At 41.8% G+C, this 230,686-nt stretch carries 203 protein-coding genes, 3 tRNA genes and 1 riboswitch (1 of these 207 cut by a window edge); of the genes, 121 read left to right on the plus strand and 85 right to left on the minus strand.

Going from position 1 to position 230,686, the window contains the following annotated elements; translation table 11 throughout:
* Nucleotides 1-143 precede the first annotated feature (143 nt).
* From NPE20_RS10910 to NPE20_RS10940, 7 genes are all read left to right on the plus strand, one after another.
* Nucleotides 144-827, plus strand: a complete 684-nt coding sequence (locus NPE20_RS10910) for a hypothetical protein (protein ID WP_256538685.1) — start codon at nucleotides 144-146, stop codon at nucleotides 825-827.
* A 392-nt stretch (nucleotides 828-1,219) separates the two neighbouring features.
* The gene (locus NPE20_RS10915) at nucleotides 1,220-3,289 is read left to right on the plus strand and encodes a hypothetical protein (RefSeq protein ID WP_256538686.1); all 2,070 of its coding nucleotides are present in this window, start codon (nucleotides 1,220-1,222) and stop codon (nucleotides 3,287-3,289) included.
* 148 nt (nucleotides 3,290-3,437) lie between these two features.
* Complete coding sequence (locus NPE20_RS10920; protein ID WP_256538687.1) at nucleotides 3,438-4,292, plus strand: endonuclease/exonuclease/phosphatase family protein; 855 nt, start codon at nucleotides 3,438-3,440, stop codon at nucleotides 4,290-4,292.
* A gap of 22 nt (nucleotides 4,293-4,314) precedes the next feature.
* Entirely contained in the window at nucleotides 4,315-6,330 is a 2,016-nt protein-coding gene (gene ligA, locus NPE20_RS10925) for an NAD-dependent DNA ligase LigA (RefSeq protein ID WP_256538688.1), read from the plus strand.
* 7 nt (nucleotides 6,331-6,337) lie between these two features.
* On the plus strand, nucleotides 6,338-7,276 hold the full coding sequence (locus tag NPE20_RS10930; RefSeq protein ID WP_256538689.1) for a hypothetical protein: 939 nt from the start codon (nucleotides 6,338-6,340) through the stop codon (nucleotides 7,274-7,276).
* Nucleotides 7,277-7,287: 11 nt separating this feature from the next.
* The gene (locus tag NPE20_RS10935; protein ID WP_256538690.1) at nucleotides 7,288-8,277 is read left to right on the plus strand and encodes a Gfo/Idh/MocA family protein; all 990 of its coding nucleotides are present in this window, start codon (nucleotides 7,288-7,290) and stop codon (nucleotides 8,275-8,277) included.
* A 15-nt stretch (nucleotides 8,278-8,292) separates the two neighbouring features.
* Nucleotides 8,293-8,802, plus strand: coding sequence for a hypothetical protein (locus tag NPE20_RS10940; protein WP_256538691.1), 510 nt, complete (start codon nucleotides 8,293-8,295; stop codon nucleotides 8,800-8,802).
* A gap of 50 nt (nucleotides 8,803-8,852) precedes the next feature.
* Here NPE20_RS10940 and NPE20_RS10945 read toward each other — a convergent pair whose 3' ends face one another.
* Nucleotides 8,853-9,032 carry a DUF6496 domain-containing protein gene (locus tag NPE20_RS10945; RefSeq protein WP_256538692.1) on the minus strand — a complete coding sequence of 60 codons (180 nt, stop codon included), beginning with the start codon at nucleotides 9,030-9,032 and terminating at the stop codon, nucleotides 8,853-8,855.
* A 180-nt stretch (nucleotides 9,033-9,212) separates the two neighbouring features.
* Between NPE20_RS10945 and NPE20_RS10950 the strand changes: the two genes are divergently transcribed.
* A complete protein-coding gene (locus tag NPE20_RS10950) occupies nucleotides 9,213-10,307 on the plus strand; it encodes an AI-2E family transporter (protein WP_256538693.1) in 1,095 nt (364 codons plus the stop codon).
* Between the two features lie 2 nt (nucleotides 10,308-10,309).
* Here the strand turns inward: NPE20_RS10950 and NPE20_RS10955 are convergent, their stop codons facing one another.
* Nucleotides 10,310-10,615, minus strand: a complete 306-nt coding sequence (locus NPE20_RS10955) for a hypothetical protein (protein WP_256538694.1) — start codon at nucleotides 10,613-10,615, stop codon at nucleotides 10,310-10,312.
* Nucleotides 10,616-10,643: 28 nt separating this feature from the next.
* Between NPE20_RS10955 and NPE20_RS10960 the strand changes: the two genes are divergently transcribed.
* The gene (locus NPE20_RS10960) at nucleotides 10,644-11,600 is read left to right on the plus strand and encodes an MBL fold metallo-hydrolase (RefSeq protein ID WP_256538695.1); all 957 of its coding nucleotides are present in this window, start codon (nucleotides 10,644-10,646) and stop codon (nucleotides 11,598-11,600) included.
* A gap of 2 nt (nucleotides 11,601-11,602) precedes the next feature.
* Here NPE20_RS10960 and NPE20_RS10965 read toward each other — a convergent pair whose 3' ends face one another.
* The 6 genes from NPE20_RS10965 to NPE20_RS10990 form a co-directional block, all read right to left on the minus strand.
* Nucleotides 11,603-12,217, minus strand: coding sequence for a tetratricopeptide repeat protein (locus tag NPE20_RS10965; RefSeq protein ID WP_256538696.1), 615 nt, complete (start codon nucleotides 12,215-12,217; stop codon nucleotides 11,603-11,605).
* A gap of 49 nt (nucleotides 12,218-12,266) precedes the next feature.
* Nucleotides 12,267-12,527, minus strand: coding sequence for an Ada metal-binding domain-containing protein (locus tag NPE20_RS10970; protein WP_256538697.1), 261 nt, complete (start codon nucleotides 12,525-12,527; stop codon nucleotides 12,267-12,269).
* Complete coding sequence (locus NPE20_RS10975) at nucleotides 12,524-13,228, minus strand: 2OG-Fe(II) oxygenase (protein ID WP_256538698.1); 705 nt, start codon at nucleotides 13,226-13,228, stop codon at nucleotides 12,524-12,526. The genes NPE20_RS10970 and NPE20_RS10975 overlap by 4 nt, the downstream gene beginning before the upstream one ends.
* Nucleotide 13,229: 1 nt before the next feature.
* Complete coding sequence (locus NPE20_RS10980; RefSeq protein WP_256538699.1) at nucleotides 13,230-14,084, minus strand: bifunctional helix-turn-helix domain-containing protein/methylated-DNA--[protein]-cysteine S-methyltransferase; 855 nt, start codon at nucleotides 14,082-14,084, stop codon at nucleotides 13,230-13,232.
* Between the two features lie 244 nt (nucleotides 14,085-14,328).
* Complete coding sequence (gene dacB, locus NPE20_RS10985) at nucleotides 14,329-15,744, minus strand: D-alanyl-D-alanine carboxypeptidase/D-alanyl-D-alanine endopeptidase (protein WP_256538700.1); 1,416 nt, start codon at nucleotides 15,742-15,744, stop codon at nucleotides 14,329-14,331.
* Entirely contained in the window at nucleotides 15,716-17,152 is a 1,437-nt protein-coding gene (locus NPE20_RS10990) for an APC family permease (protein WP_256538701.1), read from the minus strand. Before NPE20_RS10990 ends, dacB begins: the two co-directional genes overlap by 29 nt.
* Before the next feature lie 149 nt (nucleotides 17,153-17,301).
* Between NPE20_RS10990 and NPE20_RS10995 the strand changes: the two genes are divergently transcribed.
* The 6 genes from NPE20_RS10995 to NPE20_RS11020 all read left to right on the plus strand — a co-directional run bounded on the left by NPE20_RS10995 (nucleotide 17,302) and on the right by NPE20_RS11020 (nucleotide 21,371).
* Entirely contained in the window at nucleotides 17,302-19,539 is a 2,238-nt protein-coding gene (locus NPE20_RS10995; protein ID WP_256538702.1) for a sodium-translocating pyrophosphatase, read from the plus strand.
* Between the two features lie 90 nt (nucleotides 19,540-19,629).
* On the plus strand, nucleotides 19,630-20,040 hold the full coding sequence (locus NPE20_RS11000; RefSeq protein ID WP_256538703.1) for an SRPBCC family protein: 411 nt from the start codon (nucleotides 19,630-19,632) through the stop codon (nucleotides 20,038-20,040).
* Nucleotides 20,040-20,309 carry a hypothetical protein gene (locus NPE20_RS11005; protein WP_256538704.1) on the plus strand — a complete coding sequence of 90 codons (270 nt, stop codon included), beginning with the start codon at nucleotides 20,040-20,042 and terminating at the stop codon, nucleotides 20,307-20,309. Before NPE20_RS11000 ends, NPE20_RS11005 begins: the two co-directional genes overlap by 1 nt.
* Nucleotides 20,310-20,355: 46 nt before the next feature.
* On the plus strand, nucleotides 20,356-20,577 hold the full coding sequence (locus NPE20_RS11010) for a hypothetical protein (RefSeq protein WP_256538705.1): 222 nt from the start codon (nucleotides 20,356-20,358) through the stop codon (nucleotides 20,575-20,577).
* The gene (locus NPE20_RS11015; RefSeq protein ID WP_256538706.1) at nucleotides 20,564-20,854 is read left to right on the plus strand and encodes a type II toxin-antitoxin system RelE/ParE family toxin; all 291 of its coding nucleotides are present in this window, start codon (nucleotides 20,564-20,566) and stop codon (nucleotides 20,852-20,854) included. Before NPE20_RS11010 ends, NPE20_RS11015 begins: the two co-directional genes overlap by 14 nt.
* Nucleotides 20,855-21,050: 196 nt before the next feature.
* Nucleotides 21,051-21,371, plus strand: a complete 321-nt coding sequence (locus tag NPE20_RS11020; RefSeq protein WP_256538707.1) for a DUF4348 domain-containing protein — start codon at nucleotides 21,051-21,053, stop codon at nucleotides 21,369-21,371.
* A 29-nt stretch (nucleotides 21,372-21,400) separates the two neighbouring features.
* On the opposite strand, the gene NPE20_RS11025 is transcribed toward NPE20_RS11020, so the two are convergent.
* The 3 genes from NPE20_RS11025 to NPE20_RS11035 all read right to left on the minus strand — a co-directional run bounded on the left by NPE20_RS11025 (nucleotide 21,401) and on the right by NPE20_RS11035 (nucleotide 24,156).
* The gene (locus NPE20_RS11025) at nucleotides 21,401-21,697 is read right to left on the minus strand and encodes an FtsB family cell division protein (RefSeq protein WP_256538708.1); all 297 of its coding nucleotides are present in this window, start codon (nucleotides 21,695-21,697) and stop codon (nucleotides 21,401-21,403) included.
* Nucleotides 21,698-21,859: 162 nt separating this feature from the next.
* Complete coding sequence (locus tag NPE20_RS11030) at nucleotides 21,860-23,209, minus strand: DEAD/DEAH box helicase (protein WP_256538709.1); 1,350 nt, start codon at nucleotides 23,207-23,209, stop codon at nucleotides 21,860-21,862.
* Nucleotides 23,210-23,616: 407 nt separating this feature from the next.
* Nucleotides 23,617-24,156: a signal peptidase II gene (locus NPE20_RS11035; RefSeq protein WP_256538710.1), complete on the minus strand. Its 540-nt coding sequence runs from the start codon at nucleotides 24,154-24,156 to the stop codon at nucleotides 23,617-23,619.
* 183 nt (nucleotides 24,157-24,339) lie between these two features.
* Between NPE20_RS11035 and NPE20_RS11040 the strand changes: the two genes are divergently transcribed.
* A complete protein-coding gene (locus NPE20_RS11040) occupies nucleotides 24,340-25,029 on the plus strand; it encodes a hypothetical protein (protein ID WP_256538711.1) in 690 nt (229 codons plus the stop codon).
* 88 nt (nucleotides 25,030-25,117) lie between these two features.
* On the opposite strand, the gene carA is transcribed toward NPE20_RS11040, so the two are convergent.
* Nucleotides 25,118-26,221, minus strand: a complete 1,104-nt coding sequence (gene carA, locus NPE20_RS11045; RefSeq protein WP_256538712.1) for a glutamine-hydrolyzing carbamoyl-phosphate synthase small subunit — start codon at nucleotides 26,219-26,221, stop codon at nucleotides 25,118-25,120.
* A 281-nt stretch (nucleotides 26,222-26,502) separates the two neighbouring features.
* On the opposite strand from carA, the gene panB reads away from it, so the two are divergent.
* Together panB and NPE20_RS11055 are read left to right on the plus strand one after the other, a co-directional pair.
* On the plus strand, nucleotides 26,503-27,318 hold the full coding sequence (gene panB, locus NPE20_RS11050; protein ID WP_256538713.1) for a 3-methyl-2-oxobutanoate hydroxymethyltransferase: 816 nt from the start codon (nucleotides 26,503-26,505) through the stop codon (nucleotides 27,316-27,318).
* A 79-nt stretch (nucleotides 27,319-27,397) separates the two neighbouring features.
* A complete protein-coding gene (locus tag NPE20_RS11055) occupies nucleotides 27,398-28,120 on the plus strand; it encodes an RluA family pseudouridine synthase (RefSeq protein ID WP_256538714.1) in 723 nt (240 codons plus the stop codon).
* Between the two features lie 248 nt (nucleotides 28,121-28,368).
* Here the strand turns inward: NPE20_RS11055 and NPE20_RS11060 are convergent, their stop codons facing one another.
* Together NPE20_RS11060 and yiaK are read right to left on the minus strand one after the other, a co-directional pair.
* Nucleotides 28,369-28,647, minus strand: coding sequence for a hypothetical protein (locus NPE20_RS11060; protein WP_256538715.1), 279 nt, complete (start codon nucleotides 28,645-28,647; stop codon nucleotides 28,369-28,371).
* 140 nt (nucleotides 28,648-28,787) lie between these two features.
* Nucleotides 28,788-29,774 (minus strand): 3-dehydro-L-gulonate 2-dehydrogenase, encoded by a 987-nt coding sequence (gene yiaK / locus NPE20_RS11065; RefSeq protein ID WP_256538716.1) that lies wholly within the window; start codon nucleotides 29,772-29,774, stop codon nucleotides 28,788-28,790.
* 122 nt (nucleotides 29,775-29,896) lie between these two features.
* Here yiaK and NPE20_RS11070 point away from each other — a divergent pair, with 122 nt between their 5' ends.
* Entirely contained in the window at nucleotides 29,897-30,397 is a 501-nt protein-coding gene (locus NPE20_RS11070; protein WP_256538717.1) for a hypothetical protein, read from the plus strand.
* Between the two features lie 45 nt (nucleotides 30,398-30,442).
* Nucleotides 30,443-31,021, plus strand: coding sequence for a phosphoribosylglycinamide formyltransferase (gene purN, locus NPE20_RS11075; protein WP_256538718.1), 579 nt, complete (start codon nucleotides 30,443-30,445; stop codon nucleotides 31,019-31,021).
* A 2-nt stretch (nucleotides 31,022-31,023) separates the two neighbouring features.
* Here the strand turns inward: purN and NPE20_RS11080 are convergent, their stop codons facing one another.
* A complete protein-coding gene (locus tag NPE20_RS11080; RefSeq protein ID WP_256538719.1) occupies nucleotides 31,024-31,575 on the minus strand; it encodes an STM3941 family protein in 552 nt (183 codons plus the stop codon).
* Between the two features lie 114 nt (nucleotides 31,576-31,689).
* Here NPE20_RS11080 and purH point away from each other — a divergent pair, with 114 nt between their 5' ends.
* The 6 genes from purH to rodA all read left to right on the plus strand — a co-directional run bounded on the left by purH (nucleotide 31,690) and on the right by rodA (nucleotide 39,087).
* Nucleotides 31,690-33,216: a bifunctional phosphoribosylaminoimidazolecarboxamide formyltransferase/IMP cyclohydrolase gene (gene purH / locus NPE20_RS11085; protein ID WP_256538720.1), complete on the plus strand. Its 1,527-nt coding sequence runs from the start codon at nucleotides 31,690-31,692 to the stop codon at nucleotides 33,214-33,216.
* A gap of 127 nt (nucleotides 33,217-33,343) precedes the next feature.
* Nucleotides 33,344-34,366 carry a rod shape-determining protein gene (locus NPE20_RS11090; RefSeq protein ID WP_067054626.1) on the plus strand — a complete coding sequence of 341 codons (1,023 nt, stop codon included), beginning with the start codon at nucleotides 33,344-33,346 and terminating at the stop codon, nucleotides 34,364-34,366.
* Nucleotides 34,367-34,457: 91 nt separating this feature from the next.
* Nucleotides 34,458-35,294, plus strand: coding sequence for a rod shape-determining protein MreC (mreC, locus tag NPE20_RS11095; RefSeq protein WP_256538721.1), 837 nt, complete (start codon nucleotides 34,458-34,460; stop codon nucleotides 35,292-35,294).
* Nucleotides 35,287-35,805 (plus strand): rod shape-determining protein MreD, encoded by a 519-nt coding sequence (gene mreD, locus NPE20_RS11100; protein ID WP_256538722.1) that lies wholly within the window; start codon nucleotides 35,287-35,289, stop codon nucleotides 35,803-35,805. Before mreC ends, mreD begins: the two co-directional genes overlap by 8 nt.
* Nucleotides 35,805-37,820, plus strand: coding sequence for a penicillin-binding protein 2 (mrdA, locus tag NPE20_RS11105; protein ID WP_256538723.1), 2,016 nt, complete (start codon nucleotides 35,805-35,807; stop codon nucleotides 37,818-37,820). Before mreD ends, mrdA begins: the two co-directional genes overlap by 1 nt.
* Nucleotides 37,813-39,087: a rod shape-determining protein RodA gene (gene rodA / locus NPE20_RS11110; protein WP_256538724.1), complete on the plus strand. Its 1,275-nt coding sequence runs from the start codon at nucleotides 37,813-37,815 to the stop codon at nucleotides 39,085-39,087. The genes mrdA and rodA overlap by 8 nt, the downstream gene beginning before the upstream one ends.
* Here rodA and NPE20_RS11115 read toward each other — a convergent pair.
* Entirely contained in the window at nucleotides 39,078-40,133 is a 1,056-nt protein-coding gene (locus NPE20_RS11115) for a DUF8457 domain-containing protein (protein WP_256538725.1), read from the minus strand. The two genes, rodA and NPE20_RS11115, sit on opposite strands and share 10 nt — an antisense overlap.
* 77 nt (nucleotides 40,134-40,210) lie before the next feature.
* On the opposite strand from NPE20_RS11115, the gene NPE20_RS11120 reads away from it, so the two are divergent.
* The 3 genes from NPE20_RS11120 (at nucleotide 40,211) to NPE20_RS11130 (ending at nucleotide 41,828) form a co-directional block, all read left to right on the plus strand.
* Nucleotides 40,211-40,792 carry a thymidine kinase gene (locus tag NPE20_RS11120; RefSeq protein WP_256538726.1) on the plus strand — a complete coding sequence of 194 codons (582 nt, stop codon included), beginning with the start codon at nucleotides 40,211-40,213 and terminating at the stop codon, nucleotides 40,790-40,792.
* A 259-nt stretch (nucleotides 40,793-41,051) separates the two neighbouring features.
* Nucleotides 41,052-41,342: a putative quinol monooxygenase gene (locus NPE20_RS11125; RefSeq protein WP_256538727.1), complete on the plus strand. Its 291-nt coding sequence runs from the start codon at nucleotides 41,052-41,054 to the stop codon at nucleotides 41,340-41,342.
* A gap of 105 nt (nucleotides 41,343-41,447) precedes the next feature.
* A complete protein-coding gene (locus NPE20_RS11130) occupies nucleotides 41,448-41,828 on the plus strand; it encodes a response regulator transcription factor (protein ID WP_256538728.1) in 381 nt (126 codons plus the stop codon).
* Between the two features lie 112 nt (nucleotides 41,829-41,940).
* Here NPE20_RS11130 and NPE20_RS11135 read toward each other — a convergent pair whose 3' ends face one another.
* From NPE20_RS11135 to NPE20_RS11160, 6 genes are all read right to left on the minus strand, one after another.
* Nucleotides 41,941-44,121 carry a TonB-dependent receptor family protein gene (locus NPE20_RS11135; protein WP_256538729.1) on the minus strand — a complete coding sequence of 727 codons (2,181 nt, stop codon included), beginning with the start codon at nucleotides 44,119-44,121 and terminating at the stop codon, nucleotides 41,941-41,943.
* 106 nt (nucleotides 44,122-44,227) lie between these two features.
* Nucleotides 44,228-44,776 carry a hypothetical protein gene (locus NPE20_RS11140; protein WP_256538730.1) on the minus strand — a complete coding sequence of 183 codons (549 nt, stop codon included), beginning with the start codon at nucleotides 44,774-44,776 and terminating at the stop codon, nucleotides 44,228-44,230.
* Between the two features lie 192 nt (nucleotides 44,777-44,968).
* Nucleotides 44,969-45,727 (minus strand): SDR family NAD(P)-dependent oxidoreductase, encoded by a 759-nt coding sequence (locus NPE20_RS11145; RefSeq protein ID WP_256538731.1) that lies wholly within the window; start codon nucleotides 45,725-45,727, stop codon nucleotides 44,969-44,971.
* A 421-nt stretch (nucleotides 45,728-46,148) separates the two neighbouring features.
* A complete protein-coding gene (locus NPE20_RS11150; RefSeq protein ID WP_256538732.1) occupies nucleotides 46,149-46,736 on the minus strand; it encodes a Crp/Fnr family transcriptional regulator in 588 nt (195 codons plus the stop codon).
* 168 nt (nucleotides 46,737-46,904) lie between these two features.
* Nucleotides 46,905-47,528, minus strand: a complete 624-nt coding sequence (locus tag NPE20_RS11155) for an NADPH-dependent F420 reductase (protein ID WP_256538733.1) — start codon at nucleotides 47,526-47,528, stop codon at nucleotides 46,905-46,907.
* 60 nt (nucleotides 47,529-47,588) lie between these two features.
* Nucleotides 47,589-48,341, minus strand: coding sequence for an SDR family NAD(P)-dependent oxidoreductase (locus NPE20_RS11160; protein WP_256538734.1), 753 nt, complete (start codon nucleotides 48,339-48,341; stop codon nucleotides 47,589-47,591).
* A gap of 102 nt (nucleotides 48,342-48,443) precedes the next feature.
* Here NPE20_RS11160 and NPE20_RS11165 point away from each other — a divergent pair, with 102 nt between their 5' ends.
* From NPE20_RS11165 to NPE20_RS11210, 10 genes are all read left to right on the plus strand, one after another.
* Complete coding sequence (locus NPE20_RS11165) at nucleotides 48,444-48,800, plus strand: winged helix-turn-helix transcriptional regulator (protein WP_256538735.1); 357 nt, start codon at nucleotides 48,444-48,446, stop codon at nucleotides 48,798-48,800.
* A gap of 130 nt (nucleotides 48,801-48,930) precedes the next feature.
* Entirely contained in the window at nucleotides 48,931-50,349 is a 1,419-nt protein-coding gene (locus tag NPE20_RS11170; RefSeq protein WP_256538736.1) for an alkaline phosphatase family protein, read from the plus strand.
* A gap of 22 nt (nucleotides 50,350-50,371) precedes the next feature.
* A complete protein-coding gene (locus NPE20_RS11175) occupies nucleotides 50,372-51,451 on the plus strand; it encodes a lysylphosphatidylglycerol synthase transmembrane domain-containing protein (protein ID WP_256538737.1) in 1,080 nt (359 codons plus the stop codon).
* A gap of 82 nt (nucleotides 51,452-51,533) precedes the next feature.
* Complete coding sequence (locus NPE20_RS11180; protein ID WP_256538738.1) at nucleotides 51,534-52,205, plus strand: NAD-dependent epimerase/dehydratase family protein; 672 nt, start codon at nucleotides 51,534-51,536, stop codon at nucleotides 52,203-52,205.
* Nucleotides 52,206-52,428: 223 nt separating this feature from the next.
* Nucleotides 52,429-52,632 carry a Nif11-like leader peptide family natural product precursor gene (locus tag NPE20_RS11185; protein ID WP_256538739.1) on the plus strand — a complete coding sequence of 68 codons (204 nt, stop codon included), beginning with the start codon at nucleotides 52,429-52,431 and terminating at the stop codon, nucleotides 52,630-52,632.
* 89 nt (nucleotides 52,633-52,721) lie between these two features.
* The gene (lanM, locus tag NPE20_RS11190) at nucleotides 52,722-55,532 is read left to right on the plus strand and encodes a type 2 lanthipeptide synthetase LanM (protein ID WP_256538740.1); all 2,811 of its coding nucleotides are present in this window, start codon (nucleotides 52,722-52,724) and stop codon (nucleotides 55,530-55,532) included.
* A gap of 91 nt (nucleotides 55,533-55,623) precedes the next feature.
* Nucleotides 55,624-56,322 carry a response regulator transcription factor gene (locus NPE20_RS11195; protein WP_256538741.1) on the plus strand — a complete coding sequence of 233 codons (699 nt, stop codon included), beginning with the start codon at nucleotides 55,624-55,626 and terminating at the stop codon, nucleotides 56,320-56,322.
* On the plus strand, nucleotides 56,306-57,667 hold the full coding sequence (locus NPE20_RS11200) for a sensor histidine kinase (RefSeq protein WP_256538742.1): 1,362 nt from the start codon (nucleotides 56,306-56,308) through the stop codon (nucleotides 57,665-57,667). Before NPE20_RS11195 ends, NPE20_RS11200 begins: the two co-directional genes overlap by 17 nt.
* 238 nt (nucleotides 57,668-57,905) lie before the next feature.
* The gene (locus NPE20_RS11205) at nucleotides 57,906-58,394 is read left to right on the plus strand and encodes a hypothetical protein (protein WP_256538743.1); all 489 of its coding nucleotides are present in this window, start codon (nucleotides 57,906-57,908) and stop codon (nucleotides 58,392-58,394) included.
* Between the two features lie 19 nt (nucleotides 58,395-58,413).
* Nucleotides 58,414-59,343: a bestrophin family protein gene (locus NPE20_RS11210; RefSeq protein WP_256538744.1), complete on the plus strand. Its 930-nt coding sequence runs from the start codon at nucleotides 58,414-58,416 to the stop codon at nucleotides 59,341-59,343.
* An 83-nt stretch (nucleotides 59,344-59,426) separates the two neighbouring features.
* Here NPE20_RS11210 and NPE20_RS11215 read toward each other — a convergent pair whose 3' ends face one another.
* On the minus strand, nucleotides 59,427-61,088 hold the full coding sequence (locus tag NPE20_RS11215) for an NAD(P)/FAD-dependent oxidoreductase (RefSeq protein ID WP_256538745.1): 1,662 nt from the start codon (nucleotides 61,086-61,088) through the stop codon (nucleotides 59,427-59,429).
* A gap of 9 nt (nucleotides 61,089-61,097) precedes the next feature.
* Entirely contained in the window at nucleotides 61,098-62,498 is a 1,401-nt protein-coding gene (locus NPE20_RS11220; protein ID WP_256538746.1) for an ATP-binding protein, read from the minus strand.
* 525 nt (nucleotides 62,499-63,023) lie between these two features.
* Between NPE20_RS11220 and NPE20_RS11225 the strand changes: the two genes are divergently transcribed.
* The gene (locus tag NPE20_RS11225) at nucleotides 63,024-63,386 is read left to right on the plus strand and encodes a hypothetical protein (protein ID WP_256538747.1); all 363 of its coding nucleotides are present in this window, start codon (nucleotides 63,024-63,026) and stop codon (nucleotides 63,384-63,386) included.
* Between the two features lie 242 nt (nucleotides 63,387-63,628).
* On the opposite strand, the gene NPE20_RS11230 is transcribed toward NPE20_RS11225, so the two are convergent.
* The 3 genes from NPE20_RS11230 to NPE20_RS11240 all read right to left on the minus strand — a co-directional run bounded on the left by NPE20_RS11230 (nucleotide 63,629) and on the right by NPE20_RS11240 (nucleotide 66,600).
* Nucleotides 63,629-64,105: a group II truncated hemoglobin gene (locus NPE20_RS11230; RefSeq protein ID WP_256538748.1), complete on the minus strand. Its 477-nt coding sequence runs from the start codon at nucleotides 64,103-64,105 to the stop codon at nucleotides 63,629-63,631.
* Between the two features lie 652 nt (nucleotides 64,106-64,757).
* On the minus strand, nucleotides 64,758-65,048 hold the full coding sequence (locus tag NPE20_RS11235) for a PH domain-containing protein (RefSeq protein WP_256538749.1): 291 nt from the start codon (nucleotides 65,046-65,048) through the stop codon (nucleotides 64,758-64,760).
* Nucleotides 65,049-65,217: 169 nt separating this feature from the next.
* Nucleotides 65,218-66,600 (minus strand): PAS domain-containing protein, encoded by a 1,383-nt coding sequence (locus tag NPE20_RS11240; RefSeq protein ID WP_256538750.1) that lies wholly within the window; start codon nucleotides 66,598-66,600, stop codon nucleotides 65,218-65,220.
* Between the two features lie 242 nt (nucleotides 66,601-66,842).
* Between NPE20_RS11240 and NPE20_RS11245 the strand changes: the two genes are divergently transcribed.
* The 3 genes from NPE20_RS11245 (at nucleotide 66,843) to NPE20_RS11255 (ending at nucleotide 70,044) form a co-directional block, all read left to right on the plus strand.
* The gene (locus tag NPE20_RS11245; protein WP_256538751.1) at nucleotides 66,843-68,057 is read left to right on the plus strand and encodes an acyltransferase family protein; all 1,215 of its coding nucleotides are present in this window, start codon (nucleotides 66,843-66,845) and stop codon (nucleotides 68,055-68,057) included.
* A gap of 272 nt (nucleotides 68,058-68,329) precedes the next feature.
* The gene (locus tag NPE20_RS11250) at nucleotides 68,330-69,358 is read left to right on the plus strand and encodes a sensor histidine kinase (RefSeq protein ID WP_256538752.1); all 1,029 of its coding nucleotides are present in this window, start codon (nucleotides 68,330-68,332) and stop codon (nucleotides 69,356-69,358) included.
* On the plus strand, nucleotides 69,355-70,044 hold the full coding sequence (locus tag NPE20_RS11255) for a LytR/AlgR family response regulator transcription factor (protein ID WP_256538753.1): 690 nt from the start codon (nucleotides 69,355-69,357) through the stop codon (nucleotides 70,042-70,044). The genes NPE20_RS11250 and NPE20_RS11255 overlap by 4 nt, the downstream gene beginning before the upstream one ends.
* On the opposite strand, the gene NPE20_RS11260 is transcribed toward NPE20_RS11255, so the two are convergent.
* On the minus strand, nucleotides 70,012-70,596 hold the full coding sequence (locus NPE20_RS11260) for a GNAT family N-acetyltransferase (RefSeq protein ID WP_256538754.1): 585 nt from the start codon (nucleotides 70,594-70,596) through the stop codon (nucleotides 70,012-70,014). The genes NPE20_RS11255 and NPE20_RS11260 overlap by 33 nt on opposite strands.
* Before the next feature lie 9 nt (nucleotides 70,597-70,605).
* Nucleotides 70,606-71,505 carry an AraC family transcriptional regulator gene (locus NPE20_RS11265; RefSeq protein WP_256538755.1) on the minus strand — a complete coding sequence of 300 codons (900 nt, stop codon included), beginning with the start codon at nucleotides 71,503-71,505 and terminating at the stop codon, nucleotides 70,606-70,608.
* Nucleotides 71,506-71,873: 368 nt separating this feature from the next.
* Between NPE20_RS11265 and NPE20_RS11270 the strand changes: the two genes are divergently transcribed.
* From NPE20_RS11270 to NPE20_RS11315, 10 genes are all read left to right on the plus strand, one after another.
* Nucleotides 71,874-75,122: a SusC/RagA family TonB-linked outer membrane protein gene (locus NPE20_RS11270; protein WP_256538756.1), complete on the plus strand. Its 3,249-nt coding sequence runs from the start codon at nucleotides 71,874-71,876 to the stop codon at nucleotides 75,120-75,122.
* Nucleotides 75,123-75,187: 65 nt separating this feature from the next.
* On the plus strand, nucleotides 75,188-77,056 hold the full coding sequence (locus tag NPE20_RS11275) for a RagB/SusD family nutrient uptake outer membrane protein (protein ID WP_256538757.1): 1,869 nt from the start codon (nucleotides 75,188-75,190) through the stop codon (nucleotides 77,054-77,056).
* Nucleotides 77,057-77,111: 55 nt separating this feature from the next.
* The gene (locus NPE20_RS11280; RefSeq protein WP_256538758.1) at nucleotides 77,112-78,347 is read left to right on the plus strand and encodes a DUF4959 domain-containing protein; all 1,236 of its coding nucleotides are present in this window, start codon (nucleotides 77,112-77,114) and stop codon (nucleotides 78,345-78,347) included.
* A gap of 20 nt (nucleotides 78,348-78,367) precedes the next feature.
* Nucleotides 78,368-79,567 (plus strand): DUF4998 domain-containing protein, encoded by a 1,200-nt coding sequence (locus tag NPE20_RS11285; protein ID WP_256538759.1) that lies wholly within the window; start codon nucleotides 78,368-78,370, stop codon nucleotides 79,565-79,567.
* Nucleotides 79,568-79,689: 122 nt separating this feature from the next.
* A complete protein-coding gene (locus tag NPE20_RS11290; protein ID WP_256538760.1) occupies nucleotides 79,690-80,685 on the plus strand; it encodes an aldose epimerase family protein in 996 nt (331 codons plus the stop codon).
* A gap of 1 nt (nucleotide 80,686) precedes the next feature.
* Nucleotides 80,687-82,657, plus strand: a complete 1,971-nt coding sequence (locus tag NPE20_RS11295; protein ID WP_256538761.1) for a glycoside hydrolase family 97 protein — start codon at nucleotides 80,687-80,689, stop codon at nucleotides 82,655-82,657.
* A gap of 84 nt (nucleotides 82,658-82,741) precedes the next feature.
* Nucleotides 82,742-84,088 (plus strand): sugar porter family MFS transporter, encoded by a 1,347-nt coding sequence (locus tag NPE20_RS11300; RefSeq protein ID WP_256538762.1) that lies wholly within the window; start codon nucleotides 82,742-82,744, stop codon nucleotides 84,086-84,088.
* Between the two features lie 57 nt (nucleotides 84,089-84,145).
* A complete protein-coding gene (locus tag NPE20_RS11305) occupies nucleotides 84,146-87,487 on the plus strand; it encodes a DUF5107 domain-containing protein (RefSeq protein WP_256538763.1) in 3,342 nt (1,113 codons plus the stop codon).
* Nucleotides 87,488-87,786: 299 nt separating this feature from the next.
* Nucleotides 87,787-89,151 carry a S41 family peptidase gene (locus NPE20_RS11310; protein WP_256538764.1) on the plus strand — a complete coding sequence of 455 codons (1,365 nt, stop codon included), beginning with the start codon at nucleotides 87,787-87,789 and terminating at the stop codon, nucleotides 89,149-89,151.
* Between the two features lie 129 nt (nucleotides 89,152-89,280).
* The gene (locus tag NPE20_RS11315; RefSeq protein WP_256538765.1) at nucleotides 89,281-89,874 is read left to right on the plus strand and encodes an RNA polymerase sigma factor; all 594 of its coding nucleotides are present in this window, start codon (nucleotides 89,281-89,283) and stop codon (nucleotides 89,872-89,874) included.
* A gap of 76 nt (nucleotides 89,875-89,950) precedes the next feature.
* Here NPE20_RS11315 and NPE20_RS11320 read toward each other — a convergent pair whose 3' ends face one another.
* Entirely contained in the window at nucleotides 89,951-90,505 is a 555-nt protein-coding gene (locus tag NPE20_RS11320; RefSeq protein WP_256538766.1) for a dihydrofolate reductase family protein, read from the minus strand.
* 203 nt (nucleotides 90,506-90,708) lie between these two features.
* On the opposite strand from NPE20_RS11320, the gene NPE20_RS11325 reads away from it, so the two are divergent.
* The 11 genes from NPE20_RS11325 to NPE20_RS11375 all read left to right on the plus strand — a co-directional run bounded on the left by NPE20_RS11325 (nucleotide 90,709) and on the right by NPE20_RS11375 (nucleotide 108,339).
* Nucleotides 90,709-91,701 (plus strand): FecR family protein, encoded by a 993-nt coding sequence (locus tag NPE20_RS11325; RefSeq protein WP_256538767.1) that lies wholly within the window; start codon nucleotides 90,709-90,711, stop codon nucleotides 91,699-91,701.
* A gap of 100 nt (nucleotides 91,702-91,801) precedes the next feature.
* Nucleotides 91,802-95,086 carry a TonB-dependent receptor gene (locus tag NPE20_RS11330; RefSeq protein WP_256538768.1) on the plus strand — a complete coding sequence of 1,095 codons (3,285 nt, stop codon included), beginning with the start codon at nucleotides 91,802-91,804 and terminating at the stop codon, nucleotides 95,084-95,086.
* 204 nt (nucleotides 95,087-95,290) lie between these two features.
* On the plus strand, nucleotides 95,291-96,724 hold the full coding sequence (locus tag NPE20_RS11335; RefSeq protein WP_256538769.1) for a beta-helix domain-containing protein: 1,434 nt from the start codon (nucleotides 95,291-95,293) through the stop codon (nucleotides 96,722-96,724).
* A gap of 87 nt (nucleotides 96,725-96,811) precedes the next feature.
* Nucleotides 96,812-97,570, plus strand: coding sequence for a hypothetical protein (locus tag NPE20_RS11340; RefSeq protein ID WP_256538770.1), 759 nt, complete (start codon nucleotides 96,812-96,814; stop codon nucleotides 97,568-97,570).
* A 155-nt stretch (nucleotides 97,571-97,725) separates the two neighbouring features.
* Nucleotides 97,726-99,048, plus strand: coding sequence for a sigma-54-dependent transcriptional regulator (locus tag NPE20_RS11345; RefSeq protein WP_256538771.1), 1,323 nt, complete (start codon nucleotides 97,726-97,728; stop codon nucleotides 99,046-99,048).
* A 772-nt stretch (nucleotides 99,049-99,820) separates the two neighbouring features.
* Complete coding sequence (gene kdpA / locus NPE20_RS11350; RefSeq protein ID WP_256538772.1) at nucleotides 99,821-101,539, plus strand: potassium-transporting ATPase subunit KdpA; 1,719 nt, start codon at nucleotides 99,821-99,823, stop codon at nucleotides 101,537-101,539.
* A gap of 8 nt (nucleotides 101,540-101,547) precedes the next feature.
* On the plus strand, nucleotides 101,548-103,581 hold the full coding sequence (gene kdpB, locus NPE20_RS11355) for a potassium-transporting ATPase subunit KdpB (protein ID WP_256538773.1): 2,034 nt from the start codon (nucleotides 101,548-101,550) through the stop codon (nucleotides 103,579-103,581).
* 11 nt (nucleotides 103,582-103,592) lie between these two features.
* The gene (locus tag NPE20_RS11360) at nucleotides 103,593-104,159 is read left to right on the plus strand and encodes a K(+)-transporting ATPase subunit C (RefSeq protein ID WP_256538774.1); all 567 of its coding nucleotides are present in this window, start codon (nucleotides 103,593-103,595) and stop codon (nucleotides 104,157-104,159) included.
* A gap of 134 nt (nucleotides 104,160-104,293) precedes the next feature.
* Complete coding sequence (locus tag NPE20_RS11365; RefSeq protein WP_256538775.1) at nucleotides 104,294-105,349, plus strand: outer membrane beta-barrel protein; 1,056 nt, start codon at nucleotides 104,294-104,296, stop codon at nucleotides 105,347-105,349.
* Nucleotides 105,350-105,481: 132 nt separating this feature from the next.
* Nucleotides 105,482-106,600, plus strand: a complete 1,119-nt coding sequence (locus NPE20_RS11370; protein WP_256538776.1) for a sensor protein KdpD — start codon at nucleotides 105,482-105,484, stop codon at nucleotides 106,598-106,600.
* Nucleotides 106,597-108,339 (plus strand): ATP-binding protein, encoded by a 1,743-nt coding sequence (locus NPE20_RS11375; protein WP_256538777.1) that lies wholly within the window; start codon nucleotides 106,597-106,599, stop codon nucleotides 108,337-108,339. Before NPE20_RS11370 ends, NPE20_RS11375 begins: the two co-directional genes overlap by 4 nt.
* A gap of 8 nt (nucleotides 108,340-108,347) precedes the next feature.
* Here the strand turns inward: NPE20_RS11375 and NPE20_RS11380 are convergent, their stop codons facing one another.
* Nucleotides 108,348-109,466, minus strand: a complete 1,119-nt coding sequence (locus NPE20_RS11380; RefSeq protein WP_256538778.1) for a ligand-binding sensor domain-containing protein — start codon at nucleotides 109,464-109,466, stop codon at nucleotides 108,348-108,350.
* 13 nt (nucleotides 109,467-109,479) lie between these two features.
* Nucleotides 109,480-110,079 (minus strand): YceI family protein, encoded by a 600-nt coding sequence (locus NPE20_RS11385; protein WP_256538779.1) that lies wholly within the window; start codon nucleotides 110,077-110,079, stop codon nucleotides 109,480-109,482.
* Nucleotides 110,080-110,095: 16 nt separating this feature from the next.
* On the opposite strand from NPE20_RS11385, the gene NPE20_RS11390 reads away from it, so the two are divergent.
* A complete protein-coding gene (locus tag NPE20_RS11390) occupies nucleotides 110,096-111,088 on the plus strand; it encodes a winged helix-turn-helix domain-containing protein (protein WP_256538780.1) in 993 nt (330 codons plus the stop codon).
* A 411-nt stretch (nucleotides 111,089-111,499) separates the two neighbouring features.
* Entirely contained in the window at nucleotides 111,500-112,492 is a 993-nt protein-coding gene (locus NPE20_RS11395) for a hypothetical protein (protein ID WP_256538781.1), read from the plus strand.
* A gap of 360 nt (nucleotides 112,493-112,852) precedes the next feature.
* Here NPE20_RS11395 and NPE20_RS11400 read toward each other — a convergent pair whose 3' ends face one another.
* From NPE20_RS11400 to NPE20_RS26960, 3 genes are all read right to left on the minus strand, one after another.
* On the minus strand, nucleotides 112,853-113,035 hold the full coding sequence (locus tag NPE20_RS11400) for a hypothetical protein (protein ID WP_256538782.1): 183 nt from the start codon (nucleotides 113,033-113,035) through the stop codon (nucleotides 112,853-112,855).
* Nucleotides 113,036-113,128: 93 nt separating this feature from the next.
* On the minus strand, nucleotides 113,129-113,824 hold the full coding sequence (locus tag NPE20_RS11405) for a response regulator transcription factor (protein WP_256538783.1): 696 nt from the start codon (nucleotides 113,822-113,824) through the stop codon (nucleotides 113,129-113,131).
* Nucleotides 113,821-115,167 carry a sensor histidine kinase gene (locus NPE20_RS26960; protein ID WP_256538784.1) on the minus strand — a complete coding sequence of 449 codons (1,347 nt, stop codon included), beginning with the start codon at nucleotides 115,165-115,167 and terminating at the stop codon, nucleotides 113,821-113,823. Before NPE20_RS26960 ends, NPE20_RS11405 begins: the two co-directional genes overlap by 4 nt.
* Before the next feature lie 119 nt (nucleotides 115,168-115,286).
* On the opposite strand from NPE20_RS26960, the gene NPE20_RS11415 reads away from it, so the two are divergent.
* Nucleotides 115,287-115,961, plus strand: coding sequence for a TlpA disulfide reductase family protein (locus NPE20_RS11415; RefSeq protein WP_256538785.1), 675 nt, complete (start codon nucleotides 115,287-115,289; stop codon nucleotides 115,959-115,961).
* A gap of 18 nt (nucleotides 115,962-115,979) precedes the next feature.
* Nucleotides 115,980-116,504 (plus strand): 2,4'-dihydroxyacetophenone dioxygenase family protein, encoded by a 525-nt coding sequence (locus NPE20_RS11420; protein WP_256538786.1) that lies wholly within the window; start codon nucleotides 115,980-115,982, stop codon nucleotides 116,502-116,504.
* Between the two features lie 76 nt (nucleotides 116,505-116,580).
* Here NPE20_RS11420 and NPE20_RS11425 read toward each other — a convergent pair whose 3' ends face one another.
* From NPE20_RS11425 to NPE20_RS11445, 5 genes are all read right to left on the minus strand, one after another.
* On the minus strand, nucleotides 116,581-117,348 hold the full coding sequence (locus tag NPE20_RS11425) for a LytR/AlgR family response regulator transcription factor (RefSeq protein ID WP_256538787.1): 768 nt from the start codon (nucleotides 117,346-117,348) through the stop codon (nucleotides 116,581-116,583).
* Nucleotides 117,329-118,372 (minus strand): sensor histidine kinase, encoded by a 1,044-nt coding sequence (locus NPE20_RS11430; RefSeq protein WP_256538788.1) that lies wholly within the window; start codon nucleotides 118,370-118,372, stop codon nucleotides 117,329-117,331. Before NPE20_RS11430 ends, NPE20_RS11425 begins: the two co-directional genes overlap by 20 nt.
* Nucleotides 118,369-118,848, minus strand: a complete 480-nt coding sequence (locus tag NPE20_RS11435; RefSeq protein ID WP_256538789.1) for a hypothetical protein — start codon at nucleotides 118,846-118,848, stop codon at nucleotides 118,369-118,371. Before NPE20_RS11435 ends, NPE20_RS11430 begins: the two co-directional genes overlap by 4 nt.
* Nucleotides 118,849-118,850: 2 nt before the next feature.
* The gene (locus NPE20_RS11440) at nucleotides 118,851-119,780 is read right to left on the minus strand and encodes a heme-binding domain-containing protein (protein WP_256538790.1); all 930 of its coding nucleotides are present in this window, start codon (nucleotides 119,778-119,780) and stop codon (nucleotides 118,851-118,853) included.
* Between the two features lie 135 nt (nucleotides 119,781-119,915).
* A complete protein-coding gene (locus NPE20_RS11445; RefSeq protein ID WP_256538791.1) occupies nucleotides 119,916-120,347 on the minus strand; it encodes a winged helix-turn-helix transcriptional regulator in 432 nt (143 codons plus the stop codon).
* Nucleotides 120,348-120,456: 109 nt separating this feature from the next.
* Between NPE20_RS11445 and NPE20_RS11450 the strand changes: the two genes are divergently transcribed.
* The 3 genes from NPE20_RS11450 to NPE20_RS11460 all read left to right on the plus strand — a co-directional run bounded on the left by NPE20_RS11450 (nucleotide 120,457) and on the right by NPE20_RS11460 (nucleotide 123,159).
* The gene (locus NPE20_RS11450) at nucleotides 120,457-121,203 is read left to right on the plus strand and encodes an SDR family oxidoreductase (RefSeq protein ID WP_256538792.1); all 747 of its coding nucleotides are present in this window, start codon (nucleotides 120,457-120,459) and stop codon (nucleotides 121,201-121,203) included.
* A 45-nt stretch (nucleotides 121,204-121,248) separates the two neighbouring features.
* Nucleotides 121,249-122,196 (plus strand): polysaccharide deacetylase family protein, encoded by a 948-nt coding sequence (locus NPE20_RS11455; protein ID WP_256538793.1) that lies wholly within the window; start codon nucleotides 121,249-121,251, stop codon nucleotides 122,194-122,196.
* Between the two features lie 99 nt (nucleotides 122,197-122,295).
* Nucleotides 122,296-123,159 (plus strand): SDR family oxidoreductase, encoded by an 864-nt coding sequence (locus NPE20_RS11460; protein ID WP_256538794.1) that lies wholly within the window; start codon nucleotides 122,296-122,298, stop codon nucleotides 123,157-123,159.
* Between the two features lie 581 nt (nucleotides 123,160-123,740).
* Here NPE20_RS11460 and NPE20_RS11465 read toward each other — a convergent pair.
* The 4 genes from NPE20_RS11465 to NPE20_RS11480 are packed head-to-tail and all read right to left on the minus strand — an operon-like array spanning nucleotide 123,741 to nucleotide 129,790.
* A complete protein-coding gene (locus tag NPE20_RS11465) occupies nucleotides 123,741-126,113 on the minus strand; it encodes a DGQHR domain-containing protein (protein WP_256538795.1) in 2,373 nt (790 codons plus the stop codon).
* A complete protein-coding gene (locus tag NPE20_RS11470) occupies nucleotides 126,113-126,934 on the minus strand; it encodes a DNA adenine methylase (RefSeq protein WP_256538796.1) in 822 nt (273 codons plus the stop codon). Before NPE20_RS11470 ends, NPE20_RS11465 begins: the two co-directional genes overlap by 1 nt.
* The gene (locus NPE20_RS11475; RefSeq protein ID WP_256538797.1) at nucleotides 126,931-128,238 is read right to left on the minus strand and encodes a hypothetical protein; all 1,308 of its coding nucleotides are present in this window, start codon (nucleotides 128,236-128,238) and stop codon (nucleotides 126,931-126,933) included. The genes NPE20_RS11470 and NPE20_RS11475 overlap by 4 nt, the downstream gene beginning before the upstream one ends.
* The gene (locus NPE20_RS11480; RefSeq protein WP_256538798.1) at nucleotides 128,228-129,790 is read right to left on the minus strand and encodes a DGQHR domain-containing protein; all 1,563 of its coding nucleotides are present in this window, start codon (nucleotides 129,788-129,790) and stop codon (nucleotides 128,228-128,230) included. The genes NPE20_RS11475 and NPE20_RS11480 overlap by 11 nt, the downstream gene beginning before the upstream one ends.
* A 227-nt stretch (nucleotides 129,791-130,017) precedes the next feature.
* On the opposite strand from NPE20_RS11480, the gene NPE20_RS11485 reads away from it, so the two are divergent.
* Nucleotides 130,018-130,668, plus strand: a complete 651-nt coding sequence (locus NPE20_RS11485) for an HNH endonuclease (RefSeq protein ID WP_256538799.1) — start codon at nucleotides 130,018-130,020, stop codon at nucleotides 130,666-130,668.
* A 394-nt stretch (nucleotides 130,669-131,062) separates the two neighbouring features.
* On the opposite strand, the gene NPE20_RS11490 is transcribed toward NPE20_RS11485, so the two are convergent.
* The 3 genes from NPE20_RS11490 to NPE20_RS11500 form a co-directional block, all read right to left on the minus strand.
* Complete coding sequence (locus tag NPE20_RS11490; protein ID WP_256538800.1) at nucleotides 131,063-131,554, minus strand: hypothetical protein; 492 nt, start codon at nucleotides 131,552-131,554, stop codon at nucleotides 131,063-131,065.
* Entirely contained in the window at nucleotides 131,538-132,410 is an 873-nt protein-coding gene (locus NPE20_RS11495; RefSeq protein WP_256538801.1) for an HAD family hydrolase, read from the minus strand. Before NPE20_RS11495 ends, NPE20_RS11490 begins: the two co-directional genes overlap by 17 nt.
* Before the next feature lie 647 nt (nucleotides 132,411-133,057).
* The gene (locus NPE20_RS11500) at nucleotides 133,058-134,500 is read right to left on the minus strand and encodes a HEPN domain-containing protein (protein ID WP_256538802.1); all 1,443 of its coding nucleotides are present in this window, start codon (nucleotides 134,498-134,500) and stop codon (nucleotides 133,058-133,060) included.
* 194 nt (nucleotides 134,501-134,694) lie between these two features.
* Here NPE20_RS11500 and NPE20_RS11505 point away from each other — a divergent pair, with 194 nt between their 5' ends.
* Nucleotides 134,695-135,132 carry a helix-turn-helix transcriptional regulator gene (locus NPE20_RS11505; protein ID WP_256538803.1) on the plus strand — a complete coding sequence of 146 codons (438 nt, stop codon included), beginning with the start codon at nucleotides 134,695-134,697 and terminating at the stop codon, nucleotides 135,130-135,132.
* A 197-nt stretch (nucleotides 135,133-135,329) separates the two neighbouring features.
* On the opposite strand, the gene NPE20_RS11510 is transcribed toward NPE20_RS11505, so the two are convergent.
* A complete protein-coding gene (locus NPE20_RS11510) occupies nucleotides 135,330-135,983 on the minus strand; it encodes a YceI family protein (protein WP_256538804.1) in 654 nt (217 codons plus the stop codon).
* 48 nt (nucleotides 135,984-136,031) lie between these two features.
* Nucleotides 136,032-136,943, minus strand: a complete 912-nt coding sequence (locus NPE20_RS11515) for a ligand-binding sensor domain-containing protein (protein ID WP_256538805.1) — start codon at nucleotides 136,941-136,943, stop codon at nucleotides 136,032-136,034.
* 307 nt (nucleotides 136,944-137,250) lie between these two features.
* Here NPE20_RS11515 and NPE20_RS11520 point away from each other — a divergent pair, with 307 nt between their 5' ends.
* Nucleotides 137,251-138,153: a helix-turn-helix domain-containing protein gene (locus NPE20_RS11520; RefSeq protein WP_256538806.1), complete on the plus strand. Its 903-nt coding sequence runs from the start codon at nucleotides 137,251-137,253 to the stop codon at nucleotides 138,151-138,153.
* A gap of 15 nt (nucleotides 138,154-138,168) precedes the next feature.
* Here the strand turns inward: NPE20_RS11520 and NPE20_RS11525 are convergent, their stop codons facing one another.
* The 6 genes from NPE20_RS11525 to NPE20_RS11550 form a co-directional block, all read right to left on the minus strand.
* On the minus strand, nucleotides 138,169-139,374 hold the full coding sequence (locus NPE20_RS11525; protein ID WP_256538807.1) for a relaxase/mobilization nuclease domain-containing protein: 1,206 nt from the start codon (nucleotides 139,372-139,374) through the stop codon (nucleotides 138,169-138,171).
* Nucleotides 139,371-139,706: a plasmid mobilization protein gene (locus tag NPE20_RS11530; RefSeq protein WP_256538808.1), complete on the minus strand. Its 336-nt coding sequence runs from the start codon at nucleotides 139,704-139,706 to the stop codon at nucleotides 139,371-139,373. The genes NPE20_RS11525 and NPE20_RS11530 overlap by 4 nt, the downstream gene beginning before the upstream one ends.
* Nucleotides 139,707-139,810: 104 nt before the next feature.
* Nucleotides 139,811-140,101, minus strand: coding sequence for a helix-turn-helix domain-containing protein (locus NPE20_RS11535; protein WP_256538809.1), 291 nt, complete (start codon nucleotides 140,099-140,101; stop codon nucleotides 139,811-139,813).
* A gap of 383 nt (nucleotides 140,102-140,484) precedes the next feature.
* Nucleotides 140,485-141,591: a Fic family protein gene (locus NPE20_RS11540; RefSeq protein WP_256538810.1), complete on the minus strand. Its 1,107-nt coding sequence runs from the start codon at nucleotides 141,589-141,591 to the stop codon at nucleotides 140,485-140,487.
* 103 nt (nucleotides 141,592-141,694) lie between these two features.
* Nucleotides 141,695-142,915, minus strand: a complete 1,221-nt coding sequence (locus tag NPE20_RS11545) for a site-specific integrase (protein ID WP_256538811.1) — start codon at nucleotides 142,913-142,915, stop codon at nucleotides 141,695-141,697.
* Nucleotides 142,916-143,210: 295 nt separating this feature from the next.
* Nucleotides 143,211-143,283 (minus strand) — tRNA-Phe (locus tag NPE20_RS11550).
* 282 nt (nucleotides 143,284-143,565) lie between these two features.
* Between NPE20_RS11550 and NPE20_RS11555 the strand changes: the two genes are divergently transcribed.
* The 4 genes from NPE20_RS11555 to NPE20_RS11570 all read left to right on the plus strand — a co-directional run bounded on the left by NPE20_RS11555 (nucleotide 143,566) and on the right by NPE20_RS11570 (nucleotide 147,896).
* Nucleotides 143,566-144,864 carry a 4Fe-4S dicluster domain-containing protein gene (locus NPE20_RS11555; protein WP_256538812.1) on the plus strand — a complete coding sequence of 433 codons (1,299 nt, stop codon included), beginning with the start codon at nucleotides 143,566-143,568 and terminating at the stop codon, nucleotides 144,862-144,864.
* Nucleotides 144,865-144,876: 12 nt separating this feature from the next.
* Nucleotides 144,877-145,305 (plus strand): DUF2750 domain-containing protein, encoded by a 429-nt coding sequence (locus NPE20_RS11560; protein WP_256538813.1) that lies wholly within the window; start codon nucleotides 144,877-144,879, stop codon nucleotides 145,303-145,305.
* Nucleotides 145,305-146,093: a (Fe-S)-binding protein gene (locus NPE20_RS11565; RefSeq protein ID WP_256538814.1), complete on the plus strand. Its 789-nt coding sequence runs from the start codon at nucleotides 145,305-145,307 to the stop codon at nucleotides 146,091-146,093. The genes NPE20_RS11560 and NPE20_RS11565 overlap by 1 nt, the downstream gene beginning before the upstream one ends.
* A gap of 120 nt (nucleotides 146,094-146,213) precedes the next feature.
* Complete coding sequence (locus NPE20_RS11570) at nucleotides 146,214-147,896, plus strand: D-arabinono-1,4-lactone oxidase (protein WP_256538815.1); 1,683 nt, start codon at nucleotides 146,214-146,216, stop codon at nucleotides 147,894-147,896.
* 71 nt (nucleotides 147,897-147,967) lie between these two features.
* Here the strand turns inward: NPE20_RS11570 and NPE20_RS11575 are convergent, their stop codons facing one another.
* Both NPE20_RS11575 and NPE20_RS11580 read right to left on the minus strand, forming a co-directional pair.
* Nucleotides 147,968-148,543, minus strand: a complete 576-nt coding sequence (locus NPE20_RS11575) for a hypothetical protein (RefSeq protein WP_256538816.1) — start codon at nucleotides 148,541-148,543, stop codon at nucleotides 147,968-147,970.
* Complete coding sequence (locus tag NPE20_RS11580; RefSeq protein ID WP_256538817.1) at nucleotides 148,540-149,025, minus strand: hypothetical protein; 486 nt, start codon at nucleotides 149,023-149,025, stop codon at nucleotides 148,540-148,542. The genes NPE20_RS11575 and NPE20_RS11580 overlap by 4 nt, the downstream gene beginning before the upstream one ends.
* Before the next feature lie 46 nt (nucleotides 149,026-149,071).
* Between NPE20_RS11580 and NPE20_RS11585 the strand changes: the two genes are divergently transcribed.
* From NPE20_RS11585 to NPE20_RS11595, 3 genes are all read left to right on the plus strand, one after another.
* Complete coding sequence (locus NPE20_RS11585) at nucleotides 149,072-149,557, plus strand: ABC transporter ATPase (RefSeq protein WP_256538818.1); 486 nt, start codon at nucleotides 149,072-149,074, stop codon at nucleotides 149,555-149,557.
* A 49-nt stretch (nucleotides 149,558-149,606) separates the two neighbouring features.
* The gene (locus NPE20_RS11590; RefSeq protein ID WP_256538819.1) at nucleotides 149,607-149,894 is read left to right on the plus strand and encodes a YciI family protein; all 288 of its coding nucleotides are present in this window, start codon (nucleotides 149,607-149,609) and stop codon (nucleotides 149,892-149,894) included.
* Between the two features lie 74 nt (nucleotides 149,895-149,968).
* On the plus strand, nucleotides 149,969-150,574 hold the full coding sequence (locus NPE20_RS11595; RefSeq protein ID WP_256538820.1) for a YdeI/OmpD-associated family protein: 606 nt from the start codon (nucleotides 149,969-149,971) through the stop codon (nucleotides 150,572-150,574).
* Between the two features lie 10 nt (nucleotides 150,575-150,584).
* On the opposite strand, the gene NPE20_RS11600 is transcribed toward NPE20_RS11595, so the two are convergent.
* The 5 genes from NPE20_RS11600 to rpsF all read right to left on the minus strand — a co-directional run bounded on the left by NPE20_RS11600 (nucleotide 150,585) and on the right by rpsF (nucleotide 153,380).
* A complete protein-coding gene (locus NPE20_RS11600) occupies nucleotides 150,585-150,995 on the minus strand; it encodes a DUF1801 domain-containing protein (protein ID WP_256538821.1) in 411 nt (136 codons plus the stop codon).
* A 394-nt stretch (nucleotides 150,996-151,389) separates the two neighbouring features.
* Nucleotides 151,390-152,136, minus strand: a complete 747-nt coding sequence (mtgA, locus tag NPE20_RS11605) for a monofunctional biosynthetic peptidoglycan transglycosylase (RefSeq protein ID WP_256538822.1) — start codon at nucleotides 152,134-152,136, stop codon at nucleotides 151,390-151,392.
* A gap of 155 nt (nucleotides 152,137-152,291) precedes the next feature.
* Entirely contained in the window at nucleotides 152,292-152,735 is a 444-nt protein-coding gene (gene rplI, locus NPE20_RS11610; protein WP_256538823.1) for a 50S ribosomal protein L9, read from the minus strand.
* A gap of 16 nt (nucleotides 152,736-152,751) precedes the next feature.
* Entirely contained in the window at nucleotides 152,752-153,015 is a 264-nt protein-coding gene (rpsR, locus tag NPE20_RS11615) for a 30S ribosomal protein S18 (protein ID WP_067054791.1), read from the minus strand.
* Complete coding sequence (gene rpsF, locus NPE20_RS11620; protein WP_121246677.1) at nucleotides 153,015-153,380, minus strand: 30S ribosomal protein S6; 366 nt, start codon at nucleotides 153,378-153,380, stop codon at nucleotides 153,015-153,017. The genes rpsR and rpsF overlap by 1 nt, the downstream gene beginning before the upstream one ends.
* Before the next feature lie 136 nt (nucleotides 153,381-153,516).
* Between rpsF and NPE20_RS11625 the strand changes: the two genes are divergently transcribed.
* From NPE20_RS11625 to NPE20_RS11640, 4 genes are all read left to right on the plus strand, one after another.
* On the plus strand, nucleotides 153,517-154,131 hold the full coding sequence (locus NPE20_RS11625) for a hypothetical protein (RefSeq protein ID WP_256538824.1): 615 nt from the start codon (nucleotides 153,517-153,519) through the stop codon (nucleotides 154,129-154,131).
* Nucleotides 154,132-154,249: 118 nt separating this feature from the next.
* A complete protein-coding gene (locus tag NPE20_RS11630) occupies nucleotides 154,250-154,753 on the plus strand; it encodes a hypothetical protein (protein ID WP_256538825.1) in 504 nt (167 codons plus the stop codon).
* 89 nt (nucleotides 154,754-154,842) lie between these two features.
* On the plus strand, nucleotides 154,843-155,082 hold the full coding sequence (locus NPE20_RS11635; RefSeq protein ID WP_256538826.1) for a hypothetical protein: 240 nt from the start codon (nucleotides 154,843-154,845) through the stop codon (nucleotides 155,080-155,082).
* A gap of 72 nt (nucleotides 155,083-155,154) precedes the next feature.
* On the plus strand, nucleotides 155,155-157,002 hold the full coding sequence (locus NPE20_RS11640) for a DNA polymerase III subunit gamma/tau (RefSeq protein ID WP_256538827.1): 1,848 nt from the start codon (nucleotides 155,155-155,157) through the stop codon (nucleotides 157,000-157,002).
* Between the two features lie 134 nt (nucleotides 157,003-157,136).
* On the opposite strand, the gene NPE20_RS11645 is transcribed toward NPE20_RS11640, so the two are convergent.
* Both NPE20_RS11645 and NPE20_RS11650 read right to left on the minus strand, forming a co-directional pair.
* Entirely contained in the window at nucleotides 157,137-157,565 is a 429-nt protein-coding gene (locus NPE20_RS11645; RefSeq protein WP_256538828.1) for a hypothetical protein, read from the minus strand.
* Nucleotides 157,566-157,635: 70 nt separating this feature from the next.
* Nucleotides 157,636-158,346: a hypothetical protein gene (locus NPE20_RS11650; protein ID WP_256538829.1), complete on the minus strand. Its 711-nt coding sequence runs from the start codon at nucleotides 158,344-158,346 to the stop codon at nucleotides 157,636-157,638.
* 259 nt (nucleotides 158,347-158,605) lie between these two features.
* Between NPE20_RS11650 and NPE20_RS11655 the strand changes: the two genes are divergently transcribed.
* From NPE20_RS11655 to NPE20_RS11665, 3 genes are all read left to right on the plus strand, one after another.
* On the plus strand, nucleotides 158,606-159,835 hold the full coding sequence (locus NPE20_RS11655; protein ID WP_256538830.1) for an NADP-dependent isocitrate dehydrogenase: 1,230 nt from the start codon (nucleotides 158,606-158,608) through the stop codon (nucleotides 159,833-159,835).
* Nucleotides 159,836-159,968: 133 nt separating this feature from the next.
* Nucleotides 159,969-160,949, plus strand: coding sequence for a type I phosphomannose isomerase catalytic subunit (locus tag NPE20_RS11660; protein ID WP_256538831.1), 981 nt, complete (start codon nucleotides 159,969-159,971; stop codon nucleotides 160,947-160,949).
* Between the two features lie 13 nt (nucleotides 160,950-160,962).
* Nucleotides 160,963-161,445: a hypothetical protein gene (locus tag NPE20_RS11665; protein WP_256538832.1), complete on the plus strand. Its 483-nt coding sequence runs from the start codon at nucleotides 160,963-160,965 to the stop codon at nucleotides 161,443-161,445.
* A gap of 3 nt (nucleotides 161,446-161,448) precedes the next feature.
* On the opposite strand, the gene NPE20_RS11670 is transcribed toward NPE20_RS11665, so the two are convergent.
* Nucleotides 161,449-161,883 (minus strand): response regulator, encoded by a 435-nt coding sequence (locus tag NPE20_RS11670; RefSeq protein WP_256538833.1) that lies wholly within the window; start codon nucleotides 161,881-161,883, stop codon nucleotides 161,449-161,451.
* Nucleotides 161,884-161,895: 12 nt separating this feature from the next.
* Nucleotides 161,896-163,377, minus strand: a complete 1,482-nt coding sequence (locus tag NPE20_RS11675) for a PAS domain-containing sensor histidine kinase (protein WP_256538834.1) — start codon at nucleotides 163,375-163,377, stop codon at nucleotides 161,896-161,898.
* Between the two features lie 469 nt (nucleotides 163,378-163,846).
* On the opposite strand from NPE20_RS11675, the gene NPE20_RS11680 reads away from it, so the two are divergent.
* From NPE20_RS11680 to NPE20_RS11700, 5 genes are all read left to right on the plus strand, one after another.
* Nucleotides 163,847-164,914 carry a glycoside hydrolase 5 family protein gene (locus NPE20_RS11680; protein ID WP_256538835.1) on the plus strand — a complete coding sequence of 356 codons (1,068 nt, stop codon included), beginning with the start codon at nucleotides 163,847-163,849 and terminating at the stop codon, nucleotides 164,912-164,914.
* Between the two features lie 54 nt (nucleotides 164,915-164,968).
* The gene (locus NPE20_RS11685) at nucleotides 164,969-166,510 is read left to right on the plus strand and encodes a SulP family inorganic anion transporter (RefSeq protein ID WP_256538836.1); all 1,542 of its coding nucleotides are present in this window, start codon (nucleotides 164,969-164,971) and stop codon (nucleotides 166,508-166,510) included.
* A 118-nt stretch (nucleotides 166,511-166,628) separates the two neighbouring features.
* Nucleotides 166,629-166,746: riboswitch (SAM riboswitch) on the plus strand.
* A gap of 135 nt (nucleotides 166,747-166,881) precedes the next feature.
* On the plus strand, nucleotides 166,882-167,517 hold the full coding sequence (locus tag NPE20_RS11690) for a peroxiredoxin (protein ID WP_256538837.1): 636 nt from the start codon (nucleotides 166,882-166,884) through the stop codon (nucleotides 167,515-167,517).
* Nucleotides 167,518-167,529: 12 nt separating this feature from the next.
* A tRNA-Cys gene (locus NPE20_RS11695) sits at nucleotides 167,530-167,600 on the plus strand.
* Between the two features lie 132 nt (nucleotides 167,601-167,732).
* Entirely contained in the window at nucleotides 167,733-168,782 is a 1,050-nt protein-coding gene (locus NPE20_RS11700; protein WP_256538838.1) for a DUF5996 family protein, read from the plus strand.
* Nucleotides 168,783-168,810: 28 nt separating this feature from the next.
* Here the strand turns inward: NPE20_RS11700 and NPE20_RS11705 are convergent, their stop codons facing one another.
* Both NPE20_RS11705 and NPE20_RS11710 read right to left on the minus strand, forming a co-directional pair.
* Nucleotides 168,811-169,464 carry a class I SAM-dependent methyltransferase gene (locus tag NPE20_RS11705; RefSeq protein ID WP_256538839.1) on the minus strand — a complete coding sequence of 218 codons (654 nt, stop codon included), beginning with the start codon at nucleotides 169,462-169,464 and terminating at the stop codon, nucleotides 168,811-168,813.
* 74 nt (nucleotides 169,465-169,538) lie between these two features.
* Nucleotides 169,539-170,018, minus strand: a complete 480-nt coding sequence (locus NPE20_RS11710; RefSeq protein WP_256538840.1) for a RidA family protein — start codon at nucleotides 170,016-170,018, stop codon at nucleotides 169,539-169,541.
* 209 nt (nucleotides 170,019-170,227) lie between these two features.
* Between NPE20_RS11710 and NPE20_RS11715 the strand changes: the two genes are divergently transcribed.
* The 3 genes from NPE20_RS11715 to NPE20_RS11725 all read left to right on the plus strand — a co-directional run bounded on the left by NPE20_RS11715 (nucleotide 170,228) and on the right by NPE20_RS11725 (nucleotide 173,251).
* The gene (locus NPE20_RS11715) at nucleotides 170,228-172,357 is read left to right on the plus strand and encodes a carbohydrate binding family 9 domain-containing protein (protein ID WP_256538841.1); all 2,130 of its coding nucleotides are present in this window, start codon (nucleotides 170,228-170,230) and stop codon (nucleotides 172,355-172,357) included.
* 81 nt (nucleotides 172,358-172,438) lie between these two features.
* Nucleotides 172,439-172,509 (plus strand) — tRNA-Gln (locus tag NPE20_RS11720).
* A gap of 145 nt (nucleotides 172,510-172,654) precedes the next feature.
* Complete coding sequence (locus tag NPE20_RS11725; protein ID WP_256538842.1) at nucleotides 172,655-173,251, plus strand: DUF4202 domain-containing protein; 597 nt, start codon at nucleotides 172,655-172,657, stop codon at nucleotides 173,249-173,251.
* On the opposite strand, the gene NPE20_RS11730 is transcribed toward NPE20_RS11725, so the two are convergent.
* Complete coding sequence (locus tag NPE20_RS11730) at nucleotides 173,244-174,059, minus strand: lysophospholipid acyltransferase family protein (protein ID WP_256538843.1); 816 nt, start codon at nucleotides 174,057-174,059, stop codon at nucleotides 173,244-173,246. The genes NPE20_RS11725 and NPE20_RS11730 overlap by 8 nt on opposite strands.
* Before the next feature lie 92 nt (nucleotides 174,060-174,151).
* Entirely contained in the window at nucleotides 174,152-175,408 is a 1,257-nt protein-coding gene (locus tag NPE20_RS11735) for a cystathionine gamma-synthase family protein (RefSeq protein ID WP_256538844.1), read from the minus strand.
* Between the two features lie 103 nt (nucleotides 175,409-175,511).
* Between NPE20_RS11735 and NPE20_RS11740 the strand changes: the two genes are divergently transcribed.
* Nucleotides 175,512-176,114: a trimeric intracellular cation channel family protein gene (locus NPE20_RS11740; protein WP_256538845.1), complete on the plus strand. Its 603-nt coding sequence runs from the start codon at nucleotides 175,512-175,514 to the stop codon at nucleotides 176,112-176,114.
* Between the two features lie 49 nt (nucleotides 176,115-176,163).
* Here the strand turns inward: NPE20_RS11740 and hmpA are convergent, their stop codons facing one another.
* Nucleotides 176,164-177,375: an NO-inducible flavohemoprotein gene (gene hmpA / locus NPE20_RS11745; RefSeq protein ID WP_256538846.1), complete on the minus strand. Its 1,212-nt coding sequence runs from the start codon at nucleotides 177,373-177,375 to the stop codon at nucleotides 176,164-176,166.
* 141 nt (nucleotides 177,376-177,516) lie between these two features.
* Between hmpA and NPE20_RS11750 the strand changes: the two genes are divergently transcribed.
* Complete coding sequence (locus NPE20_RS11750) at nucleotides 177,517-177,954, plus strand: RrF2 family transcriptional regulator (RefSeq protein ID WP_256538847.1); 438 nt, start codon at nucleotides 177,517-177,519, stop codon at nucleotides 177,952-177,954.
* A gap of 93 nt (nucleotides 177,955-178,047) precedes the next feature.
* Nucleotides 178,048-179,358 carry a hypothetical protein gene (locus NPE20_RS11755; RefSeq protein ID WP_256538848.1) on the plus strand — a complete coding sequence of 437 codons (1,311 nt, stop codon included), beginning with the start codon at nucleotides 178,048-178,050 and terminating at the stop codon, nucleotides 179,356-179,358.
* A gap of 6 nt (nucleotides 179,359-179,364) precedes the next feature.
* Here the strand turns inward: NPE20_RS11755 and NPE20_RS11760 are convergent, their stop codons facing one another.
* The 3 genes from NPE20_RS11760 to NPE20_RS11770 form a co-directional block, all read right to left on the minus strand.
* Nucleotides 179,365-180,546, minus strand: a complete 1,182-nt coding sequence (locus NPE20_RS11760; protein ID WP_256538849.1) for a hypothetical protein — start codon at nucleotides 180,544-180,546, stop codon at nucleotides 179,365-179,367.
* Complete coding sequence (locus NPE20_RS11765; protein ID WP_256538850.1) at nucleotides 180,543-181,523, minus strand: DUF2157 domain-containing protein; 981 nt, start codon at nucleotides 181,521-181,523, stop codon at nucleotides 180,543-180,545. The genes NPE20_RS11760 and NPE20_RS11765 overlap by 4 nt, the downstream gene beginning before the upstream one ends.
* Nucleotides 181,524-181,638: 115 nt before the next feature.
* A complete protein-coding gene (locus NPE20_RS11770) occupies nucleotides 181,639-182,169 on the minus strand; it encodes an OmpA family protein (protein WP_256538851.1) in 531 nt (176 codons plus the stop codon).
* 186 nt (nucleotides 182,170-182,355) lie between these two features.
* Between NPE20_RS11770 and NPE20_RS11775 the strand changes: the two genes are divergently transcribed.
* The 3 genes from NPE20_RS11775 (at nucleotide 182,356) to NPE20_RS11785 (ending at nucleotide 186,214) form a co-directional block, all read left to right on the plus strand.
* A complete protein-coding gene (locus NPE20_RS11775; protein ID WP_256538852.1) occupies nucleotides 182,356-184,722 on the plus strand; it encodes a DUF2339 domain-containing protein in 2,367 nt (788 codons plus the stop codon).
* Nucleotides 184,715-185,929: a hypothetical protein gene (locus NPE20_RS11780; protein ID WP_256538853.1), complete on the plus strand. Its 1,215-nt coding sequence runs from the start codon at nucleotides 184,715-184,717 to the stop codon at nucleotides 185,927-185,929. Before NPE20_RS11775 ends, NPE20_RS11780 begins: the two co-directional genes overlap by 8 nt.
* 111 nt (nucleotides 185,930-186,040) lie before the next feature.
* Nucleotides 186,041-186,214 (plus strand): hypothetical protein, encoded by a 174-nt coding sequence (locus NPE20_RS11785; protein WP_256538854.1) that lies wholly within the window; start codon nucleotides 186,041-186,043, stop codon nucleotides 186,212-186,214.
* Between the two features lie 8 nt (nucleotides 186,215-186,222).
* Here NPE20_RS11785 and NPE20_RS11790 read toward each other — a convergent pair whose 3' ends face one another.
* Nucleotides 186,223-187,113: a glycerophosphodiester phosphodiesterase family protein gene (locus NPE20_RS11790; RefSeq protein WP_256538855.1), complete on the minus strand. Its 891-nt coding sequence runs from the start codon at nucleotides 187,111-187,113 to the stop codon at nucleotides 186,223-186,225.
* Between the two features lie 228 nt (nucleotides 187,114-187,341).
* On the opposite strand from NPE20_RS11790, the gene NPE20_RS11795 reads away from it, so the two are divergent.
* Nucleotides 187,342-188,301, plus strand: coding sequence for a D-2-hydroxyacid dehydrogenase (locus NPE20_RS11795; RefSeq protein ID WP_256538856.1), 960 nt, complete (start codon nucleotides 187,342-187,344; stop codon nucleotides 188,299-188,301).
* Between the two features lie 34 nt (nucleotides 188,302-188,335).
* Here NPE20_RS11795 and NPE20_RS11800 read toward each other — a convergent pair whose 3' ends face one another.
* From NPE20_RS11800 to NPE20_RS11810, 3 genes are all read right to left on the minus strand, one after another.
* The gene (locus tag NPE20_RS11800; RefSeq protein WP_256538857.1) at nucleotides 188,336-189,823 is read right to left on the minus strand and encodes a SusD/RagB family nutrient-binding outer membrane lipoprotein; all 1,488 of its coding nucleotides are present in this window, start codon (nucleotides 189,821-189,823) and stop codon (nucleotides 188,336-188,338) included.
* Nucleotides 189,824-189,832: 9 nt separating this feature from the next.
* The gene (locus NPE20_RS11805) at nucleotides 189,833-193,024 is read right to left on the minus strand and encodes a SusC/RagA family TonB-linked outer membrane protein (protein WP_256538858.1); all 3,192 of its coding nucleotides are present in this window, start codon (nucleotides 193,022-193,024) and stop codon (nucleotides 189,833-189,835) included.
* A gap of 361 nt (nucleotides 193,025-193,385) precedes the next feature.
* Nucleotides 193,386-196,760, minus strand: a complete 3,375-nt coding sequence (locus NPE20_RS11810; protein ID WP_256538859.1) for a DEAD/DEAH box helicase — start codon at nucleotides 196,758-196,760, stop codon at nucleotides 193,386-193,388.
* 109 nt (nucleotides 196,761-196,869) lie between these two features.
* On the opposite strand from NPE20_RS11810, the gene NPE20_RS11815 reads away from it, so the two are divergent.
* On the plus strand, nucleotides 196,870-197,763 hold the full coding sequence (locus NPE20_RS11815) for a glycoside hydrolase family 25 protein (RefSeq protein ID WP_256538860.1): 894 nt from the start codon (nucleotides 196,870-196,872) through the stop codon (nucleotides 197,761-197,763).
* A gap of 20 nt (nucleotides 197,764-197,783) precedes the next feature.
* Here the strand turns inward: NPE20_RS11815 and NPE20_RS11820 are convergent, their stop codons facing one another.
* A complete protein-coding gene (locus NPE20_RS11820; RefSeq protein WP_256538862.1) occupies nucleotides 197,784-199,574 on the minus strand; it encodes an ATP-binding protein in 1,791 nt (596 codons plus the stop codon).
* 198 nt (nucleotides 199,575-199,772) lie between these two features.
* Here NPE20_RS11820 and NPE20_RS11825 point away from each other — a divergent pair, with 198 nt between their 5' ends.
* The 6 genes from NPE20_RS11825 (at nucleotide 199,773) to NPE20_RS11850 (ending at nucleotide 209,496) form a co-directional block, all read left to right on the plus strand.
* Nucleotides 199,773-200,348 carry an RNA polymerase sigma factor gene (locus NPE20_RS11825; protein WP_256538863.1) on the plus strand — a complete coding sequence of 192 codons (576 nt, stop codon included), beginning with the start codon at nucleotides 199,773-199,775 and terminating at the stop codon, nucleotides 200,346-200,348.
* 70 nt (nucleotides 200,349-200,418) lie between these two features.
* Nucleotides 200,419-201,915, plus strand: coding sequence for a calcineurin-like phosphoesterase C-terminal domain-containing protein (locus NPE20_RS11830; RefSeq protein ID WP_256538864.1), 1,497 nt, complete (start codon nucleotides 200,419-200,421; stop codon nucleotides 201,913-201,915).
* 152 nt (nucleotides 201,916-202,067) lie between these two features.
* Nucleotides 202,068-203,027, plus strand: a complete 960-nt coding sequence (locus NPE20_RS11835; RefSeq protein WP_256538865.1) for a FecR family protein — start codon at nucleotides 202,068-202,070, stop codon at nucleotides 203,025-203,027.
* A 10-nt stretch (nucleotides 203,028-203,037) separates the two neighbouring features.
* On the plus strand, nucleotides 203,038-206,460 hold the full coding sequence (locus NPE20_RS11840) for a SusC/RagA family TonB-linked outer membrane protein (protein WP_256538866.1): 3,423 nt from the start codon (nucleotides 203,038-203,040) through the stop codon (nucleotides 206,458-206,460).
* 13 nt (nucleotides 206,461-206,473) lie between these two features.
* The gene (locus tag NPE20_RS11845) at nucleotides 206,474-207,916 is read left to right on the plus strand and encodes a SusD/RagB family nutrient-binding outer membrane lipoprotein (RefSeq protein ID WP_256538867.1); all 1,443 of its coding nucleotides are present in this window, start codon (nucleotides 206,474-206,476) and stop codon (nucleotides 207,914-207,916) included.
* 11 nt (nucleotides 207,917-207,927) lie between these two features.
* Entirely contained in the window at nucleotides 207,928-209,496 is a 1,569-nt protein-coding gene (locus tag NPE20_RS11850) for a DUF5689 domain-containing protein (RefSeq protein WP_256538868.1), read from the plus strand.
* 61 nt (nucleotides 209,497-209,557) lie between these two features.
* Here NPE20_RS11850 and NPE20_RS11855 read toward each other — a convergent pair whose 3' ends face one another.
* From NPE20_RS11855 to NPE20_RS11880, 6 genes are read right to left on the minus strand one after another with little or no spacing between them, the layout of a single operon-like run.
* Complete coding sequence (locus NPE20_RS11855; protein WP_256538869.1) at nucleotides 209,558-211,180, minus strand: NADP-dependent glyceraldehyde-3-phosphate dehydrogenase; 1,623 nt, start codon at nucleotides 211,178-211,180, stop codon at nucleotides 209,558-209,560.
* Nucleotides 211,181-211,237: 57 nt separating this feature from the next.
* The gene (locus NPE20_RS11860) at nucleotides 211,238-212,335 is read right to left on the minus strand and encodes an alginate lyase family protein (protein WP_256538870.1); all 1,098 of its coding nucleotides are present in this window, start codon (nucleotides 212,333-212,335) and stop codon (nucleotides 211,238-211,240) included.
* Between the two features lie 7 nt (nucleotides 212,336-212,342).
* On the minus strand, nucleotides 212,343-213,530 hold the full coding sequence (uxuA, locus tag NPE20_RS11865; RefSeq protein WP_256538871.1) for a mannonate dehydratase: 1,188 nt from the start codon (nucleotides 213,528-213,530) through the stop codon (nucleotides 212,343-212,345).
* A gap of 24 nt (nucleotides 213,531-213,554) precedes the next feature.
* Nucleotides 213,555-213,917 (minus strand): cupin domain-containing protein, encoded by a 363-nt coding sequence (locus tag NPE20_RS11870; protein WP_256538872.1) that lies wholly within the window; start codon nucleotides 213,915-213,917, stop codon nucleotides 213,555-213,557.
* 3 nt (nucleotides 213,918-213,920) lie between these two features.
* Entirely contained in the window at nucleotides 213,921-215,147 is a 1,227-nt protein-coding gene (locus NPE20_RS11875) for a glycoside hydrolase family 88 protein (RefSeq protein WP_256538873.1), read from the minus strand.
* 19 nt (nucleotides 215,148-215,166) lie between these two features.
* Complete coding sequence (locus NPE20_RS11880; RefSeq protein ID WP_256538874.1) at nucleotides 215,167-215,790, minus strand: NanQ anomerase/TabA/YiaL family protein; 624 nt, start codon at nucleotides 215,788-215,790, stop codon at nucleotides 215,167-215,169.
* Between the two features lie 280 nt (nucleotides 215,791-216,070).
* Between NPE20_RS11880 and kduI the strand changes: the two genes are divergently transcribed.
* The 11 genes from kduI to NPE20_RS11935 form a co-directional block, all read left to right on the plus strand.
* Complete coding sequence (gene kduI, locus NPE20_RS11885; RefSeq protein WP_256538875.1) at nucleotides 216,071-216,901, plus strand: 5-dehydro-4-deoxy-D-glucuronate isomerase; 831 nt, start codon at nucleotides 216,071-216,073, stop codon at nucleotides 216,899-216,901.
* Nucleotides 216,902-216,914: 13 nt separating this feature from the next.
* On the plus strand, nucleotides 216,915-217,730 hold the full coding sequence (locus tag NPE20_RS11890; protein WP_256538876.1) for an SDR family oxidoreductase: 816 nt from the start codon (nucleotides 216,915-216,917) through the stop codon (nucleotides 217,728-217,730).
* Between the two features lie 6 nt (nucleotides 217,731-217,736).
* Complete coding sequence (locus NPE20_RS11895) at nucleotides 217,737-218,768, plus strand: sugar kinase (protein WP_256538877.1); 1,032 nt, start codon at nucleotides 217,737-217,739, stop codon at nucleotides 218,766-218,768.
* Nucleotides 218,758-219,417, plus strand: coding sequence for a beta/alpha barrel domain-containing protein (locus NPE20_RS11900; RefSeq protein ID WP_256538878.1), 660 nt, complete (start codon nucleotides 218,758-218,760; stop codon nucleotides 219,415-219,417). The genes NPE20_RS11895 and NPE20_RS11900 overlap by 11 nt, the downstream gene beginning before the upstream one ends.
* Nucleotides 219,418-219,431: 14 nt before the next feature.
* Nucleotides 219,432-220,724 (plus strand): MFS transporter, encoded by a 1,293-nt coding sequence (locus tag NPE20_RS11905; protein ID WP_256538879.1) that lies wholly within the window; start codon nucleotides 219,432-219,434, stop codon nucleotides 220,722-220,724.
* Nucleotides 220,725-220,811: 87 nt separating this feature from the next.
* Nucleotides 220,812-221,849, plus strand: a complete 1,038-nt coding sequence (locus NPE20_RS11910) for a LacI family DNA-binding transcriptional regulator (RefSeq protein WP_256538880.1) — start codon at nucleotides 220,812-220,814, stop codon at nucleotides 221,847-221,849.
* A 236-nt stretch (nucleotides 221,850-222,085) separates the two neighbouring features.
* Nucleotides 222,086-222,871 (plus strand): DUF4350 domain-containing protein, encoded by a 786-nt coding sequence (locus NPE20_RS11915; RefSeq protein WP_256538881.1) that lies wholly within the window; start codon nucleotides 222,086-222,088, stop codon nucleotides 222,869-222,871.
* 208 nt (nucleotides 222,872-223,079) lie between these two features.
* Nucleotides 223,080-226,313: a SusC/RagA family TonB-linked outer membrane protein gene (locus NPE20_RS11920; RefSeq protein WP_256538882.1), complete on the plus strand. Its 3,234-nt coding sequence runs from the start codon at nucleotides 223,080-223,082 to the stop codon at nucleotides 226,311-226,313.
* Nucleotides 226,314-226,332: 19 nt separating this feature from the next.
* Nucleotides 226,333-228,204, plus strand: a complete 1,872-nt coding sequence (locus NPE20_RS11925) for a RagB/SusD family nutrient uptake outer membrane protein (RefSeq protein WP_256538883.1) — start codon at nucleotides 226,333-226,335, stop codon at nucleotides 228,202-228,204.
* A gap of 207 nt (nucleotides 228,205-228,411) precedes the next feature.
* Entirely contained in the window at nucleotides 228,412-229,581 is a 1,170-nt protein-coding gene (locus NPE20_RS11930; RefSeq protein ID WP_256538884.1) for a polysaccharide lyase 6 family protein, read from the plus strand.
* Between the two features lie 255 nt (nucleotides 229,582-229,836).
* On the plus strand, nucleotides 229,837-230,686 hold the 5' portion of the coding sequence (locus tag NPE20_RS11935) for an ROK family protein (RefSeq protein WP_256538885.1). 338 nt of this gene lie beyond the right edge of the window; 850 of the gene's 1,188 nt are visible here — the first part of the coding sequence; it begins with the start codon at nucleotides 229,837-229,839; its stop codon lies off the right edge, out of view.

Consider the following 230,686-nt stretch of genomic DNA (forward strand, 5'->3'; position numbering starts at 1 on the left):
CAATCGCCGGCCACACTTATCTTTGAAAATGAAAACACCACAAAGTGTTTATAAACAAAAATCCCAGCTACTCTCGTAACTGGGACTATCGTAAAATCTGTCAACTTATTTCAGGACGATTCATGTGTTGATAAACCTCATCCATGAAAAGAGTTTTTTTATTGTTATTTGTAATGCTTTCGCTGCCTTGTTTGTTGTTTGGCCAACGTAAAAAATACAGGCTGCCGCCGCCGCTACCGCCATCTAAAAAGGAAAATGCGCTTGCAGAAAAGCATGCCCAATGTTTTAATTCGCATACATACAACGCGTTACAGCGTCGTGATTTTGTTCCTTTTAATAAAGCCCTTACTGTTAAGCTGATCTCTTTCGATGTTGACAATGAACCTAACCGGCCAGTATACGATGATAATGGAAAATTTATTGAGGGTGACACTACTAAACAGGATACTGTATTAGTTCTCACTCCTATGGCAAAAAACAACTTCTCTCTTAATTTAAGGAAAGTAAAGGAAATTAAAACGCTTACTACTGCCGATGTTGACGCCTTGACAGAAATTATGTACAATATTGGCGAAACACCTGTAAAAGCAGACTTTCTGGAGATTGCTGATCCGGGATATTCCTGTTACAACCCACGAAATGCTATCTTATTTATGGATATTAAAGGACAAATAACGCATTATATCGAGATCTGCTTTGAGTGCCACCGGTATTATTTTAGCTCGAGCAAAATGCGATCGATAGCCTATTGTACACAAAAAATGGATTTACTAAAACAATTTTTTTTTAAAAAAAATATACGATTTGGTACAATACGCAATGAATAATAATGAGCGAGCTCATCCCCCAACATCCTAACATGACCGCCCTTGAATCAGAAAGTCAAAACACTGTGCTGTAATATTAATGGTGACACTGTTTTGTCAGGTGTGTTTTTTTTATCTATCTGATTATAAGATATTTAATATTGTTAACGGTTTGTGTGTAGCGTGAACGTGAACACTGCCATTTGTTAATGACTGACAAATCTATGTCCCGTGCCATTATAAATTACTGAAGGCTGCCAAGGTTCCCATCACCCCAAAGGACTGTCTGTAGATATTGACCATATAACAGGCCCTATCCTCCTAAAATTTAATTAATCCCATTCCACAATATTTTTGCATTTTGCGGGTATGCTCTTTATGGTCATCATTCACAATTTACCAAGCAAAAACTAATGTCACTAACCTGGGGATCTGTTTCGGGATGGTGGGGGCCTGTCTGCCTGGTGCTGGGCTTGCTTTACGCCTGGCTCATGTACCGCAAACCGGTGCAGCTGGTAAAAAGCATGCGCTACATTCTGTTTGCCTTTAGGGCAATTGTAGTGAGTTTTTTAGCACTGCTGATAGTTTCTCCCCTGGTACGTTCCACAAGTTATCAGCCGCAAAAACCGGTAATATTAATAGCGCAGGATAATTCGGAATCAATAAAATTATTCGGAAAGGGCTCCCTTGCCCTGGGAGAGGGCTGGGGTGAGGCTTTAAAGAAAGAGTTAGGCGAGGATTACGAAGTTCATGCATTTCATTTTGATAAAGATCTGAAGGATAGCTTGTCAAACAAATTCAACGGCAGGCAAACCGATATCTCAAATGCCCTGCACCAACTAAACGAGCGTTTTGTGAACCGAAACATTGGCGCGCTGGTGCTGGCTACCGATGGCCTGTACAACCTGGGCACCGACCCGCAATACGAGGCCCGTAACATTAAAACCAATATTTATACCATTGCCCTTGGTGATACCGTCCCCCGCCGCGATCTGATCATCAGCAATGTAAATTATAACAAGACCGCTTTCCTGGGCAACGATTTTGAGATAGAGATACTGGCCGAGGCTTACCAAAGTAATGGCGAGAACATGCAGTTGAACATAACGCAAGATGGCAGGCAGGTACATTCGCAAAACATCAGCATCACCTCGGCGGCATTTAAAAAAGTTATCCCGGTTAAATTGAATGCCGATAAAAAAGGGATCCGTAAGTTCACTATTAGCCTGGCGCCGCTTAAAAATGAGCTATCGGTACAAAATAATACCGAAACCATTTATATAGATGTGCTGGATGCCCGGCAAAAAATACTGCTGCTATACGACGGCCCGCACCCGGATCTCAGCGTTATCAAACAATCTATCGAGAGCAATAAAAACTTCGAGGTGAAAACCAGCCTGGTTAGCGATATAGCTGCTGTTAAACTTAATGATTATAGTCTGGCTATACTTTATCAGCTGTCGGCAAATAGTTATGGCAAGCTGCAAAATTTACTGCAAAGCAAAACGCCGGTTTGGTATATAGCGGGTACGCAGGCAGATATTAATGCTTTTAACAACGCCCAAAAAGCAGTTAAGATAAACGCGGGCGGGCAGGAAGTTCAGGAAACTTTTGCGCAGCCGGTTAGCACATTTTCGGCTTTTACTTTAACAGATTCTACCCAAAAAAAACTCAGCAAATTGCCGCCGTTGGTAGCGCCATTTGGTAGTTATGTAGCATCGGGCACAGCAGCGGTATTGCTAAAGCAAAAAATAGGCAATGTAGAAACCAATTACCCTTTGCTGGCTTTTAATGATGAGGGTGGCCGCAAGTCGGCCATGCTTGCAGCTGAAGGCCTTTGGCGCTGGCAACTGGCCGAGTACCGCGAGTTTGGCAACCATCGCGCTCTAGAGGAACTGCTGAGCCAAACCGTGCAATACCTAACCGCCAATGCAAATCGCCAACGCTTTAGGGTATATGCCTCTAAAAACGTGTTCGACGAAGGTGAAAATCTGCTGCTGAATGCCGAACTGTATAACGATGCGCTGGAATTAATAAACACCCCCGATGTTAAGATAAATCTGAAAAGCCAGGCTGGAAAGAACTATAGTTTCCTGTTTACCCGTAGCGGGCAAAGCTACCAGTTAAATGCGGGCACCTTGCCGGTTGGTGAGTATACCTATTCGGCCACTACCAGCAATGGCAAACAAGCTTTTACTGCCAATGGGCAATTGACAGTTAAGCAACTGAATCTGGAAACCCGTCAAAGCACAGCTAACCACCAATTATTACGCACTATTGCAACACAATCGGGTGGGCAAATGCTTCTGCCATCGCAAATAAATAAGCTGGCAGATATGATCCGCAAAAACGAAAATATTAAAACTGTTGTTTATGAAGATAAACGCTACAGCGACCTGATAGACGTGAAATGGGGTTTTGTGCTGATATTATTACTGCTTAGCGCCGAATGGTTTTTACGAAAGAGAGAAGGAGAAATATAAAGATTTAAAACAAGCATGTCATTTAGAACGAACGATAGTGAGGAGAAATCTTGTTCAAATGACAAGTAGCGAATCATGCATAGTCGAACAAGATTTCTCCTCGTACCTCGTTCGAAATGACATAGTTTATTATAATTACATACCTAATATGAAAATCAGACTAACACTTATCCTGCTGCTACTTACCGTAACAGTTTCTTTTACAAAAGCTCAGCAATTAAACATTGGTACCTACAATCTGCGCTATTCAAACCAGGGTGATTCTACCGCCGGTAATGGGTGGGGGCAACGTTTCCCATGGGCGGCAAAGTTGATTCAGTTTCAGGACCTGGATATTTTTGGAACACAGGAAGCAAAGTATCATCAGTTAACAGAACTAACCGATAGCCTGCCCGGTTACAAATGGATAGGTGCAGGCCGTGATGATGGCAAGCACGGCGGCGAACATTCGGCTATTTTTTATAAAGCAGACAGGTTTAAACTTTTAAAAACCGGCGATTTCTGGATGTCGACCATAACTGATAAACCTAACAAAGGCTGGGATGCGGCATTGCCCCGCATATGTACCTGGGCACAGTTCCGCGAGGTGAAGACAGGATTTACCTTCTATTTCTTTAACCTGCATATGGATCATATTGGTGTGGTTGCCCGCCACGAAAGCGCCAAACTGGTGGTGCAAAAAATTAAGCAGATGGCAGGTAACGCGCCAACCATCCTCACTGGCGATTTTAACGTAGATCAGACTTCGGATAGCTACGCGGTGATCAATAATTCGGGCTTGCTGAAGGATAGTTATATGCTATCGCCGGTTAAACTTGCACCAAGCAATACCTTTAACGAGTTTAATGCCAATACCGCGGGCGATAAACGGATAGACCATATTTTTGTAACTAAACAATTTAAGGTGAAGCGCTACGGTATCCTTACCAATACCTATCATGGCCGTACACCATCAGATCATTATCCCGTAGTGGCAATAATGGATTATCGGGCAACTAAATAACAAAATTCCTATCTTCGCTATCATGTCGCCCAACGAAGCTAAAGACCAAATTAAGACCCTCACAGCCGAGCTAAGACAGCATACATATAACTATTATGTGCTGGCTATGCCTACTATTTCTGATTACGATTTCGACAAAAAACTGGAGCATTTAAGCGAACTGGAAAAACAATTCCCGGAGTTTGCCGATCCTGAATCGCCAACACAGGTAGTAGGTGGCGATATTACCAAGGAGTTTGTGACCGTAAAGCACCGCTGGCCAATGCTATCCTTAGGGAATACCTATAACGAGCAGGAACTGATAGATTTTGACCAGCGCATCCGCAAAGCCCTTGGCGATAATTTTGAGTACGTATGCGAATTAAAATTCGATGGGTTATCTATGAGTCTTACCTACGAAAATGGCAAGCTTGCCCGTGCCGTAACCCGTGGCGATGGTACGCAAGGCGATGAAGTAACAACCAACGTGCGCACTATCCATAGCATCCCTAAAAAGCTGGGTGAGGGCAACTACCCGGATCTGTTTGAGATCCGTGGAGAGGTGTTTATGCACCTGAAGGCTTTTGAAAGGCTGAATAAAGAACGTATTGATAACGGCGAGGTACCATATGCTAACCCCCGCAATTTTGCATCGGGTACTATGAAACTACAGGATTCTGCCGAGGTAGCCAGGCGCCCGCTGGATTGTTTCCTGTATGGATTGTATACCGAAAAAACCTTGTTTAAAACCCATTGGGAAAGTCTGGAAGCTGTTAAAAGCTGGGGCTTTCATGTAGATAACCATAGTCGTTTATGTGGTAATATTAGTGAAGTGTTGGAGTTTATTGCCAAATGGGATACCGAAAGGCATAACCTAAGCTATGATATCGACGGCATTGTTATCAAAGTGAATAATTACTCCCAGCAGCAAGAGCTTGGCTTTACCGCTAAATCGCCGCGCTGGGCTATTTCCTATAAATTTAAGGCAGAGCGCGTAGAAACCGAACTACTGGCGGTTACCTACCAGGTTGGCCGTACTGGTGCAGTTACCCCGGTAGCTAATTTAAAGCCTGTATTACTGGCTGGTACAACAGTTAAACGCGCCACCCTTCATAATGCCGATGAAATAACCGAGCGCCTTAAATTGCATGAACACGATACTGTTTATGTGGAAAAAGGAGGGGAGATCATCCCTAAAATTATCAGCGTAAATCTTGATAAGCGCCAACCCGGTGCAAAACCGATTGCTTATATAACCCATTGCCCCGCATGCAACACGCCATTATTACGTACCGAAGGCGAAGCGGCCTGGTACTGCCCTAATGATGAAGGTTGCCCGCCACAGATAGTTGGTAAAATGCAGCACTACATTGGTCGTAAGGCTATGAACATTGATGGCCTGGGCGATGAAACAATTGAAACGTTATACCGGCAGGGGTTCATCAAACACATCAGCGATCTGTATATTTTGCATGAGAGTGCTGATGAACTGAAAAAGCTGGGCCGCTTTGGCGAAAAGTCTATCAATAACATGCTGGACGGCATTGAGAAGTCTAAACAGCAGCCGTTTGAAAAAGTGCTTTTCGGACTGGGGATCCGTTATGTGGGCGAAACCGTTGCGAGGAAGCTGGTAGCCCATTTTAAAACTATTGATAATCTTATGGCTGCCACAGCCGAAGAACTTACCGCTGCTGAAGAAATTGGAGGCCGCATAGCCGAAAGCATCACCGAATATTTTGCATATGAAAATCACCGCGAAGAAATTGAAAAGCTAAGGGTCTGCGGCTTACAGTTTATTGCCGAAGAAAAAGAAGTAACCTTAGCCAGCGATAAATTCTCCGGCCAAAGCTTTATTATATCGGGGGTGTTTGAAAAATACTCTCGCGATGAGTTGAAAGATATTATTGAACAGAACGGCGGCAAAATATTAAGCAGCATATCGGCCAAATTGAACTACCTGGTAGCCGGTGATAATATGGGCCCTGCAAAATTAGAGAAGGCCAACAAACTAAACATCCCCATCATCAGCGACGATGAGTTGCTGGCGATGTTAAGCTAAACATCAAATGAAACAAGTAGCTCAAAATCTGACTTTCGTAGTAATTGTCTTTTGCTTAATTGCGGGCTGCAAGTTTAAAGATCCATCAATTCCGGGGCATTCCAGGAAACCGATGTTGTCGTTTAAAAACGTAGAAGGCATTACCTACACAGAGGTTCGGCGCCAGCAAAATGGATTGTCTTTTAATGAATATGGATACCATTTAAATTCCGATTGGAAATTACGTTTTGTATCAAACGATTCTATTGCGCTTTACAGTCCGGTGAAAAAACAGTTTTTAAATTTTCCGTTAAGCTGTGGCATCGATTCTGTTTTTAACACAAACAGATCTTTTTTACGGATGAAGCACATGAGCAAAGACAGCCTTATCTTCGAGCTTCTTGAGGCGAAAGACGATTCGCTGGATATGAAAGGCACAAAGGTTTACATGTTGTTTTACGCTGATAATTACATCAAGAATGTATTGCACACCAACGCCGCTACCTTACAACGCAGTAACCGAAAAGATAGCTTGTTTGTTAAGGAGCTAATAAAAAGAGCCGATTCATCTCTCACAAATGCCTTTGCAGCGCTAAACCCTGTTCAGCTAATAAGTACAAGATCGTCAATTACTGTAGAAAAGAAAAAGACGGTTGCCGACTTTCTTTTTAATAATTACAACACGTCTGATGATTATATGAACCCTACCTATTACATAACCATTAACAAAGTCCATAGCGATTTTAATTATTCGTTTTCGGCATATGTAGATAAGGAAGGCAAATTGTTTTATAATACCCCGTTGATACCTTTTGGCGACGGGGGGTATAAACAGGAATACGTGCGTTTTTCTAAAGCTATAATGAACACCTATCTTAAACCGTACGTAAAAGTTAAGCCGGGGCAAACGCTTGGCATGTCGCACACAAGTTCGATCAATTTATACGTGCACGGAAAAAAATCATAAATATTTACTAAATGACTGCAATACAATGGGGTATCATAGGCTGCGGCAACGTAACCGAAAAAAAAAGCGGACAAGCCTACAATAAAATAACCGATAGCAAGCTGGTGGCAGTAATGCGCCGCGACGCCGAAAAGGCCGCAGATTATGCCCAACGCCACCACGTGGATAAATGGTACAGCGATGCCGAAGACCTGATGAACGACCCGCAGGTTAACTCGGTATCTGTCGCCACGCCGCCGGCCTCACACTTGGAATACACCTTGCGTGCCATTAAAAAAGGCCTGAATATTTATGTAGAAAAACCCGTTACCCGCAACGCGCAGGAAGCGCAGCAAATGGCTGATGCCGTGAGGGAAAGCGGGGCAAAGCTAACAGTTGCACATTATCGCAGGGCATTACCTATGTTTTTGCATGTAAAAAGCTTAATTGATAGTAATGCCATTGGCGATATCCGTACCGTGCAGATAAGGATGTGGAAGTATCAAAATCCCAATCCCCAGGCCGATGTAGATAACTGGCGCCTGCAACCCGAGTTTTCGGGTGGTGGTTATTTCCATGACCTGGCACCTCATCAGCTCGATCTGATGCTTTACTATTTTGGTGAGCCCGCCTATTCTACCGGATACAGCTTAAACCAGGGCGGGTTTAGTCCGGCAGATGATCATGTTTGCGGGCAAATTGTATTTAAAAACAAGGTGGTAGTAAACGGCTCGTGGTGTTTTAATGTAGCGCCCAGCGAGGCAATAGATAGCTGCGAGATCATAGGTACAAAAGGGAAAATAACCTTCCCTTTCTTTGGTACGTTTGTTACCTGCAAGAACGAAGTAGGCGAGGAAACGGTAAACTTTAACCATCCCGAGCATATACAGCAACCTATGATAACCAAGATAGTATCTTATTTTAAAGGTGAAGGCCCAAACCCCTGCACTATTGACGAGGCGGTGATTTTAATGAAAGTAATAGATTCGTTTACAATCTCTCAAAAAATAGAATTATCTTAGCATCAGTTTATTAGAATGGAAAAGATTTTTAGGACTGTTTTATTGTTAACATTATTCATAAGTGTAAAAGCATCAGCCCAAACTTATGAAGTGCCTAAAGACTATCATTTCAAAAAACATGAAGATTATATTAAATACGAGCCGGATATTATAAAAACTGCTGATTGGATGATGAGGACCCACTGGGGAACCGAACCTTTCAAAACTGAAGCAGCAACCCAGTTTCTGTTAATATGGGCAGAGGGCACTCCTGACGTGCTTATAGAGTTAAAGCAAGCTATTATGGATCTTTCTGATACAAATCCGCAGTTAGGTTTTATTTATATGGGGCAATATTCTAAATACGCCATTCAGCATAAGGAGGATTTTGATAGTGTAAAGGCTAATATTGTAGCTCTTAAGGCAATAATTGCAAAATACAATATGGAGCCTACGCGTAAGCGCGATACTGATGTTGAAAAACTTGCCGAACTGGATAAGGATGGCAAACTGGAGCACTGGATAGCTAACGACTTTAATTTTTAAATTAACAATGAATCCCCGACATTGTCGGGGATTCATTGTTAAAAGGCATATCAGTCTTTTTTCTTCTTTGGTACTTTAGCACCCTCTTTACGGGCTTCAGATAAACCTATTGCAACAGCCTGCTTTTTGCTGGTAACTTTTTTACCACTGCCGCTTTTTAATTTGCCCTCCTTCATTTCGTGCATGGTCTTTTCAACCTTGTCACCTGCTTTTTCTGAATATTTTGCCATGGTAGTATGTTTATTTACAACCTATTTATAGCAAACCATTTGCCAAACTATTATATCACTCAAAAGCGTAATATTACAAATGGTAGAAATATCATAAAACCTAAAATTTATTGCACATTTACAGTGCATTTAAAAAACATATAAAACACCTATATGTTCAGCAAATAAAATAATACAGGTATGCCCACAAAAAAACTTTTAGCCCCTTTTTACGAACGATTAGCCCTTATCCTCATAGGTTTTTGTGTGCTGGGTTACCTGGTGGTAATGGCAAAAGAGCTGATAGACCCCATGATATTTGGTTTCTTGTTTGCCGTATTATTGTTACCCGTTTCAAATTTCATTGAAAAAAAATGCCGATTGCCACGCAGTGCGTCGTCATTTATATCTATACTGTTGTTGGTAGGCTTTGTAGGTAGCATAATGTACCTGATAGGGGCCCAAATATCAAACATTGCCAGCGATTGGCCTATGCTTCAAAGCCAGGTTAAAGATTCGATAGCTAACCTGCAGGGGTGGATACAAACCGCGTTTCATATTAACGTGAACAAACAAATGAGCTATGTAACCAGCACTACCGATAAAATTATGGCATCGGGCACGGCTGTGTTGGGTACAACTTTTGGTGCGGTGTCATCATTGCTGTTGTTTTATGTTTTCATTCTGATATTTACCTTTTTTATACTGTTTTACAGGAGGTTACTGTTCCGTTTTATCACCTGGGTTTTTAGTGATGAAAACAGGTCCGTTGTAGTTGATATTGTAGAAAACGTACAGAAAATATTGCGCCAGTATATATTAGGCTTATTGATTGAAATGCTAATTGTATCTGGTATGGCTATTGCTATTTTTTACATGATAGGTATAAAATACGCAGCTCTGCTGGGGATAATTGTTGGTGTGTTTAACATTATACCTTACATAGGTATTTTTACCGCCTTGCTGCTTAGCACCATTGTAACATTTGCCACAGGCACGCTTAGCCAAACCGTTACTGTGGCCATTAGTGTGATAGGTGTGCATGCCATCGACGCTAACTTTTTACTGCCTGCGGTAGTGGGTTCAAAAGTGCGGTTAAACGCGCTCATCTCTTTTATAGGCATTATTATAGGCGAAATGATATGGGGCTTATCCGGCATGTTCTTGTCTATCCCAATCATAGCCATCTTTAAAATTATATTCGACCGGATAGAGAGCCTTAAACCATGGGGATACCTGCTTGGCGGCGATTACGAGTTCAAAGAATCCGCACAAAAGAAAATGAAGACAGAATAATATTACTTTATCAGCTGGTAAATGCGAATGTAGAGGGTAATGGCATAAACAATCAGCACTACCGTATTGATAACCAGTAACCAGTTAAGATCGCTTTTGCTGAACTTTTTGATGGAGCAGATGATCAGCAGAGCTATAAAGCCCAGTATCAATAAAATAGGGGATGCCAGTGTCCAAATGTGCTTAGGCGCCAGGTAAAGGTGCTGCAATTTAGAGGTATCGCCCTGCAGAAAAGGTACGAGCGCTATTAGCAGTAAAATAAAAAATAAACGGGTTGCAATTTTAGCGGCTATCTGGCTGGTTTTCATTGACGGCCAAATTAGTAAATTTGGCGTAATGTATAATCACCGGAAACTATCACTGCTTGTTTTTTTACTATTGCCTGTATTAGCGTTTGCGCAGGTTAAGCCGTCAACATCATTTCGCATAGTGCCGTTAGGGGTATTAGGCGGTGCCGATGAAAGTAACTTGTCGGCCTATATGCTGGCGCCAAAAGGATCAAATAATTATATCTGTTTAGATGCAGGTACAATTCATTCTGGTATTGAAAAGGCGGTAGCTAATAGAGCTTTTTCAATCCCGGCAGAGCAGGTGCTTAAGCGATATATAAAAGGTTACTTTATCTCTCATGCCCACTTAGATCATGTGGCAGGGCTCATCATAAACTCGCCGGAGGATAGTACCAAAAATATTTACGGGCTAAAAAGCACACTGGAGACCATCAAAACGCATTATTTTACCTGGGAAAGCTGGGCCAATTTTGCCGACGATGGTGGTACGCCTCAACTAAAAAAATATCATTACAAACCACTGGGACCCGGAACGGAAACAGCTATTGAAAATACTGATATGCAGGTACAAGTGTTCCCGCTGAGCCATGCTAACTTAACCAGCACTGCTATCCTGGTAAGAAGCCAGGATAGTTATGTTTTATACCTGGGCGATACCGGTGCCGATGAGATCGAAAAGAGCCAGAACCTGCGCAACCTTTGGGTGGCTATTGCTCCATTGGTAAAAGCAGGTAAATTAAAGGCTACAATGATAGAGGTATCCTTTCCAAATGAGCAGCCTGAAAAAAGCCTGTTTGGCCACCTTACCCCGCGTTTGCTGATGAATGAAATGGGCGAGCTAAGCAAGCTGAGCGGCACGACTTTAAAACGCCTAAAAGTGGTTGTAATTCACCTAAAACCGCCCCATAATAGCATCATTAAGATCAAAGAAGAACTTAAGGAAGGCAACAAGTTACAATTGAATTTAATTTACCCGCAGCAAGGTAAGGCGTTAGAATTTTAAGCTTACTTATCGTTCAATAAGTCGATGCAATTTTTTGACAGCTCTTTTAAACGGGCATTTAATGTGGCCGCGCCTTGTGTATCTTTTGTGTTTTTATAAAGCAGTTTGATAAGCGCTAAAGTGTCGTCGTTTGGGTCGCAGGCCTGGGCTTTCTCTAAATGGGGTAGTGCTTTTTTTGCTGCCGCGATGTACAGTGCCGTTAACCGCCTGTTCTCATTAACATCACTTTTTGCAGCATTAAGTTTATCGCTTATTTCGTCTACCTGTTTCATGTACAGGTAGCCTAACGCACGTTGTGCCACGTAATAATTGGGCACGGCGGCGGCAACCTTCTCATAATATTCTACGGCCTTTACCGACTGGCTATCATTCTCGAACAAATTACCTATCGAGTAATAAAAACTGATGCGAGCGTTTTCCTTCAACTTATCCACGTTAGGTATAAGATCCTGGCCGAGTGTTAAGGCTTTATCCGTTTCGCCTTGCAGGCGTGCCAGGTTAAAGTCGAGGTATTGGTTATACACTTCGTCGGCAGTTTGGGCATGTGTGGTTACAGCCGCAAAAATAATGGATAATAAAAGAAGCGCTTTTTTTAACATAGGACGAATATCGAACATTGTGAGCAGATGATAAAGTAATTTTGTTGTTTGACAAGCCTGCCCGCTTTTAGTTTAACGCTTTCCATTTTTGATATGCTTTGCGCATACAATGCCCGCAGGGGCGGTAACCGCAGCTGATAGCCTCCTGCTCGTCGGTAAAGAAGACACGATTATCAACCTTCATCCGTTTGCCCGATGAGCAGCTGAATGTGCCGTAGATCTTTAGTTTGCGGTTACCGGCATAGGTGACCTTACCCGCATCTATCAGTAGCTTTAAAGCCCTGCTACGGCTAAATGACGTACCGCCTAAAGCTGTATGCCGTATCATGTGGCATCATGAAAGATAATACCTAAGGTATGCCGCTCGCCGTTGGTTACTTCGCTTACGCCGTGTTTCATGTTAACACGGTAATATCCCTTGCTGCCCATTACCGGCCTAAAGTTGGTAGTGAACAACAGCATATCGCCTTTGCGCGGATTCAAAACAATCGCTTTTGATTGCATCCTGGGCCTTTGCTCTACCAGTACAAACTCGCCGCCTTCATAATCCTTACCCGGCTCGTTCAGGCATACCACCAATTGCATCGGGAAATAGATTTCACCGTACAGGTCCTGATGCATGGCGTTGTAACCACCTTTGTTGTACTTTAATATCAAAGGTGTTGGCCGCAGCTGGTTATGCTGATGGCATAGTTCGGTTAACTCGTTCAAACTACCCGGGAATTGCTTATCAATATTCAATACCTCCATCCATTTGTTTGCGATAGGGGCAATATACGGATATACCGATTCGCGCAAGGCCTGCACCACGCCGGGCAAAGGGTAGCTATAATATTTGTACTGCCCCAGGCCATAGCCGTGGTGCTCCATCACAATGGTTTTGCGGTAAATATCTGCCGGGTACTGGCTAACCAACGCGTCGCATTCATCGGCAGATAAAATATTGGGGATCTGGGCGTAACCTTTGGTGTGCATGCTTTCGGTTACATCAGCCCAATTCACCTCGTTAATTCTTTGTTGCAGATCCATTTTAGATAGCCGTTTTTAAGTTTACCCTTGCCGCTTCCCAACCTATCATAGCGGTTTTGCGGTTGCTTCCCCAATGGTATTGGCCAAATTCGCCGGTAGATTTAATTACCCTGTGGCACGGTATCAAAAACGCGACCGGGTTAGCTCCAATAGCACTCCCTACTGCACGACTGGCAGTCGGCATTTTAACAGTATTTGCTATAGTAGAATAGGTATTCAATCCTCCCATAGGTATTTTCAACAAGGCTTCCCAAACTTTCAATTGAAAATCGGTACCCTTTAAATGGAGCTTAATGTTTGATAACTGTGTCCAGTCTTTTTTGAAAATGAACAACGCGTTTTGCTGCGCCAGATCTACCACCTGGTAATAGCTTGCATTGGGGAACTGCGCATATAGCTCATTAAATGCTTCGTCTTTATCATCGGCAAAAGCCATATAACAAATGCCCTTAGGGGTTGATGCTACTATGATATTGCCAAATGGCGTTTCAGCATAGCTAAAGTTGATAGATAAGGCCTTGCCGCCATTTTTGTATTCGGCAGGGGTCATGCCCTCTATGTTGATGAACAGATCGTGCAGGCGGCCGATGCCTGATAAGCCGGTTTCAAAAGCAGCATCAAACAAGGTGGCCTGTTGTTCTTTCAAAATTCCTTTAGCATATTCCAAACTCAGGTATTGCAGGAATTTCTTGGGACTGATACCGGCCCATTCTGTAAACATGCGCTGGAAATGGAAAGGGCTAAGATTTACTTTTTCGGCAACCTCATCAAGGTTGGGTTGGGCTTTAAAATTCAGCTTTATGTAGTCTATTGCTTCGGCAATACGCTCATAATTGATGTTGTTTTGTGTTTCCATGATTGAATTATTATAACACAAATGTAGCCCCGTACTAAAGCCTATAAAACCCGAAAGTTGCGGAGTTTGAACCGCTCAATTAATACACTATGTCATTTCGAACGAGCGAAGGGCAGACGGAGCGCAGTGCGAGGAGAAATCTTACCGAACATGCAAAGTCTGGATGCAAAGTGTAAAAGATTTCTCCTCGTACCTCGTTCGAAATGACATTTCCCGTTCACCCTTCAGGGGGTTAGGGGGCTAACTATTTCAATTCATTCAATACCCTAAACATCTTTTCCCTTATGCCACTACCGGGGCCGTAATAGTTGTTTACCATTATTGAGAAGCAAAGCTGGCGGCCGTCATGCGTTTGGAAACCTGCATAGGCCTGCACGCTGTTGATGCTGCCGCTCTTCATTTTCATGTCGTTATAAACGGGCAGGCTCTCGTAAAAATCATTGAACCAGGCCTCGTTACGGGCAGATTGCAATATCCGGGCCATGGTAGAAGTGGTTATCCTGTTCTCGGGTGATAGGCCGCTACCATCAAAAGTGTTCATAGAGCGTTTATCAATGCCTTTTAGCTCCCAAAAATCCTTTATAACCGTTATGCCATCATTTGTTGAGGCTGGTTTTCCTGCTTTAACCGCTATAGTTGCCAGCAATTGCTCGGCATACAGGTTAACGCTTTTTTGATTGAGCCAGTATACTATCTTGCTTAATTCGGGCGATAGGATAGTGGTGATGTTTTTAGTAGCAGTAGGTATAGACAGGCCCTTATCTGCCAGTATAAATGACGATTGCGGCTCATTGCTTACTGCAATGCCAATGCCTTTAAGGGTATCGGTTAAGCGCAGGGCGGCGTCATAAGCAGGATCGGGGATGGCGGCAGAGATCCTTTTCTTGGTTTGATCGATGGCGTAGGTGCCGCGCAGGTACATAATTTTGCTGCCATAAGCAGGCAGATAGGGGTAGGCCAAATCGCCGGTTTTAGCAGCGCCTGTGGTTAGTTCGCTTTTATATTGCAGGTAATTGGTTTCGGGAACGGTACCCGTTACGCTAATAGGGCCGCCTACATTGCCTGTTCGCAGGGTGATATCAAACTGATTTTCGCGCCAGCAAAGCCCGGCTATACCTGCGCCGTAGTAAGTGCCCAGGTCCTGCCAGATCCATCCATCGGGAATAGACTGGTTTTTGAAAATACCATTATCACCAATAACACGACCGTTTATTTTTTTGATGCCTGCCTTTTTCAAAGCGGTAACCATTGTATTTAATATAACGCCTTCTTTGGTTGATGCCCACCGCCAGCTGCCAAGGGTAGGGTCGCCGCCGCCTTTAATAATAAGGTCGCCGTTAAGGGCACCGTCTGCAGTAATATTGCCGGTGTAGCCTAACTGGGTTTGATATTGAAAATCTTTACCTAAAACATTAAAAGCGGTTATACTGGTAACCGTTTTTAATGTTGAACCCGGCGCCAAACCCATATCAGGATTGGCGGCAAAAACCTGTTCGCCGGTTTGGGCATCCAGCACCGTTAACGATACCGAAGCGTAACGGCACTGGCTATCCTGCTGTAAACGGGTAAATGCTTTTTGTATATTTTGCTGCAGGTTTTGTGCACCTGCAATATTTGCTATAAATAAAAAACTAACTAAGTACTTCGGGTTTATCCTCATTATTAACGTTGCGTTGTGATATATAATAAAGTGGTATCCCTATTAAAACAATAACTAAGCCGTAAATAGGATACTGCCATTTATAAATACATAATAATATACAAAACGCTGTACCCATTATAATATATATAGCGGGTAATATAGGGTAACCAATTGCTTTGTATGGCCTTTCTACATCAGGGCGTTTAACACGCAGGATAAAGATACCTGCAATGGTTAACATGTAAAATATTACCACCACAAACGAGATCATATCCAGCAGATCGCCATATCGGCCGCTTAAGCATAATAAAGAAGCCACTGCTGCCTGGATCCACAAACCAAATTGCGGTACGCCAAATTTATTTAAGGTACCGGTTTTCTTGAAGAAAACGCCATCCTTAGCCATGGTATAATAAACCCTTGCGCCAGAAAGTATCAGGCCGTTGTTACAGCCAAAAGTTGATATCATGATCATCACCGCGATGATATAAGTACCCACATTACCAAAAATAACGTGCGATGCGGCTACCGCTACACGGTCTTTATCGGCAATGGTAATATCATGCAGCGAAAGTACGCCGGTGTAAACCACATTAGCCAATACATAAATTATGGTTACGATAATGGTACCAAACATCATGCTTAATGCCACATCGCGTTTAGGGTTTTTCATTTCGCCCGCTACAAAGGTTACACTGTTCCAGGCATCACTGCTGAAGATAGAACCTACCATGGCTGCCGCTATGGCGCCTAAAGCTGTACCTGTTGTTAAAGCTGTTACGCTGCCATCTTTATTTAGGTTATGCAGGTCCCAGGCGTTTGTCCAGTTGGCTGTCCATATATCACCTTTAAAGGCTAAAAAGCCAAAACCTATCAAGCCGAAAAGACTGATCAGTTTGGTCATGGTGAAGGTGGTTTGGATCAGCTTCCCGCCCTTTACGCCCCTTGTATTGATATAGGTAAGCAATACGATAAGCACTATTGAAACCAGTTGTGCCGCGCTTATTTTTATTGAGCCGGATTGAAAAAGTATATTATCCTCGCTTACAGCCGGGATCAAATAGGCAGTAAACTTGGAGAATGCTACACCCACGGCGGCTATGGTCCCGGTTTGTATCACCGCGAAAAAGCTCCATCCGTATAAAAAGGCTATAAGTTTGTTGTAAGATTCTTTAAGGTAAACATATTGGCCGCCTGCTTTTGGGAACATCGCGCTTAATTCGCCATAGCTAAGTGCCGCGGTAAGGGTCATAAAACCGGTAATTAACCAAACGGCAATTAACCAACCTGCCGAGCCTACATTACGGGTAATATCGGCACTTACAATAAAAATACCCGAGCCTATCATAGAGCCCGATACCAGCATTGTGCCGTCCAGTAGGCTTAATTCGTGCTTTAACTTGGGTTGAGTAGTATCTTTTAACATTAGGGAAAAAGTTTAGACTACTAAACTATTCAAAAACTTTAAAATGACAGGCTATTGTAAAGAAATTAATTTATATTTTGCGGCTACCAAATTATAAACACGCTTTACGCGAACTAAAAACGCACACTTAATAACACTAATTATAGAATATGGATTTTTTGAACACTTACTTAATTTATTTAATTCCCGTTTTCGGGCTCATAGGTATAATCGTGATGGCGATTAAATCTGCATGGGTAACCAGGCAGGTAACAGGCGATGCCTCCATGAACCAGCTTGCCGGTTATATTGCTGATGGGGCTATGGCCTTTTTACGCGCAGAATGGAAAGTATTAGGCTACTTTGTAGTTGTTGCGGGTATGTTACTTGCCTGGAGCGGTACTACGGTAGCTACATCAAGCCCGGTTATTGCCATATCATTTGTTATAGGCGCTTTTTTATCGGCTTTTGCCGGTTTTATAGGTATGCGTATTGCAACCAAATCAAACGTACGCACCACACAGGCTGCTAAAACAAGCTTAGCTAAAGCGCTTAAGGTATCATTTACCGGCGGTACAGTTATGGGTTTAGGTGTTGCCGGTTTAGCTATCATTGGTTTAGGTTCGTTATTCATCGTGTTTTACACCATGTATGTAACCAGCAAAGGCGAAAGTGTTAACGGTGAAGCTATGGCTAAAGCGCTTGATGTATTAGCAGGATTTTCGTTAGGTGCCGAGTCTATCGCGTTATTCGCGCGTGTTGGCGGTGGTATCTACACAAAAGCTGCCGACGTAGGTGCGGATCTGGTTGGTAAGGTTGAGGCAGGTATCCCCGAGGATGACGTGCGTAACCCTGCTACTATTGCAGATAACGTTGGTGATAACGTAGGTGACGTTGCGGGTATGGGTGCCGATTTATTTGGCTCGTACGTAGCAACCATGTTGGCTACTATGGTATTGGGCCGCGAAATTGTATCTCATGATAATTTTGGTGGTATTGCCCCAATTTTATTACCCATGGTGATAGCAGGCTTGGGTTTAATATTCTCTATAGTTGGCGCATCGTTAGTAAAAATTTCTAAAGAAACAGATAGCGTACAAAAAGCATTGAACATAGGTAACTGGGCTTCTATATTGTTAACAGCTATTGCTACTTATTTTGTAGTGCAATGGATGTTACCTGCCGATAGTTTCCACATGGTACGTGACGAAGATGCATCGGGTGCTATTAAAGCCGGTTCATTAGTGTTTACCAAAAACGGTGTATTTGGTTCTATCCTGGTAGGTTTAGTGGTAGGTACGTTAATGTCTATCATTACCGAGTACTATACCGCTATGGGTAAACGCCCGGTAATGAGCATTATCAGGCAGTCGTCAACAGGCCATGCTACCAATATTATTGCCGGTTTAGCAATCGGTATGGAATCAACCGTATTGCCTATCCTTGTATTGGCGGCCGGTATTTATGGTTCATACTTTTTTGCAGGTTTATACGGTGTGGCTATCGCAGCCGCGGGTATGATGGCAACAACAGCTATGCAATTAGCTATCGACGCGTTTGGCCCGATTGCTGATAACGCGGGTGGTATTGCAGAGATGAGCCGCTTACCGGAAGAAGTACGTCATCGTACAGATAACCTGGATGCTGTAGGTAATACTACCGCTGCAACAGGTAAGGGTTTTGCTATCGCGTCTGCTGCGTTAACCTCACTGGCCTTATTCGCGGCTTTTGTGGGTGTTGCAGGTATCGAGCATATTGATATATACAAAGCCAACGTTTTGGCAGGTTTATTTGTGGGCGGGATGATCCCTTTCATCTTCTCGGCATTATGTATTTCGGCAGTTGGTCGTGCAGCAATGGCAATGGTAGAAGAAGTTCGCCGCCAGTTCCGCGAAATACCGGGTATTATGGAGTACAAAGCCCGCCCCGAGTATGAAAAATGCGTAGAGATCTCTACCAAGGCCTCTATCCGCGAGATGGTTGCACCGGGATTGATCGCTTTAATTACGCCTATTATTATCGGTTTTGCATTCGGCCCCGAAGTATTGGGTGGTTTGTTAGCAGGTGTTACTGTATCAGGTGTGTTGATGGGGCTCTTCCAGAGCAACGCGGGTGGTGCATGGGACAACGCTAAAAAATCATTCGAGAAAGGTGTGGAGATAAACGGCGAGATCTATTACAAAAAATCTGAACCGCATAAAGCATCAGTAACAGGTGATACCGTAGGTGATCCGTTTAAAGATACCTCGGGCCCGTCAATGAATATTTTGATCAAGCTGATGTCTATCGTATCGCTGGTTATTGCACCTCACTTAAACAGTGTTGATAACAACAGCAAGTTCATCCAAAAACAAGAGAAGGTACAATCAATGAATGTGCATACTATTCATGTAGATAAGAAGATCTAAGGATCTTTGAAATATAAAGAAAAGCCCTGGTGAAAGCCGGGGCTTTTTTGTGGATAAGAATTAATAATTTAGTATATAAATCTATTAATCATGAACACAAGCTTAATTGAAAGGTCGATTGAAATAAACGCCTCGCCGGATAAGGTTTGGCGCGTGTTTACCGATGCTGCAATTACCCGGCAAATGGGTGGTGAGTATGTATCAGATTGGGAAGTTGGAAGTGTGTTTGGCTGGAAGGGGGTAGACGGCAGGCAGTATACGCATGGCGAAATAATGGAAGTAGAAACATCAAAGCGTTTAAAACATAAACTCTTTAACGGACCGGATAAGTCCTCGGTAGCTTCCGAGATCACTTACAAGTTTGAGGGCAGTGGCGATACCACCGTTTTATTCGCCCGGGAGCGCCTATTCCAAAGCATCAGCGAAGAAGATTACAAAGAAGCAGTGCAAGGATGGGATACCGCATTGTACATGGTAAAACAACTGGCAGAAGGTATTTAATGATAAAGAAGATCATTCTCTATCTACTTTGCCTGTATGATGTCTACCTGTACCTGCCGGATATCTTCGACCTGTTTAAATTGGATATAGAACCACCCACTACGGATTACTTACTATACTTTGATGCAACCATGTTACTGATAGGGGGAATAGTGATTGGGACTATGTTGATGAAAACAGGAGGGAAGTTTAATAAGTATTTAGGCGTGTTAATGATTGTGTTGAATGTTGTACTAACGCCGTGGTTTATATTTAGGGCATTGCCATAATAGCTTAACTATTGTTTATCCAATTTTTGAATTGTAAATTTGTTATATGACCATTTCTGTTAATTTACATAGCGAACAGGAAGAAAAAGTTTTGTTAGCTTTTTTGGACAGCCTGAAATATGATTATCAAACTGATAATGATGCATTCTTTTTATCGGGTGAACAACAAAAAGAAATTTTATCCCGTGACCAGGAATTTATCGAGGGTAAAACAACTGCGCGCGATTGGAATGAAATAAAAAAAGAAATGGATCGTGTTTACCGTTAAGCTTCTTCTAAAAGCTGAAATAGATTTTAGCGATGCCTGTCAATGGTATGAGAATAAACAACCCGGGCTTGGTAAGAGATTTTATAAAGCAGTGAATGCTAAGCTTGATTTGAATGGTAAAACCCCGCTACATTATAACGTTAGATTTTCTGAAAAATATCGTTTCGCGCTAATTGACAACTTCCCATACCTGATTTCATATCGCGTTGATGAGGATGTTAAGTTTGTTTATATAATTTCGATTTTCCACACCAGCCAAAATTCTGAGGTATTTTAGATACGTCATTATCCCTTCTCCACGGTGTTAATGATATTTTGAATGTGTAATTTACACCAGTTTTTATATTGAGGAATTATCAAATGAAAAAATTAATACTATTAACAACGTTAATTATTGGGACCCTTATGGGATGTTCTGATAACCCATCTAAAACAACTGTTGAAAAAAGGCAGGTACTTTAAAAAAAGCAGCCGTGTTAGAACCAGCCGATTTTGATTCCTTTTTTAAGAAATTTAAAAGTGATTCGGTTTACCAGGTAGAACATATAAAATTCCCCATTAAAATAACTGTAACGGAAGATGATAGGGATTCAGTCACTTATATCAAAAAAAATAAATGGCATTATGTAAGGCTTACAAATAACAAAGAGGATATTTATAAAAAGGCCAGATCAAATAAAAATAGTGTTACAGTTCAGTATACGGTTGAGGATACCGGAATTTTAATGAGTTTTGATTTCGCTTATAGAGATGGCAAGTGGCGACTAACCTCTGCTACAGATTCATCAGACTAAGCCGAAGGTTATTAAAGGAATAATTTTAATTACTTCTTCTTCTCGTGAACAATAACAAAAATGTCTTCGTTATCTTTTTTCATGAGGTATTTCTCACGGGCGAATTTTTCGAGTTTGGCCTTGTCTGAGGTAAGTTCGTCCAGGTCCTTATTTACTTTGGCTGTTTCGGTTTGGTAAAAAACCTGTTCTTCCTTTAATTTATTCAGCTGCTGGTGGTATTCGTATTGCGAAAACAGATCGTTCTTATCAAAAAATATCATCCATATCACAAAAGCCAGCGTAACCAGGAAGAATTTATTCTTGATAAGGTCAATAAGGCGTTTCATCTGTGTGGGCTGTATTTTCACTTTAAAGCTATTTATTTTCTTTGATAAGTGCAAATATCATTATTAACATGTTAACATCAAATTTTCATCGGCCACAAAAGGCGTAAACCAAAAGAGGTCAGCTTGTTAAATTAAGCCGACCTCTTTGTTATGTTGCGTTGATTATCTCCTGCCCGATGACCGGCTTGCACCGCTCATGCCGCTTGCACCACCACGACTGTTGCCTGCGCCGCCGCTACCGCGGTGACCTGCCGGCCTGCCGCCAGCACCAGGCCTTTTATTGCCGCCACCATGCCTGCCACCGGCAGAGCCCGCGCTTTTAGGCGTGCCGTTTTTGGCTTTGCTCATCATTTTGGCCGTCATGGCTTCATAGCTTAACGGGTAAGGATGGCCCAGTTCAACAGGGATCTCTTTAGCTATCAGCTTATGAATATCCTTTAGGTAATCTATTTCTTCCTCGCCATCGCAAAAAGAGAAAGCTATACCACTTGCACCTGCACGGCCGGTACGGCCAATACGGTGAACGTAAGTTTCCGGAACGTTTGGCAATTCGTAGTTGATGACGTGCGTAAGCTCGTCAATATCAATACCACGTGCAGCAATATCGGTAGCAATAAGTACACGCGTAGTACGGTTCTTAAAGTTGGTTAACGCACGCTGACGTGCGTTTTGCGATTTGTTACCGTGTATGGCTTCGGCGGTTATGCCAACGCGGATAAGGTCTTTAACCACCTTATCTGCACCGTGTTTGGTACGGGTAAATACCAGCGCGGTTTTAATTTCTTTATCTTTTAATATATGGCTTAACAATAATCTTTTATCGCCCTTATCCACATAAAATAACGATTGCTGTATAGTATCGGCGGTTGACGATACCGGGGCAACCTCAACCTTAGCCGGTTTTTGCAGGATAGAATCTGCCAGGTGCTGTATCTCGTTAGGCATGGTAGCACTAAAGAAAAGCGTTTGCCTGTTGGCAGGTACTTTAGCAATTATCTTTTTAACATCGTTTACAAAACCCATATCCAGCATACGGTCGGCTTCGTCCAGTATCAACATTTTTATCTGGTCGATGTGTACGTAACGCTGGTTCATCAGGTCTAATAAACGACCTGGGGTAGCTATTAAAATATCAACACCACGGCGCAAAGCATCAACCTGTGGGTTTTGCGATACACCGCCAAAAATAACCAGGTTTTTAAGGCCTGTATGTTTGCCATAAGCCGTAAAGCTCTCGCTTATCTGGATGGCTAATTCGCGGGTTGGGGTTAATATAAGGGCCTTTATTTGTTTTTGCTCCTTGTGTTTTTGCTTATCTAAAAACAATAATTGCAAAATAGGGATAGCAAAAGCAGCCGTTTTACCTGTACCGGTTTGGGCGCAGCCAAGCAGGTCGCGGTGTTGTAATATATAAGGTATCGCTTGTTCTTGTATAGGGGTGGGGGTTGTATAACCCTCTGTTTTTAAAGCCTTTAAAATAGGCTCAATTAAATTTAATTTTTCGAATGACATGTATTATTTGTAATGTATATGTGCTAACGCGAAGCATTAAGCGGATCTGAAGAGTGTCTAATGATCAAAACCGTAAATCAACGGGTAATTATGCGCAAAGATACGCTTTTTATACGCAAGTAGTATAAAGGGGCATAATGTGATGAAATAGTGACAGGGGGAGAAGGGGGTCTAGTGCATAGCGGGGAGACGCGAAGTATCGCGTCTCTACATTGTCATATCCCGTAGAGACGCGATACTTCGCGTCTTTGATAATATACAAGCAGCGACCTTTTCCGCCAGCCATTGCGAGCAAAGTAATCTCCAGACTATGCATAACCACCTTGCATGTTCGATTGTCAATCGGGAGATTGCTTCGTACCTCGCGAAGACGTATAGAAGGGAATGACATGCTTGATGCAGAATTTCTAAGACTCAGAATGGCTTTCTTCAATCACCTCCGGTTTCGCTTCTTTCTCCTTATTCCTATTCAACCAACTATCCAGCAATACTAATCCCAGGCCCATCATAATAGAAACATCGGCAGCATTAAACACACCTGTTTGCAGCGCGCCAAATTTGATGTGCATGAAATCGGTAACCGAACCATACACTACCCTGTCATAAAGGTTGCTTATGCCACCACCAATGCAAAAAATAATTCCCGTTACCATAAGGGTACCCAAATTCTTTTTAATGATGATATAAGCCAATGCGCCTAATAAAGCCAGTATGGGCAGCAACGTCAATAATATAAAGCGGAAGGGTTGAACAAGTTTATCACCTAAGCTTAAAAACGCACCCATGTTTTCAGCCCTTAACAAGGTGATATGGTCATTAAAAAAGCTATAGTGGTCGTAATAATTTATATGCGCGCGCATCATTGATTTGGTAGCCTGATCGCAGCCTATGTTTAAAGCAAGTATAAATATTATGATTATTATGCGTAATGTGCCGTTCAATTTCATTGGGGCTAATGTATAAAAGAGATTGTTAAAATTGCGATGGAATCGCAAATCCATTTAAGCACTCGTCGCAGACGGGCGTAAGTAAATTTGGCAAATAAAGCTTCATCTTGTCTTAAGGGGATAATGATACAAGAATTATTTGGCGTTTTAAACGCTAACTTCGCATGATATATACATACACTAATGAAGAGACTTTTAATATTATTTATATCGGTGATATTTTTTTATGCTAACCTATATGCCCAAAAAAAAGAAATTAAAATAGATACAGCTAATTACTATGATTATGAGGTTTCTCCTGTAAAAGACGGGTTTATATATGCAAAGGATCCTGCTAATGTGTTTAAACTACAAGGGAAAATTATATCAACTAACTGGTTAAGAAGTGAAGAGGTTATTATAGTAATTGCTGAGGAACTTAAAAATGCCGGCTATCAAACGGTTCTAACCAATGCTCTTTATCAAACTAATGATAGTAAATATATGGTGGTAACCGCATTGGTTGAAAAGCCGAGATTTGGTATTTTATACATTGATGGACATTACGGAATAATTAATGTTAAGCAACGAAACGGCAAAGAGAACCTTCATAGCCGTAAATTAAATGATGGCTCAACCATCTATTGGCAATCCGGCTATAGTGCCAACGACTCATTTACTATGGAATACTCCAAGATGCCGCCTAACTTTTTATTGCTTTTTGAGAATTGTTACTGGTATCAGTATACCGATAACGATGAGGACAATAAATATTTAGTTAATAGGAATAAGATAGTTGAGATTTTAAGAAAAGATATAAGGAGCCTACTTAAAACTGCACCTAAACCGATAAAAGAATCTTCTAAAACATTCTTTTTTAAGCACGAAAAATAGCTAATCAAAAAAAAAGCCTTTCAAGCTAAACTTGAAAGGCTTTTTATCATTTGCACATCTGCATATCCACGCATCTGCACATCTAATATTATTTCTTCATCAATCCGATAAAATCATCGAACAAATAGCGGCTATCATGCGGGCCGGGAGATGACTCGGGGTGGTATTGTACCGAAAATGCTTTTTTACCTTTCATGCGTATACCTTCTATCGATTGGTCGTTAAGGTTTACGTGGGTAATTTCTACCTTGTCAGATGCCCTTACAGCATCCTGCACTACACCAAAACCATGGTTTTGCGATGTTACTTCGCAATGGTTAATAATAACATTTTTAACCGGGTGGTTTAAGCCGCGGTGACCGTTAAACATTTTTTCGGTAGGAATATCATTAGCCAAAGCCAGTAGCTGGTGGCCAAGGCAAATACCAAACATAGGTTTATCAGCCTTTAAAATACTTTTAACTGTATCAACGGCGTAAGGCATTGCAGATGGATCGCCGGGGCCGTTAGAGATGAAATATCCTGAAGGAGAAAAATCCTTCTCCATTTCTTCGAAAGTGGTTTTTGCCGGGTAAACTTTGGCATAAACATCCCTATCGTCAAAGTTGCGCAGTATGTTTTTCTTAACACCAAGGTCAAGCACGGCTACACGGTAGGTGGCATCCTCGTTACCAAATGTATAAGTTTCTTTTGTTGATACCCGCGATGAAAGCTCCAGTCCGTCCATTGAAGGCACTAAGTCCAGCTGGGCTTTTAGTTCGGCAATATCAGTTATTTCTGAAGAGATAATGGCGTTCATAGCGCCTTTGTCGCGTATGTGGCGAACCAACTGGCGGGTGTCAATGTCAGATATCCCTACTATGTTTTGTCCCTGAAAATAATCCTGTATCGATTCGTTTGCTTGCTTGCGGCTGTAGGCTATGTTGTAATTTTTACAAACTAAACCGGCAATCTGGATCTGTCCCGATTCAACTTCATCAGTATTGATACCGTAGTTACCAATATGCGCATTGGTGGCTACCATAATCTGACCATAGTAAGATGGGTCGGTAAATATTTCCTGGTAGCCGGTCATGCCGGTATTAAAGCAAATTTCGCCTGTGGTAGTACCAATTTTTCCGGCAGCTTTACCGTAAAATACGGTTCCGTCGGCTAATAATAAAACAGCAGGTAATTTGGTGAAATGATTCATTTAGCAAAAAAATTGAAAGGGTTATAAATTCGGATATTCTGGCACGAAGCTCCGTGAAAACAAACCGGATGGCTGAAGTAAAATACCTCTTTATTCACGGCGCAAAGGTATAAAAAAAATTACGATTTTAGATTTACGATTTTAGATTATTAGAATATTGCCGGGAATTGACGAATTAACTTATATATCTAATTGATAGGTTGAGCGGTAAATCTAAAATCGTAAATCTAAAAATCCGAAATACAAAAACTACCTTTGCCATACAAAACTAAAAATATACCATGTCGGTAAACAAGGAAGTTAAACGCATTACCACGCATATTTTGCAGGAAATGAAGAACCGTGGCGAAAAGATAGCCATGCTTACAGCCTACGATTTTTCGATGGCCACCATTGTAGATAATGCCGGTACGGATATTATCCTGGTCGGCGATTCGGCCTCAAACGTAATGGCGGGGCACGAAACCACGCTACCAATAACTTTAGATCAGATGATCTATCACGCATCATCAGTAGTACGTGCAGCCAAACGTGCGCTGGTAATTGTCGACCTGCCCTTTGGTTCGTACCAGGGTAATTCAAAAGAGGCATTAGCTTCGGCCATCCGCATTATGAAGGAAGCCGGCGCGCATGGTGTTAAATTAGAAGGTGGTGTAGAAATTGCAGAATCGGTAAGCAGGATCTTAACCGCAGGCATACCCGTAATGGGCCACCTGGGTTTAACCCCGCAATCCATATATAAATTTGGCACCTATACCGTTAGGGCCAAAGAAGAAGCCGAAGCCGAAAAATTAAAAGAAGATGCTTTAAAATTGCAGGAGTTGGGTTGTTTTGGTATAGTGTTAGAGAAAATACCGGCCAAACTGGCTACCGAAGTAAGTAAATCGATCCATATCCCAACTATAGGTATTGGTGCAGGACAGCATTGCGACGGGCAGGTTTTGGTGATACACGATATGCTGGGTATAAATAAAGGCTTTAAACCCCGTTTTTTACGCCAGTATGCCAACCTGTTTGATGTAATGAACGATGCTATTACCAACTACGTTGGCGATGTTAAAGCAAAAACCTTCCCTAACGAGAAGGAAGAGTATTAGGCCTCACCCCAGCCCTCTCCTTTGGAGAGGGGGCTTTGATTTGCAAATCGTAAATCTAAAATCGTAATTCTAAAATTGAATGGCGCGACCAGAGTTTAATTATATAAGTAAAGATATTACCGACGCTGATATACTGTACGAGGACAATCACCTTATAGCGGTGAATAAGCGTGCGGGGGATATTGTGCAGGTTGATGATACCGGGGATGAATCCCTGGATGAGAAGGTTAAAAGATATATAGCCAAAAAATATAACAAGCCAAATGGCGCGTTCCTGGGGGTTGTTCACCGTTTGGATAGGCCGGTGAGCGGTGTTATCCTGTTTGCTAAAACCAGTAAGGCTTTAGAGCGGATCAACAAAATGTTTAAAGGCCGCGAAATGCATAAAACTTATTATGCTATTGTACGCCAGCGCCCGCAGCCCGAAGCCGGTAACCTGGTGCATTACCTGATAAAAAATCCACAGAAAAACGTTACCAAAGCTCACGATAAAGAAGTGCAGGGCAGCCAACGGTCTGAGCTGAATTACAAACTGGTAGGCGAGCGTGATGGTTATTATGTAATAGAGGTAGACCCCATAACAGGCCGACCGCATCAGATAAGGGTGCAGCTATCTACCTTAGGCTGCCCCATAGTAGGTGATAATAAATACGGCTATCCGCGCGGTAGCCTGCGCAAAAGTATTTGCCTGCATGCCCGCCGACTGCAATTTATCCACCCCGTAAAAAACGAACCTATATTGATTGTAGCGCCACTACCCAAAGATGGTTTCTGGGAAAAGTTTGAAGGGCTGATAGAATAGTATTTATAATGGCGTTGCCTGCGGCCCGGGCTTTCCGCTCATACGCGCACAGGCATTAAGCGCACCTGTCACACTGAGCCTGTCGAAGTGCCGGTATCCACTCCTATCCCTAACGCAGAATGCCCCTTTTGTCATGCTGAACATCGTGAAGCATCTAATCGCCGATATGCAATTTCGATAGGCAAAGTTCGCTAACAGATCCTTCGCTATCGCTCAGGATGACAAGTTAAAAAGAGACGACGGGTGATTTACAGGATTCTTTCTTTTCTCCCTGTCGGCAAAACAGCTTCGGGCGAAAGCGGGGCAGAACAGTGGTGACCTTGTGCGGCTGTAGGGGCATAGGAAATTTTGCTGAAGCGGGAGGCAAGAGCGAACGACAGTAGGGCAAAAGATTCCAGCCCGTGGTTCTGCCCGGTTTGCAGGGCAAAGGCCCTGTGCGGCAAAGAAGCCTTTTTGCCGACTTGATTTTTTGCTACTTTTTGATCAAGCAAAAAGTAGTAGCCCTCCGCGGCAATTGAGCAGGCCAATTAATAGTAGCACACTAAGCATGATAGATGCCGAAATAAATTTGGCATTATTTGGTTGTGAGGCTTATCCCGTCTAGACTTACTGCTCGAACAAGATTTCTCCCCGTACCTCGTTCGAAATGACATGATTGTGAGTGAGGTTACAACGCCTTCACTTTCTCCCAGGCCCTTTCATCAACCCAAACCCCTTCTTTTAAACTTTGCTCCCTTGTGCGCAACATGTTCTCACCGGGGAAGAGAATCTCGTTATGGCTTTCGCCGTTCCCGGTTTTGGTGTAATTAATTATCTCATCAATCAACAGGGCATTTTTATCATTATCAGTTTTTATACAAATAAAAACCTGCGATACACCGGTTTCTTTTCTTCCTGATTGGGTGATTACCGAAGTCGAGTCGCCGCCACTTAATAGGGTAGTTAAAAGATCCAGCACCAATGATAACCCCGAACCCTTCCAGAAACCGATTGGTAATGCGCGTTTGGTTGCCAGTATTGCGGCAGCATCGGTGCTTAAATTGCCCTCATTGTCATACCCACCCGGTACAGGCAGTTCCTTATGCTGCGCTTCATACTGCCAAAGCTTACCAAACGAATATTGGGAGATGGCCATATCTAATACTACATGCCCACCCTGGCGGGGCACAGCAATAATAAGTGGGTTGTTCCCTAAACGCGGTTCGGTACCGCCCCATGGGGGCAGGTTGGCAATGGTATTGGTAAAGCAGATGCCTATATAACCCGCTTCGGCAGCCTGCAAGCCGTAGGTGCCGCCGCGCATCCAGTGGTTGGTGTTTTTTATGGCAACACAGCCAATGCCGTTATCCTTCGCAAGATTAATGGCCCTATCCATACAAAATTGCGCGTTCAGCATGCCGGGGGCAAGGTTGCCGTCCCATTGTTCTATAGCCCCAAAAGAGCTTACTTTGGCAGGCGTAGCATCGGGCAGTACCAATCCCTCCTTTATATATTCTATAAATGTAGGGAAGCGGTTAAGTCCATGGCTGTACACGCCATCGCGACTGTTATCGGCAAAAATGGTTGCGCAGGCATCGGCAATATTATCTTTTATATCAAGACGGGTAAGCACCCGGTTAAATTCGGCTTTAAGCTGCTGGTAAGGTATACGCATAGCACAAATATAGCGGCTTAAGTAATGCTTATAAATATCCTGCCCCGAAAATATTTAACGATATAAACAGTTATAATAAAGCAGTTTTTGAAATTGCTTAACTAAACTATCTTTGTAGCTTAATGAAGAACAAAAAATTATTTTTTTTACTAACCGGTTTACTGGGTTTAAGCCTTTTTATCAACTCGTGTAAAAAAGATAAGCAAACCAGCGTGCCCAGTTTATTTACCGCAGGCGTGTGGCAATTAGGTTCGATAATGCAGTACCATTATCTTGGAGATTCGCAATTATCGGTTGATACGATAACATGCGATACCACCCAAATTTTTACCTTTAATAACGATATGACCTGCACCTATTCCAATTTTGATTGTAAGTCGGGTACGGTAGCAGGGAAATGGTCACTATCAGATACCAAACTTTATTTATTTGCAGATATAACCTATCCGACAGGTACTACAGCAGGTACTACTCAGCCGTTTATTAACGCGCACCTCATTAACCTTGGGGAGTTTTCTTTGGTATTTGAAACAGGCGATATTCAACCTTATTACAACGCTAATGATGAAAGAACGATAAGAAGGTATGGGTTTACAAGGATAAAGCCGGTAGTTACTAAATAATAAGATAAAAATTTATATTTTGCATAACAAAAGCTACCAAATATTTTGAAAAAGAGAATTGCCATTTTTGCTTCGGGTTCTGGGTCAAATGCTCAAAAAATTATGGAGCATTTTAAGCGTAATGCCGATGCCGAAGTTGTATTGATACTCACCAACAACCCACAAGCCTACGTTTTACAGCGTGCAGATAACTTTGAGATACCATCTCACATATTTACCCGCCACGAGTTTTATGATACCGACGATGTAATAAGTCTGTTGAAAAACCTGCAGGTAGATATTATAGTACTTGCCGGCTTTTTATGGCTGGTACCGCCAAGCCTATTAAACGCTTTCCCCAACAAGATCATTAATCTGCACCCGGCGCTGCTGCCAAAGTTTGGCGGTAAGGGTATGTATGGCGATAACGTTCATAAAGCCATATTAGAAGCCGGCGAAGAAGAATCGGGCATTACCATACACTTCGTTAACACCCAGTTTGATGAAGGCGAGATCATCCACCAGTCGCGCTTTAAAATTGAACCGGGCGATAATTTGGAAATGGTAAAATTTAAAGGTCAGCAATTAGAACATCAGCATTTCCCGAAGGTGATAGAGAATTTGTTGAAGAAGATGCGTTCGTAGTTCTATAGTTCAGACGCGCTGATATTTTGCTGCCACCTCTTTCTTAAAGTATAATACAGATCATCAAAGCTGTATTTTAAAGAAGTTGCGGTTATGCTAATTGGCGAACCATACATTTTATGGTTTATGGCCGCCGCTTTTTTGGCGATATAATTGGTTTGTCGGTTAATGTAATCATCCGGGGTGCTTACCTCTATCATGATCAGTTTCTGCCTGCTTACTTCAATGGTGCTGATATTAGTTATATTCCCCCAGGGAATAAATCCTGCCGATACTCCGCCGGAATTATCATGGATACCTTTGTCGTCTAATATTATTCCTGCTTTTGTATCAAAAAGCTTCCTAAAAATAAATATCGCGGAAATTCCAAAAAAAATTACTGCCGCGTAGCCAATAACAATAATTAGTGCTACGCCCTTCCTAAAAATTTCCGGTTGTTTTATGAACCACAAACCCAATATTACAAACAACAACGCGCCTGCAAGTAGCAATACAAGTTTGCCTTTGCTCAACGGTATTTTTAAAGTTTCATTGGTATTAACGTATTCAGTCATAATATCTGGTGTTATATTTTAATATAACTATGCAAGTCGTTAAAAATAATGCAATTAATCTAAATTAACTAAACTCAATTCCTTACCTTTGCGGCTCAAAAATTCCCTGTTGTAATGAGTCATTCTGTTCAAATAAAAAACGCGCTTATTTCTGTTTATTACAAAGACAACCTTGAGCCTATAATTCATGAGTTGAACCGCCTTGGTGTGAAGATCTATTCTACCGGTGGTACCGAAACTTTTATACGCGACCTGGGTGTTGATGTTATTGCCGTTGAGGACCTTACCTCATACCCATCTATATTGGGTGGTCGTGTAAAAACCCTGCACCCAAAGGTGTTTGGCGGTATTTTGGCACGCAGAAGTTTTGACAGCGATGAGCAGCAATTGGCCCAGTACGAAATACCCGAAATTGACCTGGTAATTGTTGACCTTTATCCCTTCGAGGAAACCGTTAACTCGGGTGCCGGACAAGAGGACATCATCGAGAAGATCGACATTGGTGGTATATCCCTTATCCGCGCAGCGGCTAAAAACTTTAAGGATGTGGTTATCGTGGCATCAAAGAACGATTATACCGAACTTGAAGAGATCTTAAAGGCACAGGAAGGCGCAACCACTATTGACCAGCGCCGCCGTTTTGCTCAAAAAGCATTCAACATATCATCAAACTACGATACCCATATTTTCCAATACTTTGACCAAAGCGAGCCGATGCCTGTTTTTAAACAAAGCATCCAAACAAGCCAGGTTTTACGTTACGGCGAAAATCCGCATCAAAAAGGTACTTTCTACGGTAACCTTGATGCCATGTTCACTAAACTGAATGGTAAAGAGCTTTCGTACAATAACCTGGTTGACGTTGATGCGGCTGTAGCTTTGATAGATGAATTTACCGAGCCTACCATCGCTATATTAAAACATACAAATGCCTGTGGTATTGCTACCCGTTCATTCATTAAAGAAGCCTGGATAGATGCTTTGGCTTGCGATCCGGTTTCTGCTTTTGGTGGTGTTATCATTGCCAATGATGAAATTGACGCCGCAACCGCTACAGAAATTGACAAGATCTTTTACGAGGTACTGATAGCACCGGCTTATACTGATGAAGCCCTGGAAATATTACAGGCTAAAAAGAACCGTATAGTGCTGATCCGTAACCGGGTTGAACTGCCGCTTAAGCAGTTTAAAACCTTGCTGAACGGAGTAATAGAGCAGGACAAGGATCTTGTTGTTGAAGGCCCGGCACAAATGAAAGCGGTTACCGTTAAACAGGCAACCGAGCACGAGCTGAGAGACCTGTATTTTGCTAATAAAGTGGTTAAGCATACAAAATCAAACACAATTGTTTTTGCTAAAAACAACCAGTTAATGGCAAGTGGTGTTGGCCAAACTTCAAGGGTTGATTCTTTGAAACAGGCTATTGTTAAAGCAGAAAGCTTTGGTTTTGATCTGAAAGGCGCGGTTATGGCATCAGATGCTTTCTTCCCTTTCCCTGATTGTGTAGAGATAGCTGCGGATGCAGGCATTACAGCAGTTTTACAACCAGGCGGGTCAATAAAAGATCAGGATTCTATCAATATGTGTAATCAAAAAGGCATTGCCATGGTTACTACAGGTGTGCGTCACTTTAAACACTAATTAAATACACTAATTCCACAAAATTAGAGTTATTAATTACTAATTTACACAAATACAGCACCAATGAATAGTTGGTGCCGGTATAGTCTTAATATTAACTTTGCAGATTATTTGAAATATACGCCACATGGGTTTATTTAATTTTTTTACACAAGAGATTGCTATTGATTTAGGTACCGCAAATACCCTTATTATACATAATGATAAAGTTGTTGTTGATGAACCATCAATAGTAGCTTTTGACCGTACAACCAATAAGGTTATAGCCATTGGCCGCCAGGCCATGCAAATGGAGGGTAAAACCCACGATAACATTCGTACCGTGCGCCCGCTAAAAGATGGTGTAATTGCCGACTTTAACGCCGCTGAATTAATGATTCGTGGTATGATAAAAATGATCAACCAGGGTAAAGGATGGTTTTTCCCATCGTTACGTATGGTTATCTGTATCCCATCGGGTATTACCGAGGTTGAAAAACGTGCCGTACGCGATAGCGCCGAAATTGCAGGCGCTAAAGAGGTTTACCTGATATACGAACCAATGGCAGCAGCCGTAGGTATCGGTATCGACGTAGAAGAGCCTATGGGTAACATGATCATTGATATTGGTGGCGGTACTACCGAGATAGCGGTTATCGCTTTGTCAGGTATCGTTTGCGATCAGTCTATCCGTGTTGCGGGTGATAACTTCGACTCCGATATCGTTCAATACATCCGTCGTCAGCATAACATCATGATTGGTGACCGTACTGCCGAGAAAATAAAAATTGAAGTAGGTGCAGCTCTTCCGGAGCTTTCTGAGCCACCTGCAGATTTTGCGGTACAAGGACGTGACCTGATGACCGGTGTTCCGAAACAAATCACCGTATCATATACCGAAATTGCGCATTGCCTTGATAAATCTATCTCTAAAATAGAGGAAGCTATTTTAAAAGCATTGGAGATTACCCCGCCAGAGCTTTCTGCGGACATATACCAGACCGGTATTTACCTTACGGGTGGCGGTGCATTATTACGCGGACTTGATAAACGTGTGGCTGCCAAAACCAAATTACCTGTACACGTTGCCGAAGATCCGCTTCGCGCTGTTGTACGCGGTACCGGTACAGCCCTTAAGAATATAGGCAACTTTAAATTTTTAATGCAATAATTTTTAGACGTGAGATATTAGATGTGAGACATGAGAAATATAATTTTCTTCGGTCTCATATCTCACATCTCACTTCTCATATCTAATCGGCATGCGTAACCTCCTGATATTTATCACCAAGTACAACGCATTCTTCCTGTTTCTTATTTTTGAGATAAGTTCGCTGCTTATCTATGTTAAATACAATTCTTTTCAAAAAGCTACTTTTATAAACAGCACTAACCAGGTAACCGGTAATTTATACGCTAAGGTAAATGAGTTTAAAGGTTATTTATCGCTAAAGGATGTTAACGACAGGCTGGCTAAAGAGAACGCCGAATTGCGTAATCAGCTGCGGTCATCAAAATATGTTGATACCGTTGCAAAACATAGCGTAACTGATACTATTTATAAGCAGCAGTATACTTATATCGAAGCCCAGGTTATCAGTAATTCTATCAACAAAAGAAATAATTATTTAACCATTAGCCGGGGTAGCCATGATGGCCTTGTAAAAGGCATGGGTGTAATAAACGGCCAGGGCGTGGTGGGCAAAGTAATGTTTGTGGGCGAGCACATGGCCGTTGTACAATCCTTACTGCATAAAGATACACGCTTTAGCGCCATGCTGGCCAATAGTAAAGAAATTGGATATTTGCAATGGAGCGAAGACCTAAACCCGCGTAAGGGCTTACTGGGAGAAGTATCAAATAACGCCCAGCCAAAAATTGGCGAAATGGTAGTAACATCAGATCTTTCGCTGTTCCCGGCAGGCATACCCTTGGGTAAGGTAAGTAAACTTACAACCAAAGGTGGAGGGTTTTTCCTGAATATGGAGGTTGCCCTTGCTGTTGATTTTAGTAAACTTGAGTATGTGTACGTGGTTGTAAATAAGTTTGCCCTTGAGCAAACTAAATTAGAAGCACAGGAGATAAAACCAGATGAGTAGGATAATTTTAATAAACCTGATACGCTTTGTAATGCTGGTTTTGCTGCAGGTTTTCCTGTTGAAAAACATTACGCTTTACAACCTGTCAACCCCTTACCTGTACATTCTGTTCATAGTGCTGCTGCCGTTTGAAACGCCAAACCTGGTACTTTTTGTATTATCGTTTATATTAGGTTTAACTATTGATGCTTTTTATGATACACCGGGCCTGCATGCCGCGGCATGCACTTTACTGGCCTTTGTAAGGGTGCTATTCATTAGCATAACGGTACAAAAAGATGGCTTTGATAACGAACCCGAACCTACTCTTAGCATTATGGGCTTCAGGTGGTTTTTTACCTATGCGCTTATACTTACACTATTCCATCATTTCTTTTTGTTTAACCTGGAGGTTTTTAAGTTTACAGAGATAGGTTACACACTAAGTCGCTTTTTATTGAGTTCAGTATTTACAGTATTTTTAATGTTGCTTTCGGGTTTGTTGTTTTTCAAAAAGAAAGAGCGTAAATAATGAATAGTTTTTTTGAGCGGAGATATGTTATAGCGGGGATATTTATAGCCCTGATATTAGTATTGCTTGCACGGTTGTTTTACATACAGGTGGTTGACGACCGATATTTTTTATACGCGCAAAATAATGTGATGCGCCGTATTATACAGTACCCCGCCCGCGGCCCTATCCTTGACCGTACCGGCAAAATAATGGTACAAAACGAACCTATATATGATATAATGGTGATACCAAAACAGGTAAAACCATTTGATACGGTTGAATTTTGTAAATTATTGGATATCGATAAAGAGGGTTTCGACAAGCGGTTTGCAAAGGCAAAAGTTTACTCGCCCGTAAGAGCATCGGTGTTTGAAAAACAGTTATCGGTACAGGCATACGCCTCTTTTCAGGAACGACTTTCAGAGTTCCCGGGGTTTTACCCCCAACTAAGATCGGTACGTACCTATCCTGATTCGGCAGCTTCGCAATTTTTAGGATACATTGGCGAGGTTACTGATGCCATTATAAAACGATCAGGCGGTTATTATACTCCTGGCGATTATGTAGGTATAACCGGGGTGGAAAAATCATATGAGAGCACATTACGCGGCCAGCGCGGGGTGCGTAATTTAATATACGACTCACATAACACACCCAAAGGCAGTTATGCCAACGGCGCTTATGATACCGCCGCGGTTGCCGGCGAGCGTTTGATCTCATCGCTTGATATGAGGATCCAGAAGCTGGGTGAAAAACTGATGACAAACAAAGTAGGCAGTATAGTAGCCATTGAACCATCAACCGGCGAAATACTTTGTTTTGTAAGCAGCCCCACCTACGATCCAAACCTGTTAGTAGGGCGCCAGCGTGGTAACAATGCCGCCAAACTATATAAAGACCCATACAAGCCATTCTTTACCCGCCCGGTACAGGCATACTATCCGCCGGGCTCATCTTTTAAGCCATTAAGCGCTTTGATAGGCCTGCAAGAGGGACTCATCAAACCATCTGATACGTATAACTGCATAGGTTATTATATGGCTGGTAATCATAGGGTTAAATGTACGCACGTACACGGCACGGTTAATTTGGCAGGTGCCATTGCCGGCTCATGCAACGGGTATTTTAACATGGTATTCGCCAAGGTGCTTAATGCGCAGGGCGGTAAAAATACCGACGACAGTTACACCAGCTGGAAAGCCAATGTAAACAAATTTGGTTTTGGCGAGCGATTAGGCGTAGATATCCCAAGCGAGGGCAAAGGGCTTGTGCCTACTGCCAAGTATTACGATAAAATTTACCACAAGGGTGGGTGGCGGTCTACAACGGTGGCATCGCTGGCCATTGGCCAGGGCGAGCTGCTGGCCACGCCATTGCAATTGGCCAATATAGAAGCTACTATAGCCAACCACGGGTTTTACTATAAACCCCATCTAATAAAAGCCATTGGCGATAAGCAGGTAATTAAACATGAATACACTGTTAAAAACTATGTAGGTATAGATGCCCAGTATTTTGAACCCGTTATAAACGGCATGCAAAGTGTGGTAGATTATGGTACAGGGCAGGGCTCAAAAATACCAGGTATTGTGATGTGCGGTAAAACAGGTACAGCGCAAAACCCGCATGGTAAAAACCACTCGTTATTTGTGGCCTTTGCCCCGCGCGATAACCCTAAGATCGCGATAGCGGTTGTGGTAGAAAACTCTGGTGACGGCGGTACCTGGGCAGCGCCTATTGCAAGCTTTATTGTAGAGAAGTATCTGCGCGATACCATCACTAAACGCCCATCAGGTATCTATCCCGAATATTATATAGAGAAAAACCTGCTACCGGAGATAATTGTAAAGCCTGCCGATAAAGCGAAATTAAAAGCCGACAGCCTTAAAAAAGCGACCGCCGATTCGCTTAAAAAGCGTAAGGCCGATTCAATAAAACAAGCCAGCTTTAAATCGGCACAAAATAAGCCCGCTAAAAAAAGCCTGGGTAATGTATTAACCGCGATGCTGCCAAAACGAAAGGACGATGAATAATCACCAGCGTAGTTTCTTTTTCAATGTTGATTGGGTAACCGTGCTTATCTATTTAGCGCTGTGTGTTATTGGCTGGTTCAATATCCATGCCGCGGTGTTTGATGAAAACCATCCCAATATTCTTGATTTTGACACGCAATACGGCAAGCAGTTTATCTACATCCTATCGGCCCTGGTTATTGGTACGGTGATCCTTTTGCTGGAGAGTCGTTTCCTATCGGCCCTGGCGCCTGCTTTTTACGTAGTAACGGTTGTTTTACTTGCAGTTGTTTTAGTGGCCGGGCGTAATGTTGGCGGTAACCAGGCATGGATAGATATGGGCGGTGGTTTTAGGCTGCAACCATCCGAGTTTGCTAAGTTTGCCACATGTTTGCTGCTGGCACGATACCTTAGTGCAACCAACGTAAAGGTAACCGACCCCAAATCATTCCTGATAGCCGGGGGGATCATATTCCTGCCTATGCTGTTAATTAAAATGCAGCCTGATGATGGTTCAACCCTGGTTTTCTGTTCATTGATACTGGTATTATACCGCGAAGGGTTATCCGTATACTTCCTTATTATTATAGGCTTGCTGGCTACACTGTTTATATCGGCTTTGTTGGTTAATGTATGGTTTATCATAATCGCGCTGATTGCCATTGTAGCATTATTGCTGTTTATGTTTGGCCGGCGAAACCGCAAATTTGTCGCAAGTTTAATTGTAGGGCTTGTCTTATCTATCGGGTTTATATTTTGTGTTAAACCACTTTATTATCACGGTTTAAAACCACACCAGCGTGTACGTATCGATGAGGTTTTGGGCCTGAGTAAAGACCTGCGTGGTGTAGGTTACAATCAAAACCAATCAAAAATTGCCATAGGCTCCGGCCGGATATGGGGAAAAGGATATTTGCAGGGAACGCAAACAAAATACGCGTTTGTACCCGAGCAAAGTACCGATTTCATTTTCTGTACGGTAGGTGAGGAGTGGGGGTTTGCAGGTTCGGTAGTAGTGCTGGGTTTATACCTGTTTTTGCTGCTGAGGATAATAATGATAGCCGAGCGGCAACGCGCGCCGTTCTCCCGGATATATGGTTATGGGGTGGCATCAATTATCTTCTGCCATGTTATTATCAATATAGCTATGGCAATAGGTTATATGCCGGTAATAGGTATTCCGCTGCCATTTATTAGCTATGGTGGTTCCTCGCTATGGAGCTTTACCATCCTGTTGTTTATCCTCCTAAAACTGGATTCGAACCGGATGGGGATGAATTACGCGTAACGGCGTTTCAACAAAGCATAAAACTTATCCGAAGTAGCTTTTTTGCCTTCCCAATTATTCTTTACAACATAGTTTGTTTTCAGGAAACGGTCGGCCTCTTCAAAGTTGGTAAAGCGGTTCACTATTTCAATAGCTTCGCTGTAAGCAAGGCTATAACCGTTAAACAGGTCTTTAACAAAAAGTAGCTTATCATTAAGACTGATGGCTGCTTTCAAATCTTTTATAGGCGCCTCAACGGATTGTGTACTTGCACCCTGCCGGTCCTTCAATTGCGCCGACATCCTTTGATTCAATGTAAGCACTTTTTCTTCCTTCGCGGGTTCGTCGGCGCTGGTTTTTGGTGTGTTATCAATAACCGGTTCCGGGTTGGTAGGCACGATGTTTGGCGGCTCGGTTTCATCGTGGGTAACCGTTCCGTTATGCGGAATGTTTTCCGGTGTTACCACAGGCGTTTTTACTTCCTCCTTTTCAGCCACAATAGATACTTCCTCTTCTTCGTCCCAGTCAGCAGCCTCATCAATAGCCAATTCGTGCTTTATGGTTTCGGGTTCTTCCCGTTCAAACGAATAGCTGTCTTTATCGGTGCCGGTATGCAGATCTATTTGCGGTGCAGGTTGTTCTTCTACCCTTGGCTCAACCGCTGGTTTTACAGGCTCGGCTTGTTCCGGTTTGGCAGCCCCTGCATTAAAAGGTGCTCGGTCTATAACGGGCTTTGCCTGCTGCACAAGCGGCTCAAAATATTTGGGTTCGCCAGCGGCCGGCCTTAAATCTTCGGCAACGGGTGTCTTTATCTCTTCAATTACGGGTTTCTGTATTTCCGGCTTTTTCTCCTCAATGTGTGGTGGTAAGGCATGCTCTAACTGTACCTTTTGAAGGTTCAGTTTTCTTAATATTTCGGCATGATCTTTTAAAAAGTGGGTGTTGGCAACAAACAGCTCAAGTTCCAGGTCGTTCAGGTTGTCTGCAGTACTTTGCAGGTACTCATATTGCTCGTTTAGTTCTTTTATTATTGCGCCGGTCTTTCTAAATACTTCCTGCTGCTTCATGGCTTTAATGTTAGGAAATTGCTTACCAAAAATAGCATAAAATTCTGATATTAGCCCCTCACAAAAGTTTAGAGAGATTGTACAGCGAGGAAGTTTTTAAAAGGCGAAATGAAATTGGCGGGAGTATTGAAGTTATCTGTGGGTCAATGTTTTCGGGTAAAACCGAAGAATTGATAAGGCGGGTTAACCGCGCGCGGATAGCAAAAGTAAATGTAGAAATTTTTAGTCCGGTAGCCGATACACGCTACGATAAAAGCGCCCTGGTGTCACATAATCTAAATTCTATCCCTTCAAAAGCGGTTAGTAAAGCAGCCGAAATTTTGCCTTTGGCCAGCCATATACAAGTTGTTGGAATTGACGAAGCCCAGTTTTTTGATGATGAGCTTCCCAATGTTTGCCAAACCCTTGCCGATGCCGGTGTCAGGGTTATTGTGGCCGGTTTAGATATGGATTTTAAGGGCCGCCCATTTGGCACCATGCCCCAGATAATGGCCATTGCAGATTCGGTTACCAAGCTGCATGCCGTATGCGTAAAGTGCGGGCAGCAGGCCATGTACTCCTACCGTTTAGTGCCCGATGACAGCAAGATCTTATTAGGCGAAAAAGAAAGCTACGAGGCCCGTTGCCGCAATTGCTTTAACCTGGATGGGGCGATATAATTATTAGTGCTGTTTAAGGATTTCAAAACCCTCTTTTCGCTTGCGGAGAGAGGGTGGTCGAGCGCAGCAAAGACCGGGTAAGTCAACATCGCCGGTATAGCAAGACTAATTGCATACAATCTCTCACCAGAAATTCCCATCAGCCCCGCTATAAATCCGCTATAATTACCTGCAAATGCATTTTTGTATGAATAAAATTACAATTGGCGCATAAACAATAAGCGTGTTTTTAAGGTTAGGTAGTTAAAATACAATTACCATGAGCATTAGCTTACTTGCCTACATGCACTGCAAAAAAGATGCAGAGGTAGCGTTTGATACCGAATTAAAGAAACTGGTTGAAGCATCGTTAAAAGAAGAAGGCTGCTTAGCCTACGAACTGTACCAGTATAAAGACGAACCCACCAAATATGTAATTGAGGAAGAATGGGCCGACGAAGATACCTTAAGCAGACATATGGAGACTGCTCATTATAAGTATTTTGTGCACATATCACCTGCCTTATTAGAAACACCTGCCGATGTGAAAATACTAACCCGATTGGTTTGAAAGTGTTTGCCTATAGGGATATAAACAATATTTATAGTTTACTGTTGTGCTTTTAAAGAAAAACCATTGTAATATTTAGGGCATAAGAATTTATATTGATAAAATATGGCTAAGAAAATTTTAGTTATTGAGGATGATAAGGATATAAGGGATGCGGTTACTTACGCATTAGAGAACGAGGGGTATGAAGTGATATCATCTGAAAATGCCCGGATATTAAAATCGATAGACCAGCACAAACCCGACTTGATATTATTAGACAACTGGCTTACCGACTGGAAAAGTGATGCCAACGGCCAGCAGCTATGTTTCGAATTAAAATCAGACCCTAAAACGAGCCATATACCCGTGATCCTTGTATCGGCGGTAAGCAATATAGCCGAAATTGCCAAAGAAGGATTATCGGACGGGTATCTAAAAAAACCCTTTGACCTGGTTGAGTTGTTTGCCATAGTAAAGGAACATATTAACCCCCCAGCTGCCTAAAGGAGGAGCTTTTGAAACGCTTAAATACTAAGAAAGCCCAACTCCGAAAAGAGTTGGGCTTTCTGTTTATAATATAAATTAGGCTCCCCTTCAGGGGGTTGGGGGGCTGGGCTTAAATTTTCACCCCTAAACCAATATTAAACGAGATGCCATCGCTGGGCAAAATACCGGGGCCCGGGTACATGTTTATACGGCGAGTAAAGTATTTCTGATCGGTTAGGTTATTGATGTTAAAATTAACATGGTAGTTTTTCAGGAAACGATAGTTAAACGCCAGATCGACCAGTTTATAGGCAGGTACTATACCTGTAGCTCCGGTTGGGTTAAATGTGGTGTTATTGGCATCGGCAAACTGTTTGCTTACATAGCTAAACAATACAGTAGTGGTTATGTGGCTGGTTAAATAAGTAAGGCCGGTACGGTTTGTCCAATCTGGTGTGCCTTCAATTTTGTTGCCTGCCAGGCTAACGTTTACACCGGCATTGTTAATGCTGCCACTTGTGTACCTGCCATGTGTATAGGCAAGGGTATTAAATAAACGCAGGTCACTACCGGATTGCGGATTGAAACCACGGATAAGTGATAGCTCGGTGTAAGCTTCGATACCCTTAGCATTAGCGTTGCCGATAGTGGTTAAATACAAATGATTTGCGCCACCTGCATCCTGCACAGTTAATGTACCTGGGCGATTGCCATAGTGTACAAAAAAGCCGTTCACATCAAAAGTTAAAGCGGCGCCTATTTTGCCGCGGTAACCCAGGTCGGCGTTATAACCACGGCTATCTTTCATGTTTGGGTCAACAATGGTTAGTTGATCGGCAGGGGTAACGGCCGCGTAAATGTATGGGCGGTAAGCCTGCGATACATTACCATAAAGCTGGGTGGTGCTGCTAACCTGATATTGTAAGCCGGTGCCAAACAACGGGAAACTACGGTCGCGTTTGTAATTTACATTGGTGCTGCGGTTGTTCACCACACCATCTATAGTTGTTTTGATGCCCTCGTAACGTACGCCCGGCGTAACCGAAAATTTATCGGTAATACGGAAAAGGTTTTCTGCAAAAGCAGCGTAGTTAACGGCGTTTAGGTCAAGGTCTATACCGTAATCTTTAACCAGGCTCAAATCGAAATCACTATCAGTTGTACCCACGCCTTTTTGCTGGCGATGGGTAGATCCATCAGCATATCTTAAACCTGTAGTAAGGGTGCTGCGTACGCTTCCAATATTGTAGTTGTGTAACAAACGTGCTTCGGTTGTAAAGCTTTTATAATGGTCGCGGTCTACCTGGCGTGGGTTGTAGGTGCCTAAAGTAGGGTTCACAATATCGGCTACGTTTGATGGTGCTATAAATTGCACACTGCTGCGCTCGCCAAAAAGCACATGCGATGTTACCTCTAACCGGGTATTATTACTAAAGTTATAATTGAAAATTATTGCCGGGATATTAATTGCAGGTTTAAAGAAGTTACGGAAACGGTTTGATTGCCTGCTGGTGGCATTATACATATCGTCAGTTAAACCACCCGCAATTTGTTGCACATAATCAGATCGTGAGAACTGAAACGACAAGCTGCCTTTTGTATTGAACTGATATTTGATGTTGGCGTAGTATGCACGGTAGTTAAACGCCGCATCTGGTCGCCAGCCATCGCCGCTGCGGGCATCAAAGTAAGCATAGTAGCTCACCTTACCCACTTTGCCGCCAATAGCATTGTAAGAATTAAAGAAACGGTTGCTGCCAACGGTTTGCTCACTTTCTAAGCCAAAGGTTTTGGTGGTATCGGGCTCTTTAATTTTAAAATTGACCATCCCGCCAAACTGGCTGCCAAACTGCAGGGACGATGCGCCGCGCACATATTGCACCTCACTAATAGCCTGGAACGGCATATTGTAATGGTTCTCCGGGTAACCAACAACATCCGAGTTGGTGTTGTAGCCATTCTGCCTGATATTGGTTTCAATAGAGCGGTGAATATCAGTACCACGTGTACCAATGTTAAGCTGCAAGCCTGCGCCATCCATTTCCCAAACATTAATGCCCGGTACTTGCGAAAATAAGGTACGTGCGTTGTTGCCCGCTAAGTTTGCCTTACCCGGGTTGGCATAAATAATATTGGTTTTTTTGCCCGGGAATATATAAGCGCCAGATACATCTGATAAGTTTTTGCTGCGCGATTCTTTGATAATTACACTATCAAGCTTAAGTGTGTCCTTTTTTACTATCTGTGCCTGTGCCTGGTAAACGCTTGCAAGCATAACCATAGCCAACAAGGCTTTGTATAAATATTTCATTATAGTTTTTTTAGAGAAAGAAATTAATAGGTTAAATAAATAGCATCAACAGCACAGCGCATAATTATGCCGTGCATGTATAGATAAGAATGCTAAAAAATTACAGTTAACCTAAAATTTCGGGGGGCTGACCCGGTATCGGGATAAAGGGATCGACAGAAATGGTATAAATTTTATTAAAACCCTGTGGAGGGATGTTTTCGAACCGAAGAAAATTAATAACTAACTGTGGGTGATCGTATTTGTTATCCGGGCCACCTTTTTTTACCGAGGTATTATCTCCTTTATCTGTAGGGATATCGTTTATTTGTTTGGCGTAAATAACGTTGTTATCTACCAGTTTTGTTTTTTCGTAATTAGGCACGCACATTACGTAAAGGGTATCCTTTGTGAATTTAAGCTTTACGTAATTATAACAAGCGTTTTTTAGCTGGATAGACCCGCTTACATTTTTATAATCGGCCCACTCGTTTATGCCCGGCAAGTTTTGTTTTACTTTAAGTTCAATAAGCGTATTGGGGTCGTACAGGTTATGGCTTATCAGCTCGTTCATGTGCCTGTCAGATCGCTCCATCATATAATTTTGCAGCAACATATAGCCACCCCAATTAAAAAAGTGGATAACCAACAGGAATATGGCGAACAGTTTTTTCAAGTGTAATTAGGCTTACAGTGCAATTTTAATTAAAACTTTTAAAAGGTGCGCTACTACGTGCGTTTTAACGCTCCCTGATGTTGGGAAAGATATAAGTTATTTAAAGCAACAAAAAATCCCTGCTTCCGGGAAGAAACAGGGATTTGAAAGAAACTTATACTTTTGAACTATTATTTTTTGCGTTTTCGGAATTTAAAAGCCATACATACCACCCGAAACGGAAACTTGCTCTCCCGTGATCCAGGCTGCATCATCGGAAGCCAGGAATACTGCAGCTTTTGCGATGTCTTCGGGCTGGCCTCTGCGTCCAAGCGGTGTTTTTTCGATAAACATCTTTTCATACTCACTTCCGGCAGTAACGCCTGCGCTGGCTGCGCCTTCAGTTTCTGTAGCGCCAGGTAAAATAGAATTGATGCGAACGTTTTTAACACCCAGCTCCTTGGATAAAGCAATTGTAAAGGCATCCAGTGCCGCTTTAGTTGAAGAGTATAATGAGGCATTTGCGAGAGGGTACTTACTTGCACCCGAACTGATATTGATGATATTGCCGCCCTTACCGCCAAAAAGTTTCAAAGATGCCTGAATAGTCAATATGGGCCCTAATACGTTAACGTTGAAACTTTGATGGAAATCTTCTATCGAAATTTGTTCTATAGGTGCATATCCCTGAGATACTGCATTATTTACTAAAATGTCAAGCTTGCCGAAAGCATTTTCAGTTTCTTTGAACAGCCTGATAACATCGGCTTCTTTCGATACATCGGCCTGTACAGCAATGGCTATGCCTCCATTGTCGGCTATCTCCTTAACCACGCTATCTGCGCCTTCTTTACTTGAGGCATAATTTACAACAACCTTTGCGCCTTCTGCCGCAAAATGTTTGGCGATAGATGCACCTATTCCCTTTGAAGCACCGGTAACTACCGCTACTTTGTTTTTTAATTTACTCATTATTTCTATTAGTTAATATATTCAAACTCTTCAGGTGTATTTTCCGTTCTGAAGGATATCCAAAGATGCAGCCCCGTGACGGATCATTTATTGACATGAATCATTAAGTACCTTTGATTTAGGTCAACTCATGGTCTTGATCTAAATCAAGTTATTTGGATAAATAATTGTAAAAAAGCAACTTAAGCTGAGTAAGGGAACGCGGGAAGGAGAAAAACAGAAAGATCACAACGGCATGTTTTGCGTTGGTAAGCACTTTTTTGCATTAAGGAAGCTATATCAATGGGGCTGAAGCGGCAATTGAAAAGCCGGGCGCTTGTGGAAAGCTATATTAAAGCGTGTTGTTCATGGATATATAACGGGATATTCCGGTTTAGGTAAAAAATTTATTTGATACCTAATTTCATCTGCGCATAAAGATCTATTTAAAAGAGTTTTTCCGTATCCTGCTCAAAGTTTCCGGAGATAAACCCAGATAAGAGGCTATCATGTTTTGCGGGAACCGCTGTAGAAATTGCGGATAATTGCTGACCAAATCCTCGTAACGCTCTTCAGCTGTATAGCTCATAGCGGCCTGCATTCTTTTCTGGTTTGCAATGGTGTAATTTTGACTGATTACATTCGCCATCGCCGAAAATGCAGGTATATGCTTAAGAAACTCCTCAATTTGCGCGTTGGTTGACTGCAGAACCTCCAGATCCTCCAGTGCTTCGATGTTAAACCGACTTGGTGTTAACAGGTAAAAGCTTTCAAAATCGGCCAGCCACCAGTTTTCTAAAGATAATTTCAGTATGTGTTCATGCCCTTTTTCATCTACCGTAAAAGTTCTGGCAGATCCTTTTACAATAAATCCAATATATTTGCATACGTCTCCTTCCTGTAAAAAGTATTGCCGTTTACGAAGTTTTTTGGTTTTGAAATGAGCCATCAACAAATGCTTATCGTCCTCTGAAAGCACTTTGCCTGATATTTCCTGGATGTAATCGAAAAACGCTTCAAAATTGGACATCGTTCAAGTATATAATTATTCGCAATTTACTCAAGCTGCCTGATAAAAAGACTAAAAAACAAACAAGGTGTCGGATTTCCCTTTAGTTTACATTCTCAACAAAAAATCCCCGCTTCCGGAAGAAACAGGGATTAAAAGAAACTTATACTTGTTTGCGATCACGATTCATTAGTCGAATTTGACCAAGTCCTGAAAGATCAGTTGACCCCAGCTATTTCCGCGCGCCTGCACAAGTAGTCCGCCTTCCGAAAGCTTGCCAAGTTTGACCGGTGCAAAACCGAGATTTTCCGCAAGCGCACCAATCTCAGTTGCTGCGCCGTCATCGTCGCTCGCCAGGAACACTACTCGTTTGCCACCATGAACAGCCGGATCTTGTTCAAGGATGGCTGCGATCAAATGGTTGAACCCTTTAACCAGTTTTCCACAGGTGAAGGCCTGCGCCACAAACCTGGCAGAAGGCAGTCCTCCCATCTTCTCAGGGGGCACGCCGTAGGCATTGGTCACATCTACGATGGTCTTCCCCTGCCAGCTGGGCAGCGCTTTTGCAACATCCGGATGCGATTCGAAACGGACAGCCAGAAAGATGACGTCCGCCTTAACGGCTTCCGCCAGTGTTGTAGGGATGATCCCGGGTCCGATCGCGGCCGCATCGGATGCAAAGCTTTTGGGGTCGCGCGTGGTTGCAACGGATACTTCAATGCCTTTACGGGCAAACGCCTTGGCCAGGGCCTGGCCGATCTTGCCGAAGCCGACAATTGCGTAGCTTCCTGCTTTATTCTCTGAATTACTCATTTTGAAAATTATTTAATTATTTAATGGCGCCAGTCAAAAACCCGCGCGGTTTGAGGTTAGTTATTTAGACAGATAGGTCATACCACCGTCGACAAGGAGCTCAGCACCAAGCATAAACGAAGAATCATCAGAAGCCAGGAAAACCGCAGTTTTACCAATGTCAGATGGTTGCCCAATTCTGCCTATCGGCATTTCACTTGCGAAATGATTTTTTATAGCTTCAATTTGCTCTAAGGGAACAAACTTTTCAAATGCAGGTGTATCTGTTGTACCTGGTGTTATAACATTTACTCTGATCTTTCTATCTAAAAGGTCGCTTGAAAATGCTTTAGCAAAAAAGATCACGGCCGCTTTTGCAGCACCATACAACGTAAAATTTGGATATGCACGGTGCGCTGCATTTGACCCGATAAGAATAATAGAAGCACCATCATTTATATATGGCAGTGCTTTATTAACAGTGAAGTAGACACTTTTCACGTTTAAATCAATCGTCTTGTCAAAGTCTGCTTCGCCCAAAGTTGCCACAGTTCCTACTGCGCCACCACCCGCGTTGGCTACAATAACGTCTATTTTACCAAATTTTTCAGATGTTTCTTTGAACACCCTTTCCAGATCGGCAAGGTTGGTTACATCGGCATTTATGGCTATAAAATTGTCGCCAAGTTGAGCCACAGAACTATCTAAAGTTTCCTGGTTTCTGCCGACAATAACTCCTTTCGCACCTTCATTTTTAAATTCCCGGGCAATGCCAAACCCTATTCCACTATTACCACCTGTAATAACTGCTACTTTATTTTTTAATCTACTCATTATTTCTTTTTTTAAGATTGAGCGACAAAGGTAGACCACGGAAGTTATTTTTAGTAACTTTGTACTGATAAATAACAGTAACACAGAGGTAACTAAGTAACAATGGGGTGTAAAATAGAAGAGTTCCAACAAGAACAAAGGAAGAGAATAAGAGCCGTTCAGGATTCGATGGACGTGCTGAATGGAAAATGGAAGATTGCTATTATTTCGTCTATTTGCTGTTACGGTAAAAGGCGATTTTCCGATATTTTGAATGATATAGAAGGGATTTCCAACAGGATGCTGAGTAAAGAATTAAAGGAATTAGAAATAAACCAGCTGGTAAAACGAACCGTTTTAGATACACAACCTATAACGGTTCAGTATGAACTTACGGAACATGGCGATACGCTACAAACCATAATCAGTAATCTTACAGATTGGGGAATTGTACACCGAAAGAAAATTGTGGGGAAATAATGTTCATATAATAGTTACAGGTTACCGGCCAAAAATTAATAAATATTTATTTATTTTACGGTTACGAACATAATTTCTACAACGGCCTTTACGTTAGCTTAAACGCTGTTTTTATAATATTTTACTATTGATGCAAAGCAAAAAGCGTGTGCTGTTTTATTTAGTTGACGGCGCCCACAGTGAAGTTTTACCCGAACTGATTGAAAAAGGTGAACTCCCCAATATAAAGCGAATAATTGACGAGGGTACTTACCGCAAGGCTACAACTTGTTTCCCATCCACAACCGGCCCCGCTTACCTGCCATTTTTAACCGGGCATTTTCCGGGTACGATGGATATTACCGGCATCCGCTGGTTTGATAAAAAAGAATTTAAACGCAGCCGCTTCAACAAAATGGCTATGCGCAGCTATTGCGGGCCCGAAGCCGCATGGTTTAATACCGATATGCCTGCCGATAAGCCAACTTTGTTTGAGCTGATGGGCGAATCGTACAACCTTTATAATATGATAACCCGTAATGTGCCCGATGAGTATGATCTGGGCAAAAAGGGTAAGGGCCTAATGTATATGCGCGCGCATTTTAAATTGAGGCACCATCCGGTTGACTTGCAAGGGCACCAGCGCATTATGGAGATGCTTAATTCTGGTAAGGATTTTGATTTTTTGTTCGCGGTGTTCCCAAGTGTAGATTGGGATTCGCATTATCACCACATTCGCGATGCGCGTACTGTTGAGGCTTATAAAATTGCCGATAATAGCCTGGGTGAAGTACGTGCTAAATTAGAAGAGCAGGGTAAATGGGCGGATACATTATTTATAATGACATCTGACCATGGCCTTACACCAACAACCAAACACCTCGACCTTGCCGACTGGATGACCGATCACGGTTTAAAATCTGTTTATTATCCGGTTATCTGGAAAAGCAATCCGAAATGCGCCGTGATGATATCCGGAAACTCGTTTGGCAGCATCCACTTCTTAAATCACAAAGGCGACCACATGCTGCGCGAACAGGGCATCATCGAATCTATGGGGGCCGAACGTTTACAATTACTGTTAAATGAAGATGCTGTAGACTTTGCTATTTACCGTGGCGATGAGGAGCAAACTTTTATTGTACATAACAAAGATGGTAAGGCTAAAATATCCGTTAAGGATAAGGTGTTCACTTATGAGCCCGGTACTGCTGATGTATTAAAATATGGTGGCAAAATTGAAGCTACAGGCCACCGTGCCATATTAGAAGCTACTTTTGAAACCGATTATCCGGATGCCGTTTTCCAGATCTATCAGTTATTCCAAAGCCGCAGGGCGGGGGATATTGTAATAAGTGCCAGAGTAGGGTATGACCTGCGCGATTTTTGGGAATACCCCGAGCACCTGGGCTCGCATGGGTCGTTGCATAAGCATCACATCCATGTGCCTATGATATACAACCAAAAAGGCTGGAACGAACATCCTGCCCGCACTGCAGACCTATTTGATAGCATCCTGAAATGGAAAGGCATCACGCCGGCAAGTTCAGAGGGCGAACCCTTATTTTAATATATCTACCTTTAAAGAATAAATGATACCAACTACAGAGCAAAAAGTAGAGCCGGAAAAGCAGGAAGCGAAAAATGTATTCAATAAAAAAGTTATCATAAAAGGTGCTTTTTGGTTTGCGTTGATAACGGTTGCTACTATTGCAGCAGTGTTCTTTTATACCAACACCGGCGATACGGTGAAGGCGCTTTCACATATCTCATATAAGTACATTGCTATTTGCTTTGTAATGCTTTTTGTTGACCTGATGCTGGGCAGCTGGCGAAATCATATCTATATCCGTAAAATGGCGCCGGGTGTTTCGCACTGGGTAAGCTTTAGAGCAAACGTGGCCAATATGTTTATGGGCGCGGTAACCCCGGCACACGGTGGTGCAGGCCCGGCGCAAATATTTGTGTACACCAGCAATGGTGTTAAATTTGTTGATGCTTTTGCCGTAACACTAATAAACCTTGGGGCTACGCTTATTTTTATGCCATTGGCTGGTTTTATAGCTATTATGCTGATGGATACTACCGAAGTTGGCAGCATTGTACCCGCTATGCTCAAATACGGCTTTAGCTTTTTCTTGCTTTTTCTGTTGGCCTTTTTATTAGCCTTTTGGAAGCCGCTTTTGGTGGGTACTATTATCAAAAAAATAGCCAAAGGCCTTTCCAAAATATTCCCTAAACGGAAAGATAAGCTTGAAAAATGGGCGGATAATTCGTTTCAAAGTATCAGTAAATATCAGCAAAGCTGTAGTTTAATTTTAAGCAAAAATCCATTGCTGTTTCCATTAAGTCTTGTTATAACTACGTTGCTTTACCTGAACAAGTATTGCATGCAATGGGTTATTTTGCTTGGCCTTGGCGTTAATGCCAATCTGGTACAGGTTATATCCATCCAGATACTTATTCAGTTTATGATATATTTTGCGCCTACTCCCGGCGGCAGCGGCTTTGCGGAAGGGTTTATATCATCGCTGTTTGGCAAAATAGTGCCGGCCGCACTCATTCCTATATTTACATTGCTGCAGCGCTCATTCCTGTTGTTTTTTCCGGCATTGGTGGGAGCTTGTGTGGTTATAAACCTGCTTCGTAAACAAACCATGAAGAAGGGGTAATCCTCTGGCTTTTAATTGTTCCTGTTTAATTGATGATATAAAACTTTAGTGATTAGTCCTTGTTTTTACTTCTCTTTGTATTATGATGAACACACCAATAAGAGCAATAATAACTGGGACTACCGGTATGGTAGGTGAGGGGGTAATGCATCAATGTTTGCAGCACCCTGATGTTGAAGCGGTATTGATCATCAACAGAAAGCCGTCGGGTTACTCGCACCCTAAATTAAAGGAAATAGTACATGTCAATTTTTTTGACCTGTCGGCTATTGAAGATCAGCTCGGCGGATACAACGCCTGCTATTTTTGCCTGGGTATCTCATCTGTTGGCATTTCAAAAGATGATTATCATAATACCACCTATACGCTTACCCTTAACGTAGCCCAAACACTTGTAAAGCATAACCCGGGCATGACGTTTTGTTATGTATCAGGCGCGGGCACTGATAGCCAAGAAAAAGGCACCGGCTGGGCGGCTGTAAAAGGTAAGACCGAAAACGACTTGATGAAACTACCCTTTAAGCAGGTGTTTGCGTTTAGGCCGGGTTTTATAAAACCAATAAAAGGCTTATCTAAAACACATAACTTTTATAAATATATAAATTGGTTATACCCAATTGGCCGCGCGTTGTACCCCGCCGGCTTTACTACCCTGCAAGAGCTGGCGCAAGCCATGATCAATATTGCCAAACATGGGTACCCCACAAAAGTGATAGAAGGTAAGGATATAATTACCCTTGCTAAACAAGGCTAAAGCGCTTTAATTTCACTCTAAGTATATAAACCACCGCTATAGCGAAAATTTTGATGGTTTTGTTTTATATAGCCTATAAATGATTCCTGTATAAGCAATATTTTAACCTTTGCTTAATAGGGCTTATCTGCCTTGTATAAAGGGGCTTTACAACCTATGGGAATTATTTAGATGGCCTTACCTTAGTATTGTTAAATAAATAACACATCTAAACCTTATCATTATGTCACAAAAAAGTTTTTCAGAAGCAGTAAAAAACGACGCTGCTTTACAAGGCGACCTTAACAAAGCAGTACAAGCAGCAATTGCAGAAGTGGCCAAAAAACATGGTGTAGCTTTCTCGGGATCAGACCTGAGCAAAACCCACACGGCACCAACCGCATTGGGTTGTGTATCAACCGCCTGGACTGCGGTTTGTACTGTTTAACCTCTTCGGTAAAGGGTCTAAAGATAAAGTGCAAAATAGTATGCTATTTTGCACTTTATTATATAAGGTAATATTTAACACCTGGTAAATTGACAGATACAAGTGCAAGTATAATGATCGAGCAGGCGTTGCCCTTTGGGCAACATGTTTGGGCTATAACTAAAACCGAATTAGAAAATGCAACCGCAGATTTATATAACGATGATAAGGATGTTGTTTTAAAAGCCCTTGCACCGGTAAGTATGTTTGCTTTCGACCAGCATTTTTGTGATTTCGCCTCAACCATAAATCCCTGTTTTAATATTCTGCAATTAATTGATCCGGCCTTTAACAGCACGGATGATCTGCTAAATGATTACGACGAGTATTTTTTTGATAAAAACGGACTGGCTGGCTTTCTTAAAAAATACCCATTGGTTTACACCCTGCAAAAAGATCTATATCAACAACTAAACGCTTTTTATACCGAAATTTTGGCAAATATCCTTGCCGATACTGATAGCTTGTCGCAAATTTTTAATAACGGGCAATCTATAGGCAAGGCAATCAAAATAAACATTAGCGAGGGCGACAGGCACCAGGGTGGCAAAAGCACGGCTATAATTGAGTTTGAGTGTGGCCTAAAGCTGTTATACAAACCGCGCAGCGGCGCTATGGATGTTGCGTTCAATACCTTTATAAGCCAAATTGCCAAAGAAACAGGCATCGACCTGAAAATTACTACAGTGCTTGACCGTGGTGATCATTTTTGGATGGAATTTATTGAACACCTACCCGTGTCAGGCAAAAATGAGTTGTATGATTATTATATCCAGTGCGGGGCGCTGCTGGCCATTGTTTTTTTATTAGGTGGAACAGATTTTCATTTCGAGAACATTATAGCCAACGGCAAACACCCGGTACTGATAGATCTGGAATGCCTGTTTGGGGCAACCGATGAAATGCAGGAGGGGCGGTTCAGTGTAAACAACACGGGCCTTTTACCTGTCAACATTTATTTAGATGAACAGGACGTCGCCATTGATAACAGTGGTTTTGGCGCATGGGGGAGGCAGGTATCCGGTATAGATCGGTGGGCATGGATAAATATGGGTACCGACGCTTTGCGCCTTGATAAGCAAAAAGGCATTTTCGTAGCCGATAAAAATCAGCCTGTTTATAACGATATTGCCATTTCGCCCGAAAACTATCTCACTGAAATTATTGACGGATTTAAAAGAACCTGCACCTGGTTCATTACAAATAAAGATAGCTTAGACAAGCCTGGTTCTGCTTTCAGCAATTTCGCGGGTAAGCCCATCAGGGTAATTATGCGATACACCATGAACTACCTGTTCATTATCGAAAACTCGTTAAACGCAGAGGTGTTGGTAACTGAACAGGCGCGTAAGGAAGAAATCTACCGCTCGTTAAACGAGTTCCCAACGGCAACACAGCTGCAGTCAGAAATTAGATCACCTATTAATGATGCCGAATTTAAGGCTATAAAGAAAATGAACGTCCCGTTATTTAACGGGAACACAACTAAGCTCCATATCCGGGAATCGGGGGATATACCGGAATGGGCTTTTTTTAAAACCACACCTTATCAGTTTACACTTAACCGCATAAAAAATTTTGATACCGATAAAATGGAGCTGCAGATAAGCCTGATAAAAGCAGCTTTTGCCGTGCGGTATGACACAAAACAAAAGGAGGATAACCAAGTAACCGCTAAACTTTTAACCGGTTATATCGATACATCTATACTGCAAGAGGTTGAGCAGATTGCCTCGGGTATCAGGTCATCAGCAATAAAAAATAGTAATAATTATAGCTGGAATAGCTATACAACCAATGGTAACAACAAACTGGTTTTTGATACATTAAGCCCAATGTTGTACGATGGGTCACTGGGAATAGCCTGTTTCCTGCATATGGCCGATAACTTTGCGAATAAAGAAATAGTGGATGCCATTATATCTGCCGAAGTAAAGCGGGCGTTTAACGCTGCTGTTGATATTTCATTTGCTTCGGGTATTTCTGGTTTGTTGTATGCCCTGGTTAAAACACATACTACAGATAACCAAAACCTGCAAACAGCCATTGCCCTAACCCGGCTAATAAATACTGCTGATATTAGTAAGGACCATAAATATGATATTATGGCGGGCTCGGCAGGGTTACTGCAAAGCCTGGCTTTACTCTATAAAAATACCGGCTCGGCAAGTGTTTTAAACACAATGACGTTTATTGGCGATCACCTTTTAGAGAGCCGCGTTATCGATTCAACATCGGGTGCATTAACCTGGCGGGGGGAGCAGTTCGACAGGCCTTTAACTGGTTTCTCGCATGGTGCCTCGGGTATCGCACGTGCTTTATTAACCTTGTTTGATTGTACCGGCATAGATAAATACAAACATGCCTTTTATCAATCTATAAAGTTTGACAACTATTACCAGAATGCCCAACACTCAAATTGGTGCGATCTGCGTAAAGCCGGCTCTGATTGCAAAACCACCTGGTGCCACGGTGCGCCGGGTATTGGTTTGGCCCGCTTGCATGCCTACGCTATCTTAAAAGAAAAAAGCTTGCTGCGCGATATAGAAATTGCGATCAGCACTACGAAAAAACACCTTTTAACCGATGTAGATTTTTACTGCTGCGGCAACACAGGCCGTATCGATTTCCTGATAGAGGCAGCTGCGGTACTTAATCGCCCGCAATTGCTTAAAACCGCACGGAAGGCTTTACTGACAATAATTAACCGGAAAAATGAAAGGGGTTATTATCAAACTTTTGATATGGCCGCCGTGAGTTTAGAAAACCCCTCGCTGTTTCGTGGCACCGCAGGTATTGGTTATACTTTATTACGAAGTATTAATCCCGGAGAAGTACCCTGCTTAGGTCTTTTGACATAATAATTTCCGTTTAATTCCATTTTTAACATAGGTAAACAAGCTAAAACATTTATTTTGGGCAAATGGTTCTATTTTCCATAAATCCAGTTAAATGAAAATACTCCTTATTGAAGATGAGCCAGGGTTGGTATCGGTTATTTTGCGTGGCTTAACCACAGCCGGTATGGAAGTTAGCGTTGCCGCTGATGGAAAGATGGGACTGGAAATGGCCCAAACCCATAATTTCGATGTTATTATATTAGATATTATGTTGCCGGGGATGAATGGTATACAAGTTTGTAAAGAGATACGCAAACAGGATGATGCTGTTGCCATATTAATGCTAACGGCCCTATCCAGCACAGAGAACATTGTTACCGGCCTTAACAGTGGCGCCGATGATTATCTGGCCAAACCCTTTAAATTTGCCGAACTGGAAGCCCGCATCCGCACACTGGCACGTCGCAGCAGAGTAGCGAGCACACCCAAAAGTTTTATCAGCATAGCAGATTTGGAAGTTGATACAGTATCAAAAACCGCCAAAAGGAACAATAAAAGTATAGCCCTTACCGCTACCGAATATAACCTGTTAGAGTATTTTGTAAAAAACCAGAATATGGTGCTGTCGCGTATACAAATACTGGAGAATGTATGGGATATTGATTTTAATATGGGCACCAACGTGGTTGATGTTTATGTGAACTATCTGCGAAAAAAAATAGATAATGGTTATGATGTTAAGCTGATACATACCGTTTTTGGCATGGGCTATATATTTAAGGAAGAAACCGCTGATGAAACTTCAAACTAAGATAACCTTACTATTTGTTGTTATATCCACCACTGGTTTGGTGCTGCTTAATGCATCTATATTTTATTTTGTATCTGAATTTAACTTCGAGGATTTTTTTAAACGCCTGGAGGCCCGCGTTAATTTGACTGCCGAAATCAACATAAACCCACACAAAGAATCGGCTGCATACAAACAGGTACGTACCCGTTACCTGGAAAAACTGGAGAACGAGCAGGAACATATTATAAAATTAGATACCTCTAAAAGCCCTTCATATACCCCGATGCTTAACCTGCCGGATGATTTTTATCAAAACATTCTTGAGGGAAAAAAGACCCGTTACACGCAGCGAAACCATTTTTATGCCGGGAAATTATTTAACATACAGGGCAAAAAGTATATTGTTATTGTTACCGCTACAGACCCATACGGGTTTAAGGAATTGGAGCAACTGAAAAAGGTATTGCTTATTGTTTTCGTTATATCTATCATACTCACCTACATAGCGGGTAAAATATTTTCTTACTACACCGTGCGCCCGGTGCGGGGTATTATAAAAAGCGTTAAAAACATAACAGCCAACAACCTGCATTTAAGGTTAGACGAGGTAAATGGTAAAGATGAGCTTGCCGAACTGGTGCTCACCTTTAACAATATGCTTAACCGGCTCGAAACCGCTTTTGAAACCCAGAACAACTTTGTGAGCAATGCATCGCACGAGTTGCGTACACCGCTAACCATCATCAGCGGCGAAACTCAATTGCTTTTAAAAGGTAATAAGGTAACCGAAGAGGGCAAGGCATCGGTACAAACCATTTTGAACGAGGCAGAAAAGCTTGGACATATTTTGGCCAGCCTGCTTGGACTGGCACAAACCGGGTTTGATGGGAAGAAACAAAACTGGTCTAAAATAAGAGTAGATGAGTTAGTGATGGAGGTGGCTGATTCCGTTAAAAAGATAGATCCCGAAAGCGTTATCGATATTGATTTTTCGGCCTTGCCGGATGATGAAAACCTTTTGTACACCGAAGGCAATGTTAACTTGCTGCAACTGGCCGTAAGTAATATAGTACTCAACGCCTGCAAATATTCCAGCAACCGCCCGGTTAATATACAGGTAACGGCGCATGAGGGCCGCGTTATTATAATAAAAGTGACCGACAAAGGCATTGGTATCCCAGAGCAGGAACAGCAGCATATCTTCGAGCCCTTTTTCAGGGCATCAAACACAAGCGATTTTCAGGGGCATGGCATTGGGTTGCCGCTTACATTAAACATCATCCGTTTGCATAAAGGCAGTATCGGTATCCGGTCGGAAGAGCAGGTAGGTACCGAGATCCAAATTCTGCTGCCTATAGCTTAATTTTCACGTTTTATCGCATATTAAGAAACCGGTTTCTAATAACTTTCTAATAATTGGGGCGAGTTATTAAATAAGTTGCTGGTGTTCTTTAAAAATTCGCTGATTATCAGCTGTTTATTTATTAGAGAAAATCTCATACTCTAATCAAATTCTAATAATCCTCTTAATTCATTTTAATGAGGGCAAAGTAGTATTGCAATAAGTAAATAATTAAAGTTTAACTATTCAATAACTACTTATGAAAACTATACTCATCCCAACCGATTACCAGGCATCATCATTAGATTGCATCCACGCTGTTTGCAGGCAATTAAAAAACGAAGAGCTAAACCTGATCTTCGTACACGTTTTTAAACTGGCCGATTCGTTTAGCGACGTGATCATGCTAAGCAAACGCAGCCGCGAGTACGAAAAAGTAAGTGACGATTTCTATCAATACTGCAATGTGCTGCGTGCGCAATATCCACAGATCAAAAATATCAAGATAGATTTTCTGTATGGCAGCACGCTAAACATGTTTAAGCATTTTATAGAAGCTAACGAAGTAGATATGGTATTGGATACCGATAGCTGCTCGTTCAGCCCTATTCATCGCTCCAGCATTGATCCGGCAGTGTTGGTTAAACGTTGCGGACTGCCGGTTATGAATGCCCCAAAAACGAATTACGGAAGTATGATGCAAGAGCAAGATGCCGCTGTTTATCAGGAAGAATTAACAGAAGTATAACCCCTAAAACATCTGCCCTATGTTATTAAAAGAAAACATCCCCGTAAAATACATCTTCGGGAAAATAAAAAAGGAAGTAATACTGGTTACCGTGTATTCGGTGCTTATCGCCATTATGTACAACACGTTCCACTTCACACGTATATCTATCCCCATTGCGGTACCTACCATTTTAGGTACCGTAATATCCCTGCTGCTGGCCTTTAAATCAAACCAGGCTTATGATAGGTGGTGGGAGGCCCGCACTATTTGGGGAGCCATAGTTAACGATACGCGTACTTTAACCCGCCAGCTTTTAACTTTTGTGGATACCCCTTATGCCGAGGACGAACAAAAGGCCTTTTGCGAACGGGTGGCCAAAAGGCAAATTGCCTGGTGTTATAGCCTGAGCCGCCACTTGCGCAAGGAAGATCCTCTGCACGGCCTGGACCGCTTGCTTTGTGCCGAAGATATTGAGCATATTAAACGGTACGATAATATCCCCCTGGCATTGCTGGAGTTGCAAGGTGCCGACCTGCGCAGCGCCTATAAACTGGGTTGGATAAACGAATACCAGCAGGTTTGTATAGACGAAACCCTTACCCGTTTCAGTAATGAGATGGGTGGCTGCGAGCGTATCAAGAATACCGTGTTCCCGGCCACATATAGTGTTTACATCCACCTATCGGTGTTGCTGTTTGTATTGCTGTTGCCATTTGGGTTGATAGAGTTTTTTGGTGTTATAGAAGTACCGCTTGTTATTGCGATAGCATCCTCATTTTTCCTGATAGAGAACATGGCCATACACCTTCAGGATCCATTTGAGAACAAACCTACTGATACACCAACAACTACCATATCGCGCAATATTGAGCGGGATATTAAACAAATGCTAAAGGAAAACTACAAGCAGGAAGAACCCGCGGCCGGTGCATCATACAATAAATCGAAAGTGTTCTATATTTTATAATTGTTTAGTGAGTTGTTTTTAATACAAAAGGCCGGTTAGCATTTAGCTACCGGCCTTTGTTATTACTTTATAACTATGGAAATTTACACCTCGTTTAAATATTTATGTACAAAGCTAATGGCCATTGAGCCTTCGCCTACGGCAGATGCCACACGGTTCATAGCACCGGCGCGTACATCGCCAGCTGCAAAAATACCGGGGCAACTGGTTTCCAACAAATAAGGGTCGCGGTTAGATTTCCAAACCTTTTCAAAATCCGTGCACAAGTTCAGATCACGGCCGGTTTCAATAAAGCCCTTGCCGTTGGTAATGATATCCTTGCAAAGCCAGTCGGTATATGGTTTGGCGCCTATAAAAATGTAAAGGGCATCAGCATCAACGGTTTTAACTTCGTTAGTGTTCAGGTCCCGTATAGCTAATTGCTCCAAATTGGTATCACCTATAGCTTCGGTTATCTCGCTGCAAGGCATCAGCTTAATATTGCTTTGCCCGCCTAACTGGTCTATCAAATAAGACGACATGGTTTCGGACAGGTTTGCCTTACGGATTAGGATGAACACCTCTTTTGCAAATTTAGAAAGGTACATGGCAGCTTGCCCGGCAGAGTTACCGCCACCCACAACATATACGCGTTTATCCTTGCAGGATGCAGCCTCGGTCATGGCGGCACCATAGTAAATGCCTGCACCGGTAAATTTATCAATGCCCGGCGTGTTTAACTGGCGATAATCAACCCCGGTGGTTATAACCACCGCTTTAGTGATTACCTCGGTGCCATTGTCCAGTATAATTGTTTTGTAGTTATCTTTTAGTTTAATTTCTTTTACTGCCTGCGGCGATAAAAAATCGGTACCAAAACGTGCCGATTGGGTAATAGCCCTGCGTGTAAGATCTGCACCGCTTAGGCCAGACGGGAACCCCAAATAGTTTTCGATACGCGAGCTGGTACCTGCCTGCCCGCCGGGGGCTTTCTTTTCTATTAATAAGGTTTTTAACCCTTCGGATGAACCATATACCGAAGCCGCTAAGCCCGCAGGGCCGGCACCTATTATCACCACATCGTACAATTCGCTCTTGGCCGATTGGTTAAGCCCGATTTTAGAAGCTATATCTTTTACAGGCGGGGCTTTTAGTAACGAGCCATCGGCAAAGATGATAGCCGGCAGGTCTTTAACCTCCAGGTTATTCATTTTAATAGCCTGCTTGGCTTCGTCGGTATTGGCATCCATCCATAGGTACGGCACCAGGTAGCCCGACAAAAATTCCTTTATATCGTGCGATTTTGGAGAATATTGGTAACCTATCACTTTAATCCCCCTAAAATCTGGACGGTAATGGCCCTGCCAGTCTTCCAGCAGATCTGTTAGGATAGGGTATAGTTTTTCTTCGGGCGGGTCCCAGGGTTTGGTAAGGTAATAATCAAGTTTAACCTCGTTAATGGCTTTTATGGCGGCATCGGTATCGGCGTAGGCTGTTAGTAAAACCCGTTTGGCATTTGGGAACATGGTTGTTGTTTTGCACAAAAAGTCAACGCCTTCCATCTCGGGCATGCGCTGGTCGCTCAAAAACAGGGCTACAACTTCGCCTTTATTTTTTAGTTCCAACAGGCTATCTAAGGCTTCTTTTACCGATGCAGTGCTCAGGATACGGTAATCTTGTCGGTAGTGGTTTTTAAGGTCGCGGCTTATGGCGCGCAAAACCTGTTGGTCATCGTCAATTACAAATATGATAGGTTGCTGATCCATTTTTATTTTTTAGTTATCTGTTAGGGGGAAACAAACGGTAAACTCGGTATTACCGGGTTCTGAGGTTACTTTTACTGTGCCGCTATGCTGGCGGATGATACGGTTCACAACATCAAGCCCAAGGCCGGTGCCTTTGCCCATATCCTTTGTAGTAAAAAACGGATCGAATACCTGCGATTGCTCTTCGGGCGGGATGCCGGGGCCGTTATCTTTGATATACACGCATACAAAATGCCTGTCCAATTGGGTGCGGATCTCTAATATGCCGCTGCCATTTACCTCCATGGCATCAATGGCATTGTCTATAATGTTGGTCCAAACCTGGTTTAGTTCGCCTGCAAGTGCCTTTACCTGTGGCAGATTAAGGTCAAAGTTTTCTACTACCTGTATATTGCCTTTGCGCAGCTTGTAGTTGAGCATGGTAAGGGTATTGCGGATGCCGGCGTGGATATCCAGCAGTTGCTTATCGGTATCCCTGTCCATGTGGGTAAAGGTTTTTACCGAGTTTACCAGCTCTGAAATGCGGGTGGACGATTCTTTAATATCCGAAACCATTTTTTCCTGCAGCAGGTAGTTGCTCATCCATTCCAGCACACTGCCTAATTGCGGCTGCGGTGTGCAATTATTCATATGGGTTAGGTCATCAGTAGTAAAGCCAAATTCGGCAATGTTTTCGGCTATATTAAAATCTTTGATGTCGTGGTCTGTAAGCCAGTCGCTCAGGTCATCTTCCAGTTCGGCGCGCTGCATCATGCTTAGCACAGGGCGGTCTGTTTGCTGTGTTTTGCTGATAAGGATCTGGTTAATGGTATCAATTTTTTCGGGGGCGATATTTAGCGCTGCTACTTCCTTAAATATTTCGGGCAGGCGTTTTATCTGCTGCTGCAGGGATGAAGCCCCTCGGCTGATAGCCGATGCCGGGTTGTTAAGCTCGTGCGCCAAACCTGCCGACAGCTTACCCAGCGCGAACATTTTTTCGTTTTGCTGCTGCTGCGAGGTAAAATCGCGTACGCGGCTGGTCATGGTGTGCACAAGGGCTTCGGTAAGTTCGTAATGCATTTTTATGGCTTCCTGCAACTTATCCTTATATACGCGCAACATGCGGCACTTTTGGATGCATTCGCCGTAACCAAAGGTATTGGTGGCCCGGCTAAAAGGCAGGTAACCGGTGATGGTATGCTCTTTTACAACAAATATCTCGCGCATTTTGCCGCCCTGCATAGCGCAGATCCTGATGCGGCCCTCCATTATAATTAATGTTTTATCTAAAGGGTCGCCCTTTTCAAAAATGCGCTCGCCTTCCTGTATCTCAATGGTTTCGCCTGCGGCAATAAACCACAATAGCTGATCATCTGGTACAGTTTGCAGGGTAGGTATAGCCTTTAATTCGTCTAAAGTAATGTTCTTCATGAGCAGGGGCGGTAATGTTATACAAGTATAGCGGTAATTATGAATTACCACAAGCGACGGGCATATAGACAACAAAATGGGGCTTAAATTCCCCAATTTTCCCCATGTGTTCCATTTTGGGAATGGAACAAACGGAACAAGTGGAACATATTAATAATGAGCTTGTTGCGTTTTTTGTTTTCACGAATTTTTGCACACAAAATGTAATGATATATCACATAATGTGCTGTAAATTAATAAGATATGTGTTTTTTTAGACTTGTTCCACTTTTTATAAAACGGAACAGAACGGAACACAAAAAATTGAAAGCTTACTCCAATTAGGTGTACGGTTGCAACGTTTTAAGTTTTGGAGCAGTTTTGGGGTTATCATTACTCCGCAATAACACTGGCTATCGCTAAAAATACCCACTAGTAGGTATTGCTAAGCTTACTGACTACCAGCATATTGTGATCTTTTTTGTTTATTAGTTTACAGAAGTCATGATTAAAAGTTGATTGATCTTCAATTCAAAAAATTATAAAATGAGAAGTAACCCAAGAGCTGCCATCGCATACATAGCAATCAAATTAAATTCCCCTAATAACAAAAAATCTATTTTTGATTATAGCAGAAGTAAGCACATAACCTTTAGCGGTAATATAGTTTCCAATAAAGTGGCTATATATGACCACGACAGGGGCTGCCATATTACCGGGAATGGCAATAAGAACAAATTTAACTTATATCACCTGGGCGATTCTCATCATATTCGATTAACTGTTGAAGGAGAGAAAATTGAGGGTTATGATTACGGGAGCAGCAGCCATTTTAGCGGTGCTATACATGGGGATTCTGTTTCCATTTATGACGATGCCGAAAGCACACAGTTTGATTATAGTTTGTAGGTAATTGTTGGTGACAGCACCATGCATGTTAGTCACCCGAAAAAAGGGGAAAATATTAGTCTTTTTTCGACTTTATTTCGCCCTATTTAGCTTGCGTGAAGGCGCTTATAATGCGCAAAGAGGATCTGAACGATAAAATATTAAATTGTTGACTTATAGGCTCTTGTATATTTTAAGTTTGTTCCATTTTGTTCCGCAATGGAACAAGTTATTTAGGCGGTAATTCGTCTGTAAATTAAAAATTACTCTTCGGATTGATACGGACCGCCGGGTTCGCCCCAGCCCCATTTGGGCATCGGTGCTTCGGGTTGTAGGGGATTATCGGTTAAATTAGAATTGATAACGGCTATGCGGGTACCCCACTCCAGATAGGCCACCAATGCCGAGCGAAACTCCGGATCGTTGGCTAATTTTAGTTCGTCGGCACTTTGCAGTAATAGATGGATCCAGCGCTGGCGCTGCTCTTCGGTTAATAGTTTGCCAATATGGTGCGCCACCATTTTAGCGTGACTGCCGCTATCGCCCTGTGTGTAAAGGGCGGGGCCGCCGAATACTTCGGCAATAAAATGTGCTACATGCCGGGTATGCTCTGCCGACATATTTTTAAACACCGGATAAAGCAGATCATCCTGCAAAACCTTCTCATAAAAAAGTTTGGTAAGGCCTTCCAGCACCTCCTTGCCGCCTGCCCATTCGTATAGCGTAGGTATGTTTTTCATTGATATAAAAGTAGGGAAATTTGGGAGAGATGGGAGTGAGATGATTTTGTCTCCTCAGGGTCTCGGATTAGTTATATCATATGAGAGATGCATCCGCAACAGCCACGTCCCGCTTGTGGACGTATGCCAAGCTTTTATGCTTAGTTCACCACTTCCCTTGTAAAAGATTTCTCCTCGTACCGCGTTCGAAATGGCAGGGTGGGGAAAAATGCGCTACCGAAATGACATGCGGAGGAGTAATGTCCAGCCCGGAATAATAAATGAGTTTGTCATTCTGAGTGCGCGAAGAATCTATCCGCTATGTGATTCGACAGGCTCACCATGACAGATTGTTCCCCGCTACCGCAAGCGTCCCGCTTGTGGGTTTATGCCAAGCTTTTATGCTTAGTTCACTACCTATCGCTCGAACAAGATTTCTCCTCGTACCTCGTTCGAAATGACAGGGTGGGGAAAAATGCGCTACCGAAATGACAGGGTGGAGGAGTAATGTCCAGCCCGGAATAATAAATGAGTTTGTCATTCTGAGTGCGCGAAGAATCTATCCGCGATGTGGTTCGACGGGCTCATCATGACAGATTGTTCATAGATGCTTCGCTATTGCTCAGCACAAGTGGTTTCGATATGATAGCCTCTTAACAGAAGTAAACAGCCTTTAACTCCTTCCTTTACTCCGCCCGTTTTCAATGGCGTTTTTAATTTCTTTGGCGTCGCTTTTTGAGAAACCGTGGGCTTCCACTTTATTGCCGTTGTGGTAAAAACGTATGGTTGAAAAACCTATCAGCGGGGTGTCTATCTCTACAGCCGAGATGCTGTCGTACGCTACAGACGTTTCATCTCCGCTAAAAAAGCCCGGTATTTTAATGGTTATGCCGGTGTTTTCTACAATGATTTGCGCGGGGAAAAGCTTATTACCTTCTGACAGGCGGGATGCGGTGTATTTCATGATGTTGATGTATTATCTACCCACCAAAAGTAAGGATTTAATTAGTATCCATGTGGACGGCATACACCTTTCTACATCTATTTTAATAAGGGATCCGGCGTAGCAGAAGGGTTCGCCCCCAACCTTCATTGCTTTATTAAATTAATGTTTCTGAAGGTTATACTATTGCCTATACGTTATAATCGGCTTTTGTGGTTTTATCTGTTATAGATCTTATCGCTTCATCCAAATCATTCGCCGATGCTAATAAATATTTAAGCATTGTTGCTGTTTCGGGTGATATGTTTTTCGCATCGTTAATAAGCGGCACCAGCCCCATTATCCGGGAAAGGGGCGCCCTTACAATATGTGATTGGATCCATGATATTTGGTGTAGTTTTTCGTTCTGTTCTTCAATGGCTTCAATATACTTTAGCCTTTGGGTTACGTCATTCGCTATTACAACTTTCGCCTTTTTACCCCTGTAGGATAGGTTATTGCTTAATATATCAACCTGAATAATTTCGCCGTTCTTCTTTTTATGCCTGTAAATTCCATGATGCATAAAATGGCGTTTTCTTTTAGCATTTTGCATGGCTTGCTCAAGCGCGGCAATGTCATCTTCCGGCCTGATATCCATTACGGTCATTGATAGAAACTCATCGCGGGTAAAGCCATAATTTTTAATGGCTGCCAAATTAACATCTAAAAATTTCAGGGTGTTTTGGTCAAATACCCACATCGGGAGCGGGCTTAAATTAAACAACTCGCTATATTTTTTTTCGGATGCTATGAGCAGCATTTCTGATAACTTTCTATCGGTTATATCTTTAAAATAAACTGATAAAGCGGTGGCCGAAGGGTAGGCACTTATTTCGTACCATTTTTTTAAGGGTTCATAGTAATCTTCAAAATGTACGGCTTTTTTGGTTTTAATTGCCTGGTGATATTTTATATGTGATTTTGAGCCAACAGACTCCGAAAATACCTCCCATAGGTTTTTATTAAGCACTTCTGCTTTGGTTTTGCATAATACCTTTTCGGCAATTTTGTTCCAATAAGTAACCGTCCAATTTTTATCTACAGCAAAAAAAGCATCAGCAATACTTTCAAGTATGGTATCTCTTTCTATTTGCTGCAAATGTTCTTCAGCCTCCTTTTGTTGGGTAACATCTCTAAAATTGCAAACAATGGCATTTATATCGGTATCATGTAACATGTTATCGAAAGTACACTCCAGCCATATATAATAGCCTTTGTAATGTTTTGATCTGAAAGTACAGGGAATAGGAACGGCCGGGCTCGAAAATACCTTCTCCATTGTTTCTTTGACCATTTGCCGGTCGGATGGGTGGGTTAATTCGTAGAAGGTGTTTTCTAAACGGTCATTTAAATTCCACCCACCAATACGCTCTGCAGAAGGGCTTCGATAAATAATTTGCAGGTCTTTATTTAATAAGCTAACCCCCGAATAACTATTTTCTATGAGTTTTCGAAACAGGCTGTCGTTCTGAAAATTTTGTAGTTTCTCAGCCCCTGTAACAGGCAATTTTTTATCAATACGTTTTGCCATACATTAGCAATTGTAATAGAGAATAGTTACTTTTTAGTTGAAACTAACGTAATAATTAAAAAGGGGTAAACCTAATTATATCTTTCATGTTTACGCTGTTCATGAATTTTTGTTGTTGAAATTGCATCCTTGCTTTTGTTTTATGCCTGTATAACACCGTTCGTCAACGCTTGCCCGCCGTTGGTCAAACAAATTTTCCGGCCATGCCCGCATTCCATTCTTTTGAATAAAAAACAAAGGAAATGGAAACTACGCAACGACAAACATACCTGGATTGGTTAAGGATAATATCCATTGCAGGGGTACTTGTATTTCATTCGGGCATGCCTTACGCCGCCAACGAATGGTGGCACATTCGCAACCACGATACCAGCGCGTTAATGGCGCAATCAAACTACTTTATGCACCTGGTGCGCATGCCGCTGCTGTTTTTTATAAGCGGCACGGTAAGCTATTACATGATGCAGCGCCGCAGCGCCCTAAGCTTTATTAAGCTGCGTTTTACCAGGTTGTTTATCCCGCTGCTGGTGGGTATGTTCATCATTGTTCCGCCGCAAATTTATATGGAACGGGTTAGCCAGGGCTTTACCGGCAACTACTGGGATTTTTATAAAACCACATTCACCACAGGTGCTTACCCCAAAGGTAACCTTAGCTGGCACCACCTGTGGTTTATAGCCTATTTGTTTGTTTACGATCTGATTTTCGCCCCGGTATTTATGTGGCTCATATCTGATAAAAGCCGTGGCTTTAAACGCGCCTTAAACAGCCTTAGCAAAGGTAAATGGGTGTATGTACTGGCTATCCCATCTATAGTGTGGTACGCCTGCCTAAGCTGGGTTTTCCCGCAAACCAGCGACCTGATACACGATTATTGTGCTATTGTTTACTGGTTGTTATTTTTGCTTGCCGGCTTTATTTGCATCCTGCAGCCAAGCCTTATGGAGAGCCTGCAGCGCAATCGCCGTTTCGCTATAACTATCGGCTTTATTTGCCTGCTGGCTGTAAATTACCTTTGGTTAAACCCACCGCCAAACGATGGGGAGTGGAGCGCGCTGCGCGGTTATTCGTTCCGTGGTTTATCGGCCGTGGTTGCCTGGGGCTGGGTTTTGGGTTTGGTAGGTTATGGTAAACAATACCTGAATCGTTTTCACCCTGCATTGAACTATTTAAACCAGGCGGTTTATCCGTTTTATATCCTGCATCAAACTGTAATTGTTATTTTAGCCTATTACATTGTACGCACTACAGATACCGTGCTAATGAAATATATTTATACCATAGGTATTACGCTGTTCATCACCATGGGTATTTATCATTTACTGGTAAAGCCATATCCGGTAATGCGGTTCTTGTTTGGGATGAAGGGGTTGGAGAAGAAGGTAGAAAAGAGATTAGAGGTTAGTGAATTAGAGATTAGGAAAGAGGTTAAAAAAGAAGAGGGCGTGTTGGTGTAAGGTTGGCGAGTTCACTCACCCCAATTATGCTACGATGGTCAACCCTCTCTCCCTCGCAAAGAGGATAAAAAGAAGGAGCAGGGGGCCTGTGCGATTCCTTCCCTCGGGAAGGTGTAGGAAGGGGTTTAATAAAGTGGCCAAACCCCTCCCTGCCACCACACATTCAGCCGCACCCCTCCCGAGGGAGGGAAATTAAAAAACCTCTTTCCGCTTGCGGAGAGAGGGTGGGGGCGGGCGAAGCAAGGACCGGGTGAGGCTAAATAAAATTAAAAATGAAGCAATTGCTTAAAAATATTTTCCCGGGGTTATATGGCCTGCTCAATTATTTTACTATAAGGCTGCTGCATGATCTTGCCGTAGATTCACAGTTCTGGAAAAGAGACTGGGCGTTGAATGTCCTTGAGATGAGCTGCAGCATATTGGCGGGCTATATATCTATAAATTTATTTAGGCGGCTCTTTAGGTATTATGACCGGCACCAGGCATCACAATTAAGGTACCAAAGCGTGGCGAAAGAGCTGTTTATACTCGTTTTTGTAAACCTGATCGCGGTGTGTGTAATACTTCTGCCGATGGCTGCATTGACCGACGACGGCCTTTCCTGGGTAGATGTAGCCGACCTGACTACTATCCCTACACTGTATGCCATCATCTATTATGGTATAGCCCGCAGCAGTACATGGTTTAGCGCTTATGTAGCCAACCAGCTACTGATCGAAAAATTAACTAACGATCACCTGGAAACTGAGCTGAAATTTTTGAGGGCACAATATCATCCTCATTTTTTGTTTAACGCGCTTAATACCATTTATTTTCAGGTAGATGATGATGTGCCCGGGGCTAAGCAGAGTATCGAACTTTTATCTGAACTGCTGCGTTATCAACTGTACGACAGGCAGCACCAGGTAACCATTAAGCAGGAACTGGATTATTTGCAAAACTATATGCTGCTGCAAAAGGTGCGGGCAAGTAAAAAGATGATCTTAAAAGTTGAATTTGATAAGGCTTTAACTGATCAGCAAATTTATCCCTTACTATTTTTGCCCCTGGTAGAAAATGCTTTTAAATATGTAGGCGGGAAGTATAGTATTGATATCACAGCAACCCAAACGCCCAATGGAGTATTATTTACGGTAAAAAATGATCTGCCCGATCTGACCCAGCCAAACCCCGATGGCAGCGGCATTGGCATAGAAAACCTTAACCGCAGGCTGGAATTGTTATACCCTAATCGCCATAGGTTAACTTTAACTAAGCAAGCCGACCACTTTTTTGCCGAACTTGAACTAAAACTGATATGAACAAACCCATAAGCTGTATAATAACCGACGACGAACCTTACGCCCGTAAGGGCCTGCAGGCTTACGTTGAGAAGACCGGTTTCCTGGCGTTAAAGGGCATATGCGAAGATGCTATGGAACTTGGCGAAATGTTAAAACAACAACCTGTAGACTTATTATTTTTAGATATACAGATGCCGCATATTAGTGGGGTGGAATTTTTACGGCAGCTGGCTAACCCGCCTAAGGTTATTTTCACCACCGCTTTTAAAGAGTATGCCATTGATGGCTTTGAACTGGATGTGCTGGATTATATGCTGAAGCCGATCTCGCACGAACGGTTTATGAAGGCCGCCTATAAGGCAAAGGATTATTTTGACCTGAAAGGCAGTACCAACCCGCCTAATTACCTGTTTGTAAAGGCCGATGGCAGGTTAGAGAAGATAGTTTTTGAAGAGGTGTTATTCCTGGAAGGGATGGAGAATTACGTGATCATCCATACCGCCGGTAAAAAGGTAATAACCCATAGCACCTTAAAATCGTTGATGGAAAAATTGCCTAAGTCTGCCTTCCTGCAAACGCATAAATCATATATTATAGCCGTTAACAAAATTAGCGCTGTTGAAGGGAATATGCTTTATGTGGGTGATAAGCAGGTACCTATAAGCAGGCAATTAAGGGAGCTGGTTTTGGGGCGGATCATTTAGAACCGGGTACTGCAAATGATAATGAAAGCCTCCCAGTAGTTCCTTTTCGCCCTTTAGCCCGAAGCCTAAACCAGTATATAGCTTTTTGGCTTTATCGTTGCCTTTGCTTACCAATAGGCCAACGGTTTGGTGGCCAAGTTCGGCAGCGCGGTCAAACAATGCTTTAATCAACTTTTTGGCAAATCCTTTTCCCTGGTGTCGCGGGTTTACACTTAAGCAATCAATATAAAATTCACCGCTTTGGGTCTCATCCTCGGGTTGGCCGGTAAAGCCAAGTTGCGACCGGGTGTACTCCAGAAAAGGTTTTCTTAATTTGTCCAACTCTGCACCATCGTAAGCGATGATCATTCCGCACACTTCGGCTTGTTCATCCCAAACCAAAATATTTTCGTAGCTGTATTGGTTGCCTGTTTGAGATACGAAACGCTCGAACAAGGAAAGGATCTTTGCCTCATCGGTGCTGTTTGCAAATTTGCCGGCAAGGTTGCCCATTGCCAATACAATTAACTGGGAGATAGCAGGGGCATCGGTAAGGCGGGCGGGGCGTATCATCTGTTTAGCTTATTTTTTGTGCGACTTTTTATATTTTGATGGCGATACACCCATAATCAGCCGGAACAGCCTGGAGAAATAAAACTGGTCCTCAAAACCAAGTTCGGTGCAGATTTCCTTGATATTTCTATCAGAAAAATACAGGTATTGACAGGATTTTTGAATTTTTAATTGATTAAAATAGTTAATGGGGGAAGAGCCGGTTTTGTTTTTAAAAGACCTGGAGTAATGAGATACAGACAGGTTTTGCTGTTTTGATAGCTCATCAATAGTTAGGTTTTTATGGATGTTCTTTTTCATAAACAAGATGGAATTGCTTATGGAGTCGGTACTGTATATAGCCGGGTTAGCCTCTTTATAATATATAAGCGACGATATAAAATGCAGCAGGCTAAAGTTCATTACCTCCATTTCTTTTTCGTTAAAGCTGTGTTCCAATATCGAATAGATCTGCTCAAATAGCTTGATCCGGTTTTCGTCGTAAGGTATTTGCTGTATCATAGGTACGCCATCCTGCAAATAACGGTCATAAACTTTGTCAGATATATCGCCGGTAAAATGTACCCAATAAATGCTCCATGGGTTGTCGCTATCGCTGTTGTAACTATGCGGTGCATATTTAGGGATAATGTAATACGTATTGGGTATCAGATTGTGCGTGGTGTTGTTTAAATGGATCTTACCACTGCCCTCTACACAGTATATCATTATAAACTCGTTGCTTCCTGTTTTTCTTTCGCGGCCATGGTTGGCCGCATTTGGATAATGGCCTATCGCCGTTAAGTAAAAGTTCTTAATTAATGGGTTGATAATTATTTTGCGTTTAATGTTAGGAGGCAATACAATCATCCGCTGGCCTATAAAGCCTTCTTTTACCCACAATTTTTGCCCGTTTACTTTATTATCCATTAAAAAATTTGTTAAAGATCATTTGGTTTATAAAGGCCTGGTAAACGCTATTTACAGCATGCCAATACTAACTTACACACAAAGATGATGATTATTTAAAAAAGGCAAGATAATCCATTCTTTTGCAATATTAATCCATTTCTTTCCGTGTCTTTTCAATCTAAGTTTACCATACCAATTTATACAACCAATTAATTTAAAATGAAAAGATCTGAACCTTCACACCAGGTTTATGCTGTGCATGAACTGCCGTACAATTTGTGCCTCTACAAAATCTCCGTATTACGATCAGGGTAATTAGCTTAAACAGTTCCGGGCAAATGATATTGCCATGTGCTTGATTAAAAACTAATTATTAAACAGAAAATATGAAGAAAATTTACAAATTCAATAAATTCATTTGGGTGTTGAAAGTATTGTTGTGTTGGCTATTTGTTACGGCAGGCAGCAATGCTTTCTCGCAAACGGCGCCCAAAATAACCATTACCGGTATTGTTGCCGATACAGCCAATATAAAGCTGCCGGGGGTAAACGTTACGGTAGATGGCAATAATAAGATTGGTACAGTTACAGATGTAAACGGTCGTTTTATTCTGGATGTACCCGAGGGGGCTATCGTTAGGTTCTCGTTTGTGGGCTTTAAACCACAGGTTGTAACCGCCACCCTGCAAAACAAGCTGTTTACAATAATCCTGAAGGATGAAAGCCGGTCGATGGATGAGGTTGTGGTGACTGCATTTGGGCGAAAAGAGCGCAAAGAAGCTGTTGTAGGCTCGGTAACCAGCGTTCGCCCTGCCGACTTGAAGATCCCCGCTAGTAATTTAACCAATGCGTTAATAGGGCAAATTGCCGGTGTTACCGGTTTCCAAACAAGCGGGCAGCCGGGTCAGGATAATGCAAAGTTTTTTATCCGCGGTGTAACAACCTTTGGCTACAAACGTGATCCGCTGATATTAATTGATAACGTTGAACTTTCAACATCAGACCTTGCAAGGCTGCAGGTAGATGATATAGCAAGCTTTTCGATATTAAAAGATGCCAGTGCCACAGCATTATACGGGGCGAGGGGTGCAAACGGTGTTATACTGGTAAGTACCAAAGAGGGTAAAGAAGGGAAAACCAAGATCAATTTCCGCTCGGAGTATTCTACTTCAGAATCAAACCACACACTTGACCTTGCCGACCCTATAACTTACATGAACCTGTATAACGAGGCAACGCTAACGCGTAACCCAAAGCTTCCGTTGCCTTTTCCGCAAAGTAAGATCAATAATACACTGGCAGCTATAAACGGCGAGCCCGGGAGCAACGAATATGTGTATCCGGCGGTAGACTGGCTTAAACTATTGTTTAAGAAAAGGGCTACTACCCAGCGCAATAACTTAAATATTAGCGGTGGTAACGCGGTTACCAAGTATTACGTGGCAGGTTCGTATAATATTGATAACGGGGTGCTGAACCAGGATATCCGCAATAACAATGATAACAATGTTAAATTCAGGAACTATCAGTTGCGTACCAACGTAAATATAAACCTTACCAAATCCACCGAGCTTATTGTAAGGTTATCCGGGAATTTTAGCGAGTATAACGGCCCCATTACAATAGACGGCTCCTTTGCATCCGACTTATATAACGTGGCTTTACATACCAGCCCGGTTTTGTTCCCGGCATATTTCCCTGCCGACGCCGCTAATGCCAATACACAACATATTTTGTTTGGTAACGCGGGCATAGCTTCGGGTTCATCTACCAACAATATACAATACAATAATCCATATGCGGCTTTATTAAGGGGGCATAAAAACTCATCCGAATCAAGAATGTCGGCTCAGTTTGAGGTGAACCAAAATTTTGGATTTATTACCGAGGGGCTAAAATTCCGAGGATTGTTTAATACCAACAGGTATTCTTATTTTGATTCGCAACTGGCATATTCTCCATTCTATTATAACGCCAGCTCGTATAATAAAGAAACCAACCAATATACTTTAGAGTGGCTTAACCCGCAGCCTACGGGTAATAACGTAGCGCAGGAGTATCTTACCTATTCAAAGAATGAGCCTAACGCAAATACGTTTTTATATCTGCAAGGCGCTTTAGATTATGCCAAGCAATTTGGAAACAACAGTATCAGCGCTACTTTAATAGGTACCTCCCAGCAAACCATCTATTCGAGCGCTAAAGACCCTAAGTTGAATATGGTTACTTTACAGTACTCGCTACCATACCGTAACTTAGGATTGGCAGGCAGGTTAACTTATTCTTATAAAAGCCGCTATTATATAGAGGGTAACTTTGGTTATAACGGATCCGAGCGTTTTTCAGCTGATCACAGGTATGGCTTTTTTCCAACCATAGGTGCATCGTGGGTAGTATCTAACGAGTCGTTTTGGGCGCCTGGCATTATCGATCGCTTAAAAATAAGGGCCAGCCACGGGTTGGTTGGTAACGATGCTATTGGTCAGCAAAGGTTCTTCTACCAGTCTGATGTTAAATTTAACCAGGGCAACAACTACGCCCAGTTTGGTATCAATAACCAGTACGAGCGTAAGGGCTTGTACATAAATAATTATGCTAACCCCGATGTAACCTGGGAAACATCAAGGCAAACCAATTTGGCCCTTGAGGTTACCTTGTTTAAAAACCTAAACATTATTGCCGAAATATATAAAAACCACCGCTACGATATTTTACAGGAAAGGATCAATATCCCATCGAGCGAGGGTTTGGAAGTAAAACCAAGCGCTAACCTGGGGATAGTAGATTCAAAAGGGCTTGATCTTTCGATGGATTATAAGCAAACTTTCAGCAATGGTTTATGGGCGCAGTTACGATCTAACTTTACCTACACCACTAATAAATACAATTATATAGAGGAGCCCGATTATAAAGAACAGTGGCGCCACTTTATAGGCCAGCCCGTTAACCGTGGCTACGGCTACATTGCCGAAAGGTTATTTGTAGATGATAAGGAAGCGCAAAATTCGCCAACGCAGATCTTTGGAAACGGTGCACGCCCACAAGGTGGTGATATTAAATACCGCGATTTAAACGCGGACGGAAAGATCGACTTTTTAGACCAGGCATTTATTGGCTACCCAACAGTGCCAGAGGTGGTTTACGGCTTTGGTTTTTCTACAGGGTACAAAGGGTTTGATGTTTCTGCCTTTTTTCAGGGGCAGGCAAGGGTTTCGTTCTTTGTTGACCCAACAAGGGTAAGCCCTTTTATACCCAGCCCGGATGCATATGTGTATGGCAATACCCAGGTCTTAAAGGAATTCGCGGACAATCACTGGTCCGAAGAAAACCAGAACCTGTACGCCTTATATCCACGTTTGGGCACAAATACAACGGTAATAGCAAATAACCTGCAACCCAGCACCTGGTGGTTGCGCGATGGCAGCTACCTGCGCCTAAAATCGGTAGAGATAGGGTACACTCTGCCGCTGCGTATTTCAAAATCATTAAGGCTAACCAACTGCAGGATCTATTTTAACGGCCTTAATTTACTTACCTGGAGTCCCTTCAAAATGTGGGATCCCGAACTGGGAGGCAATGGCTTTGCCTATCCCATTCAAAAGGTGTTTAATGTTGGCCTTAACGTGAGTTTGTAATAATACCAGATAATAAAAAGACGATGAGAATATTATATAGAACAATTTGCTTATCCGTACTATGTATGTTAAGCATATCATGTAAAAAATACCTCGATGTAACACCTGATAACGTAGGCACAATTGATTATGCTTTCAGGAACCGTAACGAGGCCGAAAACTTTCTGTTCACCTGTTACTCAACCATGCAGCAAATGTATGAGGTTACGGGTAACGCAGGGTTTACAGGATCGGCAGAAATTGTTTACCCGAATGATCTGAACGACCATCCGATAAACGAATCTGGCTTTAATCTGCTAAGAGGCACCCAAAATACAGCTTCGCCGGCCCTTAATTTCTGGGATGGCGAAAACAATGGCATAGCGCTTTTTAATGCCTTAAGAAGGTGTAATACCATGCTCGAAAACATTGATAAGCCTATTGACCTTAGCGCTACCGAAAAAAAGAGATGGATAGCCGAGGTGAAGTTTTTGAAAGCCTATTATCATTATTACCTGATACGGATGTATGGCCCAATGTTATTAATTAAAGAGAACCTGCCCATTAGTGCATCGGCAGAAGAGGTGAAACGTAAAAGAAGCTCTACAGATGAAGGTTTTGATTATGTGATTTCGCTAATGGACGAGGCCATACCCGATCTGCCCCCGGTTATTCAAAACCAGGCTAAGGAGTTGGGTAGGGTAACCAAGTTGATAGCACTATCTGTAAAAGCCGAAATATTGGCTACCGCGGCAAGCCCCTTATTTAATGGCAACCCTGATTATGCAGGATATACAGATAACGAAGGCAAAGCGCTTTTCTCTACTACCTACGATCCTAATAAATGGAAAAAAGCTGCCGATGCCTGTAAAGAAGCTATAACCGAAGCCGAAGCGCAGGGTTTAAAATTATATACTTTTTCGCCGCCTGCCAACCTGAGCAACATATCAGACCAGCTTAAAAATGTATTAACTATACAGGCAACTGTTACCGATAAGTGGGAAACTAACCCCGAGCTGATCTGGGCTTTTAATTACAATTTCCGTTATCAGGGGTATACCATCCCAAGGCTAACTTCAAAAGCAGTAGCTATCTCGTCTTCTTATCCGTCAACATTCGCGGTGCCAATTGGTACAGCCGAGCTATTTTATACAAAAAATGGTGTTCCCATTAATGAAGATAAAACCTGGGATTATGCAAACCGTAATACCGTACAAACCGGCGACGACGAAAATAAGTACTATATAAAAAACGGCTATCAAACCGCTAAAACCAACTTTGCTCGTGAAACAAGGTTCTATGCCGATCTGGGTTTCGACGGTGGCGTTTGGTTTGGTAACGGTGTGCTCGATCAAAATAACCCATTATATGTGCAGGCGCGTGGTAATACAGCGCTGGCCGGGCCTAAAAGCCTTACTTCAACAAACATTACCGGTTACTGGCCTAAAAAACTGGCTAACTACCTTTCTATTTACGACGAAAGTTTCCAGTCGATAGATTATCATTTGCCTGTGATACGCCTTGCCGGTTTATATCTTTTATATGCCGAAACCTTAAATGAGGTGAACGGGCCAACTGCCGAAGTTTATAGTTACATAGATAAAGTGAGAACAAGGGCCGGTTTACAGGGCGTGCTTGATTCATGGAATAATTTTTCAAAAACCCCTGGTAAGGCTTCAAGCAAGGAAGGCTTGCGCCTGATAATTCACCAGGAAAGAAGAATTGAGCTTTGTTTTGAAGGCCAAAGCGGCTGGGACCTTCGCCGTTGGAAAGAACTGCAGGAGGTGTTAAGCAAACCCGTGCAAGGCTGGAATATTTATGAAACCAACCCGGTTAATTATTACAGGCCTCAAACTCTTTTTGTGCCATTATTTGGTATAAAAGATTACCTGTGGCCTATAAAGACCAACGACATTATCGTAAATAATAACCTTAGCCAAAATCCATATTGGTAGCACCGGGTGATTCTTATAAAAGCATTTAATGATTAATATATTCAAAATATACATTATGAAAAAAATTGATAACCGTAAACGCCTTGCATGGTATATGCTGGCCCCGGTTTTGATAATGGCTCTTTTTTCGGCATGCAAAAAGCAGGAATCGAACATAGAGGTGGTATCTAACGATAAAACAAAACCCGGTGTTGTTACCGATGTTAAGGTGAAGAACTTTAACGGTGGGGCTTATATAACCTATAAGCTGCCATCATCGGCAAACCTGTTATATGTACTGGCCGATTATAAAATAAACGACAAAAAATCGAGGCAAACAAAAGCCAGTTATTATACCGATACCATAATGGTTGATGGCTTTGCGCAAACAAAAGAATATCAGGTTACCCTGTATGCAGTGAGCAGGGCAAATATTAAATCAGACCCGGTAGTGGTAACCGTTCACCCAGACCTGCCGGAGTATTTGCTGGTAAACACCGGGCTGGCATTAACACCCGATTTTGGGGGAGTAAACGTATTTGGGCTTAATAAAACCAATGCGCCGGTTGCTATTCATGTTATATCGCCAAATGCAGTAACAGGTAAGTATGATGAGCAAGAGCCGCAGTATGTAAGCGCCGATACCGTGAATTTTTCGGTACGGGGTTACGAAGATAAACCCGTAAAGTTTGGTGTATTTACAACAGATAAATACGGCAACTATTCAGATACAGTATTTACTACCTTAACGCCCTACCATGAGGTGTTGCTTGATAAAAGCAAGTTTTTTGTTTATCACTTAGCAAGCGATAGCGAGATAGGTTATGGCTGGGAGTTCCGTCGTTTCTTTGATGGCAGCACCGACGAACCTAATGGATGGCATACCAATCCCGGCGCTTCGCCCACTATACAAGGAACTTTCGGGTTGGGCGTAAAAGCGCAGTTAAGTCGTTTTACATTATGGGAAAGGGTGAGCGGTGCTTACGGATACGCTAATGCCAAACGTTTTACCGTATGGGGATCAGATAAGGATGCACCACAAGATATCGCCCTGCCAAATAACTCGACGGCAGGAACCATAGTTGGCGATTGGGTAAACATGGGAAGTTACAACTTCCCCAATCCACCGTCGGGCTTACCGGCAAACCAGGCAAACGCGCAGGATATCAATTTTGTGGCTAATGGTGTCAATTTCAATGTGAACATAGCCGCTCCTCCTGCTAAGTTTATACGCTTTGTTATCAATCAAACCTGGGGTGGGGTGGATTATGGTAATACCATGGAGATCTCCTTATATGGCAACCCATTATAGTAATTATTAAACAGAAGAAAATGAAAATCAATTATAAAGCTTTAGTACTTATTGTAATGGTATTGGCAATAGTAGGTTGCCGGAAATACAGCGATGATTACAAAGCCTTTTTAGATAACCGCGAGGTTATTTATCCGGGCCTGGTAACCAATTCTAATTACAATACAGGTAATTTAAGGGTTCAGTTATTTTGGAACCCAAGCCCCGATCCCAGCATTACCAAATATAGCCTTACCTGGAATAATGGCGCCGATTCCATGATCGTTAATGCAACCACGCACGACCCTAAGGATACCATAAAGGTGATCATACCGGGGCTGAAGGAATATGTTTATTCTTTTAAAGTTGTTGCATTTGATGCAAGCGGTAACCGTTCTGTAGGGCAGGAAATTAATAACGTAAGGGTTTACGGTCCGGTTTATAAAACCGGCCTGTTAAACCGTTCCTACAATTTGGTAAACCCGTATGAATTAAACCCCGATGGATCTGTTAAGGTTAATTTTTTGAATGGGGATAGCACTAACCTTTCTACCACGGTAAAATATACAGACAATGCTGGGGATATAAAGGAGGTGCATCTTAAAAAACGCGATAATTCAATTATACTGCCAAACTATAAAACAGGTTCACTGATCCAGTATCAATCATACTATCTGCCACAGCAAAATTCAATAGACTCATTTGCAGTGGCTACATTTGATGATCTGCCGCTGCTTTGCAATAAATCTTTGTTCGCACCGCTTCGTCTTCCAACAGATATAGGATCTGCCTATGGATGGGAATTGCAATATCTTTGGGATAACAACTTAAATGAACCCGGCTTTCACACTCCGGGACAGACATTCCCTTTCTGGTTCTCGCTGGATATGGGTGCGCAGGCATCACTCACCGGGTTTAAGATCTATCAAAGAATGGGCGGATCGTTATATAATGCAGGTAACGCCAAGAAATTCGAGGTGTGGGGAAGTAACAGCCCGGCAGGCGATGGGAGCTTTGACAGCTGGGTGAAGATAGGTACTTATACATCAGTAAAACCATCTAACAAGCCTGTTGGTGAAAACACCCGAGAGGATATTGATTTTGCTGCCGCGGGCGAATACTTTGCTATCCCTGCGGGCGCACCGGCAGTAAGATATATCAGGATAAAGGTTTTGGATACCTGGAGCGGCAGCGCTTATTTCCATGCCCTTGAACTTAACTTTTACAAACAGAATAAATAAAATAGAGGTGGGATATTACATGGGATGCCTGCCGTAAACAGGATAGGCATCCCATGTAATTAGTTTGAGAACAATGCGCTAATTTTAACAATTAGGCAAAGACAAAATAAAACATATTTAAAGTGAGTAAAATTTCATTCGGAGTTTGGGGGGTAGACGATGGCAGGGTTATTCATCTGTTTAAAATTGAAAATGCTTCCGGGGCGTACGTCGAGCTTACCAATTATGGGGCAACGCTGGTTTCGGTTAACGTTCCGGACAGGGATGGTAAAATAGGAAATGTTATCCTGGGCTATCCATCGCTTAGCGGTTACCTTAACGATACCTGTTACATCGGCTCAACCATCGGCCGCTTTGCCAACAGGATAGCCAATGCAAAATTTGAACTTGATGGCATCACCTATCAATTAGAAAATAATGATGGTGCAAACAGCAATCATTCCGGCTCATCCGGCTTTAATTATAAGGTGTTTGGTTATATCATTACCGGCGATGAACTAATTTTTGATATCCTAAGCGAGGATGGAGATGGTGGTTTCCCCGGCAATCTAAATCTGAAAGTAAGCTATAAATGGACGGAAGAAAATGAACTGCTGATAACCTATTATGCGGTTACCGACAAAACTACCGTTGCTAATTTTACAAACCATTCATACTTCAACCTAAACCCAAAAGCGGGCAATATCCTTAACCATGAGCTTACCATACATGCCGATAATATACTAAAGGCTGGCGCAGATCATATCCCCACCGGGTTAATTGCCCCGGCCGGTAATTTAGCGTTCGATAAGCAAAAGGTGCATAACGGAATTAACACCTGTTACGTGCTTAACCTGCAAGCAGAGCAAGCCCCGGCTTGTATTTTATCCGAAGAAACATCGGGCAGGGTGATGACAGTTTTTACCACTTACCCCGGCGTTATGTTATATACCGGCGATTATTTAAATAGTAACACACATGGCAACAATGGCAAAGCACACCAACCATTTGATGGCCTTTGCCTGGAATGCCAGTTTTTCCCCGATAGTCCAAATCATCCGCATTTCCCGTCGACAGTTTTAAATCCCGGCGAAACCTATCAGCATAACATCACCTATAAATTTAGTACCACAGTTTAACATGAAATTTAAAATTCTATTAATATCCGTATGCCTTATCCTTTTAAAGCTAACCTGCCAGGCATTGCCGAAGGATTATACTATAACATCGCCTGATACCAAGCTTAAAATGCAGGTTAGGGTAGATGGTAGCATCACCTATTCTGTTTATTTGAATAATAATATTTTAATAAGCCCCTCTGCCATTGGCATGACCCTGCAAAACAATATATTAGGGAACGCCGCCAAAGTATCGGGTACAAAATCAAAAACAGTAAACAGTACTTTGCATCCATTATATGGTAAAGAGGCCACACTTACTGATAACTACAACGAACTGGTTATTAATTTTGAAGGCAATTATTCGTTAGTGCTCAGGGCATATAACGAGGGGGTAGCCTATCGCTTTGTTACTAGTTTTAGTGAGCCCATAATTGTTGTGAATGAAAAAGCGCAGTTCAATTTTAGCGGTTCGCCAGAGGTTGTATTTCCCGAAACGGATAACTACACGGCATGGGAAGTGCCTTACATAAACTATAATTCTATCACGGCTATTGGCGAAGGCAAAAAAGCCATTACGCCAACGCTGTTCTCTTACCCGCAATCAAAAACAAAGGTGATTGTTGCAGAAGCCGATCTGTTGAACTATCCGGGCATGTATGTGAAAAAACAAAATGACAAATTGGTGGGCAACTGGGCAAAATATCCGGCCGAAATTAAAATGGGTAGCTGGGGCGATTTTGTGATGCAGGTTGCAAAAACTAAGGATTATATATCCGAAACTGACGGCAGCAGGGCATTCCCATGGCGGGTTATTATCGCTACTGATGACGATAAAACCTTATTGAATAATCAACTGGTGTATAAATTAGCCACGCCCGCAAAATTGACCAATACCGCCTGGATAAAACCCGGCAAAGCTGCATGGGAGTGGTGGCACGATGCCATGTTGCCCGGCTCGTCTATACCATCGGGTATGGGTAACCGTAATACAAAGCTGTACAAGTACTATATTGATTTTGCCGCTAACAACAACCTGCAATACCTGATGATAGATGCAGGCTGGTCTGATAATTATAACCTGTTGAAGGTAAACCCTAAAGTAGATATTAAGGAGTTAATAGCCTATGGTAAATCAAAAAAAGTGGGTGTGTTTTTATGGTGCGTGGCCAGTACCTTAATAAAAAACCTGGATGCTAACCTTGATTTTTTACAGTCGATAGGCGCGGTAGGTGTAAAGGTCGACTTTTTTGACAGGGACGATCAGGCGGCCATTGCCTTGTTTGAAGAGATAGCAAAAGCCGCAGCAAAACGAAACCTGATGGTGAATTTTCATGGCTGTAGTAAGCCTACAGGTTTGCAAAGGGCATATCCAAATATTGTAAATTACGAAGCGGTACGCGGTGCGGAATGCTCGAAATGGGATTACTCCGCCAACCCTGATCATCACCTGCTGATCCCATTTATCCGCATGATTGCCGGTCCGATGGATTATACCCCGGGATCGATGAGGAACAGATCGAAAGAAAGTTTTAAGCCCGTTGATCCGGGATTGCCTTCCAGTCAGGGTACCCGCTGCCACGAACTGGCTATGTTTGTAGTATACGATCAGCCGCTGGCTATGCTTTCAGATTCGCCTACCGAATACGAGAAATATCCCGATATTATGAAGTTTTTAGGCGCAGTGCCAACCGTATTCGAGGAAACCAAAGTACTGGATGCAAAAGTAGGCGAGTATGCGGTGATGGCTAAAAAGCAAGGTAATAACTGGTTCATCGGCGCCATGACTAATTGGGAAGCCAGAACTGTTGAGCTTGATTTTTCTTTTTTAAAGAATGATAAGATCTATACAATTGACTTATACACAGATGCCGCAGATGCCAATACTAATGCCGAACATTACGAGCATAAAACGATACAGGTAACAAAAAAAACTAAATTACAGCTCCCATTGGCAAAAGGTGGCGGCGCAGTGGCTTACCTTAAAATGTAACGATAAAATAATCCATGTTTAAAGTAAGTATGTCCATTCCCGGAATAGGGAAATTTATTGAATTTTAAAATCCAAACAAACCAAATGAACGCAACAGCCAAAACATTTAATAGTAAGTATATTATTGGCATTTCCTTTATCTCTGCCCTGGGCGGATACCTGTTTGGATTTGACTTCGCCGTAATATCGGGCGCGTTGCCATTTCTTAGAGAACAGTTTATGCTAAATGCCTGGTGGGAAGGCTTTTTAACCGGCTCGCTGGCATTGGGCTGTATAGTTGGCTGCCTGATAGCGGGTAACCTTGCCGACAGGTACGGCAGGCGTCCGGGCCTGATGCTGGCCGCTTTCATTTTCGCGGTTTCATCCATCGGTATAGCGTTTTCATCTGGCTTGACTTATTTTGTGGCCATGCGTTTTGCCGCCGGTATTGGCGTAGGTATGGCATCTATGCTTTGCCCAATGTACATAGCAGAAATTTCTCCGGCCGAAGTAAGGGGGCGCAATGTGGCCATTAACCAGCTTACGGTGGTTATAGGTATTCTGATAACCAACCTTGTAAATTATTTTCTTGCGGATACAGGGCCTGATGCATGGCGTTGGATGTTTGGGCTGGGAGTGGTGCCTTCTTTGGTGTTTTTAATTGGTGTGATATGGCTTCCCGAAAGCCCAAGGTGGCTTATAAAGTCTGGTCAGCAGCAAAAAGCGAAAGTTATACTAAACAAAATAGGCTCTCCCGGTTTTGCAGAGTCCACGTTTACCGCGGTTGAAAAATCATTAGTTGGTGCTACTAAACAATCGTACGCCATGGTGTTTGAAAAAGCGGTGCGCCCTGCTGTGGTTGTTGGCGTAACACTTGCAATATTCCAGCAGTTTTGCGGAATAAATGTGGTGTTCAATTATACCTCAACCATATTTGAATCGGTAGGGGCAAGCCTAAACCGGCAATTGTTTGAAACCGTTGCCATTGGTGTAGTTAACCTGGTATTTACCCTGCTTGCCATGTGGCAGGTTGATAAACTTGGCCGTCGCCCGTTAATGTTATATGGCTCGTTAGGATTATCGGTTATATATATTGTTTTGGCATTTTTGCTGCAAAACCATTTCCCTACAGGGTTGGTATCCATATTTGTACTGCTTGCAATAAGCATCTATGCTATATCGCTGGCGCCGGTTACCTGGGTTTTGATATCCGAGATCTTCCCTAATAAAATTCGTGGTGTGGCATCATCTGTAGCCATTGTTTCGCTATGGGGCGCATATTTTATATTGGTTTTCACGTTTCCAATATTGGCTAAAATATTAGGCGCATATGGGCCATTTTACCTGTATGCTGTTATTTGTTTCCTTGGTTTTCTGTTTGTTAAATTTAAGGTGAAAGAAACCAAAGGCCAAACGCTTGAAGAACTGGAAGATAATTTAATTAGACACTAAATAATAGCCGGGCCGTTTTATAAACGCTTTGCTGTAATAAACTATAAATATATACTGATGAAAAATTCGATTGTAAGGGTGTGGGAAGAAACAGTTACCATACCTACCTATGGAATTGGCAAGCCTGATAAAAACCCCATGTTTTTCGAAAAACGAATTTACCAGGGCAGTAGTGGTGTAGTGTACCCAAACCCCGTTATCGAAAAGATTTTTGACGAAAAGCAAGATAAAGAATACAAGGGGCTATTCCTGGAGAACGAATACATCAAGATCATGATCCTGCCCGAACTGGGTGGCCGCATTCAAATGGCTTACGATAAAATAAAAGAACGCCACTTTATCTACTATAACCAGGTTATAAAACCTGCGTTGGTTGGCTTAACCGGTCCGTGGATCTCGGGTGGCATTGAATTTAACTGGCCGCAGCACCATCGCCCCAGCACATTCGACCCCATCGATTTTAAAATAGAAGAAAACGCCGACGGCAGCAAAACCGTTTGGGTGAACGAGATCGAGCAGATGTTTCACACCAAGGGTATGGCAGGTTTTACCTTGCACCCGGGCAAGGCGTATATCGAAATAAAAGCGAAACTTTTTAACAGGTCAGAGTTGCCCCAAACCTTTTTATGGTGGGCAAACCCGGCGGTAAAGGTTAACGATTATTATCAGTCTGTTTTCCCGCCGGATGTTAACGCGGTTTTTGATCACGGCAAGCGGGATGTATCTACCTTCCCGATAGCCACAGGAACTTATTACAAGGTTGATTATTCGCCCGGAACAGATATCTCTATGTATAAAAATATCCCTGTTCCTACTTCTTACATGGCTATTAATTCCGACTATGATTTTGTGGGTGGTTACGAGCATGATAGCCAGGGCGGCTTATTGCATGTGGCCAACCATCATGTATCACCTGGTAAAAAACAATGGACATGGGGGCATAGCGATTTCGGCCTTGCATGGGACAGGAACCTGACCGACGAAGATGGGCCATATATTGAACTGATGACCGGTATGTTTACCGATAATCAGCCCGATTTTACCTGGTTAATGCCAAACGAGGAAAAAACATTCACACAATATTTTCTACCCTATCAGCAATTGGGTGTAGTAAAAAATGCTACAAAAGATATTTTGGTGGCGATTGATAAAGATGGAGATAAACTGGTGCTGAAGGTATACGTAACTTCGGTGCAAACCGGTATCACTATAGATCTGACCTACAACAGCAGGGTACTGTTAAGTGATAAGGTAGATATAGACCCTACACAGGTTTACATCAAAGAAATTACCGGCGCGAATGATATTAACGAAGAAGAGATATTACTCATATTATCCAATACTGCGGGTAAAGAACTGATCAGGTATCAACCTGCATTAAATCGTAAAAATGAGATCCCCGAGCCGGCTAAACCCGCGGTTGAACCAAACGAGGTGGAAAATAATGAGCAGTTATTTCTTACAGGTCAGCATTTAGAGCAGTACCGCCATGCTACTTACAGCCCGGTACCGTATTACGAAAAAGCATTACAGCGCGACCCGAAAGATATCCGTTGTAATAACGCGCTTGGTTTATGGTATCTGCGCCGCGGCCAATTCGCCAAAAGTGAAGCCTATTTCAATACCGCTATAGCAACCATTACGCAGCGTAACCCTAACCCGTACGATACCGAACCGTATTACAATTTGGGTTTATGCCTAAAATATTTAGACAGGACGGATGAAGCCTACAAGGCGTTTTATAAGGCCACCTGGGGTAAAACGTTTAAGGATAGCGGCTTTTTTGCTGTGGCCCAAATTGATATGCAACGCGGCAATCATGAGCTGGCTTTAGAACACATTAACCAGGCTATTGACAGCAATGCCGCTAACAGCAAAGCTTATGTTATTAAAGCCGCTGCTTACCGTAAACTGGGTCAGCCTGAAAAAGCCATAGCAGTTTGCAACCAGGCTTTAGAGCGTGATGGGTTTAACCTTGGGGCTTTTTATGAGCTATCACAATCCGGCAGGTTATTAGGGCAGAATGAAGAGGCTGATAACGCCATTGCTGCATTAATAAAACTTTCGAGAGGGTACGAGCAGAATTATATAGAATACGCCATTGATTACGCAACAGCCGGTCTTTATACTGAAGCCGCTGATCTGCTGAGTTATGCTGTAAAGGCAACGGGCACTAATCCTTTAGTGTATTATTATTTGGGTTGGTTGAATCACAAATTGCAGGATGAGCAGACTGCTCAGCAATGGTTTAAAAAAGCTGAAGCTGCCAACCCATACCTGTGTTTCCCAAACCGTTTGGAAGAAATTAAAGTGTTGCAATGTGCCATAGAATTAAATCCTTCGGATGCCAAAGCGCCCTATTACTTAGGTAATTTATTTTACGATAAAAGGCAGTATAGTGATGCAATAGCTTATTGGGAACTTTCGGCTAAGCTGGATGACAGTTTCCCAACCGTTTTAAGGAATTTGGGTATAGCCAGCTTCAATAAATTGAATGATGCGGATAAGGCTTTGCATTATTACGAAAAAGCCTTCGCACTGGATATTACCGATGCCCGTGTATTGATGGAGTTGGATCAGCTTTATAAACGATTAAACAAAACACCGCAGGAGCGCAGCAGGTTCCTTAACGAGCATTTGGAAACCGCCCTGCAAAGGGATGATATTTATCTTGAACGTGTGGCCATACTTAACTTTTTGGGTGAATACCAGGCAGCATTTGATCTGGTAACCAACAGGCAGTTTCACCCCTGGGAGGGAGGCGAAGGTAAGGCATCTGGCCAGTATGTCCATAGTCTGCTGCATCTTGCGCAAAACCATATCAGCAAAGGCAGTTTTAACGAGGCGATAACATTGCTTCAGCAAGCACAAAGCTATCCGCACAATTTGGGAGAGGGTAAGTTATTCGGTGCGCAGGAAAATGATATTTATTATTGGTTGGGTGTAGCTTATGATGGGTTAAAAGATCCGGAAAATGCCAAACAATCTTATCTAAAAGCTACGGTTGGATTAGACGAACCATCGGCAGCCATGTTTTATAACGATCAGCCGCCGCATAAGATCTTTTATCAGGGCCTTGCCTGGAAGAAACTGTCTAACGAGGCCAATGCATCAGCCATATTTAATAAACTGGTAAGCTATGGCGATAAACATATCAACGACGAGATCAAAGTAGACTACTTCGCCGTATCGCTACCAAACCTTTTGATATTTGAGGATGATCTGAACCTGCGCAATAAAGCTCACTGCCTGTTTATACAGGGGCTGGGATATTTGGGCCTGGAAAAAATAGCTGAAGCTAAAGCAGCCTTTTTAAAAGTATTAAAAATTGATGCGGAACATTTAGGTGCAAGGGCGCATCTGGATATGGCACTGCAGCTAAATTCTGTATTAAATTAGAACCATGATCAAAATATAGATGCTATTTTACTATACAACAAAGCCTTTTAGTGTATCTGAAAGGCTTTGTTGCTTCCGGTTTCGCCGACCGTAAGTGTTTTCAAATCATTAAACTTATATTAACTTTGTAAAATCCTCGAAAGAATTTTCAAGGAATTTTTAATAATAAAAGGGGAGAAGCCGGTTGGGAAGCCGGCTTCTTGTATTACAACAAATCGTTATCAGCTAAATGATAATTCAAAAATAATATTGACTTAACCTCTTCCTTATACCTTCACTTTTTAAATTACCCCTGTGGAATGCGGAATTTAAAAAGAATAAAAAAACTCAACGGTAAACATTTTTGCATTTGCCTGGTACTCCTACTTGCATTTCAAAGCGGGTGTAAAAAGGAACGTGATCCTGTATTTGATGTAGGAAGTACCGCATATATCAATAAATGGGTAATGGATAGTATGAAGGTTTATTATTACTGGAATACCGCGTTACCTAAAAATCCAAATTACAATCAACAACCGCTTGGTTTTTTTGCTTCCATTAAAAATGGGGGCGACCGATTTTCACAGTTACTCAACCCCGATGTACCTGAGAGTTATCCCCGTACGCTTTATTCTGATTTTGGGGTTGACCTGGTAACTATTAATACCGCAGGTTCTGAACAAACGATACTCAGGCTGGTAGTACCCGGATCTGATGGTTTCCAGGCAGGGCTTAAACGGGGCGATAAAGTACTTGCCATTAACGGTGATGTTGTTAATTCGACAAACGTAAACGCTTTAAGCGAAGCAAGTTTAAAAAAAGGCAGCATAACCCTTCAAATGGAAGGCAAAGCAGAACCGTACCTTATCAATGGATACCTGAAACCTAATCCTGTATATACTACACAGGTATGGGAACGAAACGGAAAAAAGATCGGCTATATTTTTTTTAATAATTTTGATATTAAAGCGCTGCCAAAGCTTAAAGAGGTGTTTGCCGGTTTCCAGAGCTGGCAGGTAAACGAACTTATCCTTGATATGCGTTATAATACAGGCGGTGAGGTATCCGTTGCTGCCGCTCTGGCCGCTATGATAACCAAGGCAACAGAAGAGAGTATATTTTTAGAATACCGGGGCAATGCCAATGCAGGTATACAGCGGCACAGTTTCGGCAATGAGATCAGTAAGTTATTCACGCCGGTTAATTATAGTCAGTATTCTGGTTTACGGCTTAACATAAATCGTTTATTCATCCTCACCGGTAAGCACACTGCCTCGGCAGCTGAACTGTTGGCAAATAACCTCCCCCCGCATATAACAACCATACGAATTGGCGAATCAACCCTGGGAAAAGATATGGCGGAATTTGAAATTAAAGATTACCGCGATCCTAACCTTGTTGAAAACTGGGTGCTTTGGCCGCTGGTGTTTAAGGTATATAATTCGGCTGGTAAAGGTGATTATTCCGCGGGGCTTCCTCCCGATATCGCGGCAGATGAACTAAGCAGCCTACCCCTTAAAGAATTAGGCGATCCTGATGAAACCCTCACCCGATTAGCAATTGCGCAAATCACGGGCATAACAGTAACCTCCCGTACGCTTTCCCTTAACGAATTGCCAAAAAAACTATATGATTCCAGGGATAAGGAAGATGCGATGGTAACCCCTATACGGGTTAGAAGATAAAAAGACTATCCCATACCGGTTATCAACAACTGTTCAAACACCGTTTTTAATTTAATGAATATTTAATACACCCTGCTGTTTGCCTTAACATGGGAGTTCTTTATTTGTCTTGGTTTAAAACCTTTGCTTATGCTTGGTCAGGATATTATTCAGAACTTTACAGAAGGGGATCCGGAGGCTTTTAAGAAAGTATATTCTATATTTTATAAGCAAATCTACAGTTATTGTTATCGTTATAGCCTTTCCAGAGAAAATGCAGAGGAACTTACACACGACATATTTCTTCACTTGTGGAATACGCGTGCTTATATTAAGCCCGAGCAAGGGGTTAAAGGATATTTGCTAACGGTATCTAAAAATATTGTTTTCACCTGGCTGAGAAATGTCTCCCGCAAGAAAAAAATGCGGGCAGAATTGGAAGCTTATTTCATTCGTGAGCAGGAAGAATTACTTCCCGAAAAACGGATAGATGCAACTTTTAGCCTATCTACTTTACGTACTGCACTAAACGTTCTGCCACCCAAAAGGAAAGTTGTTTTCGAAATGATCCGCTTTAAGGATATGACTTATAATGAAGTGGCCGATCAGCTTTCCATCAGTCGTAACGCGGTAAAAGACCATATGGTAAAAGCAAACCGGGTTGTTGAGGCTATAAAGACCAGTAAAGAATACCTGGATTATATCACGCTATTTTATTTTCTGATATTCACCTGCTTGGCATAAGTATTACTTATAAAACTTCTGTAAGATATGTAGCTACCTTATGCTATGGAAATATTCTCTCGCCACAGATTTTTCGTCACTGTTTTAAGTAACGAAGCGCAACACACCCTGATTTTAAGATCTTTGACTCCACAAGTTTTAATTCTAATTTCTTCGGTAGGCTGATTTCTTCAAACAATCGCCTCCCTTCTCCTACAACTATTGGTTGGAAGACAAAATGGTATTCATCAACCAAACCAAGTTTTATGAGTTGTGTAGGAAGGGTTACACCACCAAGCGAGATATTCTTGCCTTGTTCCTGTTTCAATTTCAATATTTCGTCTCCAGGATTTGCCCGAGCAAGTCTCGTGTTTTTGTCTTCAACCTTGTCTAACGTTTTGGAAAAAACAAGTTTGTCTATGGAGTCGAATACTCGCGCAAATTCGTTCGATGCTTTGCTCATCGATTGCGTTTTTGCAACATCGGGCCAAAAAGGGACCATCAATTCGTAAGTTTTACGTCCATAAACAATCAGGTCAACATCTCGCATAAGGTCCGTAAAATATTCATGTACATCTTCATAGCCAACCCCTTTGGTGTGGTCACAGCAGCCATCCAGGGTCAAGTTGATGCCGTAGATTACCTTTCTCATTGGATTGATTTTAGTATTTGGTTCCTAAAATTAGTAATTTTTTTAGGGTTCGTTATATGGCCAGAGAATGATGATGGTCTGGGATAAAATGGGAATACATCTCAATAAAAAAGATAAATCAATTTTATTTTTTTTAGAGCTACCCTAATTACCCTACCCGGGTAGTATATATAAGTAGGCGGCCGATATGGTTGGTTATTTATATGGATCATAACAGAAAGAAATATTTACACCGAAGGTATCTCACCAGGGAGCTTTCTAAAGAAGAACTGAAAGAGTTCTTTAAAATGCTTGAACATAGTGATCCGCAGGATTTAGCAGATTTTGATGATATAGCTAACGAATTCCCTTCGGATTTTGAGCCGGCCGAAGATATTGCACAAAAGATATTGAGTAAACAACAAGCTGGAAAATCTTCGCGCTTAGCTTTAAGAGTAGCAGCTGCCGCCATTATTGGTTTCGTTATATTATTTGGTGGTGTTAAATTTTATCAGGAATATACCTTTATTCAGAAAACGAAAACTTTCGCTACTGTACGTGTACCGCTTGGTAAAATAAAAAGGGTTAAGCTCGAAGACGGGACATTGATCACGCTAACTTCAGGTGCGGTTTTTAAATATCCGCAGGCATTTACCAAGACAGAACGCCGGGTTTACTTATTGGAAGGCCAGGCCTTTTTTGAAGTAGCGCACGACAAAACCAAGCCATTTCGTGTAAATTCCGGTAAGCTATCCACTACAGCCCTGGGCACATCTTTTATCATCAAACATTATAAAAATTATGGGTACGAGAAGGTAAGCTTATATACCGGCAAAGTACAGGTTGACCGTAATGGTGTAATTGCCCCGCCGGTTATTTTGCACCCCGGTCAGGAATTTGATTATCATAATGGTACGCTAAGTACGGTGACAGGGTTTGATAATTCTGAAGATGCGCTTAAGGCAGGAGCGTTAAACTTTAAGCGTGTGCGTTTTCGGGATGCTATTTACAGCATGGCATCTTATTATAATGTAAATATCCAATTCAATGAAGAAGATTTTAAGAAATATAGCATCAGCGGTGACTTTAACAACGGTTCTGTAGATACATTGCTTGGCTCCCTCACTTTTATATATCCATTTAAAGTAAATAAAATCAATTCGTCAACCTATAAACTGACCTTATCGAAAAAACAAAAACATAAAGGCCTTAAATAGGAAGTACCGCGGCCAGGCGATACTTCCCTAACAATTTGACCGGATAAACCGGTAATAATCGAAACCACATTACTAAAAAGCAATGCAGCAAATCAAAAATATGATTTTTAATTTACCTATAAGTATACATTTAAGAACACAACACACCGCTTATTTATTTATCCTGTTCACCGTTTTATTAAGCAGCCCCCTTTTTGCACAGGCAACTGGTAAAACAGATGGCAACAACTATAAAACTATCACTAAACCTGTATCGCTTGAATTTGCGCAGGTAAATGCAGTGCAGATACTCGAAGTATTAAAAACACAAACCAATTATAATTTTATTTACAACCCAAACGAGCTTGAAAAGGTTGAACTAAAGAAAGTGAGTTACCGCCAGGAAGCCTTGGGGAAAGTACTGGAAAAACTAACCGTATCCGGCATGAACTTTTCCTTGTCGGGCAACTCTATCTATGTAAATTATACCAAACCCACGCCCCTCAGAAAACCAGATCCCGGCCGTATCAGTGGTAAAATAGTTGACGATAAGGGTGAAACTTTGCCAGGTGCCAGTATAAGGGTTATACAAAACGGGCAAGGTATTACCAGTAGTGTAGATGGTAGTTACCAGTTAACGCTTGAACCCGGCACTTACACACTGGAGGTAAGTTATATATCTTTTCAGACAAAACGCATTACAGAGGTTATTGTTAAAGCCGGGCAGCTTACCAAGCTTGATATCTCTTTAAAGGTATCATCCAGCACTTTAAAGGAGGTCGTAGTACAATCTTCCTTTAAAAGAGAATCGGTAACGGGTTTGTATGCACAGCAAAAAAATAATGCTTCTATAACGGATGGTATTTCTGCAGAGCAGATATCCCGCACACCCGACAATAATTTGGGGCAGGTACTTAAACGAATTAGCGGGGTAACAACTATTGATACGCGTTATGTGGTAGTAAGGGGGTTAACCGAACGTTACAACCAGGCAATGCTTGACGGGGTGATCATCCCCAGTACGGATATGAACCGCAGAAATTTTTCTTTTGACGTGGTGCCGCAGGAATTGGTGAGTAATGTAGTAGTTAACAAAACGGCCAGTCCGGATATGTCAGCCGAATTTTCAGGTGGTCAGATACTGATCAACACGTTGGATATTCCCGAGCAAAACTTCAACTCCTTTACCATTGGTACCGGTTATAACAGCCGCACCACCGGTAAGGATTTTGTAATGCTGGGTGGCCGTGGTAAATACGATTATTTTGGTTTTGATGATGGCCGCAGAAAAACCCCTACCGGCCTGCAATCCTGGACGCAGCGTAGCGACCCTATTCCTGATTTTGCAGTACCGCAAAGCAAGCTTTTTAACAGCGAACAACTTAAGGCCTATACCTATCAGGGGGCGCCTAATCAAAATTACCGTTTTTCACTTGGCCGTTTGTACCAGCTAAAAGAAGGATTAAAATTAGGTTTTACGGGAGGGGTAACTTATCGGAATACGCAGGAAACTAATCCTTTTGTAACGGTACGAAACTCAAATTTGACTTTTGCCGGCGAGGGCGATCCTATTGATACCGCAGCAATTAGAAGTTCGGGGAGCTTATATAAGTTTAATACCACTATTGGTGGGGTTTTAAATGCTGGTGTTCAGGGCGAAAAATTTAAAATCACTTCTAAAAATTACTACTCTCACGTACTTAACGAAACTTCGCAATATGCCTCCAGGTATGATGCTACAGAAAGCAACAGATTTATTGAATTTTTCGACAGCCCCGAATTTACCACGGTCTACCAAAGCAAACTGGAAGGCGAAAACCTGATTGGCAGCAAGGGGTTAAAGTTTAATTGGTCAGGAGCCTTAACCAACATCAGCCAGGATATTAAGGATATGCGGAGGCTGCGTTATAATAAAACTGCCACCATTGGTGGGGTTGATTATTACGATAGCCCGAATGCGGCCCCTTTTAGCGAAGGTTCCGGCCTTTTTGATTACCGCCTCTCCACTGATATAAATGAGCGGGATTATAATTGGTCAGGCAGCTTAAGCCAGCCCTTTAATTTTTTAAACGATAAAAGCCTGGTAAAGGCGGGTTACGCTGGCTGGTATAAGCAGCGTAGTTTAGGTTCTACACAGGCAAGGATTGTTAAACAGGACAACAATGCAGAATTGACGGGCCGGTATGAAGATATCCTGGCTGCCGGGCGCATAGGCGCAACTGCCGATTCTGCCTTTTACTATATCGACGATCAAACAAACGGCAAGCAATATACCGGTACTGCCAGGTTTCATGCCGCCTATGTGATGCTTGATCAGCGTTTTTTTCAAAAATTAAGACTGGTTTATGGGGTAAGGGCCGAGAATTATAACCTGGCTAATAAACAGGATCAGTTTCTTCGCGCGCCCAGGTTTGATGGTTTTGAGAAAACAAAACCTGCTATTACCGGCGAGAAAAACTGGCGCTTTTTACCCTCTGTAAATGCTACATATAGTTTAACCGAAAAAATGAACCTCAGGGCGGCATACTCCACAACCATAGTACGGCCCGATTTTAGGGAAACATCCTATTTTGAATTATATGATCCCTACCTGGATGCCTATATAAGTGGCTTTGATGTAGTCAGCACAAAGATAAAGAACTACGATCTGCGGTATGAGTGGTACCCAGGCGCCGGCGAGATCATATCGGTATCGGGCTTTTACAAGGACTTTGATAAACCGCTGGAATTAGTTGATGTACCTGTAAGCGGGGGGCAGGGAAGGAGCCGTTTTTTGCGTTTCCAGAACCAGGACAGGGCAACAAACAAAGGGATAGAGGTTGAATTCCGTAAATCGTTAAGCTTTATAGCCGATAAGCAATGGCTGCGCGACCTGACGGTTTTTGGGAACGGCACCTTTACAAAGTCAAAAGTATACGCAGTAGAGTATAAAGCTGAAGCTATAAATAACGGTGAAACTTACGAAGTAGTAAAAACGAGTATCCCGGGGGTAAACCGGCCTTTGTATGGCCAGTCGCCCTGGTTGGTAAATGCAGGCATCAATTACAATTCTAAATATGTGGGTGCAAATATAAGTTATAACCGCTCGGGTTACCGGTCATACGTTACCTCGGTTACACCCAATGCCATTGAATACGAGAATGGCCGCAACCTGGTAGACCTGCAATTGAGCACCCGTTTGTTGAAACAAAAAGCGGAGATCAGGCTGAATATTGCGAACATACTGGATGAGGAAACATTCTTTTATACCAATCCTACCGCGTACATAGGCGGCACTGCCGAGTATAATAATGGCTATGTGCTGGTTAATGGCACGGATGCCTATGAAAAAGATAAAGGAGACCGTGTTTCTTATCGCACAAAAAACGGAAGAACGGCCAGTTTAACCTTTACCTATAGGTTTTGAAAAATGGAAAGATTTAATAATTAAATAATACTACATATTGGAGATGAAATTACTTTTAAAAAGTGATATAAAATGCTATTAATCAATTAGTTATGAAAAATATTTTTTATATTTTCCTTGCATTGGTTAAACTAATAGTTCAACTTTACAATGTTTTATAATACAAACAAAACCCTTTTATCCATTAATTAAAAATTCCTACAAATGAAAACAATCCATGCAACATTAGCAGTACTCGCAGTAGCTGCTACCTTTGGCCTAACAAGCTGCAAGAAAGATTTAGTTGGTGCAAACGGAGATTTTAACAAATCTTCTAAAGCGCCTATTGATTACAGTACACTTCCACAAGTGCACTTAAGTGGTGTTTACACTGCAAAACGTGTATTAAGCCCTGATACCTTGTATAAATTAGACGGGGTGGTCTATTTTTCGGGTCCTAATGCTAAATTGTACATTAAAGCAGGTACACACGTAGTAACCGGTAATGCGGTAACTTATGGCGGCAGGTCTTTAAAGGGCGTATTGGTTATTGCCAAAAATGCTCAGATATTTGCAGATGGTAACAAAAACAATGTTACTGAATCGAGCTATAACCCAGACAGCACCATCGTTTTTGGTCCTGATCCGGCTGTAGCAGCTCCGGTAGCTGGTGATTTTGGCGGTGTTATCCTGTTAGGAAAAGCTCCTACCAATCAGCCAACCACTACGGTTATTGAAGGTATCCCAACTTCACCGCCGGCCAATGTTACTTATGGTGGAACTACTTCAAATGATAATTCAGGTGTTATACGTTTCGCCCGTATTGAGTATGCAGGATTTTTATTATCAACTGATAATGAAATCAACGGCCTTACTTTAGGTGGTGTAGGTTCCGGAACAACTTTAAGCCACATCCAGGTATCTTTTAGTAATGATGATTCCTTTGAGTTTTTTGGTGGAACAGTTAATGCAGATCACCTTATTGCTTTAGCAGGAACTGATGATGATTTTGATTTTGACAACGGTTACTCTGGTACAATTCAGTATGCCATTGCATTGAAAGATCCTTTTTCTGGCCACACAGTTTCTGGTGGTGTAAGCGATGCTAACGGTATCGAATCTGATAACAATGCTGCAGGAAATGGCGCTTTAACGCCACTTACAAAGCCAAAACTTAGAAACTTTACTATCCTGGGTTACTCTACCAACAGCAACATAGCTGACCTGGAAAAAGCTAACCACTGGAGAAGAGCATCATCGCTTGATATTCAGAATTCAATTTTGGGTGGGTTTAACACAGGTGCTCATTTTGAAGGTATTACCACCACTGGTTCTATATTCCAGAACAATGTGGTGCAGGCATACTCAGCTACATCTACCATCACACCTTCTTATCCGGCTACTTACAGCTTAATCGCTGCTGATAGTTTAAAAAACACACCTGCTGCTAATACTTTACTTAAGTTAACAAGCGCTGCTGCTTTCTATGACGAAAGTGCATATACTCCGCTTAACTTAAGGCCATTATCAACATCTCCTGCGTTTAGCGGTGGAAACACTGCCGGTGGTGGCACATCTTATCGTGGCGCAATTGATCCTGCAGCTACAGCATTAACCATCTGGACAAACAACTGGACAGATTTTACACCATCTTTTTAAGTTTAAGTTTCAATCTGTTTGTTTTATAAAACATAATATAAGTTAATAAGTAGCGGCCCGATTGGGCCGCTACTTTAAATCATTAATATGAAAAAATACATTTACATTTTAATATTACTAATTACAACCGCTATTTGTTCCTGCAAAAAAGAAGCTACGCTATCTAAGCCGGCTACATTTGCCAGTGTTACGTTTATCGACCCATTTGATGTGTTTGCCGGCCCCAATGGCCCATTAGTAATCACTTATCAGAGCAAACCCATTGAACCGCGAGCAGACGGAAGCCTAAAGGTGTTGGCGGGCGAAGGCGAATTTGAGTTTTTTAACTCAGCTGCCAATACCAGTGTTTTGACCAGGAAACTTACTATCAGCAAAGACACTGCAAAAACATACGTGTTTTTTAAACCAAACCCCGATGCGGCGCGTGTAGAGCTATTGGAAAACAACCAGCTTTCGGAGCCCCGCCCTGCCACAGAAGATCGTATAAAAGTTAAAATAGCAAACTTCGCCCAATCTATTCTGGGCAATAAGAATATTAAAGTTGTTTTTAGTCAGAACGGAATTCCGGTAGATACTATCCAAACGGTTGGTTCGGAATTTACCAACGGATATTCGGAGATGAGCAGGGAGATCAGGATAATAAGAAATGTAAAGAGACCCACTACTCTTTATTCGGTAACCTTTTTAGATGAGAATAACAACCCGGTTTTAGATACAAATAGTGTACCCGTTGAAGGTGCATTTATTTCAAATAATAGCGTAGGGGTTAATCTTTACACTATAATAATATCCGTTGCCGGAGGTCAAACCCCATCTATTAGTACTCCTACGTTGTTTCAAGACTAATTTCAAAAAACGGCATTGGTCTTCAATAAATCTGACGATTACATGCTGGTAATAAAACTATCGAACAACAACCACTGGAAACGTACGAGGACGCTTTTAATAATTGATTACATATTACAGCACCTTATAATTATTATTGCATAATAATTACTGGTATGCAAGCAACCATCCTGATCATTGATGATGAAAAAAAACTGAACGATCTGCTCTCGCGCATTATTGGTTTGGAAGGGTTTCGTGTAATTCAGGCCTATAATGGCAAAGATGGCATTAAATTACTGGAGCAACAGGATGTGCTGGTGGTATTAAGCGATGTGAAATTACCCGATGCAAACGGTGTTGACCTTGTAAAAACCATCAAAGCCAAAAAGCCCTATGTAGAGGTAATTAACCTTACCGCTTACGGCACTATTAATGATGGCGTACAAGCTATTAAAAATGGTGCGTTCAACTATATTGTTAAGGGCGATGATAACGATAAGATAATCCCCTTACTTAACCAGGCAGTTGAAAAAGCGCAACTACAGCAAAATGCTTTTAATGCGGATAAAAAGATAAGCGGAAAATTCAGTTTCTCGCAGATCATCGGTCAGTCTAAACCCATTGTTGAGGCCGTAGAGCTTGCCCGCAAGGTGGCTGCTACCGATACCACCGTGTTGCTTTTGGGCGAAACAGGTACGGGTAAAGAAGTATTTGCATCGGCTATACATTACGAGAGCCAGCGCAGGCAAATGCCATTTGTAGCTATTAACTGCAGCAGCTTTACCGGCGAACTACTGGAAAGCGAACTATTTGGTTACAAAGCAGGTGCCTTTACAGGCGCCTTAAAAGATAAAAAGGGCCTATTTGAAGAAGCACACCACGGCAGTATTTTTTTGGATGAGATTGGCGAAATGAGCCTGGAGTTACAGGCAAAACTTTTACGTGTACTGGAAAGCAAAACTTTTATTAAGCTGGGCGATACACAAACCACTAAAGTTAACATCCGCATTATGGCGGCAACAAACCGCGATCTGCAAAAGGAAGCGGAGGAAGGAAAGTTCAGGCTTGATCTTTTTTACCGGTTATCCGTATTTACTATCGCCCTGCCCTCGCTTAACGAACGCAAGGAAGACATTGAACTGCTGGCTAAATACTACCTCAGGTTTTTTACGGATAAAGCAGGCCGGTCTGTTAAGATGAGCGATGAATTTTTAAATCTGCTTAAACGCCATCAGTGGAAGGGAAACATCCGTGAGCTGAAGAACGTTATCGAGCGTTCGGTTATTCTTGCCGATGACAGCCTGACCCCGGATACATTACCAACACAATTTAATATTCAAAATGCGGATAGCAATTCACTCGATCTGCAGAGCATCGAAAAACAGCACATTAGTAAAGTATTGGCCTACACCAAAGGCAATAAAACCGAAACCGCGCGCCTGCTGGGCATCGGCTTAACTACGCTTTACAGAAAGATTGACGAATACGGTTTGTAAATATCGTCCAAATAAATTGTCAGTCTGAGTTATCAAATCCCGTGGCCTTTGAAGGTGCAATGAAAGATCTTTGCGGCGGGGGAGCTTTACCGGCTATATTATAGTGCATGTTTGCTTGTGCTGGGTTTGGATTTAATGGTGACGTTATTTCGTCAGTAGCCTATTTTTAAAATTGTTCATTATCAGCTATTTATGTGTTGTCGATGGTGTTCACGGCCGTGAACGTGAACACTTCTCACACCATTTACCAATAATTGTCAGTCTGAGCTTGTCGAAGACTTATCCAGCGCTCAACGGTTCGACAAGCTCACCCATGGCATGCTTCTTTAAAACGATGTTAATGCATCAAACCCTTCGCTCTTTGCGTTTCTGCGAGATATAAAACGTCTGCGCTCTCTGTGTTTTTCCTCCGTTACCTCTGTGGTTAAAAACAACAACCTTTTCCAAAACGATAATCAACCCTTCCAAAATGGAAGGGTTTTTTGTTTTAGCAAATCCAGTTAAATCAATCAATTATTTAACAATCAGCAACTTAACAAAATATCTTAACAAGCGGCATCCCTATTGGCATAGGTGATCAAAATATCAAAACAATGATCACTATAATTCTCTTCCTCGCCATCCTTGTTAGCTGGTGGTTCATTTTTAAATCTATCGACTGGTTCGAAAAAATCTAACGCATCATGATCGCATTATTTATCATCTCTATCGCGGTTTTCATGTACATGGTATATGTGCTGCTTAAACCCGAAAATTTTTAATCCTTAACACAATGAACACAGAACTATTTGGAATCATTGCCTCCTTCGCCCTGATGCTGGTTATCGGCATACCGCTGGGCAAATACCTTGCAAAGATGTTTGCCGGCGAAAAGGTGTGGACAGATTTTATGAAACCTGTCGAACAAGGCATTTATAAACTGTCTGGCATCAACCCTAATGAGCCAATGAACTGGAAACAGTTTTTAAAAGCAATGATGTGTATTAATCTTTTATGGTTAGTATACGGCTTTTTTGTACTTATGAACCAGGATAAGTTGCCCTGGAATCCCGATGGAAACCCCGGCATGACGGCTGATCTGGCATTTAATACCATCATCAGCTTTGTGGTGAACTGTAATTTACAGCACTATAGCGGCGAAAGTGGTGCCAGCTATTTGGCACAGCATTACATATTTATGTTTTTGCAGTTTGTGAGTGCCGCAACAGGTATTGCCTGCGCTGTAGGTTTGTTTAAAGCCTTCCGCGATAAAACTACCAACGATATTGGTAACTTCTGGAATTACTTTTTGAGGGCTATAACCCGTTTATTGCTGCCCTTATCAATAGTAGTCGCCTTAATATTAACCTTTAATGGCACACCAAGCAGCTACGCAGGTAAAGACCAGTTTATATCCCTGCAAGGCGATACCGTAAATGTATCCCGTGGGCCGGCTGCCCAATTCATCGCTATAAAACACCTGGGTACAAATGGTGGCGGTTGGTTTGGTGCAAACTCTACCCATCCGCTGGAAAACCCTAACTACCTGACTAATATTACCGAGATCGTTTCTCAAATGATCATCCCAATCGGCATGGTTTTATGCTTCGGATATTTTATCCGCAGGAAAAAGCTGGGCTGGGTAATTTTTGGGGTGATGATGATCGGCGCTTTGCTCTTACTCATCCCAAGCATCGGCAGCGAAACAGGGGGAAATTCCGCCATCGCTAAAATGGGCATAGCCCAGCCAACCGGTGCTATGGAAGGTAAGGAAGTACGCATTGGGCCAACCGCGACAGCCTTTTGGAGTACTTTCACCACCATTGTATCAACCGGCTCTGTTAACGGAATGCACGACAGTACCATGCCGCTTACCGGCTTATGGCAGCTGTTGGGTATGATGATAAACGGCTTCTTTGGCGGCTGCGGTGTGGGCGTATTAAACTACTTTATCTATTTGATAATAGCCGTGTTTATATCCGGACTGATGGTTGGCCGAACCCCCGAGTTTTTGGGCCACAAAGTAGAAGCGCGCGAGGTAAAGATAGCCGCTTTGATAACCCTGTTAAGTCCGCTGCTTATTATGGCGGGTACGGCTATAGCCGCGTTTGTATTTACCAATCATGGTAATGCCGACTGGGCCGTTAAGCCATCGGCATGGTTAAACAACCCAAGTTTCCATGGCTTTAGCGAGATGCTTTACGAGATGACCTCAGCTAACGCCAACAACGGCTCCGGCTTTGAAGGTTTGGGTGATAACAATGTCTTCTGGAACGTATCAACAGGCTTTGTGATGTTACTTGGCAGGTTCCTGCCAATTATTGGTCCGGTGGCCATAGCAGGTTTGCTTGCCCAAAAGAAATACATCCCCGAATCGGCAGGTACGCTAAAAACCGATACCATAACCTTCGGCCTGATGACCTTCGCTGTAATACTTGTTTTAAACGCATTATCGTACTTCCCTGCTTTGGCTTTGGGCCCTATTGCAGAGTTCTTCTCAATGCCTAAGTAATCTATATCATGACAACAAGATCAAATAAATTATTCGAACCTGCTCTGGTGCAAACCGCGCTTGCAGCGTCGTTCATCAAACTGAACCCAAAAGTAATGCTGCGCAACCCGGTAATGTTTACCGTGGAAGTTGGCACTGCCATAATGCTTTACATGAGCGTTTACAGCTTTATGCATGCCGGCCAGGGTTCGTTCACCTATAACCTTATCATTTTCTTAGTACTGCTGTTAACCTTATTATTTGCCAATTTTGCCGAGGCTATTGCCGAGGCACGTGGTAAAGCCCAGGCTGATAGCTTACGTAAAACCCGTGAGGAAACACCTGCCAATGTCTTGTTAAGCGATGGCAGCATCGTCAGCAAATCATCAAACGAATTGCGCAAAGGCGATGTATTTGTTTGCGAGGCCGGCGATACCATCCCAACGGATGGTGAGATAATTGAAGGCCTGGCTACAATAGATGAATCAGCCATTACAGGTGAATCTGCTCCGGTTATCCGCGAGGCAGGTGGCGATAAATCATCGGTAACAGGTGGTACAAAAGTATTATCAGACAAGATAAAAGTTATAGTAACCACCGAACCCGGCGAAAGCTTTCTGGATAAGATGATAGCCCTGGTAGAAGGTGCATCTCGCCAGAAAACGCCTAACGAGATAGCACTAACCATTTTGTTAGCCAGTTTTACGCTCATCTTCATTATCGTTTGTGTTACACTGAAACCGTTTGCAGATTATGCCAACACGCCCATCACTATTGCGGCCTTGATATCGCTTTTCGTTTGTTTAATTCCCACAACTATCGGTGGCCTTTTATCGGCCATTGGTATTGCAGGGATGGACAGGGCGCTGCGCGCCAATGTGATCACAAAGTCTGGGAAAGCGGTTGAAACCGCAGGTGATATTGACGTATTGCTGCTGGATAAAACAGGTACCATCACCATTGGTAACCGTAAGGCCACTCAATTTTGGCCGGCCCCCGGCGTATTACCCGAAGACCTGGTAAAAGCTGCCGTATTATCCTCACGGGCTGATGAAACGCCTGAGGGTAAATCAATAATTGAGCTGGCACAGCAAAGCAACATGCATATTTCAATGGCTGCGCCAAAGGGTGCGGAGTTCATTAAGTTCACTGCCGAAACCCGTTCAAGCGGTATTAATACTACAGATGGCTTACGGATCCGTAAAGGTGCTTTTGATTCGATCAGGAATATGTCGGTAGCAGCAGGAAACAAGTTTTCTGCCGATGTGGAAGAGCGTGTAAAAGCCATTGCAAGTAATGGCGGTACGCCGCTTGTGGTATCACAAAACGAAGTGGTTTTAGGTACGATAGAACTGCAGGATATTATTAAACCCGGTATAGCCGAACGTTTTGAGCGCCTGCGCAAAATGGGTATTAAAACCGTAATGGTAACCGGCGATAACCCGCTTACCGCAAAATTCATTGCTGAAAAGGCCGGTGTAGATGATTTTATAGCCGAGGCCAAGCCCGAAGATAAAATGAACTATATTAAACATGAACAGCAAAGCGGCCGCCTGGTTGCCATGATGGGCGATGGTACAAACGATGCTCCGGCACTTGCCCAGGCAGATGTTGGTGTAGCCATGAACAGTGGTACACAGGCCGCCAAGGAAGCCGGTAATATGGTGGATCTGGATAACGACCCAACCAAGCTGATAGAGATAGTGGAGATAGGTAAGCAATTGCTTATTACCCGCGGTACATTAACCACCTTCTCTATAGCAAACGATGTGGCTAAATACTTTGCCATTGTTCCGGCGTTGTTCATCGCTTCTATTCCGGCATTGCAGGCTATAAATATTATGCATCTGCACAGTCCGGAGAGCGCTATACTATCCGCCGTGATATTCAATGCCATCATTATCCCGATGCTGATACCATTGGCATTAAAAGGTGTAGAATATAAACCGATAGGAGCCAGTGCGCTGCTTCGCCGTAACTTATTGATATATGGTTTGGGCGGTGTTATCGCGCCATTCATCGGTATCAAATTAATCGACTTACTTATTTCCCTATTCTTCTAATTAATAAGATCATGAACAATAACATCATAAAATCCATACGTATTACACTGGTATTGACCGTAATACTATGCGTGATATACCCGGTAGCTATATCCCTTGCCGGTAAGTTATCAAAAGGCCGTGGCGATGGAGAAACCATTGTGGTAAACGGCAAAGTGGTTGGATATGCCAACATTGGCCAAAGCTTTACACAGCCCAAATACTTTTGGGGCAGGCCATCGGCAGTTGGTTACAACGCGGCAGGTTCGGCAGGTTCAAACAAAGGGCCAAGCAACCCCGATTATCTGAAGGATGTGAGCAGCCGTATTGATACCCTGCTTAAATACCATCCATACCTGAAACGCGCGGATATCCCTGCCGAAATGGTAACCGCATCTGGTAGTGGCCTTGACCCTGATATTTCACCGGCAGCAGCTAAAATACAGATCAAACGTATTGCTGATAATCGCAAATTATCTGTGCAGCAAGTTACTGATTTGGTGTCAGCACATACCGAAGCGCCGCTTTTAGGTCTGTTTGGCCCATCGAAAGTGAATGTATTGAAATTGAATGTGGCTTTAGATGAACTGAAAAAATAACAAAAGATCAAAATGTTATTTTGAACGATAGAGAGAAATCTTGTTCGAACGTTAGGCGGCGACCTTTGCATATTGAACAAGATTTCTCCTCGCTATCGCTCGTTCGAAATGACAAGCATATAACCAACCAAAAAATGAAAACATTCCTCATATCATTAGTAATATTTTTTGCTGCTATAACTGCCAAAGCACAGGACACTACCAAGACTACAGAAACCCCTTTAACCATATCCGGATCGGTAGATGCGTATTACAAATACGATTTTTCAAAATTCAGGAACGTGGCAGGTGGCTCAAATATCCCCACCAGCTTTGCTACCGACCAAAATTCTATCTCGATAGGTATGGTTGACCTGGCCGAAAAAAAGAAAGTGAACAAAGCCTCCTTTGTAGGCGAGTTGTCATTCGGTCCGCGGGGCGAGGCACAGTCAATACCAAACAGCGGCACCAACGGGCAATCGTTCCATATCCAAAATTTATATATGGGTTATGATGTAACAGATAAACTAAATCTTACTGCCGGCTACATGTCAACCTTTGTGGGTTACGAAGTAATATCACCCGTAGGGAATTTCAACTACTCTACCTCATACCTTTTCACCAACGGGCCATTCCAAAATGCGGGCTTTAAAGCAACATATGCCTTTACAAGCAAAATAAGCCTGATGGCCGGGATATTTAATGATACCTGGAACAACTATCAATCATCAAGGGATGTATCTACATTTGGGGCACAGCTATTTGTTAGTCCGCTTAAAGGCTGGACAGCCTACATCAATTTGTTAAGCGGTAAAACTTCGGGTACCATCGTGGATCTGACCACCGCCTACCAAATAACCGATGCCTTTAAATTAGGCTTGAACGGTGCAAGCTTTTCGGCGCCAGATGCTGTAAAGGGCGGTTTTGAAGGCGTAGCATTATACCCACAATTAGCAGTTTCAAAAGCGGTAACTTTAGGGTTGAGGGGCGAATATTTTAAAACTAAAAACGGAGGCTTTGTAACAGCAGGCCCGCCAGTCGGCGAATCGATAACGGCATTTACTTTAACCGCCAACATAACGGCAGGTCCGTTAACACTGATCCCCGAGGCAAGATTAGATAATGGTTCAACCAGTCAGTTCATTAATAACAATGGCGGGCCAACTAAGCAGGCATCGCAATTTTTAGTGGCGGCGGTTTACGCGTTTTAAATATTTGAGATTTGATTTAACCACAGAGTACACAGAAAAAAAAGACACAGAGTTCGCAGAGATTATACCTCTGTGAGCTCTGTGTCTGACAAAAACTATATCTCTGTTCACTCTGTGGTAAAAAGTAAACTAATGGCAGACACATCTGTAAAAAACTTTATCGACCTGGTAAAAAAATCCAGGCGGGGCAAGCTGAAGATCTATATCGGCATGAGCGCGGGTGTGGGTAAAACCTACCGCATGCTGCAGGAAGCCCATGCCCTGCTAAAAAACAATATAGATATACAGATAGGTTATATTGAAACGCATAACCGTGCCGAAACACATGCTTTATTAGCCGGGCTGCCGTTGATAGATCGGCGTAAAATATTTTACAAGGGCAAAGAGCTGGAAGAAATGGACCTGCAGACCATTTTAAACCGCCACCCCGAAGTGGTTATCGTTGATGAGCTTGCCCACAGTAATATTGAAGGCAGTAAAAACAGCAAACGCTGGCAGGATGTAAGGGATATACTGGAAGCCGGTATTAGTGTAATAACGGCGCTTAATGTTCAGCATTTAGAAAGCCTGAACGAAGAGATCCAGGATATTACCGGCATCCCCATTACCGAAAGGGTGCCCGACAAAATATTGGAAATTGCAGACGAGATCGTAAATATCGACCTTACCGCCGATGAACTGATCGACAGATTGAAAGAAGGTAAGATCTACGATAAAGCGAAGGTGGAAACCGCCCTGCAAAACTTTTTTCGCAACGATAAAATTTTACAACTGCGCGAGATCGCACTGAAAGAGGTGGCGCATCATTTGGAGCGGAAGATAGATATAGAGGTGCCTAAGCAGATAAAACTACGGCCCGAGAAGTTTTTGGCCTGTATATCGTCAAATGCAGAAACCGCCAGGATCGTTATCCGTAAAACAGCCCGGCTGGCTTCCTATTACCGTTCGCAATGGATAGTATTGTATGTGCAAAGCAGTAGCGAAAGCCTGGATCGCATTAAACTGGATAAGCAACGACATCTCATAAATAACTTTAAATTGGCAACAGAACTTGGTGCCGAGCTCATCAAGATAAAAAGCGACGCCATTACACAAACTATTATGAAAGTAGCCGAAGAAAAAGAAGTGACCACCATTTGTATAGGCAAGCCACATTTAAATTTATGGCAGGTAATACTAAGGACCGCCGTATTTAACGAGCTGCTGAATAAGATAGCATTAACAGAAACTGATTTAGTGATATTATCATGAAAGTAAAAAATAAACTCCGCTTAGGATTTGGCTTTTTGTTTATAGTCGTCCTTTTTTTTGGCATAGTATCTTTATTCTATATCAACCAGATATCAAATAGTGCAAAAGTTATTTTAAAAGACAACTATAAGTCGCTAAGCATTATCCGCGAAATGCGTTCCATTCTTGATGAAAGTAGCATGCCACTTAATGCAACAGCGGTATTATCTTTTAGCGACCTGTTATTTAAGGAAGCAAATAATATAACCGAGCCCGGCGAACGGCAAGCTGTGCAGGGCTTACAAGCAACATTTAATAAACTTCAAAAAAAAGGGGACATATTAACCTTGCAGCAAAGCGAAAAAGAGGCGCGAAGGTACCTCCGGAAAATAGAGTCTGTTAACATGCAGGCCATTGTGCATAAAAATGAAATGGCCAACACTTCGGTTGATGAAGCAACACTGTTTTTGGGTTTAACCGGCACCTTTACTTTCCTGGTGCTTTTTAGCTTTAGTGTAAACTTCCCCGGTATCATCTCTAAGCCTTTAAATGCATTGCTGGAAGGTATTAGGGAAATTAGTCAGAAAAATTACGACAAGCGCCTTCATTTTGAACAGAACGATGAATTTGCCGAAGTAGCCAATGCATTTAATTTGATGGCAACCAAACTAAACGATTGGGAGAACAGTAACCTGGCTACCGTAATATCTGAAAAGCGGCGTATCGAAGCCATAATTGATCAAATGCAGGATGCCATTATTGGTATAAACGAAAAGCAGGAGATACTTTTTATGAACGATGCCGCCCGCAAAACTTTAAATATTACCGATGATAAAATAATAGGTAAAAATGCCGGGCAGCTGGTGAAAAGCAATGACCTTTTTAGATCTATCCTAAAAGATGAAGCTACAATAAAGCCCTTTAAAATTGTATTGGATAACCGCGAATCATTTTTCCAACTGCAGCGCAGCGATATTGTGGTGCCTGATATTGATAAATCTGAAGGTGCATTGCAATTGGCAAGCCGGTCGGCCGGTAAAGTGTATATCCTCAAAAATATTACCGAGTTTAAAGAACGCGATGAAGCGAAGACCAACTTTATAGCTACTATATCGCATGAGTTAAAAACGCCTATCGCTTCCATAAAGATGAGCCTGAAGCTGCTTAACGATGAACGGGTAGGTTCACTGAATACCGAGCAGGATCAGTTGGTTAGCCATATTAAAGATGATAACGATCGCCTGCTAAAAATAACCAGCGAACTGCTGGAACTTTCGCAGGTAGAAACCGGGAACATTCAGTTAAATTTTGTGCCGGTAAACCCCATGCAAATTGTTGATTACGCGGTTACTTCCATCCAATTTCAGGCCCAGCAAAAACAGGTACAACTGGAAGTGTTAAAAGATGATAACCTGCCGGATGTGCAGGCAGATGTAGAGAAAACCGCCTGGGTATTGGTTAATTTTCTATCGAACGCGTTACGTTACAGCGCCGAAAAATCAAAGATCATTATACAGATAAGCAGGCATAACGAACTTGTTGAATTTTCGGTAAAAGATTTTGGTAAAGGCATCGACGAAACCTATCAAAAACGCCTGTTCGACCGTTACTTCCAGGTGCCTACAGATGGGCAAAACAAATCAGGATCGGGTTTAGGGCTTGCCATCTCTAAAGATTTTATAAATGCGCAGGGCGGTACTATTGGCGTTCAAAGTGAAATTGGGGCAGGCAGCAGGTTTTATTTTACTTTACGTGTTTAAGTGACATGCTATTCAAAGGCAAAACTTGCGAAGGATATCCCATTGAATATGCATACACCTGCTCCGTATGTTCCAAACCAGAGCTTGCCATTTTTGTCTTTATAGATAGTATTTATAACATTGCTTGTAAGCCCATCTTTTGTGGTATAATTAGTTAAGTTTTTACCATCATAGCGCCAAACACCGGCGTCGAAGGTTCCAACCCAAATGTCTCCGTTCCCGTCTTCGTTTATCGTCCAAACACGGGCCATCGTGCCAGGCCCTGGTTTGCCTGATAATTTTGACGATGTTAGAAAAGCGCCGTTACCCAGTCCCTTTTCTTTTGTAACGTTGGTTATGGATTTTCCATCATATTTGAATAAGCCATAACCATTATTGCCAAACCAAAGGTTTCCTTTTTTGTCTTCGAACACACTACGAACAGCCGGGCCAGCTAAACCTTTTGCAGAAAGCCAGGTAAAGGCTTTGCCATCGTAGCGGCACACGCCCATGCTTTGGGTGCCAAACCAAATATTCCCTTTTTTATCTTTAAGAATACAATAAACGCTATAAGGTGTGAGGCGATTGGCCGGAAGTTGAGGCTGTGCATGATCAGTTTTAGGTAATGGTAAATAGGTGAATGATTTACCGTTGTAGCGATATACTCCACCCGCGGCAGCAAACCACAGATCGCCTGGTTCTATTTTCCAATCTTTATCCGGGCTATCGGCTAATTGCGAATTCTCTTTATCTGTAAGCGTGGTGAAGGTTCGTCCATCATAGCGACTGACTCCATATAAACTGGTACCGAACCAAATGTTACCAGATTTATCTTCCTGTATGGTCTGCACCTGGTTATTGGCTAGCCCATCTTTATCGGTAAACTGGACCAGGGTTTTTCCATCATACCGAAACACTCCTTCGCCATTGGTGCCAAACCAGTAATTGCCATTTTTATCCTGTAAGATACTGGTGATGTTCTTATCAATTTTGCTTGTTAGGCTCGCTCCAAAAACATCGATATTTGTCGCTTCTTTTGATGCTGTTGCCTGTTCTGTTAGGCGATCCTTTTTGTTTTTCGAATTACAGGAAATCAATAATGCCGGAAACAAAGAACAGATTAGTATTTGTTTAAAGATCTTGATCATAACCATTTTTTAATTATTTATGGAAGGCAAGGTCCAGCGTGATCATAATGTCATCGGCTATCATCTTGTCCTTTACCGCAGCAAGAAAATCCCATTGCTTTGGCTTCTCCTGCAGATCGATGTTCCACTTTGTGCGGTCGATGCTGAGGTTGGCCTTTACGCCAATGATGTCCCCCTTTTTGTTGATAGTGGCGTTGAACTCGATGGGCTTGGTGATCCCTTTGATGGTAAGATCGCCGCTTACCCTGAAGACGGAAGGCTGAGAGCTGGGCATAATGCCTGTAACAGACATTGTCGCAGTCGGGTAAACGCCGGTATCAAAAAATCCGGTTGTGGTAAGCTCCTTATCTATCTCTTGCCTGCCCGCGGCGGTGGGTCGGTCGGTACTACGGATGCTTTTCATATCCATGGTGAAGTCGCCGGTGGATGGTTCGCCCTTGGGTGAATAGTCAAGTGTGCCTTTGTTGAAGAGCAGGTAGCCGTTGTGCCTGCCTACGGTTTCCACCTTCCATAATATCCGGCTTTTTTTGGTGTCCAGTTGGTAGCGCTGCTGGGCTTGTGCAGAAAACTGGAGCAGCACCAGTAACAGAATTATCTTAATTTTGTTGATCATAAATTGTTGATTTGTAATGGCAAACGTAACCTTCCATCGCAAATATGTTGTGATGGATATTGTAAATAAAATTGTAAACTTTGTAAATTCAACAGGAACAAACATGGCAGCTCACCAAACACGTTCGAATTCGAAAACCAAATACCTATTGGGGCTTATCGTGCTTACCACTCTTTTACTTTCGGGAGTGGCCGGTGTGGCTTTCAGCCTTACAGACAATGATGCTTTTGACCTGGCCAGGCAGGAAATACTGCTTCGCAAGATAGGCCACGAGGTGCTCAATTATTCGGGCGACAGTACCTCCAGGGTGCTGCCGGTGAAAAAAATAGGTAAAAACGCTTACCAGATCAGGTTTGAAAACGAATTTACCTTTCAAACGGATTCGCTTGTAAAGATCGTTAAGCGCTCGCTGGCGGAAGATCACCTTGCAACCGGTTACATTGTGAATGTGCGGAACTGTTCAGGGCTGGATGTGGTGTTTGGTTATGCGATGTCTGGAAACAAAAAGAACGACATTGTACCCTGTTCCGGAAGAAGGCAGCCAAAAGGATGTTACCTTATCGAAGTTCAGTTCGAGAGTTCAAAGATATCTGCTTCGCAGAAGGGGTACCTCATTGGCGGCATCCCCTTGCTTGCCTTTGTGGGGTTGCTGATCTCCAGATCGGTTAGAAAGAGGAGAGGATCTGATAACGTACAGGAAACCGGTGATGGACAGGTGAACATTGGTGGCACCTTATTTGATCCCAAAAACCGGAGCCTGATTTTCGCAGAAAATACCATTGAACTTACGGCAAAAGAAAATAAGCTGCTTTTGATATTTGCAAGATCGCCTAACACGGTCATCGAAAGGGGCAGGCTGCAGAAAGAGATATGGGAAGACGAAGGGGTGATAGTAGGGCGCAGCCTGGACATGTTCATTTCCAAGCTAAGGAAGAAATTGGAAGGGGACCTTTCCATCCAACTGATCAACATACACGGTAAGGGCTATAAGTTGGAGATAAATGTTTAATGAATGGGCTACTTGGTAAAGGCTTAAACTGCTGAAACCACCTTCGTCACAAATGAGGGTTTAAATATCATTCCTATGTTACTTTCTACTTAATAACAAATTGAAAAACAGTATTAAAGTAGACTTATCCAATAGACCTTAAATACATTTGCAAAGAGTTTAAAGATTTTATGCTTTCGATGAAAGCAATAATCCAATTAAGGGTATTAAGATTAATTCTCGGCACAAGGTTACTGATATACCAGCACACAGCCACTGCGTTTCCAGGTAATATAAAGAAAGCAATCTATTCGCATTTGTTTGATAGTGTGATGTATTGCACATGTTTTATTCGGATTTTGGGTATTAAATGTGCATTGCAGGGTTGCCTATCAGTTATAACTTTAATTATTCACCTAAACCCCAAAATGTATGTTGAAATCATTAAACGAAAACAATCTTAATATCATTTTGATATTTGTTGTATTTATCTCATTAACTTCTTGTGATTTGGTTAAAAAAGGCGCAGACTTAAAGGAACTCAATAAAAACGCCAATGAAAAAACTTTGTCTATGATCGGCTACCAACCAATAGACCCAATTCAGGTGAGTCACGTAAATAATAGTAAAGATACCATAAGTTTAAACTCATTGTTGTCCAATTTCCCTAATGAAGCAACCAGGATTGCAGTGGGTGAAATAACACAAAATGGGAGTACTTCTTTTGGTCCTTTTAGCATTGCTAGAACAGGAAGAAGTTACTCTGTGATCCTTGATTATATTAAATATACTACCAATAGTTTGTCAGTAACATACAGTGAGGCCCGACAACCCCGAAAGATTGGAGATTCGACTTATCTCCGGTTAGAACAGAGGCTGCAAACAGCGTATGGAGCCGTTTCAGGGATAAGTAATGAACTAATAGGTAAATACAATAATGGCAAACATGTTGATACAACTGAATTTAAAAATGTAAAAATCAAGTTGCCGGTATATATTGGTGTGGGTTTACGTATTCAGGCCTCAATAACTGTTTTGGGTGATTCCGTAAATCTTAGTTCACTCTACAGCATCGGGGCAGCAGCATCACAACATAAATTAAGTGGAACATTAATTATTCAAACACTAGGCATTAGTGGAGAAGATATTTCACCTTTAATGCCATTGCCAGATCAGATAAATGAAAGCACCATACAAGCTGCGATGCAATCATTAGCGACTATCAAATCTAAAATTTACAATAAGGATAGAATCATCATTAGCCCACAAGTTGTTGCATTTAAACTATCGTTTTCAATAGATAAAGCAAAGGACCTAATAGAGGCAGCGTTACAATCTAATCCACCTGAGATAGTTTATATGGGAAAGGATAAGATAATTATAAGAATTAATGATGCAGTCGAAACTCAAACCATCAGTGATTGAATTAAAAGAAAATTTTGGGCTACCAGCCCCGCGCTCGTTTGTGACGAGTGTGTAACATGGCTTAACATTTGCAATGCGATTTTAAAACGCTAACAACGTAGGTTTGTAATATTTTATAAGCAATTTAACACAAAAAAAGCCTCTCAGATTTCTCTAAGAGGCTTTTGATTTTTGTGGTATCAGCTGTACCAGAACCCTAAATATAACAGATTGATTTACTGTTTATTAACTTAATAATATCTAAAAGGTATCCTTTTTGGTAACACACTAAAGACGTGGATTATACGTAACTACTATGTGTTAGAAAACCTGCATTACAAATATAAAGATTAACATTTAGATTTATGTAATTAGGAGTGGCTAGAGAGGTTGATGACCTCCCGACATTTTTGCCTGCAAATAAGGATCAACGGAGATGTAAAGTGTTTTGAGTAATATTTCACCATCCACTATTAGCGCCAATTGCTCCTGCTCCATGGAAAAGTCGGTTACCTTTGGTTTCCCCACAGGCACACTGACCAATTTGATTAATCGATTTTTCATAGAATTTAATTAATTATCAGAACAAAAAACGCATGTTAATGCGGTACATCGTAAAAGCGGTAAAGTGAAATGTCCGAACGGCCTCAACGTCTATTAAAACTCTACCAATTTGTATCCTTGTCCCCGAATACTTTGTATCGAAATTGAAGGTTCGTGTTTCAAAAATTTTCGCAGACGGGTAATATAAACATCCATGCTGCGTGCATTAAAGCGGTTGTCCTCTCCCCAGAGTTTTAATAAAGCGGACCTTCGATCAAGCAAATTGTTTTTGTTCTGGAGAAGCAGTAACAATAAATCACTTTCCCGCTGAGATAAATAGGCAGTGTTTTCTGAACTTGCAATTTCCAGTCGATGACTGTCAAATCGCAGTTTCCCCAATTGGTATATCAATGTCGCTCCTAAGTTATCTTCCTGACTTTCGCTCCGTCGCAGCAATGCTTTGATACGCAAAATCAATTCCTCCATGCTGAAGGGTTTTTTCATGTAGTCGTCTGCTCCGAGTTCCAATCCTCTCAGCACATCTTCAGCCTGTGTTCGTGCAGTCAAAAAGATCAGCGGTATCCTTTTATCAACCGTCCTGATGTCTCTTACCAAAGTAAAGCCGTCTTTTTTCGGCAACATGACGTCAACTATGCATAAAGCGGGTTTCGATGAATGAAACAAACTCCATCCCTCGATTCCATTGACGGCTATTGCAACTTCATACCCGCGACTTTCCAACGACTCTTTGATAATCGATGCCAGTATCGGTTCATCTTCGATCAGCAATATTTGAGATTTACCTATCATACAGGGAAAGTGATGGTAAAGGTAGTACCGTGGCCAATTTTGCTTTTAGCGATGATTTTTCCGTTTAACGATTCTACCAGGCCTTTTACGTGGCTTAAGCCTAAGCCGTAGCCTTTTACATCATGCAGATCGCCATTTTCTACCCTATAATATTTATCAAAGATATAGAGCAGGTTGTCAGTGCTGATACCATGTCCATTATCACTAACGAGTAGTTGCCAACCGGAATGGGAGATAACCGCTTCCACAGATATCCTTGCTTCGTCACCTGCATACTTTTTAGCATTATCAAGCAAGTTATTTAAAATCGTTTCAATTTTATAAGGGTCAGTGTTTACCTGAATCGGTCGGTTGGGAATAGTCAAAAGGATCGGTTTGTTGCTAATCAAATCAAATCGCCTAATTAAATTTTCAAGAAGTTGATTTAGATCGACTTGTTTCATCTCCTTAATACTAAACTTACGATCTATCATACTGATATCCATGATCCGTTCAACTTCACCTTCTAACTTATCAATGATGTCTGCATTGATGCCTGTATAACGGGCCAGTTTCTCCGGGTTGCCAGCAACGCCGAACCTGGCAATAGCTTCGTTAGATGATCGGAGGATGGTCAGCGGGGTTCTGAGTTCGTGGGTAATGTTGCTGATAAAGTCGTTCTTCAGCCGGTCAAGTTTCAGTTGCCGGCGAATAATAACACCCATATACCACAAACTCCCGGCAGAAAGAAGGATCAAAATAAATGAAACAATAGCCGGTAACAAGTTATGCCGAATCATCCACCCGCTGCTGCTCAATTTCGCTATTACAACTACCGGCGACTTGTAATAATCAATCCTCGAAGCTACTTCATTGGGTAGTATACTTAAAGGCTGCTTACGTAATGTTAAGATTACCGGCATGACTATACCATCCTTAGCCAGTTCTTTTTCATAAATGCCAGCCAACGTGTTCAGATCAAGCGGCTTGTGCATCTGTTGTGTCATCAACCTTGCGATCAGGGCTCTGACGTAAGGCTCATGTTGCTTGTCAATTGCTACTGTGTTAAACTCAGCTTTAAATACTTCTTTATGTTTGGGTGTGTCCAGGTCAAATGCTTCCACACTGGGTTTGGCACGCATGAATACGGTTAGCGAAGGTTTTTTGTAATTGAGCGAGGTTGGAAGTTCAACTTGTTGCGATTGATAAAGATCTATGCTTTTTTCCAGCGCACGTACCGCCGTGATGTGGAAGCCGCGTTGCGCATTATTGAAAGTATAATACAACCAGTAAAGCTGGAACAAGACGATACTGCTCACAGTAATGGTAGCGATGATAAAAGTAAATCTTAGTCTTTTCTTCACTAAAACAAAGATAATGTTTATTAGAAGCATCTATCAAGCAGTTAACACTCGTTAACACTAAGTATCGTGCCTTTAACACTTGGTAATGCAACTCCCGATACTTTTGTCATAAAAAGAAAATGAAAAAATATCTTAGTGCAGCTTTATTGTTTAGCATCTCGTTATCCGCCTGTGCCCAGCAGGCGAAACATCCTTCTTACAAATTGCCTGATGGCAAGATCGTTCAAGCCGATCAACTGGACAGTGTCAATAATTCCTGGGGAGGACGTGGCTACCTCATGAAACACGAAAAATCGCATCCCGGCGTCATCTATATTTCACCAATGACTGATGAATTTCTAAAAAAGCAAGACGAGGAAAAGGCGAAATTAAATGCCTTGTTAAACAAGCCCGCACCTGACTTTACACTAAAAGATCTGACCGGCAAACAGTGGCGACTTTCGGAATTAAAGGGCAAAACTATAGTCCTTAACTTTTGGTTCACTACCTGCCCTGCATGTATTCAGGAGATGCCTGAATTAAACCAATTGGAAGGAAGTTACAAGAACCACCCGGTCATATTCCTGGCATTAGGCCGTGATGATGCAATCGCCATCAAGCGATTTTTAAAAGTCCGTCCCTTTGCTTATACGCATCTCCAAAATGCCGATTCCATAGGAGACCTATACCAGGTCAATTCGTATCCGACCTCTATCGTGATCGACCCAAAAGGTATCATTCGCTTTGTACAAGTCGGAGGTGAAGATATCAAAGAGCGGATCGCCACCGCTATTAACAAAACTTACATACATTAAAATTTTATAAAAACAGTTATGCCTGTTCAGCAATTCAGTTTTTTTACAGACGGCTTGATGCCTGGAGAGCGTCAAACAGCCGATTACACCGTTGACACCAATTTAGATAATGAGCTGCTATGGGTGCCATTTGGCCCCGGTGTTGCCTTTCAACCCTGCCAGTTTAACCTGAGTGGCGGCGGATTTATTGTCATACTTCGGGCCGACCCGGGAGCGCAAATGCCTCCGCACTTTCATTCCACTTCCGTTATAGGTTATACGCTCAGGGGAAACTGGCGGTACCTCGAGCATGGTTGGAAAGCAAAGCCAGGTACTTTTATCTATGAACCTGCCGGTGAAGCGCATACCCTTGTGGTCGAAACCAATGAACCGGGGCCGGCCATGATACTGTTTGTGGTTAGCGGCGGGTTCATCTATATTGATAAAATAGTTAATGGTAATATGTTAGCCTATGATGACGGCTTTACTATACTGGAAATTGCACGTAAGCATTATCAAGCGGTTGGCCTGGACCCGGCCTTGCTTGATGCCATGATCAGATAATATAGAAAAAACGTATCCGCGTATAACATTACAACACATAAGTTATCACGCGGATACTAATAATTTTGTTTATGTCCTAACGCTCTGCAAGCCATTGCAGGAAGGCTGTTGTTTTGTCTTTTCCTATTAATAACTTTTCTTCTGTTTGCACGGTAAGTTTGACTAATAATTTACGGGCAAAGTAGTGTTCAACTTCCTTAATGGCTTTAAAGGCGATCAAGTACTGCCTGTTCAGCTTAAAAAAGCCTTTGCGGCTTAACTGATTAACAGTTTCTTCTAAGGACTGATCTATGCCAAACATTTCGCCTTCAATTGTAACCAGGGTAGTTTGTTCATTGCGGACAAAAAAATAAGCGATATCGGAGACAGGAACCGTTTTATAACTCCCACTCTTAAACACCAGGAAGCTTTGTTTTTCGGCCTTTGGTTGGTTTGCTTGAAGGAGTTGCGCAATTAACGATGCCGGTACTACATTTTTTCCTAAAGCACTGCCAATCTTTTCCAACTTTGCAAAGGCTATATTTATAGCATCTTCAGAGAACGGCTTCAAAATATAATCTAATCCATTAGCTTTAAAAGCCTGGAGAGCATATTCATCAAAAGCAGTACAAAAAATGACCGGCGCTTCAACCTTGGCCTTTTCAAAGATCTCGAACGACAATCCATCCGCAAGTTGAATGTCCATAAAAATCAAATCGGGAGAAGGGTGCGATGCCAGGTAATCAACTGCAGATGACACCCGTTGCAAAGGGCCATCGATCTTACTTTCCGGGCGAACGGCTGCGATCAGTTTGATCAGCGCCCTTGCCGTTTTTAATTCGTCCTCAATGACCAGTATATTCATGAGCCGGAAGTTTTATGGTAAAAAAATGATCATCTGAAATAACTTCTATAGGTTGTCCGGTTAGGTGCAGGTAACGCTGGTTAACGTTTTCCAAACCGATCCTGGTTGAGGGTTCCGGCCTGTTTTTTAATTGTAAATTATTCTGAAAAATGATCCGGTCTGCTAAAGAGATGATCCTGATCTGCAATGGTTGATCAATAGAAACAATATTGTGCTTTACCGCATTCTCAGCTAATAACTGGAGGGTAAAAGCAGGGATCATCACTTTATAATGTTCTGGAGAGATAGCTATTTTTAAAGATACCCCATCCTCGAACCGTGCCTGAATGAGATAGAAATAGGCTTCTAATATTTTAAGTTCTTCCTGTAACGATACCACATCCTTTTGTCGGGTCTCTAAAGAGAAGCGATAAAAATCAGACAACTTTACGATAAAATCTGCCGAATGGGCATCGCCGGTCTCCACCATAGATTTGAGCGTATTTAAGCTGTTGAATAAGAAGTGTGGGTTAACCTGTTGCTTCAACAGCTCGTACCTGGCTTCCAGATGGTCGGCCTTTGTACGCTCCAGTTCTATGGCTATGAGCTGGTTATTGTAGCTTTGGTAAAGCAGGTATATAAACATATAAATAGTCAGGTTGATCAAGACACCTCTGAACTGGTACATTAATATCATGGCGCCGATCAAACGGTCTTTAAACAATAGCTGGTTAATGATGACCAGTACCCCCATAACCAAAAAACCAAGCAAAAGGCTCCTGGTCAAACGCGCTCCAAAAAATCTGGTGGTGATCGCCTGGTTGGAGTATTTTGGCAGGGTATATAGATTATAGAACCACACATATAAGGAGTAGAAGAAAGCAATGATACAGTCGACTATAACTTCAATTGAGCTGACCTGTAATTGCAATATCTTGGGAATAGAAGCCAGTATACCCATAAAAAGGGCAGACAGCCAGATCACCTTTGGTGAAATGGCGAATACCCTGGAGTTTTCAGGCCGTATGTATCTTTCGAAGATCATGGCATAATAGACGCCTTTTTCGATAATATAAATCTTACACGGTCAGCGTTTCCTGTTGTGTCGGCTAACTTAGTTAATTCTTTGCCTTTAAACTTTTGATAATGATAAATAGTTTGCGAATTGGAATCAGCCACAGTGAGTGTCTCAGCCGAGATCAGATCTCCGGGTATCCGTGCGCCAAACCAATGAGCATCATCCTGCTGTTGCCAGGTTACCAATGTAAATGATTCGCCTGAATTTCCATTTGCTCTGTCCGCACCTAGTATAGAATGTACCACCTTATTGCCATATAAAATGCTCGTGGTATGCTTACGATTATTGATGAAAGAGGTAATTACTTTTTGATGCAGTTCTGAAAGTCTAAAACTTTCGGGCAAAGAAGCTTTCTGGTTAATTAATGCGTCCGCCCCGGTTAAAGGTTTGCAGCTGTTTAAAGTGGCAAATAAAACGATCGAGATGTTTAATATACGTTTCATTATCAGTTTTTGATGGGGAAGGTGAATACAAAGTCGTTATCTTTCATTGGTTTATGACAGCTTATACATTCTGCAGTGAACATAACATCTTTGCCATAGGGTTTAAGTTTAGGGGTCTTGAACCGTGCAAAGCCCCAGCCATTGGTCTGCCTAAATTTTATATCATCTTTGATCATAAATTCCACCTGTTTAAATGCGCCGGTAGTTACATTGCCCTGTTCATCCTCCAGTTTGTCCCAGGCTGCTTTAGCGAAAATAGCGCCGTTGGGCCATGGGTTGATGTGATGTTCTTTAATGGCTTTAACCGCAACATCATTGCCGTAGATCACGCGCATGGTGCCGTTATCAAATCTGTCTGATGTGCTGATCACTTGCCAGTTCTTATAATCCGGGATATAAGTGATCCCGTTCAAGCTCTCAGGTAGCTTTTGCTGATTCTGGTCAGCCTTAGCCTGTACTTGCTTCTCACGGGCACGTAGCTTCGCGGTATCATTAGGCGTCTCATGAACCGTACCGATCAGATAGTTTTTAAGAACAGCCAGATCCTGCTTCGATACCCTTGCATCACTATGAACAAATGCATAGCTTTTAATAGGCATGGCGCCCTGTTCGATCTGATTCACAGCTTCCCAAAGTTTACCTTTCCTATCCATTGGAGACAACTTATCCCAATTAGAAAAATTCAAACCTTTGCGGCCCTGCCGAACATGCGAGGCCACCTGCCAATATACCGGCTGTATTTGATCATACCAGCGCAAATTTGTTTGGTTAGAGTGGCAATCATAACAAGCCCTCACCAAAATCGCCTTTACATTTGCCGGTGCCTGTAGATCTCCCGTTACAGATAGATGACCAATCTCCGGCCTGAAAAACTGCAAGGAGATCAGCAAAATGATCATTGCCGAGGCTGCGATCAACATAAACTTTTTCATATCTCGTTTTAAATAACTTAACGTAAACTAACGGTTTAACTCGCTTACTATAAAGGAAAAAGCCGTGAACGCGGCATATATCGAGTTGAACCTGGCAATCCGCCTACTGAAAAACTATCAAATGAATAGTGTCATTTATTCATTGGAGGGAACATCGCTGTTGATGCGCGCTGATAGTTTTTCCCGGAGCTGCCGTATAGTGCCCTCCTTATCCTTTCCCAATTTTTTGACCACATCCTTTACATCATATGAATCATACTTCGAACCCCAGATCATTAATTCGACAATAACGGGGATCAGGTCAATACCTTTCTCTGTTAGATTGTAGATAAACTTGTTCTTTTTTTCGGGGGATACCGAAGATTTTATAAATCCGTTTGCTTCCAGAAGCTTAAGCCGGTCTGCAAGGATATTGGTAGCTATTTTTTCGTTCGAATTGAGAAAATCGCCATAACTCGACTTACTTGTGAAGATCAGATCCCTTAGGATTAAAAGTACCCACTTATCGCCTAAATAATCTAATGAAAAAGCTATCGGACAATCAGATCGGTGCTGAATTTCTTTCATGACAAAAAAAATGTTAATTAATACTTGTAAATTGCAAGTAAATTCTTTTACCTTTGTTTACTTGCAAACAGCAAGCAAATTTAAATATTATTATTAACAAATAGAAATCATGAACATTACAAACAAAACAATATTAGTAACCGGTGGTGGTTCTGGTATTGGCTATGCAACAGCAAAACTTTTAAGTGAAAAAGGCAATAAGGTAATCATCTCGGGCCGTAATGAAGAAAAGTTGCAGAAGGCTGCAAACGAATTAGGGATCAACTATATAGTTGGTGATGTAACCGATGCAAATGCCGTTAAAAACCTGGTTGGAAAGCTGGAGGCCGATTACAGCGACCTCAGTATATTGGTGAATAATGCCGGTGTTGGCTTCGTTTACAAACTGGGTGAAGGTGCAAACGCTGTGGACAAAGCAAGGCAGGAGTTTGAAACCAACTATTTTGCCCCGGTACGGTTGATCGAAGCTTTGCTGCCGCTATTAAAAAAACAACCTGAAGCAGCCATAGTCAACCTTACATCTAACGTGGCATTTCATCCTTTGGTGGTTTTGCCAACGTATTCAGACGCTAAAACAGCCCTGCACTCACATTCAGTTGCTTTGCGTTTAACCTTGTCTTCCGAAACCAATATTAAGGTTTTCGAAGTAATGCCTTCGCTCATCAATACAGATGCTACCAAAGACATGGGTGGCGAGCAGCATGGACTACCACCGGAAGTAGCAGCCGAAGATATTTATAATGGCGTTGCAGAAGATCGTTACGAGATATTTGTTGGTGAAGCCGGCCAGCAATATGCTGACTACTTCGCTGACCCTAAAGCAGCTGTAGCTAAATTTAATGAGGGACTATATTAATAGACTTTCTTAATCAATTAAGGTACACTCGTAAATATTATCGTAATGACAGATAGAAGAGATTTTATTAAACAAACCGGCCTGCTATCACTGGCAGGTGTCATTGGTGCAAATCAAATAGCCATGGCTGAAAGCCCGAACAAGGTGTATGCCCCTAAATCATCAACGTGGGCAGATGGCTCAAGACTTGTAGTATCCGCTACCATGCTGTTTGAGGCCGGCGGCCAGCCGGATAACGCACCAAGCCCATTTCCGCCTAATATGAAGCCTGGCTATAAGGATTTGCCTGCAACCACCTGGTACGAATATGGGTATAAAGAAGGAATCCCCCGGATGCTGGATAGGTGGGACAAGTTAGGCATCAAAGTAACAACTCATATGGTGGGCTCTGCTGTATTAAGGAACCCTGCCCTGGCTAAAGAGATTGTAGACCGTGGGCATGAGGCTTCCGGCCATGGCATGACCTGGAAAGATGAATACGACATGTCTTATGAAGAAGAAAAAAAATTCATCAAAGATGGTTTAGATGCGATAAAAAAAGTAACCGGACAAACTGCAGTTGGTTACAATGCCAACTTTTTGCGCCGTAGTGAAAACACCCTAAAGATATTACAGGAGCTTGGATGCATTTACCATATTGATGATTTGAGTCGGGACGAGCCGTTTGTTATCAAAGTGAACGACAAAGACTTTGCGGTTGTGCCTTACACCATACGTAATAATGATTTGGGGATGATTGAACTAAGAAATTTTTCGCCGGACCAGTACATAACGCAGGTGAAAATGGAGTTCGACCAGCTTTACGAAGAGTCGGCAACCCGGCGCAGGCAACTCTCCTTAACCTTTCATGACCGTGTCAGCGGCACGCCGCAGATGGTTAAGGCTGCAACAGAATTGATCAGATACATGCAGAAGCACTCTGGCGTTGTATTCAAACGCAAAGACGAAATAGCTAGGATGACGCTTAAAGATCCTACAAGCCTCCGTGAGTAGTATGGCAATTATAGTGGAAAGGCTGCATAATGTGCGGCCTTTTATTCAGATCCCGGCGGTAACAATATACCGACTTTGTTAACCAAATAAAATGATAACATGGCAAAAATATTAGTAACAGGAACAACTGGTGTAATTGGAAAAGATACCGTTGAGCATCTGTTAAAAAAAGGAGTACCTGCAAGCGAAATTATAGGACTTACCCGCAAAAAGGAAGAACTCACTGATTTGACTGCAAAAGGTATTGAAATTCGCTTTGGTGATTATCTCGACTATGATTCATTACTGCATGCCTTCAAAGGCGTTGATAAAGTAATGCTTACCAGTGCAGTTGCCTTTTCAGACCGGTTTACGCAGCATTATAATGTCATTACCGCTGCCCGCCAGGCTGGTGTTAAGCATGTGGTGTATATGGCAATTATGCGCAAAGAAGGTTCTGGGCGTATCATGCCTGAAATTACAGAATCAGACCTTTTTACAGAACAGGTATTAAAATCGTCAGGACTTGATTATACCATTGTGTATCACCCGCCTTTTACAGATATTTTATCAATATACTATGATTCCAACCCATATGAAAACGGGATAAAAGTTCCGGCAGGTAATGGGAAAATGGCACCTGCTACAAGAGACGAACTGGCGGAAGCCCACGCTGAGATACTATTTACCCCAGGCCACGAAAAGAAAACCTATTCATTAAGTGGCAACGAGGCTATTTCTTTTTCAGACATCGCTAAAATACATGCACAGGTAAAAGGAAAGCCCGTCCTTTTTACAACTATCACAGCAGAAGAATATATTGATAGGATAATTACTAAAGGTACTCCCCGTAAGGTTGCCGAGTTTTTAACGAATTGGGTAGTATCAATTGACGAGGGTGAGTTCGATTATCAATCAGGTGATTTAGAGCGATTATTAGGTAGAAAACCAAAAACTTTTAGGGAGTACATCGAATCAGCTTGAACTTAGCGCAATGCGGGTTTTAAAGTATATAGAAAAGAACTTAATTTGTAGGTATATGGCTCTTTTGTTTTAGGAGACGAAAGGATTTTATTGTTTAATAAGAAAAAGCTGCAATAATTTGAGACCAGAATTTTTTAAATAGTTGAATATAATACAGCAGCGCATTGATATTAGAAAAGAGGAGCTGCCATTAAATCAAATTTGTCCCGCGCTCAATGGTTTAGTTCACCTAGGGCGTCTATAGTGCAAATGTCGTCGATACGCAACAATAGTATGTCAATTTCTTGCTAAATGTATTGCGGTTTGGATCTGCCCCAAATCGAACTTTTTGTGCTAACTAATTGATTTCAAAAAAGATATTAGAAGGTAAAGTGTTTTGGTATCCTTTAAGGTATTTTGAATAAACGGTCAAGACAGTTACTGTCTCCGAACCCTGCTGTTTTTTATCCTGATTTACAATCAGTTATCGACCGCTCAAATTCGCTGGTACTCACTTTGGTACTCTGCCTGATCGAAACACAAATATAAAAAATACTAAATATTTAAAAATGAGCTCGGCACATTTAGTTTCAACAAATACCTTAAGTTAGTTTCTTTGTCGACTTGTTTTCAAAATGAGAATGTATCATTTCTAAAAATTGAACCTCGTCTCGGTTAAGCCGTTTTTCTTTTGTCCCTTCATGCGCCCAAAGATTTCTGTAAGAGTTAAAAAACGAGATCCATTTTAATTTTTCCGGTTTGCTGTGGAAACCGAAGCCAGCGTTAATAGCGAAATCATGTTCAAAAGTTTTAAACCCTGCTTTTTCAGCGTCAATTTCAGGCACTTTGGTCCAGTACTTTTCGATGATCCATTTATAGTCATTGATGTTGAACATCTCCGTCCATTGAACATTTTTCTTTTTTAGACCATCTTTATAATTTTTCTCATTTTCCTCTTCAGCCCTTTTCAAACACTCGCGCTTTATGCTATTAATTTCAAGCTCCCAGTCCTCTTTATACAAATACTGAATTTTTTCGAGCACAATTCGTTTCATATGCTTCTCAATGGTTACCCCATATTTACGGCCCTCATCCTGCAATTGTTCATCGTGCATCTCTTTCCAAAGGACTAATTCAGCCGGCTCGTAGTCGGGGAAATGGGAATTCACGATAGTTTGAAAAAATCGAAGCCATTTCGTGTCCGCCGTTGAACCTAACAGTGAAAGTTGGTTTTTTTCCTCTTCTTTAGGAATGATCTTGATATAATCCAGTAATGCTTTTAAATATTTTTCTATTTCGGTAAAACGATCCTTTGAAGACGTATTATAATTAACTAAACCTTTTTCTGTTACAAATGAATTAAGGCTTCCGAGTAAGGCGATATATGCAAATGAACCTCGATTTGAAAGAATAAAATAATTTGGACGTTCGAATATCTCCGAATATTTTTCCTCAACAAAATCATAACACAAAGTAATAAACTGGACAATTTTGGTTTTTGACCGAATCATTTCATCGTTATGATTGTGATTGTTTACATTGTAAATAGAAGCAATTGTGGTGCCTTCAGTGTACTTGTTTCCTTTCGCCGAAGGAAGAAGGCCCGAAGACGTTAAAGCGTTGTAAAACGGCTTAAAAGTTAATAAATAAGAATCTTCACCAACTGAGATTTTATTAAATAAGGAGCCACTTTGTGAGTTTGTAAGCCCTTTAATTATAGATGACCGCAAAGCTTTTAGTCTTGAATCGGCGCGATCTGAATCCCAAAACAAATCTTCTTCTAAATCTAACCGTAAACTTGGGCTAACAGCTTTTTGATTTTGGTTGATGTCCATGAAAATCTCCAACTGCTCAATAGTTGAAAGGTCATTAAACGCAACTACAGGTATCGTATTAGAATCCTTATAATCGGAATCAGCATAGCCATAAAGTCTATGCTGACCATCAATAACATACGCTATGCCGTAGGCATTAGGGATTTTTAATGTCCCGAACCTTGAAATTGAGCTAATTGTTCTCGATGAGGGCTCAAAGCTAATAGCATGTTTCTTAGGACTAAAGTTTAAAATTATTGCGTTGGGAAAGTAACCGCCACCATTAATATATTTAGTTATAACCGGTAATCTGCTTGGCACCAATAACCTTTGGTAAGTAGGGAATTCTGCTTCATTCGCCTTTGTGCGATGTAAAACGTAACCCATTTTTAACAGTAACCCAGGTTCTATTGAAAACATATAATATTTTCTACCACCCATCTCACCCTCAACAGCGGGAATTTCGATCTTCTCCAGGTTTATGATTTCATTTTTAAATAATAATCCCAAAAACTGATAACGAGAAGCACCTTTGTAATTCTTAATCAGACTGTTGATATAATCATACGTATTATCATTGTAATAAAAAGATCCTGTTTTCGATAGTCTTGCGAAATCTGCATCTTCAATATCGAGTCTTAAATTTCGTGTTGCAAATATGTATTTGACTTTCAATCCTTTGCCAAATGCTTGTTCAATAACTTTTCTAAAACCATCTAACCTCAATCCCAGGGATTCAAAAATATCTTTATAAGATGGTGCCTTTTTAAGCTTTTCACTTGATTTACATTCAACTAAGAAAACTGTTTCCTTATCGATCGCAATTATATCAATCTGTTTTTTATCACTAACATCACTGCTGAATGGCAAACAAAATGTCTCATCGTAATTTAGATTTCTGTAACCTAATTCATAAAACTGACACCAAATATCATCTTCAAATTGTCTGGAGTGTGTTTTATCTTTCTTAATTACTGTTTTAGTTGCCAATGTCTTTTCCACTTCCCAGCCTTTGGTAATGAAATCATCAACCAAAGAATGATCTACACTCATTGACTGGTGCTTTTTTTTCTTGGACTTGTAGATTTTCCCAAGAGCTGATAAATCTGTGGAAAGTTTTCCCTTTAAAAGATCTATTTCAATTTGCGGTATGAAGCCCATTAAACAATATTTGTAATTACCAGTTCAGCATATTTTCCTCTTTTAGCATTTCTGCCACCGATCAGACTAGCCCTGTCCAAGCGTAAGATTTGATCATTCTCTTTTTTAAAAATTTCCTCTATTTGATGATGCGCGGCATTTGTCAGAATATAATACGCCCCCAGGTCTTTAATCTGATCGATATAATTTGATAGGGCGTATTGCGAATCCAAGTCGAACAAATTTTTATTATACTTTATAAACCCGTTATTGTTATGGGTAACCGTATAGGGGGGGTCAAGAAACACAAGGTCATTCGCCTTGATATTATCAATACTTTTTTTGAAATCCACATTTGAAAGTTCAGCGTTTGCCAATGCCTGGCTTGCACTTCTCAAAACATCGGGTTCATAAAAATTTTTACTTCGATACCCAAATGGCACATTATAAACCCCTCTAAGATTTACCCTATAAATACCATTAAATGATGTTTGATTAAGGTATATAAATTGTGCTGCTTTTTTTGCATCGTTATCGAATTGTTGGTGCCTTATGCTGTAATAAAACGCTTCTGTATTTTCAAATTTTGATATTTCCTTAATTACTTCTTCGACATTGTTTTTTACAGTGATATATGTTTCAATAAGATCGTTGTTCAAATCTGATAGAAAAGATTTTTCAGGGTGAAGGTGAAAAAATATTGAGGCTCCTCCTAAGAAAGGCTCATGGTAATTGTTAAATCCTTCTTTGGGCAAGTATTGATATAAATGTTTAATCAGCCAGGATTTACCGCCGGCCCATCTCAAAAATGGTTTAACAGGAGGGTTTACATTAATTTTCATATGCCAAGTCCCCAAAAGCAAATTCTTTGAAACTGTTTTAAATTATGCAAATCTGGATAACAGAATAAATTGGTTTCATAAATCGTTGAGATACCGGCTTTGCTTGCGTTTAAGCCTATAATGGCCTCCTGTATGTCCGCATACAAGTCTGGCGAATCAATTGAAGTAGGCGTACTATCGATAACACCTATTTTATAGGCAATATCTTCCCACCAAAATTTTAAGTTATTTAAATTCACACCGCTATCATTTAATGTTTGATTTGCGAAGCCAGTTGAGAATCTTAATAATAATAACGCTCTACAAATCATTGGGATAGGATCTGTCAAATTTATTCTATTGTTACGTAAATCTCTATTGGCTTCCTGGATGACTATATGATTGTCAGGTGAGGTTTTCCGTAAAATAAAGTCGAACAGATTTTGTTTTACAGGTTCACCAATTGTGTTAAACGTAGTTGTGATGTATGGTTCAAAACCTTTATCTGTAACAGGCTTTCCTGTTGTCCGTACAAATAAATGCTCCAAGGCAATCCTGGAAAGATGCATATCCAAATCTGGAAAACGATTGGATGCGGCAGGTTCTAGAGATTCCCAGATTTTAATAATCTTATCCAATAACGAGGTAATACCGACCTGGTTAATATCGAAGTGAGGCTTATAAGAATTCTCATTCCTTAGAAGTTGATCCTCCTTTAAGCGCAGATCAATGCTCCAATTCAAGAACCATTCCTTAACCAGGGAGGTAGAATAGGCGCTCGTTGTTGATCCTCCTGTCGCTATTATCCAATCTTTTAAATTGAAATTATTTAACTGAATCGTTTTAAATATAGTATCCTTCTTTTTACCGCTATCAGCCCAATATTTAATGAGTTCGGAAGCGATTAGATGTGTGGGGCCATTGAAAGTATGGGCTTTATCATTTTTGTCATAATAAACATGTTTCTTATCAAAGATGCCGATCCCCTCTGATGCCATGATTCCCATGATCGACCTCAATTCAGCATAGTATACAAAATGTATACAACTGGAAATATCGCCGTTAACCAATGCCTCTATACCACGTGAAAAAAAATTCCACCCATCAAAAGTATGGCACATGGTAGAGACACCTATATATTCAGCGAGATCAGGATGTTTAATGTTATTGGGGTTGGTATTAATATCAGCCAAATGCGTATTAAAACCAATGTATCTATTGGCTGGGTTAATTAAAATATTTTTTGCAAATTGCTGTAAATCACTGGTATTTAACGCCTTTAGCACAATGCTATTGGATGCGTTTGCAATGGCATTAGCTGGCATAACCTAAATTATTAATGATATCATCAGCAACTTCATTAATGGTTTTATCCCCCGCGTTCGAAAGCTGCACCAACAATTGTGTTCTTAGTTCTTTATACCCGCTACTGCCTTTAAAAAGCATTTGTTTTCGTCTCTGTTCAGCAGATAACCCTGGTTCAGATGATACTCTCCAATCAAATTTAATTAGTTCATTACAAACCTTTTCAATAAATTCTGCCAGTTTAGATTTTCTAAAGTCCGCAATAATTGATTTTACATCAGCAGGATCAATTCTTTCTTCTTTTATTTGTTCGTTGTCAATTTCCCATTTTATATTTCTTATTTCAAGGGAAACGGAATGTTTAAAAACCATATCATTCATAATGTGTAGAAACCCTCTAACACCTTGATCTGAACTTAATAGACTGAATTTACTGAAAAAAGCAGGGTCGGTATACTTTTCTTCCTTAGCTGTGTAGGTCGTTCCTCTTAAACTAGCGGCCCAACTTTCTTGGGCTTTTGATACTGCCGTATACATTTCCTCCCATACATAAATTATAAAGGATGCCTGTTGTGTCCTATTCCAATTTAAAGGTGAATTATAATCGTCCGCCAATTTGGCACCAAACAGGCCGCCTAATCCTTTATTACTTGTCGTTTTAATGAAAGTGGCTATTAGATTTCTGATAAAGGCCGCTTGGGTTATATTCGGAACGTTTTTCCCTTCGCCTATAGATTTGGCAGTATCACCAAGCATATTGATTTTATCCTTCCATGGACTATCCGTGTAGGACCATAATACTTCTACAATTTCCTGGGCTCTAATTTCCTTGTATACAAAAGCAGTCTCTGGTGCTCTTTCAAGCCACTCTTGTATCCTCAACAAGGGATAAAGGTCATAGGCTAAACTTCTGTTTATTTTTTTAGGTTTAACATTGATCGTGTAAAATAAATAAGCCTGCCACGTTATATCTAAATTATAAAATGCAACAACGGGGAATTCAAACTCATCAGAAATTTTATCGTCAGCATCAAAAGCCCAAAGTCTGTGTTGACCGTCAATAATCTCTATTGGGGGAACATCGGGATTCCAGTCGGGATTGTTTACGGTGTTTGGCAGTTGTAAGTTGACAAAGCCGCCTACTTCTGATAAGCGGATAACATCAAGATCTTTCAAAGAGTGTTTCCCACGGCTTTCACCTTGTTTTAAGATATTTGCTACAATAGCAGTGGGCAGCCAACCGGGCATTTTGAGATCCCCTAAATTTTGAATGGCCTTGTCATTTTTCGCATAATCAGATAATGGATATCCGACTTTTACGTATTTATTGATTTCAAGAGATCTCTCAGGATCGTGTTTTCTCTGAACTCCAATCTCAACATCTCTGTTTTCGTCGGCTTTCCTGTGATAAACTTTAGATAGCTTTTTTAACAATCCTGCTTTAATAGTAAACATCAAAAAATATGGCTCCGGTTTTCTCCTGTTATCATTAGAATCATCAAAGTTTACATCGTCCCATTCGGGAAGCCATTGGTTAACTTTAAGTGCCGGAATTGTTAAGCTATCAGCCATGTTTAGGGTTTATAAAAGCAAATTAAATCATTTGTATCAATAACCTGCAATATATTTTAGGTATGTACGCAAATAGCTAGCGTGAAGCAATAGTTATTAAGAAGAATTTCTAGTGAATTTAGAACTGTTTAAAGCGTTTAAATCCTTCGCCATTCCTACCCCTTAAGGAGATTAATCAATAACGAATTGGTGACAAACAATTCAGGATATAATAATAAATTTGGTTTATGGAATGGGTAGATGCAATAATTAAAGCGCTAACTGATTTAGACGGATATGCTTCAGAGCCCGAAATATTAAAAAAAATCGCTGAAAGGCAGTACAGAGATTACGGACGTAGCCAAACCCCTCAAAGAAGCCTTAATTACTACCTAAATCAAAAACTTAAGGATCGGGTTAGAAAAATTGATAATAATTGGGTGTTACTCAAAAACCCATCAGTGTATGTTGTTAATGACGCCCAAAAAAAAGCGGATACAATAAAAGGTATTATTGAACTTGATAAACGATTTGCTAATCAAATACCGGAAATTCGGCAACGTATTTCATCGTATATAGAAAGGGGAGCAATCGCAGACAAGGTAAAATCGCTTGCAGATTTCAAATGCCTTATTTGCATTGCCCAAAATCTGAATCCCTATTCCTTCGTAAAAAACAATGGTGATCCCTATGTCGAAGCGCACCATGTCGAACACGTGTCTACACTCAAAACAGGTGTTCTTAGTATTAATAATATTATTACGGTATGCCCTAATCACCACAGACAACTTCATTTCGGACGGTCAGTTTTGTTTGCTCAAACAGATTCCCACTTTACGTTCGAAATTGATGGAGTGAAGATGAACGTACAAAAAATCATTATTTATGATAATGAATGATCTTATTGCTGCCGAGATGGTTCATCCATTGTAATTATCACATCCTTTCTGTTTAATATAACATGATTAACATATACAGTATCGTTATTTTGGAATTGGGTATACGCAATTTTGTAATATTTATACTGAAGTAGATTGATTCCATTTTTTAACAAAATCCTTTTGATTAAGTCTAACTGAATAGAATCCGGTTTTTGTAGTACCAAAACCCGGACAGGCTTGTAATCTTTAACTGAAGAAAGATTGGTTTTAACATAGCTATTTATTTTACGGTCTAATGGATTTCCCTTTAACGCGAAGATTGAAATAGTGCCAATAAACATAGTCAATACCAGGGTAATCAATTTAATTGACTTGATGTCATACTTCGTTTTGATACCATCATACCAATTTGTTAAGCCCATATCAAAAGGATAAAATACAATGCTACGAATACGCCAATAAGTGGATAATAAAAAAAGTAATATTTCCAGTCGGAACGAAATTTTTGCCCCATAATGTTAACTGGACTGTATTTTCCGATTGTTGTACTTAATCCAATATCTTCAAAAGTAGTAGTGAACTTATTTTCAATCCTCATGGCGTGCGTTACAGAACCTATTAAAAGCTTGTGATACCAATATTTATCCATAAAGTAAAAAGCACACATTATGACAATTCCAATAAACGCCCCAATAGCAGAAGAGGGGATAAGGTAATCATGGAACGGAATGGTGATTTTCTCTTTTAATAAATACCCAATTCCTGCCAGTATCGCGGTAAACAAGGTGAGAGCGTAATTTCTAATTTGTAATTCTATATTATTAAAATGCTGCTGAACATCAATTGTTTTTTCCCAAACTCTTAATGTTGCATCGTCAGGTGTGGCGTTAGCTGAATTTGACATAATTAAATATTTTTAATAAATCACTGAATCGCTGGATTGTATAATCTGGTTGCTTTATATCCTTGGGTTGACTTTTGAAATCCATTTCTCTCTTTACATCCTCGTCTGTCCAATGTGTTACATTACGTAATAAATCATATTGAGCATTATCTATCACATGGCCATAACTTGCATAAACACTTGTTATTCCCGCTTTTTGTGCCATATAGATATCTCTGTCTAATTTGTCGCCTACGTAAATGCTATTCTGCTTTTTAGCTTTAAAATCTGCAATAATTTGATCCAATATCTCCGGATTTGGTTTTCGGGTTTCGTTGGGCAAGACCTTAAATTCGGTTATTTTTGGCTCCCAAAAATCTTCTTGGTAATGCCTATAAACAGATAACGGTAATTCAGATCCTCGTGGTGAATATACCGCATCAATAATTCCATCCAAATTTAGATGCTTAAATCTGTACTTCGTAAAAAACACATATGATTCTGTAAAAGCAACAATTTTAACACCCTTACTTTTGATCTCTTTGAGTGTCTCTACAACAAGGTCATATAATCTTAAATTATTTTTCTTGTTTGAGTAATACTCATGGAGGATACTTTTAACTTCTCCCTTGTCAGTATCAAATAGAGGATAAAATCGGGGTTCAATGATTGGAAGCTCCTTATATGCAAATGACATTTCTGTAGTTCCATATTTTTGGTGCAATTCTTTGAAGCCAATAATAAGCTGTTGTTGGTCAATACCTGTTTCGTCAGCAATCCTATTTAAATAAGGCTCAAAAGAATTATGCCACATTGCTAACCAATCCCAAAGGGTATCATCCAAATCTGTGATTATAAAATTAATATCCTTCATCATATAAATATGAATCTAAAATATGGAATTAATACTGTGAAATTAACTTTGTTTTACAATACCTATTCTTTCCATCAAACTTTCACTTCACAATAAGGGCGACATTTTTTCGTAGGAAACTTTAAGAATCACGTCAGACAGTGGCACTTAACATTATTTGACGGATACATAAGATTGAATTTATTTTAACCAAACACACTAACCCATTGCAACGCTTAAACAACCGGCAGCAGCAAGCAGGAAAACTGTCAAGGGCGGTGCAGCCATTAATTTCTTATACTTAACCGCACCGTTTATATACCCTTGACAGTTTTCCTGCGGTGCTAATTTTGTGAATGCGGTGCAGTGGTTTCCCTTTTTTGAGCGGGGGGAAATGGCAGGTGTGTTATGAGGAACGAATAGCACTCCTGCCAGCGGCAGCGAGGCTGACGGCGCAATTAAACCCGGCGCGACAGCGCGTGGTGTAATGAAGCTGCCTGCCGCAGCTGTGGAGGTGGGATAAGGTCATTTCAAATTTCAGCAGCAGGGTCGGGCGATTAAAACAACCGCCCCACATGCTACTAAGCGCCCTGGCGGTACTTTCATATTATAAACAGCTTTTAAAGTACGTGAGGCGAGCACTTGCGCCCCCGCAAATACTATTGACACTGTTATGCTTCAATATCTGTTATATATTGCTGGTAAACTCTTTCCGCTACCTGATTGAATTTTGTTACTTGTTTTAATAATAACCTTACAGAATCTTCATCAGGGTCAAATGAACTGCTATACCGTGATTGTGAATAGGCGTTTTGCAGTAACTGATATAATTGCGCCCCCTCGGTGGTAGAAAGTTCAAACACTTCTTTTAATTCATCAGTAAACAATAAGGTAAGCCTTAGTAATCGCGACAAGTTATGCATCTGTACCCGGTAGCCTATAACGGCTTGTATGATAGCTTTTAAACCGCTTTCAACGGATTGGTGCAGAAGAAATGCTGCCAGCCTGAAATTGTTATTCGCCCTGTATAACTCAGCGCCTTTTAAAAACTCATGGCCCTGTTTACCCCATCTCTCCCAATTGAATTGTGCCCTTGCTAATAATATTCCCCTAGTTATCTCTGAATGAGCAGGTAATGTTAATTCGGAGGATTGGTACAGAACGTTTCCCTTGTCCATAACGGTTGACCAAAACCGTCTGCCTTTAATTAGCGCTTCTTTCGCGCTGTTTACTTTATGTACGATAGCATGCACATGAGCCAAATATTGACAGTTATCTTCTATCTTGTTACTAATCTGATGCTCCGGTGTTTTTTCATCATCGCCTATCAGGATAAGCAGGTAAAATGTAAACGGCTTGGGATGTGTGCCTAAATGAATAATCAGCTGAACTTCAGGACAGCGTTTTACTATCAGGCTTTTAATTTTTTCCAACGCCAGTTTTTCGGCTGCTGTAGGTTCGGGGTTTATTGCCCTTAGCGCAACTGGTTCCGTAGATGTTTCGGCTAAACTATTTCCAACCTTGTTACGCTTTAGTAGTGGCCGACCACCTTCACGTTGGCAAATCATCCATGCTGCCGAATACAGCTTGATTAAGTTTTCATAAACGGTAATCACCTCGCCTGCATATAAAGCCTCGTCATCCGCATTATTGTAAAGCGCTACGTGTGACCACTCATGCAATTGATCCCTGTATTCCTGTGGCTTGATTTTCTTAAAGACCTTTTTAACGGCCTTATAGGGTTCAAGCTGTTCTTTCAAGGAAAGGTTCTTGGGATAGTACTCCCATTGCTCCTTCTCTTCCTCCAATTGTTCTTCTGTAAGCTGTTTCCTCTGGTAAGAAAAGTTTTTGTAATTGAGCAATAGCAGGTACATAGCCTCTAAAATCCTTAAGTTAAGATCATATATAAAAAGCAGGGTGCCGGGGCCATGACGTTTTTCATCATAATGCTCGTCGTTAACTACATAATAACGCCATTCCTTTAATCGCTTACCGTGACCTTTTACTGAATCAGCACTAAAAAAATCGACTACTACCGACATTGGATTTTCCACTTCGTAATGGCGAAGTGTTTTAGGATAATGTTCCCAGGGTGCATAAGTTCCGTTGTACATGATGCTCTTTGTTTAAACCGGCCTCCATCAACCGGCAAAACAAAGCTCCGCAGTGTGTCATTTCTATCCCATCCTACCGGCTTCTATCGGAGAAACTGCGCTGACTATTTTATTCCAGTAACTCATCAGGCACCTTTTTTTGGCATGGACATATTTTATTATATTTGCTTATATCATATTAGCACATCTAACCAATGAACAGCCATACCGAAAAACCCAACCAAGTACATCAAGGCCGTAACGTCAAACGTTTCCGTGAAATGCTCGGCTGGAAACAAGAAGCCCTGGCTTATGCGTTGGGTGATGAATGGAGCCAGAAAAGAGTTTCATTACTCGAAGCTAAAGAGACAATTGAAGAAGATATACTTGCCCAGGTAGCGACAATACTTAAAGTGCCTGTAGAAGCAATTAAGAATTTTGACGAGGAAAAGGTGGTCAATATTATTGCCAATACTTTTAATGATGAAGCGGTTGCGTATGCTCAATATTATAAGTGTAACATAAATCCTATGGAGAAATGGCTTGAATCTTTGGAGGAAATTAAAGCGCTTCATCTAGAGAATAAAAAACTTTACGAACGATTGCTCGAAAAAGAAAACGAGAAAATTGAAATTTTAAAGAATTCAAAATAATCTGAAGCCCCTTAAAGGGCTTTTGTCTTTTATAGCCCAGGCAAGCATAGTTCAAGTATTAGAAATGCATACGCATTTCTAAGTTGCTAGATTTATAGAAATATACATTTGTATAAATCTAGCAATCTAGTTTTCTATATTTCTACATTTGTAGCAAGTTATGTCATTGGTCAAGTTATTTGTCGGCGGAGGCTTTATTAATCCTTACGAATTGTTACTATCCTCATCTGAAATTCAATGGAATCAGACATGGTTTGATTGGCCAAATTCTCATAGAACTTTGCCGATTTATACCTAACGTCCCATTTTGTCCTGTCGATGACCAGTCTGCCATTGGCTTCTACAATTCCATCCTTAAATACTATTTTGGCTGGAAATGTGACCGGATGTGTGATGCCTTTAATAGTCAGGTTCCCTTTAACTTTTTTATTCCCACCATCTATTGGCTTAATATTGGTTATTACCATTGTAGTAAAAGGAAATTTCTCAACCTCAAAAAAATCAGGGTCTTTTAAGTGATTAACCAGTTTATTTTCACGCCCATGTTTTTTATCCTCAATTGTGTTCATGTCAACCTCAACCGTACCACTCACGGGTTGGCTGTTATCAATCAACAATTCTCCTTTTGATATATAGACGTACCCGGTTTGAGTGTTTAAGCCGTTTAGAGAAGAACCTTTCCATGCAACCACACTTTTCTTGGTATCTATCATCTTGTATTTTCCGTTCCCAACATGTAAGGATAAGGAGCTTGGTGTTGCATTTTTATTTTTCTCTCTTACAGGTCCACCGCAACCAAAGAAGAAAGCAGCAATAATTAAAATGAAGTAGGGGATTGATAATTTGTTCATGTTAGAGATAATATTGATTTATAATAATTGACAAATAATTTAAAGTCTTCATTTTTGATACACTTTACTTCTGAAGTCAGTGATGATCTTACCATCATACCTATACACGCCGTTCATTGACCCAAACCAAACACTTCCGTCGTCAGCTTCCAGAATCCCGCAGAGCATCCTTTTTATCGACATTATTTCGGTTACAGTGAGGGTTTTATTATACAAAGACATTTGATCATATCGTGAAAGTGCCCAGTCGCCAACCCCATTAGGATTTAAGCTACCGGTAGTCCAGATATTTCCTTTTTTATCTTCCATTACAGCAGAAGCACCCCGATTAGTTACCTTAGTAAAGGAGCTGCCGTCGTAACGCCAAAGACCAGGCGAAACAGATAGCCTGTGGTCTTTTCTATCTTCGATTATTGATGCACCGAACCAAATATTACCCTTCCTATCCTCTATGATTGACCAAACATTGTAAAAAGCCTTCCCCTCTTTATTTCTAATAACAGTAAACGCTTTTCCATCATATACACAAGCGTCGCCGCCTGTACCAAACCAAAGTTTCCCGGTTCTGTCTTCTAAGATCGTATGGATGCTATTATTAGAAAGTCCGTCATTAGTTGTTAAATTTTTAAAAGATTTTCCATCATAACGGCTTGCCCCCTCACCAGTGCCAAACCAGATATTACCGGCCCTGTCTTCATAAATAGAAAAAACTCTGTTACTGGCAAGCCCCTCTCTCATTGTAAAGTGTCGAAAGGATTTCCCATTGTATTGATAAACACCCGAATCTGTAGTAGCTAACCAAAGGTATCCGCGCCGGTCTTCCAGGACGTTCCAATACCTGCGCGGGCCTATTTTACTGGTGAGGTTTGTGAACGATTTTCCATCGTATCTAAAAACACCGGCGAATGATGATGCAATTAAAATGGTACCGTTTCGGCCCTGTTTTACATTCCGAACCATTCTATTCGGGCCGTAGGCAGTAACCGTGTCTTTAATTGCATAATTAATATTATCGCGATGTGGTTCAGTTCTCTTTTGTCCACAGCAGTTAAAAAAAATAGAGACAAATAGTAAGGAATATAAGTGCGCGAATTTCATTATTTATATATTTAAAATTGGTAAGATTTAAACTTTTGTGATAGTGACTTTGAAGTTCCCATGCTTCCGTTTGTAGGATCAGATAAGCGAAAGTAATTGCTTGTCATCAGGCAGGAGGAATTTGGATTGTAAATAAAAATGTAAACTTTGTAAATAATAATTTGACACTATGAGCTGTAGCCAAAATGTCCTATCCGTATCCGGGAAAGGCAAATATTTCGTTGGATCGACATTGCTTTTATTTACTGCTGCAATCTGCGCAGCTTTTAGTATGACTGGTGGTGACGACTTTGCTATAGCCAGACGGGAAATGTTGCTTCGAAAAATAGGGCATGAGCTGCTATTACAATCGGGTGATAGTACATCAAGGGTGCTTCCCGTAAAAAAGATCACTGAAAATGAATACCAGATCAGGTTTGAGAATGAGCTTACCTTTCAAGCAGATTCACTGGTAAGTATCACCCAGCGCTTATTGGGTAAAGACCTGCTTGCAAGTGATTATGTAGTTAATGTTTTGAATAGTGGCAGCCCCGGTGTAGCCTACGGATACGCAATATCAAAATACAAAAAAGATGATATTGTAGCCTGCAAAGGAAGAAGGCAACCAAGGGCACATTATATGGTCAACATTAAATTTAAGCCAGCGGGCATCAACGCATTAAAGAGTGAGTACCTTTTAGGTAGCCTGCCGTTTTTAGCATTTGTTGGTTTTCTTTTTTTTAGGTCGGGGGAAATGCGGAGACCGTTTTGCGGGCTAGGTAAGGATGCGGACATGATCACTTTAGGTTCTGTTTTGTTTGACGTGAAGGAAGGCAGGCTTACAGTAAATGGAACTACCACAGATTTGACCGGAACTGAAACCCGTGTAATGCGTATTTTCGCCTTGTCTCCAAACGAGACGATAGAGCGAAGTCGGCTGCAAAAAGAGATCTGGGAAGATGAAGGTATTATAGTGGGTCGCAGCCTCGATATGTTCATATCAAAGCTCAGGAAAAAACTAGAACCTGATCCGGGTATTAAAATTGTTGTTATACGGGGTAGGGGTTATAAACTTGAAACTACCTTTGCGTAATTTCATTAAGCTTTGCTAACCCATCCTCTGCCCCTTTCTCTTCTTTCTTTTACGTTTAAATTCATTTAATGCAGTTTGATCCATATCACCAGCATGGTGATCAGTGCCGAGCAAACTCCCGATAAGATCGCTATCAGGTAAAGCCTGATAACCCACCTGCTGCCGACCTGATGGTTGGCCTTGTAAATTAGTTCCGCGCTGCTGACTATCCTTTGTATCTGAAAGGCGAGGTTGGTTGCCGTGCTGTCCATCAGTTCCAGCCGCCTGCTTGTATTTTCGATTAGCTTTTCCGATCTGATCCTGTAGTTTTCCAGTGCCCTGCTGTACATCCTTTCTATTTCCGGCAGTAACTTTTGTATCTGCGTCAGCTCCGGTTGCTGTTCCGCCACCGGCTGATTGTCCGGTTCTTGCTGACGGCTGCTCTCTTGTCCTAAGATTTGCCTGGTATATTGCTGTGCGATCTCTTTCTTGTTCATAACTGATAACATTTTTTACGGCCTGCCATTTATAAGCGTTACCTAAATGAGCGCCTTTGAACAGCATACCTTCATAACCGTACGATATGCCGCTTACAAAGCCGGTACTGGCCTGGTTAAATAATACATTAATACCTTGTGCTTCTAATTGCTGAATGAACTGTGTTGCAGCAGGCTTTTCACTGAGCACATTTTTGATAAGGACCTGTAGCTTCATCTTGACTGATGGTTCATCTGTCCGCTTCATCATCTCCAGTTCGTTCTTGGTCATTGCCCTCTCCTGCGCTTGCCTGCTGGAAATAACCTCGGTCAGCCCATGCTGCTTTTCCAGTCTTCTCAGCACCTGTTCACTCCGCTGATAGTCTTTGCTGTCGGATACCACTTTGCCGTCATAGCCGATACGGTTGACCAAGATGTGCAGGTGCGGATGATCCGCATCAAAGTGCCGGAAGATCGCGTACTGGTGCTGATCGAATCCCATGTTGTTCAAATATTCATTTGCAATAATGTTCATTTGTTCATCAGCCAGGTTTTCATTTGGCGGAAAGTTAAGGGAGGTATGGTAAAAGTATTTTTGCAGGCTTGGCCTTAACATTCTGACCAAAGCCACTTCTTGCATGATAGCATCCTCTTTGCCCGATGTGAACGACATATCGAGAATTTTAGCAACGCCCTGATCGACCTTTTGCAGGTTGTATCTCAGTGCGCCCCTGAATCCTTTTCCTTTTACCTGGTCTGCTGTCATTTCAGTAAACAGTTAAGTATGTCCTTTTGCGTTTTGAGAAGTGCCAGGAGGATCGTTGAAAAGGCAGGTGAAATTTTTCCTGCATGTACCTGCCTGACCGCTTGATTCAGGTTTACGCCGATCCTGTGTAGCTCCCGATATAATTCCGCATTAACGGGTGACAGCTTGATGGCAGGGAACCTGCCGGTAAAAGCTTTTTGCCTGATCCAGTTGGCCGGTGTCATTGCTGATGCCTCGGCATAATGGCAAACGATGTCATTCTCTTCTTTCGTGAGCCGGATATTGACCTGTATGATCCTTTTATCTTCTTCCTGTAAAGCCGGTCTTCCCATGATCTTTGATTTTAAACGAAGTGCAAAATCACGCTTACCTCCGAAGGAGCAAGCCGTTTAAGCGTAGCGAAAACATGGCTTGCTCCTGAAGGCTGAACACATATCTATTTACTGAAACTGATCCGCTTGCTTTTAACTTCCCCCTTTAAGACTTTCATGATATCCTCGTAATTGTAATACAGGATACCGCCGATCTTAGTGAAAGGAATGGTGCCGTTATCCCTGAGCGTTTGCAGGGTATTATTGGAAATCTTAAGCAGGTTCTTGACCTGGTAACTCTTTATAAACTTTCTTGGTTCTTCATTTGAACCCCCGCTTATCAGCGCCTTCATTTGACCGAGCAGTCGTTCACCGAACTCCTGCAAGTCTTCCTTCGTGATGATTTCTGCTGCCATAATTATTCATTTATAGATGTTAAATTTTCAAACCCAAACTTCCGTCAGCTGTCGTACAAGCACAGCTTGATGTTGCACGTCTCAGGCAAAGTTGTAGCCTTCGTCTGAGAATACCTCACAACTTTTGCACACCTTGTGTTCTTTTTTTTGGATTCATTTTATCACAACTATGATCTATTAAGCACAAAAGTGCTCACCTGATCTAAATAAAATTCACACCTCATGTACGAGGTAGGTGTTTTTATACAAAAATGGGTTAAGAGAATTGGAATCTACTCCGAGTTTATCCGACTCGGACTTGCTATTTTGCAGAATGCACAATAGGTATAAATAGCAAAAGGTATCGCACAATGCGATACCTTGCTACTTTTAGCATACGTTATTTAAACTAAATTCAATTGATAGCTTACCGACCTGCCAGCCCCTACTTGGGTAAGGATACCCATTTCGTTTAGCTGTTGTAAATCACGTGTAGCGGTAGCTTTAGAAGTTTTATTTATGCTGATGTATTTCCTTGCTGTCATTCCACCTTCAAATCCCTGGTCGCCTTTTTCCATCATCTTATTGATAGCTTTTAGTTGTCGGTCATTAAGCTGATATTTATAACGATCAAAAAAATGTGCCTTTTTCAAAGTAAACTGAACCATTTTTTTTGCATCACGCTGGGCTTCAAGAATCACCGAAGCAAAATAATTTATCCAGTGAGTGATTTCCAATGATCTTTGAGCTTCCTTAAGCGCTGCATAATAAGCAGCTTTGTTCCCCTCGATAGTTTTAGAAAGACTGAGCATTACAGGTCGCCCTAAAGATTGTGATAAAGCTTTTTCGGCAATCGCTCTACCGATACGGCCGTTTCCATCTTCAAAAGGATGTATAGATTCAAAATACAAGTGGGCTATCGCCGATTTTAGCACCGCTTCGGCTATTCCAACTTTTAGTGGAAATATTGCTTTATTATACCATTGAACAAAGCGCTTCATTTCCCGTGGGACTTCTGAAGAAGGCGGTGCTTCGTAATGTACAACCTCGCGTCCATACGCACCAGAAACTACCTGCATCGGTTCAACTCCAATTCTCCACTGACCTGGCTTAATATGCTTTGAACCTGCCATCAACATTACATGCCATTCGAGAAGCGTATCCAAACGCAAAGGCTGATCAAACGATTTACGCACTTCTATCATCAGTTGAGCCACACCTCCGGCCCGCTGATCTTTAACATAGATCGGGCTAAGATTTAATCCCAAATTATTTCGGATAGATGACATTACATCTTCCCGGCTTAAAATTTCGCCTTCAATCTCTGATGTTTTAACTGCTTCAGATAACATTAGCTGTAATAAGGTTTCCTGTTTTAATTCATCAGATAAGCCCATAATCATGCCGTTAACCTCGCCGATTTCCTCTGCCAAGGCAAGGATTAAAGGTTGTATTTTCTGTATTTCGTAAGTGAATTCAGGCCAGTTTGGAAGTTGCCAACTATATACCATGAGCCGGTTATTTATTTATTCAACTCAAATATAATAAAAACATGAGCCGATTAATTATTTAATCGGCTCATATTTATTTATTATACAAAATAGAGCTTATTTTTTATCCTAACTTGTTTCGCAAAACAGCCATATCATCACTAACTTTTTGCTCAATTACCTTAGCATAGATTTGCGTTGTGCCAATCTTCGTATGCCCTAACATCTTACTTACTGTTTCAATCGGCACATTGTTAGACAGAGTAACGGTTGTTGCAAAAGTATGGCGGGCTATATGTGAGGTTAAATTTTTATCGATAACACATAAATCCGCGATCTCCTTTAGATAGCTATTCATCTTCTGATTACTCAACAATGGGAATAACGTTCCATTATTTATAGCCCTGTAGTCAGTCTCATACTTTTTTAAAATTGCAACAGCTTTCGGTAATAACGGCGTATTAACCGGGATCAATGTTTTGTTCCGTTTAGTTTTAATCCATAAACCATTGTCAATTCCGACGACGATATTAGAACGGGTAAGATTGATTGCATCGATATAAGCTAAACCTGTGTAACAACAGAACACAAAAAGGTCTCTAACGTAATCTAATCTGGGGAGAGCGAACGTTTTAGCTTCCAATGCTGATAACTCTGTCTTATTAAGGTATTGACGAGCCTCATGTCTTATCTTTATCCGGTAGCCAAAGAAAGGGTTTTTACCAATCCAGTCAAGACTAATAGCCAGGTTCAGCATTTTCTTCAAACGGATCAGGTGTGTCATTGCACCTGTATTACCAATAGGCTTTTTGTTCTTTTTAGGTTGATAATCACGTAAGAAATTTTCAAAATCGGATAGGAATTTAAAATTGACGTCTTTAAGAGAAAGATCCTTTTTATGATAACGTGCATTAATAAATTCAGAAAGATAGCGCTGCGTAGTTAAGTAATGACTAAGCGTATTTTCATTCAACTTATGTTTTTCCCTTTCATTATGAAATTTAAAAAGCGACTGCAAAGTGTGTTCAACCTCTTCTACGCGCAAAAATGTAATTTTAACATCTGCCGCGGTAATGACTTTCTTTTTAAGCTGTAATTCACGGTAACACTCTCCAAATTCGGTTCTGACTTCGGATAAATAATTATTCAATGATTTGACTTCGTCTTTAGCCCCTTTACCGGCTCCCTTTCGGATATCCCATGACTTTGGGTCGATCCATTGCTTCAGGCCGATAAGAATTCGGTCTGTGTTTACGGTAATTCGTGCGTACACAGGGGCCTTGCCCTCTTTTAACTTATCCTGGCGGATAAGAAAATGTACGCCAAATGTGTTTGTTGTTTTCATTTAATACTGTTTGTTTTGTTACGATTTGACAAATAGGTGCAAAACGTTCCTTAAAAACTGGTATCAAAAAGGCTCAAAATGGGTTAAAATAACCCGATTTTATTTGGCGTAATTAACTGTATTACAGATAATTATACCGCTTTCTGATACCTCGAAGGTAAGGAACTAAAACAGGTATCCTTTTAGGTATCATAAACATTGAGAAACTATGGGTTATTTTGATCTGGTAGGAAACAAAAAAACCCTGTAAATCAGATATTTACAGGGTTTTGATTGGAGTTGACACTCATTTTAGTGGTATCAGCTGGGATCGAACCAGCGACACAAGGATTTTCAGTCCTTTGCTCTACCGACTGAGCTATGATACCGCTCCGTTTAAGGTCTGCAAATGTAGCGTTTTTTTTATTTCTGGAAAGATTTTTTTCATTTTTAGTTGAATTTAAACATCAATATGGTTGTTTAGGCACGGTGTGTTCTTGAATTTCAATGCTTTATAAGCTAAAAATTATTTTAATATTTTTTCTGCCGGCACATTTTCATAAGTCACTTATTTAAACAAATTCTAAGTTCAAAACATTTCGGTAATATCTACCTTTACTTTAAATCAAATTCCTACTTTAGCTTTAAATTACTATGCACGCATAATATATATGGTCGGACAGGTTATATTTATCATCATTTTACTGGGAGCCGTTTACTTGTTTGGTAAAAATGTGGCTAAGGTACGTCGCAATATACTTTTAGGCAGGGATACTGATAGGAGCGATCGCCCGGCCGAACGTTGGGCTATAATGGCCAAAGTAGCGTTAGGGCAAACCAAAATGGTAAAACGCCCGGTTGCAGCGGTAATGCACTTTTTTATCTATGTAGGTTTTGTGATCATCAACCTGGAAGTGCTGGAGATCATGATAGACGGTATCTTCGGTTCGCACCGCATCTTCTCGAAACTATTAGGCAGCTTGTACGGCCTGCTGATTGGTGGGTTTGAGATATTGGCGCTTCTGGTACTGGTGTCCTGCGTGGTTTTCCTGGCAAGGCGCAATATCCTTAAATTAAAACGCTTTAGCGGGATAGAGATGACTGTCTGGCCAAAATCCGACGCGAACTATATCCTTACTATCGAAATTCTGTTAATGACGGCTTTCCTTACCATGAACGCCGCCGATTATAAATTGCAGCTTTTACATTTTGGCCATTACGTACAAGCGGGAAGTTTTCCTGTAAGTGAGTTTATTTCGCCGCTGCTGCCATCTGGTGCCAATGCATTGGCTAATATTGAACGTGGCTGCTGGTGGTTCCATATTATAGGGATACTGGCGTTTTTAAATTATCTGCCGTATTCCAAGCACTTCCATATCCTGCTGGCCTTCCCTAATGTTTATTATTCGAATTTAAAACCAAAAGGCGAGTTTACAGATATGGCATCGGTTACCAACGAGGTTAAGGCTATGCTCAACCCATCATTTGTCCCCGAGGCTACCGAGGTAAGCCGTTTTGGGGTGAAGGATGTAACAGACCTTAGCTGGAAAAATCTGATGGAGGCTTATACCTGTACCGAGTGTGGCAGGTGTACATCTGTTTGCCCGGCCAATATTACGGGCAAGCTTTTATCGCCCCGTAAAATTATGATGGATACCCGCGATAGGCTGGTAGAAGTTGGCAATAACATAGACAAGCACGGCAAAGATCATACCGACGATAAAACTTTACTGGATAACTACATCACTCGCGAGGAGTTATGGGCTTGTACCACCTGTAACGCCTGTGTAGAGGCTTGCCCGGTTAACATTAACCCACTGGAGATCATTACCGAGATGCGCCGCTACATGGTGATGGAAGAATCGCAGGCACCGGCGAGCTTGAATAATATGTTCGGCAATATGGAAAACAACGGCGCCCCCTGGAAATACAGCCAGGCCGATAGATTGAACTGGGCAGAGAAAGAATAACAGATACTAAGAATGGCAGAAGAGTTAGAAGCAAAATACATAGCATTTATAGAAAAAGTTGCTGCAACCAAGCAGGTTTGGGGTTTAAAGAGCAAAACAGGCTGGGCTAATGCCGACGCCACCGGGAACGAAGAGGTTGCCGTAATTCCGTTTTGGTCGGAGAGGGGGCTTGCCAAGATTTGCGCCCGCGACGATTGGAAAAGCTATTTGCCAACCGAAATTCCGTTAGCTGTTTTTTTAGAGGATTGGTGTATGGGTATGGCTGAGAATGAAACCCTGGCAGGTATTGATTGGGATGCCAAAATGTTTGGAACGGAAGCAGATGCATTGGTGGTAACACTTGATCTTTTGAATAGGTTAAGCGCCATCAATTCCGCCATCACGTTTACCAATTACAGTAGTATTAACGAGTTTATAACCCAGATAAGCGAAGAAGAATAATGGAGCAAAAGATACCAACCATGGCCGAAATGGCTGCCGAAGGCAAAGAACCTGAGATACTATTCTGGGTAGGCTGTGCAGGCAGTTTTGACGAGCGTGCGCAAAAAATAACCCGCGATATATGTAAGATTCTACACCATGTAGGCATCAGCTACGCAGTATTGGGTACCGAAGAAAGTTGCACCGGCGACCCGGCCAAGCGCGCGGGTAACGAATTTTTGTTCCAGATGCAGGCAATGGTTAATATTGAGGTATTAAATGGTTATAATATAAAAAAGATTGTAACAGGATGTCCGCATTGTTTTAACACCATCCGTAACGAATACCCCGGCCTTGGCGGTACTTACGAGGTGATCCATCATACGCAGCTAATACAATCGCTGATAGATGAAGGTAAGCTAAAGGCCGAAGGCGGCGAAAGTTTTAAAGGCCGTAAAATAACTTTCCACGACCCATGTTACCTTGGCCGTGGAAACAACGTTTATGAAGCACCACGCGCGGCTTTAGAAATATTAGATACCGAATTGGTAGAAATGAAACGCTGCAAGAGCAATGGATTGTGCTGCGGCGCCGGCGGTGCGCAAATGTTTAAAGAACCCGAGCCCGGCAAAAAAGATATTAACGACGAGCGCATGCTTGATGTGCTGGAAACCGGCGCGCAGATAGTAGCATCGGGTTGCCCGTTTTGTATGACCATGCTGACCGATGGTGTTAAGCACATGGAAAAAGAACAGGAAATAAAAGTGCTGGATATTGCTGAAATAACGGTTAGGGCTAACGGATTATAAGGATCAAATTATAAATATATAGGTCGTAATAGGGGTGATATAGGTGTGCAAATAGGGTGTAATTAGCTGGTAATTAAAAATTAACAACAGTTACTTTTAATATCCTAAACCTTATCACTTATGAATTTATCGCAAACACCGCCAATCGGCAGTGATGGCTATTACCATCCCTCCAACGAAAATGAACTAATATCTCTTGTACAAAAAGCCGCTGCCGAATCGCTCGGGATCAGGTGCAGGGGCGCAGCCCACTCATTGTCGCACGCCATTTATACCGATCCGGGGCAGGGGTTCCCACAACTGCCTAATGTTGTTTCAGAACAAAAACCACCGCAAGGCTCTAACCTGAATATCATTTTTGATAAATACAATAAACTTGTTTGGATAGACGAGGCAAAAGGTATTATTGAGGTAGAAGCTGGTATTCACCTTGGTTTAGATCCCGAAGACCCCACAGGCGCATCAACCTTACAAAACAGTTTGCTATACCAGGCTTTTCAAAAAGGTTTTACACTGACCGATCTGGGTGGTATTTCGCATCAAACAGTAAGTGGGTTTTTAATGACAGGCTCTGCAGGCGGGTCTTTATGGTATACACTCGAAGAAAATATCATGGGCCTTTCCATTATTGATGGCAATGGCACGCTGGAATGGTTTAATAAAGATGATGAAAAATTTGGCGCGATAGCCCTTTCATTGGGCTTGCTTGGCATTGTTAGCAAAGTGCGGTTACAGCTAACGCCTAACTTTAATATTTACGGACAGCAGATCACTTATCCTACAGCGCTTGCTAGCTGCCCTATCGATCTGTTAGGTAACGGAACCGACGACAAGCCCGGGTTGGAAACATTTTTAAAGCAAACTCCATATTCCAGGTTGTTATGGTGGCCGCAAGATAAAGTTAACCGGATAGTGATATGGGAAGCTTCGCGCGGGGCGGTAATGCCCATATTTGACCCTGTGCCATATGAAGAATTTGCTGATGATTCCTTTTTAACTAATGTGGAGCAACTGCTGGCTGCCATGTTATTTACTATGTTAGGGAACAGCAAATTCGCTGTTGTTTGGGAAAAGCTTAAGCCCTCGTTTGCCGAATTTGAAAAGCTTACCGCACAATTATGGAACAGCAGGTTTTTTGCTGGCCTGGTAACGTTCATCCTCAAAATAATTGGGTTTTTGCTTACCTTATTTTTTATGACGTTTAAAGGGTTGCTTCGTGGAGTGTACCCAATGATGATTGACACTTTGCAGCCCTTAACTAAAAAAGGAAAGCCACAAATGTTTATGGATTATACCTACAGCAGCTTACCTATGGATAACAACGCCAACGATATTATGATGGGCACTGAGTTTACCGAGATCTGGATACCCTTGCAAGATACCGCGCGCGCCATGAAACTGTTGGACGAAATGTTTACAAAAGACAAATTTAAAGCCACAGGTTATTACTCAACCGAACTGTACGCGGGTAAGCAAAGCTCTTTTTGGCTAAGTCCGGCGTTTGAGCGGGATGTGTTAAGAATAGACTTTTTTTGGTTTACCACCAATGAAGGTAACCCGGCAAATAAGGATGGGTTTTTCGCCCAGTTTTGGGAAGAGCTGCGTAAGCAGGATATACCATTCAGATTGCATTGGGCTAAGTTTTTGCCTGAGTACGATTATGAGAATTGGGCAGCATACTTAAAAGATCAATACCCGCGCTGGGACGATTTTATGAGCCTTCGCGAAAAACGCGATCCAAAGAATATTTTCTTAAATAATTATTGGTCGCTGCACTTGTTTGGTAAACCAAAAGGCGCTTAGCAATATTATATATTAAATCCCTGGTTTGTTTCCTAAACAAGCCGGGGATTTTTCTTTTAACGGGTTATAAATTACTTAATCCATACTGCAATAATCCCATTCTTCGCATTTTGGCTATAGTATTCTTTCGGGACAGGGTGTTTACTGTAATAGATGTCTGTAATAGAATCGATCGTAAGTTTTGATAGTTCTGCGTAACAATCAGTAGGGGATATCGGCTTTCCATTGATAAGCAATACCGGTTCTGTCGAGGCTGAATCAACAGGCTTTTGAGAAAGTTCCGGTTTGGCGTATTTACTTAATGCTGTTTTTAAAATGCCCTCTTTGTCTTTTACCGATTGCTTACCTTTGGTAACTATTAAAACTAAAAGCTTTCCCGGATTCTCGGTTGTTGGCAATAACTCTTCGTTCCAAAAAGGGTCAATACTTAATAAATTATTGTTTGCAAGCGATTTTAAATCATTATCTAATCTTACCGAATCTTTAGCTTCATAAACAACATTGTTAAACGCATAGCCCCATATTTTACTGGCTGTATAGGCCGAATCACACTTAATTAGCCATTCATCAATGTGTTGCTTATTTACATTCTGCCCCCTTACATATGGGCTAAATAATAATAGTATCGCCGCAAAAAGTAACTTCATAATCCTTTTCCTTTTAAAAAATTTAATGCCTGTTTCAGGCTATCCAACTTTAACGGTGATAACTTCCTTACTGGTATATCCCAATGTGTAGCCATCGAATCTACGTCGCCTTTGGGGTCTTCGTAGGTTTGTACAATAATGTCGTCGGCCTGGGTTTTTATTTGCAGGGTATCTGTAGCGGCTGTTCCGGCTATGTATTCCAGCTCGGTAAAGCGGTTCAAATTAAACGAATAATACTCCTGTTTGCCCTGTTGATAAGTTTTGCGCAGCCGGATAAAATGATCGGCCGTAAGGGTTATTTCGTACTTCTTTAGTTTGGGTTCAACAGTAGGGTCATAATTCTCGTTCAGGAACCTGTTGCCCCAGTTTATCCACTCCTGTTCGCCGGAAAACGCCTTAAAATCGCCAAAAAACAGCCCCGAAAGGGATATTAAGGTTATTAGCAACGCTTTTTTCTTTCCCGACAGAAGTGATGTTTGCATGACAACTTATAATAAACCTAAGTTAATAATTTGATAAATTTGCGATATGGAATTTTCTTCACATTCAAGAGTTTGGGTATACCAATCGGACAGGAAACTTACCGATGCCGAAGCATTACAAATACAGGTTCAGCTGGATAATTTTACCACCGGGTGGACAGCACACAACCACCAGTTGCTGGCCAAAGCCGAAATAAGGTACAACCGTTTCCTGATCCTGATTGTAGACGAAAGCCAGGCGGGCGCAAGCGGCTGCTCGATAGATAAATCGGTGAACTTTATGAAACAACTGGAGCAACAGTTCGGGATTAACTTGTTTGACAGGTTTAACCTGGCTTACCGCGATGGGGAAGAGGTAGTATCCGTACCACGCCACCAGTTTGAAGAACTTTTAAAAACTGGAAAGATCAATACTGAAACCGTTGTGTTTAACAACCTTGCCCAAAACTTAACCGAGCTGCAAACCAAATGGGAAGTGCCGTTTAAAGATAGCTGGCATATACAGCTGTTTAGGGATCTGGTGACTGTATAAGCGGGCCTAACCACTCTCTAGTCAACAACTGGCCATTAAAACTAACCTTATGTTCATCATCAACCTCAATTACATCGCCCCGCTGGAAGAGCTTGACCTGCATATGGAAGCCCATGTACAGTACCTGAAGAAGTATTACAAGGCAGAGGTATTCATCATGAGCGGCCGGAAGGTGCCGCGCACAGGCGGCGTTATTATTGCCCAGGCCGATTCAAAAGAGATACTGGAGAAGATCATCGCCGAAGACCCGTTCCACAAGCACAAGCTTGCCGAGTTTGAAATTACGGAGTTCCTGGCATCGCAATCACATCCCGGGTTGAAAGATATTTTGCGATAACCGTTTGTCATCCTGAGGAATGAGGTGCCTGCGTTCCGCATAATAATTCTTTGTAATATTACTTATATTGCATTATGGAACAGTATGATAGCCGGGTTGAGGCTTACATAGATAAGTCGGCCGATTTTGCAAAACCAATTTTAACGTATTTAAGGCAGGTGATTCATGAAGCTTCGCCGTTAATAGCCGAAACCATTAAGTGGGGCTGCCCTTCGTTTGATTATAAAGGGCCAATAATAATGCTGGCGTCTTTTAAGCAGCATTGCGGGCTTAACTTATGGAAGGCATCGCTAATAGATGATCCACAGCAGATAATGAAGCTAAATGATGAAAGCGCCGGGCAATTTGGCCGTATTGCCAGCCTCGCCGATCTGCCACCTAAGCATGTACTGATAGATTTTATAGAACAGGGCGTTAAACTGAATGAAGCCGGTAAAAACGCTCCTGCCAAAAAAGCCACTGCCGAAAAAACGGAGTTGATAGTCCCTGATTATTTCGAGGCTGTGTTAAACGAGTATCCGCAGGCAAAGGCAACCTTTGATGCTTTTAGCTATTCGCATAAAAAAGAATACCTGGAGTGGATCATTGAAGCTAAAACCGATGTCACCCGCGATAAACGCATGCAAACCGCTGTAGAATGGCTAACAGAGGGCAAATCAAGGCATTGGAAGTATAAGTAAAATCAGCGTGCTACTTCTCTATCAAAGCCAGCCACTTTGTTATCACATCCTGCAAGGCAGCCGTTTTCGCCTGTACATCCTCCATGTCTTTAAAAATAGCCAATCGTCTGCCGTCTTTATAATCACCCTCTAAAAACCCCGTGGTATCATCCACCTTTGCACCGCTTGGGAACACCAGCATAACGCGGTTTTTGTGCAGGTTCATTACGATTATATCCCGCTTATATTCTTTAGGGTCGAAGGGGGCTATTTCCCCGGTATAGTAAAAGCTGGGATTGTTCCATTTGATGTGTTCAGCAATTTCGCCGTCGGTGTTTAAAATGATCTGCCTTAGTGTTTCAACCACATCGCGGATAGCAGGATCGAGCTTTTGGATATGCGCGGTTACCTGCTGCTGATCGGTGAGGGTTGATTTGGGCATGCTGATTTATAATGGTGTGATTATCAAAGATAATAAACCTAATTGTCATCCTGAGGAACGAAGGATCTATTAGCGAGGGTGCATGTTTGTTAGTAAATGGCGTGAAAAGTGTTCACGTTCACGGCCGTGAACACCATCGTTAACGCGTAAATAGCTGATAATAAGCAGATTTAAAAATAAGCTACTGGCGAAATAACGTCACCATTAAATCCAAACATAGCACAGGTAAGCATGTACTGGGACAGAATCGCTTAAAACTCTAGCGGCCCCAACCTGCGCATCCGTCATCCTGAATTTATTTCAGGATCTCTCGGGACAAGTTGCCACCATAATTTAATACTTAGCATGTGGGATGCCGAAATAAATTCGGCATGACGGTTCATTGCGGAATTGCTTAAAACTCCAGCGGGCCAAGCCTGCGCATATTTTTCATGATGAGATATTGCCTGTGCCTTAAATATCGGGTAGGCTTGGTCGCGCTCCACTTAAGCGGACTGGGGAATATCACTGCTATGGCCGCCGACTGCCTGCGGGTTAATTGCGATGCTGGTTTATGAAAGTAAGCCTGCGATGCGGCTTCTATGCCGTATATGCCATCGCCCATTTCAATTACGTTTAGGTATACCTCCATAATGCGTTTCTTGGTCCAGAAGGCCTCTATGAGCACCGTGAACCATGCTTCGAAACCCTTGCGCACAAATGAGCGGCCGGGATACAGGAAAACGTTTTTGGCGGTTTGCTGGCTAATGGTGCTGCCACCTATCAGTTTTTTGCTTTTGGCATTTTTTTGGATGGCGCGCTCTATCGCTCTAAAATCAAAACCGTGGTTCTCTAAAAAACTTTGGTCTTCGGCAGCAACGGCGGCGCGTTTCATAGGGTCGGCAATCTGGTCAAAATCTACCCATTGCTTGTCTATCTTCCAGTCTTTGCCATCGGCTTTGCGTTCAAAGCCACGTTGTATCATTAGCCAGGTAAAAGGCGGGTTTACAAACTTGAATAATAACACACCAAACAAACTGGCGGCAACAAACGCAATAACAACCAGCTTTACTATCCGTAAAACCAGCCTTACAATGCCGATATTAAAAAAACCTTTTGTTTTGCTGCTGCTTTTTTTGCGGCTTTGTACCTTCTTCGCCATTGTAAATTTTGATACCCCTAATCTGCAGATAATCTTTTTATTTAAACACAAAAAAGGTGTTTAGCCTAAACTAAACACCTTTTTAAATTCTAAGTCTAATTTTCAAATTTTATGACTCCAAATCTGAAATCGTAAATCTAAAATCCGAAATCAGGTTACTCAGCAACAACTGAGAAAGGAACCTGAACTTTTACTTCTTTATGCAGGTTCACAATTGCGGTGTAATCACCAACAAATTTAGGCTCCTGATCAAAAGTGATACGACGACGGTCAACTTCAAAACCTTCTTTCTTTAATGCATCAGCTACCTGAATGGTATTGATAGCACCGAAAATTTTGCCGCTTTCGCCAGCTTTAGCGCCGATAGTAAGTTTTACACCTTCTAAACGTGCAGCTATCGCGTCAGCATCTTTGCGTATTTTTTCTTGTTTAAACTGTGCTTGCTTTAAGTTTTCTGCTAAAACTTTACGTGCGCTTACAGTTGCTAATATTGCGTAACCTTTTGGGATAAGAAAATTGCGGCCATAACCTGGCTTTACATTCACTACATCGTCTTTATCGCCGAGGTTTTTTACGTCTTGTTTTAAAATAACTTCCATTGCTTTTTACCTCCGATTATTTTAATGAGTCTGTAACATAAGGTAATAAACCGATGTGGCGCGCACGCTTAACAGCCTGTGCCACTTTACGCTGGAACTTCAAAGAAGTACCTGTTAAACGGCGGGGTAATACTTTACCCTGATCGTTAATAAACTTTAATAAAAAGTTAGCGTCTTTGTAATCGATATACTTAATACCATTCTTTTTGAAACGGCAGTATTTTTTACGGTTATCCTCCACTTTTGGAGCGGTAACGTATTTAATTTGGTCGTTTGCCATTAGTTGTTTTCCTCCACTTTAGCTGCAGGTTTCTTGTTAAAAGCACCGCTGCGTTTTTTGTCATTGTAAGCAATGGCATGTTTATCCAAAGCAATGGTTAGGAAGCGCAAAACACGCTCATCGCGCCTTAATTCAACTTCCAGTTTGTTAATTAAATCACCCGGAGCCTTGAATTCAGTTAAGTGATAGTACCCTGTAGTTTTCTTCTGAATAGGGTACGCTAATTTTCTCAAACCCCAATTATCCTCCTGGACAATTTCGGCTCCGTTATCTGTTAAAACTTTGCTGTATTTGGCAATTGCCTCTTTAGCAGTTTCATCTGATAACAACGGGGTTAGAACGATCACGATTTCGTACTGTTGCATTATTATTTTGATTTTTAATTAATTACCCGCTATTACGGGGCTGCAAATGTAGCAAGAATATTTTAAGAATCAAATACTTGTATAGCTAAACTAATGTATATTTTTACGGCATAATTGGATCTAAACATTATCACTCATGAAAAAAACTCTACTGTTGCTGGCCTTGTGTATTCCTTTATTGTTATCAACAGCTAACGCGCAAACAAGCCCGGGCCCTGTTGAACAAAAATTGACTAATACCTTATGCGACTGTATCTCGAAGCTTGACTTATCCAAAATAAACAATAGTGAAGAAGCAAATAAAGCTTTTATGGATTGTTTTATGGCCCAGTCAGATCTGATAGTTGACTTAGCAGCAGAAAGACATGTGGAGATGGATGATAGTGAAGCCATGAACAAAATTGGTACCGGTATCGGTGCAAATTTACTAAAACAAAAGTGCGATGGTTTTTTAAAGTTAGCTGTTAAAATGGCCGATAAAAAAGGCGAAGTTGCAATTGAATCAACTACGGGTGCTTTTAAACGGATAGATAATAAAGGCTTTAACTATATTGTGATAGCAGATAATGCCGGCAGCCAAAAATCCTTTTTGTGGTTGCGGGAGTTTGCCGGGTCTGATAAGTTTACGGGGGCAACAACCACTTTACTTAATAAAAAACTTAAAGTTAGCTGGCAGGAAATAGAAGTGTATCTGCCGCAGGCCAAAGGGTATTTTAAGGTTAAAGAAATTACGGCTATTGATGTTTTATAACGGATCAATAGCCTTTGTGGTGCGTATGTTACGAACAGTAACAGTGAAGAATAATGCTTGCATTTTAATAGCTGTGCTTTCTCTTCAATTCTTAGGGTGTCATGAAAAAGATGGCCTTATGAATTACGAACTGAAAAAATTGGGAGCAGTAATTAAAATACCGGGTTCATATAAACCAGTTACTGAAAAAGATATAGAGCGGATTATTTACAAGAAACAGGATTTAGGATTTAAAAACGACTTATTGAGAATGTGCCGTTTAAACCCTAAATGTGAATTTTTGATTGATACCTTGAACCCATACAAGTTTATTATGACTTCGGAAATAACCCCATATTTTAAAATAGATAGTAATGCGTTCTATTTCACAATAGACCATGAGCGGTCAATATCAAGCTCAAGTCCTAATATAAGCGATTCAGTTTATTATGTTGGTTCAAAAATGGGGAGTTTCTCAGGCTTTAAATTTATTGAATCTAAATATTTAAGAAAATTAAATGCCTATAAGCGAATTAGCTACAATTACATGATTTCGTCTAATAAAAAAATTATTGGTATTGGTTTTTATAGCCCAGAGGAACAAGATGTTAGGCGGTTCATAAACACGATCAAGAAAAAATAAACGCTGTTGAGCGCTGAGGAGATTATTGGGATTGACGTTTTGTAAAACATAAACGATAAGCAATGTGTCTTTATTAAAAATATAACGCCATGCAATTTTCCAATCAATACCCCGGTCAGGATAACGCCGAAGATTTTGCGGATGATACTAATTTAACCCCGTCCGCTGAAGATAGCCCTGTTGAAGGCGACTGGAACGACGAGGAAGATGAGGACTTTGATGACCAGATGGAGTTGGAAGAAGATATGCGCGAGATACGTACTGCGGATGATCTGGGAGAGCCCGATCCGGAAGATGACGATCATATGCCTGATGGCGACATGCAGTAGGCAAACGCCAATTTTATTCACAATCCTTAATTGAGGTTTTAACTTAAAGCAATTGTTGTTACCTTAGTGCCTGTGGATAATTTCATTGTTTCGGCACGCAAATATCGCCCGGCTACTTTCGAAACCGTTGTAGGTCAGCAGCATATAACTAATACGCTAAAAAATGCTATTAAGAATAATCAGCTGGCACAGGCATTTTTATTCTGCGGACCAAGGGGAGTGGGTAAAACCACCTGCGCGCGGATACTGGCAAAAACCATTAATTGTACCGATTTACAGCCCAATGGCGAAGCCTGCGGCGTGTGCGACAGCTGCCGTGCTTTTATGAACGGTAACTCGTTTAACGTACACGAGCTGGATGCGGCCTCAAATAACTCGGTTGATGATATCCGTAGTTTGATAGAGCAGGTACGCATACCGCCACAAGCCGCCCGTTACAAGGTTTATATTATTGATGAGGTGCATATGCTATCGCAGGCGGCGTTTAACGCTTTCCTGAAAACGCTTGAAGAACCACCCAACTACGCCATATTTATATTAGCCACTACCGAAAAGCACAAAATACTGCCTACCATATTATCCCGTTGCCAGATCTTTGATTTTAACCGCATCAGGGTAGAGGATATGGCTGGCCACCTGGCAGGTATAGCCCAAAAGGAAAACATTACCTACGAGAACGACGGCCTGCACATTATTGCCCAAAAGGCAGATGGTGGCTTGCGTGATGCCTTATCGATGTTTGATCAGATAGTGAGTTTTAGCGGCGGTAATGTTACCTATCGTTCGGTTATTGATAACCTGAACATACTTGATTACGACTACTACTTTAATATAACCGATAAGCTATTAGCCGAAGACAGCGCCACAACATTGCTGCTTTTTGACGAGATCTTATCCAAGGGGTTTGACGGTGCGCATTTTATATCCGGCCTGTCCGAGCATTTCCGTAACCTGCTGGTAGGGAAGGATGCATCAACCATAAAACTGCTGGAAGTTAGCGAAACTATAAAGGCGCGTTACCTGCAGCAATCGCAGGCGGCATCGGTATCGTTCCTGCTATCGGCCATGAATATAGCCAACCAGTGCGATATCAGTTACAAGCAAAGTAAGAACCAGCGTTTACAGGTAGAGCTTGCCCTGCTCAAAATGAGTAACCTGCTCTCGATATTTAATTTATCGGCCCTGCCGGTAAGTGAAAACGCTGCTGCCCCAAACGGGGAGTTAAAAAAAAAACCTGATACCTCAGTAAATAGCACCCCTGTAAGCGATAATACTACAGAAGATATGACTGTTGTAAGGGATAACCCAGTTACTTATAACAGGACGTCGCCGGTTACTTCACCTGCAACTACGCCCGCCGCTACACCAACAATGGCCATGCCTGCTGCCGAAGCTAAGCCCGAACTTGCGGCCGAAAAACCAAAGGTATTTATCCCTAATGTGCACAGCGGGGCTACGTCTATAAAAATACCCTCGTTAAAAGATCTGGGTAAACAGGTAGAAGAGGCAGCCCAGGAAGAGGAAGATCCCTATTTAAAAGGCACTGATAAAGAATCGTTCACCATTGACCAGTTTTTACAGCTATGGACCAACCATGGCGCTAAACTAAAGGCAGAAGGTAAGGCGGCAACTTTGTACACCATATTTACATCGGTTACGCCAATAGTTTTAGGCCCCGAGAATTTTGAGGTGCCTGTAGCTAATAAAGTACAGGAGCAGGCCTTTAGAGACGAGCGCCCATACCTGCTAAACTTTTTACGCACTACGCTTAAAAATTTCAGTATTGAAGTTAATGCCAAAGTGGAAGAATCGACCGTGGTACGTAAACCATACACCGCTATGGAAAAATTCCAATATCTGGCGGCCAAAAACCCACAGCTTATCGATCTGAAGAATAAGTTTAATTTGGATTTCGATTAGGTGGGTTTTACCACAGCGTACACAAAGATAAAAACACAGAGAGCACAGAGTTTTATTTAAAAAATCTCTGTGCTCTCTGTGTTAATAAACAAATATATCCTCTGTGACCTCTGTGGTTAAATCACAAACAACATTTATTTTTTTGGTGTATCATTTTTAGGATAACCTTCTTCGTCCAGGTCATCGCGGTCGTCCTCTGGGGTGTGTGCCAAAGCTGCATCACGCGGGTTTAATTCTAAAGTTTTTCCGCTGTCAATGTGCATACCCAACGAGTCGACATCCGTTTCAATGGAACGGTCGGCATCATACTCGCCTTTAGTATCGTATGGGTTGGCCTCATCATAAGTAGAGTTCATGTCCTCACCGTCTTTTACAGATGTATCGTAAGGGTCGGGGTGGTCATAATCAGGATTATCGCCCTTTACATCATACTCATAGCTGTTGATGTTTTCATCATAATTAAGATTCTCGCTATCAGCAGTTTCGTTGGCATCTTCATTTAGTGGACTGTTCCTATCCTCCGGATCAGTAACAAAGTCTGGGTTTTGATTATCGGGTATCATAGAGTTTTAGTTTGCTATATATACACTAAAAATCTTGCCAAAAGTTGTTTATAGCAATAATAATTACTTACTAATTAATTGCCTTACGGTAAGATGTAACACTGCCTAATGCAAACTTTACGCCTATAGAATACTGTACCATTTTATCGGTATTTCGGCCGGCTGTAAAGCCATCCATATTATCGGTAAAATCCATATTGAATTGATAGGCCAGATCTATTTTCACGGAAGGCTGATTGTATTGGTTGAAAATTTTAAACTCGTAACCTATACGGGCAGGGATGTACAGCTCGTTGCTTTTATTTAAACCGCCTGTGGTAAATTCGGGTGTAGTATTTGATAACCTGTTGATGTTTTCTGCCTTGATATCGTTAAGGATATAACCAAGCCCTGTAGATAGGTAAAAGTTTTTTACTACACCCATTAACCCTCCATTAGAATAATCGATGATCTCGCCGGCCTGTAACTGGCCTCTAAACAGTATAGCTGTGTATCCATTTTTAAAATATCTGCCAGATTTTGATGTCCTGTCGCCGCCCTCTAACGAGCCGGCTTGTACTTCTACCAGATAATTAACAAATGGGGTTTGGTTAAAAACAAAGCTAACGTTTGCAGCTTTTGTAGATTTTAGTGATTCCGCGTCGCCATATAGCTGGTTAATGCTTCCGCCAAAACCAATATCATACTGGGCGTAATCGTAACCTATTTGTGCTTTTGATATTAATGTTACTGCAGTTAGTAAAAGCGTGAAGAAGGTTGTTTTAATAAGCAACTTTATCATAATATAAGAGCGATTGTTTGCTAATTAGCAGATGTTTAATTTTTATAAAAGTAGCATCTAACTTTTAAAAAGCAACATCATGTTTTAATTAATTGTTTATTGCCCTGTTAAACAGGATCTTCAGACTTTTGTTTGCCAGACAAAATATGCCAATTCAGCGGGGATAAATAAAAGTGTAAATTTTACGCACTTGAATTTTTACAAATAAAATTTTATGTAAGTTTGAAGCCGTTTAAATAAAATTAACCATAAATCAGGTATGTCAAAAATTAAAGTAGAAAACCCGGTAGTTGAGCTGGATGGTGATGAAATGACCCGCATCATCTGGAAGTTTATAAAAGATAAACTGATCACCCCTTATCTTGACCTGGATATAAAATATTATGACCTTGGTATCGAGTATCGTGATGAAACCGATGACCAGGTTACCATTGATGCAGCCAATGCTATATTAAAATATGGTGTAGGTATTAAATGCGCCACCATCACCCCGGATGAGCAGCGTGTTGAAGAATTTGGATTAAAACAAATGTGGAGGTCGCCAAACGGCACTATCCGTAATATATTAGATGGTACTGTTTTCCGCGAGCCAATTGTTATGGCAAACGTGCCGCGCCTGGTACCAAACTGGACAGCCCCTATCTGTATTGGCCGTCATGCTTTTGGCGATCAGTACCGTGCTACAGATTTTGTTACTAAAGGCAAAGGTAAGCTAACCGTAACCTTCACCCCAGAGGATGGCGGTGCCGAGCAGTCATTTGAAGTGTACAACTTTAAGGGCGATGGTGTTGCTTTAGCCATGTACAATACTGACGAATCTATCCGCGGTTTTGCGCATGCTTGTTTTAACCAGGCGCTAATGAAAGGCTGGCCTTTATATCTGTCAACCAAAAACACCATCCTTAAAAAATATGATGGCCGTTTTAAAGATCTTTTTGAAGAGATCTATCAGGCAGAGTACAAAACTAAATTTACCGAAGCGGGTATCACTTACGAGCACCGCTTAATTGATGACATGGTTGCATCGGCCCTTAAATGGAACGGTAACTTTGTTTGGGCTTGTAAAAACTACGATGGCGACGTACAGTCTGACACCGTAGCACAAGGTTTTGGTTCATTAGGTTTAATGACCTCTACTTTGGTTACCCCGGATGGCACCGTTATGGAAGCCGAAGCAGCACACGGAACAGTGACCCGTCACTACCGCGAGCACCAGGCAGGCCGCCCAACATCTACCAACCCTATCGCGTCTATCTTCGCGTGGACACGTGGTTTAGAGTTCCGCGGTATATTAGATGGTAACCAGGAACTGGTAAACTTCTGTAAAGCATTAGAAGAAGTTTGTATTGAAACTGTTGAAAGCGGCAAAATGACCAAAGATTTGGCCATCACCATAAAACCAAAAGTTGAACACGGTACCGATTACCTGTACACCGAAGAGTTTTTGGAAGCTATCAACGAAAACTTAAAAGCAAAATTGGGTAAGTAATCTTATTCCGGTGATAAATGGAAAAGCCCATCTGTTAAGGATGGGCTTTTCTTATGGGATTACTTTTTTAGAAAACCTTATTCAGGCTTATTCAAAATCCCTAACTTAGCCCCTCAAACAAGAACACATTACCATGTCATCATTATATCCACTAAAATTTAAAACCATATTTAAAGACAAAATATGGGGCGGTCATAAAATTGAAACCTATCTGCACAAAAATATTGGCAACCTGCCAAATTGCGGCGAAACCTGGGAGATCTCGGGTGTTAAGTCTGATGTGTCCGTAGTGGATAGCGGCGAATTAAAGGGGCAGTCACTGGCCGACCTGCTGGAGAAATTTCAGGGCGAATTAGTAGGAGAGAAGGTGTACAAGCATTTTGGTAATGTTTTCCCTTTGTTAGTAAAATTTATTGATGCTAATGATGACCTGAGCGTACAGGTGCACCCAAATGATGAACTGGCAAAAAAACGCCATAACTCGTTTGGCAAAACCGAAATGTGGTACGTAATAGAGGCCGATCCGGGTTCGTCTCTTATTGCCGGGTTTAACCGGGAGATGACCGAGAAGGAATATGTAGACGCTTTAAACAGCGGCCATATTATGGATATCCTGAACAGGGAAGATGTTAAAGCCGGGGATGTTTTCTTTTTACCCGCAGGCCGTGTGCACACTATTGGTAAAGGTTTGCTGATTGCCGAGATCCAGCAAACATCTGATATCACTTACCGTATTTATGATTTTGACCGTGTTGATGATAAAGGCAACAAACGCGAGCTGCATACAGAAGAAGCCCTTGCCGCTATAGATTACAAGCACTATCCGGAATATAAAACCTTGTACACCCCGCAAAAGAATGAGGATGTTCATTTGGTGACATGCCCATACTTTACAACCAATGTGCTTGATTATACACATGAAATAGAGAAGGATTATTCAAACCTGGATTCGTTTGTGATATACGTTTGTATTGAAGGCGAGTTTACCATTAAGCATAACAGCCTGGCTTACCCTGTAAAAATGGGCGAGTGTATATTATTACCAAAAACCATTGATAAGGTTGAACTGAAAACTACATCGGGCTTTAAAACATTAGAAAGCTATATAAAGTAGTTATATTTAGGATATGAAAAAAACCTTATCCTTTTTACTTCTTATTATAGTTGTTTTATCTGCTTGTAAAAAAGGCGGTTCTACCGATCCTAAAGACAATAAAATAAAGCTGGAAGATCTTATTGGAAGCTATACTTTTACTGAATATGTTTCAGAAAATCAAGGCACTATCCTTGGAGTAAATACCAACAGCAGTAAAACGCCTTGCATGCTTAATTCAATATTTACACTCAATAAGGATAATACCGCCACTTCTGTATACGTAGGCACCGAAGTTTGTTATTTGGCTTATAAATCGCCAAGTGAAAATACAAATATTGGCCCACATGAACCTGAAAGATATATTTGGAAGTTTGTGAATAATGAAGTTCAATTACAACTAAATAACACGGCATTAGTCCATCATTACGTGGTAACCCGGAATGATGGACTAATTCAATTAACAGAGACGAGCGAATCACCTATTCGTTACATGCAGGTATACACTAAGAAATAAATATTAATTATATCGCCTCATATACGTTTGGTTCTGCAACGAGTCATAAATATCTTTCAGGTAAAGTTTATCAATGGGTTTTAACAGGTAATCAACAATAAGCGTGTTGTTTTTTGCGCGCTTAACATCCTCCAGATCAATTGATGAACTGATGATGTAAACAGGAATATTTTTGCCTAATTGTGATTGGATTTTTTGAAACGCATCAATAAACTCCCAGCCATTCATAACCGGCATATTAATATCTACAAACAAAACATCGGGCAAATGGTTAGTATTACGCGGGTCTTTTAAATATTCAATCGCCTCTCTGCCATCGCCAAAGTTCAGTACTTTGTTAAATAAGTTTTTTATTGCTGCTGATTTTTTGAAACCGTAAGTAAAAATATCATCATCATCAACAATTCCTGCAGTCACAATTTTGTTCTCGGTGTTCATTAAATGGGGTTTTTATACCAGCCTTACTGTAAATTTTGTGCCAACATTTACAGTGCTGTCTACCTGTATAGATCCGCCCAGCGCTTCAACCTGGTTACGGGTAATAAAAAGGCCTATGCCTTTTGAATCAGAATTGCGGTGAAAGGTTTTATACATGCCAAAAAGCTGGTCGCCATAGCGGGGCATGTCAATTCCAACACCGTTATCTTCAAACAGTAGGTAAACTTCATTGCCTGCTTTTTGGGTAGAGCAGTTAATAACGGGTTCGCGATCAGGGTGTTTGTATTTTAAAGAGTTAGTAAGCAGGTTCTGGAAAATACTTTCCATATACGCCGGTATATAATCAATTTGCGGGCAGGCCGAAAAATCGGTATGTATTTTAGCCCCTGTCGAAACAATATTGGTACGAAGGGCCGATGCCACGTTATTAAAAATGGTATCAAAACTAACAACCTTTCGTTCGTTGCTAATTTCTGATTGTATTTTAACGATCTCGTCTAAATGCCCTACGGTAGAGCTAAGGCTTTCACTAATGGTTTTAATGTGCGAGAATACTTCCGTGCGGTCGCCATCCAGGTTAGATTCCTCAAATAAATTCACCATGAATTTCAGGTTCCCCGCATGCGATCGCAGGTTATGCGAAACAATGTAGGCAAAGTTTTGCAGGCGCTTGTTTTGATCGTCCAGCAAATTAATAGACGATTGCAGGGTAATGCCTTTCTTTTTAATGCTGTCAATATCCTGGAAAACGCCTCTGATAGTAGTACACCTGCCATAACTATCAAGTACAGGTACGCCTTTAGCCCTAACCCATATCACATTGTTTCGGGCTGTTCTAAATAAAACCTCAAGTTCATAGGGCTTACAAAATTTTACAGCCTGTTCAATTGCGTTAGTCATTACCGGGCGAAACTGCGGCTCAAAAAAGCTGATAGCCTCTTCAATGGTCATTTTTACCTGGCTGCTTAGCTCAAAAATGTCATAAACCTCTTGCGTCAAAACCAGCTTCATGGTAGCTGTTTCAATTTCCCAGCTTCCAATTTTTGCTATACGGCCAATCTCTGCGCATCTAAACTCGTTTTCGGCGGCCTTTATCTCGTTTATTTTAAGGGTATTAATATTGGCAAGCACGCCATATATCACCGGGCCATCGTTAGTATCATGCTTTTGAGTAGTGCTTTCAAACCATTGATAACCGTGTTGTTTGGTAAGCAGCCTGATGTGTGCAACCGGCGAACCCCCATGCCTTGGGTGATAAGTGGCCTTTAAAAAAGCAGGTTTATCGTGGTAATATAAAAGGTGTTCAAAAAAATAATTGTAACTGCATTCAATTTCGCCGGGGGCATAGCCTAAGGCAGTATAAAACCCCGATGACCATTTTACTTGTCTGGTATCGGTGTTATACTCCCAAATGCCTAAATGAATACTATCAATTATACGCGCAAAATGAGCTATGCTTTCGCCAGAAAACTTATGATCTTCAGAAAAACTCATTTTGAACTTTCAATCACTATCTTTTTTAATCACCCACATGGTAATAAAATGCGTGCCAAAGAAGCAAACGCTTATTAATTACAACCCTGCGTTGTTACAAATTATAAACACCCTAAATATTTTATAGTATTTGATACAATGGTGTTTTTACAAACGGCCACTTAAACAAAATCCTATAACGCTGAATATTAAAATATTAATCAACGTAATAATCTTATACGAATACTACGCCGCAGGGTTATAAAATATGGGCTGGTAAAAATAGTATAATATTTTTCGAAAATAATATGATGCCTTAAAGAAAAATTTTTGCTTTGATGGCAGGGCCCATTTATAGGTAGCTGGGTGTTTATTTTACCTCGGTTAAGCCGCTGAAAGGAGCAAAACAGGGGCATATTTAAAGGGATTAACAAATTAACGGCTAAATTTTCATCGCAATCGCTATATTTATCCTTACCAATTACAGGCCATGAAAAACCATTTATCTAAATTTCTTGCAGCAGTTTTATTGCTGTTATCAATAAGCGCATTTGCGCAAAAGCCAGCTGCCGGTAAGTTGTGGACGGTTGCTAAAGCAAATGCATGGTATAAACAGCACAAGTGGATGAGCGGAGCTGATTTTATACCCAGCAATGCCATAAACCAACTGGAAATGTGGCAGGCTAATACCTTTGACCCCGCAACTATTGACCGTGAGCTGGGCTATGCCGAAGGAATTGGCTTTAACACCATGCGTGTTTTTCTTTACAGCCTTGTCTGGAAACAAGATAAAGCAGGGTTTAAAAAACGGATAGATCAATATTTAACCATTGCTAATAAACACCATATACAAACCATGTTTGTGTTTTTTGACGATTGCTGGAACGCGGATGCCAAAGTTGGCTTGCAACCTGCACCCAAACAAGGCGTGCACAATTCGGGATGGCTGCAGGACCCGGGCAACAGGCTAACCAATACAGGCGAAACAGCCATGCTGCAAGCCTATGTAACCGATATAATGACCACTTTTAAACACGATAAACGCATTTTATTGTGGGATCTTTACAACGAACCCGGCAACTCCAAAAAAAAGGAAGCATCTATGGGTTTGCTAATTAAAGTATTTGCATGGGCACGCGCCGTAAACCCCGATCAGCCCATTTCTGCAGGCCTGTGGGATTGGAGCTTTGAAAAGCTGAACGCTTACCAGGCGCTTAACTCGGATATTGTTACCTATCACGATTATACAGAAGAAGCTTCGCACCTTAAAACTATTCAAATGCTTAAAACCCATGGCAGGCCACTCATTTGTACCGAGTACATGGCCAGGACGCGCGGCAGCAAATTTGCCAACATAATGCCTATGTTGAAAAAGGAAAATGTGGGCGCCCTAAACTGGGGCTTTGTAATGGGTAAAACCAATACTATTTACGCCTGGGACAACCCCATGCCTGATGGGGGCGAGCCAAAAGAATGGTTCCACGATATTTTTCGCAAGGATGGTACGCCTTACAAACCCGAAGAGGTGGAATTGATTAAGAAGCTGAACGGTAAATAGGAGCTTTAGGGTATCTTTAATGTGGTAAGGGCATTTTTTATAGCTTTGCACCACATGAAGGCCAGCTTTAAATTATTCGATCTTACCCAAAAAGTTAACTACAAAACCGAAGTTTTAGCCGGCCTCACCGTTGCCATGACAATGATGCCCGAATCATTGTCGTTCGCTATTTTAGCAGGGTTCCCGCCATTGGTGGGCTTATATGCTGCATTTATAATGGGGCTTGTTACATCAATATTTGGTGGCCGGCCGGGTTTAATATCTGGTGGGGCGGGTGCTACCGTTGTGGTGTTAATTGCCCTCATGAAAACAAGCGGTATTGAATACGTTTTTGCCGCTGTGGCATTGGCTGGTATTATTCAAATAGCAATAGGTTTATTTAAACTGGGCAAGCTGATACGCCTTGTACCGCAACCCGTAATGTATGGTTTTGTAAATGGCCTGGCGGTAATAATTTTTATGGCCCAGCTGCAGCAATTTAAAACCATTGTTAATGGGCACGAAACATGGCTTACCGGTACACCACTGTTAATAATGGCCGGGTTGGTTGCGTTAACTATAGCTATTGTTGCATTCTTTCCTAAGATAACCAAAGCCGTTCCGCCTTCGCTGGTAGCTATAATTGTGGTGTTTGCACTTGTACTGGGTTTTGGTATCCATACTAAAACGGTAAGCGATATAGCATCGGTTAGCGGGGGCTTCCCGCCGTTTCATATACCACAGGTGCCGCTTAATTTGCACACACTAAATATCATTTTTCCGTATGCCTTAATTATGGCCGCGGTAGGTTTAACAGAAGGTTTACTTACGTTAAACCTGGTTGATGAAATGACCGCCACCAGAGGTAACGGCAACAGGGAATGTATAGCCCAGGGAAGCGCCAACATCCTCAACGGCTTTTTCTTTGGCATGGGCGGTTGCCCCATGATAGCGCAAACGCTGGTGAACTTATCGGCTGGTGCAAGGGCAAGGCTATCCGGCATAATTGCATCCCTAACTATTTTAATGATCATACTTTTTGGCGCGCCGGTTATTGGCCGCCTGCCAATGGCAGCGCTAACAGGGGTGATGATCATGGTAGCATTCGGAACGTTTGAGTGGATCAGTTTCAGGATTTTTAACAAGATGCCAAAGCAGGATGTGTTTGTAGGGATAGTGGTTGCGGTTATAACCATATTACTGCATAACCTGGCGCTGGCTGTTTTAATTGGCGTGATCATATCTGCCCTGGTTTTTGCCTGGGAAAGTGCCAAACGTATAAGAGCCCGTAAGTATATAGATGATAAGGGCGTTAAACATTACGAAATTTATGGCCCGCTGTTTTTTGGATCGGTAACTGCTTTTACCGAAAAGTTTGATGTTGACGGCGACCCGAACGAAGTTATTATTGATTTTAAAGATAGCCGGGTGGCTGATATGTCAGGCATCGAGGCGCTTAATAAATTAACAGAGCGGTATCGCAAAGCAGGAAAAGAACTTCACTTAAAACACCTGAGCAAGGATTGTATCGTACTCTTAAAAAATGCTGCCGATGTTATAGAGGTGAATATTCTGGAAGACCCAAGCTACCATGTGGCTACCGAGAAGTTTAATTAACTGTGATTTTTTGTGGTTGAATTACAGTTAATTATCGTTTTTAATTGTAAATAAATATATAGTCTATAGGAATTATAGAATTTATATCTACTTTTGTTTCATAATCGTTCTTTAAATATACTTATCCAGAAAGACAGAGGGAAAGGCCCTATGATGTCTTAGCAACCTGTATTAGCTTCATAAGCTTGTATAAGGTGCTAATTCCTGCTTCGCTAAACAGCGGAGACAGATAAGCTGATTTAAAAGAAAAGAATGTTGCCAAACATTTCTCTTACCTCTGCTTGATATCTTACTTTTCCCGGATAAAATTTTGATTATATTAACATAGCTTTATAGCTATATAACAATATTAACCTTAAAAACATAAGATCATGAGTTTACGAATTGGCGACGACGCCCCAAACTTTAAAGCACAAACATCGCAAGGCGAGATCGATTTTTACGAATACCTTGGTGATAGCTGGGGTGTACTGTTTTCGCATCCGGCAGATTACACCCCCGTTTGCACTACCGAATTGGGCAAAACAGCATCGTTAAAAGGTGAGTTTGACAAACGTAATGTAAAGGTGATAGCCCTTAGTACAGATAATGTAGAATCGCACAAAGGCTGGATCAACGATATTAACGAAACCCAGGGTGTGGAAGTTAACTTCCCTATAATTGGCGATGAAAACCGCGAGATCTCGCAGGCGTATGACATGATCCATCCTAATGCATCGTTAACCGCTACTGTGCGTTCGTTATTCGTTATCGGCCCCGATAAAAAGATAAAGCTGATCATCAGCTACCCGGCATCAACAGGAAGAAATTTCCAGGAGATTTTGAGGGTGATAGATTCATTACAGCTAACCGCTTACCATAGTGTTGCCACCCCGGCCGATTGGAAAGATGGCGAAGATGTAGTGGTACTGCCATCCATCAAATCAGAAGATATCCCTGCGAAATTCCCTAAAGGGTTTACCGAGGTAAGATCTTATTTAAGAACTACCCCGCAGCCTAATAAATAAGGCTGTGCATAAAGTCGCGTGGCCGAGAGGATAGGTGAGGGTCTGCAAAACCTTTGACGGTAGTTCGAATCTACCCGCGACGTCAAAAACTGACTGACTAATAACTGAAAACTGCGACGGATGAAAGCCCGTCGCTTTTTTTGTTTAAGGCGCTTGTCATTTCGAACGAGCCGGGGTAGGGCTGTGCGATGGTATGAGGAGAAATCTTTTAAACTATGCATCCGGATAAGCATGTAGTCGGCTTGGCTATTGTAAAAGATTTCTCCTCGTACCTCGTTCGAAATGACAGGGGCTTTCTGCAACAAATGTTCTATTTGCTTGTATATTTACATATGAGCAACGCAAATAACACCAACTGGCCTAAATTGGATTACCATTACCTGAAAGATACCATCGCCACGGTACACATGTGGACGCAGATGATAGGCAAGGTGCGCCTCAAAAAAATGCCATGGATAAACCATTCCTGGCAGGTTACTTTGTATGTAAGCGCAACCGGGCTAACTACCGGCAGCATTCCGTACAATGGTGGTGTTTTCCAGATCGATCTTGATTTTATAAACCACCAGTTGCATATAACTACCAGCACTGCCGAGAAGATCTCGTCAGCTTTGGGTGCCGAAACCATAGCCGCTTTTTATACAGAGTTACTTGATAATTTAAAAGCAGCAGGTGTAGATGTTGAGATTTATGCGGTACCTAACGAAGTTGACCCGGCCATACCTTTTGCAGAAAATACTACGCCTTGTATCTATAATGCCGATGCTATGCACACCATTTGGCAGGCGTTGATCAGGATCCATAATGTATTTACAGATTTTAGGGCCGGATTTTTAGGTAAGTGCAGCCCGGTACATTTCTTTTGGGGCGCGTTTGATTTGGCGGTTACCCGTTTTAGCGGCAGGCCTGCACCAAAACACCCCGGCGGGGCACCAAACATTCCGGTAGAAGTAATGCAGGAAGCCTACTCGCACGAGGTTAGCTCATGTGGTTTTTGGCCGGGCAGCGAACAATTCCCGCAACCTGCGTTTTATTCCTATTGTTACCCCACTCCCGATGACTACGGCAAACAGCAGGTAAGCCCGCCCGACGCATTTTACAGCACCGAAATGGGCGAATATTTCTTAACGTACGAGGTAGTTCAGCAGTCAGCTGACCCGGAAGGGGTTTTGATGCAATTTTTGCAATCTACCTATGATGCCGCCGCTAAAACAGGCAACTGGGATAAGGCCTTGGAAAGTGACTTACAGGGATTGAAAGAATAATAAGGGTAGTTCGCCCGGCTCTAAGATATTACAAAGAAAAAGTCCTCTCTTTTGGCGACGTTTTAGGCGAAGCCACCTTTTGTACACACCAGGTGGTCATGCATCTTAAATTTTGCACGTTAGTCGTTTTTATAGGTTCAAAAAGTTCGCCGCCTAATGCCTCGGTATACTCCATTAATATTTGTTCGTTCACCAGGAAACGTTCAGAACCATCGGGCAGGGCGAAGCGGCTATTACCTAATGGGGTAACTAAACTCTCAATACCAATATCTGATGCCAGGCGGGCAAACAGATAGCCGCCGGGCTTTAATACGCGCCACACAGAACGCAGCATAGCATCAAAGTGGTTACTATCATTAGCGAAATGCAATACCGCACTGCAAATGGCCAGGTCGAAGGTTTCATCATTAAAAGACAGGTTCTCTGCTTTGCATACGGTAAAGTTTTCTGGCCGATGAGCCGGTGTCAATGTCTTTGCCAGCGATTTTACATGTTCAATAGCATCCGGGTTTGGGTCTATCCCATAAACATCATAATCGTTCTGCAAAAAATAGATCAAATTACGCCCAGTCCCGCAGCCAACGTCGAGTACTTTTTTGCATCCGTTAAAGCGGCCTTTCAGTAATTGGTCAAACAGGTAAATATCAATATTACCGTAAAGCTGTTGCAAGTTATTTGTCATGTATTATTATATGGTTATGGGGTAAGGTAAGCCTCATCCCAGCCCCCTCCAAGGAGAGATTTAAGTGCGGCATACTATTTTTTTGCGATCACCGCTGTCGCCTCTATCTCTATTAAAATATCATCTCTAAAAAGGTTGCTTACCTCAACAAGCGTACTTGCAGGGGGCATTTTGGTGTTAATGTATTTATCTCTTACATCGCGTACCTGCTGTATTTTTGAAACATCTTTCAAATAGTAAGTTAGTTTTACAACGTTGTTCATGTTACCGCCGGCGTCTTCAATAATACGTTTAATGTTGGCAAAAACCTGTTCGGTTTGTTTAAGTATATCGCCCTTACCAATCAAATCGCCGTTTTCATTTAAAGCTACCTGTCCGGATAAGATGATCATTTTACTTTTACCCATATCAATCACTGCCGAATGCGAATAGCCCTTTGGTGCTGATAAGCCGGCCGGATTTTTAAAGGTTACCATTCGTTGCGGAAAGATCTGCGTTTGTGCAAGGCAACTGATAGAAACGAACGTTAAAATGAGACAAAAATATTTCTTCATGCTTGTGGGTTTTGTTGTATGCAATGTAACAATATTGCCACGTGTTTTAAAAACAAGTATTGCAGAAGGAAGGGGCTAATGTTTTTTAATTTAATATTTATATTATTGTGTACCGATTACACATTAACGGCAGGTATTATCTCACAAACCTAAGTACCCATACCAAATTGTTTAAATTAAAATTCATATTACTACTGTCATGCTGCTGCATGCTCAGCAGTTACGTATCCGCGCAAAAAAAGAACGTCAACTATAAATATCATATTAAGCGGGCCGCATCACCTATAAAAATTGATGGTTTGCTGGATGAAGCCGATTGGTTAAACGCCGATACCGCTGGCAATTTTTTTATGGTGTTGCCCATGGATACCAGCTTTGCCAACGTACGTACGGTAGTGCGCATGGCATATGATAACGACAATTTTTACATATCTGCGGTTTGCTATACGCCAACAGCGGGTTACATGGTAGAATCGCTTAAACGCGATTTTAGCTTTTTAAAGAACGACAACTTCATATTTTTTATGGACCCGTTTGATGCCCGTACCGATGGTTTTAGCTTTGGCGCCAACGCGGCGGGGGCGCAGTGGGATGGTGCCATGTATGAGGGCGGTAAGGTAGATCTGAGCTGGGATAATAAATGGTTTTCGACGGTAAAAAATTACTCGGATAAATGGGTTTTTGAGGCATCTATACCTTTCAAAAGTATCCGTTATAAAAAAGGTATAAAAGAGTGGGGTATAAATTTTAGCAGGAACGACCTGGTTACCACCGAAAAATCGAGCTGGGCACCGGTGCCAAGGCAATTCCCTACGGCATCACTGGCTTATACAGGTACAATTGTATGGGATGAAGCGCCACCTGTAGCTACCCATAACGTATCTATTATACCCTATGCTTTAGGTGGTGTTACTAAAGATTTTGAGAATAACAAATCTGCCGTTTGGCGCAAGGATATCGGGGGTGATGTAAAGGTGGGCCTCACCTCATCCCTCAACCTGGATATGACGGTTAACCCCGATTTTTCGCAGGTAGATGTAGATCAGCAGGTGATAAACCTGAACAGGTACGAACTCTTCTTCCCCGAGAAGCGCCAGTTTTTCCTGGAGAATGGCGACCTGTTCGCCAATTTTGGTTATGCCGATATCCGGCCTTTCTTTTCGCGCAGGGTGGGCTTAAATGCACCCATACGTGCAGGGGCACGGCTCACGGGCAAAATTGATAAGAATTGGCGGGTAGGGGTAATGGATATCCAAACCGGCCAGTCAAACTCTGATAATTTGCCCGGGCAAAACTTTGGGATAGTTACGCTGCAAAGGCGGGTGTTCTCGCGCTCAAATATTGGTTTCATGTTTGTTAATAAGGATGGGACAGGTGGCGCACCCATGCCGGGCAGTACTGCTAACGACTATAACCGAAATGTGGGGGCAGAGTTTAATCTGGCATCTTCAAATAACCTGCTTACGGGTAAATTGCTGGGCCTAAAATCATTTACCCCCGGTGTAAAAGGCCGCGATTTTGTAGAAGCTGCTAACCTGCAATATCTAAGCAAATACTGGACATTTGCCATGCAGCAGCAATATGTAGGGAAAAATTACAATGCCGAGGCCGGTTATGTGCCCCGCACCGGTTACAACAAACTGAACCCACTAATACAGCATAACTTTTTCCCTAAAAGCGGTGTAATATTATCGCACGGGGTGCAGGCAAGCGGCATCTACTTTTTTGATGAGGGCTTTAAACCAACAGATAATGAAACCATTTTAAGTTATCTTATCACCTTCCGTAACCGCAGTACTTTAACCGTTTCGGGGTTGGATGATTATGTGAAACTACTGCGCCCGTTCGATCCAACAAACACCGGCAAAGCAATGCTGCCAACAGGCTTCGAAAATCATTGGAACACTATCGACGTGCAGTATGCTTCAAAACCGCAAAGCGTTTTTACCTATCTGTTTGAGGTTGCCCGTGGCGGTTACTATGACAATGGCACTAAAACCACGTTGGTAGGGCAGTTAGGTTACCGCTTTCAGCCCTATGTAAATTTAATACTGAATACATCTTATAACGACCTAAAGCTGCCGCAGCCGTATGGCCGTAACAAGTTCTGGTTAATTGGTCCACGGGCCGATGTTACGTTTACCAACACCTTATATTTTACCACCTATGTGCAATACAACGAGCAGGCCCGTAACATGAACATCAACAGCAGGCTGCAGTGGCGCTATAAACCCGCTTCTGATTTGTTTATTGTTTATGGCGATAACTCTATCCCATCGCCGTTTATGGTTAAGAACAGGCAGTTAACTATTAAATGGACCTATTGGTGGAACATATAAACAGTACAATGTTAATTTAAAGATATCCCCCAGCTATAATCTGCAAAATTTGCTATTTTTGCAGCATCAGGTAATTGATACTCTCCTATGGTGTAACGGTAGCACTTCTGATTCTGGTTCAGACAATTGAGGTTCGAATCCTTGTGGGAGAACAAAAAGGCTTTAGCATTCGCTAAGGCCTTTCTATTTAAGTGTTCTTTATCTAAAACCGGGTTTTGACCAATAAAAGGTAGTTTTTTACTTTTGAAAAGCCATTTATTGCATCTTAATAAGTAGTTTATGCTAAATTTATACCCAATGGATAAATTACAAGCTGCTATTGAGCAATTCGATAATTATAACAAGACAGATCCGCATATTTTTACCTGGGATGGCATTGATTATCCGCAGGAATATTTTTTAGCGCTAAAATTGCATGAATGGGTAGTAAAACTGTCGCCCATTGCAAGCGAAGAGCTTTTACTGGCTTCCCGTTGCCAGCATATTGGCCGGTGGGAAATTCCGCGTGACCAATACCCCGATGGAAGGGAGGCTTATTTGCAATGGCGCAAAGATCTGGCAAAATATCATGCAGCGGTAGCTACTGATATTTTAAAGTATGTTGGATACGAGGAAGAGCAGATTGAAAGGGTAACGCAGATAATTTTAAAACAAAAAATTAAGGTGGATGCCGAGGTACAGGTTATGGAAAACGCATTATGCCTGGTATTCCTTCAATTTCAATACGAAGATTTCTATCCAAAGCACGAGCCCGAAAAATTGATCAATATCCTTAAAAGATCGTTATTAAAAATGGACGCCCATGGTCATCAGTTTGCTTTATCGTTAAGCTATTCTGCCGAAGGTTTGCACTATATCAATGAAGCTTTAAAGTTGATAAATAAGGCTAATTAGAAGCTACTAAGTGCTTAAGCGCATAAGTTTCCGTCCTTAAAAGCGATAATAAATTATTAGCATCACTATGCGGATAGGGCTGGGGCATAGCTATCGGCTTGCCAATACTCACACGTAACGTCATCCCTTTTTTGTTAAACAAAGCGGCGGGCAACATTGCCGTTTGCAGGGCAGGGTGTATAAAACGCAGCAAACTAAACCCAATGCCATTGTTGCCATGAAAATATACGGGTAATACAGGGACACCCGCCCTGGCAATTATTTTACCTACTACCGGGTGCCATTCTTTGTCGGCAATTTTTTGTGTTTTAAAATTAAAAGCAGAAACTTCGCCTGCCGGGAATATAGCCACCGGTGTACCGGTACGTAACTTGCAAAGCGTGGTTTTTAATCCGCTAATGCTGGATGCATCTTTAATGGTTTCGAAAGGATTTACTGCAATAATATAGTTGGCCAGGTTGGGCACCCGTTTTAACAGAAAGTTGCCCATAAACAAAGTATCGGGCCGGCTGGACACTAATAAATTAAGTAAAGCCAGCGACTCAATTGCACCATAAGGGTGATTGGCTACAACAATAAAAGCACCTGATTGCGGGATGTTGGCAAGATCATCTGCATCAATTTCAATGGCGATGCCTAAATAATCGAGCACGTATTTGGTAAAGGCAACCCCCTCCAGATCGCCTGCCTGCATCATCATATTGTTAAAGGCATCTATCTTCATCACCCTCATCAACAGCGAAGCCAACCCCGGGAAGTTAGCAGTACCTGTAGCCTTCATTACATCACCTTTACTGATCACCGCCATTTGGCAAAGGTAGGTTTGCCATATAAAGTTATCCCCTTATGTGCGTTAACCTTAGCTCATTTATTATTAAGAGCTATCTCACAAAAGCTTTGTTACAAAAGGCTGTATTCAACACTATCCAGCGCTTGTTTAAAATCTTCCAGCAGGTCTTCGCGGTCTTCAATACCTACCGATAGGCGGATCATACCTTCGGGAATGCCCATTTCGGCACGCCTTTCGGCACCAAGCTCAAAAAATATGGTCTGAGCCACAGGTATGGCCAATGTGCGGGTATCGCCCAAATTGCTGCTTTTAATAACCACCTGCAGGCGGTTTAAAAAAGCAAACACATCTACATCATCATTCAACGCAAAGCTCATTAACCCGCCGTGGTAACGGAACAATGATTTTGATAACTCGTGCTGCGGGTGATCTTTTAAACCCGGGTAGTAAACCTTGCTCACCAACGGATGCGCCTGCAGGTATTCTGCCAATGCACCGGCGTTGCCACATGCGCGTTCCATCCGAAGGGCCAGGGTTTCTGCACCTACGGATATGCTGTGTGCTGCTTCGGGCGCTAAAGTGCCGCCGCCATCACGCAAGCCGCGCTTCCTGATTTGGGTAATACCTAAAAGTTCTGATTTTATTTGTGTGCGCAATACGGGTGCAATGCCGGGGTAATTTTCCCAGTTATATAAACCGGTATCGGTTACACTGCCGCCAAGCGCGTTGCCATGGCCGCCAATATATTTAGTTAACGAGTTTATAACAAGGGATGCCTTAACCGTTACCGGCTGAAAAATGTAGGGCGATGTCATGGTGTTATCTACCACATATATTAACCCTTTCTCTTCGCAAAAATCTCCAATTGCGCCAAGGTCGGCAATTTGGGTAGCCGGGTTGGCGATGGTTTCAACCAGTACCATGCAGGTATTTGGTTTGTACGCATCTTTAATATTATCTACTGATGTAGCATCAACAAAAGAAATATCAAGCCCTATCTCGGTAAACGTTTGCAGTATGCTGCGTGTATTACCAAACAGGTACGAGCTTGCAATAATATGGCTCCCTTCTTTCACCAGCGCGAATACGGTAGCCATAATAGCTGCCATACCGGTAGAAAAACTTACCGATGCCAGGCCATTTTCCATCATAGTGATCTTACTTTCTAAAGCAGCAGTAGTAGGATTGCCTTGCCTTGAATATGCAAAACCCTTTGTTTTATTCTGAAATACATTCACAAGTTCCTGCACATCATCAAAACCCCAGGTTACCGCGGTATGTATGGGCTGATGTAAGGCGCCAAACTCTGGTTTGCGTAAACGGTCGGCATGTAACAGGGTTGTTGTGAATCCTTTTTGTTTAGTCATGATGGGAAAAAAGATAATAATTCGCAATTATAGCCATCTATGAGTGAAAAACAAAGCGAATGTATATATCAGTACAAAAGTTTAGGTTTGTATTACAAACCGTATGCACTTAAGCTTTTCAACCATTATTGAAATATTGGGCACTATCGCCTTTACCATATCGGGCGCTTTTTCGGCCATGCAGAAAAGGCTCGACCTGTTTGGCGTGCTCATACTGGGGTTTGTTACGGCAATAGGCGGCGGTACTTTACGCGATGTGCTTATTGGCAATACGCCCGTATCCTGGATGCGGGATGTAAGCACGCCACTAATTATACTAACAACCGCCGCGCTCACCATTTTATTTAAACGCCTTGTTAAAAACCTTAAAGTAACCCTGTTTCTTTTTGATGCACTTGGCCTGGGCTTGTTCACGGTAATAGGCGTTCAAAAAGGACTTGATGCTAATCTTAACCCGGGTGTTTGCATTGCATTAGGCACTATTACCGGTTGCTTTGGTGGTGTGCTGCGCGATATGTTGCTCAACCATATCCCGGTGCTATTCCATAAAGAAATATACGCTACTGCCTGTATAGCAGGTGGCATTTGTTATATCTTTTTACTGCAGTTTATGGAGCAGCAAGTAGCCGAAGCTATATCTGTTGTACTTATCTGTACCATCCGGATACTGGCAGTGCGCAATAACTGGCGGTTGCCCACGGTTTAAACAAAAAGAGCCGGGAACATATCGTCCCTGCTCTTTATAGCACATCTTATTAGTTTAAATTAAGCACCTGCGGGCCAAACTCTTCAAAAAATATATTCCGGGTATCAATGCCAAACTGTTTCAGATCATTAAACTGTTTTTGGATAAATACCGATGGGCCGCATATAAAGTAGCGGGTGCCCGGCTGGTGGGTCAGGCCGTTTATCTGGTTGATATCTAAGAACCCTTCGTAAATGCCCTCTTCAATATCATGCTGAGTAGGGTTGTTGTAAAATATATGCTGGGCTATATTGCTGTTTGTATTAACCAATTGGGCAAGGTCATCCTTAAAGGCATGTACAGTTTGGTTGCGGCAACCATGCAGCCACGTAATAGGATGTTTGGTTTGTTGCCCGCTAAGATGCTGCACCATGCTCATAAATGGTGTTAAGCCCACGCCACCACTGATAAACATAACGGGTGCATCCAGGTCATCGGGTAGGGTAAAGCTGCCAGCAGGCGCGGTTAATTCTACTAATGCTCCTTCATTAACATCGTTGTGTAGTTGGTTGCTTATCATGCCATTAATGTCAACCGTAGCACCGGTTTCGCGCTTTACAGATATGCGGTAGTAGTTGTTATTGGGCGCGCTTGATATACTGTATTGCCTTATTTGGGCCATCCCCAGATCGGGTAGAAATAATTTTATACTGATGTATTGACCGGGTTTATGCAAGGGCACTTTACCACCATCGGCAGGGTATAAATAAAAAGAGCAGATCTCTGCAGATTCCATCTCCTTACGTTCTAATTTAAACAAACGCCATCCGGTCCAGCCGTTCGGTTTATCTGTTTGGTTTTGATATAGATGTGCTTCATGGCCGCTCATTAATTTGGCTAATTGGTTGTAGGCAACTGTCCAGGCATCAAGTATATCGGCAGTGGCGGCATCACCAAGCACCTCGGCAATTGATGCTATAAGGTGTTGGCCTACAATTGAATAATGTTCGGGCCGTATATCAATACTGGTGTGCTTGTGGCCAATGCGGTCAACCACGGGCATTAATACCGATGGGTTGGCAATATTTTCGGCATAAGCTAAAACGGCCATGGCTAATGCTGTTTGTTGTTTCCCGGTTTGCTGGTTAGCCATATTAAACATGTTTTTTAACTCGGGATTGTGTTTAAACATGCGCCCATAAAAATGTGTGGTGAGTAATACGCCGTGTTCTTTTAAAATAGGAACAGTAGCCAGGATGAGATTTTTTTGATCGGTTGTCATAATAAATATATTAATACCTTTTTATCTTAAATTAGACCAAATGTTTTACTATTCGGTTTGTTATCGGCAACAAATCTAATGGATAAAACAATAAAAGACAAAAATATCTTTTATTATTTATTATATTTGTTTCATTAAGCTATGGCGATTTTTTCAAAAACATGTGAGTACGCAATCAGGGCTGTATTTTATATTGCGCATAAAACCGCAAACGGCGGCAGGGTAGGTATTAAAGATATTGCAACAGGTATTGATTCGCCCGAATTGTACCTGGCTAAAATATTGCAGGATTTGAGCAGGAAAGGATTAATAAGTTCTTTTAAAGGCCCTAACGGTGGCTTTTTTATTGAACCGGCATTGTTAAACAAACCCCTAAGCGAAATTGTAGAGGCCGTAGATGGAGATAGCCTGTTTTATGGTTGTGCCCTGGGGCTTAAACAATGTTCTGAAATAAATCCTTGCCCGCTGCATAACGATTTTAAGGCGATTAGGGATAAAATACATCTGTTATTAAGTACAACAACTATAGGTGAGTTTAACAGCGAGCTAATGAACGGACTATTTTCGCTAAAAAAATAAGCGGCCGCACAGCTTACAGGATACAAGAAGCAATCCCCCGCAACCTTTTAAAAGGATTTCTTAACTTCGCAGCACATTTACAGTCTGCCCCAAATGAAGAAATTATTATTACTGATCCCCGTATTGTTTGCCTTGTCGTGCAAGCAAAAACCAGCCGATACGGTTGAGGGTAAAAAACTAAACAAACTTGCGCAGGACTATGTAACGCTTGGCCTTACTATTGGCCAGTACGATAGCGATTTTGTTGATGCCTATTACGGCCCCGACTCGTTAAAGCCTAAAGAAATTACCGATAAAACTTTCCCGAGGGATAGCCTGCTGGCCAATATAAACAGCTTAATGAACGATGTAAAGCTAATAGCTGACGGGTCAAAAGTTGATTCGAATAAAATACGGGCCAACTGGATGTATAACCAGCTAATAGCATTTGGCAGGCGTGTGAGGATCTATGCCGGCGAATACCGTTCGTTCGATGAAGAATCGCGAGAATTGTTTGGCGTTGCCGCACCCTCTTATGCCGAAGAATTTTTTAAGGCAGATCTGGATAAGCTGGATAGCCTGTTGCCTGGAAAAGGTAATGTTAACGATAGGTTTCAAAAACTGGCAAATAAGTTCATCATCCCAAAAGATAAGCTGGATGCGGTAATGAAAGCCGCTATTGCCGAAGCCCGCAAACGCACGCTTGCTCATTACAAATTACCCGCAGGCGAAAACTTTACACTGGAGTATGTAACCGATAAACCATGGAACGGCTATAACTGGTACAAAGGCAAATACCAAAGCACAGTGCAAATAAATACCGATATCAAAATATTTATTGACCGCGCTATTGATGTGGGCAGCCATGAAAGCTACCCCGGTCACCATGTGTACAATATGTTGTTGGAGAAAAATCTGTATCATGACAGGGGGTGGGTAGAAATTTCGCTTTATCCGTTGTTTAGTCCACAATCGCTTATTGCTGAGGGGAGCGCTAATTACGGGATAGAAGTTGCTTTCCCTGGTGATGATAAGGTTAAGTTTGCGAAGAATGTATTACTTCCGCTTGCCGGGTTAGATACCGCGGGTATTGATGTTTATTTTAAGGCGCTTGCCATAAAAGGTCAGTTAAATTACGCCCGTAACGAGGCTGCGCGTGGTTTAATAAATGATACCATGAGCCAAAGCAAAGCCCGTAGCTATCTGAAGAAGTACTGCTTAATGAACGATGAAACGGCAGATAAATCTATCAGCTTCATTAAAAAATACCGCAGCTATGTTATTAATTACAATTACGGACAAGACTTGGTTAAAAACTATATTGAACGTAATGGCGGCACAGCCAAAGTACCGGAAAAGCGCTGGGAACTGTTTGGCCACCTGTTAAGCAATCCTGTTAATCCGGCAGATCTGGTTAAGAAATAAGCTTAATTAGAAGTCGCCGCTTGAGCCACCGCCACCGCCGGTACCACCGCCAAAACGTTGGGTTGGTTGGTTTGCCGCTGGCGGTAAATGTGATGTAGTTTCGCCGATAACAAGTCCTTCAATATTAAGGCTTTCCAATGTGCCGGCCTCATCAGGTTCGGCATAGGTAAAGCCATTGCGTGGTATTTTTAGGTACTTAATAATGGTGTACGATAACGCCAGTAAGATCATCCCCGATAGGGTAAGCATGATCTCGATAGGTAATAAATGATAGTAGTTTCTGAATGTGGCTACGGATGCGGCTGCCAAAACCATACCTATCCGCAATAACATGGTGCTCTTTTTTTTGATGCCGATGAACAGGTAAACCACCGGGACCAATAGCGTCCACAGCCAAAAAATATAGCCAAAGGGTATGGTGATATGTGAATCATCCAGGCCGTTTAAAGCGTTGTTTAATCTGTTAACCACAAAGTAATTACCTGCAGCATAAAGAGTAATTAAGCTGATGATTTTAGCGATGGTAAGGCAATTTATATAGTTAATAGATTCTTTATTCTTGCTTATCCTGTTAAGAAAGAAATAAGCGCCGCCTGCTGCTATCATCATTACAAAAGGCATGGTAGCCAACCCAAATTGTCCGGCTTTTGCCCAGGCGAAATATATAAATGCAAAAAAGGCAACGCAGCTTGCAGCAGTGGTAACTACATCGGCAAAGCGGAAGGTTAGCAAGGTACATAGTATGCATACAAGCCCTGCACATAACAGGGTGTCAACCGAGTTTAAATGCATATCAATAATAAGCCAGATGCATCCACCAGCAAATAAGCATGCCGAATAATACAACAGGGCGTTATCTACCCCCGAGTGGAAGTAATGCTTATCCTTCACAAAAAACTCTAAAAATCCGTAACAAATCGCGCCTAAAAATATAGGCCATACCGGCGACTCAAGTACATTAGCACCAGATGCAATTAGGGTTAAAAAGCCGGTAGAAACCGATGCAATAATAAAAGTGAGGATAAATAAGCCTACACGCAACACAATACCCGGCATGTAAAAACCAACAGGGTGCGCCGCTTTAATGTTATCAAACTCCGCGCTGGTAATGTGGCCCGCCTGCTGGTCGGTTTTTAGCAGATCTGTTATATGCAGGTTATTTAACCATTCTTTGTTATATATGATCATGCTGCCTTCAGTTTTTTGTTGATGTTTATTAACAGGATTATAAGCCCTATTGCAGAAGCTATAAAACACAAAAACAACAGATAAATAGCTTCACCTTCCAGGGCGGCGTATAGCATCCGCGATAATATGCAGGCAATGGCGAAGTAGCTGTATAAAATGGTAAGCAGTATAAAGTAAAACGACTTCTCTTTATAAGCGTCACGGTATACATAAACAGCTAAAGCAAAAACCACGGCCATCCATAAAATGTAAAAGGGGCTATCGTAATACTCAAAGTAACCGGCCAGTAACGATATAAATGCAACATGCACACCATAGTGGTGGTATGTGAATTTAAAATGCTTTTTTATATCAAAGCGTTGGGTTAGGTAGGCGGCTACAAGCAGCATTGCCCCGAAAAGTACATAGGTGAAAATGATCTGTTGGTTGTTAAAAGTGCCGTAAGCCAGCAGCGTTTTTGGTGTAACCGATACGCCCATCCACAAAGCCAAACTGGCTATGGCCATGCTAAGGACACCTAAATGATCAAAGTAATAAGCGATGAAAAACAGGGCCAGCATGGGTATAAAAGTGGCCATTCCATAGTTTAATCCAAATACCTGGTATTGAAACTGCAGGTAGCCCACAAAGCTTACCATGCTGATGCTCCCGAGCAGCAAAATATAATCGAACCCGGTGTTTGGCGATTTTACCTTACCCCAGCCGAATGGATGTTTGTGTTTAAAACAATAAGCAAAACAGCCAATGCATACCAGCGCAATAAACGCCAGAATAGCCTGGTGACCAATAGTATCAATATTTTTATAAACCAATATACCCAGGCCGCCCGATAGTAACATTACGCCCAGGTAAAGCAGGGTTTTTAATTCCCAATGAACAGAGAATAATTTGTGAAGGTGCTTCTGCCGGATCTTTTCGAACGAGCTATCGCTGATATAACCTTCTGCGTGAAGTTTATTGTAAATTTCAGGTTCCAAAATTATTGTTGTAAGGGTTTAAAGCTTTATAAAGATAACAAAGTATCTGGCCCCAACAATAAAAAAGGGCTAAGCCTTAATTAAAGCTTAGCCCTTTCATAATTACTAAAGAAACCTATAGTTTTTTTATCTCGACACGGCGGTTAAGCGCGCGGCCTTCTTCGGTTTCGTTAGAGGTAATAGGTTTTGATTCGCCGTAACCTTTAATATCCAGGTTAGCGCCGTTTACACCGGTATTAACCAAGTAGGTTTTTACAGCATTTGCACGCTCAACAGATAATGCCATGTTATGCTCATCGGTACCTTCGGCAGATGAATTTCCGTTTAGTACGAACCTAACTGAAGGATCTTTCTTCATTTCGGCAGCAGCCTTATCTAAGGTTGGGTAAGCATCAGTTTTTAATATGCCCGAATTAAACTCGAACTGAATATTATTGAAATTGTAATTAGGTTTTTCAGGAGCCGGCGCAGGTGGCGGAGGCGTTTGTTGAGGAGGGGCCGGTGGTGGCGGTGTAGTTGGCGTAGTGCTTGCCGGTGCTATAAATGGTGGAGAGGGTTTCATCACCTTTTTTGATTTACAGGCCGGTAACACAGCTACAGCTGATATAATAACAAGTGGTAAATAAAATGATCTTAAAAACTTCATAGTTTAAGTGTTTGATAAGTATAAAAAACGTTTACGGTTACCCGATATTGTAAATATATAAATTTGGCTAAAGGTAGGGCATATTTTTATATGAACAATTCGGACTGTATTATTTCAAGCTTAAAACTTTACATCTTACTGATTTATAATTGTACTTTAGAGATGACTAAAACCTAATCCCGCTGTATGGAAATTATATACGTAGTGCTTTTATTGGTGATCATTTATTTACTGGTTACAAATAAAAACTTTTACAACGATAGGTTAAATGTGCTTGAGGCCCGTATAATGGAGCTTCAGCGTTTTGTAAAGCAAAATAGCATTAGCAAACCTGCCGAAGATGTTAAGCCACTACCAACAGTGGTACCACCCAAAGTACCCGAGCCGCCGGCGCTTTCACCTGTACCGATTGTCCCTGAACATATTGAGCGGCAAAAAGAGGCTGCCACCGACCCAATAGAGAGCATAAGGAGGTCTGTAAAACACCTTGATGCACCTACACTACCAAGGCCGGTTTATCACAGGCCTGCGCCGGAACCTCAGCTTTCCTTTTTTGAGCGTTACCCCGATCTGGAAAAATTTATAGGCGAAAACCTTATAAATAAAATTGGTATAGCCATTTTGGTACTGGCCATTGCCTTTTTTGTAAAATATGCTATTGATAATAACTGGGTTGGCCCGGTGGGGCGCGTAAGTATTGGTGTGCTTTGCGGCGGTATTTTAATTGGTATAGCCCATCGTATGCGTAACTCCTACCGGGCATTTAGCTCGGTACTAGTTGGTGGCGGCCTTGCGGTTTTATATTTTACTATAACCCTTGCATACCATCAGTTCCATCTGTTTAATCAAACCACGTCGTTTATTATACTAATTGTAATAACCTGTTTCGCGGTGGCACTATCACTGCTGTACGATAAGCAGGAACTTGCTGTGATAGCCCTGGTAGGTGGCCTTGCTAGTCCGTTTATGGTGAGTACCGGGCAGGCTAATTATAACGCCCTGTTTATTTACCTGGTAATTTTAAATGCCGGGTTACTTGTTATTGCCTATAACAAAATGTGGAGGATACTTAACGCTACGGCGTTTGGCTTAACAGTAATTGTGTTTATGGCAGTGCTTACATCGTTAACAGCACCAACGTATGCTACAGGCTTTTTGTATGCCAGTATATTGTACCTCCTGTTTTTTGGTATAAATGTGGCCAATAATATAAAAGAGAATAAAAAGTTTGTGGCAATTGATTTTACCATATTGCTTACTAATACTGCCCTATACTTTGCGGTCGGCCTTTACCTGCTTACCATGATGCATCAGGATAATATGCGGGGGCTGTTCTGCGCCGGTTTAGCGGTTGTAAATTTACTGCTGTCATTCCTCATGTTTCGCAACCGCAAGGTGGATACCAATATACTTTACCTGCTTATTGGCATTACCCTTACGTTTATATCGCTTACCGCGCCAATACAATTAAATGGCCATTATATTACCCTGTTTTGGGCTGCTGAAGCAGTACTGCTGTACTGGTTGTACTTAAAATCAGATATACAGTTAATGAAGCTTACCTCGCTGATTGTTTGGGGGGCTATGATAATAAGTTTGGTAATGGATTGGAACCAGGTATATGTTTCATCCAACACAATGATGATCATGGCTAATAAGGGCTTTATCACCACATTGATAGCAGCCGTAGGCTCGTACCTGTTATACCGATTAGTAAAAAAGGACGGCGACCAACAGATGTACGGCATTGCTATACCGATGGGTATGTATAAAATTACCGCATTACTGTTATTGTTTTTGAGTGGACTGCTGGAGATAAACCATCAGTTTTTAAACCATTACCCTGATATACGAATTAATATTTTATACCTGATGCTGTATGTACCGGCGTTTGTGTTCGTGTTTTATATGCTTTCAAAACGTTTTGAAGGTATTCGGCTGGATTGGAAACTAAGCGGCGGTATTATAGCAGGTACTTTAGCAGTCTATATAGCTTGTTTAATTAGTTTGTTTGATACACAGTATATGATGCTGATAGAGCATAAAGCATCTCCTGCGCACCTTTGGGCTAATTGGATAGCCGCGGCTTATGCTGGGCTACTGTTTTACCAGCTGATACAGATAGTTAGAGAACATCTTGATGAAGGGGGGCAACAAATAACTATCTGGGTATTGTCAGGTGCTATAGTGATCTTTCTGAGTATTGAACTAAGCCTGGTAAGTAATGTGATTTTCTTTTCGCCAACCACTACCCTTGATAGGATCGAGACTGTTTACATTAAAGTAGGGCTGCCAATATTGTGGGGATTATCATCATTTGCATTAATGATATTAGGGATGCGTAATAAGGTACGTACCCAGCGTATCGCATCGTTAACACTATTTTCAATAACGCTAATTAAATTGTTTGTGTTTGATATACAAGGCATACCACCGGCAGGCAAGATCGCAGCTTTCTTTTGTTTAGGGGTGCTGCTGCTTATCGTGTCGTTTATGTATCAAAAGGTTAAAAAAATACTGGTTGAAGATGAGGATAAGGCTAAGATTGAATAAGATTTTATTAACGCTGATATTGCTTGCCAACAGCACATGCCTGTTGGCACAGCAAACTTTTAAATATAAAGCTAATATTGGGAAGGTTGATACTTCGGCCTTTTACCGTATTAGTTTGCTGCCCGGGGTACTGGCTAAAAGCAATGCTGATTTATCAGATATACGCATACTAAACCAAAGCGGGAAGTTTGTGCCTTATATATTTGGCAGTCAGTTACCAGTTAAAGAGCAGCAAAGTTTTATAGTATTTCCGCAAACAGGCATTGCCAAACAGCCCGATACCACAACCACCTTTGTCGCCGAAAATAAAGGCCATTTAACTATTAACCAACTATACCTAAAGTTGCGCAATACGTCTGTTGACAGGATAGTAAACCTGGCAGGCAGCGATGACCTTGCCAACTGGTATGCCATTAAAGAAAACATACTGCTCAGCAAAGCAGGTGAGGAGGGTAGCACTGGTGGTATTTATGAGCAATTACTCAATTTTCCGGCGAGCACTTATCAGTACTTTAAAATACAGGTAAATAATAACCGCAAAGATGCTGTTGCCATATTACAGGCAGGTATATATAAAATACAATTGGTAAAACCTGCTTATACCGAACTTCCCGACGTTAAATTTACCCAAAGAGATAGCGCTAAGGCAAGCCGCATATTTATAACCTTTAACGAAGCTTATCCGATTAACAAACTAAAATTGGGCGTTGCCGGTGCCAAATATTATAAGCGTGCTATAAATATTTATAGCATTGATGGCAAAAAACGGAACTTATTAGGCGATACCGAAATAAGCTCTGTGGGAAATAATGAGTTATTTATATCAGCCAAAACCAAGAAAATATTACTCGAGGTTGCTAATGAAGATAACCCACCATTAAATATCAGCGCCGTAACTGCTTACCAGTTAGATCAAACGCTTGTAGCATATTTGGATAAGGGAAATAACTATCACTTGTTATTTGGTGATACCGTTGCCAAAACACCCGTATATGATCTTCAATTTTTTACAGATAGCCTTCAACGGAATTTACCTATAGTAAAGCTTGGCAATGTAGATAATAACCCTTTGTTTCAACATAAAACGGCGGCTACCAGTCATAACATACCCACCTGGTTAATTTGGATTGCTATAATAGCTGTACTAGGTCTGCTCGCCTTTCTTACCTTAAAAATGACCAAAGAAGTAAGACAAAGAAAAAAATGAAGGTTGAGCTACAATGCTCCTAAAGCCTATGATTGGTTATACCTGTGAAAAACAAAAGCGTATTTCACAGGTTTTTCAATTAAGTGTTAGGGAAAATATTAATTAAAAGAGATGAACAAATTTTTCAGGGCTATCATAGCCGCATGGGGAGCTAAAAAATTGGGCGGTGGCTGCCTGTCAACCATTGTGATTTTTGTGATAATTTATACATTGTTGGGCAAGTGCAATCAGGAAAGCCGCGCAATGGCTAAACCGGTTGCTGTGGTTTCCTGCCAGACTAAATAACACCTTGTTTACTTTTGATAGCTGCCAAATAAGGTTACTAACTTATCCGGGTAATCTGAAATGATCCCATCGACTTTCAGTTCAGCCATTTTTTTCATTGATGCTTCATCATTAACTGTCCATGGTAATACCTGTACTTTGGCTCGGTGCGCCTGCTCAACAAAGTCTTTATCAATAGTGGTATAGTTCGGGCTGATGATATCAGGGTTAAAGCCCAGTTTTTTGATGGCGTTTTCAAAGGTTTCTTTAGCACCGGTAAGGTAAGACAGTACCTGCTTAGGATTAGTTTGGTGAAGAAGCTGCAGTGGCCTCACATCAAACGATTGTATGGTAACGCGTTTTGTTACCTTCTTTTTGTTCAGTACATCCATCACCAGTTTAGTAAACTCGTTTATGGCAGGATGGGCAACGCCATCGCCGGCGAGCGAGCTTTTTATCTCCAGGTTATAATAAACCGGCTTTAGGTGATGTATTTTCACATACCGCTCAACGTTGTCTATCAGTTCGGATAATAATGGTTTGTAGGTTTTCAGCTTCTTTTGATCTGGAAATTGCGGATGTGGTTTGGTGCCCGCATCGTAACGTTTTACGCTATCGTATGGCATGGTGTATATCAGCAGGCCTTTTTCTTCGGCTTTGCTAATGGTGCTGCCATCGGGTTTAAGCATAAAATCGGCAGACATATAGGTATCATGCGATACCACCACCTGGTTATCCTTTGAAATAACACAATCCAATTCCAGTGTTTTTACGCCCAGGTCAATAGCGTGCAGCATTGCTGGTATGGTATTTTCGGGCATTAAAGCGCGGCCACCCCTGTGGCCCTGTACATCTAATTTTTGCTGTGCCGATACGGCTATTATCGAGCAACATAAGCTCATGGTTAAAAAGTATTTCATGTAATGTTTATTTAGCTTTAAACAATAAAGATTATTGTTTGATTAGGGCGAAAGTAGAATCGCTTTGTTAACCTAAACTTGCGTCGGTATTACCAAATCAATAATATTATTGAAGCTTAATTTTGATTTAAAGGTATGTTTTCCTAATAAATAATGGTACTTATATAGATGCACTTTGCTATTTATGAATAATATTATATTTGGTTGGTGTTATTTAATACTCGAAAAATGAAGATAGTGGTACTGGATGGCTATACACTTAATCCCGGCGATATAAGTTGGGAGGCATTGAAAAATTTAGGGGAAGTTGAGATATACGACAGGACACCTCCTGATAAGGTTTTAGAGCGGTCAATGGGAGCAGACGTTCTGCTTTCTAATAAAACACTTGTTGACGAGGCCGTTATTAACCAGCTTCCTAACCTAAAGTATATTGGCGTATCGGCTACCGGTTATAATGTTATCGATGTAGAGGCGGCTAAAAATAAAGGAATTATTGTTTCAAATGTACCGGGCTACGGTACTGCATCTGTAGTACAGCTAACGTTTGCCTTATTGCTGGAACTTGCCCAGCATGTACAACAGCATAGCGATTCGGTTATGACCGGCGACTGGGCCCGGGCCGCTGATTTTTGCTACTGGAACTCTCCCTTGGTTGAGCTTGCGGGAAAAACTATTGGTATTATCGGTTTTGGCAACATAGGCCAAAAGGTTGGCGATGTGGCCACTGCTTTTGGAATGAACATTATTGGTAATAGCAGGACCCACACAGACCAATCGCATCGCAAAAATTTTAGATGGGCAGATATTCCCGAGCTGCTGGAACAATCTGATGTGGTAAGTATCCATTGCCCCCTGTTTCCTGAAACAAAAGGATTGATCAATACAGAAAATTTAAAACGGATGAAACCTTCAGCCTTTCTGTTGAATACATCAAGAGGGCCTATTGTTGTTGATCAGGACCTGGCCGACGCGCTAAATAACGACATTATAGCCGGTGCCGGGATCGATGTATTGTCCGTTGAACCACCACAGGCCGATAATCCACTTTTTAAGGCGAAAAATTGTATCATAACACCGCATATTGCCTGGGCGACTAAAGAAGCAAGAACAAGATTAATGGAAACAGTGGTTAGTAACCTGGCAGCATTTATTAATGGCAGCCCGGTAAACGTAGTAAATAAGTAAAAGGCCGCCTTAATCAAAAAGACGGCCCTTGTACTTATTTATCCCACCATACGTGTGTTGTTTGAAGGTCTGGCCCCTGACGGGCAATCACCGCGTTATAGTTCGCCTTATTTAAATCAATTTCTGTTTGTGGGTATTGCTGCCTTCTCGGGATCTTCTTATCTGGTGTAAGCGCGGTTGGCACAGGGTCAACTAAATGTGGAAAACCTGTGCGGCGATACTCCGCCCATGACTCCCAACCGTTATTCATATAACCTGCCAGCCATTTTTGCGTATTTATTTGTTCAACTGCGTTTGCAACATTAAAAATTACCTGGGGCCGTGCAAGATAGGTAGTAATAGCGCCCGCAGCAATACCACTTTGCTGCAGAGCTGCTGTGATACCCTGTGTATAAAAATTTGCTGCTGCTGCATCGCCGCCCGGTATCCAACCTAAATGAGCCGCCTCTGCCTGGGTAAATAATACCTGTGCATAGCTTGTCCAGATGGTGGGGGTGTTTTGGCTGGAATAAGCCGAGCCTATTTGCGATATGTTACCGGGATTGTCCCTGTCGCCTATGTTTACACCGTTAAGGTCATCACCAGTAGTACCATATACAAGGCCTACGTAAGTATCTGCAGAAGTAGGGGCGGCATACAAGGGCAGGCGAGGGTCATTATAACTTTCTAGAAAATCTGTGAGTGTTGCGCTGATAGCATAATCATATCTTGATCGATAGTTATTAAAATAAGGGTTCTCGTTATTAAGTTCGAGGAGATATTTATAGGTGGCATTATCCTCGTTAGATGTCATTACCCCATCTGTTATAGCTTTTTGAAACTCAGACCGGCCTGTTGTAGGGTCAACCTTTGTTAACCTAAGCGCCATAATAGCCCTCAGTGAATTGGCCCAATGTTTCCATTTAGTGTTATCACCGCTAAACAAAATATCACTCGAAAGCGGGGCTCCGTCGTCAAATTGTGCCTGTGCCTCGGTCAGTTCTTTAAATAATGAAGTATAGACATCTTTTTGCGGATCTAACGCCGGGTTTAGATTTTTGCTGCCTTGTAAGGCCTGCGAATATGGTATATCGCCCCATCTGTCGGTAATTGTTAAAAAGATGAATGCCTTTAAAATGCGGGCGGCGGCTATTTGGTTATTGTTTGACCCATAACTGATGGTAGTAACTTTGTCTTTTGTTTCGGGATTGGTGTTAAAATCTATTACAAACTGCAGGTCCTGAAGCGGGCCGGTGTAATATGGCTGATAATCGTATTGCCTTAATTGAAACCGTGATTCGTTGGTGTAAAACGTTTCTGACAGATACTGGGAATACAATTCACCTGCAGCACTATTAACGTCAGTAGTTGCACTTCCGCCCCCGCCGCCAATAAACTGGATGGCACTGGTTAGCGCCAACCCTGTTGATAAAGTACTGGGTTGGTTAGGGTTAACATTTAGATCGCCGCCTACCTTTTTACAGGAAACAATTACCATGGCGGCAACCAGTATAAATGAGTATTTTATTATATGCGTTTTCATAACAGTCTTCTAAAAGGTTAAATTAAGGTTAAAACCAAGGGTGCGGGTTGCCGGTAACTGCCCGCCTTCGTAAAATGAAGTTTGCAGTTGCGATGGGTCAATTCCCTTCGCCTTGGTGTAAATAAGCCATGGGTTTTGGCTTACTATTGAAAACCTAGCTGTTTGAACAGGAATGCGGCCAAACCATTTCTTTGGCAGGTTATACCCAATGCTTACTTCACGTAATTTTACATAGGTTGCATCATATGTCCATTTTTCCCATATCGCGCTGTAATAGCTTTCATAAAGGTCGCGGGTATCTACAAAGGTGGTGTTGGGTGTGCCATCTTCATGTACACCTTTAACCAGGGTACCGCCACCCGCTGCAGGGTCGTCACGTCTTGGTACCCCGTTTTCGTTATTGCCAACTGTTGCCAGTGCAAGGCCGGAACCGGCCAGGTTTTGCTGTGTAACAGATACAAATTTACCGCCGTATTGGAAATCTATTGAAAAGCCAAACGTAACACCTTTATAGGTTATGTTGTTGGTAAAACCACCGGTAAATTTAGGTAGTATACTGCCCAGGTTTACATTGTCTGCCCTTTCTGGATAGCCATCTGCGTCAACAACAATGTTGCCGCTGGCATCCCTTACAAAGCCCGAACCTATTAGCTGACCGTATGGTTGGCCAACTACACTGTTTACTGAGAATGAGGGTGAGCCCACAAAACCAAAGCCACGCGTACCCGCCGGCTGGAATCCGGAAAGTGTTGCACCACCGTTACCTTCTGGTGAGGTGTTCAGCACATTATAATTGGGGTATAACGCGGCTACTTTATTGCGGTTAAACGCAATGTTTATATTGGCATCGTAAGTTAGATTAGCCGTTTTAACGGGGGTGCCACCTAATGAAAGCTCGATACCATGATTGATGATTGAACCCGCGTTAATTATAAATGTTGAATAGCCGGTTGTGCCGCTAATAGGAAGCGGAAGGATCTGATTTTTTGTATTACGGTGATAATAGTTAAAATCGAACCTTATCCGATCGCCTTTTAAGAAGTGCAGTTCGGTACCTAATTCATATGAGGTAGATAGTGCAGGCTTTAAATTAGGATTAGGTATTTGGTTTGGCACAAACTGTACCGGGGTTGTTCCGTAAGGGATGGTACCAATGGTATACGTCTGGCCTGTTTGGTACGGATCAATATCTGATCCTACCTGTGCTATGGAAGCCCTTAATTTACCAAAAGTTAAGAAATCGTTCTGAGGAATAAGCCCCGATTCTGTAAACACAAATGATCCGGAAACGCCTCCGTATAAATATGAATTATTGTTTGTGGGTAATGCTGATGACCAATCGTTACGCACGTTAAGATCTAAGTACAGAAATTGCTTATACCCAAATGAGGCGTATCCATAAAGGCTATTTACCACTTTACGGCTATGGAAGCTTACGGTACTTGGCCTATCCAACGAGTTAGCTACTGTGTAAGTTTCCGGAACGGATAAACCGCCGTTTGTATTGCTTTGCAGATAATTCGCTATATCATACCTCGATTCGCCAAAGGCACCCGCTCTAAAAGACAGGTCTTTTGAAAGGTTATGATCATACTCTAAAGAAACTACATAATCATACTCTTTATACTGGTAACTGCTTTCATTATATGCATCGGGATTAATAGTGTATGAACCTACGCGGTTGTTAGCATCGCGGTTTAAGTAATCGCCACGGGCAATAACAGATAATTTCAGATCTTTCCTGAAATTATAAGCAGCGGTTAAATTACCAAAGGTGCGGTTGTTATGCGATTCGGCAGTATTTACAAAAGCCTCAACGTAGGGGTTATCCCAGTAATGCGGTGCAAGGTTTGTTGGGCTTATAATATTCCAGGTGGTGTAAGTACCATCTGGCCGGCGGTAATTTTTTAATTTATCAATTTCTATGTTACGGTGAAACCACTGGTTAAACGAACCCGAGGTTTGGGTTCCGTAACCTTCAGCTGGTACATTAAATAACCTTTCCTGAAAAATGTTTATGTTAGTGCTTACTGTAAATTTAGGCGTGATCTTTATTTCGCCGTTTAAAGAAACATTGTCGCGGTTTTGCTTGGTATTCGGGCTTACACCGGTACGTATCAAATTGGTGTATGATATGCGCATGTTGTAATTATCGCCCGCTTTTGAAAATGCAACGTTGTTGTTAGTGGTTAGCCCGGTTTGGTAAAAACTCCGTACATTGTTTGGCTGTGGACTAAATGGTTTTAACTTACCAAACTCCGGATTGGCGGGGTCCCAAAAATACCAGGGAGCGGCCAAGGTGCCATCCATTTTTGGTCCCCAGCTTTCATCCACACCATAATCATAATATTTAATGTTGTTAAAGTTTTGCAGATAAGAGGGATCGCCTGGCGTATAATTGTATACGTTCCATTCCTGGCTTGTACCGCCGCCATATTCGTTTTGATATTGCGGCAAGGTATACACCCTTTCAAATGCTGTAGTTTGGTTAATAGTTATCCCTATCCCTTTGGCCGAGCCTTTTTTCAGGGTAATAACTACAGCGCCTTCTGCCGCCCGCTGGCCATATAGGGCTGTTGCGGCAGGGCCTTTTAAAACGGTTAATGCTTCAATATCATCATTGTTAACAGCGTTTGGATCGGTAATAACGCCATTAACTACGTATATAGGGTTGCCCCCCTGTAGGGAATTGATACCCCTGATACGGATGGTAGAAGCGCCAAACCTGGCACCCGAGCCACCAAGTATTTGTACGCCCGATACTTTACCTGCCAATGAAGTATTAAGGTCCTGCTGGCGGGTCATGGTTAAATTTTCGCCCTTTATTTGTTGGGCTGCATAACCCAGGGATTTTTCCTGCCGGGATATACCTAATGCCGTTACCACAACTTCGCCCAGTTGCCTGTTACTGGTAACGAGGGCTACATTAATAACCTCCTGCCCGTTTATTGGCACTTCCTGTGTGGCAAAGCCAATAAAAGAAAAGATTAAAGTTTTTGAGTTTTCAGGTACGTTGATTGAGTACTTTCCATTTGCATCTGTACTGGTACCAATTTGGGTTTCGCCTACCTTTACGTTTACACCCGGTAATATGCCTTTATCGTCTTGTGCGGTTACTGTACCTGTTATTCTTCGGGTTTGAGCATTTGTTATAACTGCACTTAATAATAAAAACACTAATAATAGTTGTTTTTTCATCATAAAATCTCCTATCACTTAAATACAACAACATAATTTTATAGTTTTAATTAATTTAATCATTTTTCGTTTAAGTTCAACATGTGAAAGAAAAAAGCATCATCCCCAACGCTTAGAGATGACGCTAACTAACTATTAATGATCTTATAAAGAACTAACAGCGTTTATTTTTATGTTTTATTTATTGAATTAATCTTGTAAACGTTGCTTAAAGATTAATATCTACAGGATCGAAAAATAACAAACAGAAATTCGGGTTAGGGGAATATAGGGTAATCCGCTGGGCGGATAATGATTATACAACTTTTAGGTTATTTTGTGTTAGATATTTTTATTTGTTCGCTTATTTGATCAAGCCATGGGGCTATTTACCCAGTAAACCCAGCAGATCTGTTTTTGACAGGGATTGCAGAACAGCGTTATCAGTTTTGATAAGATCCCGGAACAGTTCTTTTTTAGATGCCTGCATCTCCATTATCTTTTCTTCTACAGTACCGGGGCATATCAGCCTTACCGCCACCACATTATTATGCTGCCCTATACGATGTGAGCGGTCAATAGCCTGGTTTTCTACCGCGGGGTTCCACCATGGGTCTACCAGGTAAACATAATCGGCTTCGGTTAAATTTAAACCAGTTCCGCCTGCCTTCATGCTTATCAGGAAAACCCTTATATCTGCATTGTTTTGAAACTCATTTACGATGGCTTCGCGGTTGCGGCTGCTGCCGGTAAGCCAACTAAATTTAATATCCCGGGCCGTTAGTTCTTTTTTGATAAGCTCCAGCATCGACACAAACTGCGAGAATACCAAAATTTTATGCCGGGGCGATTTGCTTTCAATTTGTTCTATCAGCATATCAATTTTGGCAGACTCGTTGCCCGGTGGTTTTTCGCCGCTTAGTAACAAAGGCGAATCGCATATTTGGCGCAAGCGTGTAAGACCTTTTAGTACGTTCATCGGGCTTTTTTTCAGCAGGTCATCCGTTGTGGCCGAGATATAGTCTCTGAATTCTTTTTCGTAGGCATCGTATATACCACGCTGCTGTTGCTGCATCTCGCAGTATAATACCATCTCTGTTTTTTCGGGTAGTTCCTCGGCCACCTGTTGCTTGGTTCGGCGCAGTATAAACGGCTTTATCTTGTTTTGAAGTTCGGTAGCCCGTTTGTTGCTTTTAAATTTATCTATGGGTACGGCATATATATCTTTAAAATATTGTTTGGTTCCTAACAGACCGGGACAGGCAAACGAGAGCTGGCCGTACAGGTCGAACGTGTTATTTTCGATAGGAGTGCCCGTAATGGTGATACGGTTACGGGCCTTAAGCAAACGGACGGATTTATAACGCTGCGAATCGGGGTTCTTGATGTTTTGAGATTCATCAAGGAAAATATAATTGAACTGGTAGTTCTTTAAAAAATTAACATCGGCCAGTAAAGTACCGTAGGAGGTGAGTATGATCTCGAAATTGTTAAACTCTTCGGTGTTTTTTATCCTGTCGGCGCCATAAATGGTATGTACCCGGATAGATGGTGCAAACTTTTTTACCTCCATTTGCCAGTTAAAAATAAGAGAGGTAGGCACAACCAGCAGGTTGGTATTATGCGTTACCTTCTCCCTTTGCGAAAGGATGAAGGCGATGATCTGCAAAGTTTTACCCAGGCCCATATCATCAGCAAGGCAGCCGCCAAAATTAAGGTCATCCAAAAAATTAAGCCAGTTTAAACCCTGTTGCTGATACGGGCGAAGCGTTCCTAACAGATCTGGCGATACAGGAACTTCTTTGATAGATTCAAAGTCTGATAATCTTTTTTGATAAGTTTGAATTTCGTGTTTAACCTCGTCATCCAGCAGCTCATCATCAAAAAGCTGGTCAACCGTAGCAAAATTGGTTTTGGGGATATGCAGCTCGTCATCCACAATCTCGCCCGAATTAAAGTATTGTTGGAACTTTTCGATCCATTCGGCAGGCAGTATACCTAAAGTACCATCGTCCAGTTGTACGTATTTGCTTTTGTTGCGCACCGCTTTATTTACCTGTTTTAGCGCAGCCCGCTTGCGGCCAAAACGTACGTTTATTTCCGTATTAAACCAATTGATACCGCTTAATACCCTTATGGTGATGTTTGCCTTGTTTGCATTTAGCTTATTGCCTTCCAATTCATTAAACCCTAATACAGTGATATCATGCGCGGCCCAATCCTCAAATACCCGCAGGAACCACTCTTCCTGTAAAAAATGGCGCTTGTGCAGGTAAAAATATTGCAGGTCATCTTGCTCCAACTGTTCGGCAAAGTAGGGGTGTTGTTTAATTAACAAGGCGGTAAAGGCCAGCTCAGCCTCATCATTTCGTTGTACCAAAAACTCTTTGCCTTTTGCATCCTTCCCATAAATGAACCTTTTTGTACGGATAGGTATCTCGGCCTCGCCATAGCGCATTACCGGGATCAGCATTACATGGCTCCCAAAATCAGACAGGTAAATGATCTTCTCTGTTTCTTTAACAAAACTCTGTTGTTGTAACTGTGCCGGTGTGGCAGGTTTTATGTGTTTATATCCAACACTTACCTGGTCTTCCAGCAAGGCTAAAAACCCGCTTTTAAACTCCGTGAATTTTGATTCGTGAATGAGCAGGTTATCGGGGCGTTTCTTAAAAAGATCAATTAACGCTAACACTTGCAGGTTATCAACAAGGTAAAGCGTATCCGTTAGCAAAATAAAATAATTGAACAGGATACTAAGATCCTTCAACGCATATTCAGTTTGACCTATTTTTACCGAACCCGCCACCTCATAAAACTGGCCTTTTAAATTAACCGTTAGGCGAACATCATGCGAAAGAACGGCCACTTTTACCGGCACAACCGAACTCGCGGTTATATTTTCTGATACGGTGCTGTCATGATAATAAAATGGATAATCGGGTGTGTTTTTAACTATAGCACGTAAGGCTTTTATATCTGCCTCGGTCCGCTTGGAGTTGAGATGGTTTTGGAATTTGTTGATGCCGGTATAAAACTTCAACCGGTTATTGTCCTCCGTTTCCCATATCAGGTCCAGCGGGTTTATCGTGGCCATGGGGTTCTTCACCTTACCCTCTTTGGTCACCTGGGCGGCATAAAGCTCAATAAAAAGGTATTGATAGTATTTATGCTGCTTAATTACCACGCATATAACCTGCTCGTCGTTAGCGGGTTGGTGTGCAGGCGGTGTAACCAGGGCACTTAATGCACCTAAACTTTCCTTTGTTACGGGCAGTAGGGAGGGGGAGCCCGGTATAATGCTCGTTTTTTTATTATGATATTCTATCCTGAAAAAATGGTCAAGATTTGGTTCCTTCTCCAGCCCGTAATCAAGGGCGAATTTCCTTAACCTCTCATGTCGTAATTTAGAATTGAAGAAAATGGCCAGTTCATCTCTCTGTATAACAGCAGCCAATACCAATGCCTGGTGCTCGCAAAGTTTACCCGGTGCAGTTTCACATGCGCAGGTCAGTAATAATCCATCTGCCTGTTGCACTATAGAAATAGCGGGGAAAGTGTTATCATTTTGGTGGACAAACGTTCCCTCGTTAAGTACTAAGTGCAGGGATATAATATCCCGGTAGGATATTGCATCGGGGTAAGAGCCCATCGAATTTTTAGCGATAACGATCTCCGTAATATTTTCAAAAGGAATCCCTTCTAAAAAAAATGCACGGTCTGTAATAGAGTTATCTGGCTTGTTAAATTCGGTACTCACTAATTTTGCTGCTACGGGAAGCGATAAATATCCTAAGAATAACGGATACTTTCCATTTTATTAACAAATAGACACGATACAATAGTTGGCAGCATTATATATTTGTGCTGTGCCTGTTAATAAAAATCCAATTGCCGCTGTTAAAAGAAAATCTGTAGTCAAAAAGCCTGTAGCCAAAAAACGCGTAAGTGTAAAAAAAGGAAAAAAGCAGGTTGGTGGTTTTCCCAAATACACCGTTATTTTGATCCTTCTACTGATCCTGCTTTCTCCTTTTTACTACGGATATATACTTAAAACGGCATCTGCCGGCTGGCGCTGGGTAATGGATATTGGCGAAAACCCGCATTATCGCACCTATAAGAGTTTTGCTATCCGTATCCCGTCTAAATATAAAATTCATGGTATAGATGTATCGTATGCGCAGGGTAAAATAGATTGGGCACGGGTTGCATCCATGGAGGAGGATAGCGTGCATATAAGTTTCGCATTTATTAAGGCAACTGAAGGATTACTCAAAGTTGACCCTTACTTTAAACGCAACTGGCGCGAAGCGCCTAAAGTTGGCATCAAATGCGGTGCTTATCATTTTTTACGCCCTAAAAAGAACGGCTTGTGGCAGGCTCGCTTTTTTCTGCAAAATGTGAGTATGGAAAAGGGAGACCTGCCCGCGGTTGTGGATATTGAGCGACTGGACGGTACCTCGCCGCAGGCTATGCGTAAGGAACTGAAGGCTTTTCTGGATCATGTGGAGGCAAAGACTAAAGTACGGCCCATTATTTATACCGGTTTAAGCTTTTACACAGATTATTTGGAGGACTATTTTAAGGATTACCCTTTATGGATAGCACATTACAACCGCGAAAAACTTAATATCAGTGATGATAGTGGATGGAAATTTTGGCAACATTCGGAAACCGCGCGTGTTAACGGCATTGGCCATGCGGTTGATTTTGATGCCTTTAACGGTGACAGTTTAACATTTCAAAAACTGCTGATACCTTAAATTTACTTGGCTGAATAACCCTAATCAGAAAACGACCTGACTGTTTTCGCGGTATTTAAAAGCTCCAGCTTTTCGTATAACGAGGCGGGTTGAAATGGCTTAGAGAGATAATCATTCATCCCTGCCTCTTTAATTTTATCGTGGATATTATGCGATACCGACGCGGTTAAAGCAATGATAGGGATAAGCGCCTTAACAGGTTCATTAAGGGAACGTATAGCCTGCGTAGCCTGATATCCGTCCATTACCGGCATATGCAGGTCCATTAATACTACATCAAATGTGTTACTTAAAAGTTTGTCAACAGCTTCCTGGCCATTGTTGGTAACAATAGCCTTAATGTTCCATTTAGATAAAAGCTTTACCAGCAACAGGGCGTTAACAGGGTTGTCTTCGGCGATAAGGATATTAAGACTTTCCAGATTGGCGTTTACGGCAGTATATATAGATACGGGGTTTATCTTGCCTTTATGCAGGTTAAATTGAATGGCAAATGAAAACACAGAACCTTTACCCGGCTGGCTTTCTAATTCTATTGTGCTGTTAAAAAGCTTCAGTAACCTTTTAACAATTGCAAGGCCAAGGCCGGTGCCGCCGTAGTGGCGGGTGGTATCGGCAGATGCCTGTATAAAAGGCTCGAATATAACTTGCTGACGATCAGCAGAAATACCAATCCCTGTATCAGCAATCGAAAAGTGAACCGTTATTTGCTCATCGCTTTCCTGCCCGGCAATAGCCCTTACGCTCACGGTGCCGCATTCGGTAAATTTTATGGCATTCCCGGCCAGGTTATAAATAATTTGTGTAAGGCGGGTAGGGTCGGCAATTACCCACTTATCTTTAAGTTTATCATCTACTTCCAGTAATACTTCAATGCCCTTTTCGGCAGCTTTTTGTTGAAGACCTGAGCATACTTTGTGTAACAGAATGGGTAACTGAACCGGTAAGTTCTCCAATTCAATTTTATCATTCTCGCTTTTATTATAGTCAAGTATGTCATTAACCAGTGTAAGCAGGCTAAGCGCCGAAAATTCAAGTATGTCCAGGTTCTCGGTTTGCTCTTTGGTAGCGCTATCTTTTATCAGGTTGGTCATCCCTATCACCGCGTTTAAGGGGGTGCGTAACTCGTGCGACATGGTTGATAAAAACACAGAGCGCGATTCTGCCAAAGCTTTAGTTTCGGCAATAGTGGCTTGCAGCTGCTTGTTAAGGGTTTCTTTTTCATCAACATTATCCCTAAAAGCCCGGTAGAAAAGATAATGAACCAGAACTATGGTTACAAAATTCAGTAAAATAATTACTTCAAAGCCTGGGGAAGGTAATTCATTTGATATAACATCAAGGTGCCATTTTGTTCTGCTGGTAAGTGCCATGTATAACATTACCGGTGAGATAGCTGCAATGCTATATATAACAGCGTAACGGTTATTGACCAGGTAATAACTTACAAAAGTTACCATAAAAACAAACTGTATAGTGATCAGGTTAATATGCTGCCCAAAAACGAACAAGTTTGACCAGATACCCGCAATGCCTGTTAAAAGTATAATGTGCGATATGATCTTTATATGAAACGGCCGGTACAACAAATATTTAGTTAGTACCAGGTATAAAAGAAACACAAATAGAATACGGATCAGGTGGGGGGGGTGGATATCCCCAATTACCAATGGTATTACTATCAGTATTTTAAGAAGGGAGAATAGCAGTATGGTAAATACAATTTTTATCCGTGCCTGCTTTAAGGTATCAGGCTGTTGTATCAATACCTTTTTTAAGGAAAAATTAAAAAAAGGTATTAATTCTTTCATGGTATATCAGCTTAAAATAATTGTAGATAGGGTGCTACATTACACAGCTAATTTATTAAAAGATTTAATAAAATTGGCTTTAATTTAAGCTTCCATCCATTCCATTAATATAGAGTGATAAAGTGCATTAAGATTTAACATAAACTTAATCTTGCTGGTTTTTATAGAAAGGTAAAGCTGCTTAAATTTGCCCCGATTATGGAACTGGTATCTACTGCATCATTTTTCGACCTGCAACAGTTTGAAGATGTTTTCAAAGAGCATTATTCCATTTTGTTCCGTTACGTAAAATCAATAGTTAAAGATGACGATCAGGCAAAAGATGTACTCTCTGATCTTTTCCTAAACCTGTGGCTTCAAAAAGACAAACTTCAAATACAAAACATAAAGGCCTACCTGTTTCGTTCGGCACGTAATGCGGCCTTAAAATCGCTAAATGCCCGGTCTGCAGATGCATTAATTGAAGATTGCTGGGATATTACCGAAGATGCCTTTAACCCCCTTGAACGCATCGTGGCAAAAGAGTCTGTTAAAATTGTTGAGGAGCTAATGAATAAGCTTCCAACAACGCGTAAAGAGATCATACATTTACGGTTATGCGGACTTAAGAACCACGAAATTGCAAAAGCGCTCGACATTACCGAGAAGAAGGTGGAGTATAATATGCGCGAAGCGATTGAGCAATTAAGCTATTACATGCACAACAGCAATTATGATAAAGCTACCATTGCCGGGGGCCTTATGCTAATTAACATAATCTTCACATTAATTTAACTATTTCTTTTGGTGGATGAGTGGTAAGTTTTACTCTTAAGGTAAAACGTCAAATCATAACTAAAAAGATATGTCTAACAGAAGAGACTTTATTAAAGCTCTGGGTTTATCAGGGGTGGCATTAACTGTGCCTGTAGCTGTTACCGAGGCTGCAACAGTAACACCGGCTGCTAATAATACCGATATTACTAATCTTACCCTTAAAGGTAGGGTACAAAGCAACGGGCAGGGCATTGCTAATGTTCCTGTAACCGATGGCATCAACATCACCCTTACCGATAAAAATGGCAATTACCAGTTGCTAAGTAATAAAACGGTTAAGTTTGTTTATATTACTATCCCCGCTGGTTACGCTATACCACATAATAAAGGTATTGCCCAATTTTATAAAGTTGTTGATAGCAAACAAAATTCTTTCACCGCGAATTTTCAGTTAGAGAGGTTAGAGCAAGATGATAAACATCACATATTTGTGGTTTGGGCCGATCCGCAGATCATATCTAAAAAAGATGGGCAGGCGTTGATTGAAAGATCAGCACCGGATTTGCGTGAGCTGGCGGCTAATTACCCCGCAGGTACGTTGATACACGCAATTGGCTGCGGCGACCTGGTATGGGACCATTTTGAATTGTATGAAGATTACCGCCAGGCGGTGAGTGTTACCGGGGTGCCCTTTTTTAACATAATAGGTAACCATGATATGGATATTGACGCCCGTACAGATGATTACTCGGCAACTACATTTAAAGATAATTTCGGGCCTACCTATTACTCATTCAACAGGGGTAACATACATTATATAATGCTTGACGATGTATTCTTCATCGGCACCGCGAAAAAATACATAGGTTACCTTACCGAACCACAACTGCAATGGCTGGAACAAGACTTGAAACACGTACCGCAAGGTAGCACAGTGGTGTTATCGCTGCATATCCCAACCAATACCGGGGCAAAACGCCGTAATAAAGATAAAGAGGATGAACTGGGGGGCGTAGTATCAAACCGCGAGCAGTTATATAAAATACTGACACCTTATAAAGTGCACATCATGTCTGGCCATACCCATATGAATGAAAAATGGGAGAACGGTAATATTATGGAACATGTACATGGTACTGTATGCGGCGCCTGGTGGACAGGTCCTATCTGCAGTGATGGAACGCCCGAGGGTTATGCCGTTTACGAAGTACAGGGCAATGATATCAGCTGGTTTCATAAATCAACCGGTAAGCCAAAAGATTATCAGCTTAAAATATACCCTAAAGGCTACCTTAAAAATGCACCAGACGAGATAATCGCCAACGTTTGGAACTGGGATAAGCAATGGAAAGTACAATGGTTTGAAGATGGCGCGTTAAAAGGTGATATGGAGCAACGCATTGAGTTAGACCCATGGGCGGTAGAATTATATGCCGGCGATCAGCTGCCCAAAAAACATAAATGGGTTGACCCAACGTTAACCGATCACCTGTTTTTTGCTAAACCATCCGCTTCTGCAAAAAGCATAAAGGTTATTGCTACCGATAGGTTTGGTAAGCAGTACACACAGGAAATTCAATTATAAGCAAAGTATTTCTTTTCGATTTTGAAGCTGCCTGAGGAGGGCAGCTTTTTTGCTTTAATTAGCCGGTGTTGTTAACAAATTGTTCATACACGCTTAACAATTTGTTTTGGTGGAAAAGGGTTGCGCGGTGCTCTTTATATAAAGACCGCCAAATGAACTGGGAAATACTTATATGTTACGTAAACCATGAAGCTTCGGAAAAAGAAGTTGCTGAAATTGAAGCCTGGCTTAACGAGCGTCCCCAAAACAAACTGATATTAAAACAACTGGAGTTGAAGCAAAACCAGCTTAACCAACCTTTAAAAGACGAGGCTGTGCATGCAGAATGGGTAAAGGTGCTCGACAGGATATTTGAAAGCCCCCGGCAACAAAAAACCAAGGTAAAAAAGCTTTATAGTTTAACAGGTATAGCAGCTGCTGTGCTGCTGGCCTGCTTTATTAATCTGTTTTCGTTACAGAACAACCACAAAGCTGCAAGCCAGAATATTGTTGTAAATACAACTTCAGAGCGGCGCCAGGTGCAACTGCCAGATGGTTCAATGGTTTACCTCGCACCAAATTCAAATTTGCGGGTGAGCGGAGACTTTGGTCGCCAGAAAAGGGAACTTTCCTTAACCGGCGAGGCTTTTTTTGATGTCAAACACGACGCGAAAAAGCCATTTATTGTTAGTACCGCAAATAATTTAAAGGTGAACGTGCTGGGCACTTCGTTCAATGTGTATTCGCGCAAAAACATAAACGAAGAAATTAAAGTTGCAACAGGCCTTGTTGGTGTTGTTTACGCAAAATCTACTGCGTTTTTAAAAGCCGGGGAGCAATTAAGCTATTCATTAACAAAGAATGTGGCAAGAAAAAGCCGGGTAGACGCGAAAGATGCTACCAGCCTGCAAAACGGTACCCTGTATTTTTCTAAAAGTAGCACTAAACAGATAGCCGAAAAATTGGAGCGCTATTACAATATCCACATACAGGTTGCACCATCGGCCGTTAAACACCATGCTTTTAGCGGCGAAATTAAGGACTACGGCATTGCCCGGGTGCTTGACGGCATTGGCTTTGTAACCGGCACCAAATACAAATTTACTAACCCAAATACTATCCTATTATATTAATTAAACGCATATGTATCGTAAACTTTTACTTAAGGTATGGCTCTGTTTATTGGTTGGGGGGCTTATTACCCTATCGGCCAGGGCACAGGATAATGGCCAGCTCACTTTTAACGACAACAAAATAACCGTAGCAGCTATAATTGACAGGCTGCAAACGGTTTACAAATACAAGGTATCTTATGATGCTGATCTTAACACCGGCAAGGTTATTATGCTGCCATCAACAAATATCAGTCTGCAAAACCTGGTAAAGCAGCTTGAAGAGCAGGCTGGGGTAGATATTAAAACCATTGGTAGCAACCTGGCCATAAAAAAGCTGGATGTATTAACAATAAGTGGTACCGCTTATTCGGGCGATGATAACCAGGCACTGGCGGGCGTAAGCATAATGGATAGCGGAAAACACCTGCTTGGTATTACTAATGCTGATGGTAGGTTTAATATAAAAGTTAACAGCGGTGCAAACATAACCTTTAGCATGATTGGTTTTCAGCCGCAGGTTACCGTTTATACCAAAAACGTTACTAATACAAAAATTATATTGGCCATCGCCAACAATGCATTAAACGAGGTTGTGGTTACCGCATTAGGTATTAAACGTGATGAAAAAGCGCTTGGTTATGCGGTTACCAAAGTTAAAGGTGAGCAGCTCACCCAGGCACTTTCAAACAACTGGACAGACGCTTTATCCGGCAAAGTGGCGGGCCTGAACCTGCTCCGCTCAAATGGCGGCCCTGCGGGCTCAAACAAAATTATTTTACGTGGCGAAATCAATCTCACCGGCGAAAATGATGCATTAATAGTAATTGATGGTGTAGTGATAAACCATGGCAGCGGCCGCAGAACAGGGAGTAGCAATAATGCCTACCTGGATAGCGAATCGCCGGTTGATTTTGGTAGTGGCTTAAACGATATTAACCCCGAGGATATTGCCGATATAACCGTGTTAAAAGGCCCGGGAGCAGCTGCCTTATATGGGCAGCGTGGCGCAAATGGAGCGGTAATTATTACTACCAAAAGCGGCAGGGTGAAAAAAGGGATCGGCATTACGTTTAATTCAAATACCGCTATAGAACAGGTGTCGCGTACGCCCGATTATCAGTACGAATATGGACAGGGTGCCGCTGGCGAAAGTTATTATTCGTTTGGTAATACTACCGATGGTGCAAGTACACGCAGCACCAGTTCGGCATGGGGGCCAAAATTCGATGGACAATCCTACTATCAATATGATCCAATTACTCATACAGGTGGTACAACACGTACACCATGGGTTGCTTATCCAAACGCACGCAAAAACTTTTTCGAAACTGCTAAAACATTCACCAACAGTATAACCCTTGATGGTGGTACTGATAAAACATCAGTTCGTTTTTCGGCAACCAATGTTCGTAATACCTGGATAATCCCAAATACGGGTTACGGCCGTAACACAGTTGCTTTATCAGCCGATCAGAAAGTAACCGATAAGCTGCAAATCTCGGCACGCATTAATTATACCAACAAAACCAGCGACAATTTGCCATCAACAGGTTACAATAACCAGTCATTGATGTATTGGAATATGTTTTGGGTACCTAACGGCGATTTAAACTGGTTGAAGGATTACTGGTTGCCCGGTAAAGAAAATATAAATCAAAGTTATCCTTTCAGCAGTTTCCCGGATAACCCTTACCTGATAACTAATGAAATGCTTAACAAATCAAACCGGAATGATTTGGTAGGGAATATTCAGGCTACTTACAATTTCACCAAAGATCTTAGTTTGATGGTGCGTACGGCCCTCACCAGTTCGTTCGACCAGCGTTCGCAGCAAAGGCCTTATGATACCGAGAAGTTCAGAAAAGGTATGTTCCGTACGCAGGATATTTACTCGCAAGAGATCAATAACGACTTCCTGATAAGGTATAATAAAAAAGTAACCAAAGATTTTACAGCTACAATCTCAGCTGGCGGAAGCATGCTTACTAATACTTATGATCGTAATGAGATGCGTGCCGACTCGTTGCTATATCCCGGCGTTTATACGCTGGCAAATAAAGCAGGTATGCTGGTAGCTATACCTTTCCAGGCCAAATATAAAATAAACAGCTTTTATGGCCTGGCATCTTTCGGCTTTAAAAATTACCTGTTTATGGATGTAACAGGCCGTAACGACTGGAACGGAGTATTGGCAACAGCTCAATCAACCAAAAACGTATCGTTCTTCTATCCATCAGTAAGTTTAAGTGCTATTTTATCAGAGGCGCTGCATTTGCCCGATTTTATATCCTATGCTAAAGTAAGGGGTTCATTTGCCAGTGTAGGCAGCGGCGGTCAGGATGCATATTATACTTCATTCACCTATTCGGCTAACAGTATTTTTCCCGGTGGTTTAAGTAACCCTACATTGATTGCCAACCCGGAACTGAAACCATTACGTACGCGCAGTTTTGAAATTGGTACCGATGTAAGATTCTTTAATAGTCGTTTGGGTATTGATATCGCCTTGTACAAAAGCAACACTACATCACAAATAACACGGAACCGGCTCGACCCGGCATCGGGTTACAATGATGCAGTTATTAATGCCGGCGAAGTAGAGAACCACGGTATAGAGATCCAGGCCAATGGCAATCCAATAAAGAGCAAGGATGGCTTTAACTGGAATATTACATACACTTTCTCTGCAAACAAAAATAAGGTGATCTCCCTAACGGATGGAATACCATTAACCCTGCAATCCGGCCCGGCTAATCGTGGCGCAATTGTAGCGCAGGTGGGCGGAAGCATAGGTGCTTTATATGGCTTGGGTTATGATCGCTCGCCCGATGGGCAAATAGTTTATGCAAACGGGTATCCCAAACTAACGGATAGCATTAAATATATTGGCGACGCCATTCCGAAATGGAAGATGAGTATTGGCAACCAGTTTAGGTACAAGCAATTTAGTATGAGCTTTTTGTTTGATGCCCAATACGGTGCGGTAGGATATTCGCTTACATCCGCCATTTTAGGGGAACAAGGTAAAACTACCAATACCATACCGGGCCGCTATAATGGTATAATAGGTAACGGTGTTATCAGAAATCCGGATGGTACTTATCGTAAAAACGATGTAATTGCCGAAAATATCTACACTTATTACAACGCTCACTTAGGGCGCGATAACGTGGAAGGAACAACTTACTCTACCGACTTTATTAAACTACGCGAAGCAAGGCTGGATTACAGTTTATCTCCTAAATTATTAAGCAGGCTTGGTCTTCAACGGGTAGCTGTTGGTGTATATGGGCGCGATCTATTCACTATTACCAAATGGCCGGGTTTTGACCCTGAGTTTGGTACCCTAACGCAAAATGCACAGGGGACGCCAACCATTGCGCGTGGTTTTGAATTGGGGCAGTTCCCGTCAACCAGAACGTTTGGCTTTAACTTAACTGTAGGTTTCTAAAAACAGCAAACAAATGAAAACTAAGGCATACATTATTCTAACAACTCTTATATCCACGCTTTGCATTACATCATGCACAAAGGATTTTAAAGAATTAAGCGTTAACCCCAATGCGGTAGATCACGCTTTACCGCAAGCCCTGCTTGCACCTGCAATAACCGATATAGTAGCGGCAAACATGAACCGTAGCCAACGCATACAAAACGAGCTGATGCAGGTAACCGTAAATATGGGCGATGGCGAGGGCAAAATATTCAGGTACGATATCCGTAAATCTGAAGCCGACTATTTGTACAACAATTGGTATATCGATCTAACCAACATCAATGATGTTTACAAAGGCGGCGTGGAAACAGCCAACAACTCTTACCAGGGCATAGCGCTTATTTGCCGTGCCTGGGTGTTCTCATTATTGACCGATACATATGGCGATGTGCCGTATTTTGAAGCCAACAGAGGGAAAGAGGGTTTGTTTACACCAAAGTTTGACAGGCAGAAAGATATTTATACTGATATTTTTAAACAGTTAGAAGCGGCTAACGATCTGCTAAAAACAGGTGCGAACATCCCCGCCGCAAGCGATCCTATTTACGGTGGGGTAGTAGCCAACTGGCGCAAATTTGGTAACTCATTATACTTAAGGTTGTTATTACGGTTATCAGCGAAAGCTGAAATGAACACCCCGGCCAAGATCACGGAGATGATTGATACCAACCCGGCAAACTATCCTATTATGACCAGTAATGCCGAATCGGCTATATTGAAATGGTCGGGTACTGCGCCTTACGTTTCGCCATTTGCTACATGGCGTCCCGCAGATTGGTATACGCCAAAACTGGGTAGTTTCTTTGTAGATAATCTTAACGAGTGGAGTGATCCGCGCATTGGCCGGTGGGCAACCTTAGCCGAAGGTGAATATGCAGGTATACCAAGCGGATATTTACCGGGGCAACCCCCCGCTGCCAAGTCTACACTATTAACGGCTTTGCAGATTGAGCCATTGCTGGGTAATATTATGAACTACTCCGAATTGCAATTAGCATTGGCCGAGGCTGCCGCCAAGGGTTGGGTTACTTCCAAAACCGCGCAATTTTACTATGAAACAGGTGTAACTAATGCCATCACCTTATGGAATTTAACAGTACCGGCCGGTTATTTAGGCTTTGCAAAAGTTAAGTGGGACGACACCTATAGCCTTGGTCAGAAAATGGAGTTGATACATAAACAAAAGTATTATACTATGTTTTTTACAGATCTGCAGCAATGGTTCGAATACCGGCGCACCGGCCACCCGGTTTTACCAAAAGGCCCAGGCTTGGTTAACAATGGTATAATGCCTGCAAGGCTTAACTACCCGTTTTTTGTGCAAACAACAAATACCGCCAATTATAACGCGGCTGTTGCAGCACAAGGTAAAGATGATATTAATACACTGGTTTGGTGGCAAAAACAATAAGATTCAGAGTCATGAAAATATACAAGTCAATAAAAACAAGATTTTTTTACATCGCGATATGCCTTGCGGTGCTGCTAATTAGCGCATGCCAGAAACACAATTTTACCGCGGGAGAACTGAGCCCGACTATTGCGGTAGGCGACCTGCGCGTTCTGTACAAAGGCGCTGATGTAACTTTAACAAAGGAAAAACTGCTAGGTGCTACCCAAATTGTAGGTACCGTAATTTCCATGCCCGATTCGGGCAACGTACCATCGGGGATTGTAGTAATGCAAAACTATCGCAGGGGCGTTTTGCGCGGTATCTCTTTTTCTTTGGGTAACGCGGCCTCTGCTTATCACTCAGGCGATTCACTTGTAATAAATGTGGTAGGAACTACCTTAAAAAGAGTGAATGGTTCTTTACAGATAAGCGGGTTAAGCGAAACAGCTATTAAAAAGGTTTCAGAAAATAACCATGTAACAGTGCAGTCTGCTTCCAGCTATTCTATCAAAAACAACCCGGATCAGTATGAAAGCACTTTGGTGCAGATTAAAATGGCAACTGTATCACCTGCACCTAACATTGACGATACTTTTGCCGGCGACCGCTACCTGGTAAATGGTGCCGATAGTATTATGCTGCATACTGAGGCATCTGCCAGTTTTGCAAATGCTAAACTGCCTGCCAGTGCAACTGTGGCGGGTATATTATTAATAGGTAAAAACAACCAGGGTGAAACCGCATTGCAGTTATGGCCCCGTGGTATTTCAGATGTTAGTGATATTACTAAACCGGCAGATCCAAATGCTTCGCTTGGTAAATCACCGGTTATTGTTACCGGATATATAAATGATACCAAAGGTGCTGATGGCAACTATGAATATTTCCAGTTTAGGGCCACACGTGATATAGATTTCAGTAAAACACCAATGGCTGTTGTTAGCTGTACAAACGCGGGTGCTGCCGAACCTAATAAAGGCGACGCACCTGGTGCAGGCTGGGCAACCGGTGGTGGCCGTACTTATAAATTTAACCTTACCGAAGGCAGCGTTCTAAAAGGAGAATTTTTTTACGTAGGGGGGAGCAACAAACGTATAAACGGACCAAATACTACAGATATCAGTACTGCAAAATGGATAAGGTCAATTGCCTATGTTACTAATGATGGCGATGGTTTTGGAAGCGCAACCGCAGGTTTGTTGCCAAATAGCGGTAATGCGGGAGGCGTGGCTATTTTTGATGGTGTGATTGTAACGGAAACCTCGGTACCGGTTGATGCGGTATTGTTTGGTGGTACGGGTGTAACGACCATTTATAATGCTACTACAAACAAAGGTTACCGCGTGGCTGATAACGATCATTATAACGCATTGGATGGATCAACAGCGCAGCCGTTCTTTTACCAGGGAACAAATACCTATGTTATTCCGCACTCAACACCTGCCGATGCCGGATTTTTTGTGAAGTTGGGCGGTAATTTTGATGCGACCAGCAAAACCTGGCTTACACCACGTGGATTCAAGTTATATCAATTGCAGCCAACTTCAAGCCTGTCTGATATTGAAACCGGTGCAGACGTAAACGTAATGTCGAACTAATAACTAACTAAATGAATATATGCCGCCTGCAAATTTGCAGGCGGCTTTATTATGCGGCAGATCAAAAAATATAATCTGTGCTTAAAAAATTAGATTCGTGGCCTTTTACAATATCGTTAAACAGTTGCTTATTGGTCTCGTTCATTTTGGCAGCTACTAAAGAGCGAAGCGAGAATGAACGCAAAGCATCGTTAACTGATAAGGTACCTTCGGCGCTGTCTTTTCGACCGGTAAAAGGGAATACATCAGGCCCGCGCTGCGACTGGCTGTTAATATTTACCCGGCTTACCAGGTTAACAAACGGATCTATCAGCGAGGCTAATTCTTTAGCATCATTACTAAATATGCTTACCTGCATACCATGCGGAGATTCTATCTGATATTGTATGGGCTCTTCGATCGACTCAAACGGGATCACTGGTATAACGGGCCCAAATTGTTCCTCCAGGTAAAGTTTCATTCCCTTTTTTACCGGGTAAACAATAGCAGGGTACACAAATGATTCTACAGCGGTGCCACCATTTTCGTTGATCACCTTTGCGCCGTTCATAATCGCGTCATCAATACATTCTTTTAAATAGCCGGGTTTACCGGGTTCTGCAACTGGAGTAATGTTAACACCGCTTACCCATGGCATCCCAAGTTTTAAACGTGATACGGCCTGGCTAAGTAATTCTAAAAGGGTATCGGCAACATCTTTATGTACATGTATTATTTTTAAGGCTGTACAACGTTGCCCGTTGTATGAGAGGGCGCCTAATATAATTTCGTTAACGGCCAGTTGCAGATCGGCGTTTTTGGTTACGATGGCCGCATTTTTAGCATCCAAACTCAAAACAGCACGCAGGCGGTTAATTTTAGGATGGCGTTTCTTTAAATCGTTAGCAACCTTGCTCGATCCTATAAAGGCAAGCACATTGATCCTGCCGGTAGCCATTAAGCCCGGTGTAACATTTGCGCCACGGCCATAAATGGTATTTACCACCCCCGGAGGGAATGCTTCCTTAAACGCTTTTAACAGCGGATAATGTACCAGCGTACCATGTTTAGGTGGTTTAAACAAAATGGTATTGCCCATAATTATAGCCGGTATAAGCGTAGTATAAGTTTCGTTAAGCGGATAATTGAACGGCCCCATGCAAATTACAACACCCAGCGGTGCACGGCGGGTTTGCGCTATAATGCCCTCGGCCAGCTCAAAACGCGATGAGCGCCTGTCCAGCTCTTTTAAGGCATCAATGGTAAGGTTGATGTATTCAACGGTACGGTCAAACTCTTTGGTAGAGTCGGCGTGCGATTTGCCTATTTCCCACATAATAAGCTTGATAACCAGATCGCGCTGCTCTATCATTTTGTACACAAAATTTTGCATACAATTTATGCGGCCTTCAATACTCATGGTTGGCCATTCGCCACGACCGTTATCATAGGCTGCTTCTGCCGCGGATAAGGCTTCCATGGCTTCCTTTTCGGTTCCCAGGGGATAGCTGCCAATCAGTTTTCTTTTTAAACCATCAGCCGTAGGCAAGCAAATGGGCGAGTAAACGGTGCTCACTTCACCGTCCCATTGTACCATTTCGCCATTGCTAAGATATTCACGTTGATGGAGCTCGTCTATCCGGAAGGATTCAGGTATTTCATCGGCATCAACGAATAACGATCTTAAATGTTCTTCGAAGTTCATAGGGGTAGTTTTTACAGTTAACAATAAAACACAGTGCACTACATAAGAAGCTGTAATTTATGATTTTTTCTTGTTAGTTGTAAATGCATCTAAAGCCATGTGCCAGTTAAGGTAATCGTTGTTATTTGTTGCTTTGCGAATAACTTTCAGATAATCGGTATCAAAGTAGGCTGCTAACGCGAAAGTTTCCACGCCATTTTTTGGCTCGAACAAAGTGCCGGGCGCATAGCCCTTTTCGCCATTTTGGGCTCGTTTTAAATCAAACGGTACTTTGCTGTTCACAAACTCCGGATGTGTTTTTTCGCCGGTCATAAAAGGCGTCATGTAATCAACACATTTTTTAATGGACGAACCATTGGCTGTTTGCCAGGTGAAATAATCTTTGCCCGTTGCCCTATATATGGCAATACATGCCGATAGCAGGGGCTCTATGTCATAAGTTTGATAATGGAAAGCGTCGCGCTCAACAAGGTCATGCGTAGTGCCGTCGGGGTTTAAGTTGATGTTGAGATGCTTTTCCAACTCCTGTGTGATGGTACTGTTGTAGCTGTCATCGTGCAGGGTGTATGCTATAAGCGTAAACATTTTTATCCGATGCGAGTTCCAGTTGTTAATGGCTGTGCCCCGGTTGCCTTTAGCTGAGGCGCTGTTAACCTGTGCATTGGCCATGCTGCGCATCCATCCGTCAATTAAGGTTTTATCATTAGGTTTTATTTCGCTTCTGATCAGGTCATAAGCGGTAACCATATCTTCCAGCTTGGTTTCGTTAATAGGGTCTTCGGTAGCTTTATTAACCTTTGACCAAGCCGTTAAAAACGTTATGGCTTTATCCAGGTATTCTTTTTTGCCCGAGTATTTGTAGGTGAGGGCAAGCGCATAGGTTTTATAAGCATCTTCAACAGCCTTTAAACTGGCGGTTTTTTTTTGGTCGCCGGCTAACAGGCCCTGGGATAATATGGTTTCTATAGGATTTGGTGTTTCTGTTAAGGCTTGGTCGGCAGTTTTTTGATAGGGTTCAAATGCTTTTTTATATTTACTGTCCTTATTGATGGTTTTACGCATCAGGGCAACCTCATTTTTATCAAGGCTGATTATCTGCGCTTTACTACAAATAGTAATTGCCAATAATCCAAAAAAGCATAAGAGTTTTTTCATCAACGTATTAATGGTTTAAAGAGCGTTTTATTCCCAATTCCAGCCCCCGTAGTTCGGCAAGGCCCCTTAAACGGCCAATAGCAGAATAACCCGGATTGGTTTTTTTATGCAGGTCATCCAGCATTTTATGCCCATGATCTGGCCTGAAAGGCATGCGGCTATCTTTGCGCCCGTTGGCTATTCTTTTTTGCTGCTCTTCCAGCAGGGCTTTCATTACCGCATACATATCCACGTCGCCGGTTAAATGGTCGGCTTCATAGAAGTTGCCTTCCTCGTCGCGTCTGGTACTTCTTAGGTGGATAAAGTGGATACGATCGCCCAGGCGCTTAACCATACCGGGCAGGTCATTGCTTTCAATTACCCCAAAAGAACCTGTGCAAAAGGTGAGGCCATTGTTTGGACTATCTACCGCGTTGTAAATATCTAATATATCCTGCTCATTACTCACCACCCTTGGCAAGCCCAAAATAGGGTAGGGCGGGTCGTCAGGATGGATGCACATCAATACCCCGGCCTGTTCAGCGGCAGGAATAACCTGCTGTAAAAAATAGGAAAGGTTGGCTTTTAGCGTTTTTGCATCAATATCACTGTAAGAGGCAAGCATTTCCAGGAACTTTTCGGTGGTGTAACCTTCCTCAGAGCCTGGCAGGCCGGCAATTATGTTTTTTACAAGTTGCTGCTGATCAATCTCATTCAATCCATCATAATATATCTTTGCCTTGTTTTTTACAGCTTCCGGATAGTCTTTTTCTGCGCCGGGGCGGTTCAAAATATAAAGGTCGAAAGCGGCGAAGGCGATGGTATCAAACCTTAGTGCAGTTGAGCCATCAGGCATAGGGTAGTCAAGGTTGGTACGGGTCCAATCCAGCACGGGCATAAAGTTATAACATACTATATTTAGGCCGCATTGACCCAGGTTTAGTAGTGTTTGACGGTAATTTTTAAGCAATTGCTCGTAATTTCCGTTCCGTTTCTTGATGTTTTCGTGTACTGGCACGCTCTCTATCACCGACCAGGTTAACCCGGCATCCTCAATAATTTTTTTCCTTTTCAGGATCTCATCCACCGGCCAGATCTCGCCGTTGGGAATATGGTGTAACGCGGTAACAATCCCGGTAGCCCCGGCTTGTTTGGCATCGGCTAAACTAACCGGATCGTTAGGGCCATACCAGCGCCATGTTTGTTCTAAGCTCATTTTGATAGATTTTGATCGCCTAATTTACAAAGTATATTGCTCGCTATCGGCAGGTAAAAAATCCCAGCGCGCAGGGCTAAAAGCATCTACCAGCATGCCATCCTCCAAACATACACATCCATGTACGGTAAAAGGAGTTACGTAATAGCCATCACCCTTGCGAATTATCTTTACGGTTTCGCCCATGGTCATTTCAAAAGCACCGCTCTCTACATAACTCACCTGCGAGTGTGCATGACTGTGTAAAGCACCGCAGCTGCCCTTGGCAAACTTTACTTTTACCATCATCAGCTTATCATCATAGCCAAAAACCTGCCGCTGAACCCCATCACCAACAGTTTGCCAGTCGGTAGTATCTTCAAACTGAAATAAGTTGCTTTGTATCATATCCTAATTTTTTAAATGGCCTGCTGCGTTTATAACAGGTTTTTTATCTGCCAATCGTTTTTGGCGCAGCAAAGCTTCCAGATAGTAATAATCGGCATAAATAATGGGCACATCAATTTCGCTATTGGCAGGTTTGTGGCCGGTGCTGTGCAATAATAAAAATCCACGTGCGCTATCGGGTTGTGGCTGGTAATTGTTAGCCAGACTATTTAATATTTTATCCGCTGTTTTTTTATAGATCTTAGCGTTTTTGCTGTAAGTACTCAACTCATACAATGCCGATGCTGCAATTGAGGCGGCCGAAGCATCGCGCGGCTGGTTACCAAGTTTGGCGGCATCATAATCCCAGTAAGGAACCAGGTCGGCAGGCATTTGCGGATTGCTGAAAATATATTTAGCTATCTTTTCAGCTTCCCGTAAGTAGGCTTTATTACCCGTTTCACGGTAGCACATAGTATAACCGTAAAGTCCCCATGCTTGTCCGCGGGCCCATGCCGAGCTATCTGCAAAACCCTGATGAGTTTGTTTATGCAATACCTTGCCTGTCTCCGGGTCGTAATCAATTACGTGGTATGAGCTGTTATCGGGCCTGAAATGGTTTTTAAGCGTAGTATTTGCATGCGCTACAGCTACTTTATAAAAGCTGGAATCGCCGCTTAATTTGGTTGCCTCAAACAGGAGTTCCAGGTTCATCATATTATCAATAATAACCGGGAACTTCCATTCCTTACGATGGTCCCATGATTTTATGCAGCCTATGGTAGGGTTAAAGCGGGTTATTAAAGTTTTGGCCGCCTGTATAATATCATCCTTATATTTCTGCTCGTGCGTTAAGCGATAAGCGTTGCCCACACTGTTATAAAGCTTAAAGCCCATGTCATGTGTGCCACCGTCGGTTTTTTCAGCTTCCATTACAGTGGTAAAGGGCTCAGATTGTTCCTTCCAAAATTTATTACCGGTGTACTCATATAAAAACCAAAGATTACCCGCAAAAAAACCACTGCACCAATCTTTAGGAGATACAATTAACAGATCGCCCTTGGTATTTAGCGTGCGTGGTGATAAAAGATTTGGCTTTGCAGCAGTCGTTTTAGTTTTGGCTGTTTCGGTGAGTAGCAGCCTGGTTTGATGCTCGGCAAATTGGAATGCTTTAGGCGCATTGTTTTGAGCGGAAACATTAAGTGCAAAACTGCCCGACAATATCAGCGGGAATATGTGTTTGATTTTCATAAATGATCTTAAAAACAATTTAATTGGCTACTTTAATTTTAATCACCAATTTTTTAACAACATCATACCCGTCTACCTTAATATTAGGGCGGTGAACATCCTGCGGGAAGAATAAGTAGAATGTGCCGGGCACTGCAAAGTAAGAGGTACCTTCGGCAGTGTAGGCAGCATTATCTTTAGCCTCATCATAAGGTTTGGTAACTGTTGCTTTATCTATATTAACAACATCTATCCGCTCTTTGCCTTTTATAACATATTGCAGGTCGATGTATTTTTTGTGCGATTCCCAACCGGCCTTATCCAGTTCTTTCGACGGCCCTTCGGTTACAATGGCATAAGCATTGTCGCCATCAACAGCATGCTTACCTACGCTTAATGTATCCAGGTTAGTATCCTTTAAAAACAAGATCACTTTATCCCAAACTGCTTTATTATTATGATACTGTTTGTAAAATTCAACCACGTTAACAGATTGATGAGCGTTCAATTTTAAATCATCTTTCCATTTGTTGCTGTGCAGCCACTTTTCGGCGGTTTTTGGGTTAATGCTGCTATCGTTTTTGGTTTGTGCAATTGCTGTGTTTTCCATTGTAATAAAACTAATAGCAGCTATACTAAGCTGAAATAGGGATTTGATTTTCATGATTTTATTGAATTGGTTTATAAAATAATGTACCTGTTTCCGGGGGATAAAACGGGTATCATTACACGTCAATATTACGATGAAATCATTTAAATTGATGCCTTAACTCATATTAATTCTACGCAAACGTTATAGTTTCTGGTATGTGTGCTGCTACATTTGGTGCTCAAAAGTCTTCGATAACGTTTGCGTAGAAATAACTCGCGGATTGCTTCTGATTGATATATCATAATTGTAGACTTGCTGAACAATTGTAAATTAAACACTAATATTTCTTGTTTTGAAAGTACTACATAGCGTTCACCCGGATGATTTTAAAATCTACGGGACAGAACAAATACGCGATCGTTTTTTAATAGACAACTTAATAAAGGCTGACCAGATAAATTGTGCATACACCCACTATGATCGTATTATACTTGGTGTCGCCCATCCCGTTACGAACACATTGACACTGGAAAATTACCCCAATTTAAAAGCGGACTACTTTTTAGAACGCCGCGAGATTGGCATTATAAACGTAGCCGGGGATGGCGAAGTGAATGCCGATGGCGAAGTTTTTAAATTAAAGAAACTGGATTGCCTCTATTTGGGTAAAGGCGTTAAAGAAGTTAGCTTTAAAGCTGACGATGCGGCAAACCCGCCGGTATTTTACCTGTTATCGTCACCGGCACATAAAAGCTACCCCACCAGCTTAATGACCATTGATGAAGCCGAAAAGGTTAATGCCGGGGTCGATGCAACAGCTAATAAACGTACCATAAATAAATACATCCATACCGCGGGCATTCAAAGCTGCCAATTGGTAATGGGTTTAACTGTTTTGCATGAAGGCAGTGTATGGAACACCATGCCACCGCACGTGCACGATAGGCGGATGGAGGCGTACTTTTACTTTGATATCCCCGAAGGGCAAAAGGTATTTCACCTTATGGGCGAAGCTACCGAAACCCGGCATATTTTAATTGGCAACTACGGTGCTGTTGTATCGCCATCATGGAGCATGCACTCGGGCGCGGGTACAAGTAATTATAGTTTTATATGGGGTATGGGTGGCGAAAACCTCGATTATACCGATATGGATGCTATCAGCATTGATGATATCAGATAAATACTAAGGAGCAATGGAAAATATTTATTCGTTAAAAGGCAAAGTAATAATAGTAACCGGCGGTACCGGCATATTGGGCAATTCGTTTATTAATGGTATTGTTGAAGCCGGTGGCGCAGTGGGGATTTTGGGTCGTAATAAAGAAGTAGCAGACGAAAGGGCGGAAGCCATTAATAAAAAGGGCGGACAAGCCCTTGCCTTAGTTGCCGATGTGCTGGATGAAGCATCGTTAATAACAGCCCGGAAAACCCTGCTTGATCGTTTTGGCCGCCTTGATGGCCTGGTGAATGGTGCCGGTGGTAACATGCCCGATGGTGTTTTGCAGCCCGATGAGGATATATTTAGCATGAACCTTGATGGGATGAAAAAAGTAATGGAGGTAAATCTTTGGGGAACCTTATTGCCCACTCAGGTTTTTGGTGATGCCATTGCTAAAACAGGCAAAGGCAGTATTGTAAATATATCGTCCATGAACTCTAAAAGGGCAATTACCAAAGTATTAGGATATAGTATGGGTAAGGCTGCTGTTGATTGTTACAACCAGTGGTTTGCTGTTGAACTGGCTAACCGTTATGGCGATGCCATTAGGATGAATGCCCTCGCCCCCGGCTTTTTCCTTACCGAGCAAAACCGCAATTTGCTTACATTACCAGAAGGAGGGTATACACAAAGAGGTGGATTAGTGATAAAGCAAACCCCTTTTAAGCGCTTTGGTAACCCCGATGAGCTGATAGGCGCTTTGGTTTGGCTGCTGAGCGATGCATCGGCATTTGTAACCGGTTCTATGATATGTGTTGATGGCGGCTTCTCGATATTTGGCGGCGTATAAATGAGTTTGAACGCTTCAAATACCGGCTCTGTTTTAACCTTTGGCGAGTTATTGCTAAGGATTTGCCCGGATGCGGATGGCAGTTGGCTTAATGCCAATCAACTGCCCGTACATGTTGGCGGCGCCGAGTTAAATGTTGCTACCGCGCTGGCTTTGTGGGGAATAGATACAAGCTATTTTACGGCTTTGCCGGATAATGGGTTATCGGCACAAATTATTAATTATGTAAATGAACGGGGTATAGATACGTCGGCTATTCATAACGGCGGTACAAGACTGGGCCTGTTTTATTTAACCACTGGTGCGGATATGAAACATGATGCGGTGATATATGACCGCGCAGGTTCGGCATTTGCAGAATTAAAACCCGGTGTTATTAATTGGGACAAAGTTTTATCGGACGTAAGCTGGTTTCATTTTAGTGCCATTTGCCCGGCTTTAAGTCAGCAAACCGCAGATCTGTGTGCGGAGGTTTTGATAGCGGCATCAAAGCGGGATATCACTATATCCATTGATCTGAATTATCGTGCAAAGCTCTGGCAATACGGCAAGCATCCGCAAGAAATAATGCCGAACCTGGTGAAATATTGTCATTTGATAATGGGCAACATTTGGGCGGCAGAAAGTTTATTAGGTATACCGGTTAACCCGGATGTGCACCATATTGGCACTAAAGAAAATTATTTAAAAGAAGCCATAAATAGCTCAGAAAAGATAATGGAATTGTTCCCAAAATGCAGGGCCGTAGCCAATACGTTTAGGTTTGATCATGAAACTGGTATAAAATATTACACTGCTTTGTATCAGGACGGGGAACTGCATAATTCGAGCGAGTATATTTCAGAAAATGTTATTGATAAAGTAGGGAGCGGCGATTGCTTTATGGCAGGGCTGATATATGGCTATCGTAAACAAATGAACCCATTGGCAATAGTGAATTTCGCTACAGCCGCTGCTTTTGAAAAATTATCTATTGCCGGCGATGCTACAAAAAGCACCATAGAACAAATAACCCAAGCCATTAAATATGCCAACTAAAAGCCAGATACAGGATAGTATAATTAAACAAGGCATCCTTCCGCTGTTTTATAATGATAGCAAGGAGGCAAGCATAGCCATCACCCGTAAGCTTTATGAAGCCGGGATCAGGCTTATTGAATATACCAATCGTGGTGGGGCAGCACTTGATAATTTTAGAGCATTAAAAAAATTACAGCAGGAGGAGTTACCAGATCTGCTTTTAGGGATAGGTACCATAAAGTCTGCCGAGGAGGCTGTACAATTTGTGGATGCAGGAGCCAATTTCTTAATATCGCCGCTGGTGAACCCCGGTGTGGCTGCTGTTGCAGCAAAGAATGATCTGCTTTGGATCCCCGGTTGTATGACACCTACCGAAATTTACAACGCGCAGCAACTGGGCGCCGTATTAATAAAACTTTTCCCGGCTAACATATTAGGGCCGGCATTCGTATCAGCAGTGAAAGAGCTTTTCCCGGGTGTACTGATGATGCCAACAGGCGGTGTAGAGATGAGCCAGGAAAACATTAGTGCGTGGTTTGATGCCGGAGTATCTGCAGTTGGCATGGGTAGCAAATTAATTACAAAAAGCATTATTCAGAAACAAGAATACAACCAATTATATATAGCAACTTTACGGGCATTACAGTTTGTGCAGTCGGCAAGATAACCTAAATACCAATTATGAGCGATACTAAAAAAACCAATTACAGGTGGGTAGTTGTAACCTTATTGTTTTTTGCAACCACCATTAATTACCTCGACAGGCAAGTTATCGGTTTTCTGAAACCAACCCTCGAAAAAGAGTTTCACTGGACAGAAGAGGATTATGGCTATATAGTAATGGCTTTTCAGGCAGCTTACGCAATTGGTTTGCTTGCATTTGGCGGTTTTATTGACAGGTTGGGGACTAAGCTTGGTTATACCATATCGCTAATTGTATGGAGTTTGGCAGCTATGTTACATGCAATTGTAAAAACAACTTTAGGTTTTGGCGTAGTTAGGGCGGCTTTGGGCCTGGGCGAATCTGGTAATTTCCCGGCGGCTATTAAGGTAGTAGCAGAGTGGTTCCCTAAAAAGGAACGTGCGTTGGCAACGGGGATATTTAATTCGGGTGCAAACATTGGGGCGGTGGCTGCTCCGGTAATGGTACCATGGATATTAGGTATTTACGGTTGGCAAATGGCTTTCCTTATAACAGGTGCAATAGGTTTTGTATGGCTTATATTCTGGTGGATATTTTACGAAATACCTTCGCGGCACAAAAAGATAAGTAAGACAGAATTTGAACATATTCATAGCGATATAGACGAAAGCGTTGTTGACGGTGAGCCTGAAACTAAAGTAAAATGGGTAAGGCTTTTCAGCATTAGGCAAACCTGGGTGTTTGTTGTTGGCAAATTTCTTACCGATCCAATTTGGTGGTTCTTTTTGTTTTGGTTGCCTTCATATTTTGCAAGCACATTTAAGTTAGACCTTACTAAGCCAAGTTTGCCGTTAGTGATTGTTTATACTGCTACAACGATTGGTAGTATTGGCGGTGGTTTCCTTTCTTCGTGGTTTATAAAACGTGGCATGCCGGTATTTAAGGCACGCAAAACAGCTATGTTTTTGTTTGCACTTTGTGTACTGCCCATATTTGGGGCGCGTTATGCAACCAATATATGGCAGGCAGTTGCCTTAATAAGTCTGGCTGCGGCTGCTCATCAAGCCTGGAGCGCTAATATCTTCACTACGGCATCTGATATGTTCCCTAAGCGGGCAGTAAGTTCGGTTGTTGGTATTGGTGGGATGGCCGGTTCTGTAGGAGGGATTATTTTTCCTTTTATTATAGGTTGGGTGTTAGAAACATATAAAGAAGCCGGTAATATTATCGCAGGATATAATATCATTTTTTCGATATGTGCCTGCGCGTATTTACTTGCATGGCTTATAATGCATTTGTTAACGCCACGTATGAAGGTTGTGAAATTGTAGTTACAATTTCCATAAACAAGTAAGATTTATTACATTGGTAAAATGTTAAGCACAGTGCAGTGGAGTTTGCTTAGCAGATAACCTAATATGAATTTTAGCTCAATTACAATAAAGGACATTGCTACAGCGCTTAATCTATCGGTATCTACGGTTTCAAAGGCGTTGCGAGATAGTTACGAAATTAGCGAGAACACAAAAAAAATTGTAAACGAATATGCGCTGGAACACAACTATCGGCCGAACCCAATTGCTCAAAGTTTAAAGCAAGGTCATAGTAAATCAATAGGTATTGTTGTTTCCACGATAGAAAATCAATTTTTTTCGCAGGTAATTAATGGGATCGAATCGGTAGCCTACGAGGCAGGTTTTAACGTTATTATTACCCAAACACACGAATCATCTGATTTGGAAGTGAAGAACGTTGCCCACCTTACACACCATTCCATCGATGGTTTATTGATATCCCTTTCTACCGAAACGAAGGATGTTGAATACTTGCAAAAATTACACCGCCAGGGTTTACCTATTGTATTTTTTGACCGTATCTCTGATGAGATAGAAACGCATAAAGTAATTTCTGATAATTTTAAAGGCAGTTACGATGCTACCCGCCACCTGCTGGACGGTGGATATAAACGTATTGCACATATTACCAATCCGCCAAATATATCTATTACCAAAGAGCGTTTTGCAGGTTACCAGAAAGCATTGGAAGAGTCGGGTATGCCAATAGATGAAGAAATTATTATCCACTGCCCGCATGGTGGCCGCGATACTGGCGAGGTAGAGAACGCGATCAATCAACTGCTTTCATTGAATGATAAACCGGATGCTATCTTCACCACATCCGACAGGATAACCACCACTACGCTGTTCCTGCTTAATAAATTAAAGATCAAAATCCCCCAGGAAATTGCACTGATTGGCTACACCAATACTACTCTTGCCGATGTATTAAACCCATCGCTTAGCTCGGTTTATCAGCCCGGGTTTGAGATGGGGCAAAAAGCTACCCAAAAGCTTTTAGAACTTATTTTAGCCAAAAGGCCGGTTCATGAATTTGAAACAATAGTGTTACCCACACAGCTTGTTACGCGCGATTCTACCGCCCCGAAAAATCGGTAGGGGGTAAACCTGCAAATCTTCCCTTAGTGTCTTTAAGTCTTTCTGCCATAATGTTGGTTTAAACAGTGTTTATAGGGCCTTAATACTGCGTAACTATCACGTAGCGAAAACGATGTCGTAAATAAATATCCTCAAATTATACCAACAGTAAGCTAACAAAGGTACTTTTGGTTAGTACAGTTATATACATATACCAATTATAACCGCTGTATCCATATTAATTACTTTTTTTAAAAATGAAACGCAGGCTCCTCGTTATTGTACTCTTCGTGTATTCAATTATTGCCGGGAAGGTAATGGCGCAAACCGTTGCCCTCGATTATTATTTTAACCATGAAACACATACAACCAAAGATGGCCAAAACAAAAGGTTTCATTATATGTGGGAGGATACCACTAATTCGGGGTTTTCTATCTGGGGTGATATTTTTAAATCGCAGGGTGCTAAATTAACGAGTATAGAGGTTGCGCCTACATCACAAAGCCTTAAAGGAGTAGCCATTTATATCATTGTTGACCCTGATAGCAAAAAGGAAAATCCATCACCCAATTACATTCAAAAAGCCGACGCTGATAATATCGCGCAGTGGGTTAAATCAGGCGGCGTATTGGTATTAATGGCTAATGATAGCGCTAATGTAGAGCTACGGCATTTTAATATACTTGCCGGCTGCTTCGGGATGCATTTTAATAACGATATGCAAAACCATGTTATTGATGATGCCCATTTTGAAGACGGCGCAGTATCAATAAATAACAACCCGGTCTTTAAAACATCACAAAAACCTTTCCTGAAAGATGTTTGCAGCATTGGGCTAACAGGTAAGGCAACGGCTATTTTAAAGTCTCCAGCTGGCGCGACTATCGCGGCCATTACAAAATACGGCAAAGGGACTGTTTTTGCTGTAGGCGACCCCTGGCTGTACAATGAATATGTGAACGGGCGGCTGCCTGCAGGTTTTGACAATGATAAGGCCGCCGCCGATCTTACAAAATATCTTTTACTACAAGTAAACCAATAAACCCAACCAATATTAAACTAAACCCCAAAATCAATTTATGAAGCAAGAAACCAAAAAGCCGTGATCTAAGATACCGCTGATGCCAAACCCCGGCAGTATTTAAAAAAAAATCTGATTCTCTTATCGAAACAAAAAAAACGCGATGAATAATCGTGGGGGAATCCTTTTGTCAAAAAATTTGAAAAAACTTAATTCTTAACATATAAATATGAAGAATAGACTTCTACAAAAATCACTTAAAAAGTGTGTTTTCACTGCCATATCACTGTTTGTGATGCTCGGCAGCGCCTATGCACACATTAATAAACTGCGCCCGGCATGGAGTATTCCGGCTGATAAAACCGCGCCAAATAGCCTTAAGGCAATCAAGCAGGCAAAGATAACAGGTACTGTTACCGATGAAAAAAACCTGCCGTTGCCCGGTGTAAACGTCAGGGAAAAAGGCACAACCATAGGTGCTTCGACAGATGCAAATGGTAAATATGCCATTGACGCAGAGCAAGGTGCTACGCTGGTTTTCTCGTTTGTTGGTTATGATAGCAAAGAGATAACCGTAGGCGCGAATACCGAATACAACGTTCAGCTTTTGCCTAACTCAAAGGACCTTACCGAGGTTGTAGTAATAGGTTATGGCACACGTGCTGTTAAAGATGTAACAGGTGCCATTACAAGCGTTAAGGCTGATAAGTTTGAAAATGATAACCCAACCAGCGTTACCGATGTATTGAGAGGTGCTGTGCCGGGTATTTCTGTTGGTTTAACTACATCTGCTAAAGGCGGTGGCGTTGGCGACCTGCAGGTTAGAGGCCAGGCCAGTTTATCGGGTAACGTTAGGCCGCTTATTGTGTTAGATAACGTTATTTACTTTGGTGACCTTGCTGATATCAACCCAAATGACATAGACAGGGTAGACGTTTTGCGCGACCCAAGCGCGCTTGCGGTGTACGGTGCACAGGCAGCAGGTGGTGTTGTAGCAATTACCACCAAAAAAGGTAAAAAAGGCGGGTCGGTAATTACTTTAAATGCCAATATGGGTATTGCACAATTACTGCAAAATCAAAAATATTATCAGGGAGAGGGATTCCTGAATTGGAGATCTGATGTTCAGCGAAGCGCTAACTCATCAAACCCAAGCTATTACTACAGCGACCCAAGGGCATTGCCTGCCGGCGTAACTTTAGACCAGTTTCTGAATGGCGCAACCGGCGACCCTGTTACTATTTATCTGCAACGTTTAGGTTTATTCCCTAATGAGATCACTAATTACCAGAACGGAAAAGTTACCGACTGGAGTAAATTGATATTCAGAAATGGCGTGCGCCAGGATTATACTGCCAGTTTATCGGGCAGGGGCGATAACGTTAGCTACTATTTCTCTGGTAACTTTACCAAAAACCAAAACCTAATACAGGGAGGTGATTATAACGACACCCGTTTCCGTTTAAATTTAGAGGGTAAAGCCGCAAAATTTTTAACACTTGGTGTTAACGCGCAATATTCCGTACGTGATGAAGGTGCGTTGGGCAGTGCTTTAAGCGGCCAGGCTATAGACCGAACAGAAGCAGATTGGACGCAGATCATCAACTCATCGCCTTACGGTGATTTTTATAATGCTGATGGTAGCCTGCGCCGTATAGCTACTGATGACAGCGGTTTAAATCAGCGTAACCCTTTCCTGGGGAATAAGTACAACCAAAATGTGAATGTTCAGAATGTGCTTTTCTCAACCCTGTTTGCTAAGGTTGATCTGCCGTTTGGCTTCAAATACACCTTGAACTTTTCACCTCAGATAGAATCTTACCGAAATTTCTTTTACCGCCCGGTTGCCAATCCTAACGAATTATCAGGTGGTACAGCCACCCGTACTATGGAGAATAGGTATCGATATAACATTGATAATATTCTCAACTGGAACAAAAGTTTTGGCGTACACAGCTTTGATGCAACGTTCCTGCTAAACAAAGAAAAATACCAAACCTGGTACACCTCAGCATCTAATACACAATTTAGTCCAAGCGATGCATTAGGCTATCATAACATTGGTGCTGGTACTTTACCTATTGAGAGCAGCGACGACCGTATCTATAACGCAGATGCGATAATGGGGCGTATCAACTATACACTGATGGGTAAATATAATTTTACTTTCACTGCGCGCCGGGATGGTTTCTCGCCCTTTGGTTTAAAAAAACCAAGGCAGAATTATGCCAATGGTGCCGTTGCCTGGACATTTAGCGATGAGAAATTCTTTAAAACCAATTTCTTTAGCTGGCTAAACTACGGTAAACTGCGCTTTGGTTACGGGTCTAATGGTAACCGTTTACAGAGCGGTACTGCCGATCCAAGTTTGGCGCTTGCAACAATTATTACCGGTAAATATCCAACTGTTACGCCGGGTGGGGTAGTAGTGAACAACAATAGCATCTTTGTAACCTCATTACAAAATAATGACCTTACATGGGAGCGTACTACCGGCCCTAACTTGGGTTTAGATTTCGCTATTCTTAACAATCGCATCAGTGGTTCGGTAGATGTTTACAACCGTAAAACAACCGACTTAATTGTTAGCCGTTCATTAGTAAACATTCAAGGTCTTTTTACGCAAAACTTGTTAAGCAATATTGGCGAAGTTAATAACAAAGGTATTGAGGTATTGCTTGAAGGCAAGATAATGCAAAGTAAAAACTTTAACTGGAATGCTACCGGTACTTTTTATCTGAACCGTAACAAAATTGTGCATCTGTATGGCGAGTATCAAACAACAGATGCCAATGGCAATAACATTACTAAAGAAAATGATGACTTAGGTAATGGCTGGTTTATTGGCCACGATGTTAATGCCGTTTGGGATTACAAGATACAAGGCGTATGGCAAACACCAGAGGCTACCGAAGCAGCTAAATATGGCGCCAAACCAGGTGATTTTAAATTGCGGGATATGGATGGCGATTTCAAATTCACTAATGCTGATAAGCAATTCCTGGGTTCTACTAATCCAAAGTTTAGCTGGTCGTTAAGAAACGAATTTAATTTGTTTAAGAATTTCGATTTCTCTTTTATGCTGGTATCAAGTATTGGTCAGCTAAGGCAATTTAACCAGGCTACCAACAATGCGGGAAGCGTTGGTTACGGCCGTATGAACTCATACGTACTTCCATACTGGACACCCGATAACCCAATAAACGATTACGCCCGCTTAAACTCAGGATCATCAGGCACAACTATTAATGTATGGCGTAAAGCATCATTTGTAAGGCTGCAAACGGTATCGTTAGGTTACACCTTTAGTCCACAATTGATTAAACGTTTAGGTATGTCATCAGCCAAACTATTTGTTAACGCAACAAATGCAGCAGTATTTTCTGACTGGCCTTTGTGGGACCCGCAAAATAACGGGCCAACTCCAAGGTTCCTGGCAGCAGGTTTTAACGTGACTTTTTAAAGTATAAAGAGATTAGAATATGAAAAAGATTAATAGAAATATAATAGCCGGGCTTGCAGTTGCTGCAGTTTTTATCACCGGCGGATGTACAAAAAGAAGTGACCTGATACCGGAAGCTCCTTCAAAATTTACACCCGGTAATACATTTACAACACCGGCTGCTTTCAGGGCTGCGCTGCTTAATCTTAACCTAAGTGTTAGGTTTGAATTTTTCGGAGATTCGGCACCAATGTTAACGGAATCTATCTTTACAGATGCAGCGGTTGAGGGTACCACAGATAAAACCACCCCGGCACAAGATCTGAATGTAAGGATCACGCCAACCGCTAACCTCAACAGTGACGACTATAACAAAATTGGCCGTTACTGGCAGGTATGGTGGCAGGGCGTGCACGATGCAAACGTTATTATCTCAAGGATAGACGATGCAAAGTGGCCTTCTGCTGATGAAAGAGACAAGGTTTTAAGTGGTGCATATTTCCACAGGGCATACAGGTACTACCGCCTCGTACACGAATTTGGCGATGTGCCCTTGTTATTGAAAGAAGAAACTGGTGTAAATACAGGATATTTTACCACGCAGCGTATGGTTATTCTAAAACAAATAAAAACCGACCTTGACTTTGCAGTAACCAAACTGGTTGACAATGGTAATAAAGGCGAGCCATCAAAAGCTGCAGCTGCACACTTGCTTACCAAAATAAACCTTGCATTAGGTTTGTTTGATGATGCCATCGCATCGGCCAATATTGCTATAAACGGTCCTTATGCTTTAATGACGAATCGTTTTGGTATTGTTGCAGGCGACGCTACTAAAAACGTTGTTTGGGATTTGCACCGCCCCGAAAACAAATCTATATCTGCAAACACAGAGGCATTATATGTAGTTATAGACCGCGAAACTTTAGAAGGTGCCACACCAAACGGCTCGCAGGTAATGCGTAATTGCGTACCTATGTGGCATAACGGGACTATACTTACACCGGGCGCATTAAAACCGGGTATTTCTGATAAAATAACAGAAGAATCGCCGCTTACTTTATGGTATGGCCGTGGTATTGGCCGCTTACGTGGTACACCATATGCCACTAAGTATATCTGGACAGATAATACCGACCTTCGCCACGCCAAAGGTATGTGGATGGATATGACCGATCTGGTTTACAACCAACCAGCCCTTAAAACATCAGACCCAGCCTGGTACGGTAAACATTTGGAACAATACACTTCATCGAACGTAAACCAACGTTTTCTTAACGGGGCTAAGGATACTATCCGTGCATGGTTTGGCTGGCCGCATTACAAAGTTTTCATTGGCTCTGGCCCGATAGCTGTTGATAAATGGTGGAGCCCGCCACGTGGTACAAATACAGATTGGTATGTATTCCGTTTGGCAGAAACTTACCTGTTACGCGCCGAAGCTTATTGGTGGAAAGGCCAAAATGCCCTTGCAATGGCTGATATTAATAAAGTACGGGCACGTGCTAATGCCGAACTGTTAACAGATGATAGTAAAGTAAACATTGGTACCATCCTGGATGAGCGCCAAAGAGAGCTTTATTGGGAAGAACCCCGTAAAACGGAGCTTACCCGTATGGCCTATATTTTCGCACAAACAGGCAAGGCCGCCTATAATGGTAAAACTTATAATGTGGGAACATTCTCTACCAACAATTTCTTTTACGATAGGATAATGGAGAAAAACGATTTTTATAAAAACCCGGCGGTTGTTACCAACTCTGGTAACCATTATACTATTTCACCGTATCACGTATTGTGGCCTATACCACAAAGTGATATCGATTTGAATATTAAAGGACATATAAATCAAAACAAGGGCTATTCGGGTTCTGAAACTAATATCCCTCCGTTAGATAAAGTAACCAATTAACATCCAGCTTTCAGTTACGGGTCCCTGCTAATAATAACACCCGTAACTGTGAGTAAATGGTTAATATATTAGTTTGAGTAAACCAGGTCCTGTAATTATGGGCCTGGTTTTATTTAATAGAAGAAGCTGCGTAATAAGAATATTTGAAGTGTATTTATCAAAGACTAGGTTTCGGAGGCCGACTTTTTAAAATCATAAAATGAATCTATGAAAAATATACTATTTACAATTGGCTGCCTATGCGCCTTTCAATTAAGCTTTGGCAAAATATACAAGGTGAAAACCGCTGAGGAATTTAATAAAGCTGCCGTTAGTGTTTTAGCAGGCGATGAAATTGTAATTGCCAATGGTAATTATAGCAATTGGGCTACAACTATTAATTGCAATGGCACAGTTGATAAACCTATTATTATCCGCGCAGAAAGTTCAGTGAAAGCTATGTTTTCGGGAGAAGTGCGCCGACCTGTATTTCAAATAACGGGGACTTATATACAGATAAAAGGACTGAAGTTTGAAGGTTGCCAGTTGATTAAAACCAAAGGTGCCGATGTGGTTTTAATTCAAATGAATGCGGCTAAATATTGCCGTATAACAGATTGTACTTTTACTAAAAACACCGTTGATACGCAGTTTATGCCCATTGTGGTTGTATCAGGGCGGGGCGAGCACAATCGTGTAGATCATTGTCAGTTTACCGGGAACGTTAACAATCAGGAAATACAGGTAAAGGTAACCGCGAATGATGTATCCTTATATACCTTAATAGATCATAATGTATTTATGGATAAGGATAGCGTAATCTGGAAAGGTAACAACGGTGGCGAGTGCGTACAAATAGGGCAGGACCCTATCTTGTTAGGTAACAGGTATTCCTATACAACCGTGCGCGATAACAGATTTATACACTGCAACGGCGAGCCGGAAGTGATCAGCAATAAATCATCGGGTAACCAATATATTAATAACTACTTTGAGAATTGCCATGGTGAACTGGTAATGCGCGGAGGGCATGAATGCCTTGTAGATAGTAATACATTTGCGGGCGGCATAGGTGGTATACGGGTTAATGGCACCGGCCATACTATTACTAATAACAGCTTTAAAAACCTGCCTATTGCCATAAGGCTGATGTATGGTATGGCCAAAGGTAAAATTGATACAGGCTTTTATATTGCCGCGAGCGATTGTATCATTAAAAACAATTACATAACACATTGCGATACCGGTATTCTAATAGGTGGCAGCAAAAATGCCGACTGGACAGGCAAGTTTGATACAAAACGATACCCCTCACGTACTATTCAGGATGTTGCCCCATTTAATAACCATTTGGATAATAACACCATAACCGATACCAAAACGCCCGTTTTGCAATAAGCAGCTGTGAATCAGCTCAGTTCTTTTTGCCTTAATAATTTCCTTTGAAGACATTTCACTCTGTCTTCTTAATTACTCGTGCTATTTCCACTCCTCAAATTAAAGCACAATAATAAAATTCCACTTGTTTTTAAATCGTAATAAATGTCAACTAAACACTAATTTATAAAACATTTGAATAGTTTTTAAAAAAAATAAAAAGTATCTTGATTTATTAAATTAATAATCTAAGTTTGGTAAACTATTACAAAAAATATGACTGTTGTAAAAAAACATAACTTGTTAAGGCAAGAACTTATCAAACAATTTTATTACAATAAAAGCCTTTCTCTTACCGAATTAAGTAAGCTAACACACAAAAGCTTACCATTAATAACCAACACGGTTAATAATTTAATAGAAGAAGGATATGTATTAGAACAAGGCCTTGCTCCGTCCACAGGGGGGAGGCGTGGCGTGGCTTTTCAGTTAAATAGCCAAAAGCAACGCTATATTATTGCAGTAGCTGTAGACCAGATGGTTACCCAGGTAGTTATCTACGATTTATTGAATAACGTTAAAATGGAGCCCGAAAAAAAGGAACTTATCCTTGTAGATTCTCCATCATTAATTAGTGAGTTCAGCGATTTTCTAAAAGATTATATATCCCGTTCAGGTATCCCTCTTGACCATATTTTGGGAGTAGGTATTGGTATGCCCGGTTTTGTAAATGCCGAGCAGGGAGTAAATCATAGCTTTTTTAAAACCAAAGCGGGCATTAACCTTAAAAAACACTTTTCGCAAGAACTTGGCCTGCCCGTATTTATAGATAACGACTCCAGTTTAATTGCCTTGGCCGAATTAAAGTTTGGTGCCGGGAGGAATTTAAAAGACGTTTTAGTTGTAAATGTTGGCTGGGGAACAGGGCTGGGCATGATCGTAAATGGTAGCCTTTTTAGAGGGCATAGCGGTTATGCCGGAGAGTTTAGCCACATTCCGCTATCGCAAAGTAACAAGATCTGCTCATGTGGAAAACGAGGATGTTTGGAAGTTGACACCTCTTTATTAGTACTGCTTGAGCGTGCAAAAGCTGAAATGGACGCTGGTATCAGTTCCAGTATGGAAC

Source organism: Mucilaginibacter aquariorum (assembly GCF_024498135.1).
Classification (GTDB): Bacteria; Bacteroidota; Bacteroidia; order Sphingobacteriales; family Sphingobacteriaceae; genus Mucilaginibacter; species Mucilaginibacter aquariorum.

Excerpts from the sequence above, each read along its gene's own strand:
- NPE20_RS11125 (WP_256538727.1), top strand. The coding sequence starts at position 41,052 with ATGAGCATTAGCTTACTTGCCTACATGCACTGCAAAAAAGATGCAGAG.
- NPE20_RS11250 (WP_256538752.1), top strand. The coding sequence starts at position 68,330 with ATGAAGCAATTGCTTAAAAATATTTTCCCGGGGTTATATGGCCTGCTC.
- NPE20_RS11305 (WP_256538763.1), top strand. The coding sequence starts at position 84,146 with ATGAAAAATTCGATTGTAAGGGTGTGGGAAGAAACAGTTACCATACCT.
- yiaK (WP_256538716.1), bottom strand. The coding sequence starts at position 29,774 with ATGCGTATACCTTACCAGCAGCTTAAAGCCGAATTTAACCGGGTGCTT.
- NPE20_RS11010 (WP_256538705.1), top strand. The coding sequence starts at position 20,356 with ATGACCATTTCTGTTAATTTACATAGCGAACAGGAAGAAAAAGTTTTG.
- NPE20_RS11760 (WP_256538849.1), bottom strand. The coding sequence starts at position 180,546 with ATGATCATATATAACAAAGAATGGTTAAATAACCTGCATATAACAGAT.
- NPE20_RS11665 (WP_256538832.1), top strand. The coding sequence starts at position 160,963 with ATGAAAAAAACCTTATCCTTTTTACTTCTTATTATAGTTGTTTTATCT.
- NPE20_RS11795 (WP_256538856.1), top strand. The coding sequence starts at position 187,342 with ATGAAGATAGTGGTACTGGATGGCTATACACTTAATCCCGGCGATATA.
- NPE20_RS11570 (WP_256538815.1), top strand. The coding sequence starts at position 146,214 with ATGAATTTATCGCAAACACCGCCAATCGGCAGTGATGGCTATTACCAT.
- NPE20_RS11660 (WP_256538831.1), top strand. The coding sequence starts at position 159,969 with ATGTCATCATTATATCCACTAAAATTTAAAACCATATTTAAAGACAAA.
- NPE20_RS10920 (WP_256538687.1), top strand. The coding sequence starts at position 3,438 with ATGAAAATCAGACTAACACTTATCCTGCTGCTACTTACCGTAACAGTT.
- NPE20_RS11225 (WP_256538747.1), top strand. The coding sequence starts at position 63,024 with ATGAGAAGTAACCCAAGAGCTGCCATCGCATACATAGCAATCAAATTA.
- NPE20_RS11545 (WP_256538811.1), bottom strand. The coding sequence starts at position 142,915 with ATGAAAACAACAAACACATTTGGCGTACATTTTCTTATCCGCCAGGAT.
- NPE20_RS11845 (WP_256538867.1), top strand. The coding sequence starts at position 206,474 with ATGAAAACTAAGGCATACATTATTCTAACAACTCTTATATCCACGCTT.
- NPE20_RS11175 (WP_256538737.1), top strand. The coding sequence starts at position 50,372 with ATGATACCAACTACAGAGCAAAAAGTAGAGCCGGAAAAGCAGGAAGCG.
- NPE20_RS11630 (WP_256538825.1), top strand. The coding sequence starts at position 154,250 with ATGAATTACGAACTGAAAAAATTGGGAGCAGTAATTAAAATACCGGGT.
- NPE20_RS11030 (WP_256538709.1), bottom strand. The coding sequence starts at position 23,209 with ATGTCATTCGAAAAATTAAATTTAATTGAGCCTATTTTAAAGGCTTTA.
- NPE20_RS11315 (WP_256538765.1), top strand. The coding sequence starts at position 89,281 with ATGCTTGGTCAGGATATTATTCAGAACTTTACAGAAGGGGATCCGGAG.
- NPE20_RS10960 (WP_256538695.1), top strand. The coding sequence starts at position 10,644 with ATGTATAATCACCGGAAACTATCACTGCTTGTTTTTTTACTATTGCCT.
- NPE20_RS11555 (WP_256538812.1), top strand. The coding sequence starts at position 143,566 with ATGGTCGGACAGGTTATATTTATCATCATTTTACTGGGAGCCGTTTAC.
- rplI (WP_256538823.1), bottom strand. The coding sequence starts at position 152,735 with ATGGAAGTTATTTTAAAACAAGACGTAAAAAACCTCGGCGATAAAGAC.
- NPE20_RS10965 (WP_256538696.1), bottom strand. The coding sequence starts at position 12,217 with ATGTTCGATATTCGTCCTATGTTAAAAAAAGCGCTTCTTTTATTATCC.
- NPE20_RS11685 (WP_256538836.1), top strand. The coding sequence starts at position 164,969 with ATGAAGGCCAGCTTTAAATTATTCGATCTTACCCAAAAAGTTAACTAC.
- NPE20_RS11405 (WP_256538783.1), bottom strand. The coding sequence starts at position 113,824 with ATGATAGGTAAATCTCAAATATTGCTGATCGAAGATGAACCGATACTG.
- NPE20_RS11425 (WP_256538787.1), bottom strand. The coding sequence starts at position 117,348 with ATGAATATACTGGTCATTGAGGACGAATTAAAAACGGCAAGGGCGCTG.
- NPE20_RS11320 (WP_256538766.1), bottom strand. The coding sequence starts at position 90,505 with ATGAGAAAGGTAATCTACGGCATCAACTTGACCCTGGATGGCTGCTGT.
- NPE20_RS11005 (WP_256538704.1), top strand. The coding sequence starts at position 20,040 with ATGATAAAGAAGATCATTCTCTATCTACTTTGCCTGTATGATGTCTAC.
- NPE20_RS11580 (WP_256538817.1), bottom strand. The coding sequence starts at position 149,025 with ATGCAAACATCACTTCTGTCGGGAAAGAAAAAAGCGTTGCTAATAACC.
- mreC (WP_256538721.1), top strand. The coding sequence starts at position 34,458 with ATGCGTAACCTCCTGATATTTATCACCAAGTACAACGCATTCTTCCTG.
- NPE20_RS11560 (WP_256538813.1), top strand. The coding sequence starts at position 144,877 with ATGGCAGAAGAGTTAGAAGCAAAATACATAGCATTTATAGAAAAAGTT.
- NPE20_RS11925 (WP_256538883.1), top strand. The coding sequence starts at position 226,333 with ATGAAAAAGATTAATAGAAATATAATAGCCGGGCTTGCAGTTGCTGCA.
- NPE20_RS10990 (WP_256538701.1), bottom strand. The coding sequence starts at position 17,152 with ATGTTAAAAGATACTACTCAACCCAAGTTAAAGCACGAATTAAGCCTA.
- NPE20_RS11635 (WP_256538826.1), top strand. The coding sequence starts at position 154,843 with ATGCAATTTTCCAATCAATACCCCGGTCAGGATAACGCCGAAGATTTT.
- NPE20_RS10955 (WP_256538694.1), bottom strand. The coding sequence starts at position 10,615 with ATGAAAACCAGCCAGATAGCCGCTAAAATTGCAACCCGTTTATTTTTT.
- dacB (WP_256538700.1), bottom strand. The coding sequence starts at position 15,744 with ATGAGGATAAACCCGAAGTACTTAGTTAGTTTTTTATTTATAGCAAAT.
- NPE20_RS11775 (WP_256538852.1), top strand. The coding sequence starts at position 182,356 with ATGGAAATTATATACGTAGTGCTTTTATTGGTGATCATTTATTTACTG.
- NPE20_RS11515 (WP_256538805.1), bottom strand. The coding sequence starts at position 136,943 with ATGGTTCGGAATGTAAAACAGGGCCGAAACGGTACCATTTTAATTGCA.
- NPE20_RS11025 (WP_256538708.1), bottom strand. The coding sequence starts at position 21,697 with ATGAAACGCCTTATTGACCTTATCAAGAATAAATTCTTCCTGGTTACG.
- NPE20_RS11755 (WP_256538848.1), top strand. The coding sequence starts at position 178,048 with ATGAAGAAATTATTATTACTGATCCCCGTATTGTTTGCCTTGTCGTGC.
- NPE20_RS11240 (WP_256538750.1), bottom strand. The coding sequence starts at position 66,600 with ATGGCAAAACGTATTGATAAAAAATTGCCTGTTACAGGGGCTGAGAAA.
- mreD (WP_256538722.1), top strand. The coding sequence starts at position 35,287 with ATGAGTAGGATAATTTTAATAAACCTGATACGCTTTGTAATGCTGGTT.
- NPE20_RS11330 (WP_256538768.1), top strand. The coding sequence starts at position 91,802 with ATGATTTTTAATTTACCTATAAGTATACATTTAAGAACACAACACACC.
- NPE20_RS10970 (WP_256538697.1), bottom strand. The coding sequence starts at position 12,527 with ATGATACGGCATACAGCTTTAGGCGGTACGTCATTTAGCCGTAGCAGG.
- NPE20_RS11860 (WP_256538870.1), bottom strand. The coding sequence starts at position 212,335 with ATGAAAAAACTCTTATGCTTTTTTGGATTATTGGCAATTACTATTTGT.
- NPE20_RS11310 (WP_256538764.1), top strand. The coding sequence starts at position 87,787 with ATGCGGAATTTAAAAAGAATAAAAAAACTCAACGGTAAACATTTTTGC.
- NPE20_RS11400 (WP_256538782.1), bottom strand. The coding sequence starts at position 113,035 with ATGAAAAATCGATTAATCAAATTGGTCAGTGTGCCTGTGGGGAAACCA.
- NPE20_RS10930 (WP_256538689.1), top strand. The coding sequence starts at position 6,338 with ATGAAACAAGTAGCTCAAAATCTGACTTTCGTAGTAATTGTCTTTTGC.
- NPE20_RS11595 (WP_256538820.1), top strand. The coding sequence starts at position 149,969 with ATGGAACAGTATGATAGCCGGGTTGAGGCTTACATAGATAAGTCGGCC.
- NPE20_RS11415 (WP_256538785.1), top strand. The coding sequence starts at position 115,287 with ATGAAAAAATATCTTAGTGCAGCTTTATTGTTTAGCATCTCGTTATCC.
- NPE20_RS11180 (WP_256538738.1), top strand. The coding sequence starts at position 51,534 with ATGATGAACACACCAATAAGAGCAATAATAACTGGGACTACCGGTATG.
- purH (WP_256538720.1), top strand. The coding sequence starts at position 31,690 with ATGAGTCATTCTGTTCAAATAAAAAACGCGCTTATTTCTGTTTATTAC.
- NPE20_RS11435 (WP_256538789.1), bottom strand. The coding sequence starts at position 118,848 with ATGAAACGTATATTAAACATCTCGATCGTTTTATTTGCCACTTTAAAC.
- NPE20_RS10975 (WP_256538698.1), bottom strand. The coding sequence starts at position 13,228 with ATGGATCTGCAACAAAGAATTAACGAGGTGAATTGGGCTGATGTAACC.
- panB (WP_256538713.1), top strand. The coding sequence starts at position 26,503 with ATGTCGGTAAACAAGGAAGTTAAACGCATTACCACGCATATTTTGCAG.
- NPE20_RS11880 (WP_256538874.1), bottom strand. The coding sequence starts at position 215,790 with ATGAAAATCAAATCCCTATTTCAGCTTAGTATAGCTGCTATTAGTTTT.
- rpsR (WP_067054791.1), bottom strand. The coding sequence starts at position 153,015 with ATGGCAAACGACCAAATTAAATACGTTACCGCTCCAAAAGTGGAGGAT.
- NPE20_RS11855 (WP_256538869.1), bottom strand. The coding sequence starts at position 211,180 with ATGAACTTCGAAGAACATTTAAGATCGTTATTCGTTGATGCCGATGAA.
- NPE20_RS11340 (WP_256538770.1), top strand. The coding sequence starts at position 96,812 with ATGAAAAAATACATTTACATTTTAATATTACTAATTACAACCGCTATT.
- NPE20_RS11805 (WP_256538858.1), bottom strand. The coding sequence starts at position 193,024 with ATGATGAAAAAACAACTATTATTAGTGTTTTTATTATTAAGTGCAGTT.
- NPE20_RS10940 (WP_256538691.1), top strand. The coding sequence starts at position 8,293 with ATGGAAAAGATTTTTAGGACTGTTTTATTGTTAACATTATTCATAAGT.
- NPE20_RS11115 (WP_256538725.1), bottom strand. The coding sequence starts at position 40,133 with ATGAAGCAGCAGGAAGTATTTAGAAAGACCGGCGCAATAATAAAAGAA.
- NPE20_RS11500 (WP_256538802.1), bottom strand. The coding sequence starts at position 134,500 with ATGTACAACGGAACTTATGCACCCTGGGAACATTATCCTAAAACACTT.
- NPE20_RS11170 (WP_256538736.1), top strand. The coding sequence starts at position 48,931 with ATGCAAAGCAAAAAGCGTGTGCTGTTTTATTTAGTTGACGGCGCCCAC.
- NPE20_RS11600 (WP_256538821.1), bottom strand. The coding sequence starts at position 150,995 with ATGCCCAAATCAACCCTCACCGATCAGCAGCAGGTAACCGCGCATATC.
- NPE20_RS11165 (WP_256538735.1), top strand. The coding sequence starts at position 48,444 with ATGGGGTGTAAAATAGAAGAGTTCCAACAAGAACAAAGGAAGAGAATA.
- NPE20_RS11450 (WP_256538792.1), top strand. The coding sequence starts at position 120,457 with ATGAACATTACAAACAAAACAATATTAGTAACCGGTGGTGGTTCTGGT.
- NPE20_RS10980 (WP_256538699.1), bottom strand. The coding sequence starts at position 14,084 with ATGGAAACACAAAACAACATCAATTATGAGCGTATTGCCGAAGCAATA.
- rodA (WP_256538724.1), top strand. The coding sequence starts at position 37,813 with ATGAATAATCACCAGCGTAGTTTCTTTTTCAATGTTGATTGGGTAACC.
- NPE20_RS11825 (WP_256538863.1), top strand. The coding sequence starts at position 199,773 with ATGGAACTGGTATCTACTGCATCATTTTTCGACCTGCAACAGTTTGAA.
- NPE20_RS11480 (WP_256538798.1), bottom strand. The coding sequence starts at position 129,790 with ATGGCTGATAGCTTAACAATTCCGGCACTTAAAGTTAACCAATGGCTT.
- NPE20_RS11520 (WP_256538806.1), top strand. The coding sequence starts at position 137,251 with ATGAGCTGTAGCCAAAATGTCCTATCCGTATCCGGGAAAGGCAAATAT.
- rpsF (WP_121246677.1), bottom strand. The coding sequence starts at position 153,380 with ATGCAACAGTACGAAATCGTGATCGTTCTAACCCCGTTGTTATCAGAT.
- NPE20_RS11000 (WP_256538703.1), top strand. The coding sequence starts at position 19,630 with ATGAACACAAGCTTAATTGAAAGGTCGATTGAAATAAACGCCTCGCCG.
- NPE20_RS11370 (WP_256538776.1), top strand. The coding sequence starts at position 105,482 with ATGGCAGACACATCTGTAAAAAACTTTATCGACCTGGTAAAAAAATCC.
- NPE20_RS11235 (WP_256538749.1), bottom strand. The coding sequence starts at position 65,048 with ATGAAATACACCGCATCCCGCCTGTCAGAAGGTAATAAGCTTTTCCCC.
- NPE20_RS11475 (WP_256538797.1), bottom strand. The coding sequence starts at position 128,238 with ATGCCAGCTAATGCCATTGCAAACGCATCCAATAGCATTGTGCTAAAG.
- NPE20_RS11130 (WP_256538728.1), top strand. The coding sequence starts at position 41,448 with ATGGCTAAGAAAATTTTAGTTATTGAGGATGATAAGGATATAAGGGAT.
- NPE20_RS11540 (WP_256538810.1), bottom strand. The coding sequence starts at position 141,591 with ATGGTATATAGTTGGCAACTTCCAAACTGGCCTGAATTCACTTACGAA.
- NPE20_RS11735 (WP_256538844.1), bottom strand. The coding sequence starts at position 175,408 with ATGACTAAACAAAAAGGATTCACAACAACCCTGTTACATGCCGACCGT.
- NPE20_RS11345 (WP_256538771.1), top strand. The coding sequence starts at position 97,726 with ATGCAAGCAACCATCCTGATCATTGATGATGAAAAAAAACTGAACGAT.
- NPE20_RS11710 (WP_256538840.1), bottom strand. The coding sequence starts at position 170,018 with ATGAAGAAATATTTTTGTCTCATTTTAACGTTCGTTTCTATCAGTTGC.
- NPE20_RS11915 (WP_256538881.1), top strand. The coding sequence starts at position 222,086 with ATGAAACGCAGGCTCCTCGTTATTGTACTCTTCGTGTATTCAATTATT.
- NPE20_RS11275 (WP_256538757.1), top strand. The coding sequence starts at position 75,188 with ATGTTAAGCATATCATGTAAAAAATACCTCGATGTAACACCTGATAAC.
- NPE20_RS11210 (WP_256538744.1), top strand. The coding sequence starts at position 58,414 with ATGTTATTAAAAGAAAACATCCCCGTAAAATACATCTTCGGGAAAATA.
- NPE20_RS11920 (WP_256538882.1), top strand. The coding sequence starts at position 223,080 with ATGAAGAATAGACTTCTACAAAAATCACTTAAAAAGTGTGTTTTCACT.
- NPE20_RS11870 (WP_256538872.1), bottom strand. The coding sequence starts at position 213,917 with ATGATACAAAGCAACTTATTTCAGTTTGAAGATACTACCGACTGGCAA.
- NPE20_RS11690 (WP_256538837.1), top strand. The coding sequence starts at position 166,882 with ATGAGTTTACGAATTGGCGACGACGCCCCAAACTTTAAAGCACAAACA.
- NPE20_RS11280 (WP_256538758.1), top strand. The coding sequence starts at position 77,112 with ATGAAAAAAATTGATAACCGTAAACGCCTTGCATGGTATATGCTGGCC.
- NPE20_RS11470 (WP_256538796.1), bottom strand. The coding sequence starts at position 126,934 with ATGAAAATTAATGTAAACCCTCCTGTTAAACCATTTTTGAGATGGGCC.
- NPE20_RS11390 (WP_256538780.1), top strand. The coding sequence starts at position 110,096 with ATGGCAAACGTAACCTTCCATCGCAAATATGTTGTGATGGATATTGTA.
- NPE20_RS11650 (WP_256538829.1), bottom strand. The coding sequence starts at position 158,346 with ATGATAAAGTTGCTTATTAAAACAACCTTCTTCACGCTTTTACTAACT.
- NPE20_RS11035 (WP_256538710.1), bottom strand. The coding sequence starts at position 24,156 with ATGAAATTGAACGGCACATTACGCATAATAATCATAATATTTATACTT.
- NPE20_RS11675 (WP_256538834.1), bottom strand. The coding sequence starts at position 163,377 with ATGAGTTTTTCTGAAGATCATAAGTTTTCTGGCGAAAGCATAGCTCAT.
- NPE20_RS11740 (WP_256538845.1), top strand. The coding sequence starts at position 175,512 with ATGCACTTAAGCTTTTCAACCATTATTGAAATATTGGGCACTATCGCC.
- NPE20_RS11440 (WP_256538790.1), bottom strand. The coding sequence starts at position 119,780 with ATGAAAAAGTTTATGTTGATCGCAGCCTCGGCAATGATCATTTTGCTG.
- NPE20_RS11585 (WP_256538818.1), top strand. The coding sequence starts at position 149,072 with ATGGAATTTTCTTCACATTCAAGAGTTTGGGTATACCAATCGGACAGG.
- NPE20_RS11590 (WP_256538819.1), top strand. The coding sequence starts at position 149,607 with ATGTTCATCATCAACCTCAATTACATCGCCCCGCTGGAAGAGCTTGAC.
- NPE20_RS11155 (WP_256538733.1), bottom strand. The coding sequence starts at position 47,528 with ATGAGTAATTCAGAGAATAAAGCAGGAAGCTACGCAATTGTCGGCTTC.
- ligA (WP_256538688.1), top strand. The coding sequence starts at position 4,315 with ATGTCGCCCAACGAAGCTAAAGACCAAATTAAGACCCTCACAGCCGAG.
- NPE20_RS11530 (WP_256538808.1), bottom strand. The coding sequence starts at position 139,706 with ATGGGAAGACCGGCTTTACAGGAAGAAGATAAAAGGATCATACAGGTC.
- uxuA (WP_256538871.1), bottom strand. The coding sequence starts at position 213,530 with ATGAGCTTAGAACAAACATGGCGCTGGTATGGCCCTAACGATCCGGTT.
- NPE20_RS11040 (WP_256538711.1), top strand. The coding sequence starts at position 24,340 with ATGAAGAGACTTTTAATATTATTTATATCGGTGATATTTTTTTATGCT.
- carA (WP_256538712.1), bottom strand. The coding sequence starts at position 26,221 with ATGAATCATTTCACCAAATTACCTGCTGTTTTATTATTAGCCGACGGA.
- NPE20_RS11215 (WP_256538745.1), bottom strand. The coding sequence starts at position 61,088 with ATGGATCAGCAACCTATCATATTTGTAATTGACGATGACCAACAGGTT.
- NPE20_RS11335 (WP_256538769.1), top strand. The coding sequence starts at position 95,291 with ATGAAAACAATCCATGCAACATTAGCAGTACTCGCAGTAGCTGCTACC.
- NPE20_RS11295 (WP_256538761.1), top strand. The coding sequence starts at position 80,687 with ATGAAATTTAAAATTCTATTAATATCCGTATGCCTTATCCTTTTAAAG.
- NPE20_RS11455 (WP_256538793.1), top strand. The coding sequence starts at position 121,249 with ATGACAGATAGAAGAGATTTTATTAAACAAACCGGCCTGCTATCACTG.
- NPE20_RS11830 (WP_256538864.1), top strand. The coding sequence starts at position 200,419 with ATGTCTAACAGAAGAGACTTTATTAAAGCTCTGGGTTTATCAGGGGTG.
- NPE20_RS11930 (WP_256538884.1), top strand. The coding sequence starts at position 228,412 with ATGAAAAATATACTATTTACAATTGGCTGCCTATGCGCCTTTCAATTA.
- NPE20_RS11750 (WP_256538847.1), top strand. The coding sequence starts at position 177,517 with ATGGCGATTTTTTCAAAAACATGTGAGTACGCAATCAGGGCTGTATTT.
- NPE20_RS11195 (WP_256538741.1), top strand. The coding sequence starts at position 55,624 with ATGAAAATACTCCTTATTGAAGATGAGCCAGGGTTGGTATCGGTTATT.
- NPE20_RS11220 (WP_256538746.1), bottom strand. The coding sequence starts at position 62,498 with ATGAAGAACATTACTTTAGACGAATTAAAGGCTATACCTACCCTGCAA.
- NPE20_RS11875 (WP_256538873.1), bottom strand. The coding sequence starts at position 215,147 with ATGAAAATCAAACACATATTCCCGCTGATATTGTCGGGCAGTTTTGCA.
- NPE20_RS10950 (WP_256538693.1), top strand. The coding sequence starts at position 9,213 with ATGCCCACAAAAAAACTTTTAGCCCCTTTTTACGAACGATTAGCCCTT.
- NPE20_RS11835 (WP_256538865.1), top strand. The coding sequence starts at position 202,068 with ATGAACTGGGAAATACTTATATGTTACGTAAACCATGAAGCTTCGGAA.
- NPE20_RS11655 (WP_256538830.1), top strand. The coding sequence starts at position 158,606 with ATGTCAAAAATTAAAGTAGAAAACCCGGTAGTTGAGCTGGATGGTGAT.
- NPE20_RS11490 (WP_256538800.1), bottom strand. The coding sequence starts at position 131,554 with ATGTCAAATTCAGCTAACGCCACACCTGACGATGCAACATTAAGAGTT.
- NPE20_RS10945 (WP_256538692.1), bottom strand. The coding sequence starts at position 9,032 with ATGGCAAAATATTCAGAAAAAGCAGGTGACAAGGTTGAAAAGACCATG.
- NPE20_RS11380 (WP_256538778.1), bottom strand. The coding sequence starts at position 109,466 with ATGATCAAGATCTTTAAACAAATACTAATCTGTTCTTTGTTTCCGGCA.
- NPE20_RS11645 (WP_256538828.1), bottom strand. The coding sequence starts at position 157,565 with ATGATACCCGATAATCAAAACCCAGACTTTGTTACTGATCCGGAGGAT.
- NPE20_RS11820 (WP_256538862.1), bottom strand. The coding sequence starts at position 199,574 with ATGAAAGAATTAATACCTTTTTTTAATTTTTCCTTAAAAAAGGTATTG.
- NPE20_RS11525 (WP_256538807.1), bottom strand. The coding sequence starts at position 139,374 with ATGACAGCAGACCAGGTAAAAGGAAAAGGATTCAGGGGCGCACTGAGA.
- mtgA (WP_256538822.1), bottom strand. The coding sequence starts at position 152,136 with ATGGCGAAGAAGGTACAAAGCCGCAAAAAAAGCAGCAGCAAAACAAAA.
- NPE20_RS11800 (WP_256538857.1), bottom strand. The coding sequence starts at position 189,823 with ATGAAAACGCATATAATAAAATACTCATTTATACTGGTTGCCGCCATG.
- NPE20_RS11445 (WP_256538791.1), bottom strand. The coding sequence starts at position 120,347 with ATGAAAGAAATTCAGCACCGATCTGATTGTCCGATAGCTTTTTCATTA.
- NPE20_RS11135 (WP_256538729.1), bottom strand. The coding sequence starts at position 44,121 with ATGAAATATTTATACAAAGCCTTGTTGGCTATGGTTATGCTTGCAAGC.
- NPE20_RS11160 (WP_256538734.1), bottom strand. The coding sequence starts at position 48,341 with ATGAGTAGATTAAAAAATAAAGTAGCAGTTATTACAGGTGGTAATAGT.
- NPE20_RS11375 (WP_256538777.1), top strand. The coding sequence starts at position 106,597 with ATGAAAGTAAAAAATAAACTCCGCTTAGGATTTGGCTTTTTGTTTATA.
- NPE20_RS11420 (WP_256538786.1), top strand. The coding sequence starts at position 115,980 with ATGCCTGTTCAGCAATTCAGTTTTTTTACAGACGGCTTGATGCCTGGA.
- NPE20_RS11070 (WP_256538717.1), top strand. The coding sequence starts at position 29,897 with ATGAAGAACAAAAAATTATTTTTTTTACTAACCGGTTTACTGGGTTTA.
- NPE20_RS11185 (WP_256538739.1), top strand. The coding sequence starts at position 52,429 with ATGTCACAAAAAAGTTTTTCAGAAGCAGTAAAAAACGACGCTGCTTTA.
- NPE20_RS11495 (WP_256538801.1), bottom strand. The coding sequence starts at position 132,410 with ATGATGAAGGATATTAATTTTATAATCACAGATTTGGATGATACCCTT.
- NPE20_RS11365 (WP_256538775.1), top strand. The coding sequence starts at position 104,294 with ATGAAAACATTCCTCATATCATTAGTAATATTTTTTGCTGCTATAACT.
- kdpA (WP_256538772.1), top strand. The coding sequence starts at position 99,821 with ATGAACACAGAACTATTTGGAATCATTGCCTCCTTCGCCCTGATGCTG.
- NPE20_RS11090 (WP_067054626.1), top strand. The coding sequence starts at position 33,344 with ATGGGTTTATTTAATTTTTTTACACAAGAGATTGCTATTGATTTAGGT.
- NPE20_RS11785 (WP_256538854.1), top strand. The coding sequence starts at position 186,041 with ATGAACAAATTTTTCAGGGCTATCATAGCCGCATGGGGAGCTAAAAAA.
- NPE20_RS11770 (WP_256538851.1), bottom strand. The coding sequence starts at position 182,169 with ATGAAGTTTTTAAGATCATTTTATTTACCACTTGTTATTATATCAGCT.
- NPE20_RS11385 (WP_256538779.1), bottom strand. The coding sequence starts at position 110,079 with ATGATCAACAAAATTAAGATAATTCTGTTACTGGTGCTGCTCCAGTTT.
- NPE20_RS11715 (WP_256538841.1), top strand. The coding sequence starts at position 170,228 with ATGCTCAGCAGTTACGTATCCGCGCAAAAAAAGAACGTCAACTATAAA.
- NPE20_RS11360 (WP_256538774.1), top strand. The coding sequence starts at position 103,593 with ATGAACAATAACATCATAAAATCCATACGTATTACACTGGTATTGACC.
- NPE20_RS11200 (WP_256538742.1), top strand. The coding sequence starts at position 56,306 with ATGAAACTTCAAACTAAGATAACCTTACTATTTGTTGTTATATCCACC.
- NPE20_RS11905 (WP_256538879.1), top strand. The coding sequence starts at position 219,432 with ATGAGCGATACTAAAAAAACCAATTACAGGTGGGTAGTTGTAACCTTA.
- NPE20_RS11725 (WP_256538842.1), top strand. The coding sequence starts at position 172,655 with ATGGATAAATTACAAGCTGCTATTGAGCAATTCGATAATTATAACAAG.
- NPE20_RS11245 (WP_256538751.1), top strand. The coding sequence starts at position 66,843 with ATGGAAACTACGCAACGACAAACATACCTGGATTGGTTAAGGATAATA.
- NPE20_RS11300 (WP_256538762.1), top strand. The coding sequence starts at position 82,742 with ATGAACGCAACAGCCAAAACATTTAATAGTAAGTATATTATTGGCATT.
- NPE20_RS11705 (WP_256538839.1), bottom strand. The coding sequence starts at position 169,464 with ATGACAAATAACTTGCAACAGCTTTACGGTAATATTGATATTTACCTG.
- NPE20_RS11270 (WP_256538756.1), top strand. The coding sequence starts at position 71,874 with ATGAAGAAAATTTACAAATTCAATAAATTCATTTGGGTGTTGAAAGTA.
- NPE20_RS11230 (WP_256538748.1), bottom strand. The coding sequence starts at position 64,105 with ATGAAAAACATACCTACGCTATACGAATGGGCAGGCGGCAAGGAGGTG.
- NPE20_RS11460 (WP_256538794.1), top strand. The coding sequence starts at position 122,296 with ATGGCAAAAATATTAGTAACAGGAACAACTGGTGTAATTGGAAAAGAT.
- NPE20_RS11510 (WP_256538804.1), bottom strand. The coding sequence starts at position 135,983 with ATGAACAAATTATCAATCCCCTACTTCATTTTAATTATTGCTGCTTTC.
- NPE20_RS11680 (WP_256538835.1), top strand. The coding sequence starts at position 163,847 with ATGAAAAACCATTTATCTAAATTTCTTGCAGCAGTTTTATTGCTGTTA.
- NPE20_RS11265 (WP_256538755.1), bottom strand. The coding sequence starts at position 71,505 with ATGGATAATAAAGTAAACGGGCAAAAATTGTGGGTAAAAGAAGGCTTT.
- NPE20_RS11535 (WP_256538809.1), bottom strand. The coding sequence starts at position 140,101 with ATGGCAGCAGAAATCATCACGAAGGAAGACTTGCAGGAGTTCGGTGAA.
- NPE20_RS11575 (WP_256538816.1), bottom strand. The coding sequence starts at position 148,543 with ATGAAGTTACTTTTTGCGGCGATACTATTATTATTTAGCCCATATGTA.
- NPE20_RS10910 (WP_256538685.1), top strand. The coding sequence starts at position 144 with ATGAAAAGAGTTTTTTTATTGTTATTTGTAATGCTTTCGCTGCCTTGT.
- NPE20_RS11430 (WP_256538788.1), bottom strand. The coding sequence starts at position 118,372 with ATGATCTTCGAAAGATACATACGGCCTGAAAACTCCAGGGTATTCGCC.
- NPE20_RS11625 (WP_256538824.1), top strand. The coding sequence starts at position 153,517 with ATGAAAAAAACTCTACTGTTGCTGGCCTTGTGTATTCCTTTATTGTTA.
- NPE20_RS11395 (WP_256538781.1), top strand. The coding sequence starts at position 111,500 with ATGTTGAAATCATTAAACGAAAACAATCTTAATATCATTTTGATATTT.
- NPE20_RS11730 (WP_256538843.1), bottom strand. The coding sequence starts at position 174,059 with ATGGCGGTGATCAGTAAAGGTGATGTAATGAAGGCTACAGGTACTGCT.
- NPE20_RS11485 (WP_256538799.1), top strand. The coding sequence starts at position 130,018 with ATGGAATGGGTAGATGCAATAATTAAAGCGCTAACTGATTTAGACGGA.
- mrdA (WP_256538723.1), top strand. The coding sequence starts at position 35,805 with ATGAATAGTTTTTTTGAGCGGAGATATGTTATAGCGGGGATATTTATA.
- kdpB (WP_256538773.1), top strand. The coding sequence starts at position 101,548 with ATGACAACAAGATCAAATAAATTATTCGAACCTGCTCTGGTGCAAACC.
- NPE20_RS11900 (WP_256538878.1), top strand. The coding sequence starts at position 218,758 with ATGCCAACTAAAAGCCAGATACAGGATAGTATAATTAAACAAGGCATC.
- NPE20_RS11205 (WP_256538743.1), top strand. The coding sequence starts at position 57,906 with ATGAAAACTATACTCATCCCAACCGATTACCAGGCATCATCATTAGAT.
- NPE20_RS11910 (WP_256538880.1), top strand. The coding sequence starts at position 220,812 with ATGAATTTTAGCTCAATTACAATAAAGGACATTGCTACAGCGCTTAAT.
- NPE20_RS11850 (WP_256538868.1), top strand. The coding sequence starts at position 207,928 with ATGAAAATATACAAGTCAATAAAAACAAGATTTTTTTACATCGCGATA.
- NPE20_RS11565 (WP_256538814.1), top strand. The coding sequence starts at position 145,305 with ATGGAGCAAAAGATACCAACCATGGCCGAAATGGCTGCCGAAGGCAAA.
- NPE20_RS11080 (WP_256538719.1), bottom strand. The coding sequence starts at position 31,575 with ATGACTGAATACGTTAATACCAATGAAACTTTAAAAATACCGTTGAGC.
- NPE20_RS11145 (WP_256538731.1), bottom strand. The coding sequence starts at position 45,727 with ATGAGTAAATTAAAAAACAAAGTAGCGGTAGTTACCGGTGCTTCAAAG.
- NPE20_RS11790 (WP_256538855.1), bottom strand. The coding sequence starts at position 187,113 with ATGAAATACTTTTTAACCATGAGCTTATGTTGCTCGATAATAGCCGTA.
- NPE20_RS11890 (WP_256538876.1), top strand. The coding sequence starts at position 216,915 with ATGGAAAATATTTATTCGTTAAAAGGCAAAGTAATAATAGTAACCGGC.
- NPE20_RS10995 (WP_256538702.1), top strand. The coding sequence starts at position 17,302 with ATGGATTTTTTGAACACTTACTTAATTTATTTAATTCCCGTTTTCGGG.
- NPE20_RS10915 (WP_256538686.1), top strand. The coding sequence starts at position 1,220 with ATGTCACTAACCTGGGGATCTGTTTCGGGATGGTGGGGGCCTGTCTGC.
- NPE20_RS11465 (WP_256538795.1), bottom strand. The coding sequence starts at position 126,113 with ATGGGCTTCATACCGCAAATTGAAATAGATCTTTTAAAGGGAAAACTT.
- NPE20_RS11255 (WP_256538753.1), top strand. The coding sequence starts at position 69,355 with ATGAACAAACCCATAAGCTGTATAATAACCGACGACGAACCTTACGCC.
- NPE20_RS11505 (WP_256538803.1), top strand. The coding sequence starts at position 134,695 with ATGAACAGCCATACCGAAAAACCCAACCAAGTACATCAAGGCCGTAAC.
- NPE20_RS11260 (WP_256538754.1), bottom strand. The coding sequence starts at position 70,596 with ATGATACGCCCCGCCCGCCTTACCGATGCCCCTGCTATCTCCCAGTTA.
- NPE20_RS11325 (WP_256538767.1), top strand. The coding sequence starts at position 90,709 with ATGGATCATAACAGAAAGAAATATTTACACCGAAGGTATCTCACCAGG.
- NPE20_RS10935 (WP_256538690.1), top strand. The coding sequence starts at position 7,288 with ATGACTGCAATACAATGGGGTATCATAGGCTGCGGCAACGTAACCGAA.
- NPE20_RS11285 (WP_256538759.1), top strand. The coding sequence starts at position 78,368 with ATGAAAATCAATTATAAAGCTTTAGTACTTATTGTAATGGTATTGGCA.
- NPE20_RS11700 (WP_256538838.1), top strand. The coding sequence starts at position 167,733 with ATGCATCCGGATAAGCATGTAGTCGGCTTGGCTATTGTAAAAGATTTC.
- NPE20_RS11840 (WP_256538866.1), top strand. The coding sequence starts at position 203,038 with ATGTATCGTAAACTTTTACTTAAGGTATGGCTCTGTTTATTGGTTGGG.
- NPE20_RS11055 (WP_256538714.1), top strand. The coding sequence starts at position 27,398 with ATGGCGCGACCAGAGTTTAATTATATAAGTAAAGATATTACCGACGCT.
- hmpA (WP_256538846.1), bottom strand. The coding sequence starts at position 177,375 with ATGACAACCGATCAAAAAAATCTCATCCTGGCTACTGTTCCTATTTTA.
- NPE20_RS11150 (WP_256538732.1), bottom strand. The coding sequence starts at position 46,736 with ATGTCCAATTTTGAAGCGTTTTTCGATTACATCCAGGAAATATCAGGC.
- NPE20_RS11670 (WP_256538833.1), bottom strand. The coding sequence starts at position 161,883 with ATGAACACCGAGAACAAAATTGTGACTGCAGGAATTGTTGATGATGAT.